This is a genomic window from Thalassospira sp. CH_XMU1420-2 (genome assembly GCF_037029325.1).
GTDB lineage: Bacteria > Pseudomonadota > Alphaproteobacteria > Rhodospirillales > Thalassospiraceae > Thalassospira > Thalassospira povalilytica.
Genome location: NZ_JAYMEG010000002.1, coordinates 859,491 through 1,068,463, shown reverse-complemented (window position 1 = coordinate 1,068,463; position 208,973 = coordinate 859,491). Strand labels below are relative to the sequence as shown.

The window sequence follows — 208,973 nt, the reverse complement described above, 5'->3', positions numbered from 1 at the left end:
CCAGCCTGCGCCGATGGTACTTTGTCTTAAGGCACGGGAGAGTAGGTCACCGCCGGGCCTTCCAAATACAGCAACATATTCCCTATATACACACCCCAAACATCAAAGCGCCGCATCTTCCAGACGCGGCGTTATCTGTTTAAACGCCAAGGCGTACAACAGAACACCCACTGACGCGGGGTGGAGCAGCCCGGTAGCTCGTCAGGCTCATAACCTGAAGGTCGCAGGTTCAAATCCTGCCCCCGCAACCAACATTAAATAAGCTCGCCCTCGTGGCGGGCTTTTTTAATGTTCGATTGTCGGGTGCATGCGGATTGGAACATCGCAAACAGGCCAATGCCTGTTTGCACAAGGTTCTTTGCGTAGGCCAAAGGCCAGAGCTGAGCGAACGCAGTGAGCGCTAATCCTGCCCCCGCAACCAAAACAACAAACCCCGCCATCGGCGGGGTTTTGTCGTTTTTGTCTTGGGTCAGAATTAGAACCTTCGATCTTCCTCCGTTTTGAACCTGCGCTCATAACTTGAAGGCTGAAGCTGTGAAGAAATCGCTCCAGTGGAGCGATTTTAAGCTGAAGGTCGAGCACGGCGACAGCCGCGCGGAGACTGCGTTATCGCCTCTTCCTCAAATGTATCCGATACCTGTTTGCAGGTTCTTTGCGAAGGCCACAGGCCGGAGCTGAGCGAGCAATGCGAGCGCTAATCCTGCCCAAAAATCAAATCAATCCGCCCTGGAGACATCAGCCTCATTCGCATCTGCAAGCTTGTAGAAACGCCGGATGGCCAGATGTGAGGAGCGGATATCAAGATTGACCGACCAGCGGGCCGCGGCACGGTCGCGTTGGGCGACGGCATCGATGACATTGCTGTGGATCTTGACGCCATGGGTGAACACGCGTTCGAACAGCGAAGTATCCTTGCGTGCGGAGGCGACAATCGGGCCGGTGCGTAGCCAGAGCGTTGAAATCAGGTCAAGAAGCTGGCTATAGCCGCTGGCGCGGTATAGTTCGAAATGGAAAGCCTGATTGCCGGTCAGGGCCGCGTCATAATCATCAACCTGTAATGCTTCTTTGATCTGGTCATTGTGGCGACGCAGGGCATCGACCAGTTTCGGGTTTTTGGGGCCACTGGCGGCGCGTTCGGCAGCGTAACCTTCGAGCTGCATGCGGATGCGAATATATGCTTCATGTTCGGAGGCATGATAGGGCGCAACGCGAAGTGTGCGCGGTCCGGACTGTTCGATGGCACGTTCGGCGATCAGGCGCGCGATCGCTTCGCGGACCGGCATGGCGCTGGTGCCGAGCATATTGGCCAGAGCGCGGATAGAAACCTGTTCACCAGGCAGGAACTCGCCCCGGAGCAGGCCCAGTCGCAGGCTTTGATAAACCCGTTCCTGAACGGTCGAGACATCAACCGGGGCCAGCATCGGTTTGGAATTCTTTGTCAGGTCGAAGGTATTCACGTACTCGGTGCCTCAAGAAGGTGAAGAAACGTTGGACCTGGCGGCAAAACATTTCACCAATGGTCACAAGTTACGCCAAATCAGGTGATTACAGCAGTACTGTCTATGGCATTCTACGTCCAGTGCGTTGGCCATGGCAATGTGCACCGGGCGAGAAAAGGTCATCGAAATTAAAGTGTGATCACATATCTAATATCTTTACTCAGTCAAATTCTTGTGTCTATACTGCCGCCAATGCCGAACCAAGACGTTGGAATAACTGACGCAGTGCGGCAGACCAAGTACACAAACAAGTGTTATCTGGGAGGAAAACTTGAATCGTATGACAAAATTTGCGTTCGGTGCCGCGATGGCGCTGGGCGCGGGTACCCTCGGTGCCGCCACGTCGCAGGCAGAGCCCCTTAAAATCGGCATTATTGAAAGTCTTTCAGGGTCACAAACCTCGACCGGGCGCCTTTATGCGCGCGCTGTAAAATACGGTGTTGATCGTATCAATGCAGCTGGCGGATTTAACGGCGAACCCGTTCAGGTGACGGAGTATGACAATGCCGGCGGCGCGTCCGAAGCGGCGGACAAATTCCGTCAGGCTGTTGCGGACGGCGTAAATATTATCATTCAGGGTGCATCATCGGCGATTGCCGGCCAATTGACCGAAGATGTTCGCAAACACAATTTGCGCAATCCCGGCAAGGAAATGATCTTTATGAACCTTGGCGGTGAAGCCATGGAGCTTACCGGCGACAAGTGTCAGTTCTATCATTTCCGCTTTACCACGACCGCTCCGATGCGCATTACCGCCCTGGTAAATGCCATGAAAAAGTCGGATGCACTGGGCAGCAAGGCCTATGCCATCAACCAGAACTATTCCTGGGGCAAGGATGTGCAGGCCGCTGTTGAGGCCGCTGCATCCGAGGGCGGATACGAGGTTGTTGGCGAAGTCTTGCATGATGTGAACAAGATCCAGGATTTTGCACCATTTGTTGCACGCATCAAATCGGCTGAGCCGGACACCGTCTTTACCGGTAACTGGTCCAATGACCTGTTGTTGCTGATGAAGGCGACAGGTGATGCGGGTCTTGATGTGACCTTTGCGACAACCTTCCTTGATCAGCCGGGCAACATCGCCAATGCCGGTCAGACGGCACTGGGTCACTATATCGCCAACAACTATGACAATGCGGCGACCCCGACCAACGAATTCCCGGAAGCCTACAAGGCAACCACGGGGGCCTATCCGATCTTTGTCGAAGGTCATTCGACCTTTGCCCTGGGTCAGCTTCAGGAAGCTTTGTCCACGCTTGATTTCAAGGGCGGCGACATCAATGTCACCGACATCGCGCTGGCACTGGAAAACAGTGTTTACCAGTCACCGCTTGGACCGATTTCGGTGCGCAAGGAAGATCACCAGACCATTCGTCCGGTGGTGGTTTCCAAAGTGGTCAAGGGCGCAAAATATCCGGCCGATGGCACGGATATGGGCTTTGAGACAGTCGAGGTAATACCCGGCGAAAAGGCGATCTATCCGGTGCAGGACAGCTGCCAGATGAAGCGCCCGAACGCGTAATCCCGACGCCTTCAGGACCCGGCCTTCATCATGTTGTGCCGGGTCTTTTCTGCCTCTTTTAGTCCGGAAGTCTCATGGAATTCGCGATTATCTCCACGTTGAACGGCGTGACCTATGGCTTGTTGCTGTTTATGGTCTCGGCCGGGTTGACGCTTATTTTCGGCATGATGGGTGTGTTGAACTTCGCCCATGCCTCGTTTTACATGCTCGGTGCCTATGTCGCTTATGCGGTGTCATCGATCTTCGGTTTCTGGACCGGCATTCTGGTCGCACCGATTGTCGTCGGGCTTGTTGGTATGGCGGTCGAGCGGTTTTTACTGCCGCGGGTACATGCCCATGGTCATGCGCACGAGCTTTTGCTGACCTTTGGTCTGGCGCTGATTATTGAAGAGCTGATCAAGCTGTTTTTCGGCGATTTCCCGGTCAATTACCAGATGCCCGAAGCATTGCGGTTTTCCGCCTTTGAGATTTTCGGCACCGGATATCCATTCTATCGCATGTTCATTGGTGCGGTTGCGGTCATCATGTTTACGGTGCTGTGGCTTCTGCTGACGCGGACACGTACCGGTATTGTCGTGCGCGCGGCTGAACGGTTGCCGCAAATGGCCGAGGCACTGGGCCACAACATTCCGATTGTGTTCATGTTCGTTTTCGGAACCGGGGCCGCCCTTGCCGGGCTGGCTGGTGCTGTTGCCGGTGCCTTTTATCCGACCAACCCGAATATGGGTATCGAACTTGGCGTTATCGTCTTTGTCGTTGTGGTTGTTGGTGGCCTTGGATCTCTTAAAGGGTCGCTGGTGGCGTCGCTTCTGATTGGCCTGTTTTCGTCTTTTGCTGTCGGTCTTGATTGGTCAATTGCCAGCATGTTTGACGTGGTCGGGCTTGGCGACTGGGCGCGATCGGTGGGCGGTCTTTTGACGCTTGAGCTGTCTTCGGTAAGCGCAACCATTCCCTTTGCACTGATGTTGATCGTCCTGCTGGTACGTCCGGCCGGCCTGATGGGTGAACGGAATTAAAGATGACATCCATTCAAAAAATTCTTCTGGCGCTGCTGCTGGTTCTGTTGATCGCGGTACCGCCATTTCTCGGACTTGGTTGGCAGAATGCGCTGATCAATGTCCTGATTTCCAGTCTGTTTGCCCTTGCCTTCAATCTGCTGAACGGTCAGGCGGGACTTCTGTCCTTTGGTCATGCGGCCTATTTCGGGGTTGGTGCCTTTGCTGCGTTGCATCTGATGATCGCAGTAGAAGACGGTCTATTCTTTCCAACGCCGCTTTTGCCGCTGGCTGGGGGGCTGGCCGGGCTCGTGGTTGGGGTGGTCGCGGGGTATTTTTCGACCATGCGGTCGGGCGTGTATTTCGCGCTGGTGACCCTGGCAATAGCCGAACTGTTTCATTCGCTGGCCCCGCATCTCGAAGGGACGTTTGGCGGTGAAGCAGGCGTGTCGTCGATGCGGATGCCCTGGATGGGGTTTGGGTTTGGCACGATCATCGAAGTCTATTATCTGACCCTTGGCTGGGTGGTGCTGTGCGGGTTGGCACTTTGGGCCTATACCAGAACGCCTTTCGGGCGTCTGACGCTTGCACTGCGTGACAATGAGCAGCGCGTCAAGTTTCTGGGCTACAACGCCCATTACGCCAAGGTGATCGTCTTTGCGGTGTCGGCCATGATGACCGGTGTTGCCGGTGCGCTTCTGGCGATTTCCAATGAGACGGCAAACTATTCGCTGTTTTCGGGATCGGTATCCGCACAGGTGGTCTTGCAGACCTTTGTCGGTGGATCGACCGTGTTCTTTGGTCCGGTGATCGGGGCGACGGTCTTTACCCTGTTTTCTTTCCTGATTTCGGATCTGACCCGGTCCTGGCTGTTTTACCAGGGACTGATTTTCGTTCTGGTGATGCTGTATGCACCAACAGGTATTGGCGGGGTGATTGATCACCATATCCGTAATCGTCGCCAGCTCGATCTGGCAAAGATTGGCGGTCCGTATCTTGTGGCCTTGGGCGGCGGCATTCTGATTGCGGCAGGGACTGTCTTTTTGACCGAAAGTGCGGAAGTTCTGTTTGGTCAGGACTATGCAATGGCCCGCGACGGGGCAGCGGGTGGTTTCCCGGCCTATGACCTGTTTGGCCTGTCCTGGAGCCCGCTTAACCCGGTGACGTGGCTTGTGCCGCTTGTGTTGCTGTGCGGGGGTGTCTTCATCCTGATCCGGGCCCGTCGCGTGATTGACCGGCTTTGGGCGCGCAAGGATGAGGCGACGACTGCTGATATGACCGTCGGTGCAGGAGGCAAAGAATGAATGAGATAACGTCACAGACGCCTGCGTTGCAGCTTTCGGAAGTCAGCAAGTCATTTGGGCCGATCGATGTGTTGCAGGGATTGAACCTTGATATTCGTCCGGGCGAACGGCATGCAGTGATCGGACCCAACGGGGCGGGAAAGTCGACCTTGTTTAACCTGATTTCCGGGATGTTTGCGCCGTCATCGGGCGATATCCGGCTTGAAGGAAACAGCATTGGCGGTCTTTCACCGCACTTGATCAATCGCGCCGGATTGGCACGATCATTCCAGATCACCAACATTTTTCATCGCATGACCGTGTTTGAAAATCTGCGGATCGGGGTCATGGCCCGCCATCAGGTGCGCTATGGGCTGTTCCGGTCGGCAGCGGGGATGCGTCGGGTCAATGACGAAACTGCCGATGTTCTGAATCGGGTCGGGCTTGAAGCACGTGCGCAAAGCATGGCCGGGGACCTGACATATTCCGAGCAGCGCGCACTTGAAATCGGCATGACGCTTACGACCGGTGCCGATGTCATTTTGCTTGACGAACCGACTGCTGGCATGTCGCGCGAAGAAACGGCAAAGGCCGCAGAGCTGATCCGCAAGGTGACCGAAGGCAAGACGCTTTTGATGGTTGAACATGACATGAGCGTCGTCTTCAGCCTGTGTGACCGGGTTTCGGTGCTGGTATATGGCCGCATTCTTGCGACCGATACCCCCGAACGCATCAGTGCCAATCGTGAAGTCCAGGAAGCCTATCTTGGTCAGGAGGGGGCGAAATGAGCTTGCTCGAAGTCAAAGGGCTGCATGCCCACTATGGAAAAAGCCACATCCTGCACGGCATCGATATGGAAATCGGTGAATCCAGCATTGTCTCCTTGCTGGGACGCAACGGGTCGGGCCGATCAACCCTGTTAAAGGCAATGATGGGACTGGTGCCGCCAAGTGCGGGAACCGTGACCCTTGACGGGCAATCGATTGCGGGCAAGCGCCCTTATGACATTTGCCGAAAAGGGATCGGATATGTTCCGGAGGAACGGCTGGTTTTCCCGAATTTGACGGTTGAGGAAAACCTGATCATGGGCGGGCAAAAGGGCGCACCCGGTGCCCATCAATGGACGATCGAGGAAATGTATGACTATTTCCCGCGTCTGCGCGAACGCCGGGGCATTCGGGCCGGATATTTATCCGGTGGCGAGCAGCAAATGCTGACCATTTGCCGCTCGTTACTGGGCAATCCGCGGCTTCTTTTGATTGATGAACCGACCGAGGGACTGGCGCCACGGATTGTCGATGTCGTGATGGAAGTGATCCTTGATATCGGGCGTCGTGGCGTTGCTGTGGTTCTGGTCGAGCAGAAGCTGACCATCGCATTGAAAGTTGCCCAGCAGGTCATGGTCATGGGCCATGGCGAACTGGTTTATCGCGGGACCCCCGAACAGCTTGAAGAAACACCCGAAGTGCGTCGCAACTGGCTTGAAGTTGCCTGATGGCCGGGCCGTGGGCGTAAATCATGAATAGGTCGAAAATGAATATGATTGAACGAACCCGACCGCGGTCGGGCCTTCGGGTTCTGGTGACCGCGGGGGCGTCAGGGATTGGCAAGGCGATTGCCTGTGCCTTTCGCGAAGCCGGTGCCAAGGTTCTGATTTGTGACATTGACGAAGATGCCCTTGGCAAATTTGCCAAAGATTTTCCCGATGTGCTGACACGCGTAACAGATGTTTCGGATGAAACACAGGTTGATCAGTTGCTGGCAATGGCATCCGAACAGCTCGGCGGGCTTGATGTCCTGGTTAATAATGCGGGCATTTCCGGTCCGACCGGGGCCATTGACGAGCTTTCTGTCGAAGAGATCCGTCGCACCCTTGATATCGATCTGATGAGCCAGTTTCTGGTTCTGCGCCGGGCCTTACCATTGCTGCGCGCCAATGAGGCCGGGACGATCATCAATATCTCATCGGTTGCCGGGCGGCTTGGATATGCGCTTCGCACCCCCTATGCCGCAGCGAAATGGGGAATTGTCGGACTGACGCAAAGTCTGGCCAAGGAAGCCGGTCCCGATGGCATCAGCGTCAATGCCATATTGCCCGGTGTGGTTCGGGGCGCGCGCATTGAAAACGTGATCCGGTCCCGTGCTGAATCCCTTGGCATCAGTTACGAGGAAATGGAAGCGCAGTACCTGTCACAGGTTTCGTTGCGCCGCATGGTCGAACCGGAAGATGTGGCCGGTATGGCGCTGTTCCTGTCGTCCCCGGCGGGGGCAAATATCTCGGGGCAGGCCATCAGTGTCTGCGGCAATGTCGAAACCATCTGAGCGGATCAAAAAGGAAAAACAACATGGCTAAAACTTTACGTAAGGTCATCGTCACCTGTGCCATTACCGGTGGCATTCATACGCCCAGCATGTCTCCGCATTTGCCTGTTACCCCGGACCAGATCGCCGAACAGGCCATCGAGGCCGCCGAAGCCGGGGCGGCGATCCTGCATCTTCATGCCCGTGATCCTGAAAACGGCCGTCCAACCCAGGACCCGGACATGTTTGCCCGTTTCCTGCCGCGGCTGAAACAATCCACAAATGCGGTCTTGAACCTGACAACCGGTGGCAGTCCTGCGATGCAGGTTCAGGAACGGTTGCAGCCTGCGCTTAAATTCGCGCCGGAAGTTGCGTCCTTGAATATGGGGTCGATGAATTTCGGGTTGTTCCCGATGCTTGATCGGTTCCAGAAATTCGAACATGACTGGGAACCGGCATATCTTGAAAACTCCCGGGATATCGTGTTCCGCAACACCTTCAAGGATATTGAATATATTCTCGAAGCCTGTTCTGGGAACGGCACGCGGTTCGAATTTGAATGCTACGATACCAGCCATCTTTATAACCTTGCGCATTTCCGTGACCGCGGATTGGTCAAGGGGCCGCTATTTGTTCAGACAGTATTTGGCATTCTTGGCGGTATTGGCACGCATCCCGAAGATGTTGCGCATATGAAGCGCACAGCAGATCGCCTGTTTGGTGACGATTATGTCTGGTCGGTGCTTGGCGCAGGACGCCATCAATTGCCGATCACGACAATGGCGGCTTCGATGGGGGGCAATGTTCGTGTCGGGCTTGAAGATTCCCTTTGGAATGGCCCGGGTCAGCTCGCAAAGTCCAACGCGTCACAGGTTCTGCGCATTCGTCAGGTTCTCGAAGGTCTTGGTCTTGAAATCGCAACCCCGGACGAAGCACGCGCCATGCTGTCGCTTAAAGGTGGTGATCAGGTCAATTTCTAGGGCGGATACACCAGACATGGTTTGTCATGTCTGACCGATTCCAAAGTAAAAACGGCACAGTGTATTTGACACTGTGCCGTTTTTTTGCGGGTGATTTTTATCCCGACATCAATCGGAAACGGGTGACTTTTTGACCGCCAGTATCTTGCGCAACCGGGCATCACGTTCCCGAATAACGGTGGAAATTGATTGACCGGCATAGGAGTCCTCAACTGCGGCGGTTACCCGATCCTGAAGATCTTTTTGTGGTGTCGGATTGCCCAGATCAGCCCAAAGTTTTTCCTGCATCGGGGCAAACATGTCCCAAAATCCCTGCATGCCGTTGTCTCCGCCCGCCAGCCGATAGGTCATAAATGGCCCCATCAATGCCCAACGCGGTCCGGGCCCTTCGGTCACGGCGCGGTCAATGTCTTCGGCCGATGCGATGCCATGATCAAGCATATGGATGGCTTCGCGGAAAATTGCGGCCTGCAACCGATTGGCAATGTGGCCATATATTTCTTTTTCCAGCCGAACTGGCGTTTTCCCAAGGCCAGCATAAAATGCTTCTGTCTGTTCCAGCGCCCGTTGACCAGTTTTTTCCCCGCCTGCCAGTTCGACCAGCGGTACAAGATGGGGCGGGTTGAACGGGTGGCCAAGAACGACGCGTTCGGGATGCGCACAGGCCGATTGCATATCGGTCACCGAAATGGCCGATGAACTTGATGCGATGATGGCTTCTTTGGATGTCGCGGCATCGATGCGGCGCATCAATTCGATCTTTGCATCCAGTCGTTCAATCGCATTTTCCTGAATAAATCCGCTGCCTGCGCAAGCTTCATCAAGGTCGGTTGAAAAACGCAAATTGCCGCGCTGTTTTTTGGCCAGAACTGTCTCGGGAAGTGTTGGCCAGAACCGCTCGATAGCGGTATTCAAATCATGTTCTGCGCCGTCGCGAATATCGGTTGCGACAACATCAAAACCATGTGCCAAAAAAAGACAGGTCCAGCTTGCGCCAATGATGCCTGTTCCGACAACAGTCACCTGGCGGATGTCCGAATTACCCAAAATTTCCTCCCGTTATTTGATGTGCCGATCATGACGGATTGGTCCGGTGTATGTTGTTGTTTTTAAACACCTTTTGGCGGCGATTTTTCCCCGGAAATCATGATGCGCGCATGCGGCTTTATATTGTTGAAATTCTACCGTAAACCGGGTGCGATTGGAATGGTTTAGTCCGGGCTAAGTGATTGAAATTTCGATTTAGAATTGCGTTCTTGACCGCAATCGATCCTTTGGTTTTTTCATCTGAAAAATGCGGATGTTTTGTTGCGCAACATTTATCCTTTTTGACCGCTTCACCCGCCGGTGGCATCATTGATGTGAAGACGGGTTTTGATGCGGGAGATTGAGTGATGAAGGTCGGGATTGTCGGGGCCGGGATGGTTGGAAGTTCAGCGGGCTATGCGCTTGCGGTTATGGGACTTGCCAGTTCGGTTGTTCTGGTTGATCAGAACCATGATCTTGCCGTCGCTCAGGCAGAAGACATCGCCCATGCTGTTCCGTTCATGTCCTCAACAATTGTGGAGGCGGCCGACTATGGCGGGCTTGCCGGGGCGCGGGTCGTTATTCTTGCGGCGGGGGTCAGTCAGAAACCCGGCGAAACCAGACTTGCCTTGTTGGAGCGCAATGCTGCAGTTTTCAAGGATGTTGTGGGTAATGTCCTTGCCGTTGCGCCCGATGCGATCCTTCTGATTGCGTCCAATCCGGTCGATATCATGGCCCAGATCACGCAGCGTATTTCCGGGTTGCCGGCAAGTCGGGTTATTGGTTCCGGAACCATCCTTGATACGGCCCGGTTTAGAAGTCTGCTTGGCCGGCATCTGGGAATATCGCCACAATCGGTGCATGCCTATGTGCTTGGTGAACATGGTGATAGCGAAGTTTTGGCCTGGTCCAATGCCCGGGTGGGGTCTTTGTCCCTGGCAGAAGTAGCCGCCCAGGTGGGATCGCCGATCACCCAGCATGTGCGTGCACGGATTGATGATGGTGTGCGCAATGCGGCCTATAAAATAATCAAGGGCAAAGGCGCAACCTATTACGGGATTGGTGCAGGACTGGCCCGGATTATCAAGGCCATTGCCCGTGATCAGCATGATGTCCTGACGGTTTCCTGTGTCATGGCCGAGATCGGGGATGTGCGCGATGTTGCGTTGTCGATTCCACGGGTGATCGGTGCGGACGGCGTATCGGAGGACCTGATGCCGGATCTTGCGGCAGAAGAACTCGAAGGTCTCGGCCGCAGTGCGCAGCTTTTGAAGGATTGTGTGGAAAGCATTTCACTCTGATACGACAGAACCCTTTTAAAGGTCGGAAAACCGCGCTAGTTTTGAGGGGTCCCAACACGCAAAGGTTTCCAAATGTCGGATTCCGGCCCGGTTTCATTCGATATCAGTTATGACCCGATGCCCGAAGAAGAGGGTATCCGTGCTTTCATTGCCAAATGCGACAGCCTTTATCCACCTGATGCGGTTGCCGCCGGGATCGAACAGCAGCGCGTCTGGTATGATGTGTTATGTTCGTATTTTGGGCGTGCGCGTCCGGATGGTATGCATATTCAGGACGATGTTATCGGAACGGTTCCGGTGCGCCATTTTCGTCCGGAAACCCTTGGTACGCCGCACAGAATTCTTTACATGCATGGTGGCGGGTTCGTGGTTGGATCATGTGACAGCCATGATGCAATCTGTGCCGATATTGCAGAAAGTGCGCAGGCAGAACTAACCGCAATCGATTACCGGTTGGCACCCGAATATATCTGGCCTGCACAGCATGAAGACTGTCACACCGTGATGCACAGTTTGCTGATGGCGGGGAAAAAGATCGTTCTGGTGGGGGACAGTGCGGGCGGCATGTTGGCGACCGGGTTGGCATTAAGGGCCAGGGATGACGGATTTGGGAATCGCATTCTTGGTCAGGTTTTAATTTATCCGGCACTTGGCGGGGATCTTAACTGGCCAAGTTACGGCCAAATGGCCAGTGCCCCGGGTTTAAGCACCGATGATGTCATTTATTACCGCGATGTTTTGAAAGCGCCGATGGATGATCCGGTGGCGCATGCCTTGTCCGTGGATGATCTTCGCGGGTTGCCGCCGACCTATATAACATCAGCCTATTTCGATCCGTTACGTGATGACGGACGTGAATATACCGCGCGCTTGGCGCGGGCAGGCATTTGGGTTCAATACCGGGAAGAACCACAAATGATCCATGGCTGGCTCCGTGCCAGATATATGAGCCCCGGGGCCAAGGACGGCTTTGCCCATGTGTGTCAGGCCATCACTCGTATGGTCAATCAGGAATGACTGCGCGCTGTTATGTTCCGTGATCCGCGTAGCCCTGCACTCTGATATTTTCCACCATTTCGATGATGTTGTTGTCGGATCATAAATAATAAATCTTATCCGTTGTGAAAATCGTAAATCACTTCAGTCATGTTTGGCATGGGTGTAGTGATATTGTGTTATTTTAAGTTACGATATGATTGCCAAATATCTTTGATTTTTTCCGGTTCTGCCCATTTTTGATTTGTATTCAATGACCTGTTATCATCTCTGAACTTTGATTTCGACCGAAGGATTGGCACGTATATTTGCGTGCACACAACGGAGGAATGAATGTATCAGAAGATGCTTGTGCCGGTGGATCTGGCCCATATCGACAAAATGGAAAAGGCCATTCAAACGGCCATCGATTTGGCAACACATTACAAATCCGAACTTTGTTTCCTTGCGGTCGGGACAAATACCCCGTCTTCGGTGGCGCACAGCCCCAAAGAGTTCGAACAAAAATTGTCGGATTTCGCACGGGAAACAGCCGGCAAATCCGGGTTGAAAGTCTCTGCGGATGCGGAAATTGCCCATGATCTGGCAACAGATCTGAGCAAGATTTTGGTGCGCAAAGCCGATGAGCTTGGCACCGATATGATCGTTATGGCGTCGCATATTCCCGGCATTGCCGACCATATTTTTTCATCTCATGGCGGATATGTTGCATCACACGCGGATCAATCCGTGTTCCTGGTGCGTTAAACAATCACGCCTTTGAGTAAAGACGGCTAGGGGTAGCTGTTTAATCACGAAGCTAGGGAGTTTGAAATGGGGTCAGAAGCTGATACGGGCATTGAAAGCCCGGATGGTGCAGCGAACCCGATCGAGACCGATTATGAAATCGGTCAGGACAATATCCAGACAGAGATCGGACCGTTTGGTCTTGATGTGCACAACCCGGTCTTCATGATTTCCGGGTTGTCGATTGTTGCATTTGTATTTTTGACACTGGCCTTTCAGGAAAGTGTCGGGCCGATGTTCAATGACCTGCGCGGCTGGTTGACGTCGACCTTCGACTGGTTCTTCCTGTCCGCGGCCAACATTTTTGTTATTTTGTGTCTGTTTCTGATTGTGTCACCGCTTGGACGGGTCCGTCTTGGCGGCGCAGATGCGACACCCGATTATTCCTATTCGGGTTGGTTTGCGATGCTGTTTGCGGCCGGTATGGGCATCGGTTTGATGTTCTATGGCGTATCAGAGCCGATTTCGCATTTCTCGTCCTCGATCGGGGGCACTGCGTTCGGCGATGATGGCATGCGTACGGACTGGGCACCTTTGGGTGCGGCGGTCGGTGATGCCGATGCGGCGTTTGATCTTGGAATGGCGGCAACCATTTTCCACTGGGGACTTCATCCGTGGGCAATTTACGCAACGGTCGCGCTGGCCTTGGCGCTGTTTTCCTTTAACAAGGGCCTGCCTTTGACAATGCGTTCGGTGTTCTATCCGATCTTTGGCGAACGTGTGTGGGGTTGGACCGGTCACGTTATTGATATTCTTGCAGTATTTGCCACCCTGTTCGGGCTTGCGACGTCCCTCGGTTTTGGAGCTGAGCAGGCCAATGCCGGGCTTGATTTCCTGTTCGGGATTTCAGTGACCGACGGATCGAAGGTCTTTCTGATCATTGCCATTACCGGTGTTGCGCTGATTTCGGTTTTGGCCGGGCTTGATGCCGGGGTCAAACGTCTGTCGGAAATCAATATGGTACTGGCAGCCATGCTGTTGCTGTTTGTGGTTCTGGTTGGTCCGACCATGGATATCATCAAGGGGTTCTTTACGTCTCTTGTTGCCTATGTCGAATATCTTCCGGCCCTGTCCAACCCGGTTGGTCGTGCTGATACCAACTTCAGCCAGGGATGGACGTCATTTTATTGGGCATGGTGGATTTCCTGGTCACCGTTTGTTGGCATGTTCATCGCGCGTGTTTCGCGCGGGCGTACAGTGCGTGAATTCATCACCTGTGTTCTGATCATTCCGTCACTTGTATGTGTCTTCTGGATGACGGCGTTCGGCGGTACTGCCGTTCACATGGTCAGCGAAGGTGTAACTGCCATCGCCGAAGCCGGTCTTCCGATCAAGCTGTTCACAATGCTTGAACAATTGCCGATGCATGCGATCACGTCATTCTTGGGCATTATTCTGGTGATTGTTTTCTTTGTGACATCATCGGATTCAGGATCGCTTGTGATCGATACGATCACTGCTGGCGGCAAGGTTGATGCACCGGTTCCCCAGCGTGTTTTCTGGTGCACCTTCGAAGGACTGGTTGCGATCGCATTGCTGTTGGGTGGCGGGCTTGGCTCGTTGCAGGCGATGGCCGTATCAACCGGCTTCCCGTTTGCGATTGTGCTGTTATTGGCCTGCTTCTCGATCATTCAGGGGCTGCGCACCGAACCGGCAGCAGTCGGTCCGAAATCCGAAGCAACCAAAACCGACGACTGATTGATTTCCGGTTTGAAAGCGATCGAAAACATCGTCGGAAACAACAAAAGGGCGCCAAACGGCGCCCTTTTTGTTTGCGTTCATCAAGCCGTTTATTGGCTTACGGGGCCTTGGTTGTAAACGTCATGATGGTTTTGCCATCCCGGTCAATCAGAACCAGTTGGTCATTGCCAAGTTTCCAGTGCGTGACCTGAGTTGTCGCATTGTTAAAAGCTGCCTCGATCGCCATCGCGCCATTAAGGCACATCTTGCGGGTCGCGCCGAGTGGCGAAAATGTCAGTTGATTGCCATCCTGATCATAGGTGCCAAAATAACTGTTGCAGCCCGAAGACCCGTTAACCTTTCCATCCTCTGAAAAGACAGCACTGGGTTGCATTGGCGATGTCGGTGTAAATGTAAATGTCTGTCCGCCATCGGACAGCATGGTTAGGTGCCAGTCCTTGCCCGTGACATTTTTCCAGGCACCCACGGTATTCATCTGTCCGGTCGTATTGCATGCAGACAAAAGCAGCGCGCCTGTCATCGCGACGGCGGAAAACATGATCGGTTTTGTGGTGCGCATGTCACTATCCCTGTGTTGGCTGTGGCTGATGAAGATGAAACGTATCGAAAGTTTAAGGCAGGATTTTAGCACAACTTCAGATGTTTGCGCCGACAGGTCATATGATGTGCAGTGCAAGAAAACGGTAAAACACCTTTGCCTGTTGACCGGGCATCGGCTTATTGTAACAGCAATCCCGCCCATGGCGTTTTCCGCTGTTACCCAAGGTCAGATCCATCATGAAAATTTCCCTGTCAGATGCTCATACGCTTGTTTGCGATACTTTGATGCGCTGCAATGTCAGCCGGAACAATGCAGCATCCGTTGCGACCGCGCTGGTTGCCGCAGAAGCATCCGGACAGGGTGGTCACGGTTTCCGGCGCGTTCCGGCCTATTCCGCACAGGCCCGCGCAGGAAAAGTCGATGGCAATGCCACGCCGCAAATGGAAAAGTCGGCACCAGGTGTTTTGCGGATTGATGCGCAATACGGGTTTGCTTATCCGGCGCTGGATTTGATGATGGATCATTTGCCTGACATGGTCCGCCAGCAGGGGATTGCTGTTGCATCAATTTTTAAATCCCATCATGCCGGTGTTATGGGACTGACGGTCGAACGCCTTGCAGAGCAGGGTTTGGCGGCGATGATGTTCGCCAATGCCCCGTCGGCAATGGCGGCGTGGGGCGGTCGGCGCCCGATGTTCGGGACCAACCCGATTGCTTTTGGGGTGCCGGTCGGAAGTGCAGGCGATCCTGTGATCATTGACCTTGCTCTGTCGAAAGTCGCACGCGGAAAAATCATGGCGGCAAAGCAAAAGGGTGTCGAAATTCCCGATGACTGGGCATTTGACACGGACGGGAACCCGACAACCGATCCCGTCAAGGCACTGGATGGAACCATGGTCCCTGCTGGCGGCGTCAAGGGTGCAGCATTGGCAATGATGGTCGAACTTCTCGCAGCCGGTCTCACCGGGGCACAATTCGGTCATCAGTCATCATCCCTGTTTGATGACAAGGGCAAGCCGCCTGCTTTGGGCCAAATGATCATTGCAATTGATCCGGCTTCGACGGGCGGGGCCGGTGTCATGGGTCATCTTGCTGCGATTGCTAATGAAATTGCCGCCGAAGACGGTGTGCGTCTTCCGGGACGGCGCGGGAAATCAGCGCGCGCCATTGCTGAAGTGGACGGCCTTGAAATCGAAGATGATGTGATGTTCGCAATCGAAGCAATCAAGTAAAATAAATAACGATATATTTTGAATGAAAATCTGCACAGGTCATGGTGCATGTGCAGATTTTTATTTTAAGATATGCGGGATTATTTTCATATTTTTAGAAAATCATTTTAAATGTGATTTATCTGCATCGATGTATTTTTGAAATTACTGAAAATATATTTGATGTATAGACAAGTTTGATTGTTGTTGGCGTAAACAGAGCGCCGTAATCATCGAACTGTAACATCAGTGTCACCGTAGAGTCGCCATTCATGCGTAGCTTCGTCATCCAGCGAAACACATGCAGGCGATTTCTTGATGCTGGTTGTAGATATTTCTGGGCTGAACAAAAGCTTTACCCGTGACAAACGCGCACTGAAAAATGTGAAGTTACAGGTGCGGGAAGGCGAAATGGTTGCGCTTATCGGTGCTTCCGGTTCGGGAAAATCAACATTGATCCGCCATGTTGCCGGATTGCTGCGCGGTGATCGCGACGGCGGCAAGATCGTCGTGTTTGGCGAAACAATTCAGGAAAATGGCAAGATTTCGCGCGGCGCCCGCAAGGTGCGCGCAGAAATCGGTGTGGTTTTCCAGCAATTCAATCTGGTCAGCCGCCTGTCGGTTTTGACCAATGTGCTGATGGGGCTTTTGGGGCGTGTCCCGGCCTGGCGCGGATCACTTGGCCTGTTTACCAAATCCGAAAAAATGCGTGCCATGGCCGCATTGCATCGTGTCGGTATTGATGCGCATGCGACCAAAAAGGCCCGCAATCTTTCCGGCGGGCAGCAACAGCGCGCAGCAATTGCCCGGACCATCACCCAGGGTGCGCGTCTTATTCTTGCAGATGAGCCGATCGCGTCGCTTGATCCGGCATCCTCGCGCAAGGTGATGAATACCATTGATCGTGTGAACCGTGAAGACAACGTGACCGTGATCGTGTCCCTTCATCAGGTTGACTACGCAAAAGACTATTGCAAACGCACCATCGCCATGCGCGATGGTGCTGTCGTATTTGACGGGCCCTCCACCCAGTTGACGCCGGAATTCCTGCGCGAATTGTATGGCGAATATTCTTCCGAGCTTTTTGCAGATGGTTCCGGGGATGAAACACGTCCCGCGATTGAGCCGGTTGCGAAAAAGGATCTGGCCATCGCGACAAGCTAGCCGGGTCACGTTTTGACTGCCTTACCTCATCGACACACGTCCAATTCATATTTGACAGGGGACTTCTTATGATCGCCAAGACAATTGCATCTGCAGCATTGGCTGCAACCTTGCTAGCATCGGGCATTGCTGCTGCTGATGTTGAGTACAAGCCGCTCGAACAGGACCCGGAAAAACTGGTTTTCGGCTTCATCTCGACTGAGTCGAGCTCGAACCTAAAAGCCCAGTGGCAGCCGATGATCGACGACATGGAAAAGGCGCTCGGCAAGGAAATCGAGGCATTCTTTGCCCCGGACTATGCCGGCATCATCGAAGGCATGCGTTTTGGCAAGGTTCATGTTGGCTGGTTCGGCAACAAGTCGGCGATGGAAGCCGTTGACCGTGCTGGTGGTGAAGTTTTCGTTCAGACGTCCAAATCCGATGGTTCGAACGGATATTATTCCCACATCATCACCCAGGCTGATAACGACAAGCTCAATACCCTTGCCGACATGCTGAAATGTGATGGCTCGCTCAATTTCGGTATCGGTGATCCGAACTCGACCTCGGGCTTCCTGGTTCCGACCTATTACGTTTTTGCGCAGAACGGTGTTGATCCGAAGGATTGCTTCAAGACCGTTCGCAATGCGAACCACGAAACCAACCTGATGGCGACCGCCAACAAGCAGGTTGATGTTGCTGCCAACAATTCCGAGCAGCTCGCACGTACCGAAATGAACAAGCCGGAAATCACCGAAAAGGTCAAAGTGATCTGGACCTCGCCGCTGATCCCGTCTGACCCGATGGTTTACCGCAAGGACCTGTCGCGCGAACTGAAATCCGAAATCAAGGCCTTCTTCCTTGGGTATGGTCGTATGGGCGACGTTGAAGGTGCCAACAAGGTTCTGGCAGGTATCCAGGACGGTATGGGCAAATTCATGGAAAGCTCGAACGCGCAGCTTTACCCGATCCGTCAGCTTGAGCTGTATAAGAACAAGCTGAAAATCCAGAACACCGAAGAACTGTCAGCAGACGAAAAAGCAGCACGCGTTGCTGAAATCGACAAGAAACTGGCTGAACTCGAAATCCTCGTTTCCTACGAGTAATCGATCTTTCGACAGGGAGTGCACGGACCGTGTGCTCCCTGTTTGCATTTACCATCCGGGATTAACATGATGAATAGCAGCATTTCTTCCGCGTCATCTGTCGCAACGGAGCTTCCGCCAAGGGACCTGAAACGCTCGGCATCAAGCTTTTTGCTTTGGGCGGTCATTCTTGGTCTTCTGGCCATGTCGTGGGAAGGTGCGGATATGCGCCCGATGGCCCTGTTTGAAAACAGCGGCAATATGGTCGATTTCGCAGAAGGTTTCTTTCCGCCGGACTTCCTGATGTGGAAGACCTATGTCGAAGAAATGTGGATCACCATCCAGATCGCGATCTGGGGAACGGCGCTTTCAATCGTGTGTTCGATCCCGTTTGGCATTCTATCCTCTGAAAATATCGTGCCGGTCTGGGTTTATCAGCCTGTTCGCCGTTTGATGGATTCCTTCCGCGCCATTAACGAAATGGTCTTTGCCATGCTGTTCGTTGTGGCAGTCGGGCTTGGTCCGTTTGCCGGTGTGCTGGCACTCTGGATTCACACCACGGGTGTTCTTGCCAAACTGTTTTCCGAGGCGGTCGAGGCGATTGATCCCGAACCGGTCGAAGGTATCCGTGCAACCGGGGCCAATGCGCTTCAGGAAGTTATTTTTGGCGTGATCCCGCAAGTCCTGCCGCTTTGGATTTCCTATTCGCTTTACCGGTTCGAGTCCAACGTACGGTCGGCCACGGTCCTTGGTATCGTCGGTGCGGGCGGGATTGGTATGGTGCTTTGGGAATATATTCGCGGATTCTATTACGCCGAAACCGCGGCTGTCATGATCATCATCATCATTTCGGTCAGCCTGCTTGATATGGTTTCCCAGCGTCTGCGCAAGTTGGTGACGTGATCAGATGACTTTTCAAATCACGCAGGCCAAACCGGCCATGAAGGCGCTTTCGGAATATCCGACCATTGATGTCACTGCGACGGTTGTCGATTGCGAAATGGGTGTCTGGACCGAGGTCGGCCCACGGACATCGATGCGCGAAACAAAAATGGGTGACTATTCCTATGTCGTGAATGACAGCGAGATCATCTATTCCGATATCGGAAAATTCGTGAATATCGCCGCCCATACCCGCATCAATCCCGGACAGCATCCGATGGATCGGGCATCCATGCATCACTTCCAGTATCGATCAAGCGCTTATGAGCTTGGCGATGATGATCCGGCCTTCTTTGACTGGCGTCGGGAAAAACGCGTGACACTTCATCATGACGTCTGGATCGGTCATGGTGCGATCGTGCAGGGCGGGGTGACCATCGGCATTGGATCGGTTGTCGGTTCCGGTGCCGTGGTAACCAAGGATGTGCCGCCATACACCATTGTGACCGGCATTCCGGCAAGTCCCCTTCGTCCCCGGTTTGAAACCGATATCATCGATGCCCTTTTGCGCATCCAATGGTGGGACTGGTCCCATGATATGTTGCGCGAACGGCTGGTTGATTTCCGAAGCCTTCCGGTACGTGATTTCTGCCTGAAATACGATACGGTTTGAACCGGTATTGATGCTTGATTTTGCGATGCGCCGAAGATGAAATTCTTCGGCGTTTTTCATCAAACGGGTGTTGCGCGTTGGCGCGACAATTCCCAAGATGGGGCTCCGCCCCGCGGCATTCCGTCAAAGAGAAATCATGTCAGAATATCAACGCTATGCCCTTTATTATGCCCCGGCACCGCAAAGCGGCCTTGGGGCTTTTGGCAATGCCTGGCTGGGGCGCAATGCCGCGACCGGAAAGGATGTTGCGCGACCGGTTGTCGACGGGCTTGATGATGATGAAGTCGTTGCTGCCACCACATCGCCCGCCCGTTATGGTTTTCATGGGACTTTAAAGCCGCCCTTCACCCTGAATGACGGGCAAAGCAGAACCGACCTTGAAACCGTGATCAAAGATGTTGCTACAGAAATCAAACCGGTCACCTGCGGGCCCCTTAAGTTAAAGGCAATCGGTCGCTTTCTGGCGCTTGTGCCAACCGAACCCTTGGGCGACCTTGGCGCGCTTGCAGCATTGCTGGTGCGTGATCTTGATGATTTTCGCAAACCCGAAGACGAAGCAGCTATGAACAAGCGCCGCGTGGTGGGGCTTTCCGATCGCCAGGAAGCCAATTTGGTCAAATGGGGATATCCCTATGTGATGGAAGAATTCCGGTTCCATCTGACCCTGACCAACAAGCTTGAAACCGGTCAGGTTGCGAGATTTGAAAAGGCATTGGCACCCGTTGTTGCGCCGCTTTGTGCAGAACCGTTTGAAGTTGCAGATATCTGCCTGTTCGGGGATCCGGGTGACGGCAAGCCATTCCGGTTTTTGCAAAGATTTGCTCTTAAGGGCTAAACAAAAATGCTGCAGCAAAAACTGCAGCATTTTTTGTAATGTTTCGTTGGAAGGGACTGGGTTCAGGCCCGATTGGCGATTGCTTGATCAATCTCGATGGCGGCGATGAAACGTGCGATACCGGTTTCAAGATCGGCATCATTATCGACATGAACGATATTGTCGCCATAGATCTGATAGGCGGACGCACGCGCAAGACGTCGTTCGATATCAAGAATGTCCTCACGCCCGCGGGCTTCCAGACGTTTGCGCAAAACATCCCTGCTGGCCCGAATGTTCAGAACCCGGACCTGACCATGACCGATCAGGGATCGGGCATCATCGATCACACTGCGTGATACATTGACGATGACGGTTTTGCCATTTGCCACATCTTCTTGCACATGGCGCGGAATGCCATAGCAAAGATCATGCGCCTTCCAGCTCAGCAGAAAGGCACCCTGTCGGGCCATCTGAGCGAAATCTTCCGGTCGGACCGGAATGTGGATTTCCCCAACTGACCCGGCCGGGCGGGTGATGCAACGCCGCGGAAAGCAGATATGCGCTGCATCTTTCAGCCGTTCCCGTGCGGCATCCAGAAGGGTGTCTTTGCCAACGCCACTTGGGCCGACGACAAGGACCAGAAGTCCCGGTTTTATCGCGCCATCATGGGTATGGCGTTCGGTCATGACACCCGAACACCTTCACGCCAGACCCCGCGCACAATCGGATGATGCGGGGAATGATGCACCCGGATCAGATCGCCGCGCTTGCCTGTGGCAATTTCACCACGGTCCGTCAGGCCCACTTGCGTTGCCGGATTAAGCGTTACGGTGCGAATGGCGCGCGGCAAATCATAGCCGTCAAAATCATCAAACAGTTTCATCGCCCCGTGCAGCAGGCTGTGCGGGACATAATCACTTGAAATGATATCAAGATAGCCATTCTTGGCCAGATCGCCTGCGGCGACATTACCGCTATGGGATCCGCCGCGTACAAGGTTCGGTCCCCCCATCATCACACCAAGGCCGCCTTCGTGCGATGCCTTGGCTGCTTCAAGGGTGGTCGGGAATTCGGCCACGGTCATCTTGTCCTGCACGGCCTCGGCAACATGTTCGGCAGTTGCGTCATCATGACTGGCAAGGGCCAGGTTCTTGGCATGTGCCAGATCCACCACATGACGACGATGTTTGACGGAATAAAGTTCGGAATCGCGTTTGCGCGATGCGATGAATTTCCGCATTTCTTCGTCGCTCATGCCGTATTTGCCCTGATAGTAGGTGTAATAGGCATCAAGACTGACGAACTGGCGCTGACCGGGTGTGTGGTCCATCACCGAAAGCATTTTGACCAAAGGCAGATCAACAAGGTTATCAAGTGCCTCGATCAGTCCGCCATAAGACGTTTCGCACCGCAGGTGCAGTTTATGATCTGCGCGCAGCAACTTGTTTTCAAGCGCATGTTCAAGGGCGGTAACCGATTCAATCAGGCGTTCGATACGTTCCGAGCCATCGGTCACATCGCCTACTGAAATGGCATCAAACACCGTGGTGATCCCCGCACTTGCCACCTGGTTGTCATGGGCGACAACGGCCGCCGTGGCGGGCCAGCGGGTTTTGGGGCGCGGGGTCAGGTGCTTTTCAAGGTTGTCGGTATGAAGTTCCACCAGCCCGGGCATCAGGTAATCGCCACCCATATCCTCGGCACCGGCAATATTGGATGGCCGGTCGGAAACATCTGTAATCAGTCCGTCTTTGATCTGGACGGCGCCGTCAATGACTTCATTGGCCAGGACGAGTTTGGCATTGGTAAAAATCTGTTCAGTCATTGGCCCCAACTTTAAACGAAGTCACATCAAACGACCCGGTGCACACCGCATCACGGGTTTCATGGTCATGGAAAATACCGGCGATCGCCGCCCCACGTCCCTTGGCTTCTTCAATCAATGCCAGAACAGTGGCACGATTTTGGGCGTCAAGCGATGCGGTCGGTTCATCAAGCAGCATGATCGGATAATCGGCAATAAAACCACGGGCAATATTCACCCGTTGCTGTTCGCCCCCCGAAAATGTCAGTGGCGAAAGTTGCCACAAGCGTTCCGGAATGCGAAGCCGGGTCAAAAGATCGCGTGCCTTGTCCATCGCGGTTTCGCGGGCAGTACCCAGAGCGACCAGCGGTTCGGCCACGATTTCAAGGGTCGGCACACGCGGGATCACGCGCAGGAACTGGCTGACATAGCCCATGGTGCGTTTGCGCACCTCAAGGATCGAATGCGGGCTGGCGGTGGTGATATCAAGCCAGTCACCATCATGGAACACCTTGATGGATCCGTCAGAACACGTGTAATTGGCATAAAGCATGCGCATAAAGGTACTTTTCCCCGAACCCGACTCACCGGTCAGCGCGATGCATTCCCCACCCGACAGGGTGAAATCAACACCCTGAAAAACCGGAATGGTTACGCTACCCTGGGTATGGAGCGTAAAGCTTTTGGCGACGTTTTGAGCATGAAGCATTTCAGACATTTTCCCGCCCCGGTCAGTTCTGAAGAATGGAAGAAACAAGCAGCTGCGTATAGGGATGCTGCGGGTCATCAAGCACCTGATCGGTCAGGCCATGTTCAATCACCTTGCCCTGTTGCATCACCATCAACCGGTGCGAAAGAAGCCGGGCAACCGCCAGATCGTGGGTGACGATAATCACCGCAAGATTAAGGTCGTGAACCAGCCCGCGCAGCAGATCGAGCAATCTGGCCTGAACAGAAACATCAAGCCCACCCGTGGGTTCGTCCATGAAAACGAGGCGCGGGCTGGTTACGAGGTTGCGGGCAATCTGCAAACGTTGCTGCATACCACCCGAAAAGGTCGATGGCAGATCATCAAGGCGTTCGGACGCAATTTCGACCTTGCCAAGCCAGGCGTCCGCATTGCTGCGGATATTGCCATAATGACGATCCCCGATCGCCATCAGGCGTTCGCCAATATTGGCCCCGGCGCTGACATTCATGCGCAACCCGTCACGCGGGTTTTGATGCACAAACGCCCAGTCGGTGCGCATCAAAAGCCTGCGCTGGGCTTCGGACATCTGATAGACATCACACACGCCGTCAATGCGGGTATTGTATTTGACCGTCCCTTTGGTCGGTTCTTGCTGGGCGGAAATGCTGCGCAGCAAAGTGGATTTGCCTGAACCGGATTCCCCAACAATGCCAAGAACTTCACCCGGGCGAAGTTCAAAACTGACATCCTTGCAACCAACCCGGTCGCCATACATCATGGTCAGGTTGTCCACACGCAAAAGCGGATTGATCATCTGGGTCATTATTCTGCTGCCTTTTCGCGTGCTGCCTTGCCAAGCGGCTGGTCATGATGTTGCGGGCCGCGATGGCCGGCTTCCTGCCGCTCACTGCAGTAATCGGTGTCCGAGCAAACAAACATCCGGTTGCCCTGATCATCGAGAATGACCTCATCAAGGTAACTGTCGCGGGCACCGCACATGCCGCATTCATCTTTCCAGGTCTGGACTTCGAACGGATGATCTTCGAAATCGAGGCTTTTGACCTTGGTGTAGGGCGGCAGGGCATAGATGCGTTTTTCACGTCCCGCCCCAAACAGCTGAAGGGCCGCCATATCGTTCATTTTCGGATTGTCGAATTTGGGTGTCGGTGACGGGTCCATCACATAGCGATCATCCACCATGACCGGATAGGCATAAGTGGTGGCGATGTGGCCGTGACGCGCAATGTCTTCATAAAGTTTCACATGCATCAGACCGTATTCTTCAAGTGCATGCATCTTGCGCGTTTCAGTTTCACGCGGTTCAAGGAAACGAAGCGGTTCGGGGATCGGCACCTGATAAACAAGAACCTGATCTTCGCGCAGCTCCTTTTCCGGGATGCGGTGGCGGGTCTGAATGATTGATGCCTCGGCCGTTTTTTCAGTCGTCCCGACATTGGCAGTTTTGGCAAAGAACTGACGGATGGAAACCGCGTTGGTGGTGTCATCGGCCCCTTGGTCTATGACCTTAAGGGTATCATTCGGTCCAATAACGGCGGCGGTTACCTGTACCCCACCCGTACCCCAGCCATAGGGCATTGGCATTTCACGACCGGCAAACGGGACCTGATATCCCGGAATTGCAACGGCCTTCAGCAATGCGCGCCGGATCATGCGTTTGGTTTGTTCATCGAGATAGGCGAAATTATAGGCCGTTGCCCCATCCGCCGAATAATTGACAGTCTGTTCCATGGAATTACTCCGCGGCTTCGGGTTGGGATCGGGCGGCCTCAGTATCAAGCTTGGCCAGTCGTTCTTCGACTTCAGCCCGCATGCGGCGAACAAGTTCAAGTTCACCCTGGAAATCGACATAGTGCGGAAGCTTGATATGTTCGACAAAACCGGTGGACTGGACGTTATCGCTATGTTCCATCACGAATTCGCTGTCCTGCGCCGGACCCATGATCTGTTCGCCCATTTCATCGGCGCGCATGGCACGATCCACCAGTGCCATCGAAATGGCCTTGCGCTCGTTCTGACCGAACACAAGGCCATAGCCGCGGGTAAATTGCGGCAGCTTGGTTTTCGATCCCTTGAATTTGTTGACCGTTTCGCATTCGGTCAGTTCGATATCACCAATATCGATGGCAAAGCCGAGTTCTTCGGGTTCGATTTCAACCGATACGGTGCCATAGCGGATTTCACCAACAAAGGCGTGGCTGTTGGCGTATCCGCGCTGGGTCGAATATCCAAGCGCAAGAACAAATCCCTCGTCCCCGCGGCTCAGGTTCTGTAATCGAAGGTCACGACCGGCCGGGAACTTGACCGGTTCGCGGGTCAAATCGGCAACCGGTGCAGTGTCATCAACCGGAACAGGTTCGTCCTGAATAAGGCCCTCGTCATTCAGGATATCGTCCAGAACGCGCGGCATATGTTCATCCACCGGATGTTCGCCGCATGGCGCATCAAGCGGTTCCTCGCCATTGGCCATCAAGGTGAAATCCAGCAGACGATGGGTATAGTCAAAGGTCGGGCCCAAAATCTGCCCGCCGGGCAAGTCCTTGAAGGTTGCCGAAATGCGGCGTGATATATCCATGTCCGCGGTTTTGATCGGCTTGGAAAAGGCAAAACGCGGCAATGTCGTGCGATAGGCACGCATCAGGAAAATCGCCTCGATCAAATCACCGCGGGCCTGTTTGATGGCAAGGGCGGCCAGATCGCGGTCATAAAGTGATCCTTCGGCCATGACGCGGGTTACGGACAGCGACAATTGCTGTTCGATTTGATCGGTTTGGATTTCGGCAACCTTTTTGTCACCACGGCGCTGTTCGGCAAGCAGCCGGTGGGCATTGTTGATGGCGCGTTCGCCACCTTTAACGGCAACATACATGGTTAAATGACCTCAATCCGGGTGGTGCGCGAAAGGGCGGAAATCTGGGTCGGGCTTGCGAAAATCACATCAACCCCGCACGGGAACATGTGATGGTTTTCCGCACGCCAGGCATGGAAGCTTGCCGGCAGGTTCTTGATCGCAAGGTCATGGCTGTCCTTGATCCCCGGCCCGGTCAGTTTCATTGCCGGTGCATTGGTGATGTCATCGACCATCAGGATCAGGGTTGCCGATTGATCGGGATATTCGGCATTGCCCATCGAAAGACGGGTGATGAAGGAAAGGTCATCATCAATCCGGGCAACGGCAAAGTCGGCCTGCGCAACGTCATCACTGATGGGGCAGCCGCAATGGAATTTCAGGTGATCGTTCGCGGCCTTGGTCATGCAGGATGGTGACAGCCAGATGGTGGTGTCCATATCTGCCATGGCAAGGAGTGTCGCGGTGGCCGATGCATTCAGGCCATCAGGTGTGGCAATCGAAACCGGCAGGTCATAAATGCGCCCGGGCCGCGACATGGCATCAAGTAAAACCCGGAAAACGGCATTCGAATCAAAGGCGGCATGATCAAAGCCCGGCAGCAAGTCACTTGTCTGGGATTGCAGGGTCATTCGTCTTCTCCGCGGACAAGGGTAAAGAAATCAACTCTGGTTGCGGCAACTTTGCGGGCATGGTCGCGTTTGGCATCGGCCTGTGCACTGGCAAGGTCATCAATGAAATCCCCGGCCGATCCATCGCGTAACATGACGGCATCAAACAGTGCGGCATATTGCGCCTGCAAACGGTCGCGACCCTTGACATAAGCATGACCAACGGTGCCGTCCGAAAGGGTCACAGCACAGCGCGTTACGGTCATTTCACCAAGATTGAAACGCTGTCCCGCACCACCGGCGCGCCCACGTACCATCACCATGCCGATCTGTGGTTCGCGCAACAGGGACCAATTCTGATCGCCATAACGGGTGGTCCATTCGCTTTCCAGAGTCGCACGTGGCGTGCGTGCAAGAACCGACATCCAGCGTTGCCGCGCAGCGGTCGCCTGATCAACAGGCTCTGTCTGGTTCTGATGAAGGGGATTGTGATCCTGGGCGGGCCCGTCTGTCCGGGCGGTATGCGCCGTCATCTGTCTGATCCTTTTCCAGCAAGTCGACAAATTCAAAATTTGTCTAGACGTCTATACATATTCACGTTATAAGACGATTCATCGAGCTTGGCAAAGGTCTTGCGGTGAAAGTTTTATGAACGGGGAAAGTGATGGATTGGGAGCCGGGACTATCTATCTGGAAACAAATTGAAAAACAGCTTCTGGCTGATATTGCCGAAGGTGTGTTTTCACCCGGTGATAAAATGCCGACGGAGATGGAGCTGGTGCGCCGGTTTGGCGTGAACAGGCATACCGTGCGCCGTGCGATGGCGGCACTTGTCGATAGTCATGTGGTGCGCGTCGAACAGGGTCGCGGTGCCTTTGTCCAGGAGCAGATTCTGGATTATCCGCTGGGATCCAAAACCCGCTTTTCCCAGATCGTATCGGGGCGCCACCGTCTTCCCGATAAACGGCTGATCTCCTCAGAGGTGCTGAAGGCAAATGTAACGGTCGCCAATTGTCTTGATGTCAAACCCGGTACCCGCGTGATCGAACTGTTTTCCGTTTCCGAGGCCGATGGCATTCCATTGGCTGTGGCGACAAGCTACATGCCGGCAGCCCGTTTTGACGGCATCGTTGACATCTTCACCCAAACCAAATCCCTGACCGAGGCCTTCAAACGATTTGGCATTGATGATTACAGCCGCAAAACAACGCGAATTTCGGCTGCCTTGCCGTCATCACGTGTGGCAAGCCTGTTGAAACAGGCCAAAAACCGCCCGGTTATTTCAACGGAAAGCATCGATGTCGATTCTGCCGGGGTGCCGATCGAATATGGTGTCACCGCCTTTTCAAGTGATCGGGTGCAGCTGATTGTCGAATGACAAGGCTTACCGGGCATTTGTCAAAAGTTATGCTGGGTATCAGCCAAACATCAGCCTTGTTGCGCGATAAAGTCAGTTAACTCACTATGGATGTGGTGAGGCCAAAGGCGTCGGCTGAAAACACCTGCATATGGCTTAATATTCGCGGCCGGGACGCGCTTTATAAACCGGGAAGCTCAGCTTGAATTTGATCGCACAGGCGCGCAGCAAAAACGCACAGAAAAACGCAATGATCGCAACCGGTCCACGCGGCAATTCCAGAACGGCCGTGCCAAGGACATAGATGCTCGCCCCCAGAAGTGCGCAGCTGATATAGATTTCCGGGCGCAGAATCAGCGGGATTTCGTTACACACAACGTCGCGGACCATGCCGCCAAATGTTGCGGAAATCATTCCCAGAATGATCGCAACCAGCGGCGCAACACCAAGATTAAGACCAATCGCAGCCCCGGTTACACCAAATAGCGCAAGGCCAAGCGCATCAAGCCAGATCAGCGCCACATAGCGCCGTTCCACAAGATGAGCCGTGAAATAGGTAAAGATCGCAGCCCCGATACACGTCACCACCCAGGCTGGGTCCCGGATCCAGAAAACCGGCGTCGCCCCGGTGATCACGTCACGAACGGTGCCACCACCAATACCGGTAAAGGTCGCAATCAGAACAAAGCCGACCACATCCATCTGGCGTCGCGATGCTTCAAGCGCGCCGGTTATTGCAAAAACGGCGACGCCCGCCAATTCAAGCCAATAAATGATCTGGGTAATGGTCATGACGTGCTGTCTAGCCTGTTTGTTGCGAAAGCGGGCGGTTCGATGGGGTACGCAGTTTGGCAGCCACCACATCTTCAAGCTGGGAACGAAGCCATCTGTGTGATGGATCGTGCTGATATCGTTGGTGCCAACACATATAGATCGGAAGATCGATGGTGTTGACGGCAAGTGTATCGAGTGGCACGGGCACACGCGCAAAATCACGCAGGGCATGCTGCTGCAAAAGGCTTGGCAAAGTTGCGATCATCTGGCTGCCCCGCAGAAATTCGGCAATGGCGGTAAAGTTCGGCACCCGCAAAACGATGTTACGATCAATCCCCTGATTTTCAAGCATATCATCGAATTCTAGGGTGCGGTTATTGCCGTAACGAACCGTGATATGGCGGGCTGACATATAGTCATCTGCATTTGCCGGGGCTGCGCGCATTTCGGGGTCGAAAAACACCATGTAATGATCGGTCAAAAGACGTTTCTGGACGATATCGACACCTTCGGGCGGGCGCGGCGAAATCAGAAGGTCACAGCGATTTTCGCGCAACAAGGCCGGACCGGGCAAAAGGGATGGCACAACCGTCATCCGGATATCGGCAAGCTGCCTTTCAAGGCTTTCAAACAGGCTGGGCAACAACAGATCGCGTTGAAGATCGTTTGCGGCAATGGTCAGCGACAGGCGGGCATCGGCGGGATTGAAATCTGCCCCACTGGCAAAGGCCTGCATCTGATCAAGAAGAAACCGCGCCTGTTCGGCCAGGCTTTGGGCATGGGCGGTGGCAACAATGCCGCGCCCGGATTTGGTGAAAAGCGGGTCGCGCATGATCCGGCGCAGCTTGGTCAGATTGTGACTGACCGCTGATTGCGTCACGCCAAGCCGTTCGGCGGCTGCGGTTACCGATCCTTCTTCAAGGACGGCCAGAAACAACCGCAATGCATGCCCGTCCAGTTCCAAATGATCGAAATTGCTCATGAATTAAATGATAAATCATGCATTTATTTTATGCAATCGACTGCGCAGGATGTTCGCAAGACCGGCACAAACCGGAACAAACATTTTGCGGAGGAAGATCAATGGAATTCTATCAGCGTGACCGAACGCTTCAGCCCGCGGGCTATACGCCGATTTATAAAACATCAGTCGCGCGTTCCCCGCGTCAGGCGATGTTGTCGCTTCAGGGATCGTTATCCGAAACAACCGGGCCGGTATTTGGTCAGCACGAACTTGGTCCGCTCGATAACGATCTGATCCGCAATTATGCCAAGGATGGCGATCCGATTGGCGAACGCATCATCGTACATGGCCGGGTTCTTGATGAAAACAATCGCCCGGTTCCCCATACGCTGGTTGAATTCTGGCAGGCCAATGCCGGTGGGCGCTATCGCCATAAAAAGGATACCTATCTTGCCCCGATTGATCCGAACTTTGGCGGGTGCGGGCGCGCGCTGACAGATGAAAACGGCTATTACTTTTTCCGCACGATCAAGCCGGGGCCCTATCCGTGGCGCAACTATGTCAATAGCTGGCGTCCGGCCCACATCCATTTCTCGGTCTTTGGATCGGGCTTTGCCCAGCGTCTGATCACCCAGATGTATTTCGAAGGCGATCCGCTGATCAAGGAATGCCCGATTGTGCATGTCATTCCCGACGAAGATGCGATCAACCGCCTGATTGCGCCGATTGATCTCAATGGCTCAATCCCGCTTGATACCATTGCCTACAAGTTTGACATCGTCTTGCGCGGTCGTCGTTCGACCCTGTTTGAAAACCGTCTGGAAGGGAACTGATCCATGGTGCAGCCACTTGAATATCTCAAAGAAACCGCATCCCAGACGGCGGGTCCCTATGTCCATATCGGCCTGATCCCCAAACAGGCGGGCTTTGATATTTTTGAAAACAATTTCACCAATATCATGGCCGATGAAAACACCCGTGGCGAACGGATCATCATCGAAGGCCGGGTGATTGACGGGACGGGTACGCCGCTTCGCGATGCGTTGCTTGAAATCTGGCAGGCCAATGCGGATGGGCGCTACAATCATGAACTTGATCGCCAGAACACGGGCGAGATTGATGCAAACTTCCGTGGTTGGGGGCGCACCGGCACTGATTTTGATACCGCAGTTTATCGGTTTGAAACCATCAAGCCCGGTGTGGTGACAGGCCGAAATGGTCGGGATATGGCGCCGCATGTCAATTTCTGGATTGTCGCACGCGGTATTAATATCGGCCTGAATACGCGGATGTATTTTGGCGACGAACAAATCGCCAATGCAGCCGACCCCGTCCTGAACCTGATTGAGCAAACCGAACGCCGCAAAACCCTGATCGCAACGCGTGATGACAGCGGCGCTGTGCCGGTCTATCGCTTTGACATTGTTCTGCAGGGTGAAAACGAAACAGTGTTCTTTGATATTTGATCGGCGCGTTTGACGCTGATCCATGTGCATTCGAATATGACAGCCATATAAGATGGCTGTCATATTTTGTTTGGGTCCTTCTTCAAAACCGCTTGTCTGATCCTTATATCACCGTCATTAAATGCGGTATGGCAAACCAGCCGCACCGAGGGCAAACACGCAAAAACAATATGCCCCGGTTCCGGAGAGTGAGAGGGTCAGCCTTGAACAAGCTGTTTCAAGTCGGAATCCGTGTGCAAGTCGCCCTGGCAACTGCGCTTATGGTTGTCGGGTTGGCGGCATTGATGAGCTTTGTGGTCGGCAAACGGTCCGGTGCGGATTTACAAACGCAGATCGGCCTTGGCGTGTCTGATATCGCACTCCAGATGGCCGACGAGCTTGACCGCACCATGTGGACACATCGCGGCGAAGTCTCAGTTCTGAGCACATTGGGTGCCCTGCGCAATTTCGAAGATGTGCGCGAAATCAGTTCGATCATCAATCGGCTGCGCCGGGAAATTCCGATTTTTACCTGGATCGGTGTACTTGATCACGAAGGAACGGTGGTTGCCGCGACCGGTGACATGCTTGTTGGAATGAACATCGCCCAGCGCCCCGTATTCCAATACGGCAAGAACGGCCAGTTCATCGGTGATGTGCATGATGCCAAACTGCTTGCCGAAAAATTCCCGCTTTATAATGGTGAACCCATCCAGTTCGTCGATATTGCTGTGCCATTGGTCAATGACAGCGATGAATTCACCGGTGTTCTGGCAACACATCTGAGTTGGGAATGGGCCGATACGGTCCGCAAGTCGCTTTTTGGTGGTCAGGGTATCCATCAGAATGTCGATATCTTTGTTATTTCGCAGGAAGGCACGGTGCTGCTTGGACCCGATCAGGAACTGGTGGGGACCAGCCTGCGTCTTGATGCCCTGACCGAGGCAAAGCGCAATCATGTCGGCTGGAAAATAAGCATCTGGCCCGATGGCCGGGAATATCTGACCGGATATGCGCCTGCGGACGGGCATCTTGATTATGATGGTCTGAACTGGTCGATCCTGGTGCGTCAGCATGTCGATGATGCCCTTGCACCGGTATTTGAATTGCGCCGTGATATTCTGATCTGGGGAACGGTTCTTGCGGTCGTGTTCAGTATCATCGCCTGGTGGGCGGCCGGTTTTCTGGTCGGGCCGATCGGTCATATGGCCAACGCGATCGAAGCAATGAAGCGCGGCGAAATCAGCCAGCTCCCGGATGTGCGCGGCGCCCGCGAAATCAATATCCTGTCCAAAAACCTCCAGTCTCTGTTGGCCAAGCTGACGGAAAAAGATGCGGCATTGGGGGCGATGAAACACATCGCCCACCATGACAAGCTGACCGGGCTTGGCAACCGTTTGGCGATGGATGCCTATTTTGAACATGCCATTGCGCGCGCAGATCGCAAAAAAGGCGAACTGGCAATCCTGATGCTTGATCTGGATGATTTCAAACCGATCAATGACCGGTTTGGCCATGCGGCGGGTGATGACGTTCTGCGCGAAGTGGCAAAGCGGTTGCGGCGATGCGTGCGGGGTGGTGATCTTGTCGCGCGCCTTGGCGGTGACGAGATGGTCATTGTCTGTCATGTCGACAAAAACGGTGCCACCGAGGCAACCATGCTTGCCGAACGCATTTTGCACGAAATCCTGATGCCCTTCATCACGGGCGGGAACCGGGTATCGATCAATATGAGCATCGGGATATCGATCTATCCGGAACATGGCCATGACCCGGAAAAGCTTCTGGAACGTGCCGATATCGCGCTATATACCGCCAAGGCGCGGGGTAAGAACGGATATGTTCTGTTTTCGGATGTCGAAAAATCGTCCGACAGTTCAACTTCGCGGGCCTGACGCGCCGGTTGGGCCGTATCACAACAATTTCATCAATGATAAAACCCTGTCAGGCGCGGGTTTTCTTGACTTTGCAACGCGCCATCGCAATAAGCATTTCATGACAGTTTCATCCCAAAAAGACCTTGACCATTTGCGCCGGATTGGCCGGATTTGCGCGCGTGCCCGCGATACAATGGGGGCGGCTGCGGTTCCCGGGATCACCACGGCTGAACTTGACTATATCGGACGCAAAATCCTTGAAGATGCCGGGGCGGTTTCCGCACCCGAAAGCGAATACAAATTTCCCGGTGCGACCTGTATCAGTGTCAACGAAGCGGTGGCACACGGTATACCCGGCAATCAGGTTCTGGCCGATGGCGATCTGGTGAATATCGATGTTTCCGCGTCGCTGGACGGGTATTTTTCCGACACCGGCGCCAGCTTCATTTGCGGCACGGCAAAGCCGGAAATTGCCAAGCTGTGCGAAGATGGCAAAAAGGCGATGTGGGCCGGGATCAAGGTGGTGCGCGACAAGGCCCCGATCCGTGAAATCGGTCTCAAGATTGAAAATTTTGCCCGCAAGGGCGGCTATACCCTGATCCGCAATCTGGCCAGTCACGGGATTGGCAAGTCATTGCACGAACATCCGCACACCATCCCGACCTGGGACGATCCCAAAGAACGCCGTTCCCTGAAAAAGGGACAGGTCATCACCATCGAACCGTTCCTGTCCTATGGCGCGAAATGGGCGCTTGATGGTGAAGATGGCTGGACACTGTTTGCCGATACCGGCGATGCCACCGTGCAGTATGAGCACACCCTTGTTGTCACCGACAAGGGCTATGAGATCATGACGCTTGGCGAATAAACAGATTTTATGCTGCACTTGATGGTGCAGCATTTTTTGCAGCAAAAAAGCCGCCCGAATGATCCGGGCGGCTTTTGTTTTGATGCTTTTGGCGGGGATTATGCGCCGTATTTTGCCTTGGCTTCGCGGCGGCGGGCATGAAGGACCGGCTCGGTATAGCCGTTCGGCTGCTCGCGACCCTTGAAGACCAGCTCACAGGCCGCAGCAAAGGCGACGCTGTCATCAAAGTTCGGTGCCATATTGCGATAGGTCGGATCACCGGCATTCTGCTTGTCAACGACAGCAGCCATGCGCTTCATGGTTTCCATAACCTGTTCTTCGGTGCAAAGACCATGATGCAGCCAGTTTGCAATATGCTGGCTTGAAATACGAAGCGTCGCACGGTCTTCCATCAGGCCGACATCATTGATGTCAGGCACCTTGGAGCAACCCACACCACTATCGATCCAGCGGACAACATATCCAAGGATCCCCTGGGCGTTGTTATCAAGCTCTTCCTGAATTTCGCTTGGCATCGGTTTGATGTCGCCAAGGCGCGGAATGGCCAGAATGTCATCAAGGCTTGCGCGTTCGCGCTTGCCGATTTCGTCCTGAACGGCACGAACATCGACCTGATGATAATGCATGACATGCAGGGTCGCAGCCGTCGGGGACGGAACCCAGGCACAGTTTGCACCGGCTTTCGGATGGCCGATTTTGGCAACCATCATTTCGGCCATACGATCAGGTTTCGCCCACATGCCCTTGCCGATCTGGGCGATGCCCTTCATGCCGCATTCAAGGCCGACATCAACGTTCCAGTTTTCATAGGCCGCGATCCAGTACTGGTCTTTCATCGCTTCCTTGCGGACAACCGGGCCTGCTTCCATGCTGGTATGGATTTCATCACCGGTCCGGTCAAGGAAGCCGGTATTGATGAAGACAACGCGGTCTTTGGCAGCACGGATGCATTCCTTAAGGTTCACCGTCGTGCGGCGTTCCTCGTCCATGATGCCAACCTTAAGGGTGTTTTCCGGAACACCGATCACGTTTTCAACAAATGCAAACAGATCGTTGGTCAGTGCGACTTCTTCGGGGCCGTGCATTTTCGGCTTTACGATATAGACGCTGCCATGGCGGGAGTTCGAAAGCTCGTTCTTGCCTTCGACGTCATGCTTGGAAATCAGGCCGGTGATCATGGCATCCATGAACCCTTCGGGCACTTCATTGCCATTGGCATCAAGCACCGCATCAGACGTCATCAAATGGCCAACGTTACGCACCAGCATCAGGCTGCGACCCGGAAGGACAACCTCGTTGCCGTCAAAGCCCTGATAGGTCCGATCCGCATTCAGGCGACGGGTAACTGTTTTGCCGCCTTTTTCGAATTTTTCCTCAAGCGTGCCTTTCATCAGGCCCAGCCAGTTGCGATAGACAAGGGTCTTGTCTTCGGCATCAACCGCAGCGACCGAATCTTCGCAATCCTGAATGGTGGTCAGGGCCGATTCCAGAATGACGTCACAAACGCCTGCGGCATGTTCCTTGCCGATCGGGTGGCTCGGATCGATCCGGATTTCGACATGAAGACCATGGTTGCGCAGAAGGATTTCCGAAAGCGCACCGTTCTTTTCATTGTAACCAATGAACTGTGACGGCTGTGCCAGGGCACTTTCGCTGCCATCGGAAAGTGTGACAACAAGCGTCCACCAGCCCGAACCATCTTCACGGACTTCATATTTGGCCGCATCGGCATGTTTGCCGCTGGCAAGCGGAACCGCCTGATCAAGGAAATCCGCAGCATAGGCAACAACCGCTGCACCACGTTTCGGGTTAAAGCCCTTGGTCTTTTCCTTACCATCGGCTTCATCAATGACGTCGGTGCCATAAAGCGCATCATAAAGGCTGCCCCAGCGTGCATTGGCAGCATTGAGCGCGTAACGCGCATTCATGACCGGCACAACAAGCTGCGGGCCGGCAACACGGGCAATTTCCGGATCAACATTGGTCGTGCCGATATAGAAATCGTCCCCTTCGGGCAGCAGATACCCGATTTCGGTCAGGAATTCCTTATAGGCGGCCGGGTCGCGTGCCTGATCCTGGCGCGAAAGGTGCCATTCGTCGATCTTTGCCTGAAGCGCGTCACGCTTTGCCAGAAGCTCCTTGTTTCGCGGGCCAAGTTCGGTGACCAGCTTTTCAAATGACGCCCAGAACTGATCAGAACTGATTCCCGTGCCGGGAATGATTTCGTTGGCAACCAGATCATGCAAAACCGTTGCGATCTGAAGTCCGCCTTTTTGAATACGTTGGGTCATGTGTTTCTCTCACCAGACTTGGAACCGCCGTGGGAGCCGGGAAATCGTCCGATTGTCGAACGTCGTCCTCTTTGCGTTCCCACGCTTTCATTTGCCACAACATATGGGTTGGAACCCGTGCTGGTCCACAGCCGGTTTTACTATTTCGGGATGTTTTCCGTATTATGGAAATAGACCGGTCACAGTGATACCGCCGGTATCGCCATCTGATCCCGGCGGGGCCTTTAAGCTATCGCGATGTTGAACCGGATGCGGGGCCCGTTTCCGATCCTGATCCCGATTGCCGTTCGGTGTCGTCATCGGGCTGGGGGTCGTCGACTGTGACCTGACCGAAATCATCGGGATGTGCGGTGCCATCCGGGGTCATCATTTCAGCGATTTCATCAGGATCAAGGGGGCTGCTGCCCGCGGTTTGGCCATCTTCCTGATCCTGGCCGGGGTCATCGGTGATCGGGGACAGTTCAAATGCCATTGGCGTTGTGCGCGGCACGGCAACAAACTGACCCTGTTCCTCGATGCTGATACGACGACCGAAACCGGCGCGATAGATCGCAAAACTTGCGACACAGATGCCGATAATCGCAAAGCAGACCGGAAGCGCCCATGGGCCCATATGGCCAATGGCACTGGCGCCCAGAAGCGGCCCTGTCGCGGCGGATGCACCGTAAATGATCAACAGGCCACCAGATGCAGGAACAATGTCTTCGGGTTCGAGATAGTCATTCACATAGGCCACAGCCAATCCATAGATCGGCATGATGAACACACCCGTAATGCCCCCCCAAAGTGTCAGGTTGTTGCGGATCATGTCCGGTGCGGCAAGCGGGATCAGCCCACAGATCGCCAATCCGAACAGAACAACAATCATCACATATTGGCGCGGCACCATATCGGACAGTTTGCCGATCGGGAACTGCATGATCATGCCGCCCAGAATGACAAAGAACATGAAATAGGCGACATCATGGGTCGGCAAACCAAGGTCGGCGGCAAAAACCGGACCAACCCCGTAAATTGCCCCGGACAATACACCGGCACCCGATGCGGCAACAAAGCCGAGCGGCGAGATATTATAAAGGCGGCGGAACGTCATGCGTTCGCCGCTGACTGCCGTGGGGGGCGGCTGGCGTGTCAATGCGAGCGGCACCAGAGACAGCGACAAAAGAACCGAGGCCACCGTAAACAGCTCGAAACTGCTGATCGGTGATACATTCAAAAGCAGCTGACCAATTGCCAGGCCGCCAAGCGACACCGTCATATAGATGGCAATTGTACCGCCACGCGACGTGTTGTCGGCCTGCGCGTTCAGCCAGCTTTCAATCACAAGATAAAGCCCCGACACACAAAGCCCGGTCAGCGCACGAAACAGCGACCAGGTGATCGGATCGACAAAAACGGCATGTAGCAATGTGATGGCGGATCCGGTCGATGCCAGGGCGGCAAAGGTTCGAATATGCCCGACCCGGTTAACCAGACTTGCGCCCCAGACAATCCCGGCAACGAACCCGATATAATAGGACGCCATAATGATACCGGTGAAGATCGGCGCGAATCCTTCTGCCGATGCACGCAGTGCCAAAAGCGATGATTGCAGCGATGCGCCACTATTTAGCGCGAATGCGGCAAACAAAGTGGCTGACAGTGCAATAATCAGTGCGACCGGCGAGCGCGGCATGGCTTCCTCGTCTGAGTTCGTGTGGGGCAGGGACACCCTGCGGCAAGGATACGAAACATGTCAATCCAAACAAGCCATTGAAGCAAAAGGATTGTCATGCATTTTGGGGCTAACGCCAGTCTGCACAAGAAGTTCCCGTGCAATTTCATCGCCTCCTTTAAGGGCGAAGCCCTGCCGCGAATAGTGCCGGTTTTGCGCAACTGGCATGTGAAATCCGGACTGCTTGAATTCGATTGACAGCCAATCAATGCCACAAGCTGCTTGACCTTGGCGCCACAGATGCTTTCTATGACCGGGAATTTGGTTCTTTTTGCCAAAAACCATCCTGAAAGCGGGCTGGATTTTGCGCGTTTTCGCCACCAGCTAAACGGTTCGTCTTCAAGTTCGGCAACCAAAGCCGACCGGCGGGCCACCATACAAGGGGAGGAAACCTTGAAAATGAAACGTACTCTTGGCGCCATTGCCGCCGGTGTCATGGCCCTGTCGATGGCGACTGCCGCACAGGCCGAAACCCGTGTCACCCTGAAATCGGCAAAAGCCGCATCGTCCTATTACCAGATGGCGGCCCAATTCGCCGAAGCCATGAAAACCGGTACCAACGGTGATGTGATCGTCACGGTCGAAGAAAGCCAGGGTTCGGTTCAGAACGTCATGGAAGCCATGGTACGTCCGGGCAACTATGTCTTCACGTCGCCGCCCGGTCTGGTCAGCCTTGCCCAGGCTGCCAAAGGCCCGTTCAAGGACCGCCCGGCTGAAAAATTTGCAGGCGTCCGTGCCCTGTTTCCGATCCCGTCCCTGACCATGCATTTCGTCATGCGCGCTGATTCCGGCGCGACCGATTTTGCCGGTCTCGAAGGCAAAACCATTTTGCTGGGCAAGGGCTCCTTCGGGGCCAAGGAAGGCGAAAAGTACCTTGGTCTGTTCGGTCTTGATGGCAAGGTCAATCTTGCGGATGCCGAACTTTCCAACGCGGTTGCCGCCCTTAAAAACGGTCAGATTGACGGCTTTGTCACTGCCGGTTCCTGGCCTGCGCCCAACGTGATCGAAGCGGCTGCGGGTACGGATGTGAATGTTCTGTCGCTGTCTGACGAACAGCTTGCTCTGACCAAACGTGACAAGACGGTTATCCCGGCTGGCACCTATAACGGTCAGGACAAGGACATCACCACGGCATCGCTGTCTGTTGTCGCCTTTGCGACCACCCAGATGGATGATGATACGGCCTATCAGCTGACCAAGACCTTCTGGGAACAGAAAGCCAAAATGGGTGAAAGCTCGTCCTGGTGGAACGGTGTTGCGCCGGAAATGCTGGGCAACATCACCGGTAAAATCCATGCTGGCGCGCTGCGCTACTACGCCGAGGCAGGTTTCCCGGTTCGTGATGATCAGCGTTAAGTTCTGATCTTTTCTTGCATCACAGGCCCGGCAGTCTTGCCGGGCCGTTCTTTATCAAATGTACTGATCTGACATGTCGGCCATTTCTCGTCCCTTCTGGATTATCCTTGGTGCAGTTTCGATTGCATTTCACCTGTGGCTGATTTTTTCCGGCCTTGTTCCCAACCTTGTCAGCCGCCCGATCCACATGGCGCTTGCCTTGCCATGGGCGTTGATTTTTGTTGCGAAAACTCCGGCGCAAAAAATTTCCGGCATCGCTTTGACCATTGTTGGTTTGTTCGGATGTGGCTGGATTGTTTCCAATCATTCGGCACTTGGTGATCAGTACGGATTTTTGATGGGCAACGGGCAGATCGCGATTGCGACCGCGCTTTTGCTGATTGTTCTGGAAATGGCGCGTCGCGCCATTGGCTGGCCACTGCCCCTGGTGGCGTCGATTGCACTGCTTTATGCGCTGTGGGGGGAATATATTCCCGGTGAATTCGGGCATGCGGGGCTTCCGGTCGAAAGCATGCTGGGCACCCTGACCATTGCCGAAGGCGGCCTTTGGGGCAGTCTGACCGGGGTGTCGGTCAGTATCGTTGCGATCTTTGTGATATTTGGCGCGGTTCTGAATGCCGGTGAAGCCGGACAGGGCTTCATGAATGTTGCCGGTGCGGCTGCTGGCCGTCTTAAGGGCGGGGCAGCAAAGGTATCTGTCGTTTCATCAGCACTGTTTGGTTCGATATCGGGATCGGCATCGGCCAATGTGGCATCGACCGGTGCGATTACATTGCCGGCAATGACCCGGCTTGGCTATCCCAAACGGCTGGCGGCTGCGGTCGAAGCGGTGGCCTCATCAGGTGGTCAGATCATGCCGCCTTTGATGGGGGCGGGTGCGTTTGTGATGGTGGAACTGACCGGGCGTCCCTATGTCGAAATCATGGTTGCGGCGATCTTGCCGGCCATTCTTTATTTCCTTGCTGTCTGGGTGGGGATCAATGCCTTTGCCCAGCGGTTCGATCTTCCCGGTGTGCCGGAAAATGATCGCCCGACAATGCGGGCTGTGATTATCACATCATGCTTTTTCCTGGTGCCCTTTACCATATTGCTGTGGGGAATGTTCGGGGGTGGCTACACGCCGCAATATGCCGCTTGCCTTGCCCTGCTTGCCGGGGCGGCCTTGCTGTTTTTTGACGGCACACTGACCTTTGATCTGGTTCGGGCAAAGGATCGCTTTACCGACGTTTGTCTGAATGCCGGGCGTCAGGTGGCAATGATCGGGTCGATCATTCTTTGTGCCTCGATTGTGATCGGGGTTCTCGGGCTGACCGGGCTTGGGGTGAAAATTACGTCGCTTCTGCTGTCCGGGTCGGGCGGGATGTTATGGCCTGCCTTGTTGCTGACGGCACTGGCCTGTCTGATCCTTGGTATGGAAGTCCCGACCACGGCGGCTTATGTCATCTGCGTATCCGTGGCAGGTCCGGCTTTGATCGAACTTGGTCTTGATCCGTTGCAGGCGCATCTGTTCGTGTTCTGGTTTGCCTTGCTGTCGACAATCACCCCCCCGGTCTGCGGTGCAGTGTTTATTGCGGCGGGTATGGTCGAAGAAAACTGGCTCAAGGTTGCCGGAACCGCGATGGCGCTTGGTGTTGGGCTGTATATCGTGCCGCTTGCCATGATCGCCAATGCATCGCTGATTGATCTTGGCAATGATCCGGTCTGGGCGATTGCCGCGGGGCTTAAGGTCGCGGTTGGCCTGACGGCAATTTCGTTTGGTCTGATATCGCCGCGCGCCGTTGTGACGCGGGTGGTGCTGGTTTGTGCCGGGGCCGTGGCGATTTTTGCTGCGGGCATCTGACACCACATCTGAAATGACAAAAGGCCGACAGATATCTGTCGGCCTTTTGTGTTTTGATCTGCGAACCGCGAAGGTGCGATCTGATGTTATGCTGAGACGCGGCCGCTACGCGGACCGGCAAACAGCCAGATAATCAGTCCCAGTACCGGCAGAACCAGAATAAGAACCGTCCAGATAACTTTCGAGCCGGTGCTTGCACCGCTGCCCATAACGTTGATGATGGCCCACACGTCGGCAATCAGGACCAACAGGCCAATAATTCCACCATACTCAAGCATGTTCCAACCTCGTGTTTATTGCTGCGGCGATTTTTGCCGCGCTTGTCTGATAAACGGTTGAAATGCGGTGTTGTTCCCAACAGGGGAAAGTTGTTTGCAAATTACGCGTTAAAATAAGGGTCAGACGACCTGTCCGGCGGACCAGCCTGATGACCAGGCCCACTGGAAATTAAAGCCGCCAAGATGCCCGGTGACGTCGACGACCTCGCCGATGAAATAAAGTCCGGGCACGTCACGGGCTTCCATGGTTTTTGATGACAGGGCGTTGGTGTCCACCCCGCCGATCGTGACTTCGGCTGTGCGGTATCCTTCGGTGCCGCTTGGCATCACCGACCATTGATTGACATCCATCGCCAGTTTGCGAAGCGCCTTGTCCCCGGTTTCCCCGATGGGGCGTTCAAGACCGTGATTGGCCGTAATCATTTGCGCCAGCCGGTTTGGCAGGATGCGTGACAGAACGTTATGCACCGCCTGTTTCGGGTTTTCGGCCTTGGCGGCTTTCAGGATCTCAAACGCATCTTCTTCAGGGTTGAGGTTGACCGTGATGCTGTCGCCTTCATTCCAATAAGACGAAATCTGCAAAATTGATGGTCCGGAAAGACCGCGATGGGTAAACAGCAAACCTTCGCGGAACTGCTTTTTGTTGCAGCCGACAACGGCATCAACCGAAATGCCCGAAAGTTCGCCGGTTTTTGTCCGCAGTTCCGGATCGAATACAAAGGGCACAAGGGCCGCACGGGTCGGAATGACATTGATGCCAAACTGACGGGCAATCTGATATCCGAACCCGGTGGCGCCGATTTTCGGGATCGACAATCCGCCACAGGCCACGACAAGCGATTGACAGGTCCATTGCGCACCGGTGCGCGTCGTCACATCAAATCCGCCATCCTCCCGGCGGATGATGTTTGAAATTTCGGTGTTCAGGCGAATTTCGACATTTGCCGCATCACATTCGTCCAGAAGCATATCTATGATCTGGAACGATGATTCATCGCAGAATAATTGTCCCAACGTCTTTTCATGCCAGGCAATGTTGTAGCTGTTCACGAGATCAAGGAAGTCGTGCTGCGTATAGCGTTTCAGGGCCGACACGCAGAAACGCTTGTTTTCGGAGATAAAATTTTCCGGGCTGGTATGGATATTGGTGAAATTGCATCGACCGCCGCCGGAAATCCGGATCTTTTCGGCGGGCTTTGCCGAATGATCAGCAACCACCACGGATCGACCGCGCTTGCCGGCTTCAATTGCACACATCAGGCCGGCGGCACCGGCACCAATGATCAGAACATCGATTTTTTTCACGTAAATCAGACCAGTTTATTTTCGACAGGTTGGCCTGCCTTATACGTGGAAATCGGCTGGTTGTCAGCGCTATCAGGCGCAACGCTGCTTTGCGGGCTTGCCATCGGCTGATTTGGTCCCCTTTGCCGGGGACGTGATTTGGTCTTTGCGATATTGTGCGTCGCGTTCGACATCGCGTTCACTTGCCACCTGATTGCGGCCCCGCGATTTCGCAAGATAAAGTGCATCATCTGCACGTTCGATCAACCGTGCCAACGGCTCCCCGAACCGGAATGTTGCAACCCCGATCGACACCGTGATGCGCCCGACCTTTTTCTGGTTTGATTTGCTGACAATATTGTGGGTTTCCACATTGTGGCGCAGCATGTTGGCGGCCTGTTTGGCGCAGCCCAGTGTTGTTTGCGGCAAAATGATCGCAAATTCTTCACCGCCATATCGTGCGGCGAAATCCTGTCCTTTGACATTTCGCTCCAATGCTTCTGCCATCAGACGCAGAACCTGATCGCCGACCTGATGGCCGTGATTGTCATTGAAGCTTTTGAAATGATCGATATCCAGGATCAGCAAGCTGACCGGTTTGCCGCTTTCCATTGCGGTCATGGCTTCTTCGCGAAGCTTCTCGTCAAATGCCTTGCGGTTGGCAATGCCTGTCAGCCCGTCTGTCATGGCTTCGTGGCGCATCTTGGCCAGATCCTGACGCAGGCGCGAAATCTCGGTCGAACTGCTATCAAGGCTTTGGCCAAAGACATGGCTGACATCTTCCATCTGCCGTGTTGCGCCAACAAGCGTATGCAGGGACTGTTCAAGATTGCTGAAATCCTTGCTGGAAATATAGTCGCAGAAATGGTCAAGCGCCTCGGCGTATTTGGTGGTATCGACCCCGATCTTTTTGACGTTGTTAAGCGCATTGTTAAGCTGTCGGCGCAGCTCGGTCGTGATCTGTTCGGTGATCTTGCGTTCGCGTTCGGTACTGAAAAAACGGTCATGAATTGCCTTGCACTGCAATTCGTCAAATGCACGGTGGTTGCTGCGCAGGATATCAATCGTCTGATTCATGTCCGGGTTGGTTCCGGCCAGATAGGAATAGAAAATCAGAAAATTGTCAGGATGGGGAATCACGCCAAGCTGCGCCATCAAATCCAGCGCAAGCTTGGAATGTTCTTCGGCATGTTCGTGACGTAGACCGTAAGTATGCATGGCCAACCTGGGGGATAATCCTGAACTGTTTCCTAACCGGCAGGTTAAGCTGTTTTTGGATCTGCTGTGTTGATGTGGATCAGTGATTTCTTATGGATGGATGCTTGCCGGTTTTAGTGTTTGTTCATTCCTGATACCTATGGTCTCATCACCGAACGGGCAGGAAAACAGGACGCGGGATCAATGACAAAAAAATGTGCTTTCTTCATTCTGGCTTTGATGCTGGGTCTTCTTTCTGTTGGCGCGATATCCCAACCGGTCCATGCCCAGACCGATGACACAAAAAGCACGTATTCTTCGGAAAGTCCCCTTCCTGCCGATGGCATCGATTTCCGAGCGCTTGATCCGGCCGAACGGTCAAACATGCCGCCCCTGATGGAACGTTATGTTCTTGATGAATTGAAAAACCTTAGGACCGAAATGCAGGGCATGCGCGCCGAACTGCTGCGCGAAGTGGTCAATCGTCAGCTCGAAGCCATCGACAAGGCCATTTCCTATTCGTCCAATACGGTTACGTATTTCTTCTATTTCGTGGCTGCGGTGGGTGCGCTTTTGACCATGCTGGGCTGGCAGTCTTTGCGTGAACTGAAATCCAGTGTCCGCAATCTGGCGGATACGGAACTGCGCCGCCTTTCCGAAGAATTCGAAGCCCGCTTGTCCTCGCTTGAGGATGAGTTGCGCCTGAAATCCAAGCTGATTAACGAACATCAGCATGAAATCGAACGTACGCAGACCATTCATGCCCTGTGGTTGCAGGCCAATCAGCTGTCAAATCCGCGTTCGAAAATCGAAACCTATGACAAGATTCTTGAGCTTGCCCCGGGTGATCCGGAAGTTATGGCCTACAAGGCGGATGCGGCCTTGCAACTTGGTGATCGTGACTGGGCACTAAGCCTGTGCAACCGGTTGCTGGCCGAGGAACCCGAAAGTGCCAATGGCTATTACCAGCGTGCCTGCGCCAATGCCGGGCTTGGCTTCCGCGAAGCCGCCCTTGCTGATTTGCAGCGCGCGGTCGAACTGTCCGAATCAATGCGTCAGCCCGCGTGGACCGAAGAAGAATTTGAACCGCTGCGTGATCTGCCGGAATTTGCAGATATTCTTGGTGATCCCAACGATCACAAGCCGGCGGAATGATCTAACCCATCTCTGCCAACCGGTCCGACCGTTAAGTACCAATACGCATCGATATGCAAATGAAAAGCCCCGCAGCGATTACCGGCGGGGCTTTTCTGTATTCAGAACATTTGGCGTTTGATCACGTATTTGGCAATTCATTCCACAGCGGATGAATGGGCGCGACGTCTTCTTCGATTTCGGTAAAGCGTGCATCGCAATCAAAGAAATAGTTGTCAGCAAGGTCGTCATTGACCTGGGATACTTCGCCAACAATCACCGGGCCCTTGCCCTCTTCGCCATAGAAACGATGCACAAGCGTTCTTGGCAGGGTGACACTTTGACCCGGTTCAAGCACAACCTTGCCGCCTGCGGGCAGGATATTGAGCTTGCCATCCGTGCGCACGCGAACGTCATTGACCTTATCCATCTGGCCGTCTTCGGTCAGATTGCAAAGTTCGATCACAAGATTGCCGCCACCACGCACAATGATGTCTTCCATTTTGACCTTGTGGTAGTGCCACGGGCATTCCTGATTTTCACCGACGATCATGATCTTTTCGGCATAGGGAACTTCGCCCGGCTGGCGCAAGATGCCATTGCGCAGGCAAAACAGGATCAGGCCGCGCTTGTCGAAATTGCCTTCGCCATAATCGGTCACATCCCAGCCCATCTGATGGTCACGGCACCATTTCGCAAGATCGGGTTCGGCGTCCCACTGGGACGGGCTGTAATGGGCCCATTCCGGCAATTTGAATGCGATGGATGCGTACAGCTCTTTGGCGTGCTCAATGCAGGCATTGATTTCAGAACGCAGCATGGATGACCTCTTGTGACGTGTGAATGGCGTGGGCCGGTTTTGCCGACCCTGAATGTGTTGGCGCGCTTTTAACATGATGTCTGTCAGAAAGCGACCAGTTTTGAATGCATTCAAAATCCTGTTTGCACAATTTTACGGGCACATTGATTTCACGCAACGGTGCCTCGTAATTGCCGCTTTCAACGGCGATATCATGATATAAAGAATAGGCTATCCGATGGTGAATTTCACGTTTGGCGTGCAAGGGAAAAGGACGGGCACATGACGCAATCTTCGGGCTTTGCAAAAGTTTTCGCGGCAATTGTGGTCGCGGGCGGTATCGCGGCATCCGGATGGATGGTCGGCCAAGGGATCGAAAACATGCGGTCACTGGATCGTTTTGTAACGGTCAAAGGGCTGGCAGAACGTGATGTCAAGGCAGACAAGGCCTTCTGGCCAATGACCTATGTTGCAACCGATGATGTGCTGCAAAATGCCCGGGCCAAAATTGATGCCGATACCAAAACCCTTCTGGATTTTCTGGCCAGCCACGGCATCACGCGCGATCAGACAGAATTGCAAAACCTGCAGGTAACCGATCAACTGGCGCAGGCATACCGGTCCGGGCCGGTTGAAAGCCGGTTCATTGTCAATCAGACCATTCAGGTCCGCACAGATGATGTTGATGCGGTGGTGGCCGCATCACAGGATATCGGAAAGTTGCTTCAGGGCGGCATTGTTCTGGGCGGGCAGGGCTATAATCCCGGGCCGAGCTATCTTTTCACCGGTCTGAATGCCATCAAGCCTGACATGATCGCGGCGGCAACCGCGAATGCGCGTGAAGCTGCCATGCAATTTGCCACGGATTCCGGTGGGCAGCTTGGTGGTATTCGCCGTGCAACCCAGGGCCTGTTTCAGATATTGGCCGGTGATGGTGCCCCCAATATGAACGAAGCCAGCCAGATCAACAAAACCGTGCGCGTTGTCACCACCATGGAATATCTGATCGAGGATTAAGTACGTTCATTGCCGTTATGCGATGATCATCACCGGGACATATTGACAGACCCGACAAAGCTGGTTTTATGCGCGCCATGGCGCAATTGATCCTGTTTAACAAGCCGTATGGTGTTTTGACCCAGTTTACCGACCGTGAAAATGGCCGGGCGACGCTTGCTGACTATATCGATCTGCCGGGGGTCTATGCCGCCGGTCGCCTTGATCGCGATAGCGAAGGTTTGCTGTTGCTGACCGATCACGGGCCGCTAAATGCCCAGATTGCCCATCCGAAATACAAAAAACCCAAAACATATCTGGTGCAGGTCGATGGCGAACCAACCGATCAGGCGCTTGACGATTTGCGCAATGGGGTTGAGCTTAAAGACGGCATGACCCTGCCTGCCAAGGTTCGCCGTATTGATGAACCCGCCAATCTGTGGGAACGCGATCCCCCGGTGCGTTATCGCAAGGAAATCCCGACCAGCTGGATCGAACTGACCATCACCGAAGGCCGCAATCGGCAGGTTCGCCGCATGACGGCCGCTGTCGGCTTTCCGACATTGCGCCTGATCCGTCACGCGATCGGTGACTGGACGCTGGACGGTCTTGCCCCGGGCGAATGGAAAATCATTGATGTTGATGCCCCACCGGCAACCCATCGCCGTTTGTCACCCGGATCGGCCAAGCCGCCAAAGCGGACCGAGCTTGACGCCGCATCAGATGCCGACGCGCGCACAGATCGCCCGGCCCGCCCGTCGCGCCGCAAGGGTGGCTATAAATCCGCCCGCCAGCGCCATCAGGCATCGCATAGCGCATCGCACAGTGACGAAAACGGGACGGCAAACCAGTCAGGGCCCGGCCGCCATAAAGGATCACGTAAAGACAACGCCAAATCCGGCAACCGGGCATCTGCACGGGGCGGGGCAAAATCACGCACGGGCGGTGGTGGGCGCGGCAATACGCGCCCCGGAAAAGGATAAAGGGACATGCTGAGTTATCTGCACGGATTTCATGCCGGGAATTTTGCCGACATGCACAAACATGCGGCCTTGTGGCTTGTCCTGTGTCATTTGCGCAAAAAGAAAAAACCGTTCTGCGTGATCGATACCCATGCCGGATCGGGTTGGTATGATCTTGGCAGTGATCAGGCGGCCAAGACCGGCGAATGGAAAGACGGTTATGCGCGTGCAAAGGCCGGATCAAATCCGCCGGAAATGCTGGCAGCGTTCCTTGATCATGTGGCGCGTTTTGATCCGGTGGCAAAGGGCCGCGATTATGGTGTGCGCGAAGAAGATGCCTATCGCGGGCCGTTTTATCCGGGATCGCCATTCATTGTGCGCGAAATGCTGCGCGAAGAAGATGAACTGGTTCTGATGGAACTTCATCCGCGCGAACATGAAACCCTGCATCATCGTGTCAAACGCGATGGTCGCATTCATCTGCATAAACGTGACGGCTATGAAGGCCTTGTTGCCATGATGCCGCCTGTGATCCGTCGCGGACTGGTCCTGATGGATCCGAGCTATGACGTGAAACAGGATTATCAAAAGGCCGCAAACGCCGTGCAGCATGCATGCGAAAAATGGCCAAATGGCACCTTCATGCTGTGGTATCCGATCCTTGAGGACGGATTTGACGGCGATTTGCGCACATCATTTGGCACGATCAAGGCATCGGGCGGGGTTCTTTGCGCCGAACTTGCCACTGATCAGGGCGGGGCAAAGGGACGGATGCGCGGCACCGGCTTGCTTGTCATCAATCCGCCCTGGCAATTTGATCTGCAGCTTGCCGAAATCGGCGACTGGCTTGCCAAAACCTGCAAATTTCCCGGACCGGCACAGCACAGGATCAACTGGCTGGTTGCTGCGCAATAATCCGCATCACACGAAAAAAAAGCCCCGCAGTTTCATCCTGCGGGGCTTGGCGCGTTGGGACGCATCGGAAATCAGATACCGAAAAATGGCTGCAACAATTTCGGCAAAAGGCGGTTGAACTTCATCGGAGCATCGGTCGCGATCAGGCAGATGCATTCCTCTGCCGTATCGGCAATCGGCTGATGATCGACATCATCATCCAGATCGGCAACATCGCCGGCCCGGAACCGGCCGATTTCATCGATATAGGATCCCTTGATCAACAAGGTCATTTCATGACCATGATGTCCGTGATCCGGGATCGAAATACCCGGCGCAATTTTAAGCAAACGGACCGTGCCCTTGCTTTCGATCGATTTAAGCTGGAATTGCTTCACACCCGGCGCCAGCGACTTCCACGGGATGTCGTCAAGAGATGTGACATCCTCGGGCAGAAGTTCCGCCAACGGACGCGGAAGCGACGCCATGGTGCTGCCGGTAATACTTTCACCAACCGCAATCCGGCGCATGGTGGGCAGCGTTTCGGTCACAATATTTTCGTTGGTTGCTTCGCGCTCAAGCATGGCCATCACGTGGTCAAGTGAATGGTCACTCATTGACATGCTGTCGGTATTTTCAAGCACGGCACCGCCCATGGTTTCGAACCCGCTTACCTTGTTGCGGCAATGCGGACACAGGGTCATGTGGGTTGCCACCAGCAGTTCCATCGCCTGTGACAGCGACCCGCTGGCATAATCCATCAATGTCTGGTCAGTTGGATGATGCTTGATATTCATGCGACACCTTCCAGTCCGCCGCGCAGCTTGCCCAGGGCAAGGCGCAACCGGGACTTAACCGTCCCGAGCGGGATATTCAGACGCTCGGCGATTTCGCTGTGTGAGCAATCTTCAAAAAACGACAATTCGACAACTACCTTCTGATCGGCGGGCAATTCTTCCATCGCAGCTTTGACAAGAACCGCTTCCTGATCGCGGCCGACCACTTCATCGGCCAGCGGGTCTTCGTCAACAATAAGCGTCGGGTCGGAATCATCCACCTCGATATGTTTGCGCTGGCGGAACCGGTCAATGCGCAGGTTCCTGGCCACGGTAAAGATCCATGTACTGGCCGCGGCCTTGGACGGATCAAACAGATGGGCCTTGCGCCACACCTGCATCATCGCTTCCTGGGCCAGTTCCTCGGCGGTTTCGGCATTTCCGCCAAACCGGAACATATAGGCCTTAACGCGCGGGGCAAAATGCGCGAACAGTTGCGCAAACGCTTCCCGGTCGCGGGTTGTCGCGACGGAAACGATCCAATCGGCACATTTTTTCGCCTCAACCGGGTCTGCCGGGCCGGGGCGTTTGGACTTGGTGCCGGTCATTGTGGTTTCAGGTCCCCTTTGGGGCCGCGCCAAGATCATGTTCATCATGACTTTAATACGGCGGCCGTGTTCTTTTGGATCAGATGAAATTGTACGTTTTCTGACAGGTACTTACAATGACATCACATATAAGCTGCTAAGTGATCCGCATGTTATTGCCATGCGTATTGATATGTAGTTTTAAAAACATAACTGCAAGCAGGCCGGTTCGATATGAACGTTGTCACTTCGGGAAAACTTAATATTGCGGTTGTCGGTTCGGGCATTTCCGGCCTGTCGGCAGCCTGGTTGCTTAGCCAATCCCACAACGTGACCCTGTATGAAAAGGATGACCGGCCCGGTGGTCATTCCAATACGGTGGATGCGGACAGCACCCCGGTCGATACGGGCTTTATCGTTTATAATACGCGCTGTTATCCAAATCTCTGTGCGCTGTTTGATCATCTTGGTGTTGAGACCGTCCCGACAGACATGTCCTTTGCCGCATCGATGGATCGGGGCGGGCTGGAATATGGTGGTGGCGACCTTGGGGCACTGTTTGCGCAAAAACGCAATTTGCTTCGCCCGCGGTTCTGGAAAATGGTGCGCGATATTCTGCGCTTCTACCGCGAAGCACCCGGTGCCCTTGAAGATGGCAGTGCTGAAAAAATCAGTCTTGGCGATTATCTTCGCGAAAATCGGTATTCATCGGCATTCATCAATGATCACTTGTTGCCGATGGGGGCCGCGATCTGGTCGACACCGGTCGATACCATGATGGCATATCCCTTGGCGGCCTTCGTGCGGTTCTGTCAGAACCATGGATTGCTTCAGCTTAAAGACCGGCCGCAATGGCGGACGGTGCTTGGCGGATCGCGCCAGTATGTGAAACGCATGACCCAAGGCATTTCGGGCGGTGTGGTTCTGGATCGTGCAATCGCAAAGGTCGGTCGAAACCCGGCCGGTGGTGCGTTTGTCGAAGACCGTTACGGCAACCGGGAAATCTATGATCACGTGGTTCTGGCTTGTCATGGTGATCAGGCTTTGGCACTCCAGGATGATCCGGCTCCCAAGGTCAAAACGCTTCTCTCGGCGTTCAAATACGAACGCAATCTTGCGATACTGCATAGTGACCCGGCCCTGATGCCCAAAAACCAAAAGGTCTGGTCAAGCTGGAACTATCTGGCCGATGAACAGGACGGCGAGAAAAAGGTCTGTGTCACGTACTGGATGAACCGGTTGCAGCATCTCGATCCTGCCAAGCCGCTATTTGTGACCCTTAACCCGCCCCGCCATCCCGCATCGGGCAGTGTCATCCGTTCATTCCTGTATGATCATCCGCTGTTTGATGCCGGCGCAATGGCGGCGCAAAAAGACCTTTGGTCGATCCAGGGTGTCGATAATCTTTGGTATTGCGGAAGCTATTTCGGTTACGGTTTCCATGAGGACGGATTGCAGTCCGGCCTTGCGGTGGCAGAAGCCCTTGGCAATGTGCGCCGTCCCTGGGTCGTTGACGATGAAAATGGCCGCATCCACGTGACCGGAACCATCGTCCCGCAATCACGCGAGGTGTCATGACCTCAACATCGAAGCCAGCCCGTTGGGCATCCGCCCTGTATGAAGGTGTCGTCACCCATAACCGGTTGCGGCCGAAACGGCACAAGCTGCGCTATTCGGTGTTTTCGTTCCTGCTCGACCTTGACGAGATCGATGATCTTGCCGCCAGATTGCGTTTGTTCAGCCGCAACCGGTTCAATCTGTTTTCCTTCCATGACCGTGATCACGCAGACGGGGCGGGGCAGAATTTGCGCACCCGTCTCGAAGCCATTCTGGCAGAACACGATTTGGCAGATTGCGCGTCACGGATTGAACTTCTTTGCTATCCGCGGCTGCTGGGTTTTGTTTTCAATCCGCTATCGGTTTATTTTTGTTATCGGGCGGATGGCGGGCTTGGTGCGGTGCTGTACGAAGTTTCCAACACCTTTGGTGATCGCCACAGCTATCTGATTCCGGTCGGACCGGGCGCGATGGATGACAAGGGTGTCTTGCGCCAATCCTGTGCCAAGGGTTTCTATGTTTCACCCTTTATCGATATGGTGGCCGATTACCATTTCCGTATTCGCATTCCGGGCGAAAATGTTGCGGTGGCCATCCGCGAAACCGATGCCCGCGGGGCGTTTCTGAATGCGGCCTTTGTTGGTGATCGAAATGCCCTGTCTGACCGTAAACTGTTCGGAGCGTTCATTCGCTATCCTTTGATGACGCTCAAGGTCGTGGCGGGCATCCACTGGGAAGCGCTTCATCTTTGGCGCAAGGGGATGACATTCCATAAACGACCGGCACCACCACAAAGACCGGTGACCTATGTTCTGGAAACCGGGACCGCAGCGACCCAAGCAGGAAAGAGATAAGAACAATGCCTGACCGTAATCCGACGGCTTCTGAATTGTCTGTTCCATTGCGTGATCGTCTTGTGCCCTTGTTGGGCAGCATGACCGGAAATCGCAGCCTGCTTAAGGTGATGTTGCGACGGGTATTATCGCATTTGCAGTTCGGGCGACTGACCATCGTTCTGCCCGACAATGACCATCTGCATTTTACCGGTGATCAGGAAACGGACCTTCAGGCTGCCATTCATATCCATGACTGGCAGGCAATCCGCAAACTGGCCACGGGCGGCGATGTCGCCTTTGCCGAGGCCTATATGGATGGCAGTTGGAGCAGCCCGGACATTACCCGTCTGATGCGCGTTGCAATGCTTAATGAAAACATCGTGCGTGCCCGTCTGGCAGGTGGCTTCCTGTCACGGATGGTGGCGCGTCTTGGGCATTTGCGCAACGCCAACACCCTGGAAGGATCCAGACGCAACATTGCCTATCACTACGACCTTGGAAACGAATTCTATTCTGCCTGGCTTGATCCGGGGATGACATATTCTTCGGGCTATTACAGCAGCCCGGATATGTCACTTGATGGGGCGCAAACCGCAAAATATCAGCGCATCTGCGATCTCGCAGAATTGCAGCCCGGTGAAACGGTGCTGGAAGTCGGATGCGGCTGGGGCGGGTTTGCCGAACTGGCAGCAGGCAAATATCGGTGCAACGTAACCGGTCTGACCTTGTCGGCCGAACAGCACGCCTATGCACGTCGCAGGCTTCTGACACAGGGGCTGAATGACCGTACAGACATAGCACTGCGCGATTACCGCCATCAGGACGGAAAGTTCGACAAGATCGTTTCAATCGAAATGTTCGAAGCCGTCGGCGAAGAACATTGGCCAACCTATTTCGAAATGATCCGCAAATGTCTTCGTCCCGGCGGGCGTGCGGTTTTACAGATCATCACCATTGATGACGCGCGATTTGAAACCTATCGCAAGGGTGCCGACTTTATTCAGCGTTATATCTTCCCCGGTGGAATGCTGCCGTCGCCAACCGCGCTTTCGGCGGCCGTCAATCAGGCGGGCCTGACCGTTGCCCATAGCGAGTTTTTTGGCAAATCCTATGCCCGCACGCTGGCCGAATGGCAGCGCCGTTTTCAGCATCGCTGGGACGACATCGCCAAACAGGGCTTTGATCAGCGGTTCAAACGCATGTGGGAATACTACCTGGCCTATTGCGAAACCGGGTTTGATTGCAGCTCGATCGATGTTGGATTGTTCGTGATCGAACATCCCGGCAATGTCCGCGTCTGATATTTCCCGGAACACAGCGCTTCTTTATGCGCTTCCGGCGATGGCGGCAGCCGTGCCAACCATCCCGGCCTATGTCCTGTTGCCAAGTTATTATGGTGATGACCTTGGGGTGGGGCTTGCGGCCACCGGGGCCATATTGCTGTTGGTACGCGTGATTGATATGGCAACCGATCCGTTGATAGGGTGGTTGTCTGACCGGTCCGGGTCCCGCAAAATCTGGGTGGCGATTGGTGCGGTGATTGCTGGTATCGGTTTGTGGAATCTATTTACCCCGCCAGACAATCCCGATGTGACCTACCTGTTCTGGTGGGCGACGATCCTTTTTCTGGGCTGGACCCTGTTTCAGGTCCCCTATCTTGCATGGGGGGCTGATCTTTCGGGGGATTACAAAACCCGTACCTCCTTGACGGCCTGTCGTGAAGGGGCTGGCTTGATCGGCATTGTGCTGGCGGGTGGGCTTCCCGTGCTGCTGGATGCTGCCGGCCGGTCCGATGAAATCAGGATGCTTGCCCTGACGACCCTTGTTCTGGGGGCTGTTTTCGTTGTGCTTCTGATCTGGCGTGTGCCCGATCCTGTTGCGCACCAGCCTGTTGCAACATCACCCTTGATCCCGACGGGTAATCTGACGTTCGCGACAAATTTGCGGCTCGGGCTTCGCAGTTTGTCGGGCAACCGTCTGTTTGTACGGCTGCTTGCTGCATGGATGATCAACGGTCTGGCGGCGGGCCTGCCTGCTGTGTGTTTTCCGCTGTTTGTGCGGTATTTTTTGCAGCTCGATCGTGACGCTGAAAACATCCTGATCCTGTCCTATTTTCTGGCGGCAATCATTGCCATTCCGCTTTGGGTTGGTTTGTCGGCACGGTTTGGCAAACATCGCATCTGGTGTATGGCGATGATCATGGCGATTGCGGCCTTTGCCTTTGTGCCGTTTCTGGGATCTGGCGATTTTTTGGGCTTTGGCGTGATTTGTCTTGTGACCGGGGCGGCATTGGGGGCCGATCTGGCATTGCCGCCGGCGATACAGGCCGATGTCGATGACTGGGACCGTTACCGGTTCGGCGCCAGACGGACGGCCCTTTTATTCGCCCTTTGGAACATGACCAACAAACTTGCCATGGCATTGGCGGCCGGCATTGCGCTTCCGGTGCTGGGAGCTTTTGGCCTGACCGAGGGGGACGGGCAAAAAAGCGGTGCCTTGCTCGTCCTGGTTCTGATCTATGCGGTGTTTCCCGTCGTATTGAAAGCAGGAGCAATCGGGATGATGTGGCGCTTTCCACTGGGAAGTCGGCATCAGGTTGCCATTCGTCGGCGCCTTCTTCGCCGCAGAGTTTGATCTTGGGGTCAGGAATCAGGAGCAAGCCTATGCTGCGTAAAATGATTGCGCTGAGCTTTTTATTGGTACTAACCGGATGTGGGTCGATGAAACCGCAGGATTTTGCGCAAAAGGAACCCGTCTTCGATGTCTTTGACTATTTCGAAGGCAACAGCCGGGCATGGGGAATATTCGAAGACCGGTTCGGGACTTTGCGTCGTCAATTTACCGTCGATATCACCGGCACGGTCAAGGACGGCACCCTGACACTGGAAGAAGATTTTCTGTATGACGATGGTGAAACCGATCGTCGTGTCTGGGTGATCACAAAGACCGGCGACCATGCCTATGAAGGACGGGCTGACGACATTATCGGCACCGCGATCGGAAGCCAGTATGGCAATGCGCTGAACTGGTCTTATGACATGGATCTCAAGGTCGGTGACGGTGCCTGGCGCGTCAGCTTCAATGACTGGATGTTCCTGCAACCCGACGGGGTGCTGGTCAATCGCGCCCGGGTCCGTAAATGGGGCTTTGAAATTGGCGAGGTGACACTGTTTTTCAACAGAAACAGCAGTCTTGCCGCGAACTAGGGTTTGGCTGGGGTGTGGGTTCGCAACCGTTCATCAGCCTGCGACACGACGCGCAAGACGTTTGATGATCCAGCCAAGGATCGGCAATTTGCCATAGAAATGCTGACCGGAATCCCAGTAATCAACATGGGATGCCAAAAGGCTGCCATCCTGATTGAATGTCAATTCGGTCATGCCGCAAAATTCCCAATGCCCGATCACCGGAATTTTTGCCGAGAACTGCCAGCGCAAGAACCCGATATCACCATCAAGGGCCTCGTGGGTGACAACAAAATTGGGGTTCTCGGTATCGGTGAATGTTTTGCCAAGATAGGCGCAAACATCATCCGGCCCCTTACGGGTGGTAAAGGGATCAGAAAACTTAAAATCGTCTGTGACCATCCCGGAAAGCTCGTTGACCGTTTCCGGGGACAGGTTTTCGAAATAGGCGCCATAAGCAGCAATCAGATGGCGTTTTCTGTTTTCAGTCTCGTTCATGCCTTCACCAGTTTGCGCATCAGTTTGAAGAACAGCCCATAGGGCAAAATACGCGTCAGTTTCAGTTGCCGGACAAAGGGTGGCGGAAACGCGATTTCAAAATCATCCTTGCCGCACAAGTCTTTATACATGAAGTCTGCCGCCTGATCAGGTGACAGCAAATAGGGCATTTCGAAATCATTCTTGTCGGTCAGACGCGTTTTGACAAAACCCGGATTGATCACCCGCAACAGAACGCCACTGCCCGATAATTCGGTGTGCAATGTCTCGCACAAATTGATCAATGCGGCCTTGGTCGGGCCATAGGCCGCCGCATTGGGCAATCCGCGATATCCCGCAACCGAGGCCACCACGGCAATTTCCCCGGATCGGCGCGCGCGCATGCGCGTCAAAAGCGGCTCCAGACAATTGACGATGCCGATGTAATTGGTGTCGATATGGCTTCGAACCGTATCTGCCGAAAAATTCGCGACTTTCATTGGCGAATAGATACCGGCTGCCAGCACGGCCAGATCAGGCAGGCCGAATTCCTCCTCGATCCGGGCCAATGCGGATTTGACCGCATTCGGATCGGTAATATCGACGGCAACGGGAATGACCCCGGGCAAGGCATCGGCCAGTTCGCGCAATTTGTCGCCATTGCGGGCTGAAATGATGATGTTCTGCTGCTCGGATGTCGGGTTGTTTGCGAATTTGGCGGCCAATGCGGCACCAATCCCGGCTGACGCACCAACAATCCAGATGGTTTGAAAGTGCTTTTTCATCCCTGTTCCTTTGCGGCATTGCGGGTTTGGCAATTCATGCAGCGATAGGTGATGGTCGATCCGTCACGCGCACGAAACTGCAATCCGACCCAACGTCCAAGATGATCGTACCAGGCGTCGGTCTTGAGCTCGCCATTATAACGAAAGCCGGTGGCACGGATTGATCCGTCCATTGTGCGCAGCATTTCGCTTCGACCGGCAGTGATGGTGACGTCATTCGGCTTGCCAGTAATCGTGTTCAGAACCGATTTTCGGGCCAGAACACCGCAATGCCAGTGATCGGTCGGAAAGATGTCTGTCGGGATGACCTGGCGACCACCCGGGCCGTTCACCACCAGATGATCGGACTCACGGGTGGCCGTGACATCCGTTCTTTCACCGTCATCATCCACATTTACCGATAGTCGCATCAACCGGTTACCTTGCCATATGCTTTCGGATCGATACGCAAACCGATAGGCATTGAAGCCCAGAATGCTGATATCGATATTGCTTTGGGCTACGACCTGAAGTCCGTCGCGCCCGCGATTGAAGGTCACACTATGAACCCCGACCGGGGCATCATTGCGGCGGATTTGAAATTTAAGTTCCGGGCCGTATCGTTTGATCGGATCAAAACCCTTGCATGTGTCAGGCCGGTCAAAGGCGGTTGATAAAGCCGTATCGGTGGCAAGCCCGTTTGATGGCGCCGGGCTGTCATCGGATTTGATCGGGCTGCCATGGGTCATCTTCGGGATGCCCCCAATGCCGATTGCGGCGAATATCGCCACAGCACAAAGAACAGGTCTGACATGTTTTGAAACGTCAATCATGATCAAGAGTTCCGGGTTGCACGCATACAGGTTGAATGACCGGTTGTCTGATCTTGTTACGCTGTCACGGGATCGCTAGATCAAATGTCATCATCATTGCCCGGCATCGCCTGATGGGGTAAAGCAGGGGCTTGTATGAAAGGCCGTATCAATGACCCATCCGATTGCCGAAGATCTTATTGCGCATGTATTGCACCGTGACTCAAACGTCATCGTGCTGAACAAGCCACCGGGGCTGGCATCGCATGGCGGGCCGAAAACCTATTTCCATGTTGATGCCTATTTGCCGGATCTTAAATTCGGTATTCAGCCTGAACCGACCCTGGCGCACCGTCTTGATCGCGATACGGCCGGGTGTCTGTTGCTGTGCCGTCATCCGAAATCGTCCAAGAAAATCACCCGCCTGTTTACCGAAAAGAAAATCGGCAAGACCTATTGGGCGGTGGTGCGTGGTGCGATGGCAGATGACCATGGCTTTATTGATGCCCCGATCGGCAAGATCAATGATGAAAGCGGCTGGCAGATGGTCGTTCATGACGATGGGCAGCCGTCAAAGACCGAATACACGGTCCTTGGCCGTGGCAAGGATGCTGACGGTCACGATATCACCTGGCTTGAACTGGTGCCCCATACTGGGCGCACCCATCAGTTGCGTGTGCATCTTGACCATATCGGCCATCCGGTGGTTGGCGATCCGTTTTACGGGCGCGGGGACGAACCGCCGATCTTTGGCGCGCCGCCGACGCTGATGCTGCTATCGCGTCAGATCATTGTACCGTTTCATGCTGATCGTGATCCGGTCGTGGTCGACGCACCGCCGCCCGAACTGATGCGTCCGGGGCTTTCTGCCTGTGGCTATGACGGGGATTATGCCGCCCATGCCAGCTCAATTGATGCTCAATATACCGGCGATGACAGCGACGCTGAAGGCGGAGAGTAATGTCTCAAGCGTGATGATCGATGCCATGGCATCGGGATCACCATTGAGCTGACGCGCCAGGATATAGGCATTCCCGGCGCACGGCATTCCGGCATAGAACACGCCCATCGCCAAAACCATGCCATCGACCCCCGCCAGATGCAGGCAGATGCCCGTGATCAGCGGCAGAATGGCAAGCTTGATGGTGGTGGCCAGTGTGATGGCCCAGATTGCCTTTTTGTTCAGAATAAATTTAAGGCCGGCACCAACCGAAAGCAGACTAAGCGGCAAGGCCGCCGTCTTGAAAAGGGCGGCGGTGTTTTCGATGGGCAACGGAACGTGAATGTTACTCACATTCAGGATGGCGCCCGCGCCAGCGGCGATAATGATCGGGTTTTTGACAATCCCGTTGATGATGCGCCTAAGGCTGCTTTTACCACCACTAAACGCACTTAACACCACCACACCCAGCATGTTGGTGGCAATCACCATGACCGCGACAAACACAATGGCAAGTGCCAGGCCCTCTGGCCCGTAAAGCGCGTCGGCAACCGCCAGCAGCACATAGCTGTTATATCGAACCGATCCCTGAAAGATTGATGTAAATAGCGGCGTATCGCGCGTGATCAGGGGCCGCAGGATCAGCAAGGCGGCCGACAGGCCAAGGGTTGCTGCAAGGGTAACACCGACTGCTGTGCCTGCATTCCCGCTTGAAAAATCCGCCCGGTAAATCTCGACAATCAGCAGGGACGGCAACAACAGGTAATAGGTCAGCCGATCAATCCCTGCCCAGATATCCGATCCGGTAATCAGATAACGTTTCAGCGCCGCCCCAACCAGAATGGCGGCAAAAATCGGAAAGATCGCAGCAATCAGTTCATAGGCAAGTGACATGGCAGACGGGGCGCTCCGGGACGGGTGGCGTATATCGGGCAGGGGCGATTAATTCATCAGACTTTTCGATTGTTGTAATCGGCAAACACCTGTTCCGGGGAATGATCGCGATATTGTTCGCAGATTTCCTCGAACCGGGGATTGCTGATCAGAAGGTCGGCCGTGCTTTGGTTGCACGCAATCGGCACTTCATAAAGGTTCGCCAACCGGATCAGGGCGCGGACATCGACATCATGGGGATGGGGGGTCATCGGGTCGGTGAAAAAGAACATGGCCTGCAATTGACCATGGGCGATCATGGATCCCAATTGCTGATCACCGCCAAACGGGCCGCTTTTTAACGGATGAATATCAAATGCCGGAAACCGTTCCTTCAATACACGCCCGGTGGTGCCGGTGGCAAAGATGCGGGTATTGGCAAAACTCGCCTGATGCTTGGCCAGCCAGTCGGCCATTTCACGTTTGCGACGGTCATGGGCAACAACGCCGATGGATAGGGTCATGGTGGTCTCCCGGCCTTTGATATTGATTTATCATACTAATCCCCAATACCGCATTGCGTCACGCGCCAATCATCGGACAAAAGCGCAAAGCTGACCTGTCGCAATGTCGATCTTGGGCATTGTACCGGAATTCCGATCCCGATCCCGTTCCCGTTCCCGTTCCCGGCCCCGGCCCCGGCCCCGATCCCAGCCCCAGCCTCGGCCCTGGACGTGGTCCCGAACTCAGACCCGGGCACGGCCAAAACAAAACGGCCGCCCCGAATGAACGGGACGGCCGTTTGTCAGTCAGACGAATGTCCGATCATTTACATGTGGATTGCGCGCTTGTCCGCGTCCAGTGCGGCTTCCTTGACGACTTCGCCAAGGGCCGGGTGGGCGTGGCAGGTGCGTGCGATGTCTTCGGCAGATGCGCCATATTCCATCGCCAGAACCACTTCGGCAATCAGATCGCCAGCAGCCGGGCCGACAATATGCGCGCCGACGACACGGTGCGTTTTCTTGTCTTCAAGCAGCTTGACGAAACCATCGGTGCTTTCCATTGCCTTCGCACGGCCATTGGCGGTGAAGGGGAATTTACCGACAGAATATTCGGCACCTTCTTCCTTAAGCTGCTCTTCGGTTTTGCCAACAGAAGCAACTTCCGGCCAGGTGTAAACAACACCCGGGACCTTGCCGTAATCGACATGGCCTTCTTCGCCGGCAATCATTTCAGCAAGGGCAACGCCGTCTTCTTCAGCCTTGTGGGCAAGCATCGGACCGGCAATGGTGTCGCCAATCGCAAAGATGCCGCCAACATTGGTCTGGAAATATTCGTCGGTTTTGACACGACCGCGTTCGTCGAGTTCAACACCAACTTTATCCAGGCCAAGGCCGGTGGTGTAAGGACGGCGACCGATGGCAACCAGCACCACGTCAGCTTTGAGTTCCTCTGCATCGCCGCCTTTGGACGGTTCAACAGTCAGGGTCACGCCGGACTTGGTGGTTTTTGCTGCGGTTACCTTGTGGCCGAGTTTGAATTCAAGACCCTGCTTGGCAAAGATGCGCTGGGTCTGTTTGACCAGCTCGCCATCCATGCCCGGCAGAATGCGGTCCAGGAATTCAACAACGGTGACTTCGGCACCCAGACGACGCCAGACGGAACCAAGTTCCAGACCGATGACGCCAGCACCAATGACAACCATCTTCTTCGGCACTTTCGGAAGAGTCAGCGCACCGGTCGAAGAGACGATTTTTTCTTCGTCAATTTCAACACCCGGCAGCGGGGTGACTTCCGAACCCGTCGCGATGACGATGTTCTTGGCATTCAGGGTTTCTTCGCCACCATCAAGAAGGGCAACCTTGACCGAGGTCGGCGAGGTGATCTCGCCGGCACCTTTGACATAGGTAACCTTGTTCTTCTTGAACAGGAACTCGATGCCTTTGACGTTGCTGTCAACGACCTTGTCCTTGCGGGCCATCATCTTTTCAAGATTGACCTTCGGCTTGGAAACTTCGATGCCGTGGGTATCGAAATGTTCCGAAGCTTCTTCGAACAGGTGGGACGAATGCAGCAGTGCCTTGGACGGAATGCAACCGACATTCAGGCAGGTACCGCCAAGTGCACCGCGTTTTTCAACGCAGGCAACCTTAAGGCCGAGCTGTGCGGCGCGGATGGCGCAAACATAACCGCCAGGACCGCCACCGATCACGACAATGTCGTAGTTCTCACTCATGAGTTCTTTGATCCTTTTGTCTGATCAGATGTCGAGCAGGATGCGTTCCGGGTTCTCGATGCATTCCTTGACGCGTACCAGGAACGAAACCGCTTCGCGACCGTCAATGATACGGTGGTCATAGGACAGTGCCAGATACATCATCGGACGAATTTCGACTTTGCCGTCGATTGCGACCGGGCGCATCTGGGTTTTGTGCATGCCGAGAATACCGGACTGCGGTGCGTTCAGGATCGGCGAGGACAGAAGCGACCCGAAGACACCACCGTTGGAGATGGTGAAGGAACCGCCGGTCATTTCATCCATGCCAAGCTTGCCGTCACGGGCACGTTTGCCGAAATCGACAATGGTGCTTTCGAGTTCGGCAAAGGTTTTTTCTTCGGCCGAACGGATAACCGGAACAACAAGACCCTGCGGGGTACCAACGGCAACGCCAATATCGCAGTAGTTTTTGTAGATGAAGCTGTTGCCGTCGATTTCGGCGTTAACAGCCGGCCATTCTTTCAGGGCCGTGGTGCAGGCCTTGATGAAGAAGGACATGAAGCCAAGCTTCACACCGTGCTTCTTCTCGAAGCCGTCTTTGTACTGGTTACGGCAAGCCAGAAGGTTGGTCATGTCCACTTCGTTGTAAGTGGTCAGCATGGCCGCGGTGTTCTGGGCTTCTTTCAGGCGGCGCGCGATGGTCTGGCGCAGCTTGGACATTTTGACGCGCTCTTCACCGTCACGCAGTTCACGTTCCGGCTTCGGCGCTGCCGGGGCCGCAGCAACCGGTGCAGCCGCACGCGGTGCCGGTGCGCCACCAGCAAGATAGTTCATGACGTCGCCTTTGGTCAGACGGCCATCTTTGCCGGTTGCCGGGATGGCGGCCGGGTCAAGATTGTTGTCTTCGACCAGTTTGCGAACTGCCGGCGGCAGCGGATGGTCGGTGTTGGCTGCGGTGGCAGCGGCCGGCGCAGCAGCAGGAGCCGGTTTGGCTTCTTCTTTCTTGGCCGGAGCTTCTTCCGCCTTGGCTTCTGCTTTTTCTTCTGCCGGAGCAGCAGCAGCGCCTTCGGCACCTTCGTTGATCATGGCGATCAGGGCGCCAACTTCGACTTCGTCGCCTTCACCAACAACCAGTTCAGCAATCGCGCCGGCAACCGGTGCGTTGACTTCAACGGTCACTTTGTCGGTTTCAAGTTCGACAATCGGTTCATCGGCAGCAACAGCTTCACCGACTTTTTTGTACCATTTTGCCACCGTGGCTTCAGATACAGACTCGCCCAGCGCGGGAACTTTAACTTCAGTCGCCATTTTTTCCTCGACCGTTTTTTCAATCAGGCAGTGTGGGTCTGCCATGATGCGAATGAATTCTAAATGAACGTATTGAACGGGCGATTGCTCGCCCGTTCGGTAAAGTTATTTTACGCTTAGTGCCGCATCGACCAGTTCGGCCTGTTCACGCAGGTGGGCCTTCAGAAGACCCGTTGCCGGCGAAGCCGAAGCTGCGCGACCAACGTAAACCGGACGACCCGCCTTGTGCGAAATGCTCGACAGGGTGGCTTCGATACGACGATCGACGAAGAACCAGGAACCCATGTTCTCGGATTCTTCCTGACACCATACGACATCAGCATTCGGGTATTTCGCAAGTTCCGTTGCCAGTTCTTTTTCCGGCCACGGATAAAGCTGTTCGACACGAACCAGGGCAACATCTTCGATGCCGCGGTTTTCGCGCTCGGCGAGAAGATCGTAATAGACCTTGCCCGACGACAGAACGACGCGTTTGACCTTTTTGGCATCTACCAGCTTGCCGGTTTCCTCGATCACAGGCTTGAATGTCGTTCCCGGACCGAATTCGGACAGGTTCGACACGCACTGCTTGTGACGCAGAAGCGACTTCGGCGTCATCAGGATCAGCGGCTTACGGAACGAGCGACGGATCTGACGGCGCAGGATGTGGTAATAGTTTGCCGGTGTCGTACAGTTCGCCACCTGCATGTTGTTTTCACCACAAAGCTGCAGGTAACGTTCCAGACGGGCCGAACTATGTTCCGGACCCTGGCCTTCGTAACCGTGCGGCAGAAGCATCACCAGACCCGACATACGCAGCCATTTGGCTTCGCCCGAGCTGATGAACTGGTCAATGATGACCTGTGCACCGTTGGCAAAATCACCGAACTGGGCTTCCCAAAGAACCAGCGAGTGCGGCTCGGCAAGGGAAATACCATATTCAAAGCCCAGAACACCGGCTTCGGACAGCGGCGAGTTGAGAACCTCAAGCTCGGCCTGACCGGTGCGGATGTTGTTGAGCGGAGTGTATTTGGCCTCAGTGGTCTGGTCGACCAGTTTGGCATGACGCTGCGAGAAGGTACCACGCTGGCAATCCTGACCCGAAAGACGGACCGGGGTGCCTTCGCACATCAGCGTACCGAACGCCAGTGCTTCGGCGGTTGCCCAGTCAATACCTTCGCCGGTTTCGAACATCTTCGCCTTGGCCTTCAACTGACGAAGGATTTTGCGGTTGATGTCGAAATCTTCCGGTGCGGTCGAAAGCGCACGGCCAACTTCCTGAAGAAGATCTTCGTCGACGCCGGTCTTGCCGATCCAGTCGGCATCTTCGCCATGCGAGGATGCAAGTCCGGACCATTTGCCTTCAAGCCAGTCAGCCTTGTTCGGACGGTATGCTTCGGACGCCTTGAACTCTTCATCAAGATAATCCTGGAACGACTTGTCCAGTTCCTTGACGCGTTCTTCGGTCAGAAGACCTTCCTTGATCAGCTGCTGTGCATAGATGTCCTTGGTGGTCGGGTGTTTGCCGATCACGTCATACATCTTCGGCTGGGTGAAGGCCGGCTCGTCGCTTTCATTGTGGCCAAAGCGGCGATAGCAGAACATGTCGATAACGACGTCCTGTTTGAATTCCTGACGGAATTCGGTCGCGATGCGGGCCGCATGAACCACTGCTTCGGGATCGTCACCATTGACGTGCAGGATCGGTGCCTGAACGACTTTGGCAATGTCCGAGCAATAGGGCGAAGAACGGGAATCGGTCGGCTTGGTCGTGAAACCGATCTGGTTGTTCACAACAAAGTGGATGGTACCACCGGTACGATACCCTTTGAGGTGCGACAGATCGAAGGTTTCCGCAACAAGACCCTGACCGGCAAAGGCCGCATCACCATGCAGGAGGATACCCATGACCTGCTCGCGATTGGTGTCTTTGCGCTGGGACTGTTTTGCACGGACCTTACCAAGGACAACAGTGTTCACCGCTTCAAGGTGCGACGGGTTCGCCGTCAGCGAAAGGTGAACAACATTGCCATCAAATTCACGGTCGGCGGACGTACCAAGGTGATATTTAACGTCACCCGAGCCCATCACGTCGTCCGGCTTGGACGGGTTGCCCATGAATTCCGAGAAGATCGCGCGGAACGGCTTGGCCATGACATTGGCAAGAACGTTCAGACGACCACGGTGCGGCATACCGAACACGACCTCGCGGATGCCAAGCTGGCTGCCACGTTTAAGGATCTGTTCAAGTGCCGGGATCAGGGCTTCGCCACCGTCAACGCCGAAACGCTTGGTGCCGACATATTTGGTATGCAGATAATTTTCAAAGCCTTCGGCTTCTACCAGGCGCTCAAGGATGGCTTCCTTGCCGCGTGCAGTAAACTGCGTCTGGTTGCCGATGCTTTCGATCCGCTGCTGAATCCATGACTTCTGTTCAGGTTCCTGAATGTGCATGAATTCGATACCGATCGACCCGCAATAGGTTTTGCGCGCCAGAGAAACGATCTGGCGAATGGTCGCGGTTTCAAGACCCAGAACGTTCGCGATGAAAATCGGACGGTCCATGTCGGCTTCGGTGAAGCCATAGGTCTTGGGATCAAGTTCCGGGTGCGGTTCACGCGGGGCAAGGCCCAGCGGATCCAGATTTGCTTCCAGATGGCCGCGCACACGGAAGGATCGGATCAGCATCAGTGCGCGAATGGAATCATTGGCCGCAGCGCGGATGGCATCAGAATTGACCTGTGCCGCTCCCGGTGCTGCGAGGGCTGCCGGTGCATAGGCCACCTGGGCCTGACGTTCGGCATGTCCCTGTGAGACGTCGTATCCCTCCATGCCGCCAACAACCTTGGTTTCCCGCGGCTGCCAGCTCGGCCCACGCATTTCTGCGAGGAGTTCGGAGGCGTCGTCCTGCAACCCGTCAAAAAACTCAGCCCAGCTCTGGTCAACCGCAGACGGGTTCTCCAGATACCGGGCATAGATTTGAGCGATGTAGGTTGCGTTCGACTCGTTAAGAATCGTGTCGAGATCTTGAGGTTTCATTTGTGGTCGGAAGGCATGGTCCCCAAGACAGGACCACGCCCCCCCTTGCCTTTCCTCTGACTACCCAGATTAGCCCTTCAAAGCCTTCAGCATGGTCGAGCCGAGGCTTGCCGGGGAATCGGCAACAAGAACGCCAGCGCTGCGCATGGCTTCCATTTTCGCATCGGCAGTACCTTTGCCACCCGAGATGATCGCACCGGCATGGCCCATGCGTTTACCCGGAGGTGCGGTAACACCGGCGATGAAGCCAGCAACCGGTTTCTTGACTTTGGAAGCCTGCAGGAATTCACATGCTTCTTCTTCAGCCGAACCACCGATTTCACCGATCATGATGATGCCTTCGGTTTCCGGATCCTTCAGGAACAGGTCGAGGCAGTCGATGAAGTTGGTGCCGTTGACCGGGTCACCACCGATACCGATACAGGTCGACTGACCCAGGCCTGCGGCCGTGGTCTGTGCAACTGCTTCGTAGGTGAGCGTACCGGAACGCGAAACGATACCGATTTTGCCGCGGCGGTGAATGTGACCCGGCATGATGCCGATTTTGCATTCGTCCGGGGTAATGATACCCGGGCAGTTCGGGCCGATCAGGCGGGTCGAAGAACCTTCGAGCGCGCGCTTGACGCGAACCATGTCAGCAACCGGAATACCTTCGGTGATGCAGACAGCCAGTTCGATTTTTGCATCGATGGCTTCAAGAATTGCATCTGCTGCGAAGGGCGGCGGAACATAGATTACAGAAGCATTTGCTTCGGTAACGTGTTTCGCTTCGGCAACGGTGTTGAAGACCGGCAGGTCAAGGTGCTTGGTGCCGCCTTTACCCGGGGTAACACCGCCAACCATTTTGGTGCCATATGCAAGAGCCTGCTCGCTGTGGAAAGTACCCTGCGAACCAGTGAAACCCTGGCAGATAACTTTGGTGTTTTTATCGACGAGAACAGCCATAGTTACGCGGCCTCCTTCACAGCTTTGACCACCTTCTCGGCGGCATCGGCAAGGTTGTCAGCCGAAACAATCGGCAGACCCGATTCTTCGAGGATCTTCTTGCCAAGTTCGACATTCGTACCTTCAAGGCGAACAACCAGCGGAACGTTCAGGCTGACTTCGCGGGCAGCTGCCACAACGCCGTCTGCAATCACGTCACAACGCATGATGCCACCAAAGATGTTGACCAGGATGCCTTCGACATTCGGGTCAGACAGGATCAGTTTGAAGGCCGTGGTAACGCGTTCTTTGGTCGCGCCGCCACCAACGTCAAGGAAGTTTGCCGGTGCGCCACCATAAAGCTTGATGATGTCCATGGTTGCCATGGCTAGGCCTGCGCCGTTAACCATGCAGCCGATGGTGCCATCGAGCTTGATGTAGTTGAGGCTGTGTTTGGCAGCTTCAAGTTCAGCCGGGTTTTCTTCGTCTTCGTCGCGCAGGTTTTCGATGTCCGGATGACGGAACAGCGCGTTGTCGTCGAAGTTCATTTTGCAATCGAGCGCGATGATGTCGCCTTCGCCGGTCACGACCAGCGGGTTGATTTCAACCATGGCTGCATCGGTGTCGAGGAAGCACTGGTACATTGCCGACATGAATTTGACAGCTTTGGAAACCTGCTTGCCTTCGAGGCCAAGTGCGAATGCCAGTTTACGGCCATGGAAGCCCGAGAAGCCGGCAGCCGGATCGATGTCAACGGTGACGATCTTTTCCGGGGTTGCTTCGGCAACTTCTTCGATGTCCATGCCGCCTTCGGTCGAAGCCATGAAGATCACGCGCGAGCAAGCGCGGTCGACGAGAACCGAAAGATACAGTTCGCGTGCGATATCGCAGCCTTCTTCGATGTAAACGCGTTTGACTTCTTTGCCTTCCGGACCGGTCTGGTGGGTCACCAGGGTCGAACCGAGCATCTGTTCAGCGTTTGCGCCAACTTCTTCGACGCTTTTGACAACGCGAACGCCGCCTTTATCGCCTGCTTTGGCTTCCTTGAAGGTGCCTTTACCGCGGCCACCTGCATGGATCTGGGATTTCACCACGTAAACCGGACCAGCCTGGGACTGGGCAGCTTCGATGGCTTCCTGAGCGGTATATGCAACTTTGCCATTCGGCACGGTCACACCGTATTTGCGAAGAATTTCTTTCGCCTGGTACTCATGAATATTCATGTTCGGTCGCTTTCTTGCCTTCCGTACGATTTCCTGTGGGTCAGAAATCGGGATTTCAATGTCCCCGTATATGCGGGAGGGACTTTGTTTGCGAGGCCCGCGATCATTGAAGTTTTAAAAACACCAATGATTGAAAAACGGGCCGGTCAACGACCAGCCCGCTTCGCGTTCTTAGAGCATGCCCTTAGCAGCATCGACGAGGCCGCGAACTGCGTTCACGGAGTTGTCGAAGTTTGCTTTTTCGGACTCGTCAAGATTGATCTCGACGATGCGCTCAACACCGCCAGCACCCAGAACAACCGGGACGCCGACGTAAATACCATCAACGCCGTATTCGCCGCTCAGATAAGCAGCAACCGGCATGACGCGTTTCTGGTCTTTCAGGTAGCTTTCAGCCATCGCAACTGCCGAAGCAGCCGGGGCATAGAAAGCAGAACCGGTTTTGAGCAGGGCAACGATCTCCGCACCGCCATCACGGGTGCGCTGTACGATCTCGTCGATTTTCTCCTGAGTGGTCCAACCCATTTTGATCAGGTCGGGAACCGGGATACCGGCAACGGTCGAATAACGGATGGACGGGACCATGGTGTCGCCGTGGCCGCCAAGAACGAATGCGGTAACGTCTTTGACCGATACGTTGAATTCTTCTGCGAGGAAGTAACGGAAACGTGCCGAATCCAGAACGCCTGCCATGCCGACAACTTTCTTCGGATCGAAGCCGGTTGCCTGCTGCATCACCCAGACCATCGCATCAAGCGGGTTGGTGATGACGATGACGAATGCATTCGGAGCATGTTCTTTGATGCCCTGACCGACCTGGGTCATGACTTTGGTGTTAATGCCGATGAGATCATCACGGCTCATGCCCGGTTTGCGAGCTACACCTGCGGTGACGATAACAACATCAGCGCCTGCGATGTCTTTATAGTCACTGGTACCCTTGAGGTCGGCATCAAACATGTCGACGGGGGAGGATTCAGCAATGTCAAGCGACTTGCCCTGTGGCATTCCATCAACGATGTCGAAAAGGACGACGTCGCCAAGCTCTTTCAGGCCGACGAGGTGAGCAAGCGTGCCACCAATATTGCCAGCACCGACGAGCGCGATCTTGTTGCGGGCCATTCCGTTACCTTCTTCCCTATTACGCTTCCTGGGGGTCGAAACTCAACTTGGGAGCGCGATTGAAAATTTAAACCTGCGAACGCGAAATAATCGTTCGTAAACATCGAGTGTCGTAAACTGAATCGTCTCGATTTACAAGGGGAAACCCCGCTGTTTTTACGAGGAAAACCGCCGGTTCGGGGTTTGTTGCAACTATGGTCTAAACGCTTAAAAACCGTTCATGTTGCGGTTGCGAAGGCGCATGAATGCGCAGCAAAACCAAAGCCTGTTTACGATTGCGGGCTGCCTAAAGGAAAGGCAGTCTGCGCGTTTGCTGCCAATTCGGGCGTGCGATCCCGATTGCACCGCCCCAGCATTGCACGAAACGGCCATCAGCCATGCGACGGGCACGTACACGAAAAAACGCTAATACGATGAAATTTGCGCGATTGTGCGTTTGTGACATGCCTCACGCAAGAATCACCCGGCGATACGCGCCCATATGGCGAATTATTGCAACCGTTTTAAACTCTGATGGGTGGAGTCGTTTTTTGACCCATCCCGGCGGCGCGATCCGTGATCATTTGCGTGGTCGCCATGGGCCAGAAATCAGGTCAAATGCGCCATGTCGAGATATTCCTGGCTGCGCATTTCGGTCATGCGCGACACCGTGCGCTGGAACTCGAACGAATAATCGCCGTCGGTGTAGATCTCGGTCGGGTCGCATTCAATTGCGCAGATCAGTTTGGTTTTGTGTTCATACATTGCATCGATCAATGTCCCGAACCGTTTGGCCCAGTCCCGGCGGGAATCCGGCAGTTTGGGAATAAAATCAATGACGATGGTATGAAAATGCGTGGCAAGGGCGATGTAATCCCCCGGGCCAAGCGGACGTGTGCACAGCTCGTCAAAGCTGAATTTGGCAATACCGGCCCCCGCGGCCGAGATTTCAATCTTGCGGCCCTTGATGGTCAAACTGTCGGGGGCAACGCGTGCCCCCTGTGTCAGGGTTTCAAAGATTTCATCAATCTTGCCAACGGCTTCTTCACGCTGGCACGGATACAGAAATACGTCTGCTGCGGTCAGATTGCGCATCCGGTAATCGGTGGGGCTGGCCAGTTCAAGCACATCAAGCTTCTGCTTGATCATATCGATGAAAGGCAGAAAGTTCTGACGTTGGAGGCCGTCCTTGTAAAGGTCATCCGGGACGCGGTTCGAGGTGGTCACAATCACCACGCCATGGTCAAACAGCTGTTCGAACAGCCGACCAAGGATCATCGCATCGGTAATATCGGTGACCTGCATTTCATCAAAGCACAGCAACCAGGCCCCATCGGCCAGGTCCTTGGCGATGGGCGGGATCGGGTCGGCGTCATCTTTTTTCTTGGTCTGGCGGAACCGGTGCATGCGTTCATGCACGTCCTGCATGAAGTCGTGGAAATGCACGCGGCGCTTTTTTTCAATGTCGATGGTTTCATAGAACAGGTCCATCAACATGGATTTGCCACGCCCGACTTCGCCATAGATATAAAGCCCGGATGGCGGGGTGGGTTCTTCGCGGCGCCGGGTCAATCCAAACCGTTCACGCCAGCCGCCCGACCCGGTCGAGGGTTCGTAATGGGACAGCGCATTTTTCAGGCTTTGGAGTTTTTCCGCGCACAGCTCCTGCATCGGATCGTGGGACAGCTCGCCAGATGTGATTTTCGCGCGATAACGGGAAAGCGGGCCGTCGGTCATCAACAAGTCTCGGATGCAGTGAAAGAAATCAGCTCAATGTGCAATGTCATAGCGCCAAGACGCATTGCAATGCAACAAGGCGCTTGATGCGATTGCGCATTCTGCCCTTGGCAGGCGTGGCCAGTGATGCCCGCCCGTCAGATCAGGCGCATTTTTTTGAAAAGCCAGATTTCAAAGGCGGTAATGGCCGTCAAAATCACCGCAACCGTGACAAAGCCGTAAGGGTTGTCCGCCGCCGGAATACCCCCGACATTGATGCCAAGAAGCCCGGTGACAAAACTGATCGGCAGGAACAGACCGGCAATTACGGTCAGCCAGTACATGGTGCGGTTCATCTGTTCGGTTTCGATCGCCATCAGGTTCTCGTTCACGATCTGGATGCGTTCACGAAGCGAATCAAATTCTTCGATCAGGCGGATCGTCTTGTCGGTCAGGGCCCGCCCGCGCCGCTTGAAACGCTTGTCCGACCAAGCCGGTTTCTGTTCGACATAATTTGAAAGCGCGTCTCGCTGCGGGGCCAGATGGCGGCGCAGCCGCGAGACGGAATTGCGGATATCCGACCCGCGCCGACGCAGGGCAAGGGTCTTGCCCTCTGCAACGGTTTCCTGGTCTTCCTCGATGGTTTCGACATCTGCCTCGATGCCGCGCACGACATTTTCAAGCCGGTGAATCAGTCTTTCAGCCACGGTCAAAACGAAATCATCGATGCTGCGCGGTGCGCTGTTTTGCGCAATTGCCGAACGGATATCGTCAAATGCCTTAAGCGACTGATTGCGAAGGGTAATGACCATGTTTGAGGTGACCCAGAAACGCACCGAAATCATATCGGCCGGGTCATTTTCGGCATTCAGGTTGACCCCGCGCAGGTTCAGTGAATAACCCGGATCATAGAAGAACACCCCAGGACGGGTGCCGCGTGTTGCAAGGGTATCGGCAATCGTCGGGTCAATACCGGCAATATTGATCAGCCAGTTGCGTACCCCTTCGCCCATCCAGTCAAGATGAACCCAGACATAGGATGTCTCGCTTGGCGCTGGCAGCCCGTCTTGCAGGGTGCTCCATTCGATCGGTTTTGCCGACCCGTCCTGGTTGATCTGAAAGGCGTTGATCAGGGCCGATTTGTGCATTGGGGGCTCCTTGGCTGTTTTGCCGAAAATCATGCGGGCAATCAGCAGATGGCGATTTCATCAATCATGGGAACGAAACGTTTGATGATTCGTTACATTCTTCAGTGTAACTTGTTTGCAAATCGGGCAAAACGGTCAAATACCGGTCTTTGGGCATCAATATGGATCATCAGGCATGATTTCTCTTCGTCACGTATTCGCAGGTCTTGCAATCTGTTTGTTGGCGATGACAGCGACGCACCCTGTGGCGGCGCAAGGCGACGACAAGGCTCAGGAAGCCGTTCAGAAAATCGAACTCGAAAACGCCCAGAACCGCATTTCCGAATGGGATGATGCGCTTGGCGATCTGGAAAAGACGATCGCCCGTGACGAAGTCACCAACCGGTTTATTTCCGATGGCCGTGACAAGATCGAAACCATCCAGCTTGGTGTGAATACCCTTCATGACCGGGCAGACGAGCGGCTGAAACGCTTTAAAGCCGCCCTTGGCAAGCTTGGAGAACCCCCGGCAGAAGGCCAGGAAGAAGTCCCCGCCGTCGCACGCGAACGTGAACGGATTGGGCAAGATATCGCGCGCGTTACCGGGGTGATCAAGCAGCTTGAACTTGTCGATTTCCGTGCGACCGAACTTTCCGATCAGCTTGCCGCACTGGCCCGCGAACGTTTCACGCGCCGCATTCTGGGGCGGGTTGATGTGCCGCTTGATCCCGGTGTCTGGTTGACCGCGTGGGGTGAAATTGTGCGTCTGCCCAGCATGGTGCAGGCACGCTATGCCAATCTGGAACTCGAAGGTCAGGCGGCCGACGAGCTTGCCGAAATTGCGCCTGGGCTTGTTCTGTTATCCTTTATCGTGATTTCGGCCCTGATTGGCGGGGAAGTCCTTGTTCTGCGCTATATGCCGGCGCGCTGGAAAGCGGTGCCGTCCGAAGATCGGGTTGCCCTGATATCGGGGACACGGTTCCTGTTTACTGCAATGGTGCCCGGGATCGCGTTGCTGGTGGCATACGGTATTCTTGATTCCCGCGAGGACCTTTTGAACGGGGCGATGGGCGATTTCATCCATCAATGCTTTGCTGCGGCTCTGTTTTTGCTTTTTGTCGGTGCGGCCATTCGCAGCGTTCATTCCCCATTTTCACCGACCCTGCGCCGGGCCGGGACCACGCCGCGCGGTGCCCGGATTGTCGGGGTTTCGTCGCTGGTGGTGGCATTGATTTTTGCCTGGGACATGGTGCTGTTGCAGGGCGCGACAACCCTTGGCACGTCGCTTGATATTGCGCTTGTCCAAAGCATTTCCAATGTTCTGATCATTTCGGTCCTGCTGTTTGTGTCGTCGCTTGGCGTCTTCTGGGTGCATGACGAAAAGGACCGGCATGAATTCTGGCCCAAACTTGAACGGCGCAGTCGCCGGGGTCTTAAGGCCGTCGCCATTCTGATGCCGGTTCTGATGGCGCTGGGCTATGTGGCGCTGGCGCGCTTCATTCTGGAAAACCTGATGATGGGTTTGGCATTCCTGACCTGTTACTGGTTGCTGCGCGGCTATAGCCGGGCATTGATGCACACCTATCTGGTGCGGCCCGAACCGGCCGAAGACAGCAAAACCACCGATGCGGTGCATGGCACCCTTTATTTCTGGTTGCGTGTTCTGATTGATGTGGTGATGGTGACGATTGCCGTGCCGGTCGCGGTGATGATCTTTACCGATATTGCCTGGGTTGACCTGATCCTTGCAGTCCAGCAGGCCTTTGTCGGCATTCAGGTCGGGGGAATTCATTTCTCCCTGAAGTCGATCCTGCTTGCGGCCCTGATGTTTGTCATTGTTCTGGGCGCGATGCGGTTCTTCCAGCGAATGCTCAGCACGCGGGTTCTGCCCAACACCAAGCTTGATCAGGGGCTGCAACATTCTGTTTCGGCGATCTTCGGTTATGCGGGGATCTGTCTTGCGGTGCTGCTGGCTATTTCGGCGGCGGGGATGGATCTTTCGAACCTTGCGATCATTGCCGGTGCGATTTCGGTCGGTATCGGTTTTGGCATGCAAAGTATCGTCAACAACTTCGTGTCGGGTCTGATCCTTCTGGTCGAACGACCGATCAAGGTCGGGGACTGGATCGTGGTTGGTGCCGATCAGGGTTTTGTCAAAGACATCCGGGTACGCGCCACCGAAATTGAAACCTTTGACCGGTCATCGGTTGTCATTCCGAACTCCGAACTGATTTCCAACCGGGTCCTGAACTGGACGCTTAAGGAACGGTCGGGCCGTGGCATTATCAAGATCGGCGTTTCATACGGGGCCGATGTCGACAAGGTGCGTGAAATCCTGCTTGAGATGGCCGACAAACGCCGCGAAATCCTGAGCTATCCGGCGCCACAGGTCGTGTTCATGGATTTTGGTGCCAGCTCGCTTGATTTTGAGCTGCGCTATTTCCTGCGTGATATCGGCGATGTCATGGCGGTTGCAAGTTCGATCCGGTTTGAACTTGTGCAGCGGTTCCGTGACGAAGGCATCGAAATTCCGTTCCCGCAGCGTGACCTTAATCTGCGTGATATCGACAAGCTGACCGAGGCAATCCGCGATGCCGGTCGCGGTCAGACCCGACCGCGCCCCGAAACCCCGCAGGTCGAGGACAAGCAGGCCCCGCAATCGGATGATGTTGACGAACATGGTGCCGACCAGCAGGCAACACCGCCATCGGCCGCCAAGGATATTTCACGCGATCAGGACGCGTCGAGCCGCGGTATCCCGGATGCCGGTGGCGATCCCGATGCAGATGCCCCGCGCTAGGAACTGCCCGGAACGAAAGTACAAACCTGTCAGATGTCAAAAAGTGCTGCCGTGATCTTTTGGCCCATCGGGGCCATCAGGTCGCGGTCGCGCTGGGTCAGCCAGCGCAGCTCGGCGATCTCGCGGGCTGGGGCAAGCATGCCGCGATAGTCGGCCGTAAAACAGGTCATGCGCACAATCGCCCCGTCGGGCTGATTGTGGCCATGCCCGGCAAAGGTGCCGATTTCCCGGATGCTGTCATCAATCAGGGTGACGCCAAGTTCCTCGATGACTTCGCGAATGATGGCATCGCGGGCGGTTTCGCCCGGATCGATTTTCCCGCCCGGAAGATAAAAACGGTCGCGGCCAAGACTGCGCACCGAAAGCACTTTCTCCCCGTCACGCAAAATCCAGTTTGCGGTCCGGATAATCCTTTGTGGTGATTTTTGTGTGTCCGGGTGGGGCATGGTGCGATTACAGGATGGCAACATCCAGCCCGATATCAACCGCCGGGGCCGATTGAGTAATGCGCCCGACCGATACGTAATCAACACCGGTGGCGGCAATCGCCCCGATGGTTTTAAGGTTCACGCCACCCGATGCTTCGGTCTTGCAGCGGCCACCAACAATCGCGACAGCTTCGCGCAGCATATCGGGTCCCATATTATCAAGCAGGATGATATCGGCACCGGCATTGGCGGCCTCGGCCACCTGATCAAGGGTATCGCATTCAACCTCGATCTTGGGCAGGTTGGCCGCACGAGCAGCTTCGACGCATTTGGTGATCGATCCGACAACACCGATATGGTTGTCCTTGATCATCACCCCGTCATAAAGACCCATACGGTGGTTCTGCGCCCCCCCCATGCGGGTGGCATATTTTTCCAGCTTGCGCCAACCGGGCAATGTTTTGCGGGTATCTAAAAGCTTCGCCGTTGTTTCACCCATGGCGGCCACATAGGTGCGCGTGGTGGTGGCGATGCCCGAAAGATGCTGAAGCGTATTCAGGGCGGTACGTTCCGCGGTCAGAATACCGCGCGCATTGCCCTCAACCACGGCCAGAACGTCCTTTGCCTTGATCGCATCGCCATCTTCGCAATGCTTTTCGATTTTGGCATCGGGAACCAGTTTGCGGAAACAGTCCAGCGCGATATCAAGCCCGGCAACCACGATATCCTCGCGGGTTTCAAGGGCAACACGCAGGCGCGCATCAGCGGGCACAACGTTGTCAGATGTGATGTCGCCGGTTCCGATGTCTTCGGCAAAGGCGCGGTCGATGAATTCCGAAATTTCAGCCTGGGTCAGGACGGTCATGGTGGGTGCCGTATTAAATGCGATGGGAAAGGCAAACAGCCCCGCAAGATTTGCGGGGCTGTAGGGTGATCTGGCTTAGGCCGCGTCGTCTTTTTTGACCGGAATGTGCTTTGACATTTCAAGCATGCGTTCAAGCGGTTTGACCGCTGCTACACGCAGGTCTTCGGGCATGACGATCTGCGGGCCGTTATTGACAAGACACAGATAAAGCTTCTCGAGCGTATTGAGCTCCATGAACGGGCAATTGTTGCACGCACATGATCCGTCGGCACCCGGTACAGGAATGAATTCCTTGTGCGGGGCTGCCTTTTCCATCTGGTGGATGATGTGGGGTTCGGTCGCGATCAGATATTTCTGGTCCGGACCGTTGATCACATATTCCAGAATGGCCCGGGTCGACCCGATGTGATCGGCATGTTTGAGAATACCGTCATGGCATTCCGGGTGGGCAGCGATCTTGGCATCCGGGTTCTGGGTCTTAAGGCGGATCAGTTCGCGTTCGGAAAACTGTTCATGCACGATGCACGACCCGTTCCAAAGCGTCATGTCACGACCGGTTTTCTTGGCAAGGTAAGAACCAAGATGGCGGTCAGGTGCCCACAGGATCGGTTTATCAAGCGGGATTTGATCGATGATCTCGGCCGCATTGGACGAGGTCACGATAATATCGGACGCGGCCTTCACCTCTGCGGAGCAGTTGATATAGGTGATGGATACGTGATCAGGATGTTGTTCGCGGAATTTGCGGAACGGTTCGGGCTGGCACGAATCTTCGAGCGAGCAACCCGCTTTCGAATCCGGCAACAGAACGGTTTTGTTCGGGCTGAGGATTTTGGCAACCTCGGCCATGAAACGCACACCGCAGAAAACGATAACATCGGCATCGGTTTCGGCAGCCTTGCGCGACAGGTCCAGACTATCGCCGACAAAGTCGGCAAGGTCCTGAATTTCCCCATCCTGATAGTAATGGGCCAGAATGATCGCGTTCTTTTCCTTTTTCAGGCGCTGAATCTCAGCTTCCAGATCAAGGGTCGGATCAATCTGCATTTCCGACATTGCGTCAGCAGATGCTTCGGCAATGGTGATCATTTCATTCATGGCGTTGTCTCATCTCGCCTGTTTGCAAGCCGGAGATAAGTCGCGGGGCCCGGCATTGCAAGTTAATGACAGTTTGAGAACTGAATATCGCCATTAAGCCGGGATGGCAAGGAAATGGGGCAGCTATTCACCCGGTCATGCACCAGACGCAGGACATAAAATTCCGCCCACCACCTCAATGGCGGGCTGGTTTGGTGCGCAATCGGGTCAATCACCGATCTTCCTTAAACGGAAAACCCGTAATATTCCCACTCTGCCGCTGAAACCTTCAGCGCCATCTGTTCGTACTCGGCCTGTTTGATTTTGGTAAACGCCGTGTGGAAGCGTTCGCCAAGCGTGCGCTTGTTGAACTCGGATGCGCCGAACCGGTCAATTGCTTCAAGCCAGTGACGCGGCAGGTCGTTGGGGGCTTTGGCCTGACCGATTTCGTCTTCGCATGGTTTGCCCGGATCAATCTTGTTTTCGATCCCGTCAAGGGCGGCACCAAGGGTGACGGCTGCCACCAGATACGGGTTGGCGTCCACACCGGCGATGCGGTGTTCGAAATGCCGGGTTTTGCCCGGTGTGCCCGGTACGCGGAGCGCCACGGTGCGGTTTTCAACGCCCCAGTCATCCGATGCCGGTGAATACATGGCCGAGGCAAATCGGCGCCATGAATTCATGAACGGGGCGAGGAGCAGCATGGTCTCGCCAATGGTTCCGCGAATGCCACCAATGGCATTGAGCATCAGCGGGCTGAGCGATCCGTCCGCCTGATCGGCAAACAGGTTGTTGCCGTCCGGATCGGCCAGCGACAGGTGCAAATGCATGCCTGACCCGGCTTCGTTGCCAAACGGTTTGGGCATGAATACCGCTTCCATGCCGAAACGACGCGCACAGGTGCGGATAAGGCGTTTGGCAATGATGACGTCATCGGCTGCACGCATCAGATCGCGATAGCGAATGGTCATTTCATACTGGCCCGGACCATATTCGGAAATCAGGGTTTCCAGCGTAAGGTCAAGATGCTTTGCGCCTTCATAGACCGCATCAAACAGCGGTGACATTTCGTCAATCTCGTCAACCGACATGGTATTGCGAAGCGACGATCCGCGTTTGGTCATGGCATAGGATGCCGGGTGATAAAGGCCCGATGCATCGGGCGAGCGATCCACCAGATAAAATTCAAGTTCGAACGCCCCCATCGGGCGAAAGCCGAGTTTCCCGGCCCGCTTGACCTGTGCGGAAAACACATTGCGCGGGTCGACATCATGGGGCGTGCCATCTTCTTCATACATGGCAATCAACAATTGCCCGCGACCGGTATGGGGCAGATAGCCAAGCGTGCCCGGCACCGGCCAGCACCGGCAATCACCGCCGCCCCCGGTCTGGACCAGACCGCAATCATCAACATCCTCGCCCGTGACGTCCTGCCCGAAAAGGGAGCTGGGCAAGCCACGACCGGATTTATAAATGCCTTCCAACTCGTGCCGACGGATCATCTTGCCGCGCCCGATACCGTGGAAATCGGTCAGGATAATGTCGATGGCTTCGACATCGGGATATTTGGCCAGGAAATCCTGTGCTTCGGAAAGCTGCGATCCGCTGGGGGAGGAGGCATTACTGGTGGTCACGGTCTGGCATCCTGATGGTGGATTACGGGCGGTGGCCGATTATGGCCAGGTTGTCGGGCGGGCGGATTATTGCCCTTTGAAACGCCGGAAGAAATAGCGGTCCTGCGGCACACCTTCAGGCAGCGGTTCGGCAATGGTGCCGGGTACGTCGATCTTCTGATCGGAGGCGACAATCGCCCCGATCATCAAGGCCGGAGGCAGGGTCTTGCCGATAAAGGCCGCGATTTTGGCATTAAGGGCCTCGTCCCCGGTGCCGACATCGGAATGGACAAGGGCAACCTTGCCTTTGAACTGTTCGACCGCCCTGGGCAGGGTTTCGAAAATATCGCCAAGGAACAGATGATCGTCATCGGGGATGCATTTCGGATGGGCGGCGATCTGACGATCAAATACAAAGATTTCCCGATCCGGCATGATTTCGCGCAAATGGTCGAATGTCCGGCCATTGCCCAGACCGACTTCCAGTACGATGCCGTCCTGATCCTTGATCATTTCTGCGGCGGCATTCAGGCAGTCGCGTTGGGCTTGCAGGCGGCGGATAACGCTGTTCAGACGGGACATAACGGGTGAGGCTCCGGGTTTTGGGAAATCGGGTCGTTATTGTTTGGGCATTTGCGGCCCCGCCCATCATGCCATGGGCGGGGCCGATAAAAAGATCAACCTTCGAACTTGGTCGCGTCAAAGGCCGGGACACGCGCCCGGAAGGCATCAAGCCAGGCCACAAGCGCAGGATAGCTCGCGCGCCATTTGCCCTCAAAGCGCAAATCAAGATAGCCGAGTGCACAGGCAATCGCGACATGCCCGATCGTAAGATCGCCTTCAAGCGATGGCGGGGTCTGGGAAAGTTGATCAAGCGATCGTTTGACCTTGTCTGCCTGATAGGACAGCCAGTCATCATGGCGCTTGTCTTCGGGGCGCATGCGGTTTTCATAAACCTGAAGGATCGCGGCATCGACAATGCCATCGCCAAGCGCCTGAAGCGTTAATGCTTCCCACCGGGCGTCGCTTTCGGTCGGATGCAGGGTGATGCCATCGACCTGCGCATCAAGATATTCGCAAATCACGCGGCTATCAAAAATCTTGCGACCGTCATCCAGAATCAGGATCGGGATTTTGCCCAGCGGGTTCTGCTGGCGCAATGTGTCTTGCGGATCATTGGTGTTGGACATCTCGACGGTCAAACGGTCATAGATGCCAAGAATCTTGGCAACCATTTTGACTTTCCGGCCAAACGGCGACGGGCCACTGGAGCGCAGAATCATGATTTCCCTCCGGTCGAATCAATTGTTTGCGGGCAGTGTAAGGGGGAACTGCAAGCCGGAGGAAACGAAATTTTGCAAAATGCGCGCTAAGGCCAAAGCAGAGCTCAGCTTTGTGCGGACTGATCGGCATGCTGACGGTCGGTCTTGCCATCGCCAAGTCCCGAAAGATGCAGTTCGCGCGCCAGCCTTACCGCCGGGCGTGCCGCGAAAAGGACCGAGCCGATGATAAACAGCCACGTCCCGACATGCATCGTGGCCTTATCAAGAAACAGCACACTGCCGATGATGAACAACACCGCAGCAAGCAGATCGACTGTCGAATAGGCAATCTCATAGGCGCTATAGACCTGGCGGTGCTTCGGGCTGGCGTCAAAACGGCGTGAGCGAAACAGTTTCATGGCGGTCTCCCGTTGGGTGAATGATACAGTGCCAACGCGTGGAAACCCGGATCGTTTCCGCCAAATTTCCGGAATGATGGTTTATCGCCGCCGTGCCCGGGGATGGGTGCCGTTATAGACCGCCATCAACTGTTCGGTATCGACCGCGGTATAGCGCTGGGTGGTCGAAAGCGACGCATGGCCGAGCAAATCCTGAATGGTGCGCAAATCCCCGCCACCGGCCAAAAGATGGGTAGCAAAGGAATGGCGCAACGCATGCGGGGTCGCCGTATCAGGCAGGTTCAAAAGTTCGCGGACCTTGCGCATTTCACGTTGGGCGACCTGTGCGACCAGCCGTTTGCCGCGTGCGCCGACAAAAAGCGGTTCATCACCGTCCGGGGCAAACGGGCAGGCGCGGATATAATCATCGATGGCATCGCGCACAATCTGTAAGACCGGGACAAGGCGCTGTTTATTGCCTTTGCCGGTGATCACCATCGAATCCCCGGTCGGGCGTTGATTGGCATTCAGGTCCAGTGCTTCGGAAATACGTAACCCGCAGCCATAAAGCAGGGTGAATAATGCCAGATTGCGTTTGCCAAGCCATGGCTCATCCTGCCAGGCATCGGCATTTTCAAGCACCGCCATCGCATCATCGGGTGTCAGCGGTTTGGGTGTGGATTGCGGAAGGCGCGGGTTGCGGATGGATTGCACGGCGGCATTTTGCCCGCGCCCTGACCGTTCCAGGAAACGGTAAAAATTGCGCAGCGATGACAGCGCACGCGCCGTTGATGTTTTGGCCATGCCATCCATGCTGCGCCGGGCCAGCCAGCTTCGAAAATCGCGCGGGTTCAGACGCAGCAAATCTTTCAGATCAGGGACCGCACCAAGATGGTCGGTGACAAACCCCAAAAAGGCATAAAGATCGGCCTGATAGTTTTCGGTGGTGTGATCGGATGCGCGTTTTTCATCGCAAAGCCACCCCCGCCAGTCGGCAATGGCTTCGCGCAGGTCGTCGGGCAGTTTAAGGGCGATCAGACCGTTTGGGTCAGCCATCTGCGTACCCCGAACTCGATCACGGATGCCAGGAACATGATCAGATCATTGGCCTGGGCCGGGCTGAAATATCCCGGTTCCTTGACGCCAAAGGCAACGATACCGACCGGATCGCCATAAAACGGCGCAAGGCGGACGATTGCTGCTGACCGGATTTCCTCGGCCCGCGGACCAAAGATCGCCTCATCCCCGGCATCATCCGGCAACAGCCATACATCCTGTTCTTCGCCAAGAACCTGATCAACAGCACCAACAACGAGGCGCCGGACACGGCCGCCACAGCTTGGTACCGGGGCCTCGTCGCATTCTTCAAAGCACAGCGCAATCGCATCAAGATCAAGCAGTTCGGGCACAAGATCCTGAAGGGCTTCGACAAAGGTTTCAAAACCGCGGGCATTGAGCAATGCCAGAACCGCCCGGTGAATGCGGCTTTGGGTTTCAAGATTGGATTTGGAAATATTGATCAGTTCGCTGGTCGCACCGCGCAGCTTTTCGCGTTCATCGCGCAGGCGCGCCACGACATATTGCTGCATGTCGGCAACGCCATTGCCCAGCTCGCGCACCGGCAATTCAAGACTTTCAAGCAAGTCCGGACGCGTCGTAAAGAAATCTGGATTCTCGGCAAGGTAGTTGACGACATCGTCGGCGCGCAAAGCTGTCTTTTCCATCGGTTCCGGCTTGAAAAATTAGAAATAAAAAACCCGGCTGCCACAATGCGGGCAGCCGGGTTAAATGCATGTTAAAAACCGGCGCACCGCGCGGTTTTTATCTGTCGTGCCGGATACGGGACGACTTAAAGGATCGACTGGCCGGTTTTTTCCCAATCTGCCAGGAAGGTCTCAAGACCCTTGTCGGTCAGCGGGTGTTTGGTCAGCTGGCCAAGAACCTGCGGCGGGATGGTGACAACATCCGCACCAAGGCGTGCCGAGTCGACAACGTGCTGCGGGCCACGGGCCGAAGCAACCAGAACCTCGGTCGTCCAGTTCGGGTAGTTGTTGTAAACTTCACAGATGTCAGCAATCAGCTGCATGCCATCAGACGAAATGTCATCAAGACGGCCAACGAACGGCGACACATAGGTCGCGCCGGCTTTGGCAGCCAGGATCGCCTGACCAACCGAGAAGCAAAGGGTAACGTTGGTCTGGATGCCTTCGTCGGTGAAGGTACGGCAAGCTTTGAGGCCATCAGCCGTCAGCGGCAGCTTGACGACGACATTGTCGGCAATTTTCGCCAGTTTGCGGCCTTCGGCAACCATGGTGTCGTAGTCGGTCGCTGCAACTTCTGCGCTGACCGGGCCGTCGACAACGTCACAAATTTCCTTGATCAGTTCGAGAAACGGTCGGCCTGTTTTTGCTACCAGCGACGGGTTGGTGGTGACACCGTCCACGAGGCCGGACATGGCGAGTTCGCGGATTGCGTCGATGTCAGCGGTATCGATGAAAAACTTCATTGGATTTCCTGTTTAGGACCTGTTGTTCAATGATGCGGTTAGCTGCTAGGGTCAGAGCCATCTGATGACGGGACCAAACCCATGGCTGTGGGACCGTTTACGTCTTTGCCTGACGGCCCGGAACCCGCAAATCAGGTTCGGCGCTACAGGCAATCTCACGGGGTTTATAATATATGAGTGCCGCAAAGGCCACATCTGGAAATCTGTTTGCTGATGATCCGGCCTTTCAGGTAACCGCACAGACGATTTCTGTGCTGCCGCCGCTGCCTTTGGCGGGGCCGTATGATTATCTGGTGCCAGAAGGCATTTCTGTGGCACCCGGCGACTTTGTCGAAATTCCGCTGGGGCGCCAAACCCAGCGCGGTGTCGTCTGGGGACCGGCCAAGGGCGATGTCGAGTCGTCCAAACTGCGCGAAATTTACGGGGTTCTCCCGACCGAACCGATGGCCGATGTAACGCGCCGGTTCGTTGACTGGGTGTCGGCCTATACCATGGCCCCGCAAGGGGCGGTTTTGCGCATGGCAATGAGCGTGCCTGACGCCCTTGAAGCCCCCAAACCGATTTTCAGATTTACGCTCAATGCGGATTTTGATGCGGCGTCGCTGCGTATGACACCGCCGCGCAAACGCGTTCTGGCGTTTCTTGCCGATCATCCCCCCATGGAGCAGGGCGATATCCTGCGCGAAACCGGGGCCGGGGCCAGTGTGGTCAAGGGGCTGGTCGAAGCTGGTGCCGTACAACGCTTGATGGTGACCCCGCCTTCGCCGTTTGAACTGCCGGATCTTGAAATCCCGCGGCCCGATCTTTCGGACGAACAGACAGCGGCGGCAGATGCCCTGTGTGCACAGGTCGAACGTGGCGGGTTTTCCTGTACCCTTCTTGATGGCATCACCGGATCAGGCAAGACCGAGGTTTATTTTGAACCGATCCGTGCCGCCCTTGCCCAAGGCAAGCAGGTGGTGGTCCTGTTGCCCGAAATCGCCCTTTCGGCTCAGTGGTTGCAACGTTTTCGCGACCGGTTCGGTGTGAACCCGGCCCTTTGGCATTCGGAAGTCGGGCAGGCGCGTCGTCGTGATACCTGGCGGGCGGTGGCAGACGGATCGGCAAAACTTGTGGTCGGGGCCAGATCGGCCTTGTTCCTTCCCTATCACGATCTTGGTCTGATTGTGGTTGATGAGGAACATGAACATGCCTTCAAGCAGGAAGACGGCGTGATTTATCACGCGCGCGACATGGCTGTGGCACGGGCCCATCTTGGCAATATTCCGGTGGTGCTGGCATCGGCGACCCCGTCGCTTGAAACTTTGGCCAATGTCGAAGCCGGCCGCTATCAGCGCGTCGAGCTCGGCAGCCGTCACGGGGCGGCGGTTTTGCCCAGTGTCGAAATCATCGATATCCGTTCGGACAAACCCGAACGCAATCGCTGGATTACGCCGACGCTGAAAAAGCGGCTGGTCGAAACCTTTGCCAGCGGGGAACAGGCGATGTTGTTCCTGAACAGGCGCGGTTATGCGCCGCTGACGCTGTGCCGGGCCTGCGGGCATCGGTTCCAGTGCCCGAACTGTACGGCATGGCTGGTTGAACATCGTGCCTGGGGAAAGCTGCAATGCCATCATTGCGGTTATCAGGCCAAGGCTCCGGATACCTGCCCGGAATGTGGGGCCGAGGGCAAATTGGCCCCATGCGGTCCGGGGGTGGAACGCCTGTTTGAAGAAGCGGTCGAAACCTTTCCCGATATCCGGGTCGAGGTCGCGACATCCGATAACATCATGGGGCCAAAGGCCGCCGCCGAACTGGTCAAACGGGTTCATAACCATGAAGTCGATCTTTTGATCGGGACCCAGATCCTTGCCAAAGGGTATCACTTTCCGATGCTGACCCTGGTCGGGGTTGTCGATGCCGATCTTGGTCTGGCGGGCGGGGATTTGCGCGCGGCTGAGCGCAGTTATCAATTGCTGACCCAGGTCGCCGGGCGTGCCGGGCGTGGTGATCGACCGGGCACGGTCATTTTGCAAACAGCCGATCCGGCCAACCGGGTGATCAAGGCGATTGCTGCTGGTGATCGCGATGCCTTTAACGAGGTCGAGCTGTCCCAGCGCATGACTCATGGCATGCCCCCGCATGGGCGACTTGCCGCCCTTATCATCAGCGGCAAAAAGGAAAACGAAGTCGACGAAGCCGCTTGGCGGATCGGCCGGGCAGCGCCGCGTGGGGATGGCCTGATGATTTTGGGGCCGGCACCAGCACCGCTATCGCTGTTGCGCGGGCGCTATCGCCGTCGTTTCCTGATCCGTGCGGATAAAGGGGTGAAGATGCAGGCGCTTATTCATGACTGGCTATCAAAGGTCAAAACACCGGGCAGTGTCCGCGTGCAGGTCGATATTGACCCGTATAGCTTCATGTAAAAATGATTGGATGCGGCTTATTGGGAATATTGTGACTGCCACCAATCCAGCCCATCCGGGCCAAGGTAGCGTTCAAAAATTGCCAGCAGCCGCCCGTCATCGCGCATTTCACGGATGATTTCGTCATAGCGGGCCAGGAAAACCTGTTTGTCAGGGTAATCCGATGCCTTGGAAAACGGATTGTAATAAGCCGCCCGGCGCAGCGGAGGATACAAAAAGGCAATCTTGCTGCGTTCGCCGCTTTGGATGGTTTCAAAAACAGTGCTCAAATAATTGACCGGTACGGCGTCAAACCGTTCCTGCAACAGCATCGGAATCAAAAGATCGTTGCGGGCAACCGTTTCGATATCCAGTCCGGATTCCCAGAATGCCTGTGTATAGGAATAGCCGGCAGCAGCCCCGATCCGGACATTGGACAGATCGGAAAAATCGGAAAACCGGATATGGTTGCTGTCTTCCTTGCGAATGGCAAAACGCCAGTCAAGCAGCAGGTGGGCTTCTTCCGGATAGGTCAGAAAGCGTTCGCGTTCGTCATTCAGCGACAGGGTCAGCACAATATCGGATTGTCCCTGTTCGGCATTATGAAGCAACCGCCGACCGGTATCGACAAAGCGGAATGTGTAATCCGTGATCCCCATTTCGCGCAGAACTTCGGTCATGATATCGACATCGATGCCAAGCGCCTTGTCATTGGACCACCATTTAAGGGGCGGTTCGCTCAGACATTCGATAATCAGTGTCCGTGCCTGGGCGGTGCTGTATGAAAACACCAAGACACACAGGGTCAGGCAAACAGCTGCCATCCGGAAGATGGCATTTGTTTCATGGCGTGTGTCGATCGGTTTTCTCATTTCTGTCGTCCGTTGTGGGCGGCTGGAACCGGTGCAACTTGATATAGACAGAGATTTAAAGTGAAAAAGCATTGCGAAAACAATAATGCACGGACCGAAAGCCAACAATCAATCTGTGCATGGGCGGAAGAAACCTTTGGTCCGGTGACCGATCCGAAAGCACTTTGGGATCGGGCCATGCTCGAAATGCATGAACTTGGTGATGCCATTGATCAGCGTGATCTGTCCGAAATCGGCAAAGAGGCCGCCGACGTGATGATATTGCTATATCGGCTGATGGATCAGTTCGGTCTGGAACTCGGCGCGCAATGCGACGCCAAGATGGCCATCAACCGATCGCGAAACTGGCAGTCAAAAGGCGACGGTACCGGTTCTCATATCTGATGCCGGACATTCCGGTGCCCAGACGTGATGTCCTAGGCACGCCTGTCTTTATATAAGTGCGGGATGCCCGGGCTTAATGTCCGCACCTGATGACCACACTTAATGCCCACACCTAATTTAAGTGCAGGATATCGGGGCGAAGTTTATCGGCTCATGGCCGTGCACCGGGTATATCTGGTGTGAACTCGGTTACACTTTTGCCGGGCTTTGATCTGTTTTGTGCAGGTCGGCCAAAAAGAATGTTCGTCCAAATCGGGGGATTCGTCGCGAAAATAGCGTGATCGAATACCCAAAGTGCCGTTTGGTTGATAAGGGCACGTTATAAAATAGTCGTACATCCCCCGCAAAAACGGGTGTTTTCGCAGTGTTTCGGGCCTTCTTTGCCAAAGAATGAAAAAGAGCGTCCAAATGCGCTTGCGCGGGGGTTGCCCACGCCATGGACATGTGATACCAAACGCTCGCTTCCCGGAAGGAGACCCTTTCGGGAGACCATTTTTTTATACGTATCCGAGTCGTTCTCATAACCAGAATTGAGGGCTTTCACCGGTGTCCCAAAATACTGCCGCGACCGGGCTCCAAGGGCGCTATGCCACTGCACTTTTTGACTTGGCCAATTCGGCCAAGCAGCTTGATGTTGTGAAAGGCGATCTTGAATTGCTCGACCAGGCCATCGCAAACAGCGATGACCTCCGGAATGTACTCCGCAGTCCCGTGATTTCCCGGGACGTGCAGGCCAAGGCGATGGCGGCTCTTCTGGACAAGCTTGGCGTTTCCGAGTTGACCAAGAAGACCGTAGGACTTCTGTCTCAGAAGCGTCGTCTGTTTGCCCTGCCGGGTGTTATCGATTCCTACCTTTCCATGCTCTCAGCTCACAATGGCGAAGTAACCGCACAGGTCACCTCGGCATCTGAGTTGAAAAAAGAGCAAATCGAAGCCGTTACCGGCGCTCTCAAAGAAGTTGTCGGCGCCACTGTCAAAGTGGACCTTAAAGTTGATCCGGCGGTTCTTGGCGGTCTTGTCGTCAAGGTCGGTTCCCGGGTTTTTGATGCCTCGCTTCGTACCAAACTGCAGAAGCTCGAGCTCGCTATGAAAGGGGTTGCGTGATGGAAATCCGCGCCGCGGAAATCTCCGCTATTCTCAAGGATCAGATTGCCAATTTTGGCGCTGAAGCCGAAGTTGCCGAAGTCGGTCAGGTTCTGTCCGTCGGTGATGGTATTGCCCGTGTTTACGGTCTGGACAATGTTCAGGCTGGTGAACTCGTTGACTTCCCGGGTGGCATTAAGGGCATGGCCCTTAACCTCGAAGAAGACAACGTTGGTGTCGTGATCTTCGGTTCTGACCGTTCGATCAAGGAAGGTGACCAGGTTAAACGTACTGGCGCCATCGTTGACGTTCCGGTTGGTAAAGAACTTCTCGGCCGCGTCGTTGACGCGCTGGGTAACCCGATCGACGGTAAGGGCGATCTGGGAACCAAAGAACGTCGCCTTGCCGACGTCAAAGCACCGGGCATCATCCCGCGTAAATCGGTTCACGAGCCGGTACAGACCGGTATCAAGTCGATTGACTCCCTGATCCCGATCGGCCGTGGCCAGCGCGAGCTGATCATTGGTGACCGTCAGACCGGTAAAACCGCCATCATCGTTGACACCATTCTGAACCAGAAGCCGGTGAACGATGCAGCGAAATCCGACAGCGACAAGATGTTCTCCATCTATGTTGCCGTTGGTCAGAAACGTTCGACCGTTGCACAGGTTGTCAAGGTCCTCGAAGAGCGCGGCGCAATGGAAAACACCATTGTCGTTGCAGCTACCGCGTCCGACCCGGCGCCGATGCAGTTCCTGGCGCCGTTCGTTGCTTGCGCAATGGGCGAGTACTTCCGTGACAACGGCATGCATGCAACCATCTTCTATGATGATCTGTCCAAGCAGGCAGTTGCATATCGTCAGATGTCCCTTCTGCTTCGCCGTCCGCCGGGACGTGAAGCATTCCCGGGTGACGTCTTCTATCTGCACTCCCGTCTGCTGGAACGTGCTGCGAAGATGAATGACGAAAACGGCGCTGGCTCGCTGACCGCACTTCCGGTCATTGAAACCCAGGGTAACGACGTTTCGGCGTTTATTCCGACCAACGTGATCTCGATCACCGACGGTCAGATCTTCCTTGAAACCGACCTGTTCTACAAAGGCGTACGCCCGGCTGTGAACGTTGGTCTGTCGGTTTCGCGTGTTGGTTCGTCCGCACAGATCAAAGCGATGAAGCAGGTTGCCGGCTCGATCAAGCTGGAACTCGCTCAGTATCGTGAGATGGAAGCATTCGCACAGTTCGCATCGGATCTTGATCCGGCAACCCAGAAACTTCTGGCTCGTGGCGCACGTCTGACCGAGCTGCTCAAGCAGCCGCAGTACTCGCCGCTCAAGGTCGAAGAGCAGGTCGTCGTGATCTATGCTGGTGTTAAAGGTTATCTCGACGGTATCGCAGTGAACAAAGTTCGCGCTTTCGAAGACCAGTTCCTGTCGGAAATTCGTTCCGCTGGTGCTGATATCCTCGATGCGATCCGCACCGAGAAGGTTCTGTCGGAAGACAGCGAAACCAAGCTTAAAGCGTTCCTCGACAAGTTCGCGAAAACCTTCGCGTAAGACTGAAACTTAGGCGAAGGAGGAAACGCAATGGCTAGTTTGAAGGATCTGCGCTCGCGCATTGCCAGCGTCAAATCGACGAGGAAGATTACCTCGGCGATGAAGATGGTGGCAGCCTCCAAGCTCCGTCGTGCACAGGATGCAGCCGAAGCAGCCCGTCCCTATGCTGAACGCATGGGGACGATGCTGGGTCGTCTTGCAGCCGCCGTCGGTAGCAATGAAGGCGCTCCGAAGCTTCTGGCCGGTTCGGGTAAAGACAATGTGCATCTGCTCGTTGTCTTCACCGCAGACCGTGGCCTTTGCGGTGGTTTCAACGCATCGATCGTCAAAGCTGCCCGTTTGAAAGCCAAGGCCCTGCAGGCCGAAGGCAAAACGGTCAAGCTGATCTGTGTTGGCCGCAAAGGCGCAGATGCGCTCAAGCGTGAATTTGGTGACAGTATTGTCGCCCGGTATACCGGCATCGAAGGCAAGAAGGGCATTGATTTCTCTTCTGCTTCCGAAGTTGGCGATAAAGTTCTGGCGCTGTATGACGAAGGCGAATTCGACGTCTGCACGATCTTCTACAACAAGTTCGTGTCCGCGATTTCGCAGGTGGCAACAGCACAGCAGCTCATCCCGTTTGTCGGTGAAGAAGCTGCTGAGCAGGAAGAAGCTACTGGTTCTTCTGCGGTTTATGATTACGAACCGTCCGAAGAAGCCATTCTGGCTGATTTGCTGCCGCGTAACGTTGGCGTCCAGATTTTCGGTGCAATGCTTGAAAGCAGCGCATCCGAGCACGGCGCGCGTATGTCCGCGATGGATAACGCAACCCGCAATGCCGGCGACATGATCGACCGACTGAGCATCCAGTACAACCGCTCACGTCAGGCTCAGATCACCAATGAACTGATTGAAATCATTTCCGGCGCCGAGGCTTTGTAAGCGGGTCGCAGGAAGTTAACGGATAGCTTTGTCCGAGCAGGAGACAATACCTATGGCGAACAAGAAGGCGGGGAAAATTTCCCAGGTAATGGGCGCCGTCGTCGACGTTAAATTCGACGGCGAACTGCCTCCCATTCTGAACGCGCTGCATGTTGACAACAACGGTCAGCGTCTGGTTCTCGAAGTTGCACAGCACCTTGGTGAAAATGCGGTTCGTACGATCGCAATGGACACCACCGAAGGTCTGAAGCGCGGTCAGGAAGTCATCGATACCGGTGACGCGATCTCGGTTCCGGTTGGTCCGGAAACCCTTGGTCGTATTCTGAACGTGATCGGCGAGCCGGTTGACGAACGTGGTCCGGTTACCGCGACCAAAACCGCACCGATCCACCGTGAAGCACCTGACTTCATCGATCAGGCAACCGACACCGAAATTCTGGTTACCGGCATTAAGGTCATCGACCTTATCGCTCCGTACACCAAAGGTGGTAAAATCGGTCTGTTCGGTGGTGCAGGCGTTGGTAAAACCGTTCTGATCATGGAACTGATCAACAACGTTGCCAAAGGCCACGGCGGCTACTCTGTTTTCGCTGGTGTTGGTGAACGTACCCGTGAAGGTAACGACCTCTATCACGAGATGATGGAATCGGGCGTTATCAATCCGGAAGGCGAATCCAAAGCCGCACTGGTTTATGGCCAGATGAACGAACCCCCGGGAGCACGTGCACGTGTTGCTCTGACCGGTCTGACCCTTGCGGAATACTTCCGTGACGAAGAAGGCCAGGACGTTCTGTTCTTCGTCGATAACATCTTCCGCTTCACCCAGGCTGGTTCGGAAGTGTCGGCACTTCTCGGTCGTATCCCGTCTGCTGTGGGTTATCAGCCGACGCTGGCAACCGACATGGGTGCGCTGCAGGAACGTATTACCTCGACCAAAAAAGGTTCCATTACCTCGGTTCAGGCAATTTACGTCCCGGCCGATGACTTGACTGACCCGGCACCGGCAACCTCGTTTGCTCACCTTGATGCAACCACCACGCTGAACCGTCAGATTGCCGAGCTTGGCATCTATCCGGCAGTTGACCCGCTCGATTCCACCTCGCGTGCACTCGATCCGGGCGTGATTGGCAAGGAACACTACGAGACCGCTCGTGAAGTTCAGCGTGTTCTTCAGACCTACAAAGGTCTTCAGGACATCATCGCCATCCTCGGCATGGACGAGCTTTCGGAAGAAGACAAGCTGATCGTGGCACGTGCCCGTAAGATCCAGCGTTTCCTTTCGCAGCCGTTCCACGTTGCAGAAGTCTTTACCGGTACTCCGGGCGTATTCGTTCAGCTCGAAGACACCATCAAGGCTTTCAAAGCGATCTGCGCTGGTGAATATGACCACATGCCGGAACAGGCATTCTACATGGTCGGCACCATCGAAGAAGCCATCGAAAAAGCCAAGAAGATGGCCGAAGCTGCCTAAGGCAGTTTCGGTCCCCCTCCGGCTAAGGAGCGAGGATTGTCATGACTGATACGACTGTACTGGAACTTGTTTCACCGTCTGCCCTGCTCAAATCAGAGCCGGTCGAGATGGTCGTTGTTCCGGGCACGGACGGGAATTTTGGTGTGCTGCCGAAGCATTCGCCGATGATCTCGACCATTCGTCCGGGTGTCATCGACATCTATGCAGGTGGTAAGGTTTCCGAACGTATCTTCGTCGCCGGTGGTGTCGCAGAGGTTAATCCCGAGCGTTGCACCATTCTGGCAGAAGAAGCGGTTCCGGTTGCCGATCTGAAAGCTGACGAAGCACAGGCACGTCTTGAGCAGGCAACTGCCGACCTCAAGGCAGCCAGCACTGCCCACGACAAGGCAAATGCCGAGCGCGCGCTCGAAATTGCCCGTGCACAGATTGCTGCCCTGACCAACTGATCGTCAGTTGAAATATTCCTGAAAAAGGCCGCCCTTGTGGGCGGCCTTTTTTGTTGGGGTGTCTCGTTCTGATAGATGTCCATCATATGATGGTGACACCATAATTCAGGATGCGCTGCGCATGGCTTTTGGATGGCTTCGCAGCGTCCCTGACCTTGTAATCGGGATATCTCCATACCGAATTTCGCAGCCTTGATGCGCAGATTCACGCCGCAGTCATGCGTGGCATGGACTGGGCCCGCTATCTGCTTTGCTGTGGGGCAGGTGTGGCCCGGTCTGGCTCGGTCCAATCTAGCCTAGCCCAGCCCACGATCAGCAGAGGTACCTGTCTGGTGTGGTCTCTGGTCCTATCCGCGACGCCAGCCCGACTGTGCCCGAAGGGATGTCTGCTGCAAAACCCATCCGCCACCAAACCCGATGAAGCCGATCAGTGCCACGGCTCCTGCCGCAAGGGGCACCATCATTACCGCGGTCTCCGCGACGTCGAATGATCCGATGCGCGATGCTGCCAGCACAGCGACACTTGTCCCGGCCACCGTGCCCAGCACTCCGCTTGCTGCAACCACAATTCCGGTTTCAAGTGCGCCTGTCCGAATGATTTGCCCCGGTCGAATACCAAGGGCACGCAGCATTGCAAGATTGGCCGCGCCATCCTGGCGCAGGGCAATCAACCCGGTCACAATCACCAGCAAGGCCCCGACGGTTGCCAACACGGTCAACAGCAACAGAACGCCGTGCACCCGGTCAAACAGGGTACCAAGGCGATCCATGACATCCGATACCCGGATCATCGGAACGGCGGGAAACTTATCGCCAAGGCGGCGGATCGCGGCGGCGGTATTTCGGGATGGGGATGACGGGGCGAGGTCAATTGTCGTGATCACGCCATGGGAAAATGGCGGGTGCATCGGGGACAATACCATCGGAAAATCAAGGCCAAGGCGCGACCAGTCGATTTTGCGCAGATTGGCGATCTTTACGTCATGCCGCTGACCCAGAATATTGACCGAAATGCTGTCACCGAGCCCAAGACCAAGTGCATGGGCAATATCGGCATCAAGCGACACAAGGTTTGCATTGATGCTATCGCCCGGCCACCAATCACCAGTCACGAGTTCGGCCTTTTGCAATGTTGCGTTTGGGTGACGCGCCCAGGACAGACCCCGGTCACCGCGGATAAACCAGTGATAGCGTCGCGGCACCTGATCAAGGACAACCGGCTTGCCGTTAAGATGCGTTATCCGACCATGCACGAATGGCATTTGTTCGATCGCTTCCACCGATGGCACGGCAAGGGCGGCAGCCCGGAAAGTGGCCTGCTGATCCGGGGGCAGGTCAAAAAACACCAGATCGGGTGTTTCGGTCGGCAAGACGGATCTAAGGTGATGTCCCGCCAGTGCCCCGAACACAATGACCGCAAACAGGCATGTCACTGCCAGACCAAATGACGCGGCAACAGTAACTGTCGGGCTGGTCGGGCGGGCAATATTGCGCAGGGCCAGTCTCAAGGATGGTGATCCCGCGCATCGATGTGCGGCCAATGCTGAAACCTTGCGCACCAAAAATCCGACGCCGATAAATCCCGACAGACACAGCACAAGCACCGCGATCAAAATACCGGAAAACCATCCAGGCCCGATCAGGCGCATTGCAAACCAGATAACGGCGATGGCCGATGTCAGGATTGCTGCGCGCAATAGCCACGCCCCGGAATGTTGCGTGCCTGACCCGCGTGGCGTTTTGTCGGTCTGATGGCGAAACAACAGGGCCGGCTTGACCGCGCATGCCGCGTGTATCGGCCCGATTGACAGCAAAGCCACAAAACAGGCAACAAAGCCCGTAATATCAGTCCATTGATGGACTGAAGGGTTAAGTGTAACACCAAGGTTGCTTGCAAATATCGGGGCGATCGTACCGGCCAAAAGCTGGGTGATAAATGCCGAAACAATCAATGCCACAACCGAAATTCCCCCGACCAACCCGGCGATGGTGATGCCAAGTTGCCCCGGTCTGACCCCGACGGCGCGCATCAGGGCAAACTGGTCCTGCCGCCCGTTCAAATCGGATCGAACGGCATTGGCAATCGCGCTCATTGAAATGGCAAAGATCGCAATGCCGATCAAACTGACAAAGGCTGTGGCGAACTCGCCGATCCGCTCGATACCCGGGATGCCATCGGCTGCATTCACAATGCGCCAGCCACTTTCGGGAAAACGGGCTTCGATATCGGCGATCACCTGACTGTTGGGGCGGGGATCAGCTTGGCTGCGTTTCAGTCGGCTATACCAGTAAACCTGTTTGTCTGAAGATAGCAGGGCGTTCTTTCGATAGTCATCAAGCGATACGATAATGCGCGGTCCCAGTGAAAACAGCCTGAACTGTCGTTCCGGTTCGGCCAGCAACCCTGCGCGAATACGGTATTGCTGATCGCCGAGATGAATGACATCGCCGATCGAAAGTCCGCTTTGATCAAGAAAATCCTGATCAACGATTGCTCCGGGCAGGTTTTTGTTGCCACCGGCATGATCATCATCATCGTTTGCCAGAATGGCGCTGACCGGGCCGGGCGGCGAAAGCTTCACATCCCCGAACAGCGGATATGTCCGGTCAACGGCCTTGAGTTCCGATAAAATTCCGGGTTGATCGGGTTCGGGGTGGATCATGACGCGTTGTTCGGCACTGACACCCACAATGCCGAAAGTTTCAAGAAACCCCAACTCCGCATCTGTTGGCGGTCGGTGAAACAGCCGCAACGAGATATCGCCACCGATTGTTTGTTCGGCCGACTGGCGCAGCGCATCGCGTACTGAATGGGTCATGCTGACCGTCAGTGACAGGGTGGTGATTGCAAACACCAGGGTCGCAAACAGCGCCCATATGTCCGCAGTCGGTCTGCGAAGCTGACAATGGACAAAGCGACCGATGGCTTTGCATGCGGCGTAACGCGAAGAAGATGATGGCAGGCGGGACATGCGCGTCTCGCTGGCAGGTGGGTTACGGCGTCGGGGTTAAAGCCAGCCCCAGCCAGAAGGATTCGATCATTTTCATCAGATCGATGAATTCTGTCACATCGACCGGTTTGCGCAAATAACAGTTTGCCCCGGCAGCATAACAAAGATCCACATCGTGGTCCGCACCCGATGTGGTCAGGACAATGACAGGGATTGATGCCGAATTGGGATCATTGCGGATATCGCGCAGCATTTCGCGACCATCCTTGCGCGGCATATTAAGATCAAGAAGAATCAGGCGCGGGCGCGGCGCATTCCGATAGGGGCCGTCTTGCTGCAGGAACTGCAACGCTGTCGTGGCATCCTTGACGTGATGCAGCTCCACCGGGCGTTTGAATTCCCGAAGAGCTTCGCGCACAAGACGTGCGTCACCCGGATTATCTTCAATCAGCAACAGATTGTTCGTTATGCCATTTGCGTGAGCCGACATTGCACCCATTATCCAATCGGGTGGGTAGTTATCCTATACCCCGTCCCTGTTTCCCGCTCTGCGAATCTCTTGAATTATAAAAAGAAAAGAGAACGATGGTTCCCCAACCATCGACCGCACCCCATATCCTAGAATAGCAATTTGCTAAATTAGCTACCCTTAAGACTGGTTCTCATACTTTGACACGAAAATCAAATCAATAAGGCCTTGTTAAAGTAGAAATCATTATTCTTACGTATGAAATATAATATCTCATAAGTGGTGGTGGAAGGGGAGAAGGGATATTTTTATCACCGCCGTATCCGCCGGGTTTCCGGGCGGATCATGATGGGTGAAAACGGGCGGTATCGCCCGGCTGGCAACGTGTCGGGGAATGGTTGCCAGGTTCATCAACTGCAAACAGTTTTACAGCACCATTCCGCGAATTTCCAGCCTCGATCATCGGAGCACGGGCTGATCGGGATCTAGTTTGCTGTGATCCCGATCTCTTTTGCCAATGCATCAAACCGGGCGACCAGGTCGGGCTGATCGGCAAACACATCCGATGCCTTCTGATAGGCGGCCTGTGCCTTGTCCTGTTTCCCCAGCACCATATAGGCCTGCATCAGCCGTGCCCAGCCTTCCGGATCGTCCGGATTGCTTTCAAGACGATCGGCCAGCCCATCGACCATCGAATTGATCATGTCCTGACGTTCTTCGGGTGTCATTTGCTGGGCGGCGGCAACATCGTCCTGGCTTGGACCATTGGATGGCGCGGCCTTTGCGACATCAAGTCGCCCTTCGATATCAATTCCCTGGGCAAGGGCGGCATCCTTGATCCGGGCAACCACCATCGGCAACCAGGCCGCATCAGCCGGGGCACTGTTGGCAAGCGCGATCCAGCGATCAACAGCCGCGGCAATATTGCCATCCTGTGCATCGGCAAGGCCCAGATAATACTGGATGCGCGGGTCGCCGCTTTGGGTTGTCGCGGCTTCTTTAAGGACACCGCGTGCGGTCGCATTGATCTGGCCATTGTCGCCACGGATCAGGCTTTCGGCATACATGGCAAGATAATCGCCATCGCGATCAGACAGTTTGACGGCCTCAAGAAACGCAGTCTGTGCCTCGACCGGGCGGCCAAGCGCCATCAGGCTGGCGCCAAGCAATTCCCACCCTTTAAGGTTTTCCGGATCGGCAATCAGCTTTTGCGAAAGATCACTGACCGCGCGGTTGAGTGCGGCAAGCCGGTCGCTATTGATCGATTCTGCCTGTTGAATGGCATTGATTTCATCAGCCCGGCTGGCAATCGGGCGGTCGGGCATATCGGGGCTGCCAAGATCAAGATAAAGCCCGAACCCGCCAATCAGAAACAGCACAATCGCAAGGGCGGAATATATCCGAAGCGACGGCTTGCCGATGCGTGATGTCGCACCACTTTCCCGGGCCTTGATGCGCTGATCCGCATTCAGGATACGGCGTTGCACTTCGATACGTGCCGCATTGGCCTGTTCGGTATTCAGGACACCGCGTTCGATATCGCGCTCGATCTCGGCCAGTTGGTCGCGATAAACCGCAAGATCATGGTTCAGTTCGTTATTGCCGTTTTGATCGTCGTCATCAGACGCCGCATCGGCACCCGTTTCACGCTGACGCAGGACCGGCCAAAGGACAAAGCCCGCAACAAGAAGCGTAATGGCGGCAAGAACAATCCAGATGGTCATGAAGGTTTCCTAGCCCTGACGCTTATTCTGCGGGAACGGCTTTGGCCGCTGCCTTGTGGGAACGGGTCGGTGCACCAATCCGGTAACGTCTGTCCGAAAGCGACATCAGCCCGCCAAACACCATGATCAGGCCGCCGGCCCACATCCACGGGATCATCGGTTTGACATAGAACCGCGTGATCCACTTGCCGCTTTCATCCTGATCGCCGATCACGGCATAGATATCGCCGGTAAAGCTTGATTGAATGCCGGCCTCGGTGGTGGGCATGCCCTCGACCGTATAGACACGTTTTTCCGGTGTCAGAATGACCGTGCGTTCACCCGGTGTGGCAATGGTGATGGTTGCTTCACGGGCGACAAAGTTCGGCCCCTGATATTCCCGGATCGCGCTAAGCGTAAAGGTATGATCGGCAATTTGCGCACTTTCCCCGACCGCAAGCGACTGCACGGCTTCTTCGGTCCAGGCTTGAGATCCGGTAATCCCGGCAACCACGATTGCCACCCCGGCATGGGCCAGCATGGTGCCATGGGCCGAACGCGGAAGGTTCTTCATCCGGCGCAGACTGGTGGCGAACGGTTCGCGCAAAAGCTTTATCCGCCCGGCCCATTCAAGGATCGATCCGACAAACAGCCAGGTCGCCAGTCCAAGCCCGAACAGGGCAAAGGCCGGCCCGCCGGCAAGCCACAAGGTGACCAGAATGACCACAACCGTTGCTGCCAGCGCGATCTTGAGCTTGTTGAACACGCCCAAAAGGTCGGCACGTTTCCACGGCATCAGCGGACCCAGTGCCATGGCAATGATGACCGGGGTCATGATCGGCACAAAGGTCGCGTTGAAGAACGGCGCGCCTACTGAAATCTTTTCCCCGGTCACGGTTTCAAGCAACAGCGGATAAAGCGTGCCAAGCAACACCATGGCCGCCGCAATCGAAAGCAGCACATTGTTAAACACAAGTGCGCCTTCGCGTGAAATCGGCTGGAACAGTCCGCCACCCCGAAGGTTGGGCGCACGCCATGCATAAAGGCCAAGCGACCCGCCAACCGTAATAAACAGCAAGAACAGAATAAACACGCCACGCGTCGGATCGGTGGCAAAGGCATGAACCGATGTCAGCGCCCCGGAACGCACCAGAAACGTCCCAAGCAACGAGAACGAAAAGGCCAGGATCGCCAAAAAGATCGTCCAGCTTTTCAGCGCATCACGTTTTTCAACCACAATCGCCGAATGCAACAGCGCCGTACCGGCAAGCCATGGCATGAAGGATGCGTTTTCCACCGGATCCCAGAACCACCAGCCGCCCCAGCCAAGCTCGTAATAGGCCCACCAGGAACCAAGCCCGATACCAGCGGTCAGAAAGACCCATGCCGCAAGCGTCCATGGACGGACCCAGCGCGCCCATGCCGGGTCAACCCGTCCTTCAATCAGGGCGGCGACTGCAAAGGCAAAGGCAACGGAAAACCCGACATAGCCCAGATACAGGAAGGGCGGATGGATGGCGATGCCCGGGTCTTGCAGCAACGGGTTCATGCCCTCACCATCAAGCGGCGGGTTGATCACGCGCTCAAACGGGTTTGAGGTCAGAACGATAAACAGAATGAAGCCAACACCAATCAGCCCCATCACGCCCAGCACGCGGGCCAGAAGCGTTGGCGGAAGATTGCGCCCGAACGCGGCAACCGCACCACCAAACAGGGTCAGGATCATCACCCAAAGCAGCATCGATCCTTCGTGGTTCGCCCACACACCGGTGATCTTGTAGATCATCGGTTTGGAGGTATGGCTGTTGGACAGAACATTGAGAACAGAGAAATCAGACGCCACATATGCATAGGTCAGCGCCAGAAAACTGGCGGCGACCAGTGCAAAACAGGTGATCGCCAGTCGCGGCGCCACCATCAAAAGAACCGGGTCTCTGCGCGATGCGGCCAAAAACGGCAAGGTCGACTGGGCGAGTGCCACAACAAGTGACAATATCAGTGCGTAATGTCCGATCTCTACAATCATTAGGTTCTCTCTTGTGCGCCCGATTGCGAGATATAATCCCTTAAAACAGGCTTGGAAACCTTGCGGAATATCAAATATGCGCTATTTGCTGCACAACGCTGGGCGAAAATATGGCAATAGTCATTACATATTATGCTCAAACAGGCTATAAAACCGCTGTCAGGTGGCAGATTGGGCGGCCAGAGGTCAACAACGTATGAGTCAATGTCCCGTCATTGACATAGCGCAGAAAGAAATGTGGGCACGTCGTGCAACGACGGCCTCCATTGTCATTGCTGCGACCCTGATTATCATCAAGGCTGTTGGCTGGTTCCTGACGGACTCGGTTAGTCTGCTGTCCTCCATGATTGATAGTATGCTTGATGTAGGCACGTCTGTGATCAACTTCATGGCGGTCCGTTCGGCATGGCGCCCGGCCGATCATGATCACCGTTTCGGCCATGGCAAGGCAGAACCCCTTGCCGGGCTGTTTCAGTCGGCCTTCATGATCGGGGCGGCTGTTCTGGTCCTGGCCGAAGCCGCATCAAGGCTCAATGAACCCAAACAGATTTCCTTTGCCTATGAAGGCATCTGGATCATGGCAGTGTCACTTGTCATGACAGTCGGTCTGGTACTGTTGCAGCGCAAGGCAGTGCGAATGTCGGGCTCGGTGGCGGTTGATGCCGATTCCATGCATTACAGCAGCGACATTCTGGCCAATCTTGCCGTGATCATTGCCCTGTTTGCCGGGGTATCCGGATTTGCCTGGGCCGATCCGGCAATCGGCGCACTGGTGGCAAGCTTCCTGCTGTTTTCCGCGATCAAGGTTGGACGCAATTCGGTCAAGGTCCTGATGGATGCGGAACTGCCCGATTCCGACAGCCAGCGCATTATCGAACTGACCATGAAAAACGCATCGGTGATCGGCATTCACCGCCTGCGCACACGGTCATCGGGTGTGCATCGCTTTGCCGAGATCGAACTGATCATGGATGGCGGGATGTTGATGCGCGAAGCGCACACCATCTGCCATCAGGTAATGGACAGCATCCGTTCCGAATATCCCGATCTTGATATCACCATCCATCCCGAACCGCCCGAAGACATCCATCTCGATGAATATAGCGGCTATACCGAAGACCCGGAATTCTGGCACACCGGTCGCGCCAAACGCGCCGGCCAACACGACATCCCGGTTTCCAACGCCGGAAGCGAAGTCGCCGCGATGGGGCGTTAACTGTCAAAAGACTAGGCTTGAATGAAAACGGCTGGAAACATGTTCCCAGCCGTTTTGTTTATGATGATGTTGGGTGTGGCTATCAGTCCCAGCTAAGCGCGCCGCCGTTCTGATATTCGATCACCCGGGTTTCAAAGAAGTTCTTTTCCTTTTTCAGATCCATGGCCTCTGACATCCAGGGGAACGGGTTTTCGACCTCGTTAAATACCGGGGCAAGGCCAAGCTGCCCGCAACGGCGGTTGGCGATGAAATGCATATATTGCTCACACAACTCGGCATTCAGGCCAAGGAAGCCATTGGGCATGGTGTCGCGTCCATAGGCCGCTTCAAGTTCGGCGGCATCACGCAACATCGCACGTATTTCTTCCTGAAATTCCGCTGTCCAAAGATGCGGGTTTTCAGCCTTGATCTGGTTGATGACATCAATCCCGAAATTGAGATGGATGCTCTCGTCACGCAGGATGTACTGATATTGTTCGGCAATACCGACCATCTTGTTGCGCCGGCCAAGTGACAGGATTTGCGCAAATCCTGTATAAAACCACATGCCTTCAAACACGACATAGAACGCCACAAGATCGCGCAGGAAATCCTGATCGCGTTCGGGCGTGCCGGTGGCAAAATTCGGATCATCAAGGTGTTTGGTGTAATGAAGCGCCCATGCCGCCTTGTCGGTGATTGACGGCACTTCGCGGTACATGTTGAAAAGCTCGCCCTCATCCAGACCAAGGCTTTCGACAATATACTGGAATGTATGGGTATGAACCGCTTCCTCGAAGGCCTGTCGTAAAAGATACTGGCGGCATTCCGGGTTGGTCAGGTGGCGATAAATTGCCAGAACGATGTTGTTGGCAACAAGGCTTTCGGATGCGGCAAAGAAACCCAGATTACGTTTCAGCATCCGACGTTCATCATCGGTCAGACCATCGCGCGATTTCCATAATGCAATGTCGGCCTGCATGGAAACCTCGGTCGGCATCCAGTGATTGTTGCAACCCGCAAGGTACTTGTCCCAGGCCCAGCCGTATTTAAGCGGCAGAAGCTGGTTCACATCGGCCCGCGAATTGATCATCGCCTTGTCACTGACCGTGACACGACCGCCGGAACGATCAATCTCGCCAAGTCCGGTGGCATCATTTGTGCCATCACCGGTATCGGGCGAAACCGGGGCGTCGGGTGTGTGGTTGGACGCGATCGGGGCGTCGTTTTCAATCCAGTCAAGCATGGTTCTTCTTCCGGTTTCTGGTTACTGGCAGGCTTCGCAATCAGGGTCGTCAAGGGAACATGCCTTGCCCCAGACGTCCCCGCCGGTAATCTCATCGGATGCGGCGCCCGCATCAATGACGGCGGATGGACGATTGCTGACTGCGGGCGCTGGTGCTGGCGCGGTGACAGGCGAAGGCGATGGGACAGGGTTTGCGGCTTGCGGGGTATTCACCACCGCATTCAGCCGACCATCGGTGCCCTTAAGTGTCGATTTCTCGACATGGGTCGCGGCACTTGATCGCAGGTAATAGGTGGTTTTAAGTCCGCGCAACCACGCCAGACGATAAAGATCATCAAGCTTTTTGCCAGACGGATTGGCGATATAAAGGTTCAGGGATTGCGCCTGATCAAGCCACTTCTGACGACGTGACGCCGCCTCGATCAACCAGGATGAATCAAGTTCAAATGCGGTTGCATAAAGCGCCTTGAGGTCATCGGGAATGCGGTCAATCTGGCCGATGCTGCCATCATAATATTTCAGGTCGGATATCATCACCTCGTCCCAAAGACCGCGTTCTTTCAGATCACGGACAAGGGCGGCATTGACCACCGTGAAATCGCCAGACATGTTCGATTTCACAAACAGGTTGCGATAGGCGGGCTCAATTGACTGGCTGACGCCGCAGATATTGGAAATCGTTGCCGTCGGGGCGATTGCCATCGTGTTGGAATTACGCATGCCGGTGGTTTTGACCCGTTCGCGCAACCCATCCCAGTCCAGACGCTGGCTGCGGTCGACATCAAATTCGGCACGAACCTTGGCAAGCAGTTCAAGCGAGTCAATCGGAAGGATGCCCTTCGACCACAGTGATCCGTCGAAACTCTCATAGCGACCACGCTCGACCGCCAAATCAACCGATGCCGAAATGGCGTGGAAGGAAATGGCTTCCATGCTTTCATCGGCAAATGCGACGGCCTCTGACGAGGCATAGGCGATTTTCAGTTTCTGCAACGCATCCTGAAAACCCATCAATCCAAGACCAACCGGACGATGGCGCAGGTTGGAATAGCGTGCCTCCGGAATGGTATAGAAATTGATATCAATGACGTTATCCAGCATCCGCATTGCGGTTTTGACCGTTTGTGCCAGCTTGTCGTGATCAAGCCCGTCTTCGGTGACATGGGCCAGAAGGTTGATCGAACCAAGGTTACAAACCGCGACCTCGTCTGCCGATGTATTGAGTGTAATTTCCGTGCACAGGTTTGATGAATGCACCACGCCACGATGTTGTTGCGGGGACCGGATATTGCACGGGTCCTTGAAGGTGATCCATGGATGACCGGTTTCAAACAGCATGGTCAACATGCGCCGCCAAAGATCCACCGCGCGCACGGTTTTGAAATTCGTGATTTGGCCGCTATTGGCCTTGGCTTCATATGCCTCATACGCGGTCTTGAATTTCGCACCATAAAGATCATGCAAGTCCGGCGTGTCATCGGGCGAAAACAGGGTCCATGGCGCATCTGCCATCACCCGTTCCATGAACAGGTCCGGCACCCAGTTGGCCGTGTTCATATCATGCGTCCTGCGGCGGTCATCGCCCGTGTTCTTGCGCAGATCAAGGAACTCTTCGATATCGATGTGCCATGTTTCGAGATAGGCACAAACAGCCCCCTTGCGCTTGCCACCCTGATTAACCGCAATGGCGGTGTCATTGGCGACTTTCAGAAACGGAACCACGCCCTGGCTTTGACCATTGGTGCCCTTGATATGCGCGCCAAGACCACGCACTGGGGTCCAGTCATTGCCAAGACCGCCGGAATATTTCGCCAAAAGCGCGTTGTCCTTGACCGATTTGAAAATGCCATCAAGGTCATCGGGCACGGTGGTCAGGAAGCAGGATGACAATTGCGGGCGGCATGTCCCGGCATTGAACAGGGTCGGGGTCGATGCCATGAAGACAAAGGTGGAAAGCTGATCATAAAATTCGATTGCCTTGGCTTCGCGGTCGATCTCACGGATGGCAAGACCCATGGCAACCCGCATGAAAAAGGCCTGTGGCAGTTCAAACCGCGACCCTTTGACATGCAGGAAGTAACGGTCATAAAGTGTCTGAAGTCCCAGATACTGGAAGTTCAGATCGCGTTCCGGTTTGATCGCAGCGGCAATCTTTTTCAGGTCAAACTTTGACAATTCCGGATCAATCAGACCGGCCTTGATGCCAGCCGTGATCGCGGCGGGGAAATAGGTCGCGTATCGTACGCCCATCTCGGCCTGGGTGGCTTGTTCGGGCTGGTCGAAGACAAAGCTCAGGGCTTCTGTCCGAAGCTTGTCAAGTAACAAGCGTGCGCTGACAAAGGCGTAATTCGGTTCGCGCTCTACCAGTGTTCGGGCTGCCATGATTGGGGCAAGTGCCAATTCCCCGGTGGTGACACCGTCATAAAGGTTCTTTCTGGTTTCTTCCATGATCGGTGCTGTGCTGACGCCATCAAGGTCGCCACAGGCCTCAGCAATCACGGTCGCCAACCGGTCAATATCAAGCAACCTTTTGCTGCCGTCGGGCAGGGTGACATGAAGTTCGGGCTGCCCGGCCTTTTTGCTTTTCTTGCGTGCATCAAGCTTGGCGCGTTCGCGCGCACGGTCTTCACGATACAGGACATAGGCGCGCGCAACCTTGTGATGTTCGCTGCGCATCAGGGCCAGCTCGACCTGATCCTGTATATCTTCGATCTGAAGGGTATGGCTCGGCGCGGCCCGCTTTAACAAGGTCGTGGTAACCTGATCGGCCAATCCATCGACAATGTCATGTACCCGATGTGATCCCGACGCGGTTTCGCCCTCGGCGGCAAGAAATGCCTTGGTCAGGGCTGTTTTGATTTTGGTTGCATCAAAGGCCGTAACCGATCCGTTGCGACGGATCACCTGATAGATGGTTTGTGAATTTGATGAAGGATCGGAAACGGCTGGCCGTTCCAACTCGACTGTTTCTGACATCGTAAGCCCCAATCATATGGGGGCAAAGGCCAAACGGAGGTATGCAGGGATGATTGGCGGTCTGCCAGTCAGATCACAAGCACTCCACCGGGACACCCCGCCCGTGAATGTTTACGTTCGCTCACGGCAGGTCTCCTGGCTTGCGGATCGATGCTTCATCCGGCCTTCCCGAAATGCCAAGCATTTCAGTGACCATGGTTGGATTAAAGCTAGCCGCTTACAGTTGCGGGGGCAGCTTCGGCATTGTCGTGCATATGCAAAACGCACCGAATTCCCTCTTAGCCTTCAAACCGATATGGTTCGGTAAGAAGGACCGTGATGTCTATATATTGGGTTCGGATTGAAAATTTCGTCAATATATATGTTTTCTTGACAGGTTTTACCGATCCCGGTGATCGGGCGCGAAGCCAAGAATTATCAGTCTATATAAGCAGATCCAAAAAAAAAGTGACGGGCCCTTTCGGGGCCCGTCCTTTTTTCTTCTTTGGTTTGCTGTGTCGGAACTTGATGACCGAAATCAGAGAACCGTAAGCATGCTTGCAACCAGCGGATGGCGAACAATGTCCTTGTCGCGCAGCTGGACACAGGCGACATCTTCGACATTTTCAAGTCGTTCGGACATTTCCGAAAGACCCGACATTTCCGGCAGAAGGTCGGTCTGATCCGGGTCGCCGGTCAGGATCATGGTAGAATTCCAGCCCAGACGGGTCACCAGCATCTTGAGCTGCCCGTATGTGCAGTTCTGGGCTTCGTCGATGACGACGAAGGCATTGTTCAGGGTACGGCCACGCATATAGCCGATCGGGGCAATCTCAATCGTGCCGTCCGAAAGGTATGTGCGCAGGCGCTTGGTGCCAAGGCGATCATTAAGCGCGTCATAAAGCGGGCGAAGATACGGGGCCATCTTGGCTTCGACATCGCCGGGCAGGAAGCCGATATTTTCCCCGGCTTCAACAGCCGGGCGGGCCAGAACGATACGACCGATATCACCCTTATCAAGGGCTTCGACCGCCTTGGAAACCGCGATATAGGTTTTACCGGTGCCTGCCGGGCCAAGGGCAAGGACCAGGTTGAAGGCATCAATGGCCTCCATCAATGCGGCCTGGTTTTCACTTTTCGGGCGGATGTTGCGGCGGTAGCTTTGATCGCGTTGTCCTTTCTGTTCTGCGGCTTCCCCCTGAAGCGGGTGCCAGTCAGCGTTCTTTTCATCAAACAGTTCATGGACATTGTTGTCGGACTGTTGCGGACGGTTACGACGGCGTGCTGCGCGCTTACCCATGACGATCACCTCATCAAATGTGCCAAAAAAGCAAAACGCGCCATTCCGTCATGGAAAGGCGCGCATTCAATTTTCATCTTGCGATGGAAGTGGCGGTAGGAGTTTCCGCCGGTCACAACATGTTGCATGTGCGATCCGGGGGGCGAAAATTCTCGTTGTAAGACGCTTTTTCGCGGCACTCGGGAACCCCTCCTGCGGTCCAGTGATTGACCGTTGATTGGAATCGTACCCCTATATGCAGTGTCTTGTCACGGTTTTTTGCACGATGAAATTTTCGTGAATCCGGATTGTGAGTCTTTTCAGTCATTTATGCCGCATCTGCGAAAGAACTTTTTTATTCAACTCTGCGGTGTGATGGCGCTTCTTGCCGGAAGGGCGGCACTGATGATCCAGCTGATGGTCAAAAACGCGATCGACGTCACAAGGCATCCGACCAGCCCGCCATAGGAATAGGCAATACCCGACAGAATGGTCCCGCAAAGCCGCCCGATGGCATTGGACATGTAATAAAACCCGACATTCATCGCGACCTTGTCGCCATCGGCATAGGCGAGGATCAAATAGGAATGCAGCGACGAGTTCACGGCAAAGACAATCCCGAACACCAAAAGTCCGCCCAGAACTGCAAGTTGTGGCGCAATCCCCTGTGTGACGGCTGCGGCAATGGCAGTGGTCACCGCGATCAGGACTGCGATCCAGAACCGGGCGGTGCGGCCATCGGGTTCGTGTGATCCGGCCCGCAGCATTTTGGGGGCGAAGGCCTGAATGAAGCCGTATCCGATCACCCAAAGCGCCATATAGGTGCCAACCTCGATATGGTTCCAGCCCAGTTCGGCGGCCAAAAACACCGGCAGGCCGACCACAAACCAGATATCACGCGACCCGAACAGGAAAAGCCGTGCCGCCGACAGGACATTGATCTTGCGGTCACGCGAAAAGACGTCACGGAATTTGGGTTTGATCTTTTCAGATGGTCCGGACATCGCATTGCCCAGTGACAGTGCAACCGCGATCAGCGTGATGGCAAGACCGACCGCCATGGCAAGCAACGCCCCGGAAAATCCAAGCCAGGACAAAAGCGCACCGCCCATGAAAAAGCCGACCCCTTTAAGGGCGTTTTTCGATCCGGTCAAAAGGGCAACCCATTTGAAAAGCGCACCCCCGGCATCGGCAGGCACCAGAACCTTGATTGCCGATTTGCTCGACATCTTGGTCAGATCCTTGGCAACCCCCGATGCGGCCTGAAGTCCCATGACATAGATAACCGAAATGGCCGGTGCCCAATCGGCCTGTGTTTGCGAAAGCGCAGCAAGCGATGCGATCTGAAGGATCAATCCGCTATAAAGGGTAAAGCGCAGCCCGCGTGTTTGTGCCAGCCATCCGCCAACCAGATTGGTTACAATCCCCGCCACCTCATAAAGGATGAACAGAAGGGCTATTTCAAATGCCGAATAGCCAAGGGCATGGAAATGCAACAGCACCAGCATCCGCAACGCCCCGTCAGTCAGGGTGAAGCCCCAATAGGCCCCGGTCACAAGTGCATAATTGCGAATGGCAGATGACATGATCGGCATTCCTAAAGCGATTGCGCGACTTTGGCAGCCAGATCCGCCATACGACAGACATAGCCCCATTCATTGTCATACCAGGCCAGTATTTTGACCTGTCGCTTGTCGATCACCATGGTCGATCCGGCATCAATGATCGAAGACCGGCTGTCATTAAGGTAATCAACACTGACAAGCGGGCGGTCTTCATAGCCCAGAATACTGGCAAGATAGGTTTCCGATGCCTCGCGCATCAGGCGATTGACCGTTTCAACATCGGTATCGCGCGCCACTTCAAACACGCAATCGGTCAGCGATGCGTTAAGAAGCGGCACACGCACGGCAATCCCGTTCAATTTGCCTGCCAATTCCGGATAAATCATCGTGATCGCGGTGGCGGACCCCGTGCTGGTCGGGATCAGGGATTGCAGGCACGACCGCGCCCGGCGCAGGTCATTATGCGGAAGATCGACAATCGTCTGGGTGTTGGTGACATCATGGATGGTGGTGATCGAACCATGCTTGATGCCCAGTTGTTCATGGATGACCTTGACCACCGGGGCCAGACAATTGGTGGTGCAGCTTGCCGCAGTCAAAAGATGATGTGTCGCCGGATCATAAAGATCATCATTGACCCCAAAGACGATATTAAGCGCACCTTCCTTGACCGGGGCTGCGACAATGACCTTTTTTACACCCTGATCAAAATAGGGCTGAAGCGTTTCGGGCGTTTTGAATTTGCCGGTGCATTCCAGAACGATGTCGCACCCCATGCCGATCCAGTCGGTGTCGGCCGGTGTGGCGTTTTCGGAAAACGAAATATTGTGAGTCTGATCAATCACCACCTGATCATTGATGCAATCAACCCGGTTGGACCAGCGGCCATGAACCGAATCAAATTCCAGAAGATGGGCCGCGGTTTTGGCCCCGCCCCGGATTTCATTGATATGAACAAATTCAAGGTTCGGGTGCCCCCAGCCCGCCCGTAAAACCAGCCGCCCCATGCGGCCGAAACCGTTGATGCCGATGCGTATTTTCTTGCTCATCTCGATAACCTGAATGCGTGGATTACTTGTTTTGCGGGGCGGTGTTTGATGCGAACCAGCCACGTGACCGGTTGGCAATGGCAACCAGCGACAACATCACCGGAACTTCGACCAGGACGCCGACCACGGTCGCCAATGCCGCACCCGATGAAAAGCCGAACAGGCCAATGGCGGTGGCGACCGCCAGCTCAAAGAAGTTTGATGCACCGATCATTGCCGATGGGGCGGCAATCCTGTGCTCCACCCCCAGAAACTTGTTGGCGACATAGGCGATGGCAGCAATGAAATAGGTTTGCAAAATGATCGGCACGGCCAGAAGCGCGATGATGATCGGTTGGGAAATGATCTGTTGCCCCTGAAAGGCAAACAGCAAGACCAGTGTTGTCAGTAGTGCGATCATCGAAACCGGTTTGAGCCGGGCATCAAATGCATTGAAATGATCAATGCCGCCCGTCATTACCCGGTTTCGGATCACCTGACCGGCAATCACCGGAATGACGATAAAGGCGACGACCGAAATGGTCAGGGTTTCCCACGGAATGGTAATCGCCGAAATACCAAGCAACAGCGCAACAATCGGGGCAAAGGCGAAAATCATGATGGTGTCGTTAAGGGCCACCTGCGTCAGGGTGAAATTGGCATCCCCCTTGGTCAGGTGCGACCAGACAAACACCATCGCCGTGCACGGAGCCGCCCCCAAAAGGATCAGGCCTGCGACATAGCTTTCAATCTGGGCTTCGGGTAAAAGCGGGCGAAACAGAAACCCGATAAACAGCCAGCCAAGGGCCGCCATGGTGAACGGCTTGATCAGCCAGTTCACACCAAGTGTCACGCCAATGCCGCGCCATTGCCGACCGACTTCGTGCAGGGCGCCAAAATCGACCTTCATCAGCATCGGCACGATCATCAACCAGATCAGAACCGTTACCGGCAAATTGATCTCATAGGCCGTCAGGTTGCCGATCGCCTGAAAAAGGGCCGGAAACAGTTCGCCAAGCACAATGCCGGCCACGATGCTGACCGCAACCCAAACCGTAAGGTAGCGTTCAAACAATCCCATGGCGGCGGTGTCCTTTTTCTGTGTCATGCATCCTCGCGATCTGAAATATGGCCGATCCTGTCGATTTCCTTTTGCAGCGACAGGCGATCAAGCGACGCAAAAGGCAGGCTTGTGAAAATCGAAATCCGGTTGCGCAACATCCGATAGGTATCGGCAAAGGCCAGCCGTTTTTCGGCGTCGCTGCCGGTAACCGCGGCCGGGTCAGGCACACCCCAATGGGCGGTCATCGGGGATCCGGGAAAGATCGGGCAATCTTCATTGGCGGTGGCGTCGCAAACGGTGAAAACGAAATCAAACCTGATTTCGTCCTGCTCGGAATAGACTTCCATCCCCTTTGAGGAAAAGCTGCTGATATCGTGCCCAAGGCTGGTCAGAAGCTCCTGCGCATAGGGGTGAATTTCGCCCCGTGGGTAGGACCCGGCGCTAAAGCCAAAGAAATGATCGTGACCTTCCTTTTTCAGGATGGCTTCGGCCAGGATGCTGCGCGCCGAATTGGCCCGGCACAGGAAAAGCACGTTATAGGTTCCACCAGACATGTGTTTGTCCCCTGAAAGGCAGATTGAATTAACAGCATTCTGTCTTTGGTGCCGTTACCGGTACCAGCCCGCAAAGTTCCGGGCGCCCCTGACAGCAGTCATCGGTCAGAAATCCCAGCAATGCCCGCATGGCGGCGGGAACAATGCGATAAATCATGGATCGGCCATCGCGCGTGGCGGTGATCAGTCCCGCATTGCTCAATGTTGCCAGATGCGATGACATTGTGTTGTGCGGGATGCCGATTTGGCGTGCCAGTTCCCCGGCGGCCATGCCGGTTTCCCCGGTCGCAGCCAGCAAGCGAAAAGCAGCCAGTCTGTGTTCCTGTGCCAATGCGGCCAGGGCGGTAATTGCGTTATTTGTGTCCATATGTCTGGAATTATCGACATATTGATCAATTGGCAAGTGACAATTGCGTGTCATGATCTTGCTTTAAACCCGGGTTCAAAATTTATGTTTTGAAATCAATTCTTTATTCGCAGCGCAAAAATATGTTTAAATAACTAGAAATATAGTTATGATTGCGACATGAAAGAAAAAGACATCGCACCTGCCTTTGCGGCACTGGGTCATGAAGCTCGATTGAAAATCTATCGCCAACTGGTCAAGGCCGGACGCGATGGGTTGAATATCGGTGATATTGGCCGTTTGCTTGGATTGCCGGCATCGACCCTGGCGCATCATCTTGGCACGCTGGTTCAGGCCGGTCTTGTTACCCAGGAAAAACAGGGCCGTGAAACCCGCAACCGGGCGGATTTTGACGTGATGCAAAATATCGTCGGCTTCATTGCCGATGAATGTTGCAGCGGTGTTGATCTTTCACCCTTGTCATCAGGCGGTTCCACAACCGAAACCGATGCCACAAGTAACAAGGATTCCAGGGCCCTTGCATAAGCGGGTCTTTTGTTTGGGATAATATAACTAATTTTCTAGGGATATGGATATGACTGCCCTGACATTGCAACTCCGCCGCATCGGCGTTTCAGCCCGTCATTTTGACCGCGTTCTGTTGGCGGGACTGGCGATTTTGCTGGCGGTCTATCTGTTCGATCCTGCGCAACTGGTGCCAAGCATTGAATTCACCTTTGATGCCTTTATCGGGACCGCGCCCTATTTGTTGCTGTCGATCGCGATTGCTGCCTATGCCACGGCAAGCGGGGCGGATAACCTGATCTCGCGGGCCTTTGCCGGGCATCCGGTGCGCATGGTCTTTACCGCAGCCGCATTCGGGGCCTTGTCACCGTTCTGTTCCTGCGGGGTTATTCCGCTGATTGCCGCCCTGCTGGCCATGGGGGTTCCGCTTGCCCCGGTTATGGCATTCTGGCTGGCATCGCCGGTGATTGATCCGGCGATGTTTGTTTTGACGGCGGGCACCTTGGGAACCGATTTCGCGGTGATCAAAATGATTGCCGCCATCGCGCTTGGTCTGATGGGCGGGTTCGTCACCATGTGGCTGGTGGGGCGCGGGTTCCTGTCTGATCCGCTGCGCGACGGGGTTGGCAATGGCGGATGCGGCGGGGCCAAGGTGCGCGCGCCCAAGGATGTCGTCTGGAAATTCTGGCAGGATGGCGACCGGGTGATCAGGTTCCGCAAATCGGCGCTTTCAAACATGTTCTTCCTTGGCAAATGGATGGCTTTTGCCTTTTTGCTCGAAAGCATGATGGTGGCCTATGTTCCGGCCGAAAGTGTCAGCGGCCTGCTTGGCGGGGATGGTATTGGTCCGATTGCCATTGCCACCCTTGTTGGTGTTCCGGCCTATTTGAACGGTTACGCCGCCCTTCCGGTGATGCAGGGCCTGATTGCGCAGGGCATGCAATCGGGGGCGGCGATGGCGTTTCTGGTCGCGGGCGGCGTGTCATCAATTCCGGCGGCAATTGCGGTGTTTGCCTTGGTGAAAAAGCCCGTCTTTGTCCTGTATCTGGCCTATGCGCTGGTCGGATCGTTCGCAATCGGGGTGATTTCGCAGATTTGGCTGGGCTGATTGCAGCCCTACATGCCCGATATGACGATTTCACGGTGGCATTGGGCGTAAAAATCGCTACATTGCGCGCCAAGAAATTCATATCGGATTAAAGTTGATAACCATGTCGATGATTGACCAGCAGGTATCGCGTCGCCGTACCTTTGCCATCATTGCCCACCCGGATGCGGGTAAAACGACCCTGACCGAAAAGCTGCTTCTTTTCGGGGGTGCCATTCAGATGGCCGGTGCGGTGAAGGCAAAAAAGGAACAGCGCGGCGCACGTTCGGACTTCATGAAGATCGAACAGGACCGCGGTATTTCCGTGTCTTCGGCTGTGATGACCTTCGAGTTTGAAAAGAACATCTTCAACCTGCTTGATACGCCGGGCCACGAAGACTTTTCCGAAGATACCTATCGCGTGCTGACCGCAGTTGATTCCGCCGTCATGGTGATTGACGGGGCCAAGGGTATCGAGGCCCAGACCCGCAAACTGTTTGAGGTCTGCCGTCTGCGTGACGTGCCGATCACGACGTTTGTCAACAAGCTTGACCGTGAATCCCGCGATCCGTTCGAACTGATTGATCAGATCGAACAGGACCTGGCCCTTGATGTTTCGCCGGTAACATGGCCGATCGGGTCGGGCCGTGATTTTCATGGCTGTTACGATGTGGTCAATGATCAGCTTCTGTTCATGGAAAAAGGCGGCAATGTCGTCAAGGAAGCCATCCCGATCAAAGGCCTTGATGATCCCAAGCTTGATGAACTGATCCCGGATTATCTTCTGGAAAAGCTGCGCGAAGAAGTCGAAATGGTGCGCGAAATCTGCCCGCCATTTGATTTGCAAAGCTACCGCGAAGGGCATCTGACCCCGGTCTTCTTCGGGTCGGCAGTCAATAACTTTGGCGTGCGTGAATTGCTGCGCGGCATTGGCGATATCGCCCCGACACCGCGCCCGCAAGAAGCCGCAACCCGTCTGGTCGAAGCAGTCGAACCAAAGGTTGCAGGCTTTGTGTTCAAGGTTCAGGCAAACATTGACCCGAACCACCGCGACCGTATTGCATTCATCCGTCTGTGTTCGGGCCATTTCAAGCGCGGCATGAAGCTTAAACATGTCCGTGCGGGCAAACAGATGGCGGTGCATAACCCGATGCTGTTCTTTGCCAATGAACGTGACATTGCCGAAGAAGCATGGCCGGGCGACATTATCGGTATTCCGAACCACGGCACGCTGCGTATTGGTGATACCCTGACCGAGGGCGAAGACCTTCGCTTCCGTGGTGTTCCGGCCTTTGCCCCGGAATTGCTGCAGAAAGTCCGTCTTGATGACCCGCTTAAGGGCAAGCACCTTCAGCGTGCCCTTGAACAACTTGCCGAAGAAGGCGCATCTCAGGTGTTCAAGCCGATGATGGGGGCGGACTGGATCGTCGGTGTGGTCGGGCAGCTTCAGTTCGAAGTTCTCAAGGAACGCATCGCGGCTGAATATGGCATCAAGGTCCATTTCGAACAGACCCCGGCCTATGCGGCGCGCTGGGTCATGGGCGATGATCCGCTTGAGATCAAGAAGTTCCGCGATTCAAACCAGTCGGCACTGTTTGAAGACCATGACGACACACTGGTCTTTATCGCGCGTAACGCCTGGCACCTTGAAACCACGCAACGCGATTGGCCGAACCTCAAGTTCGAGTCCACCCGCGAACAAAATATGGTTGCTGCCTAGGCATGAACATGCCGGCACAGACACAGCAAAGCAGGATGGCGGCAATCGATGGATTGCGCGCCATCGCTGTTTTGATGGTGGTTGCATTCCATTACCTTGGCCGCTGGCCCAACGATTACACCGCGCTTTCATTCGCGCCGATGTTTGAATTTGGCTGGCTTGGTGTTGATCTTTTCTTTGTCATCAGTGGCTATTGCATTGCCATGACGGCGGAACGGACGGGATCACTTGCAACATTCTGGGGGCGGCGTTTCGGACGGATTTATCCGGCCTATGCCGCGGGCGTGGTTCTGACCTTTGCGCTGGTCAGCTATTTTGGCCTGCCGGGCAAGGAAGTGACGATTGTTCAGGCGCTGGGAAACCTTCTTTTCCTCAATGCCGCCATCATGCCACCAGTCGATGGCGTGTATTGGAGCCTGATCGTCGAGCTTAAATTCTACTTTATCTATGGCTTCCTGCTGTGCATCAGCCGCCGACCGTCGATTATTCTGGGCGGAATGGTTGGCTTGTTTGTGATCGGGCTTGGATTGCGGTTGGTCGGGATTGATCATTTCGACCGGATCATTCGACCGGAACATATCATCCTGTTCCTGATAGGCGCGGCCCTGTTCTTTGCCCATACGCAGAATTCCGGCGCGCAGCAACGTCGTTATTACCTGCTTGCCGTTCTGGCATATCTCGTAAGTTTTACGACCGGGGCCTATGACGCGGTGGTGCCCTATGCTGCTGTGACTCTTTTGGTTGGTATTGTTGTGATTGCCACGCGGCGCTTGCCGATACTGAGTACTTTTTGGCCGGTCGGCCTGATTTCTTATAGTTGGTATCTGCTGCATCAGAATATCGGCCTGGTGATCATTCGTGCCGCGACCAATGCAGGATTTGGCGATGTACTGGCCGTGGCCTGTGCTGTGGCCGGAACGCTTGCTTTGTCGGTGGGGCTGTATTTCGCCTTTGAAAATCGAACCATCCGCAAGGCGGCCAACCAGTTGTTTGAAAAGATATTCGCTATCCTCAAACTCAACCGGCTGGCCAAACAGCCTGCGTAACGGATGGGGTAGCTAGCCGAAGAAATATCGGCCAATACCCACCAGAACCATCCCCACAGCCATTGCCGCAAACAGGTTGCGCGCAAGCGCCATGGTAACGACTGTTGCTGCCGCACCGGCAATGCCGATGGCCCCGGCTGAAAACGCACTGGGCACCCAGACCGAAATCAGAACCGCACCGGGCAGACGTTCGAGCACATGCGCCCAGCGGCCATGTTGCGGCAACCGATCGGCCATCAAAAGCCCGCCCAGACGCATGCCATATGTTACAGCCGCCATGCCAAGGATGGTCAAAACGGCTTCAAGGCTGAAAGTCGTCAGATCAGGGAACTGGGTCATTTGCCGGCCTCCGGGCTGAGGGTCGCTCTGTTGCCGGTATCGCCGGTGTTGACGGTGCCTTCGGGCGCGCCATAGGCATCGCGGCCTTCCACGGCAAATTCGGCCTCAAGACTGTCATCATCCATATCCGGGCGCCATGTCAGGGCCGCGGTGACAACACCGGCCCCCGCGCCGGCCAGGATCGACCAGGTGCCGGGCAGGGTATAATGCCCGATGATCGATCCGATCGCCGCGGCCACCCATGGCAAAAGGTCAACCTTGCCCTTCCACATGCCAATGGTCAGGGCGGCAAAAACCGCGGTAAAGGCGAAATCAAGCGCATAGACTTCCGGGTCGGGAATGCCCCCGCCCAGCAGGTAACCGGCAATATTGCCCGTGGCCCAGACCACACCAAGAAAGATCCCGCCACCCAGCAGAAAGCCCGGATTGGAAAGGTTTGGCTGGGTCATCGTCACCGCCCAGTTTTCATCGGCCACCATATGCATGCCGCAAACCTTGACCCAAAGCGGACGGCCGCGAAATACCGGGCGAAGCGACGCACCAATCAGGATATAGCGCATATTGATCACCGCTGTTGCGATGATGATGGTGGCGGCCGGAATGGTTTCGCGCCACAGATCAACCGATACGAACTGGGCTGATCCGGCAAAGACCGTCAGGCTCATGAATAAAAGTTCGCCCAGCGACAAGCCGCGCTGGGACGCAAGAACGCCAAGTACCGCGCCAAAGATAATGGTGCTGGGCAAAAGTGGCAGACAGGCGATCGCGCCGCGTCTGATGGTATCAGGGTCGAAATGCCCGATTTGGGCAGGTCCGGGGCGTGACATTTCCGACATTTCCTATTGTTTTATGCGCCAGTTCATTTGGGGGCGACTGGCGGTTCCGATTTGCTGGTGGGCGAGGAGCCAAGTCTTACAGGCTCCACTATCGGGCAGATCAGACAGGACGTATTGGACGATATTGCTATTGCCCGATCAGGCGGCGATTTGAAATTCACACCCGCTTTGCGCCAAAGTCTTCGATCAGAAGGTCAAGAAACAGCTCGGCAACCGGATCAAGCTGCTTGTTGGAATCAAAGCTTGCCTGAAACATTGCCTCGACAAAGAACTGATCGGGGCGGATCGGGCGCATCCGTCCGGCATCGACGAACTGTTTGGCATAATGTTCGGGCAAATAGCCCAGAAACGCACCCGACAGAATCAGGCGTGCCTCGGCCTCCATATCCGAAACCGTGGCGTGCGGGCGGGCGATCGCAAAATCCTTAAGGTCGCGGCCAAGCCAGAATTTGCGCCCGACAATCCGGAAACGCCGGATTTCGTCAATATCGATTTCACTGTCGGGCTGATGATAAAGCGGGTGATCCACCCCGCAATAAAACCGGTGCATTTCCGGATAAAGCGAGATGTAGCTTAACCCCAGAACCGTTTTGGGAAAGGCACAGACACCGACCTGAATGGCGCCGGTCACGACTTCGCGCAGCAAATCATTGGGCGGATAGGTCACAACATTCAATGTTACATCCGGGGCCTGTTCGACAAAACGCGCGATGGTTTTTTCAATCTGGCGCGCCCCCGGATCGGTGATGGTGTTGTCGGTCAAACCGATGGTCAATGTGCCATTAAGCTTGTCGCGGAGCGACCGCATCTTGGTTTCATAATGCGATACCGATTTGAACAGGCGGTGGGCTTCTTCGAATACCACCTGACCTTCACGGGTCAGGGAAAAGCCACTGCGCCCGCGTTTGCACAGACTAAATCCAAGCCTTGTTTCAAGGGCGGTGACATAACTTGAAATGGTCGACAGCGACAGATTGAGTTCGCTTTGTGCAGCAGCAAATCCGCCGGCTTCAACGATGGTCAGAAAAATACGCAAAAGCTTGAGATCGGTTTGTTCCATCGCCATTCCGACACATCCCCCGTGACTTACTTTGAAGAATCCCAAAGTAAGTTTCAGCATTACGTGATTTTTTCGGGTCGCGCAATTTGATCTGCTAGGCAAACGACATCGCTGTTCTGGGAAAAGGCGGTGGCAAGAAACAAAAACACAGGCGGGCCAAGACCCGCCAATTATCAGAGGTGGATCACATGGACGACATGAAAAAGGGTATCAGCCGCCGTTCCGTGCTGGCAGGGATTGCTGGCGGTTCTGCGGTTGCGATGGCGGGGATCACAGGTTTTCCGGGCATTCTGAAAGCCCAGGAAAAAAGCCTCAAGATCGGCGCTTACGGCGGGTATTTCAAAGACAGCTTTGACAAGCATATCTTCCCGGAATTCACCAAGGCGACCGGCATTGCCGTCGAATCGATTGCCCAGCCGACGGGCGAAGCATGGCTGGTGCAGCTTGAACAGGCAGCGCGCGCCGGTCAGGCACCTGCCGACGTATCGATGATTTCACAGGTCAGCATGCTGCGCGGTTCGGCGGCTGGCATCTGGGCGAAACTTGATCCGGCCAAAATGCCCAATGTTGCAAATGTCATCCCGGCCTTTATCAACAAATATGATGATGGCAGTGTTTGCGGGGTTGGTGCGGTTACCTGGTACATCACCCTTGTTTCCAACTCTGACGTGATTGGCGAAGCACCGACCAGCTGGGCCGAACTTTGGAAACCCGAACGTGAAGGTCAGCTTGGTCTTCTTGCGCTTGTCACCAACTCCTTCCTGCTGGATGTCACGGCCAAAACCTATTTCGGTGGTCAGGAAATCCTTGATACCGAAGAAGGCATTCTCAAGGTCATGGACAAGCTGGCCGAACTCAAAGACAACGTGCAGCTTTGGTATCGTGACGAGGCCCAGTTCGAACAGGCACTCAAATCGGGTGAAATCCCGATGGGGCAGTATTACCACGATGTTGCCGGTCTTGCGGCGGCCGATGGTTATCCGGTGCGTTCGACCTTCCCCAAAGAAGGCGGCATTAACGATTCCGGCAGCTGGGCGGTTTCCAAGGCTTCTGAAAAGCTCGATCTGGCCCATGTCTTTATCGATTTCATGAGCCAGCCGGAAATCCAGGCATTGCTGTCGCGCAAGGTCGGCACATCCCCGACCATTCCGCGGGCCAAAACCGGCCTGACCGATGCCGAATTCGCATCGGTTTCCTCGGAAATCGAACCGATCATTCCGCGTTATGACATGTATCAGCAGCGCGCCGACTGGCTGTCGCAGAAATGGACCGAACTGATTGTTGGCTAATCGCCAATCAGGGTCCGGCTTTTAACAGCTGATCTTGCAGACAGGCAGCATGCCCGGGGTGCAAATCACCCTGCCGGTCATCGATCATGGCCACGGCATGCTGCCTGGTTGCCTTACCCAATGTCATAAACAGGATGCCCAATGTCTGGTCTGGTCTTTGATTCCATCGAAAAGAAGTTCGGTGACTTTACCGCCGTTCATGAAACCAGCCTTACGATCCCCAACGGGAAATTTGTGTGTCTTCTGGGGCCGTCGGGCTGTGGAAAGACGACCTTGCTGCGGATGATTGCCGGGCTCGAAGATCCGACCCATGGCCGTATCTTGCTTGAAGGAAACGACGTCACGCGCATTCCCACCCATCAGCGTGACTTCGGCATGGTGTTTCAGAACCTGGCGCTTTTCCCGCATCTGACGGTGGGCGAAAATATCGCCTATCCGCTGCGTATTCGCGGCGGATCAAAGGCCGATTGTTTCAAGGCGGTCAAACGTCTTCTCGAACTGGTGCAATTGCCAGATATGGCTGACCGTCCGGTCGCCAAACTGTCCGGCGGACAGCGCCAGCGCGTGGCGATTGCCCGTGCGCTTGCACTTGAACCCAAACTTTTCCTGCTTGATGAACCGCTTTCGGCACTGGATGCCAAATTGCGCGAAAGTATGCAGATCGAACTCAAACAGCTTCAGCAAAAGCTGGGTATTACCACGATTGTCGTGACCCATGACCAGCGCGAAGCCATGACCATGGCCGATCTGGTGGTGGTGATGTCCCAGGGCAAGGTTCATCAGGTTGCCCCGCCGGTCGAAATTTATCGCAAACCCAAGGATGCCTTTGTTGCCGACTTTATCGGCATGACCAACCTGATTACCGGGCGGGTCAACGGGGCGGACCAGATCGCCGTTTCCGGTGGTGTGTTGCTGGCCGATGATGTCCCGGCATCGGGGGATGTGACCATTTCAGTCAGGCCGGAAAATATCCGCCTTGCAAAAGATGACGGGGCAAATGCCCCGGGCATTTTGACAGGAACGGTGTCCTATATCCGTGATCTTGGTGCCAGTATCGAATTCTATCTTGATGTGTCCGGTCAGCAGATTACCGCGATAACCACCCCGTCAGACCGCCCCGACGTTACGGCAGGTGACCGGGTTTCTGTGTCCTTCCCGCGGGAAGCCTGTGTGGTGTTGGGGGACGCATGAAGCTTAAACCGCAAAAATATGCCGATTACGCCACCATCGCATTCCCGGCCGGAATGCTGACGGTTTTCTTTGTGATCCCGTTCGGGATCATGATTGCCGTTTCATTCTTTCAGCGCGTGCAGGGGGCGTTTTACGAACCGGCCTTTGTTTTTGAAAACTATGCACGCTTTCTGACCGGGTTCTTTGGTGGAATTCTGGGCTTTTCGATTGGTTTGGCGGCACTGGTGGCGGTGGTTTCGGTCGTTCTTGCCTTCCCGTTTACCTATATCCTGACCCGCATGAGCCGCCAGGCACAGGTTGTCTGGCTGGTGTTTCTTCTCTCGGTGTTGTCGTTGTCAGAAGTCCTGATCGGCTTTGGCTGGTCGACCTTGCTGTCACGTACGGCCGGGATCACCAATCTTCTGGTGTCGCTGGGGATCATGGACAAACCGATGTCCTTGTCGCCCAGCTTTGGCGCGGTCATGACCGGTATGGTCTATCAGACATTCCCTTATACCGTGCTGGTGCTGTATCCCGCCCTGTCGCGTCTTGACCCGTCCCTGGTCGAAGCCGCCCGGACTCTGGGATCCGGTCCGGTTCGCAGCTTTGCCAATGTTGTGGTGCCAGCCCTTCGCAACAGCATCGTTTCCACCCTGATCATGGTGTTTGTCTTTGCGCTGGGCTGTTATCTGTTGCCGCAATTGCTGGGCAAACCGTCCCACTGGACATTGTCGGTTCTGATCACGGATCAGGCGATCTATCAGTCCAACATGCCCTTTGCAGCGGCAATGGCGGTATTTCTGGTACTGGTCAGTTTGTCGCTTGTCACGATTTCGTTGCTCTATGGCAAAAAGGAGCACGCGGCATGATCAACAAATTTGTCCTGCGTCTGTTTCTTGGATCGCTTGTGCTGTTTCTGTCGGCGCCGCTTGTCGTGGTTGCCGGGGTGTCATTCAACGAAAAGAAATCGCTGTCATTCCCGCCACAGGGTTTCTCGCTGGACTGGTATGCCCAGATTTTCACCGATGACGGGTGGCGTCAGGCCCTGTTTAACAGTGTCGGTGTGGCGATCGGGGCATCCTGTCTTTCGGTGATTGTCGCTTTTCCGCTGGCATGGTTCCTGTGGCGGTTTCATGCGCCCTGGGCGCGGATTGTCCAGGTGCTCGGACTGGCACCGTTTATTTTGCCCCCGGTCATAACCGCGCTTGGATTCCTGAGTTTCTGGACCACGGCCGGGGCCTATGGGCAGCCATGGACGGTGGTGATCAGTCACGGCATTTTCTTTGTCACCTTGCCGTTGGTCACGCTCACACTCGGGTTTGATGCGGTTGATGACAGTCTGGTCGAAGCAGCCGCCACCATGGGCGCAGATGACAAGACCATTCTGCGCACCGTGATCCTGCCTTTGATCCTGCCCTATATCATTTCGGGCATGGCCTTTGCGTTCGTGCTGTCGCTCAATGAATATATCGTTGCCTATATGGCGGTCGGCTTCACGGTCGAGACCCTGCCGATCAAGATCTTCAACTCCCTGCGATATGGCTATACGCCGACCATGGCGTCCGTGACGGTCCTGTTTGTGGCTGTGGCGGTGATTGTGTTCGGCCTGATTGCACGGTTTGGCGATTTGCCACGATTGCTTGGCGCCTGGCGCCATGACGAGGATGGCTGATGCAATTTTTGATCTGCCATATCCCCAACAATAAACGTCCCACCCGACCCTAGGAGGCCACCATCATGAACAGTGAAAAACTCGCAAAACTGCGCGAGAAATATGGCAACGCCAAAGGCGGAGACATGTTCGATCCGCACTTCAAGGAAGTGGCCGAAACCCAGTTTTCCGCAAGCGGCGAACGCAAATGGCCGTTTGCCGGGGTGCCGACTTTCCTTGATGCGCCTTTTGCTCCCGATGCGGCAAAAAACAACTTTGATGGTCTGGATGTTGCCCTTGTCGGGGTGCCGATGGATTTGGGCGTGACGAACCGGGCCGGCGCACGTCTTGGTCCGCGTGCAGTGCGCAACATCGAACGCATTGGCCCGTATGAACATGTGTTGCGCATGGTGCCCGGTGCCCATTGCAATGTTGCCGATATCGGCGATGTGCCGTTCCGCAGCCGCTTCTCGCTTGAAAGCTGTCACGAAGACATCGTCGATTACTTCACCAAAATCGTTGATGCCGGGGTAATCCCGATTGCCATTGGCGGTGATCATTCGATCAGCTATTCGATCCAGCGCGCTGTTGGCAAGGACCGCCCGGTCGGCATGATCCATCTTGATGCCCATTGCGATACCAGCGGCGAATATGAAGGTGCCAAGTTCCATCATGGCGGCCCGTTCCGCCAGTCGGTGATGGATGGGGTTCTTGATCCGGAACGCACCATCCAGATCGGCATTCGCGGCGGGGCGGAATATCTTTGGGAATTTTCCTATGACAGCGGCATGACCGTCATCCATGCCGAAGAAGTCCCGAACATGGGTGTCGATGCGGTGATTGCCAAGGCACGCGAAGTGATTGGCGATGGCCCGGTCTATCTGTCCTTTGATGTTGATTGTCTTGATCCGTCCTTTGCGCCGGGGACAGGAACGCCTGAAATTGGTGGTCTGACCTCGCGCGAGGCACTGGCGATTTTGCGCGGGCTCAAGGGGCTTGATTTTGTTGGTGCCGATATTGTCGAGGTCGCCCCGCAATATGATGCCACCACCAATACCGCCCATGTCGGTGCCCAGGTACTGTTTGAAGAACTGTGTCTGGTGACCGATGCAATCAAACGCCGCAAGGGTGAGGGATAAGTCATGAAAATCGCGGTTTATCAGTCCGGCCAGGACGCAGTCATTGATAAACCGACCCGGATCGCGAGCCTTGCGCGTCGCGCGCGTGAGGCCCGCGATGCCGGTGCTGATCTGATCATCGCCCCCGAGATGTATCTGACCGGCTATAATATCGGGCGCGCCGCCATTCTTGCGGAATCTGAAAAACTGTCGGGTGACAGCCTTACCGCGGTAAGCCGGATGGCACGCGAAACCGGGATTGCCATTGTTGTCGGCTTTGGCGAACTGGGTGATGACGGGCGCAATTACAATGCCTGTGCGCTGTTTGACAAGACCGGCAAACGCCGGTTGCTGCATCGGAAAATCCAGCTGTTTGGCGATCTTGATCGCAGTTGCTTTGCACCGGGTAACAACCTGCCGCTGGTGGTGGACTGGAACGGCATCAAGGTATCGATGCTGATTTGCTATGACGTCGAATTTCCCGAACTGGTGCGCAGCATCGCGCTTAAGGGATGTGATCTTTTGCTGGTGCCAACCGCCCAGATGGCACCCTTTGACCGGGTCGCCGAAATGATGGTGCCGATCCGTGCGATGGAAAGTCAGATGTTTCTGGCCTATGCCAATCGCTGTGATCAGGAAGGCGATCTTGATTATGTCGGCAAAAGCGTTATTTGCAGCCCCTGGTCCGACCTTGCGCGCGCCGGTGGGGAAGATTGCCTGGTCCTTGCCGGTCTTGATTTTGACGCCTTGAAAAAATCGCGCACGGAATTCCCCTATCTCGCCGATCGTCGCCCGGAAAGCTATGCGGGATTGCTCGACGAAAACTGATCGGGGCAGGGATCGCGATCAACCGCGATGGGTGATCATGGCATCTTGAAATGATCTGTAATCAGGCTTGATGATCATGCCTTGCGGTCAAGGCTTGCGATAAAGGCACCCGGACTGACGCCCCACATGGTTTTGAAATGCCGGTTCAGGTGACTTTGATCGGCAAAGCCGGTGGCCGCGGCCGCATCGGCGATTGTGGCGCCGTCAAACAGCATGCGTTTGGCCCGGCGCAGGCGCATGTGATTGAAATAGGCATGGGGCGGAAGTCCGGTTGCCTCGCGAAATATCCGCAACAGATGAAACCGGCTCAGCCCGGTGATGGTTGCCAGATCTTCAAGCGCGATATTTTCATCAAGATGGGCCGCCATATAGTCGATCACGGTCTGCACGCGCTTGTCTTCCGATCCCGGACGATAGACAAAGGGCGGCGCATCCGCATGGCGCAGGGCCAGACGTGCCGCACTGTAAAGAAGCTGGCTGTCGCGTTCGAGCAAGCTTGTCGTGGCCGACAAATCCGGGCGGAACATGCGATGAAGCTGCTGCAATTGCAGATGCAGTTCCCGATCATCGACCACACAATTTCCAAAAAACGGAAGCCCGGTATTGGTCGGGGACAGTTCACGCACCAGATCGCCGAAAATCTCGGGCGCAATGAACATGATCTGATACTGATACCCGTCATCGGATGCCGGGCCGCCATCATGGACCTGCATCGGGTTCATCATCAGAAGTTGTCCGCGCGATGCGACATAATTGGTCCCGCGCGTCATGAACTGTTCCGCCCCGTTCAGGATGGTGCCGAACGCGTAATAGTCATGGCTGTGCTTGGGAAAGGTGAAATTCTTGTAATCGGCTTCGAACAAATCAATGCCGTCAGCTGCCCGCCAGTGACGGGCAATCTCGCGGGGGCGCCGGGCCGCAGTCGGATGCGGTCGCGCGGCATCATTATGCGGCAAACCTGTTCCCATGCGCCAAGTATAGCGCCAAAAAATCCCCCGGCTTGAACAATATTGTCACCGTGACATTTTCGGCCTGGGCCCGTTCTTGCCCTGTCCGGGCTGTCTCGCTGCTGGCTATCGGCTGCTTTTGCCAATCCGCCATCATGTGTCCGGCGATGGCCGGGTAAGGGTTTCACCCATGTTCGCCGCCCCGAATAGCTGCGAGTCGCCGCCGATCCTTGAAAAGTTCCAGAAACAGCGCCTTTGACAAGGTATCGGTCGCCCTCAACAGATGTATAGGGCGATGTTCATATGAACATTTTGATGCGCGATTCGTGTTGTTTTGCACCTGCGAAGTGATCGGAACGGTCAGGAATGGCGCGACAAATGCGGATTTCATCTAAGTGTTACAAAACGAAGCGATGCGCCGTTGTAAGGATCGCGCCAAACGTCCCATTTTCTGTTTGGATCTTACATGTTTCTTGATCGAATTCGCATTGGATCACGCATCTTTGCAGGCTTCTTTGTTCTGGTTGTCCTGCTTGTCGGCCTCAGTGCACTGTCTTCGACATATCTGCTTGGCTTCGGGGCCCATGCCGACCGCATCGCCAAAAGCACAAGCCTTGTTGGTCTTGCCAACGACTACGCCCTGAAACTTGAACGCCTGTCAAACCAGGTTCTTCTGTTTGCCCAAACCGTCGATCCGCTTGATCGCGAAGGCATTGCAACCATCCGCCAGAATGCCGAACAAAGCGGCGCGACCCTGGTCGAAGCCCTGCGGGCATCGGGTGATGTTGCCCGTGCCGACACACTCGAAAGTTTGAGTGCCGATTACATCGCGACCCTTGAACCATTGGTGCTGCGGGCCGAAAATCTGACCGCCGCATCCGACACCATGTTGCTTGGCGCCAATCAGCTGGGCAAATCGGCCGCCAAACTTGAAGAATTCATCGCCAAGCGCGATCCCGAAATCGCCGACAAGTTCGGTGACAAGCTGGGCGAGGCCAATCTGGCCGCCATCGTCAACAGCCTGCAATATTCCATCCTGCGCACGCCGGAATCCCTTGATCAGGCGCGCGCGAACACATCGGCACTGACCGATCTTCAGGATGAAATCAAAAACGCGGTTGGCAAATTGTCCCGCAATGACAAAAAGCTTTTCTCCTATGCCGTGCGTGACAATGACCTTCTCAAACAGGGTGCAAACCAGCTTGAAGGCTCAATCGGCGGGTTCCGCCAGTCGATGGATGATTTTAAATCCGCCGTCCGCGAAGTTCAGACCATCACCCAGAATATCCGTGCCGAAGCCATGGAACATCAGACCATTCTGGTTGATGCGGCCCACGCGCAATCGGAAAAATCCGCACTGACCAACATCATCGTTGCGGCAATCGGTGTTGCGCTGGCCCTGGCGTTGGCGCTTGGCATCGCCATGAGCATCCTGCGCCCGCTCAAACGTGTGAATGGCGACATGACACGCCTGAGCGAAAATGACACCGACATTGATCTGGTCGATATCGACCGTCGTGACGAATTCGGTGCCATGTCGCGTACCGTTGCGATCTTCCGCGAAAATGCGCTCAAGATCGAACAGATGGCCGAAGAACGCATTACCCTGCAACGGATCGAGGAAGAAAAACGTCGCGCATCCCTTGGTGCCATGGCCGAAACCATCGAAGGCGAAACCACCGGTCTGGTCAAATCGGTCAACCATCAGGTCACCCGCATGCGCGAAGCCGTGACCGAAGTTGCCGCGGCCGCCGAACGTGTCACCACCCAGACCCAGAATGCCACCGATGCCGCACAGGACAGCCAGTCGCATTCCAACGCAATTGGCGATGCGGCCATTCGCCTGACCGAAGCCATCGGGTCCATTGCAAACCGCGTCGAACGTCAGCGCGAAATTGCCCAGAATGCGGTTGGCTCCACCGAACAATCGGCCAAGGCGGTCGATGACCTGCGCGAAGTCGCACTCAGCATCGAACAGATTGTCGATCTGATCCGCGGCATTGCTGGTCAAACCAACCTTCTGGCCCTGAACGCCACGATCGAGGCCGCGCGTGCCGGCGAAGCAGGCAAAGGCTTTGCCGTTGTCGCGGCCGAGGTCAAAAACCTTGCCGGTCAGACCGAACGAGCCACCGAACAGATCACCGAACATGTCAACGCCATGGGGGCTGTGACCGACCGGTGTGTTGCATCGATGGAAGATGTCGGCGTGACCGTGCGCTCGATGATGTCGATTTCCGATGAAGTCGCCGGCGACGTCGAACATCAGCGCCGCGAGACCGAGGAAATTACCGGCGCCATCGCACTGGCCGGGGATGCGGTGCGCAATGTCGGTGCTGCCATTGTCGAAGTCTCCAACGACATCGAAGTCACCCGCAAGCTCAGCCTTGATCTTAACCGTCGGGCGGACGAGGTCGAACGCAATGTGACCGAACTGACCGCATCGCTTGATCGTGCTGTGGCCTCGGCCGCAAGCGACGATGATGCATCGGGCAACGATGATCCGGCCCTTGATGACGGTTCTGACATCTGGCAACAGGACAATCTGGTGGCATTTCCGAAATCGGGGATGCTGGGCGCTGCCTGATCACGCCTTTGTTTTCAAACAATTGGCCCGCACGTCACTTTGACTGTGCGGGCCAATTGTATTTTGATGTCACCATGGATCAAAACAGCGACCAAATCGTGCAGAAAGATACAAACTGCGACGTTTCTGATACACTTTTTCTGTGGTTCTGCCCAACCGGTTGCAATATCTTTCCCGGTACAAGTGTTTCATAAAAAGAACAAGCACCCGTCACGGGTAATGAATTGAAATACGGAAACTTTCCCGGACGGGAACAGGGCTCTCTTGGGGAAGATCATGTGATCTGCCCGACTTGGAAGTATCAATGCGATGGCGCGTAAATCAACGCTTCTGATCGCAGGTGTCGCACTGGTTGCAGTCGCGGCGTCTGCCTATATTTTTGCCAAAGACGAAATCACGGCACTTGTGTCGCCCGGCGCGCCGTCCCAGCAGGCGCAGCAACGCGGCGGCGATGCCGGCGGTGAACGCAGTCTTCCGGTCATTGCCGAATATGCCACTTTGATGGATGAAAAGACCGTTGTTGAATCGGTCGGGACCGGGAAATCCGCACTCGGGGTTTCGATCTATCCGGCTGTTTCGGGCGAAGTATCAGACGTTTTGGTCCGCGCCGGTGACAAGGTCACCAAGGGCCAGGTTCTTGTTATCCTCAATTCCGAACGCGAACGGCTTGCCCGCAACCTTGCCGCGGTTCAGGTCAAGGACGCCGAACAGCTCCTTGCACGCTATGAACAAGCCCGCCCGCTGGGTGCTGTTGCCGCAAGCGAAGTCGATTCTGCGCGGACGGCCCTTGCCGAAGCCCGCATTCAGCTTGATCAGGCCGAAGTCGATCTTGCCGACCGCACCATTCTGGCCCCGTTTGACGGCATTGTCGGCATCCCGCAAATCGAGGCCGGTGACCGTGTCGACAGCTCAACCGTTCTTGTAACCCTTGATAATATCGAAAGCATTCTGGTTGATTTCGAAGTCGCCGAAACCCGGTTCGACAATGTAAAGCCCGGTCAGTCTGTCCGTGTCGAAACCTGGAGCCTGCCCGGCGAACTCTTTACCGGTGTTGTTGATTCCATCGGCAGCCGTATCGACCCCGAAAGTCGCACATTCGCCGTTCGGGCCCGTGTGCCCAATCCCAATGGCCGCCTGCTTGCCGGGATGTCCTTTGCGGTTTATGTCGATATCGAAGGCAAACGATATCCGTCTGTTCCTGAAATCTCTGTGTTGTGGGGCGATGGCGGGACTTATGTCTGGCGCATTGATGATGACAAGGTCGCCCGCATTCCGGTCCGGGTTGTCAAACGTACCAATGGCCGCATCCTGCTTGATGGGCCGATTGCCGATGGCGATCTGATTGTGGTCGAAGGCGTGCTGCGCCTGCGTCCGGGCCGGACGGTTTCGGCCAGTATCCGCAATGACACCCGCAACGGTGTTGCCACCCGCGAGGGTGACGGTGAGGGATCCTGATCATGACCGATCATTCCGGCAATCAGGATCAGAATGATCTTGCCTCGCTCAGTATCCGCCGTCCGGTGCTGGTCTGTGTTGTTTCCCTGCTGATCATCCTTGCCGGTCTGGCAGCGATGCTCGGTGTGGAAATCCGCGAACTGCCCAACGTTGACCGGCCGACCGTAACCATTACCGCAACCTATAGCGGCGCATCGCCGGAAACCGTCGATGCTGAAGTCACATCGGTTCTTGAAAGTGCTGCCTCACGCGTTAGCGGCGTCAAGGACATCAATTCCCAAAGCGAAGAAGGCAGTTCACGCGTTCGCATCGAATTCTTTCCCGATGTCGAAATCAATGATGCCGCAAGTGACATCCGCGAAGCCGTCAGCCGCGCGACCAGAAGCCTGCCCGACGAGGTCGAGGAAGTCCGCGTGGTCAAGGCCGACGCCGATGCCAGTGCCATCATGCGCATGGCCGTGGTCAGCAACCGCCTGACCGAGGAAGAACTTGCCAATATCGTTGATGACCAGATTTCCCCGGCATTGCTGGCGGTGCCCGGTGTTGCCGAAATCACGGTCAATGGCGACCGCGAAAAGGTCCTGCATGTGCGTGTTGATCCGCTGCGCATTGCAAGTTACGGCCTGTCGGTCAAAGACATCGCCGATGTGCTGCGCACGGCCCAGTTCGATATTCCGGCCGGCAGTTTTGAATCGACCGATCAGAAGCTTTTTGTCCGTGCCGATGCGTCGGTCTGGGAAGTCGACAAACTCAATCAGATGCTGGTCCGTGACAGCATCCTGCTTGGCGATGTTGCCGATATCTATTACGGCCCTGATGATGCGTCTTCCTATGTGCGTCTCGACGGGCGTGCGGTGATCGGCCTTGGTGTGGTGCGCCAGGCGCAATCAAACACCATTGCGATTTCCAATGGCATTCGCGATGCGGTCGAACGGCTTAACAATCAGTATGACGATATCGAAATCTTCGTGAACTCCGACGATGCGGTCTTTATCGAAGGGGCCCTTTGGGAAGTGATCACCAGTCTGGCGCTTGCCATCATTATCGTGATCGGCGTGCTGTATCTGTTCCTGCGCTCTTTTTCTGCAACATTGATCCCGACAGTAACCATTCCGATCGCGCTGGTTGGTACGGTGGCGGCGATCTGGGCGATGGGCTTTTCGATCAACATCCTAACCTTGCTGGCACTTGTTCTGGCAACCGGGATGATTGTTGATGACGCGATTGTTGTGCTTGAAAACATTCAGCGCCGCCGTCATCAGGGACTTGGGTCCATGGCCGCTGCGGTGCTTGGCACCCGTCAGGTCTTCTTTGCGGTCATTGCCACCACGCTGACCCTGATTTCGGTTTTCGTGCCGATTTCCTTCCTGCCCAGTACAGCAGGCCGTCTGTTCCGGGAATTCGGTTTCGTTCTGGCCTTTTCGGTGGCGGTATCTTCCTTTGTCGCGCTGACATTATGTCCGATGCTGGCATCGCGCCTGAAACATATCGATCCGCATGACGGTGATACAAAGGCCGAACCCAACCTGCTTGAACGGGTCGGGATATTCTTTGCCGGGATTTATCGCGTGATCCTTGAATGGGTGCTGCGCAATCCGGTGATCACCCTGATCATTTGTATCATTGCCGGCGGGATGGCCTTTGGTGCCTATAACGTCGTGACCAAGGAATTGCTGCCCAACGAGGATCGCGGCCGTATTCTGGTATCGCTGCGCGGGCCTGATGGTGTCGGCATTGATTACATGGATCGTCAGGTCGAAGCAGTCGAAAACATTCTTCGCCCGATCGTCGATGCGGGCGAAGCCCAGAATATCTACACGATTGTCGGTCTTTGGGACCCCAACCGTGCGCTGGTGATTGCGCCGCTGGTCCCATGGGATGAACGCGCCAGAAGCCAGCAGGACATCACCAACAGCATCCGCGGCAAGCTTAATGCACTGCCCGGTGTGCAGGCATTCGTTTGGCAACCCAACAGTCTTGGCCTGCGCGGGGGCACCGGCGAAGGATTGCAGTTTGCTCTGACCGGGACGAACTATCGCAATCTTGCTGCCAATGCCCGTGCCCTTCAGGCCGAGATCGAAGCAAACAATCCCAATCTGACCGGTATCCGGGTATCCTATCAGACCACCCAGCCACAGCTTCTGGTCAATATTGATCGCAAACGCGCCTTTGATCTGGGCATCGAAATCGATGAACTTGATACGACATTGCGCGCGATGATCGAAGGATACGAAGTCACCGACATCAATGTTGATGACCAAAGCATCCCGGTCAAATTGCGCAGTGCTGTGGGCAGCATCAATGATCCGTCTGATCTGGAAAATCTGTTTGTCACCGGCACCAATGGTCGCATCCTGCCGCTATCGTCTGTCATCACGCTTAGCGAGGAAGCCGTCGCATCCGAACTTGAACGCGAAGGTCAGCAACGCGCGGTTGGTGTGTCGGCCAATCTGGCACCGGGCTACACCCTTGATCAGGCGGTCAATGACGTCAATGCGGCTGCTGACAAGGTGCTGCCGCCCGGGATTGGTGTTCTGTTCCTCGGGGATGCCGCGGCCCTTGGTGAAACATCAAGTGACGTCCAGATCACCTTCCTGATTGCGGTTCTGGTGGTGCTTCTGGTTCTGGCTGCCCAGTTCGAAAGTTTCATGTCCGCACTTGTGGTTGTTCTGACCGTGCCATTCGGGCTGGCTGCGGCGATCTTTGCACTCAGTCTCAGTGGCACTTCGATCAATATCTATAGCCAGATCGGGCTTGTGATGCTGGTCGGGCTGATGGCCAAGAACGGCATTCTGGTGGTTGAATTTGCAGATCAGCTGCGTGATTCCGGACGCTCCGTACGCGAGGCCGTCCATGACGCGGCAATGGTGCGTCTGCGCCCGATCATGATGACGATGATTTCAACGGTTCTGGGCGGGTTGCCGCTGGTTCTGGGGTCCGGTGCCGGGGCAGAAGCCCGTGCGGCAATCGGTTGGGTGGTGTTTGGCGGGCTTGGCTTTGCCACCGTCTTTACATTGTTCCTGACACCTGTTCTGTATCTGTTGCTGGCACCGCTTGTTTCCGCACGTGCCGATGGTGGTCTTAAACTGCAAACACAGTTGCGGGCTGCGGAATCCATTCCTGATACGGGTGAAATTCCCGACGAATTCCCGCATGGTCCGGATGGACGCGGCGGCATTGAAGGAAGTGCAAAATAACATGACAAAAAATCGTCTGTTTGCTGTTTCGGGCATCGCACTTCTGACCGCACTTGCCGGGTGTCAGTCCGTCGGGCCGGATTACACCGCACCGAACTTTGATCTGGTCGGGGCCTATACGCCGGAAGTTCCAGTGATTGCCGCCTCGCAGGCCGATCATGGCCGCTGGTGGGAAAGCACCACCGATCCGGTGCTGCAAAGCCTGATTGACGAAGGTGTGGCCAACAATATCGACCTTAAAATCGCAATTAGCCGTATCCGTGCTGCCGCGGCGGCTGCACGCGGGGTCGGCGCGGCCAATGGTCCGACTGTTGGCGCGTCCCTTGACGGTTCGGCGGAACGGTCAACATCAAGCCGGGCCAGCGGCGATCATGTCGATGAACTGGGCTATGGCGCGGGAATTGATTTTTCCTGGACGGCGGATATCTGGGGTGGTCAGGCCCGCGAAGAACAGGTCGCCGAGGCCGACTATCTCCGTCAGGTCTATCTGCGCGAAGATGTCTATCGCACCATGATCGCCGATATCATCACCAACTATATCGAATTGCGCGGTGCCCAGAAACGTCTGGCGCTTTTGCAGGATTCGCTCGATCTGCAACGTCAGACCAGCAACATTGTTCAGGTCCGTCTGCAAACCGGTCTTGGCTCCGAGCTTGATCTCTCGCGTGCGCGTGCCGAAGTTTCCGACCTCGAAGCAACCGTACCGACCTTGCAGATTAGCATTGACCGGTCGATCAATGCCATTTCAATTCTGGTTGGCGCCCAGCCGGGCACCCATCGCGATTTGCTTCTTGATGCATCGCCATTGCCGGAATTTCAAAGCAGCCCGCCAATCGGCATTCCGGCCGATCTGTTGCGCCGCCGACCCGATGTTCGTGCTGCCGAACTGGCTTTGATCGGTGCGACCTCGCAGATCGGCGTTGAAACCGCCACTCTTTATCCGGAATTGACGCTAAGTGGCTCGCTCGCACTCGGGGTAACGGGGTATGGCACCGGGCCGATTGTCCGAACGGCCATGGCGGCGGTTGGCGCACTTCTTGACGCGACCCTTTATGATGGCGGCGAACGCCGTGCCAATATCACGGTCGCCGAAGAAGAAGCCGAGCAGGCGTTTCTGACCTATCGCCAGACGCTTTTGAATGCGATTGATGATGTTGAAAGTGCGATCTATGGCTATGTCGGTGCCATGCAGCAACGTGATTCCCTGATTGCATCTGTTCAGCATCACCGCGATGCTTTTGAACAATCGCGGGTCCGCTATGTTCAGGGATTGTCTGATTTTCTGGATGTCCTTGATTCCCAGCGCAGCCTGACATCTGCGATGCAATCTCTGGCCGATGCCGAAACCGATCTCGAACTTGAAACCATCAATCTTTACAGTGCGGCGGGTTTAAGTGTTGAGGATGTCGAACGTTATGCTGCGCAACATGGCGTGACCCTGATCAACGGCTGACACCGGCAATATCTGCAAGGGCACGGATACCGGCGCGGATTGCGGGATTTTGCGCCTCAACTTCCTGTGAAAACAGATATATCAGCGAACTGTGGCTTGAGTTTCTCAATCGTTCGGCATAGGTCTTTGGCAGTGTGACTTCCGGGGATAATCATGATCGGCGATCTGTTTGCCAATGAACCACCACGTAATCTTCTGCCTTTTGATGGCGAAGTATTGCTGCTGCGTGAAATCATGACCCCCGATGATGCCGACCGCGCCTTTGCCCGCCTCAAAACCGGGATTGTCTGGCAACAGGAAATCGCCAAAATCCATGGCAAGGAAATCCCGGTGCCGCGTCTGACGGCATGGTTTGGCGAGGTCGCCTATCGCTATAGCGGGGTCTATCATCCGGCCGCACCGTTTCCTTCGGTTGTTGCGCCGTTGCGCAAACTGGCCGAAGACCTGTCTGGTGTGCCATTCAATACGGTGCTTTTGAACTATTATCGTGACGGGCGTGACAGTGTGTCATGGCATGCCGATGATGAAGATGTTCTGGGCGAAAATCCGGTAATCGCCAGCCTGTCCTTTGGCGAAGAACGCCGCTTTCATTTTCGCCACAAAAAGACCGGGGACCGGATCAGCATCGATTTGCCCCATAACTCGGCCTTGATCATGGCGGGTGAAACCCAGCATTGCTGGCTGCATCAAATTCCCAAAACCGCCCGTCAGGTCAATGGGCGCATCAATCTGACATTTCGCAATACCCAACCCGAAACCAGATAGTCCAAGACCCGGATAATGTGTTCTGGAAGTAATGCGCTGCTTTTGGCTATAGTGTAGGCAAATCAGATCAATATCAGTGTGAAACACACGGGTTCGGGGAAACAGGCGCATGGCGAAACGCGTAAAACTTCTGGATGTCGCAAAGGCGGCCGGGGTTTCGCAAGGAACGGCGTCCAACGCGTTTGGCAAACCCGATCTGGTTCGCCCCGAAGTCCGCGAACGGATTTTCGCCGCGGCCAAGGAACTTGGCTATCGCGGGCCGCATGTCATGGCGCGCATGTTGCGCACCGGCAAGGCCGGCGCACTTGGCGTGGTATTTCCCGATAATCTTGAATATGCCTTTACCGATCCGGTGGCGATCGAATTGCTGCGCGGGATCGGGCGCGAATGTGCCCAGCAGGGCGTCAATGTCATGATCATTTCGGCCCAGAACCAGCAACAGGCAATTGCCGCGGTCAATAATGCGGCGGTCGATGCCTTTCTGGTGCATTGCTATTCCGACAATAACGATATCATCGCCGCCATTCAGCGCCGCAACCAGCCGCTGATCAGCATTGATACCGATATTGCCGGTGCCGCTGGCACCGTCGCACTGGATGATTTTGCTGCCGGGAAAAATGCTGCGCAGCATTTGCTTGATTGCGGGGCAAAACGCTTTGCCATTCTGTCGCTTCAGGCAACCGACCATGATCATTTCGGCCCCATGAATGCCAACCGTGTCGGTGCTGCCAGTCACCGGGTGGTGCGCGAACGTCTTGCCGGCTATCACGCCGCACTGGCCGGTGCGGGCATTGCGCCGTCCGATGTGCTGCATGTCGAATGCGACAATCAGTCCGATCACAGTGCGAAAATGACCGCTGAATTGCTGGCAGCCCATCCTGAAATCGATGGCATTCTGGGCATGTCTGATGTGATTGCCATTGGCGCGATTGATGCCGCCCGCATGTCGGGGCGCAAGGTGCCGGACGATCTCAAGGTGATCGGAATTGACGGTATTGCCGCTGGCGAACGCACCGACCCGCCCCTGACCACCATGTATCAGGATTCCGTTGAAAAAGGCCGGCTTGCCGCCGAAATGGCCCTGTCGGAAGCCCCGGGCAAAACCATCACCCTTAAAACCACATTACTGCTCCGCGGATCAAGCAAACCGCTCTGACCCTGTTTCGGGATTAGGGGATCTGATCGGGCGGGCTATTTGCTTCTGTCGGTACCGGGAAAATCGAAATCCGGCAGATCACGCTTGCCGGCCAGCCCATCCCAAAGTGCCAGATAGCGATCATTCATCGCCCGCAGGCTGTAATGATCGATGATGCGCATGCGGGCCGCTGTTTTGCGATAATTGCGGCTGTCCACATCCTCTGTCAGCAGTTCGACGATGGCATTGGCCAATTTGTCGGGGGCGTGCAGCGGCACCGTCTTGCCCGTGCCGCCCAGAATATCTGCAACATCGCCGACATCATTGCCAATTGCCGGGACACCGCATGCCATGGCTTCACCGATCACGTTCGGGAATCCTTCGCCAAAGCTTGATGACAGGACCGCAATATCAAAACCCGGCACCAGCGCAGCCACATCACGGCGCAGGCCAAGGGCTGCAACATGTCCGTCAAGCTCGTCGGGAATGATCAGTGTATCGGTTTCGTGACCGATCAAGACCAGATGGGCGTGATGACCCTGGGCGCGGACAAGCCTGATGGCCTCAAACAGGGTGGTGTGGTCTTTTGCCGGATCTTTGCGGGCGACCATCCCGATCAGATATTTGTCCGGCGTGATGCCGATCTGCTTGCACAGCCGGTATTTCGCGCCCGGATCAGGATGCCATTCGTCTGTATCAAACCCGTTGGGCAGATAGGCCCATTTTCGGGGATGGTATCCGCAACTGATATGGTGACGCTGCCCGGCATGTGAATTGGCGGCAATGATTGCAGGTCGTCCCGATAATTTTGCCAGCAATCCAAGCACGATCCGGGTTGACCGCCCATATTGCGCAAGGTCCATTTCCGCGCAACGGATATTCCAGGCCAGCCGTCTGGTACCACGTCCCGACAGCAATGCAGCAAGGGTGGCGATAAAATCGGAATGATAAAGCCACGACATGATGGCATCGGGCTTTTCGCGTCGCATCAGGCGCGACAGCCTGAAAATCGCCGCTGGTAAATCGCGTATGCCCGATGTCATGCCAAGACAATGCAGCTCAACGCCGGCCTCTATCAAATCCGGGCCATAAACACCTTCGTCCATCAGCGATACGACAATCTGGCGCGGGGCATCGGGATCGGAATTTCGGGCATTATGGCACGCAATCCGGGTCAGGACACGTTCCGCCCCGCCAGCGTCCAGTTCGTTGATGATATGCATTACCGTTGCCATACCAAGCCTATAGCAGGCCTTGGCAGTTCCGAACAGATGGCTATTTTGCCAACTGATGGTAGCGGTAACATTCCTTGGTGTGATCCATCACAAGGCCGGTGGCCTGCAGGAACGAATAGATGATGGTGGTGCCGACAAATTTCATGCCGCGTTTTTTCAGGTCCTTGGAAATCCGGTCGGAAAGTTCGGTTGATACCGGAACTTCGGACATGGTGTTCCAGTGATTGATCACCGGGCGGCCATCGACGAATTTCCAGATATAGGCATCAAAGCTTCCGAACTCTTTCTGGATGGCAATGAATGTTTGGGCATTTTTAATAGTCGCCGCGACTTTTAGTTTATTCCTAATAATCCCCGGATCGGCCAGAAGGGCTTCCTGCTTGGCCGCGTCATAGGCCGCGACCTTATGCACATCGAAATCATCAAATGCCGCGCGATAGGTATCACGCCGTGCCAGAATCGTAAGCCAGCTCAACCCGGCCTGGGCGCCCTCAAGGATCAGCATTTCAAAGAAAAGCCGGTCATCATGGACCGGAACACCCCATTCGGTGTCGTGATAATCGACATAAAACGGTTTGTCGTGATGGGTTTCCGCCCAGCCGCAACGCCGGTGATCCTGATCAGGCATGTGTTTCATCCTTTGATGGTTTGGCGCATTCTTGGCCCAAGGCCGCCCTGCTGCAAGTACAGATCGGCTGTGCCCTGACATCTCCTGACAATTTCTGGCAGGGGCGTCGCAATACCAGGCCCTGGAATGCGAGGCTCCGGCGTGTGCGGTTTCAGCGTTTCAGGCTTCAGCATCCCAAACTGGTCCGGTGTGACATATTCCGGTGCAACACAATCCGGCGCAACACGATCCGATGAAACACAATCGGGCGCAACGCAATCCGGTGGAAGATCATCCAGTGCAAAACAATCAGGTGCGGCATGGAAAGCGGCGCAGAAGCCACCTGTCGGGTGACGGGGATCACAAAGCGATGAAAACTTGCGCTTTGACGGGGTAAAATCAACGCTCTGCGCTTGCGTTGCGGGGCATTGCCGACTAGGTTTTGCTGCGTGCAAACATCTTACCGGGCAAAAACCGAATATGCCCGGCGATCGTAAGGAGCGGCGATGCTGGCGATTTTTTGGCTGATTGATACTGTGGTTGGGATCTACATTTTCATGCTGATTGCTTCTGCAATCCTGTCATGGCTTGTGGCATTCAACGTGATCAATACCAGCAACCGATTCGTCTATATGGTCGGTGATTTCCTGTATCGTGTGACCGAACCGGCCCTGCGCCCGATCCGGCGGATTATGCCGGACCTTGGCGGCATCGACATTTCGCCGATCATTCTGATTCTGGTGCTGCAATTTGCCAATATGCTGATCCAGACCGATGTCCGGATGGCTCTTTTAGGTTACTAGATGTCTCAATCAGACAATGACTGATCCTGTTTGCGAGATACTCTCTGATCAAACCGGGATCCGTCTGTTTGTGCGCTTGACGCCAAAGGCTTCGCGTAATGCGATCAACGGTCTGATTGAAGATGCCAGCGGGCGTTTGCAGCTTAGGGCATCGGTGACAGCAGTGCCGGAAAACGGCAAAGCCAATCAGGCCCTGATAAAACTTTTGGCAAAAGCGGCCAAATGGCCTAAATCCTCGGTCGGGATCGTTAGCGGACATACAGACCGCAACAAGGTGCTGGTGATTTCCGGCACCCCCACAGAGCTGATGGCGCAAATTACCGAACTGACGGGCGGACAGACACATGAGTGACGCAAAAATCATCGATGGCAAGGCATTCGCAGCCAAACTGCGCGAAGACATCGCAGCAGAAGTCTCCAAGCTGAAAGCGGACCACGGTGTGACCCCCGGTCTTGCCGTCATTCTGGTCGGCGAAGACCCGGCCAGTCAGGTCTATGTCCGCAACAAGGGCAAGCAGACCCTTGAATGCGGCATGAATTCCTATGAACACAAACTGTCGGCCGAGACCAGTCAGGAAGATCTTTTGGCCCTGATCGCCAAGCTCAATGCCGATGAAAACGTTCATGGCATCCTGTGTCAGTTGCCAGTTCCCAAACATATCGACGAACAGGCGATCCTGGCCGCCATCGACCCGGCCAAGGATGTGGATGGCTTCCATGTTGTGAATGCCGGCGCACTGGCCACCGGCGGCGAGGGCTTTGCCCCCTGCACGCCTTATGGCTGCCTGATGCTGCTTAAGGACACCCTTGGTGATCTGTCGGGCAAACGGGCGGTTGTGGTTGGCCGTTCCAACATCGTTGGCAAGCCGATGGCGCAGCTTCTGCTTAAGGAAAGCTGCACGGTGACCATTGCGCATTCGCGCACCCGTGATTTGCCCGAAGAAGTCCGCCGTGCCGATATCGTCGTTGCCGCGGTAGGCCGCCCGAACATGGTCAAGGGCGACTGGATCGCCCCGGGTGCCACCGTGATTGATGTCGGCATCAACCGTGTTGAAGGGGCCGAGGGCAAAATGAAGCTGGTCGGTGATGTCGAGTTTGAAACCGCATCCAAAGTCGCCGGTGCCATTACCCCGGTTCCGGGCGGTGTCGGCCCGATGACCATTGCGTGTTTGCTCAACAACACCCTGATCTCGGCCTGCCGTGCCAACGGCCTTGATGTGCCGAACCTTGGTTTCGACAACTAAGTCGCACGACCAATATTGAAATTATAAAGGGCAGCCATTGGCTGCCCTTTTTGTTTTGCTTAAAGCGGCCAAACCCAAAGCAGCATCGGCACGCCAACTGCCACCACGATAATCTCGATCGGCAGGCCGAGTTTCCAGTAGTCGCCGAAGCGGAAGCCGCCGGGGCCGAGGATGAGGGTGTTGTTCTGGTGGCCGATCGGGGTCAGGAAGGCGCAGGATGCGCCGATGGCGACCGCCATCAGGAACGGGTCGGAGCTGGCATCGAGTTGGGCAGCACTGCCAATGGCAATCGGACACATGACGGCCGCGGTGGCGGCATTGTTCATGAAATCCGACAGGGTCATGGTCACGATCAGGATCAGCCCGACAGCGATCACGGCATTGCCCTGGGCGATGGTTTCAAGCAGGAAGCGCGCAATCAGGTCGGCACTGCCGGTGGTTTCCATCGCGGTGGCAACCGGGATCAGGGCCGCCAGCAGGACCACGACCGGCCAGTCGACCGCATCATAAAGGGTGCGCGGGGCAACAACGCCAAACAGCAGGCTTGCCAACACACCAAGCGCAAAGGAAATGGCAGCCGGCACGATGCCAAAGGCCGCAAGGGCGATGGCAATGGCCATGATCGCGCTGGCCTTGAAGGCTTGTGATTTGTCGCCAAGATGAAGCGCACGTTCGGCCAGCGGCGCACAGCCCATGCGATTGCCAAATTCGCTGATGGCGGCGGGCGATCCTTGCATCAACAGAACGTCGCCGGCCTGCATTTTCATGGTGCGCAAGCGCGACATGGAGCGTTGCCCCTGGCGTGAAATTGCCAGCAGGTTGATGCCATAATGGCTGCGGATGCGAATATCGGCCGCCGACCGCCCGATAAAGGCGGCATTTGGCAGGATCACGACTTCGATCAGGGAAATGTCATCCGATTGCAGGGCCTTTTTATGAAGCTCGGCCGTTTGTTCGGCGGCGGGTGATTTTTCATCGCCGGGTTTCGGGTCGGTCGAGATTACTTTTTCGTCAGGTTTTCGGGCATTTTGTGCCTTGGTCGTTTCCGTGACCGTTTCAGTCGCCGCTTCCTTGGCATCTATGCCGGCGTCCTCTTTGTCCTTATCCTTGTCCTTTTCCTTTTCCTTTTCCTTCTCTTTCTCGGCAGCTTTGGCCTTGGCTTCGGCCTGAATGCTGCGCCATTCGGCTTCGAGGGTGAGCTCAAGACCGGAAAGGGCGCTTGCCAAGCCTTCGGGTTCGGCTTCGATCAGAAGGATGTCATTGTCATGAAGTTCCCGATACGGGTTCGGAGCCGGAATGCGTTTTTCATTGCGGATCAGACCGATGACCTGGGCGTCGGATTTTTCCAGCTCGTCATTGATGTCACGGAGCAACATGCCGGCGGCTTTGCTGCCTTCGGTGATACGGGCTTCGGTCAGGTAGGAACCGGTTTCAAATCCTTCGGCACCGGCACGTTCGCGCGTCGGAACAAGGAAACGCCCGACAAGAATGACAAAGGCCAAACCGGCCAAGGCGATGGCAATGCCGACCGGGCTGTAATCAAACATTGAAAACCCGCTGCCATTCAAACCGGCACGGAAGCCCGAAACAATCAGGTTTGGCGGCGTCCCGATCAGGGTGGTCATGCCGCCCAGGATCGAGCCGAAGGCAAGCGGCATCAAAATCTTGCCCGGTGGTACGCCCTGTTTATTGGCAATCTGAAGGGCAACCGGCATCAAAAGTGCCAAGGCCCCGACATTGTTCATAAAGGCCGACAGAATGGCGGCCAGAAGACTGAGTGCGGCAAGCGTCACAAACGGCCCGGCCGATTGCGGCAATACCGTCCGGGTCAGGGCATCAACCGCGCCGGATTGCTGAAGGGCGGATGACAGGATCAGGATACAGGCCACGGTAATCACCGCCGGATGGCCAAAACCGTTAAAGGCCTCGCCAGTCGGGACAAGCCCAAGCACCACACACATCAAAAGCGATGCCATAGCCACCATGTCATGGCGCCATCGCCCCCATAAAAACAGGGCAACTGTGCCGACAAGGACAGTCAGGATCATGATTTGTGCGCTATCCATTTATGCCGTCCGATCTTGTTGTGCCCGGTATGGGGATGTTGAATGCTAGGGTGCGGTGGTTCGGGTGGTCAAGTGGTGTCGAAAGGGGGCAGGATAATTTACGTTTTGGTTGCTACTGCCATATTTGTCAGGAGAATATGTTAGGGTTCAGACCCATGCACATGACCGTAGCATCATCCTGTTTTTATTTGCCAATTTGAATGTTGTATCATGCCAGTTGACACTGCCCCAATGCCCACTGCCAGCGTTGCCATTTCGGTCAAACAGGCCCGTAATCTTGCACTGTGCGGGCAGGGGTTCGAACAGGATGACAACCGGCCGGTGACCAAACGCCGGATCATGAAGGCCATCCGCAAAACCAATATGCTGCAGGTCGATAGTGTCAATGTTTTGACCCGCGCCCATTACATGCCGGTCTTCAGCCGGTTGGGTGCGTATGACCCGGCGATGCTTGATGACATTGTCTGGGGTAAATCGCGCGAACGCAAATTGTTCGAATATTGGGGCCATGAGGCATCGATGATCCCGGTTGAGGATTATCCGCTGTATCGCTGGCGGATGGAGGATGCAAAACAGGGTTTGGGTACCTGGGGACGGGTTGCCCGTATCCAGCGTGAAAAGCCCGAACTGATCCAGGGCATTCTTGATCATATCGAACGCAACGGCCCGGTCGGTTCCAGTGATCTTGAGGCAAAAGGGGCCAGCAGTTCCCAATGGTGGGGATGGTCGGAAACCAAGACCGCGATGGAATATCTGTTCTGGAGCGGGCAGGTCATGGCGCAAAAACGCCGGTCAAGTTTCGAGCGGATTTATGATTTGCCGCACCGGATCATCGGCGATGCGGCCCATGACCCGGCACCGATCAGGATCGAGGCACAGTCGGATCTGATCTGCAAGGGGATTGCGGCGATGGGCATCGCGACCGAGGCCGATTTGCGCAAATATTTCCGTCTGCCGACAGCCGATGTGAAAGAGTGCCTGATCAAGCTGGTCGAAGAGGGGCGGTTGCTGTGTGCTGATGTCGAAGGATGGAAACAGGCGGGGTATTTGTGCCCGCATGTCAATCCGCGTGCGCGCGCCAAGCCGACCTGTCTGATGGTGCCGTTTGATCCGGTGATGTGGGAACGCGACCGGGTGGAGCGCATATTCGGTTTCAATTACCGGATCGAGATTTATGTGCCGGCCGAAAAACGCCAATACGGCTATTACGTTTTGCCATTCATGTTGAATGGCGAATTTGTTGCGCGTGTCGATTTGAAGTCGGAGCGCAAAAAGGGTGTTCTGCTGGTGCAAAGTGCGCATCTGGAAGACGGATGCAATCAGGGGGATGTGGCCGGGCCATTGATGACGGAATTGCGCCGTCTGGCCAGCTTCCTTGGTCTTGAGAACGGGGTCGAGATCGCGGGCGACAATGCGTTTTCACGCTATTTGGGCAGTGTTCCGACCCTATGAAAGGTCAGGGGATAAACAGGTAAACGGGGCGCAGGTCCCACATCTGCGCCCCGTTTCACCATTGTTCCGACCTGGCTACAAATAGCTTCAGGACATTGTAGCCATTAGTTGCACCTGGCCTTACCAGCAGGTGTAACCCCCATCAGCCAGAACAATGGATCCGGTCATCAGGCTGGATGCGTCAGATGCCAGGAACAGCACAACCGATCCGATTTCCTCGGTCAGGCCAAGGCGGGCCATCGGGGTGCCATTGATCCAGGCGTCATACATTTCCGGCTTGGATTTGACGAATTCATTCAGCGGGGTTGCAATATAGGTCGGTGCGACCGCATTGACGCGCACACCACGACCGCCCCATTCCGCCGCCAGCGACTTGGTCAGGTGATGCACGGCTGCTTTGGATGCGTTGTAATAGGCCTGTTCCTGGGGCTTGTTGACGATAAAGCCCGACATGGAACCGACATTGACGATCACACCGTTCTTTTTGGCCAGCATCTGTTTGCCAAATTCGCGGCAGCACCAGAAAGTGCCATTCAGATTGACGTCAATGACATTCAGCCAATGTTCGTCAGTAACGGTTTCGGCCGGGGTTTCCGACCGGGCAATCCCGGCATTGTTGACCAGGATGTCGATCCCGCCCTGCTTGGCCATTTTTTCCGCACTGGCGCGGACCTGATCGGTGTTGGTGACATCCATGATGTCGATATCGGCGGTGTAACCTTTGGATTTCAGGTAATCGCGGCCTTCTTCGGCGACAGCTTCGCTGATATCGCCGATGACAACATGGGCACCGGCTTCGGCCAGTGCTTCGCAGCAGGACAGACCAATGGCGCGACCGCCACCGGTGACATAGGCACGACGCCCGGAAAGATCGAACTTTTTAAGATACATTTTGGACTCACAGTTAGCTTGATTGGTAAGGCGGGACCGCAATGCTGGTGTGGGGCATTGCGGCCCGGATTGTGCACGTATCAGGAAGGTCCAAGCGCAAGACCATGGGCGTCAAAGCGGTGGATGCGATCCTGTTCAGGTGTCAGGAAGATTTTGTCATGTTCACCAAGGGGCATTTCGCCGGTGGCGCGGACCGTCATCGGGCCAAGGCCGTCGGCTTCGACATGAAGATATGTCTCGGCCCCCAGATGTTCGGCGATCTTGACTGTTGCGGCGATATCGCCGCGATCAGTGCTGACCGTCAGATGTTCGGGACGGATGCCAATTTCATGGCAGTTATGTTTTGCTGCAAGCTCCCCGCCCAGGAAGTTCATTTTCGGTGAGCCGATGAAACCGGCGACAAATTTGTTGGCCGGGCTGTTATAAAGTTCCATCGGCTTGCCGACCTGTTCGACACGGCCAGCCTGAAGAACCACGATCTTGTCGGCCATGGTCATGGCTTCGACCTGATCATGGGTCACATAGATCATCGTGGTTTTGAGTTCCTGATGAAGACCGGTGATTTCAAGACGCATATTGACGCGAAGGGCCGCATCAAGGTTTGAAAGCGGTTCGTCAAACAGGAAGGCCGCCGGGTTGCGCACGATCGCACGTCCGATGGCAACACGCTGACGCTGCCCGCCCGAAAGTGCGCCGGGGCGACGGTCAAGGTAATCGGTCAGGTTGAGGATTTTGGCCGCGGACTGGACTTTCTGATCAATAACATCCTTGCTTTCGCCCGCCATTTTCAGGCCAAAGGCAATGTTGTTATAGACCGTCATATGCGGATACAGCGCATAGGACTGAAAGACCATCGACAGGCCGCGTTTGGCCGGGGCTTCGTTGGCAACGTCGGTGCCGTCAATCAGGATTTTGCCATCGGTGACATCTTCGAGACCGGCAATCAGACGCAGCAGGGTTGATTTCCCGCAGCCCGACGGGCCGACAAAGACCACGAATTCACCATCATTGATATCAAGATCGACACCGGGAATAACATCCAGCGTTCCGAAGCTTTTCTTGACTTTTTCCAGTCGGATAGCACCCATTTTGGTGTTCCTTCTTTCTCTATTTCGATTGGGCCTGCGGTTACTTGACCGCGCCGAATGTCAAACCACGAACAAGCTGTTTCTGAGAGAACCAGCCAATGACCAGAATGGGCGCCACCGCGAGCGTCGATGCAGCTGAAAGCTTTGCCCAGAACAGCCCTTCGGGACTGGAATAGGAGGCAATGAAAGCGGTCAGCGGTGCGGCATCGGACGTGGTGAGGTTGAGCGTCCAGAACGCTTCGTTCCAGGCCAGGATCACATTGAGCAGCATGGTCGAGGCAATGCCGGGCACGGCCATGGGCAACAACACAAAGATGATTTCCTTGGGCAGGGTCGCGCCGTCCATGCGTGCGGCTTCGAGAATGTCGGTCGGGATTTCCTTGAAATAGGTGTAAAGCATCCAGACCATGATCGGCAGGTTCATCAGGAACAGAACCATGATCAGACCAAAGCGCGTATCAAGCAGTCCCCAGTCGCGGAACACCAGATAGATCGGCACCAGCACGCCGACCGGCGGCATCATCTTGGTCGACAGCATCCAGAGAAGCGCATCCTTGGTGCGTTTGGTCGGGTTAAAGGCCATGGCCCAGGCACAGGTTACGGCAAAGACCAGCCCGACCAGTGTTGACCCGACCGCAAGGATCACCGAGTTCATGGCGAACTTGAAATAGTTCGACCGTTCCTGGACCTCGGCATAGTTTTCAAGCGTCCAGTCAAAGGAGATGAAGCTCGGCGGGATCGAAACGGCTTCGAGCTCGGTCTTGAAGCTGGTCAGGACCATCCAGAAAATCGGGAAGAAGATCAGAAGACCGACGATCCAGGCAAAGACCGAGAAGCTGATATAGCCAAGGGGTGTTTGTTTGTTTTCCATGTCGCGCCCCTTATTTGTCCAGGTTTTTGCCGATAAGGCGGATCAGGAAGATCGCCACGATATTGGCCAGAATGACCGCGACAATGCCGCCGGCAGATGCACCACCAACATCGAACTGCAACAGCGCCTGGGTATAGACGAGGAAGGCGATATTGGTCGTTGCCAGACCCGGGCCACCACCGGTGGTGACAAAGATTTCGGCAAAGACGGTCAGCAGGAAGATGGTTTCGATCAGCACCACCACCGTGATCGCACGGCTGAGATGGGGAAGCGTGATATAGAAAAAGATCGCAACCGGACCGGCCCCATCCATCTGGGCGGCTTCTTTCTGATCGCGGTCCAGCGATTGAAGTGCGGTCAGCAGGATCAGAACGGCAAAGGGCAACCATTGCCAGGACACCATGATGATGATCGAGGTCAGCGGCGCATTGGTAAACCAGTCAATCGCGGGCAGGCCAAACAGGCTGGCAATCCACGCAAACATCCCCGAAACCGGGTCCATCAAAAGGTTTTTCCAGACCAGTGCATTCACGGTCGGCATAATAAAGAAGGGGGCAATCACCAGAAGACGCAGAATACCGCGCCCGAAAATCGGTTGATCAAGCATCAGTCCCAAAAGGACGCCGCCAACAACGGTGATGACCAAAACAGATCCAACCAGCAAAAGCGTGTTTGCCAGTGATGCAAAAAAGGCCGGATCGGTCAGGAAAAATTCGTAATTAAGTGTGCCGATCCATTCTTCCATTCCCGGCGACAACAGGTTGTAGCGCAGGAAGGAGAAGTAAATCGTCATGCCCAGCGGGACGGCCATCCACAAGAACAGGACAATGATCGACGGTGCGGACATGATACGCCCGGTCAGGGTCGAGGCCCGTGTCGACATGATGTGCTCCCCGAGATTGATGTTGCGGATCCTTTTCCGGATGGAAAGAGGGCGGTGCGTTTTGCAACCACCGCCCCAAGTTCATCAGGTCAAGGAGGCGCAGGCCAGAAATCATTTCAGATGTGCGATGAGATGACTTCCGGCCTGTGGTGTATCAGTAGTACCCAGCCTTGCGCATGGTGCGGTCGGTGCTTGACTGTGCGGCCGAAAGGGCCTGATCGACAGACATCTGACCGGCAAGAGCTGCGGAGAACTGCTGACCGACCGTGGTGCCGATACCCTGGAATTCCGGGATCGCAGCGAACTGGACACCAACATAGGGTTTCGGTTTCATGGTCGAATTGATCGGGTCTGCACTGTCGATGGCAAGAAGGGTCTCGTCAGCAAACGGTGCGGCTTCGAGGTATTTCGGGTTCTGATAAAGCGACATGCGGGTGCCCGGCGGTACGTTTGCCCAGCCTTCTTTCGACGCTACCAGTTCGAGATAGTTTTTCGAGGTCGCCCAAGCGATGAATTTCTGGGCGGCTTCGACTTTCTGGGAACCCATCGGGATGCCAAGGTTCCATGCCCAGAGCCAGTTGGCACCGGTGCAGGTCGCAGCGCACGGTGCTTCGGTGAAGCCGACCTTGTCTGCAACTTTGGATTCTTTGGGGTTGGTTACGAAGGATGCCGCAACGGTTGCATCGATCCACATGCCGCATTTGCCCGAGTTGAACAGCGACAGGTTTTCGTTAAAGCCGTTCGACGTTGCACCCGGAGGACCATAGTTACCAAGGATGTTGGTATACATGTCGAGTGCTGCTTTCCACTCGGCACTGTCAAAGGTCGGGTTCCAGTTTTCATCAAACAGACGCGCGCCATAGGCATTGCCCATGGTGGTGATCAGCGCCATGTTTTCACCCCAGCCGGCCTTGCCGCGCAGGCAGATGCCATAGACGCCTTCGTCCGGTTTGTGGAGTTTCTTGGCGATTTCAAGGGTCTGGTCCCAGGTCAGGCGACCATTGATGGTAATGCCGGCCGCATCGAACAGGTCCTTGCGGTACATCATCATCGAGCTTTCACCGTAGAACGGTGCAGCATAAAGCGCGTCATCCTTGGAAACGGCTGAACGGATGGCGGGCATGATGTCATCGACATCATAGTCGGCACCCAGATTGTCGAGCGGTGCGAGCCAGCCCTTTTCGGCCCAGATCGGCACTTCGTAGGTGCCAATGGTCATGACGTCATACTGACCGCCCTTGGTGGCGATATCAGTGGTGACGCGCTGACGCAGGGTGTTTTCTTCGAGGGTTACCCACTCAAGCGTGATGTCCGGGTTCTTGGAGGTGAAATCATCCGTCAGCTTCTGCATGCGGATCATGTCACCGTTGTTCACGGTTGCGATGGTCAGTTTCGTTTCGGCATTGGCGTGTGCGATACCGCCTGCCAACAGCGCACACAGCGCTGCTCCCATTACGCGTTTCATATTTCCTCCCAAAAGGACTGTCTACCCGTTGGACAACTTTGGTTGTCCGTCTTGATCATTTGTTCAGGTAATGAGCATTCACTCAATTTCGCGGCATATTGTCAAACGAATTCGTTTTTGCGGCGCACAAAACAAAACCCTGTCAGGCGGCCTGACAGGGTGGCTATGCGTTATATTGTCGCAGCCTGGCGCGCGGTGCTAGCGCAGCAAAGCTTCGGCGGTGGCTTCGTCGGTGATCAGGGTCGAAATCAGTTTTCCGCGCATGGCTCCGCGAATCGCTGCGACCTTTTTGGCCCCTTTGGCGACGGCGATGGTGTTGGTGGCCGGCTGAACCGCCGGGGCGCTGGTGACGCAATGATTGACCGGGTGATCAAGGATATTGCCGTCTTCGTCAAAGGACCAGCTGATCACTTCGCCGATTGCACCGCTTTGACGCAGGGATGTCAGTTCATCCCTGGTGATAAATCCGTCAATATGAAGCGGTGCGTCATCGCCCAGATGCCCGACACCGATAAAGCGGATATCGGCTTCGCGGGCGAGCTTCAGGATATTGTCCATCGGCGGTTGCTTTTGCATGCGTTCACGCATTTTCGGATCTTCGATGATCACCGGGATCGGCAGCGGATAATGCGGGGCGCGCGTGCGGTCGGCCAGATCGGTGACCGCATCATAAAAACTTGCCGCCCCGTCATGGGCGATGGTGCCAACCAGCGAGACGATCTTGTGGTGACTGCCGTCAATGCGGCCGATTTCATCGACCATGGCGCGCATGGCACGCCCGGTGCCAAGGGCGATGATTTTGGGATCAGAAGACTGCAAGGCGTGCTCAAGATAGGTTGCGGCGGCCTGTGCCATGCCAAACATTGCCTCGGGGGCGGAGGGGTCGGTGGGCACGACATCGCAATTGGCCAGCCCGTATTTTTCGCAGATCGCCTTGCCCAGTTCCATGCAATGGGTGATGGGATGATCAAGGCGGACTTTGACAAGTCCTTCGCTGACGGCGGCCGAGACCAGACGTTGGGCGGTCGGACGTGAAACGCCAAGCTTCTGGGCGATTTCGTCCTGGGTATTCCCGGCACAATAGTAAAGCCAGCCCGCGCGGGCTGCTTCATCCAGACGGGCTGCTTCCTTGCGCGTTCTTTTGACCATCCGATTCCCCCCGACATATCTTCTTGTTCATCATGCGCCAACTGGGTGATGAACGCTTTTATCGCTGAAGTCTTGTCTTTTTCCCTACCGTCTTTTTGGAATTGTTACCAGCGTCCATGCGTCTATCAACGACAAAACCCGCCCCCAAAAGGGCGGGTTTTGCAAAGGAAGCTGTTGGTTTTCCTTATTTCTTGGGCAGGAAATCCGCAACCAGTTTTTCGGCAATCTGAACCGCGTTAAGGGCCGCACCCTTGCGCAGGTTATCGCCGACACACCATAGCGACAGGCCGTTTTCGACCGTCGGATCCTTGCGCACGCGCGAGACAAAGACATTGTCCTCGCCCTGGACTTCCTGCGGGGTGACATAGCCTTCGTCCTGGCGGTAATCGACAACCGACACACCCGGGAAATCTTTCATTGCCTTGCGGGCGTCTTCGACGGTGATCGGCTTTTCGAATTCGATATTGACCGCTTCGCCGTGACCGACAAAGACCGGAACACGCACACAGGTTGCATGAACGGCAATCTCCGGGTCCAGGATCTTGCGGGTTTCGACCGTCATTTTCCATTCTTCACGGGTCGCACCATCATCCATGAAGCTGTCGATATGCGGAATGACGTTAAAGGCGATCTGTTTGGTGAATTCTTCCTTTTGCGGGGGATCATTCACATAGATGCCGCGCGTCTGGTTGAACAGTTCGTCCATGGCGGCACGACCGGCCCCGGATACCGACTGATAGGTCGCAACCACGATACGCTTGATCGATGCCATGTCATGAAGCGGCTTAAGGGCCAGCACCATCTGAATGGTCGAGCAGTTCGGGTTGGCAATGATGTTCTTTTTGGCGTAACCGGCAAGGGCATCGCCATTGACTTCGGGCACGATCAGCGGAACGCCCGGTTCCATGCGCCAATAGCTGGAATTGTCGATGACAACGCAGCCGGCCTCGGCGGCCTTGGGGGCCAGTTTCTTGGCGGTTTCCCCGCCGGCCGAGAACAGGGCAATATCAACGCGCGAGAAATCAAAATTGGCCGCATCCGAAACGCTCAGATCATCGTCTTCGCCATAGGAGACGGTACGACCGATTGATTTCGAGGAAGCCAGTGCAAAGACTTCATCGGCGGGAAATTTGCGTTCGGCAAGAGTGTTGAGCATTTCGCGCCCGACATTTCCGGTCGCGCCGACAACGGCGATTTTATAGCCCATCAGGTGCCTCTTTTCAGTCTGGTCGGCATGGAGGCCGGACCCGGGCCAACGCAGGCAATAAGCCGCATGGCGGTTCGGACGGCGCAGGCGCATGCCTGTGGATAATGTCTGATAATCTGGCGCGAGATGTAAGGCTTTCACGACAATTGCGCAAGCGCATCCTTGTCATTCCACCTATGATTACTACTTGAGATCGCAGAAAAATCTGGCAAAATCGTATACGGGGTTCATGTGTCGAACCCGAAATCAGAATCGTTTCGCATCCTGCTTGGTTGATTTCTGCTTTCGGCTCGGATCGCATCGCGAAACCGCTGCCACCATCTGACGACCTTCCAAATGGCAAGATAAAACGATCCTGACAAAGGGTTAGATGCAGATATGCGGCATTGCTGCATATGGGGCGATCAGTTTTCCGACTTTTGCAAAAAGGACGGCCGATGACGTACCCGATGAGTTTGGATTGGACACAGAAAAAGGTTCTCGATTTCTTTCGGGAACATGTAACGCGCGGAACGCTGGTTTTCCGCGTGGATGACAAACATGAAATCGTTCTGGGTGATGGTTCGGAACCGCGTGCGGGCATGACCGTGCCCGACTGGACCAACACCCTTAAAATGGCGCTTAGTCCCGATCCGGGATTTGGCGAAGCCTATATGCATGGCGGCTTTGACCTTGTCAGCGGTGAAATGGAAGATCTGATCCGCGTGTTGCGTCTTAATTTCGAAGGCGGACATTCGTCGAGCGGCTTTGGCACCTTTATCGAAAAGTTGCAGGCGCTCAAATTCCAGATTGCCCAGTTTACCACCGTCAAGGCAGCGTCAAAACGCGTCCGCCATCACTATGATATCGGCAATGATCTTTATACCCGCTTCCTTGATCCGGAGATGCAATATTCATGTGCCTTCTGGGATGACGGGGCGCAAACCCTTGAAGAAGCGCAACACCGCAAAATGAGCCTGACCACCCAGCGGCTCAAGATCAACGAGCCGGGATTGCGGGTGGTCGATATCGGTTGCGGCTGGGGCGGGTTAAGCCGGTTTATCCGCCGCGAAACCGGGGCCGAGGTCCACGGTATTACATTGTCGACCGAACAATATAACTGGGCGCAGCAAAAGCGGGCCGAGATGGGTGACAATGCCAAAAGCGGACTGGATTATCATTTGCTTGATTACCGGGTCTTTGCCGATGCCAATGCCGGAAAATATGACCGGGTGGTATCGGTGGGCATGTTCGAACATGTCGGTCGCCATCAGTTCAAAACCTATTTCGAAAAGGTTGGCCAACTGCTTAAGGCCGGTGGCCGGGCCGTCATTCACACCATCATCAAGCCGCGTGCCGAATTTACATCGCCCTGGATCGACAAATATATCTTTCCGGGTGGCTATATTCCGGCGGTTCATGAAGTGATCGAAGCCGCCGAGCTCGCCAATCTGATGGTCGAGGCATCGCATTTCCATGCCGGGCGCAACTATGCCCGGACATTGCGGGCCTGGCGTGACCGGTTCCGGGCGGTGCGTGATGAACTTGACCCGGTCAAATATGACGAGGAATTCCGCAGAATGTGGGAATTCTATCTGGCGGGCTGCATCAATGCCTTTGACGAGTCAGAAGGCGGTGGCGGCATGCGGGTTGGCCAGTTTGTCTTTACCAAACCGGGCTTTGACTATGCCTGAGGATACAGGGCGGGGAACGATGGTTTCCCGCCCTGACTTGTTTAAGGGTTCCAAGACACATCGCGTGATCGACCGGCACGACAGATGTGAAAAAGCGATCAACCGGTCTTTTGTCGGGAGGAAACGACATGCTGAAAGTGATGAACTGGGATGACACCGATCATCAGGGCCGCGAGACATCGCTAACAAGCCGGGCCCCGCATATCGGGCAGGTGGAAGATTACGTCAAGGCACTGGGTGCGATCGAACTGTCGAGTTGCGAACGGGACATGTTGCGTGCCCACGCACGGGCACCGGGGCGCGAAATTACCGGTCTTAAGCTGGCTGAAACGGTCGGGCATTTCGGATGCCGGATCGGGCACAAGAAATATGGCCGACTGGCCGGGAAAATCGCAACGGCTGCGGGGCTGCCGGTCTGCAAATCCGATGTCAGTGACTATCTTGCGGCAATCTTTACCCTGGCCGATGGCAAACAGTCGGCGGGGGAGGATTGGCAATGGGTGATGCATGCGCCCCTGGCCGATGCATTGAAAAAGCTTGGCATGGCCTAGGTTTTTCAGGCGCCTTTACCGGGTGAACGCGGAAAAAGAAAAAAAGACGGACGGGCCGTGTAACGCGGCCCGTTTGTGTTTCGTCCTTGTGGGCAGAAGGGACGTGATCCCGTTACCGAGCAAGGAGAACCATGATGAGCCGTTTTTCATTCCCCGATACCAGCCCGGCCCTGTTCAAATCGATGTATGGTCTGGCCACGGCCATTGTTGAAAATGGCAAGGTGCCAGCCGTTCTGCGTGATTTGATCGAATGCCGCGTGTCACAGATCAATCAGTGTTCGTTTTGCCTGCGCATGCATGCCAAAAGTTTTGCCGAACATGGTGGCGATGCGGCCAAACTGACGATGTTGCCGGTCTGGCGCGCCGCAGACGGGTTTGACGATGCCGAACGTGCCGCACTTGACTGGGCGGAATGCCTGACCCGGATTGAAAGCCAGGAACGCATTGCGCAAAGCCACCGTGCGCTTTTGGCACATTTTGAAGCCGATGCGATTTCCGAACTGACCTGCGTGATTTCAACCATGAATGCCTGGAACCGTCTTGGCATCGCCCAGCACGAATTTGCATGACCGGGCTTTCCGCGCCCGTTGTCCGGGAGACAGATGATATCGTCTCTTTGCAACAGGAAGGTCCATCGGGCAGGATGAAGCAACGCAAGTAACAAGATCAGGCGGTACGGGGTAATCCCGTGCCGCTTCACCCGTTTGATGGGTACAGGATGTCAGATACGATTTTTGAACAGCATCGCGCACGTCTGACGGCGCTGGCCTATCGGATGCTGGGCAGTCATGCCGACGCCGAAGACGCGGTGCAGGATGTGTGGCTCAGATGGCGCAAGCAGGATCACGCAGAGATCAAGGATGCAACCGGCTGGCTGGTCCGGGTGTGCAGCAATATTTGTCTGGATGTTCTGAAATCGGCCCGGCGCCAGCGTGAAAACTATGTCGGCAACTGGTTGCCCGAACCGTGGATGCCGCCCGAACCGCCCAAAGCCGAAACCAACCTGATTGAACAGGAAGGTCTGGGGCAGGCGTATCTTTTGATGCTTGAACGTCTTGCACCGGTCGAACGGGTGGCACTTGTCCTGTATGAGGTGTTTGACTGGGCACATGATGATATTGCCCCGGTGATCGAACGCACCCCGAACAATACCCGTCAGATCCTGTTTCGGGCCCGGCGCAAAATGAAGCGTGAAAATGACCGCGATGCGACACCGGAAATCACCGGGCAACCGTGCGATCAGACACGCATGCAGGCCTTTGTCACGGCGCTTAGTCTTGGTGATGTCGGTCAGCTTCTGACCCAGCTTGCCCCGGATGTCATTTTGCATTCCGATGGTGGTGGCAAGGCACTGGCCACTGCCAATCCGCTATATGGTCCGGATCATGTTGCACGGTTCTTTGTCGGTGTCTGGCGCAAACGCAATCCACGTGAACGGGCGTTCTATGTGGTGCTGGACGGGGAATGCTGGCTTCTGATGATGGTGGATGGTGTGGTTGAAACCGCACTAAGCGCAACGGAAAAGGATGGTCGGATTGTGGATTTGTTCGTGCATCGCAATCCCGACAAGCTTGCGCTGTTTGAGGCGGTCGTCGGCAATGCCGTTGAAATCGACCCGGATAGCAAAAAGGCCGGGCAATAAACCCGGCCTTTTGAATTTGTGATCAGAACGAAGGATCAGACAAGTTTGTCGAGTTCGTTGATCAGCGACTCACCCATGACGGTGGTCGAAACTTTTGCCATGCCCGGCTGCATGATGTCGCCGGTGCGAAGGCCGCCCTTAAGGACGTTCTGAACCGCATTTTCGATCAGGGTTGCATCGTCGCCCATGTCGAACGAGTAACGCAGCATCATGGCAAAGGACAGAATGGTTGCCAGCGGGTTGGCGATGTCCTGACCGGCGATGTCCGGTGCCGAACCGTGTACCGGCTCATAAAGTGCTTTGCGTTTGCCGTCAGCGTCGGCCGCACCAAGCGATGCGGATGGCAGCATGCCGAGCGACCCGGTCAGCATGGCAGCGCAATCCGACAGAATGTCGCCAAACATGTTGGTGGTGACCATCACGTCGAACTGTTTCGGGTTACGAACCAGCTGCATGGATGCGTTATCGACATACATGTGGCTGACTTCGACTTCCGGGAAGTCCTTGGCAACGCGTTCAACAACTTCGCGCCACAGAACGGTGGATTCCAGAACGTTGGCCTTGTCGACCGAGCACAGACGCTTGTCACGTTTCATGGCCATGTCAAAAGCAACGCGCGCGATGCGTTCGACTTCCGGTTCGGAATAGACAAGGGTGTTGAAACCGGTGCGAACACCGTCGCGTTCTTCGATGCCGCGCGGCTGGCCGAAATAGATGCCGCCGGTCAGTTCGCGCAGGATCATGATATCGAGACCCTTGACGACTTCTTCTTTCAGGGTCGATGCACCAACAAGGGCGTCAAACACCAGTGCCGGACGCAGGTTGGCAAACAGGCCCATTTCCTTGCGGATTTTCAGAAGACCGCGTTCCGGTTTGATATCAAACGGAAGATCGTCCCATTTTGGACCACCAACAGCACCAAGCAGAACCGCGTCCGCCGCCATTGCATCGGCAAGGGTTTCGTCGGTCAGCGGGTTGTTATGTGCATCGATCGACGCACCGCCAATCAGGCCTTCGGTGATTTCGAAGTTCACATTGCGCTTTTTCGCCATCCAGTCCATGACGCGCTGGACCTGACGCATGACTTCGGGACCAATTCCGTCGCCCGGCAGCATCAATACTTTTTTGGTGGTGGTCATAAAAGAATCCTTCCCAGATATTTTCGGGGCCGCTCACCCCGTAGCGATAGAAAAGGGGCGGCAAACGAAACCGTTCGCCACCCCTTTTTGAATTAGAGCGACAACCAGGGCTGCGACGCAGCGCGCTTGGCTTCGAATGCGTTGATGGCATCGGATTTTTGCAAGGTCAGACCGATGTCATCAAGACCGTTCAGCAGGCAATGCTTGCGGAATTCTTCGACTTCGAACTTGATGCAGCCGCCATCCGGACCGGTGATTTCCTGATTTTCCAGATCAACGGTGACGGTGGCATTGGCGCCGCGTTCGGCATCGGCCATCAGCTTGTCGACATCTTCCTGCGGCAGACGGATCGGAAGGATGCCGTTCTTGAAGCAGTTGTTATAGAAAATGTCGGCAAAGCTCGGCGCGATCACGCAACGAATGCCGAAATCAAGCAGCGACCAAGGCGCGTGTTCACGCGACGAACCACAGCCGAAATTGTCGCCAGATACGAGGATCTGTGCATTGCGATAGGCCGGCTTGTTCAGAACGAAATCAGGGATCTCGTTGCCATTGTCGTCGTAACGCATTTCATCAAACAGGTTCTTGCCAAGGCCAGAACGTTTGATGGTTTTCAGGAACTGTTTGGGGATGATCATGTCGGTATCGACATTGATCATCGGCAGCGGTGCAGCAACACCGGTGAGCTTGGTAAATTTTTCCATCGTCTTATCCCTTGCTTCCGGTTTCCCAGGCCAGGCCCAGTGCTTCGATCAATTCCTCGGTCGCGTCGAGTTCCTGTGCGACAAAGTCGGGCAGGTTGATGCCGGTCAGCTGGGGCAGAAGTTGCTCCAGCACGGCAGCACGTCCCATACGGGGGGCGTTTTCGCGAAAATTGATGAATGCGGTATCGGCCATGGGAACCTTCTTTAACCGAGTTTGCGAATGTCAGTCAGGTGACCGGTGATTGCAGCTGCTGCTGCCATGGCCGGGCTGACGAGGTGGGTACGACCACCACGACCCTGACGGCCTTCGAAGTTACGGTTCGAAGTCGAAGCGCAACGCTCGCCCGGGGCCAGACGGTCCGGGTTCATTGCCAGACACATCGAGCAGCCCGGCTCGCGCCAGTCAAAGCCTGCTTCGATGAAGATTTCATGCAGGCCTTCTGCTTCGGCCTGTTCCTTGACCAGACCGGAACCCGGAACGATCATGGCATTGACCGACGGCGAAACCTTGCGGCCCTTGGCGACTTCGGCAACGGCACGCAGATCTTCGATACGACCGTTGGTGCACGAACCGATGAACACGCGGTCGATCTTGATTTCTTCGATCGGGGTGCCGGCCGTCAGACCCATATATTCGAGGGAACGGGCGATTGCCTTTTGCTTGCCGGCGTCCTTGCCGTCGCTCGGCGACGGAACAACACCGGTAACCGGTACGACGTCTTCCGGGCTGGTGCCCCAGGTAACCTGCGGGACGATGTCGGCCGCATCAATTTCGACAATCTTGTCGTAATGGGCACCTTCGTCAGACGGCAGGGTTTTCCAATATTCAACAGCCTGTTCGAATGCGGCACCTTTGGGGGCCATCGGACGGCCTTTGATATATTCAAAGGTTTTCTCGTCCGGTGCGATCAGGCCGGCACGTGCGCCACCTTCGATCGACATGTTACAGACGGTCATGCGGCCTTCAACCGACAGCGAACGGATCGCCGAGCCGGCATATTCGATGACATAGCCGGTACCGCCAGCCGTACCGATACGACCGATGATCGCAAGGGTGATGTCCTTGGCGGTAACGCCCGGATGCAGGTCGCCTTCAACCTTGACCAGCATGTTTTTGGCCGGTTTCTGAACCAGGGTCTGGGTTGCCAGAACATGTTCGACTTCGGACGTGCCGATACCGAATGCCAGGGCACCGAATGCGCCGTGGGTCGAGGTGTGGCTGTCACCACAAACCATGGTCACGCCAGGAAGGGTAAAGCCTTCTTCCGGGCCGACAATGTGAACGATACCCTGACGCAGGTCGTTCATCGGGAAATAATGAATGCCGGTTTCGCGCGCGTTTTGGTCAAGGGTTTCGACCTGAATGCGGCTGTCTTCTTCCTTGATGCCCTGGGACCGGTCAGACGTAGGAACGTTGTGGTCGGGCACGGCAAGGGTCAATTCGGGATGGCGCACTTTGCGGCCGGAATTGCGAAGACCTTCGAATGCCTGCGGGCTGGTAACTTCGTGGACGAGATGACGGTCAATATACAGCAGGCAGGTACCATCATCCTGCGTATCGACCACATGACTTTCCCAAATCTTGTCAAAAAGGGTTTTAGGTTGACCCATCTCGACCTCCTCATAAAACATCGATCTTTTGAGCAGCAACAACCGCCCCGTCTGTGTGGCCCGGAATGTCTCGAAAAATACGCAAAGTGATCCTGCCCAAGGCAGCAGATCGGTTATGGCGTTTTCTCCGGCGCAACCGGCTTAATCCGGTTTGCGAAATTTTATTATCCAGAACCACGCGGGTTTGATTGTTTTTGCCGCGGGAGTGCCTTTATACACCCCGGCCTTTAAATCGCAAGCCGCCGGGCGCGTGTTTTTCCCGGTTTTACATCCTGAAATTGAAACAGGAAAAATGCAGCACCCAAAAGTAGCCAAATCGGCTTAAATCAATATGAGTTAGAGATATCTGATATAACAAAAGCTGATGAATTTATCCCATGGTTTCTGCGTGTATTCTTTCCAAAGCTATAAGGCTGGCGATTCGGCGAAATGCTCTTAATAGTTGTGCTTCCTTATGAGGCGTTACTTTGTGCTGACGTGTTGGGCCTGGTAATTGGTTTTCTACGCAGCGAAATCCCTAGGGGTGATCTTGGTTGTTGACAGAGAAACCATAGATTGTATAGCTATATCAATAACTTATGTGGAGATTTGCTGTGATTACGCGTGGAGATTTTGAATGGAGGCTGAAGGAGGAGCTGCGTCTTCCTGTATCTCGCTCGAACCAACTTGAAATTGCGCAACTCTTGGAACTGCTGTGTGTGCGTAAGCGTCGAGTGCGCAAAGATCGCAGATACACGCGTAATCGAGCACGCAAACTGCAATTCATAGATTATTGCATTGAGGATTGCGTAAAGCGGAATAGTGAATGCGTACAACAATGTTTGCGTGAAAAGTGGAAACGCGGAAATCGGTAACTTCTCAGGTGCGATGGAGTTTGTAGACAGCTGGTTTTGTTTTTTGTTGTGATTGATCATGAAATAAAGACGGGCCCACCCGAAGGTGAGCCCGTCTTTTCGTCTGACATAGCCAAACGGCGGAGAATTACTTCTTCGCGCGTTCTGCTGCGGTCAGTTTGCCTTTGTGGCCGGTGGTCTGCTCGGCGATACGTGCAGATTTACCGGTACGACCACGCAGGTAGTACAGTTTCGCGCGACGAACGTCACCGCGGCGAACGACTTCGATTTTGTCGATGGCCGGGGAGTACGACTGGAAGATACGCTCAACGCCTTCGCCCGATGCGATTTTACGCACGGTGAAGGAAGAGTTGAGGCCGCGGTTCTTCTTGGCGATGCAAACGCCTTCGAACTGCTGGATACGCTCACGGGTACCTTCAACGACTTTCAGGTGTACACGAACGGTATCACCTGCGTCGAATTCCGGAACTTCGCGCTGCGCAACGATTTTGTCGAGCTGCTCATTCTCGAGCTGCTGGATGATGTTGGTCATGGTTTAACCCTCTTTGATGTTCCCGTTTGCGACATACTGGTCCCAAAGGTCCGGGCGTCGCTCACGAGTAATTTCTTCTGCCTGTGCATGCCGCCAGGCTTGTACCTTGGCATGATGTCCGGAAAGCAAGATCTCCGGCACGTCACGCCCGTTCCAATTGGCCGGGCGCGTGTAATGCGGATATTCAAGCAACCCGGTTTCAAAGCTTTCCTCGTCGACGGATTCGGTCTTGTTGACCGTTCCCTCGATGAGGCGAATGCACGATTCAATCAGGACCATGGCCGGCAGTTCGCCGCCCATGAGGATGTAATCGCCGATGCTGATCTCTTCGGCCTGATGTTCATCAAGTACGCGCTGGTCGATACCTTCGTAACGACCGCACAACAGGATGGCACCCGGGCCCGCTGCCAGTTCGCGGCAACGTTTCTGGTTCAGCACTTTTCCCCGCGGGCTGAGATAAATCAGCGGCAATTGCGGTGCGTCGGCACGCAATTCACGCAGGGCAGCGTCGACAATATCCGGGCGCATGACCATGCCGGCCCCGCCCCCGAAAGGATTGTCGTCAACAGTGCGGTGGCGGTCGGTTGCATGATCGCGGATGTCTTTGACATCAAGCGACCAGATCCCGTTCTCAAGCGCCTTGCCAGCCAAAGACTGACCAAGCACACCCGGGAACATTTCCGGGAACAGGGTTGCAACTTTTGCCTGCCACACAGACATCGATCAGGCCCCCTTTCCGCTGCCGGTCGCGGTTTCCGCGCCTACTGCATCGGCAGTGACGGCATCAGAATCGCGGTCGGCCTGAGAGTCCTTGCGGGATTTGTTGGGACGGCGGCTGCGATTGCCGGGTCCGTCTTCATCCTGCAGGAGCCCCTCGGGCGGATTTACCACCAGCTTGCGTTCCGAAAGCACCACATCGGGAACCACTTCCTTGGTAAACGGAAGAACGACAACCTTGCCACGGACTTCTTCAAGCGCGACTTCGATTACGTCGCCAGCGCCAAAATCAGCCACGCCCCGTACGGTCCCGAACAGCGATCCATCAATGTGGAAGGCCTTCAGGCCGACAAGGTCGGCAAGATAGAATTCGTCTTCATCTTCCGTCTCGGGCAGTGCCGCCCGTGGCACATGAAGCTTGGTACCCCGCAGCCGTTCGGCGGCGTCCCGGTCGTCCACACCTTCGATCTTGGCGATCAGCTGGTCGCGGACATGTCCGACAGGAGACAGCTTGTATTTCACGCGTCCCTTGGCGTCGAACAACGGGCCGTAACCGACAAGGTTATCCGGGTCGACGGTATAGCTTTTGACGCGCACGGCACCACGCACCCCGTGCGGGGCGGTGATCATGCCGACGCAGACATAAGCTTCGTCGTTCTTGGATTTGCGGGTATCAGCCATTTCGGTTCACAAGTTTCCGGTATCTGATCAAAGCGTGCGTTCAGCGATTACTCGCCTGCAGCTTCTTCAGCAGGTGCTGCTGCTTCGGCAGCGGCTTCCGCAGCAGCGGCAGCAGCAGCTTCAGCTTTTTCAGCTTTCTCACGAAGACGTTCCTGGGCTTTCGCTTTCGGAGCCGACTTCTGCGGCTGTTCGGTCGGTTTGAACGCGTCAGCAAGGCCAGCCTTGCCAAGGAAGCGTGCAACACGATCGGTCGGCTGTGCACCAACAGACAGCCAGTATTTGATGCGCTCTTCTTTGAAGGTCACGCGGTTGTCAGCATCCTTCGGGAGCATCGGATCATAGGTACCGACTTTCTCGATGAAGCTGCCGTCACGCGGAGCACGAACGTCAGCAACTACGATACGGTAGTACGGACGCTTCTTGGCACCGCCACGGGAAAGACGAATCTTGACAGCCATTCGGATAAGTTCCTTTCAGCTTGGGTTTGTAGTCTTCTAAATCAGGGCCCCGAGGGGCCTATTCGCTAGTCTTGTAGTCTGCGGCCTTGCGACCGTTTCGGTTCCTAAGAGGCATTCTTGAGAACCTGTTTAAGAACCTGGGGTCTGGCTATTTCTTTTTGCCAAATCCCGGGAATCCCGGAGGAAGGCCACCGCCGCCCCCCAATCCCGGCAGGCCGGGCGGCAAACCGCCCCCGGCACCGGGGAAACCTTTTGGCAGATTGCCGAGGTCGGGCATTTCGCCGCCTTCAAGCATTGCCGGATCCATTTTCGGCATGCCGCCAAACAGACCTTTTTTGCCCATCTTGCCCATCTTTTTGATCATGGTGGACATGGTCTGATATTGCTTGAGCAGCTTGTTCACGTCCTGAACCGTCAGGCCACAGCCCGCGGCAATACGCTTTTTGCGCGATGCCTTGATCAGGGCCGGGTTTTCACGTTCTTTGGGCGTCATCGACAGGATGATCGCTTCCTGATGGGTCAGAAGTTTCGGATCAAGCTTGGTCTGCGACATCTGTTTTTTCAGCGCGCCCATGCCCGGCAGCATCCCCATGATGCCGGAAAGATCACCCATCTTCTGAAGCTGCTTGAGCTGGGCGAGAAGGTCGTTCAGGTCAAACTGACCCTTGCGCAGCTTCTTCGCCATTTTCTCGGCGTCTTCGGCCTTGATCGTTTCAGCGGCTTTTTCAACCAGGCTGACAACGTCGCCCATGCCAAGAATACGGTTGGCGATACGATCGGGGTGGAAGGCTTCCATCTCGTCGATCTTTTCGCCGACACCGATCATCTTGATCGGGCAGCCGGTAATCTGACGCATCGAAAGGGCCGCACCGCCGCGCGCATCACCGTCAACACGGGTCAGAACGATACCGGTAATGCCGACCTTTTCGGCAAATTCCTTGGCCACATTGACCGAGTCCTGACCGGTCATTGCATCGGTGACCAGCAAGGTTTCGACCGGGTTGACCGCATCACGGACCTGGGCGACTTCGCTCATCAGTTCCATGTCGATATGCAGGCGGCCGGCGGTATCAAGGATGACGGCGTCATAGCCTTCCTTGCGACCGGTATCCATGGCGCGTTTTGCAATCGAAACCGGCTTTTCGCCAAGAACGATCGGCAGAACACCCAGACCATTATCGTCGGCCAGCACTTTCAGCTGCTGCTGGGCGGCCGGACGATAGATATCGAGCGATGCCAGAAGAACCTTCTTGTTGCGCTTCTTGGTCAGGTGCAGCGCGATCTTGGCAGAACTGGTGGTCTTACCCGAACCCTGAAGACCAACCATCAGGATCGGCACCGGCGGGGTCGAGGCAAGATTGATGTCTTCGCCTTCGCCCAGCATGTTTTTCAGTTCGTCATGGACGATCTTGACGACCATCTGACCCGGGGTGACCGAGCGCAGAACGTCCTGACCAACCGCACGTTCGGTGGCGTTGGTGATAAAGGTTTTGACGACCGGTAGCGCAACGTCAGCCTCAAGCAGGGCGACGCGTACTTCGCGCATGGCTTCCTTGACGTCGGATTCCTTCAGCGCGCCACGTTTGCGCAGCTTATCGAGAACTCCGCCAAGGCGATCGCTTAGTCCTTCAAACATTCCAAATCCCGTCTGTGTTGCCGGTGTTTCCACCGCGTACGCACAAAAAACTAAAACCCAGTGCTCGAAAACTCGAGGACTGGGGGAGTCACCCCTTGGGCGACCTTTGGTGAGGAGGGTTTATTGGATCGGGGGTGGGGAGTCAAGCGCAATCGGGCGCAAAAGCGCGATGTTCTGCGCTTTTCGAGTCATTTCGAACCCAATCCCCGATTCTGATGGTGCCCGGGGGCATCCAACCGGATGTTCAAACCGCCGGGCTGACCGGATCAATCGCGTGATTGTCAATCAGGCGGGCCTTGCCAAGACGCGCAGCAACAAAGATTCGCGCCGGTCTGGTGACGGTTTGGCTGACCAGTTCAAGCGTTTGCGCATCGCGAACTTCAAGATAGTCGATCGGATTGAACCCGGCGGCCAGAATGTCTTCGCGCCCCTTGGCCAAAAGCGGTCCAAGTTCGGCACCCTTGGCGGCCCTGGCGGTGATATCGGCCAGAACCCGGTTCAGAACTGGCGCGGTTTCGCGTTCCTGTGGCGACAGATACCGATTGCGTGACGACATGGCCAGACCGTCTTCTTCGCGCAGGATCTTGGCCCCGATAATGTCGACCGGAATGTTGAGATCCGCACTGAAACGGCGGATGACCATCAGCTGTTGATAGTCTTTTTGGCCGAAAATCGCGCAATCGGGCAGTGCTTGAAGCAGCAATTTGGTGACGATCTGGGCCACCCCATCGAAATGACCCGGGCGGGCCGCCCCGCACAAAACATTGGTCATCGCGCCATCGACACTGACCTTGGTGGCAAAGCCGTCGGGATACATTTCCTCGACCGAGGGGGCAAAACACAGTTCCACCCCGGCCGCATCAAGAAGTTTCTGATCATCGGGCAGGGTGCGGGGATAGGCGCCGAAATCCTCGTTCGGGCCGAACTGGGTCGGATTGACAAAGATCGATACGATCACGCGGTCGGCATGTTCACGGGCAAGACGGGTCAGGCTGATATGGCCGTCATGAAGCGCACCCATGGTTGGCACCAGGGCAACACGCAGACCCTGCGCGCGCCAGTCGGCAACAGTCGCGCGCAAATCTGCGACGGTGTGAACAGTCGTAAGAGGCATCGTAATCGTCGTATCGAAATTTCAAGAAATCGCGGCGGTCAGAACCATCAGGTATCAGACCGCGCGCAAGTTACCTTTTTTGGTAACGCCAAAGCAATGTTCATCCGCCGGGAACTGACGGTTGCGCACTTCGCTTGCATACTGGCCGACCGCCTCGGAGACGGCATCGCCCAGATTGGCATAGCGTTTGACGAATTTTGGCGTGAAATCCGAAAACAGGCCAAGGATGTCCTCGGTGACGAGAACCTGACCGTCACAGGCCACCGATGCACCGATCCCGATGGTCGGAATATCGATGGTTTCGGCGATGTGGCGGGCGACCGGTTCAACCGTTCCTTCGACCACGACGGAAAAGGCGCCGGCGTCGGCGACTGCGCGGGCATCGGCCAGGACCTTTTCAGCAGCAGCTTCGCCGCGACCCTGACTTTTGAAACCGCCCATGGTGTTGACCTGTTGGGGCATCAGGCCGATATGGCCCATGACAGGCACACCGCGCTGGGTCAGAAATGCGATGGTTTCGGCCAGTTCTGCCCCGCCTTCGAGCTTGACTGCGGCACAGCCGGTTTCGGCAAGAATATGCGAGGCGGTCCGGAAAGCCTGTTCCTTGGATTCCTGATAGCTGCCAAATGGCAGATCGATCACGACACAGGCATTTTTCGAGCCGCGCATGACCGCCTTGCCGTGATTGACCATCATGTCGACGGTCACGGCAAGCGTGCTTTCCATGCCATAGACAACCATGCCCAGTGAATCGCCGACCAGCAGAAGGTCGCAATGTTCATCGAGGCGCTGGGCCATTGGCGTTGTGTAAGCAGTCAGGCAGACAATCGGTTCGCCACCCTTGCGGGCGCGAAGCTGTGGGACGGAAACCCGGCCCATCTTTTTTGTGGTGGCACTCATGACGTTTCTCCCCCGGTTCGACCGGATTTGGCTGCCCGATCTGTGTCGGGCGTGCCGTCATGTTTACAATATGATGACGGTATTCGGGAAATATTTTTTCGCAATCGCGAAATAGGCAATTCGGCCAACAGGTTATCAATTGACCGAATTTACGCTTTTTCCTCGCATCATTTCAAAGACGCAGTCAGCATTACTGTGCAGTTGCACAAAAGAATTCAGAGGCCTTCGGCAAGGTCTTCGAGCATATCAAGCCCGACCGCTTCGATATGGCGGTTATCCTTAAGCGAAATCGTTGCTTCCTTGCGCAGTTGCGTCAGGGTGCGCGACACGGTTTCGATGGTCAGACCCAGATAATCGGCAATGTCGGACCGGCTCATCGGGACATTGATGGTATCGGTATTTTCACCGCGATGTTCCTGGCGGCGGGCCAGCATCAGCAGGAAGGATGCGACCTTTTCCTTGGCAGTCTTGCGGCCGAGCAACAGCATCTGGTCCTGTGCGGCGGCCAGTTCGTCCACCGCCATGCCCAGCATGCGTTTTTCAAGATGCGGGAACTGATCAAACAGCTTTTCGAGCTTCTGCCGCGGGAAGCGACAGGCCGTGACCGGTTCGATTGCCTCGGCGGTGTAGCTGTAATTGGCGTTCAGAGCGAGTCCCAGAAAGTCGCCTGCAAACAGGAAACCGGTGATCTGACGGCGACCATCACCCAGCAATTTGTACAGTTTGACCGAGCCCGATGTGACGTTGAAGACATAGTCGGCTTCTTCGGCTTCGTGGAAGATGGTGCTGTGTGAATCAAACTGGACGTGAGTCAGCAGTTGGCGCAGCTGATCATGTTCAGCCCCGTGCAAAGACGAGCAGAAGGTCAAGTCCTTGATAGAACAGGCTTCGCAAAGTTGGGGGCGGACTGCCATCGCAGACTCCGATACTGGTGACCCGATACATTGAGTAGCGTTAATTTATGCGAACAGACAGGAGCGTTTCAAGTTATTCTAACTGTCATTGTGGTGGAATTTCTTGGATTTAGGCGCAAACTGGTCGTCATCGTCGTCAAACAGGATGCGATTGGCGGCCCCTTCCATGTCGTCGAACTGTCCGGAACGCAGCGACCACAAAAAGGCACCAAGCCCCAAAAGACCCAGAAAAAGTGCGATCGGGATCAGGAGAAGAAGGTTGCTCATGCCATTAGGCTCCTGCCTGTTGGGATGTGGGGCGCAGGGGCGCGATATCAAGGTTTGGCGATTGTCCGGATGTCTTGGCATGCAGGCGCAAGGCATTGGCAATAACAATCAGCGATGACGATGACATGGCGATGGCTGCAATCAGGGGGGTGACAAAGCCCGATACCGCAAGGGGAATCGTAATCAGGTTATAGGCAAAGGACAGGGCGAAGTTCTGACGCACCAGTCGGTCGGCCTTGCGGGCGACGTCGATGGCTTCGATGACGGCACCCAGCCTGTCGCCCTGAAACACGATATCGGCCGCGTTTTGCGAAATTTCGGCAGCGGTTGCAGGTGACATTGATGCATGGGCACAGGCAAGAGCCGGGGCATCATTGATGCCATCGCCGACCATCAGATCAAACTTGCCGTCATCTGCGCGTTTCTGGACAAAACCGGCCTTGTCGGTCGGGGACATGCGCGCATGCCAGTCACGCAAACCGATTGTTTCGGCAAGCTGGCGGACCGTGCTGCTGCGGTCCCCCGACAGCAATGTCATATCAAATCCGCGCGCGCGCAGGGTATCAACGACCGTGACCGCGTCACTGCGCGGTGTGTCGCGGAACACAAACCGGGTCGGTGATTTTCCCGGTTCTGCCAACCATAATTCCGGCCCGGTGACATCAGACGGCAAATCGGCGTTTTCCGCGATATCGCAAAATGTGCGACTGCCAAGCAAAATGGTGCCAAACGGTGTATGCGCCGTCAGGCCAAGACCGGGTTGTTCGGTGACATTGGCCATGGCCGCAACATTGCCAGCCGCACGCACCAGGGCGCGGGACAATGGGTGATTGCTGTTGGCGGCAATGCGTGCGGCAAGTTCAAGAGTTTCGGCGTCGGTCTGGCTGACCAGTTCGGGTTTGCCGGTGGTCAGTGTTCCGGTCTTGTCAAAAATGATACCGGTAATTTTGGTCAGCCGTTCAAGTGCGGTTGCCGATTTGACAAGAATTCCGGCGCGCAACAACCGGCCGGTGGCAATGACCTGAACGACCGGAACCGCAAGCGCCAGCGCACAGGGGCAGGTAATGATCAGAACCGCAATCGCATTCATCAGCGCATCCTGCCAGGCAAGACCGCCAATCAGCCACCAGCCGACAAAAGTCGCCAGCGACAGGAAATGAACAACCGGAGCATAGGATTTGGCCACCCGGTCGGCAATCGCGACATATTTGGCCCGACCCTGTTCGGCATTTTCCATCAGCCGGACAATTTCCGATAACAGGGTATTGCCGCCGGTTGCCGTCACACGAATGCGCAAAGGCGCGGATATATTGGTCGTGCCGGCAAAGACTGTTTTGCCCGGGCGGGTCAGGACCGGGATGCTTTCGCCGGTGATGACGCTGGTATCAATGTCGGACTGGCCGTCGATGACTTCACCGTCAATGCCGATCCGTTCCCCCGCCGCCGTCAGAACGACCATGCCCGGTTCCGCCTTGTGCGGGGCGATCAGGCGACGGGTTCCGTCATCGTCAATGACGGTGATTGACCGGGCATTCAGCGACAAAAGATGTTCGGCCGCCGACCGTGCCTGCCCACGGGCCCGCCCGTCCAGATAACGACCGATCAGCAGGAAAAACAAAAGCGTGATCGCACTGTCGAAATAGGCATGCGGTTCGCTGCGAATGGTTTGGGCAAGGCTCATGCCAAGGGCAAGGATCACGCCAAGGCTGATCGGGACATCCATATTGACCCGCCGGTTGCGGATGGCACCCAGTGCGGAGCGATAAAACGGCATCCCGGCATAGGCCGCGGCAGGCAATGCAATCAATGCCGATAACCAGTGAAACAGATCGCGGGTTGCCCCGCCCATGCCCTGAAAATACCCGGCCCAGACAGAAACCGATAACAACATCACATTGCCGGCAGCAAATCCGGCCACGGCCAGACAGCGCAGCAATTCCTTGTTGCGGGACAGGGTTGCCTGTTCAAGGGCGGCGGGATCAAACGGGATCAGGCGATAGCCCATCTGCAAAACCGGTGACAGGATGGCACCGATATCGGACGAGGCACCCTGCCAGCTTAGACGCAGGCGGCGGGTCGTCATATTGACCCGCGCACGCGTCACGGCATCGTTGCGTTGCAAAAGAGTTTCGATCAACCAGACACAGGCCGCACAATGAATGCCATCCACCATCAGATTAAGATGATGGGTGCCGGTGTCATCGGTGCTGGCCAGTTCGGTGAAATCAAGACTGCCAAGCGTTTCTTCATCCGGACGCAGGGCACGGATTTTGGGATCGACCGCGCGGCGTTTGTAATAGGATGAAAGCCCCAATTCGCCCAGCAGCTCATACGCCCCGGCGCATCCCGCACAGCAAAAGTCAGGCCCCGCCGGTGACGAGGCAGTGACCGGTTCCTGGCAGTGACGGCAAAGGGCGGGCTGGATCATGGATTGATGACGACGTTTTCAAGTGTCTGGTAATCATCACCCATGGCATGGGCGATGGTGCGGACCTGCCAGCGACCATATACCGGGAAAGATGCACTTGCGCGATATTCGCCCGGTGCAACTTCTGCCATCGGGATGGTCTGATCCATGTCGTCGCGGTCCGAACGGGTCAGGACAATTGACATTTTTGCACCGCTGATCGGCTGACTTTCCTTGTCGCGGAACAGGACGGTGACGGTGCCGGTCTGATTGATGACACCACCAACGGTCAGTTTGCTGCGCCAGCCAAGTTCTGCCTGACGGGCCGCACCGGAAATTGCAGCATTGTAGTTGTTGCCTTCTTCAAAGGCGTGCTTGGTGACAAGGCCGTTCCAGCTGGTCATGGAAAAAGTGATCAGCGAAATATTGGCAATCAGCATGATGGCAAAGCCGCCAACAAAGTACCAAGGGATCCAGCGATCCGATTTGCGCGGGCCGGTTTGATCAGAAGAAGGAGACGTCATATGCGTTGCCATTGCTTGTCTTTCCTGTGCCAAAGCGTTTTCACGATCAGCGGTCGGTCTTGGGACCGGCAAATACTGTATCATATGTTTCGGTGTTTCCGGTTTCCGTATCGGTCACCGTGAATTCGAACGGTGTTGCATCGCCATCAAGTGCCGACGGATCGGCGGCAATGAACACACGGAAACTGCCAACCCGGTCGGGCGCCACTTCAAGATCAAAGGTGCCTTTCTGGTTCGGGGTCTGACCGATGATCTGGAAATCCGAAATCGTCAGGCCGGAAACGGTCAGTTCATAGGTTTTCAGCGACTGTTCCTTGTTGAGCAGCTTGACCGTATAGCCATTGCGGACATCGCCATCAGACAGGGTCACAAATAGCGGGTTGCGGTCACGCAGCACATTGAGTTCAAGGACCGAACGGTTCAAAAGACCGAACATCATCACCGATGCCACCACGGTCAGGATGGCCGCATAGAAAATGGTGCGCGGGCGAATGATGCGCACGCGGGTTGCCTTGCCCTGGGCGCGAAGCTGGGTGTTCTGGACCGAGTCAAACCGGACCAGATCACGCGGAAAGCCGACCTTGTCCATGATGTCGTTACAGGCATCAATACACAGGCCACAGCCAATGCATTCCATCTGCAGGCCGTCGCGGATATCAATGCCGGTCGGACAGACATTCACACAGGCACGGCAATCAATGCAGTGGCCGGTTTCGGGCACTTCGCCACGGGTCAGGTTTTTGCGTTTAAGCGGCCCGCGGGCTTCCCCGCGCCATCCTTCATAGGTGACGATCAGACTTTCATCATCCAGCATTGCCGACTGAAAACGCGGCCAGGGACACATATAGGTGCAAACCTGTTCGCGGGCCCAGCCAGCCAGAAGATAGGTCGAGAAAGTCAAAAACGCGATGGTGACATAGACGGCCAAGCTGGCCTGGCCGGTAAAGACATCGACGATGACGGTCGGCGCATCGTTGAAATACAGAACAAACGCGCCGCCGGTTGCCATGGCAATGGCGATCCAGGCCAGATGGGTTGCACCGATTTTCCAGAATTTCTCGAACGTCCATTTCGACTGATCAAGTCGGACACGCGCGTTGCGATCGCCCTGGATATAACGTTCGACCAGCATGAAAAGATCGGTCCAGACCGTCTGCGGGCAGCCATAACCACACCAGATACGTCCAAACAGCGAGGTTGCCAGAAACAGACCGATTGCCGCCATGATCAGGATGCCGGTGATGTAATAGACTTCCTGGGGCCAGATTTCGATGAAGAAGAAATAGGCGCGGCCAAGATCCATGTCGATCAGCACTGCCTGATCGGGGGCGCTTGGTCCACGATCCCAGCGGATCCATGGCACCAGCCAGTAAATCGACAATAACGCGATCAGTGCGAACCATTTGAGGTTACGGAACCGGCCGGAAACGCGTTTGGGATAAACTTTGTCCCGCGTTTTATAAAGCGGTTGATCGTCATAGTCGCTGCCATCACTGACAAGCGGGCTGGCGGTGTGTTCGGCATCGGGATGCGGCAAGCTGGACATGGCCATTTTCGCTACCTGGTTAGTGCTCCCTACCGTGCTGATGGCGGTGGTTTTGCGGGAAACCGCCAGTCGGAGCAAACGGCCAAGCTGTCAGACAGAAAGTTCAATTTGTCAGCAGCTTTTCGGGGCAGGCTTTCATTATTCAAATCTGAGCCTGAAAATACGAAAGGTCCGCCTCAGTAACCATGATACATGTCAATTTACGACGTGAAGATCATGGGAAAACTGCGACGGACATCTCGTTTCGGACAAAGTGCCCGGAATAAAAAGGGCCGATGATAGATATCACCGGCCCTGGCAGTCTGTTTTACTGGCCGCCACCCAAAGAGTGGACATAGACCGTCAGCATCTTGATGGTTTCTTCGTCAAGACGGCCTTCCCATGCCGGCATCACGCCACGGCGCGAATTGGTCACGGTTTCGGTGATGGTGGCTTTGTCGCCCCCATACAGCCAGATGGCGTCTGTCAGGTTCGGCGCACCGAGTTCCTGAATGCCTTTGGCATTGTCACCATGGCAGGATGCGCAGTTTTCTTCGAATACGATCGCACCACGATCAGCCGCGGCCTTGTCTGTTGCCCGGTCGGTGAAGTGCAAGACATATTGCACAACATCGTCGATCTGATCGCGTTCAAGCAATTCGTCACGGCCAAAGGCCGGCATGTCATTCATGCGGGTGTCTTCATTGGCATCCCATCGGATCCCGACATGCAGGGTTTCGTTGATGGTTTCAAGTGTCCCGCCCCAAAGCCATGCGTCATCCTGAAGCGACGGGAAGCCCGGATTGCCCGATCCGCCCGTTCCGTGACACGGTGCGCAATTGTCGGCAAAGATCGCCTTGCCACCGGCCATCGAGAAGTTCAGAAGTTCCGGATCGCTGGTGATTTCCGTTACATCGAGTGCCGCAAGGCGTTCCATGAACGGAGCGCGTTCGGCAGCAACATTGTTCAGGGTTTCATGCAGCTGGGTACGGTTGGTCGTCCCGAACATCCCCTTGAGATAGTCATTGGCGGTCGGCCAGGACGGATAAACCACCCAGTAACCGATTGACCAGATTACGGTCACCCAAAAAACATAGACCCACCAGGACGGAAGCGGTGTGTTGAGCTCCTTGATACCGTCCCATTCATGGCCGGTGGTCTCGCGCCCGGATACCTGGTCTTTTTCGACATGTGTCGGCATTACTCTGTTCTCCCCTTAATCCTGATCCCGCAGCGGAATCCGGGCGTGTGCTTCCATGTCCCGATTGCGCTTTTTGCTCGGCCACATGACCCAGGCAATGATCGCGCTGAACAGAAGCATCAGCCACAGTCCCCACAGGGGGCGGAAAAAGTCAGCGAGTTGCGTAAAGAATTCCATGACGTTCCCCTTTGCCCTAGCGCAGGTTCATCTGCGGGTTATAGGTGGTGAAGTCGACCATCCGGCCCAGGACCTGCAGATACGCAATCAGCGCATCCATTTCGGTCAGTTCTTCCGGTTTGCCGTCAAAATCACCTGTTGCCGCATTCGGGTAACGAGCAAGGAAATCATCGTCATAGGCCGCATCCTCGCTGGCCTGCAGGTAAAGGTCTGCCTTGGCCGTCTCGATCATTTCGTCGGTATAGGGAACCCCGACCATACGAAGTGTTTCGAGATGGGCCTGTGCGTCATCGAAGTTCAGTTTGCGTTCAGCAAGGAACGGATAACCCGGCATGATTGATTCCGGCACGACAGAGCGCGGATCCTTCATGTGGGCCACATGCCAGTCATTGGAATATTTCCCGCCGACACGTGCCAGGTCCGGACCGGTACGTTTCGATCCCCACTGGAACGGGTGGTCATACATCGATTCCGCGGCAAGGCTGTAATGGCCATACCGTTCGACCTCGTCACGGAACGGACGGATCTGCTGGGAATGGCAGTTATAGCAGCCTTCACGGATATAGATGTTGCGACCGGCCTGTTCGAGCGGCGAATAGGGACGTACCCCTTCGACCTTTTCGATGGTCTGTTCCATTGTGAACAGCGGCACGATTTCCACGATGCCACCAATGATGATGGTCAGGAAAATGCCAAGGATCAGAACGAAGACGTTCTTTTCAACGATATGGTGTTTTTTAAGAAGCATATCTCGTTCCCCCCTTATTCGGCTGCAACAGTGGCAGGTGTGCCGATCGGAGCTTCGTTACGCAGATCGCCCTTGATCGTCTTGTAGACGTTCCAGACCATCAGCAGCGAACCAAGAACAAACAGCAGGCCGCCGGTTGCGCGAATGATGTAGTAGGGATGCATCGCCTCAACGGTTTCGATGAAGGAATATTGCAGGAAGCCCAGTTCGTCATAGGCGCGCCACATCAGGCCCTGCATGATCCCCGAAACCCACATCGAGGTGATGTAAAGAACAATCCCGATGGTCGCCAACCAGAAGTGATGCGACACCAGACGCATCGAATACAGGCGTTCGCGATTCCACAGAACCGGGATCAGGAAGTAGATCGCACCGAACGATACGAAGGCAACCCAGCCAAGTGCACCGGAATGCACGTGACCAATGGTCCAGTCGGTATAGTGCGAAAGTCCGTTAACCGCCTTGATCGACATGACCGGACCTTCGAAGGTCGACATGCCATAGAAACCGACAGCAGCAACCATGAACCGCAGGACCGGGTCGGTACGCAGCTTGTCCCAGGCACCCGAAAGTGTCATCAGACCGTTGATCATCCCGCCCCAGGACGGCATCCACAACATGATCGAGAAGGTCATGCCAAGGGTCTGCGCCCAATCAGGAAGGGCTGTGTAGTGCAGATGGTGAGGACCAGCCCAGATATAGAGGAAGATCAGCGCCCAGAAGTGAATGATCGACAGGCGATAGGAATAAACCGGACGTTCGGCCCGCTTCGGGATGAAGTAATACATCATGCCAAGGAAGCCGGCCGTCAGGAAGAAGCCAACCGCATTATGGCCGTACCACCACTGGGTCAGGGCATCCTGAACACCAGAGAACATCGAATAGGACTTGGTGCCGGTCAGCGATACCGGAATGGCAAGGTTGTTGCCAAGATGGAGCATCGCGATCGTGACGATAAACGCCAGATAGAACCAGTTTGCCACATAGATGTGCGGTTCCTGACGTTTCAGCAGGGTACCGACAAACATCGCCAGATAGCAGACCCAAACCAGGGTAAGCCACAGATCAACAAACCATTCCGGTTCGGCATATTCGCGGCCCTGGGTGGTGCCGGTCACGTAACCGATCGCGGCCATCACGATGAAAAGCTGATACCCCCAGAATACAAATGCAGGCAACGCCGTGCCGCCATAAAGCGGGGTGCGGCAGGTGCGTTGAACCACATAGAAGGAAGTCGCCAGCAAAGCGTTACCACCAAAGGCAAAGATAACTGCCGAGGTGTGCAATGGGCGCAGACGCCCAAAGTTCAGAAATTCATTGTCGAAATTGAGCGCCGGAAATGCGAGCTGCCAGGCGATGACATCACCCACCAGAAATCCGACGACTCCCCAAAATACGGTCGCGAGTGCGGCCCAGCGCACAACGTCCATATTATAATTAACAGCAACCGCAGGCGATGCTGTCTGTGCCATGCTCCCTTGGCCCATGCTTGACTCCCGTTCAAGGTGTTCGGGGCAACTGTCCAGACCCTCTCGGACAGTTTCATCCGTCCCCGTGAATAACCCGATCCGAGGAAGGGTTATTCACCTGCACTTGAAGCCCCACCCACAATGCATCCCGTTTGAAACAGGGACACATTGAACCTGGCGAGGTTTCCCATTCAGTCTGGCGAGTATGCGGGCACATGGCCCAAAAGCCATTGATGTACGTCAATACAGGCGCGCAATACCCGCTGGAAATTCAATCATGGGATTCCATGTTGTCGCCGGACGGGGACCTCAAGTGTTGTGGCTGTTTATGCGCCCCAACGCGTCCAAACGTGTTGATGCACATCAAGGTTGACCGGATTTATTTGCGGCATGATCGGGTAAATTCCAGAGGACGGTAATCATGTCAGAAGCCTATCAGGCACATCCCCTTACATCGCACACTGCGGATATGACGTATCCGCTGGTGCAGATGATGCAGGTCGATATGTCTTTTGATCGATGGCGTGCCTTTGTCGACCGGTATTGTCTGCCGGTTGGCGACAAGGGGGCGGACTCTGGCCTGGCCGGGGCAACTGATGCCGACCAGCTTTTATGGCAACGCCAGCGCGGCATCATCGTTCTGTCCAACGAGCGCGGCTACATCCACGGTCTGTTTTCCTATTATGTGCGTGATGACATGACCGACGGGCTTGTCCTGCATGTCGATAATGTCATGGCGGTGGAAATCGTGGCGGGTGCCTATGTGTTTGATGCCATGCGCGATGCGATGAACCGGCTGGCGCGCGATCATAAATGCGCCAATGTGTATGTTTCGCTTGGCGAATGTGACGGGCGTTTGCGCGATTATTTTGCCAAGGCCGGTTTCGTGCCAAGCAAGGTCCGCTATTGCGCACCGGCAACCCCGAAACTGTCAGCCTGACAGCATTTCCAAATCCGTAAAAACGCCTGCTTGCGCCGGGGCATATTCGTGCTACATCCGGGTAAGCGATATGTGGACGGGCCCCGGAAACAGGACTATAAGGCGGGTATGAACGGTATTCCTTTTGTCAAAATGCATGGTCTGGGAAATGATTTCGTTGTCTTTGACGGACGACGCGATCCCGCTGTGCTTGATCTTGATAACGCAACCGCTGCCCGGATTGCAGATCGCAAAACCGGTGTGGGCTGCGATCAGTTGATCGTGATCGAACCGGCCCGCGATGATCTTGCCGATGCCTTCATGCGCATCCGCAACAATGATGGCGGCGAGGTCGAGGCATGTGGAAATGCCACGCGCTGTGTTGCCAGCATCGTCATGGGCGAGCTTGGCCGCAATGATGCGATCATTGAAACCGTGGTTGGCCTTCTTGATGCCAATGGTTTGGCCGATGGCCAGGTAACCGTGGATATGGGGCAGGTCCGGCTGGACTGGCGTGATATCCCGCTGTCAGAAGCGGTTGATACCAACCATATCCCATTGTCGCTTGGTCCGCTTTCGGACGCAGTCGGGGTCAATGTCGGCAATCCGCATGCGGTCTTTTTTGTCGATGACGCCGAAGCCGTCGATATTGAAAAATTCGGACCGATCCTTGAACATCACGAAATGTTTCCCGAACGCGCCAATATCGAAGTGTGCAGCATCATCGGCGAAAACCAGATCCGGATGCGTGTCTGGGAACGCGGTGTCGGTGTGACGCGTGCATGTGGCACCGGTGCCTGTGCGGTCGGCATTGCGGCGGCCCGTCGCGGACTGACCGGGCGCAAAACCGATGTCATTCTTGACGGGGGCAAGCTTACGATTGAATGGTTGCCCGATGACCATGTCCTGATGACCGGACCGGTCGCGACCAGTTTCCAGGGCTTCCTGCATTCATCCCTGTTGGGTGCGCACTGATCAGAAATATGTAACCGGCCCGCATGGTGATGTTGGCCGGTTAATTTTTTACAGGTACTTTTACGGACCCCTTCGGGCCTTGCATCGATTTTCGTGATCGGGCAAAACAGGGCCCACCAGGATCAGGTCCGATCCATGTCGGGACGCCCGCCTCCCGTCTTTTGTGAAACTCAAAAGCAGGTTCAGATAATGGCTGACTTTAATACGCTTGACGGTGTCAATGTCGCTGGCAAGCGCGTATTGCTGCGCGCTGATCTTAACGTTCCGATGAAGGATGGTGTTGTTGGTGATACGACCCGCATCGACCGTACTGTTCCGGGCCTGATCGAACTGGCTGATGCCGGTGCCAAACTGGTGGTCATCACCCATTTTGGCCGCCCGAAGGGCCAGCGCGTTGCTGAAATGTCGCTCAAACCGGTTGCCGAAGCCCTTGCCAAACAGTTGGGCCGCCCGGTGAAATTTGCTGATGATTGCATCGGTGATGCGGCAGCAAGCGTGGTCAACAGCCTTGAAAACGGTGAAATCGCGCTTCTGGAAAACCTGCGTTACCACGCAGAAGAAGAAAAGAACGACCCGGCATTCGTGGCCGAGCTGGCCAAGCTTGGCGATGTTTACGTCAATGACGCGTTTTCCTGTGCGCACCGTGCCCATGCCTCGACCGAAGGTTTGGCGCGCGCACTTCCGGCTTATGCCGGGCGTTTGATGCAGGCCGAACTCGAAGCATTGGGCAATGCGCTTGAAGCTCCGAAACATCCGGTGATGGCAATTGTTGGCGGTGCCAAGATTTCGACCAAGCTTGATCTTCTGGGGAACCTTGTTGCCAAGGTTGACCAACTGGTGATCGGTGGCGGCATGGCCAATACGTTTTTGGCGGCCAAGGGTGTCAATGTTGGCAAATCGCTGTGCGAGCATGATCTTCTTGAAACCGCGCGCGAGATTTTCAAAAAGGCCGACGCTGCCAATTGTGAAATCGTTCTGCCGGTTGATGGTCTGGTTGCCAAGGAATTTGCCGCAAATGCACCGCATGATGTGTCTGACATCAATGACGTTGCCAGCGACGGCATGATCCTGGATGCCGGTCCTGAAACCATCGTTGATCTGAACAAGCGTCTGGAATCTTGTGAAACGCTGGTCTGGAACGGGCCGCTTGGTGCATTTGAAATCACCCCGTTTGATACGGCGACGGTTTCGGTTGCCCAGCATGCGGCAAAACTGACCAAGGCAGGCAAGCTTCTGTCGGTTGCCGGTGGTGGTGACACGGTTGCTGCCCTTCGCCATGCGGATTCCGATCAGGACTTTTCCTATGTCTCGACCGCGGGCGGTGCGTTTCTGGAATGGCTGGAAGGCAAAACCCTTCCGGGTGTTGCGGCCCTTCGCGCCAAGTAAGATTGCCGGTCAAGAAATCACGACAAACCCCGCCATCTGGCGGGGTTTTCTTTTGGGCAGCCTGAAATGGCTCTAGGTCTTTTCGGGATAGAAAATGATGCCGATGCTTTTGATCACGGGCGGGATTGATCGGACCACATGGGCCAGTCCGAGAACCAGAACCCCGTGGGATGTGCCGACATTGCCGGTCATGACATCATCAACCAGGGTGTCGCCCGTATCGTTTAAGGCGGTGAATAACAGGATAAATCCGACCGTCGCATCAACCCACTGATTGCGCACCCAGGTTTCGACCTTTTTAAGCAGCGGAAACATCACTTGACCTCTTTGACGTCGTTAAGTGAGGCCGCAAACAATTGGCTTTGGCAAGCCTGTGCAAAATGTCCGAATATTTCGCAGCGGGCCTGTTTGCACAGTCCGGTTCGATGCGGCCGATGGTTCTTGTCTTGTCGGGGCATGAAATATGATGCGCGACCCTGGCAGGAAGGTCGAGCATGTTTGCACGATCCGGGGACTTATTGCTGATTGACGTCAGGCAGGCTGTTTTGTGCCGTGCTTTTCATGATCGCATCGCGATCTTTCAGGAAGCTGGCATAACCGTTTTCCATCATGGCACCGCCCAGTTCGATATAGACCGTGAACAGGCGCGATAAAGTATCGGCCTCGTCGGTATCAAGAATTGAAAGAAGCTCGCCCGAGCGCGCCTGACCTGTTTCGAAATGCTCCCAGGCATGTTCAAGCAGGATACGCCCAAGGTAATCAAGATTTTCGAACTTGGCCTGACCGATGGCGTTGCGGATTTCGCCAAGCGTAATGTCGGCGGCAATCAGCATTTCGGACGGAATGGTGACAAGGCGGTCCGGGCCTTTGATATCTTCGGGAAGATCACGCAGGATGTGAATGATATAGCAGAAAATTGCCATATCGCGCGCGTGATAGATCGGCGGGTTGGTCAGGGGCGACGTATAGCCGATTTCCGGATCGTATCTGGCCGAAAGAAGATAGACAAAGATCGATGCCGGTGCGGCAGTTGCCCCTTCGCAATAGGCGATGAAATCATCCCATTCATCCATCGGTTCTTCGGCAACATCGCGATGCAGCGCATCGGCAAGGGCAACCCATGGTTCGGGCGAAAGATCGCTGCGTCCAAGGGTCAGGCGCAATGCGTCATAGACATCACCGCTGAGCGGGCCGGTTTCCGGCAACGGGTTGTCAGCACCGGCTTTGGCGGAAATGATCTGGGCCTGCCACTGATTGATGGTTTCCAGAACGGTTTCACGCTGTGCATGACGTTCGGCATCGGGCAATTCAAGAAAGCCGTCATCAACAATGTCGTCAATGACCCGCATCGAGGCATAGCTTGCCAGAAAGAAACGCTGGCGTTCCGGGGACAGACGCATGGCCGCACGGTAAAGATTGGCATTTTTGGCCGCAGCAAGTGCGTTGCATGCCTTAAACGGGGCGCCAAGTACGGCCTTTGATGGGAGCGAGTGGCTCATGCGTGTCTAAATGTCCCTGAATATCCCGGTGGATTATCTTTCCAAGAGTCATACAGGACTGCCCGTCCTGTGCAACAGGGATTTCCCGTGACAGCCCGGAAATGATCACATCGGGTATACACCAAATGATCAGAATTCGATCCGGTAGCTGGCGGTCAATCCCAGCATGGCGTCAATACCGTCAAGGATGCTTTGTTCCGGATGAGGTGGTGCCATATTGCGCGACACACTGCCATGCAACCCGATCCAGATATCTTCAAGCGGCATATAGGACAGAGACGCAGCAAGACCGGCATCGTGAAAGGCATTGTCACTGTCAGAGAACAAAACCTGGCTGCGCCGTTGATCGGGCGCATAGCCACCGGTCTGATAGTTCCCGATATTTTCCGATCGGGTTGAACCCAGTTCGACAAACGGCCCGACAGCAATGCCAAGTTCAGGTACCGGCGCATAGCCCAGACCGATTTGCGCGCTAAGTGCGTTGGTGCGGGTATTTCGGTTGCTGTCGATTTCAAGCCAGAACTGACTGGCATTTTCGGGATCTTGCGCATCCTGTAATGCAGGTCCGATCACGATGCTGTTTTGTGTGCGGCTGGAAAAATAGCGGCCGATCCCGTTTGATCCGGCCGGTGGCAAAATGCCGGCGCCAAGATCCGTGCCAAAGGTCAGGCGTGAGGATGCCGGAACCTGTGTGCTGTCTGCCGACTGGGCGAAAACAGCCGAAAACAGACCCGAACCCGCAGTCATCGCGGTGGCCAGAAATGCAGTACAGATCGAGGTTTTAGCCAAATGCGGTTTCATCATCATGCCGCCTGTTCCCACAGGTGATCTAACGGTCACAGCAATCAGCGCACTGGTCAGGGGACCCCCACTACTGGAAGTCAGGCAAGTTTCGGTGTCGGTCCCATACCAACCATGTCGTGTCCGTGCCTCCACTTTGACTGCGGCATTGTCACGGCGTGAACTTCATCAGGGGATTTTTTTAAAAGATGGCGTCAACAGACGGTTCGCGTGTGTTACGCGCACCACTGGCTTTAGCGCCCCAAAAAGTCCCTGATAGCGTTGATTTGTGCTTTGTCATTCAAATGGGGTGCATGTCCGCAGTTCGCCACTGCAAGAACCGGCATTTCGGGTTTTTTATTTTTCATTTTCTCGACAATCGCCTTGGGGATGAGGTCGGATTGTTCGCCGCTGATCAGCATGACCGGGCAGGGCAGGGCGTCAAAAACGTCCCAGGCATCAAAGGAATCAATATGTTTGGCAAAGATGCGCATGACTTCGGGGTCGTAATGCATCATGAAATTGCCGTTTGGCAGGCGCCGTACGGAACGGGACGCCAAAAACGCCCATGTTGCATCGTCGGCCACCCCGAACGGGGCATAAACCAGCCGAACCAGTTTTTCGACGTCATCAATGGTTTCAAATTCGGGTGATGCGCCGACATAGGATTTGATACGCGCCACCGCGTCCGGATCAAGTTCGGGCCCAATATCGTTAAGAACCAGCTTTTCAATCCGTCCGGCAACTTCGGCGGTGGCATAAAGCCCGATCAGGCCCCCCATGGATGTCCCGATCCAGTCACAGGTTTCTATGCCGAAATGGTCGAGAAGCTCGAACATCTGCGCGACATAAAAGGGCACGGTATATTCACGGTCCGGGTCCTTGGCCCAGCCGGAAAAGCCGCGCCCGATCATGGTCGGACACAGAACATAATATTGATCGGTGAAATGGGGGGCGACATGATCAAAATCATCAGCCAGCCTGGCCAGACCATGCATCATGATCAATGGCCGTCGGGACGGGTTGCCCCATGCCCGGACATGGACCTCGTACCCGCAGCATTTGACGAAATGTTCGCGAAATTCTGCCATGGTACGGCTCCTTGTCGGGGAATGGTTCGGTGGGGTTAGCTTGGGCGTTTGCGTGCAACCATGAAAAGACGGTTGAACGGAAACAGCGTGCGGCCATCATCGCGGATCGGATAAACCTGATTAAGGCGTTCCTTGTATTTCGCGGTAAAGGTTGCGCGTGCCGCGTCATCAGGAAGGGCCGCCATCACCGGGCGCAGGATGGTCGAACTGGTCCAGTTATAAACCGCATCCGGCCCGTTCAGGACATGACAATATTGCGTCTGCCACAGATCGATCTCATCGCATGACGGTGCGAGAACATCGAAATAATCGCCCGGACGCATGATACGGGCTGCGTGCATGGCCTGTGCCACTTCCTTGCGCCAGTCCATGCCGGCTTCGCCGATCAACTGATGGCTTGGCGCCAGGAAATTGTTGGGAACCTGAATCGCAATCATGCCGCCCGGACGGACAAAGTCCAGAAGGCGGGGAAACAGGGTCGAGTGATCGGGCACCCAATGCAAGGCCGCATTGGAAAACAGAAGATCGACCTGCTCGTCAGGTTGCCAGGTGGCGATATCGGCCTTTTGCCAGTCAATGTTTTCGGATCGTTTGCGCGCGGTGTCTAACATCTCGTCAGATGAATCAACGCCGACAATACGCGGACTGTCATCGTTGTCCGTTGCAAAGGCATCGGCAAGAATTGCGGTCACCGAACCGGGACCGCATCCCAGATCAACGATATGGCGCGAGGAAAAGCCGCTGGCTGCTTTTGGCAGGCGGCCAATCAGATCAATGGCAGGTCGCAGGCGTTCATTGCCAAACAGACCGTAACGGGCAGGATCCCAATGTGTATTGCTCATGGTTAATTCCTAGAGCCTTTTGGGGGAATTTAAAAGCATTGATGCCGGTTACGGCTGTATCAGGCACAGCGCGTGATCAGTGATCGGCTGCATCAAGCTGATCATAATACCCCTTGATCAGGTGGAACATGAACAGCACAGCACCGACAAACAGGGCCAAGCCGACAAAATAGGAATAACCGTCATGCGAGCCTGACGCATAGAACAGTCCGAAAAGACCGACCACAATGGTCAGAACACCAAAGATAAACCGATCCGTACCCATATTGGAGCTCCTCTAAGTCGTAGGTGTCTGATAATTCGTAAAATTTAGCGAAAAGAAAGCAGCGATCAAGCCGCGTTCTGATCCTTTATGCCTTTTTCATTTTACGAATTCTTTGCGGTACATCACGAAATGCCTCGGCAAGTTGCAAATAAACGGGCCGTTTGAACGGCACGATCATGTCGGGCAGCGTCGCCAGGTCGTTCCAGCGCCAGGCATCAAATTCCGGGTTGGGCACATCGATATTGATATGCTTGTCCTTGCCGGTGAACTGCATGGCAAACCATTTCTGCTTTTGGCCGCGATACTTGCCCTTGAACGCCTTGCCAATCAGATGGTCTGGCAGATCATAGGTCAGCCAGTCGGGCGTTTCGGCGATGATTTCAGCTTTGTCGGTGCCGATTTCTTCCTTGAGCTCGCGCAGGGCGGCTTCAATCGGGGTTTCGCCATCGTCAATGCCGCCCTGGGGCAATTGCCATGCGCCTTCAAATCCGAAACGGTTGCCGACCCAGACCAGGCCGTCCTTGTTAAAAAGCGCAATACCGACACAGGGGCGATAGGGCAGGTCTTCGGCCTTTACCCTTGTGGCATCGGTTGAGTTCGTATCGGACGGGGATGCGGATTTGTCAGCCATGATTTCTCCTGGGTGATCGGGGCCGGGTGCGTATGGCGTCCGGTCACTGACTTTCGATGGTGGCGGCGGGTTCGTCTGCGGTATTTTCAGCCGGATTGTTTTCGGCTTCCTGTGCCATGATTTCGCTTTCGCGCTGTTCGGCTTCGCGGCGTGCGGCTTCGGCTTCGGCGGCGGATTGCGGGGTGACCTGCATATTGGCAATCGCACTGACCGGGGCCAGTTCGACGCCCTGTCGTTTCAGGCGCAAGGCCCAGTTGCGCAGGCGCTGAATGGTGACCGGATAGGATTGGGCAAAGCCGACAGCAACACCGTTGCGTTTGGCAAGCTGGACCAGATCGGCAAGTCTTGCATCAATCTGGCGGCGGCTGGGAACCTGATCGATCAGAATGTTGCCAATCGCATTTGGCGTTCCGGCATTTGATGCCAGTTGCGCGCCATAGCTTGCCATGCCGCTGCGCGTACCTTCGAGATACATCAGGCCCGAACGCGATACGAATTCAATGATCGGGCGGATGGCGCTATCAAGGCTTCCGAATTTTGATCCTTCGTGGCTGACCAGTCCGGCATAGCCGGGGAACTGTGCAAGCAACCATTCAAGCCGCACAAGGTTTTCACCCTCTGACAGGGACGTCAAAAGTGCGCGCGGCCCCGGATCGGAAAGCGGGAAATCAGCCGGTTCCATCGGCAATTCAAGAAAGACTTCATGGCCCATTTCGCGGGCCTGTTCGGCAACGGTTTTGATGTCGCGACTATACGGTGAAATGCCCAACGAAATATTGAGCGGCAGATCATTGATCGCAGTTTCGGTGCGGGCTTCATTCAGGCCAACCCCGGTCAGAATGATCGCGACATAGGGTTGCCCGTCGGTTTTTTCAAAGGGCCGCTTATAGGCATCAAACGGTGTGGTGCCATCATCGGCGATGCGCGGGACACGGCCGAAACTGCCTTCTTCATCCAGACCGGGCAGCGGGGCCTTGCGCAAGGGATCGGGTTCGATCGGATCGTCAATCGAGCCTTCTTCGGCAATGATGGCGGCCAGTTCTTCGGGGCTTAGTTCGGTATCGGGGGCAACACCGTCAGCCTGATCGGCCGGCCCGACCAGATCGGAGACACCGGAAAGCTGATTGGTAATGTCTTCGGCGGATTGTGGTGTGCCATCGGGACCGACATCGCCGTTATGCTGGGCGCGTTCGCGTTCCTGCATGTCGCGCACACCGCGCGCGATTTCTTCCTGAAGTTCGCGTTCAGACCCCGGGACAGCCACCAGGGCCTCGGGGCTGCCAAGATGAAACAGCCGCCAGCCGGTTTCCGGATCAAGGATCGGGATCAGGGCAACCGCTGTCGCCCCGAAGGGCGACAGGAAGACCAGAATGATCAGAATTTTCGACAGCCAGCTGCGCCGTGATTTCGGCCGCTTGGGCAGACGCTTGATCTGAATTTCGATCGGAAGTTCGTTAAAAGGCAGGTCATCAAGATTGACTTCTTCAGCGTCAGTCATCCCGTCGCCAAGGTCGTCGGCCAGCGCGCCGGCCATGTCCTCGTCGAGATCGCCATCCTTCTTCTTTCGGAATGGCAAGGAATTTAGGATTTTCCTGAACACGAACAGCTAGTCTCTCACGATGTCCGGATGGTCCTTACCCTTTCGGGCGCGGACCAAACAGCGAAATGCCCCGGATCATGTCAAGCGCCCGCGAAAGCTGATAATCGTCGATCGCAAGTTGCTCGGCTTCATCCCGGCGGGAATTTGCATCCTTTTCTGCGTCTGTGGTCGCGGCGTCCTCGTTGCGAAGCGCACCGTTCAGGGATGCTTCGGACCGGCGGGTATCGCTTTCGATACTTTCAACACGGGCCTGGGGCACGATGATGTCCGGAACGATGCCGACTTCCTGAATGGATTTGCCCGATGGCGTGTAATAACGCGCGGTGGTCAGGCGTAGTGCAACATTGCCCGGCATCGGAAGGATTGTCTGAACCGATCCCTTGCCAAAGCTGCGCGTGCCCATGATGACCGCACGGCGGTGATCCTGAAGGGCGCCGGCAACAATTTCGGATGCCGATGCCGAACCGTCATTGATCAGAACAACAATCGGCAGTCCTTCGGCCAGATCACCGGACCGCGCGTTATAGCGTTCGGTATTCTGGGTATCACGCGGGCGGGTCGATACGATTTCGCCCTTGTCCAGGAAGGCATCGGATACCGAAATCGCCTGATCAAGCAGGCCACCCGGGTTGTTGCGCAGGTCAATCACCAGACCCTTGATTTCCGGGCCGATCTGATCGCGCATGTCGCCAATCGCACGTTGCAGGCCGCTAAAGGTCTGTTCGTTGAATTTGGTGATGCGGATATAGCCGATATCATCCTTGGCTTCGGCGCGGACCGACTGGATCTTGATCACCGCACGGGTCAGGGTGACATCAAACGGAGCCTGTTCGCCCTTGCGGATGATGGTTAGGACAATGTCGGTATTGACCTTGCCGCGCATCATTTCGACCGCATCGTTAAGCGTCATGCCGCGAATGGCGGTGCCGTCGATATGGGTGATGAAGTCGCCCGGTTGCAGGCCGGCCTTTTCGGCGGGCGTGTCATAGATCGGTGCGATGACTTTGACAAAGCCGTCTTCCATCGTGACTTCGATGCCAAGACCGCCAAATTCGCCACGGGTATCGACCTGCATTTCCTCGAAATTATCCATGTTCAGATAAGAGGAATGCGGATCAAGTGACGTCAGCATGCCGTTGATGGCGGCTTCGATCAGCTGCTTGTCATCGACTTCTTCGACATATTTGGCTTTGACCTGTTCAAACACATCACCAAACAGGTTCAAAAGACGATATGTCTCAGCCGAGGAGGTTGAAGATTGCGCCAGACTTGGGGACGCAAGGCCGAAAGTCATGCCGGTCGCGAGTGCGAGTACTGCCAATCGAGAGGTTTTCATCCACTTACCTTGCCGTTTTTCGAGGCCAGCCACGGAAGCGGATTGATCGCTTCTCCGTCCTGGCGCATCTCCAGATAGAGTTTAGGCGCTGTTTCACCCATAATACCAACAGGTTCGCCCGCCAACAGATATTGTCCTACCACACTGTCGAGCCGATCAAAACCGGCGATAAGACTATGGTATCCTTCGCCGTGTTCGATAATCAAGAGTCGGCCGTACCCGCGGAAGGGGCCTGCAAAGACAACTTTGCCATCAAAGGGCGAGACAACCTGCGCATTTGCGCGGGTACTGATCTCAATTCCTTTGGATCTTGTGACTGTCAATCCGTCCGGACCACGCGATTTTTCCCCGAACAGTGTGACGACTTTGCCACTGGCAGGCATGCGCAAATGCCCATGCGCCAGGGTGATCGAACTGCCAACCGCGAATTCTTCGTCGCTTGTGCCATCCTGTTTCGGGGTGGCTGCGGCCGGTTCTTCCTTGCGGGCTGGCGGTTCGGGGGGCGTATTGCGGGCAATCGTGGTTGCGCCCAGCGTATCGGCATCGGGTTCGGTCCGGGTGGCAACATCAATTTCCGGGCGTGACCGCGGTGCGGGCAGACCTTCGGCCCGCTTGCGCAAGGTGCTCAGCAACTCGCCAAGTGATTTGGCCTCGTCAGCCAGTGCATTTACGGCCTTGGCGGCTTCGTGGGCTTCGGCCTCGGTTTCGGTGCGCAAGCGGCGCTTTTCACTCAGCAATGCGGCAAGCGATGTGCGTTCCTGTTGCAGCGCACGGGTGGCCTCGGCGACGTCCGCGCGTTGCGTGCGGATATCTTCGCGCAAACGTGCAATTTCATCGAGTTCCTTACGCAGGTCGCGGGCATGCTGTTCAACGCCGGGCAGTGCGGCCTTGAGCAATACCGCCGAACGCAAGGTATCCTGCGGCGATGTCGGAAGGGCAATGACCGCTTCGGGCGGGGTGGTCGAAAGACGCTGCAAGGCCATCAGGATGCGGGCATATTGACCGGCCTTGTCCTCAAGGCTGGTGGCCGCGACCTTCTCACGGGTTTCAAGCGATTGCAGCTGATCTTCAAGTTCGGTCAGGGTTGTCTCCAGACGCTGGGTACGGCGGGCAACCGAAATGGCTTCGGATTGCAGGGCCTGTTCCTCGGTCCAGAGTTCCCGCGATTTGCGCGACAGGAATTCTTCCTGTTTTTGCTGTTCGGACAGCTGGCTTTCAAGCTGATCAAGTTTCTTGTCAACTTTTTGGAGCGACTGGGCAAAAGAAGGCGCTGCCCCGCCTGCCAGACACAGCGCAAGCGCGGTCACGGCAGGCAGGGCGATCTCATAAGCTGACTTAGCTCGCAAGAAGCGCATCATTCTGTTTCAGGCCCTTAAGCAACGGTTTGCCAGTCATCTCGGCTGGCTGTGGCACGCCAAGGAGTTGCAGCAAAGTCGGTGCAACATCGGCAAGGCGCCCATTCTCCAATGTTACCCCTTCCGGACCGTTAACAAGAATGGTCGGCACCAGATTAAGGGTATGTGCAGTATGGGGTTCACCGGTTTCCGGATCGACCATGACCTCGCAATTGCCGTGATCGGCGGTGACAAAGGCAACGCCGCCAACCGACTTGATGGCATCAATCACCTTGCCAAGGCAGGTATCAACAGCCTCGGCTGCTTTCATCGCAGCCGACAGAATGCCGCTATGCCCGACCATGTCGGGGTTGGCGAAGTTCAGGATGATCGCGTCATATTTTTCCGATTTGATGGCAGCGACCAGTTTTTCGGTGACTTCGGGTGCGGACATTTCCGGCTGAAGGTCATAGGTCGCGACTTTGGGCGATGCGACCAGAATGCGGTCTTCGCCTTCGAAGACCTGTTCTTCGCCGCCGTTAAAGAAGAACGACACATGCGGATATTTTTCGGTTTCGGCAATACGAAGCTGCTTCAGCCCGGCCTTGGAAACCACTTCGCCAAAGATGTTGGGAAGGGTTTGCGGCGGATAGATCGCATCCATGTATTTGGCGTGTTCGGACGAATATTCGACCATACCGGCCTGAACGGCAAATTTCGGCGCGGTGCCGCGATCAAACCCGTCAAACTCCGGCACACACAGGGCAGCAAGGATTTCACGCGCACGGTCGGCACGGAAATTGGTCATCAGGATGCCGTCGCCATCCTTGATCCCGTCAAAATCGCCAATCACAGTTGGCAGGACAAACTCGTCGGTGGTGTCATTTGCATAGGCATTGGCAATTGCGGCCTCCGCACTTTCGGCAGTGCGACCATCGGCATAGTTTTTGCCCTGAACCATGGTGAAATAGGCCTGGCTGACGCGTTCCCAACGGTTGTCACGGTCCATGGCGTAATAACGCCCGGTCACGGTGACAATCTCGACATTGGCATCGCCGATCAGGGCGCGGAATTTCTCAAGGAATTTGGCAGCACTTTTCGGGGCGGTATCACGACCATCAAGATAGGCGTGAATTTTGACCGGCACACCGGCGCCCGCAATGATTTTGGCGAGGGCGGCCATATGGGCCTGATGGGAATGCACGCCACCTTCGGACAGAAGACCGGCAATGTGGCAGACACCCTTGCTATCGCGCAGCGTTGCGATGATTTTCTTGACCGTATCGGTATCGGCGATGCTTCCGGTTTTGACGGCCTCGTCAATTTTGGGCAGCTCCTGCATGACGACACGACCGGCACCCAGGTTCATGTGACCGACTTCCGAATTGCCCATCTGACCTTCGGGCAGGCCGACATCCAGACCACAAGCCTTGAGGAAACCGGTCGGATAATTGGCATAAAGCGCATCCCAGACAGGCGTATTGGCCAAGGCAACAGCGTTGTCCTTGGTTTCTTCGCGATACCCCCAGCCATCCAGAATACACAGCACCACAGGGCGCGGGCGCTTTACGGAATTCGATACAGTCACGTTCATAAACCCCACTGATAGAGATAAAGGCTGAATTACCCGTAAATATGGTGACTTACCGGGTAATTCGCCATCAATCCTGTTGCGCGGGCAGGGTGGGTCAACCGTTACTCACAACAGGCAAATGCGTAATTTCGGCAATTTAGCACGAATGTGGCCGTGAAACAGTACCCCGACCTGGAATTTTTTGCAGGTGCAAAGCTGCTTTTTGACAGGGGTATCAGACACAGATAATCTGCCCCCAACGGTGATCCTCAGAGGCGGCAGAAATGGCGTCTCGCACCACGACGGGAGAGCCCGGTTACCCGCATAACCGGCGCCGAAGGAGCAATAGCCCCATAAAACTCTCAGGCAGATGGACCGTCGCGGATAGAGGCTCTGGAGAGAGAATTCGGCACGCATACAGATCAAACATGTATGACAACCGGCTTCCACCGAAGGATGAAAACCTGTGGGTTGATGTTGTTTTCGACCCATGGGCGCACAATCTCAGGTCAAGGGACAGAGGGGGCAAGACACCGGTTCGTAAACGGCGCGATTTTCGCGCGTTCAAGAGCCGTGAAGGAGGCCCTTATGACCACCAATCCCGCCACCGGTCCCCGTTCGGGATCGCAGGACGGTTCTGTGCAAGACGTAAACCTTTCTGTTGTTGATCTTTATACCATCGGGATCGGACCATCGAGTTCGCATACCGTCGGACCAATGCGCGCCGGATACCGGTTTTGTCTTGAGCTTGATGCCCGCAATCTTTTGACCAAGGCGGGCAGTGTTGTGGTCGATCTTTACGGATCGCTTGCCCTGACCGGCAAGGGGCACGCCACAGATACGGCCGTGATCATGGGGCTTTCGGGGCATCGGCCGCGCAGTGTGGACCCCGATGATGTCGCACCAACCGTGCAGGCCATCGACAGCAGTGCGCAATTGCAGCTTTATGGCAAGCATCCGGTTGATTTCAATCGTGAAACCAATCTGGTGTTTCACTTTACCGAAACCTTGCCACAGCATCCCAATGGCATGCGGATCACCGCATTTGACCGCGATGGCGTGAAAATACATGAACAGGAATATTTCTCAGTCGGTGGCGGGTTCATCGTGTCTGGCGATGATCGCGGGGCGGAATATTCCGGCGACAATATCACGCTGCCCCATCCGTTTTCATCGGCCGATGAATTGATGGCCATTTGCAAACGCGAAGGTGCATCGATTGCCGAAATCATGATGGCCAATGAACAAAGCTGGCGCAGCCCGGACGAAACATACGAATTTGTCGATCGTGTTCATCGGGCAATGATGGATTGCATTGATCGCGGGTGCAAAACCGATGGCATTTTGCCCGGCGGGCTGAATGTCAAACGCCGGGCATCAAAGCTTTATCATGAATTGACCGAAAAACCCGAAGCAGGCCTTCGCGACCCGCTGACCGTGATTGACTGGGTCAATCTTTATGCCCTTGCCGTGAACGAGGAAAATGCCGCTGGCGGACGTGTCGTGACCGCACCGACCAATGGTGCAGCTGGCGTCATTCCGGCCGTGCTTCGGTATTACGAACGGTTCGGATCGAATGTCAGTCAGACCAAAATTCGCGAATTTCTTCTGACCGCGGCGGCGATTGGGTCGATCTATAAAAAACGCGCATCCATCTCGGCAGCCGAAGTCGGTTGCCAGGGCGAGGTCGGTGTTGCCTGTTCAATGGCCGCAGGCGCGCTTTGTGCGGTTCTGGGCGGCACGCCCGAACAGGTTGAAAATGCCGCCGAAATCGGGATGGAGCACAATCTTGGCCTGACATGCGATCCGATTGGCGGTCTGGTGCAGGTGCCATGCATCGAACGCAACACCATGGGCGCGGTCAAGGCAATCAATGCCGCGCGATTGGCAATGCGCGGCGACGGGCAGCATACCGTGTCGCTCGATCGTGTGATCGAAACCATGCGCCAGACGGGACTCGACATGCAAAGCAAGTACAAGGAAACCAGTCAGGGTGGCCTTGCCGTCAATGTCAACGTGGTTGAATGTTGATGTTACAACATTGATGAAACGCGTTTTAAATCAATGCCTTGGGTGATACGGTCATTTCGCCGCCGGTTGGTGAAATGTGTTTCTTGCGACCTTTGGTTGGGGATCTGCTATGATCTGCGCGAGCAAACAAGGGGCAAAGACCCCACCAAAGGTTGGACCTAGACATGAGCAAAAAGCTGTTCCGCATTTACATCGCGGTCAGTCTGGATGGCTTCATTGCGCGCACCAATGGTGCGGTGGATTGGCTGGATGAATATGATCCGGCCGAATTCGGCTTTGATGATTTTCTGGACTCCGTAGGCACGCTGATCATTGGCAGAAACACCTTTGATCAGGTGATGGAATTTGGCGATTGGCCCTATGAGGCCCGCCGCACCATCGTTCTGACATCACGCGATCTTCCGCAAGACCGTCCGGCCAATACCGAGGCCTATGGTGGCAGCATCATTGAACTTGTTGATCAGCTTCGCGACAGCCGCAATGGCGATGGCGACATCTGGGTTGTTGGCGGTGGAAGTGTGGTCACACAGTTCCTGTTTGGCGGTTTTGCCGATCAGCTGGATATCTTTACGATCCCGGAGGTTCTGGGGGACGGCATATCATTGTTCGGGCGTGACGCCGGGGGCATCAAACCACGGCTTCTGGCATCGGAACGCTATAATTCCGGCGTGGTGCGCAGCCAGTATGGATTGCATGATATCTGAACGAAAAAACCGCGCCATCATGGCGCGGTTTTGAGTTTTGCGGAATGACGGTTATCAACGCTTCATTGCGCCGAGAGCTTTTGTAGCTGTTCTGTGATTGTTTCGCGTACCTGCTTTAACGCTTTGATCGCGCTGGCCTGCCAATCACTGTCGAGAACCATCTGCATGTTTTCCCGGTAGTGTTCAGTCACTTTAATCGGCTCGGGCGCAATTGCGGCATCTGTCGTGATGGTGATGTCGCTTCGATTGTGGACTGTGACCTGCCAGAAGCCGGGTTCGAACCACGACCAAAACTCGGCAATGTCGACTTTGACATCGGCAGCCTTATCGTAATTGGGGTCGGCGGGTGTCAGGACGCGGTATCCGGCAGCCTGGAAGCCATTTTCCACGGTTCTGGCAATGGCATCGGCAACGGTTTTGCCTTCCGGAATCAGCACATCGCCCAACGCCATGCCGTATGTGTTGCGTTTGCGGGCATATGCGCGCGCCGTGATCGCATCGTCATCAATTTCGTCATTGGCAAGTGACGGGATATCAGGTCGCGGCGGATCAATTTCGAATTGCCGTTTGTCATTCACTTCCAGAATTCGGACTTCGACACCCTCCGTCGGGTTCTCGATGGTATCCGGCTCTTCGATTTGTACGACACTTCGCGATGTGGCACAGGCGCCAAGAAATGCGACACATCCCAGAACTGCAATAAGTTTAAGGTGGCGACGTTCCATCATAGATCTCCCCTGAAATTCAGAAATATCTGTATTCAAACGGGAAATCGGATGCAAACTTAAAGTGCATTTCTTGATTGAGCTTCTTGTTTAGATTTCAAATCTCGCCCAAGGCATCAAGCGATTCCGGAAGGATTTGGCCGCCGTCAACAACGATGGATTGCCCGGTGATATAGGCAGCTTCGTCCGATGCAAAGAACAGGGCCGCATTGGCGATGTCTTCGACGCTGCCCAGACGTTTGAGCGGGATCGAACTGGCCATTGAATCCAGATAGTCCTGACCAAGGTCGGCAAGGCCTTCGGTCAAGATATTGCCGGGCATGACGGCATTGATCGTCGTGTTATAGCGCGACAGCTCCATTGCCGCGGTGCGGATAAAGCCAAGTTGTCCGGCCTTGGACGCGCCATAATGCGACCAGCCGGGATAACCGGTTACGGGGCCTGTGATCGATGAAGTAATCACAACCCGTCCCTTGCCGGCTTTTTCGAAATAGGGGATGCAGGCCTTAACGCACAGAAAGCTGCTTTTGAGGTTGGTGGCCATGACCTGGTCCCAGTCATCTGCCGTCATATCGATCATTTTGACTTGCGGGAAAATTCCGGCATTGGCGCACAGGATATCGATACCGCCAAACGTCTTGGCGGTATATTCCGTCATTCCGGCGACCTGATCCCAGTCCGACACATCACACAAAACCATATCGGCCGTCCCGCCAGCACCCGTGATTTCGCCAACGGCGATGGCCGCATCCTTTTCTGTGCGGGCCGCAATCATGACTTTGGCCCCCTGTTTGGCAAAGACGTTGGCGATGCCCTTGCCGATTCCTTTGGAGCCACCCGTGACGATGACAGTTTTTCCCGAAATTGAAGTCAGCATGGTGGATCCTTTCGTGAAGGTGCCAGTGTCCGATACCCCGACGGGGATGGTGTGGCGCTACCCTGATTGTGCGTTGCGATGTGTTTTCCTGATGATTGGGCGATTTTTTCCGTGATGCAACAAAAAATGTTGCAAGTTACACATTTTAAGGCGCACTATTCACAGAACACAGTTTCGGACGGCTTATCAGAAAGCCCGCCAGTTAAAGCCCGTCAGTTCGAGGAGAGCCTGCTGCCATGGCCGGTAAGGACAACCAAAGGCTAGGGGGCGGCAAAGGAAGGGCAGCGACATGAAGGGGCATGCCGGGACATGGCGGACCGCAACGATGCGGAGGGCGCCGGTGATGCCGGTGGTCGTGCCGTGGCCGGATGACGGTAGGTTAAAGATTGTTGGATCGGGCACAGGCCAACAGGTGAGCCGGGGACCGGAACAGCGCAAAAGGGGAGGCTGCATTGGGCGGAATATATGATGACGAACTGATTGGCCGCCTGCGTGACGGTGCGATTTCGGTTCTGCCGGGGTGGGGCATGGGGGCTGATGCCGATGTCAGGCTTTTGACCGTGTCAGAGAATGCAACGTTTCTGGCGACAGACCCGAAAACGGGCGCACGGCTGATTTTGCGGGTTCATCGCCCCGGATATCATACACGGTCTGAAATCGAATCTGAGCTGGCCTGGATCAATGCCCTTCGCGCTGCCGAGGTGGTCGACACACCCAAGCCGCGCTTGCGCAGTGACGGATCACTGGTTGCCGAGTTCGATCAGGACGGGGTTGGTCGCCATGTTGTTGCTTTTGATTTCATGCAAGGTGATGAACCATCTGCGGATGATGCGTTGGTGGACGGTTTTTTCAAGCTCGGCGCGATCAGTGCGCGTCTGCACGGGCATGCGCGGCATTGGGCACGGTCGGTCAATTTTGTGCGCAAAAGCTGGACCTTTGACACGACCCTTGGCACGACCCCGCATTGGGGGGACTGGCGTGCCGCACCGGGTCTTGATGGGGCCGGTCTGGCGGTGCTGACGCGCGTTTGCCAGCATCTGGATCAGAAGCTTATGACGTTTGGCATGGGCAATGACCGGTTTGGTCTGATCCATGCCGATCTGCGGCTGGCCAATCTTCTGGTCGATGGGGATCGGCTTGGCGTTATTGATTTTGATGACTGCGGGTTTGGCTGGTTTGGTTATGACTTTGCCGCGGCCATCAGCTTTATCGAACTGGACCCGATTGTTCCGGCCCTTAAGGAAGCCTGGATAGAGGGATATCGCACGATTGCGCCGTTTTCCGATGCCGATTGTGAGATGCTCGACAGTTTTGTGATGCTCAGACGGTTGTTACTGACGGCCTGGATTGCCAGCCATCCCGAAACGCCGACCGCCCGGGAAATGGGAACCGGTTTTACCGACGGCACCATTGCCATGGCGGAAAGCTATCTTGTGGCGAAGGGGGCGTAATGACCAAGGCGCGCCCCATTCTGGATATGAATGCCTTTGACAATCATGCCCCGCAGAAAAAAGACAGCCCCCAAACCGATCTTTTGGGGCGCCGGTTGCGCAATGTCGGGGCGGCCTCCGTACTGTTTTATCGCGATCCGATCGAAATGGTGTCGGCGTCGGGTTGCTGGATGACAGCGGCCGATGGCACCAACTATCTGGATTTTTATAACAATGTGCCGTCGGTCGGGCATTGCCATCCCAAAGTGGTCAGCGCAATGGCCAATCAGGCTGCCCGGCTGAATATCAACAGTCGTTATTTGCATCAGACAGTTGAAACCTATCTTGATCGACTTAAGGCGACATTTCCCGCCCATCTGGAAAACATCGTACTGACCTGTAGCGGTAGCGAGGCCAATGATCTTGCCATCCGGATTGCGCAACGTGCGGCCAAGGCGCGTGGCATCATCGTGACGGAAAGTGCCTATCACGGGAATACGGCGGCTGTGACCGAGATATCGCCATCGGCAATCAAGCGTGGTGGTTTGCCCGATCACGTGATTGCCATCGCGCCACCGGACAAGCATGCCTATGGCGACAATATTGCCGCCGGGTTTGCAGATGCAGTGCATTCGGCTGCGATCACCCTGAAGGAGCGCGGACACGGGGTGGCGGCCCTGATTGTCGACAGTATCTTTTCAAGTGACGGGGTTTTTTCCAATCCCAAGGGGTTCTTGCGACTGGCTGTCGCGGTTATTCACCGTGCAGGTGGTGTGTTCATCGCCGATGAGGTCCAGCCCGGATTTGCCCGGACCGGGGACGCGTTTTGGGGATTTGCACGTCATGACGTCGCCCCTGATATCGTCAGCATGGGCAAACCGATGGGCAATGGCTTTCCGATGGCCGGGATCGCCGTAAGGCCCGAAATGCTGGCCGCATTTTGCGAGGATGTCGGCTATTTCAATACCTTTGCCGCAAGCCCGGTTGCCGCGGCCACGGGGCTTGCGGTGCTTGATGTCATCCGTGATGAAAATCTTCAGAACAATGCCGCGGTTTGCGGGGCCTATTTGCGCGAAGGGTTGCAGCATCTGGCCGAACTGGATGGCCGGATCAGTGACATACGCGGGGCGGGGCTGTTTTTGGGGGTGGATCTGTCAGAAGACGGTGACCCGACCCGACCAAGCGGTCAACTGGTGGGCGATGTCATCAATGCCATGCGCCGTCACCGTGTTCTGATCGGGGCGGCGGGAAAATACGGGCAAACCTTGAAAATTCGCCCGCCCCTGTGCCTGAAACGATCAGAAGTCGATTTCTTTATCGAGGCGCTTGGAAAATCCCTGCGTGCTTGTGGTTAGCAGGCTGGGGCGATCGGCACATCGGCAATCAGCAATCAGCACTTGGCAGTCAGCCGGCCTTGATCAGGCAACCGGTATCGCGGATGGTATCGCCAAGGGATCCGGGCGGCGTCTGATCACTGATCAGGATATCGACATTTCCCCAGTCGCAATAGCGCGCCGGGAAGGCCTGATTGAATTTGGTATGATCGGCAACGATCATGGACCGTGTCGCCCGTTCCATCATGAAGGCATAGACTTCGGATGCTTCGATCAGGGCGTCGCTTGCGCCATCTTCATCAAGGCCGCTGGCGCCAAGGATCGCCCATTCCACCCGATAGTTTTCAAGAAAACGGATGGTTTGCGCACCATGCATCGCGCCTTCCTGGGCGTGATAAAGGCCCGGTGCCATGATGACCCGGATGGTCGGGTTGATGGCAAGAACCGTTGCCACCCCGAATGAATGGGTGATGACCGTCAGGTCATTCATGGTTACGGCCAACCGTTTGGCTACATGGACCGTGGTCGCACCCGATCCGATCATGATATGGCGGGTCCCGGCCAGTACAGGCATGGCGTGGCGGGCAATCAGTTCACGTTCGGCGATGTGAAGTTTGTGGCGTTCATTAAGTCCCGGCTCGCTTGACTGGCGACGCACCGCCCCGCCATAGGTGCGGTTGATCAATCCCTGTTGGGTCAGTTCGTCAAAATCGCGCCGGATGGTTTCTGTCGACACGGAAAGACGGTCTGCCAGATCAATGATCCGCAGGGACGGTTCATGGTCAAGTTCACGCAGAATGCGTTGTTGTCGCAGGGATTTTTTGTTTGTTGCCATGGCGCGATGATAGTGCCGATACCGTCATCGCGCCAGCGTGTTGTATGGGGGGCCGCCTTATTTCGCCGGGTCGATGTTGAATTTCCGACAATGGGCCTGATAGCTGCTGGCAAGTTCGTCGGCCCCGATCAGATTGCCGGCTTCGTCCTTGTAGGTCAGGTGATGATTGATGGCCTCACCCTGCCACAGCTTTTCAATCGCGGCCCGTTCCGGGGTGGTACGGAACCGGGCAATGAAATCATTGATCGCGCATAACAGCGTATAGGAAGCGGGGTCGGCCGCGACGGCCGCGACATAGAAAAACGGATGGGGCAGGATCGGTTTGGGCAGGACTTCAAGCCGCCCGTGCCACGGGCTTTGCGGGTTGCTTGATGCCCAGTGAAAGACCGGATGGTCGCCGGCAAAGGCATCAATCGCACCGGTGGCAACCGCATCATGAACCCGCGAAATATCGCCATAGGCAATCATGTTCGACAGTTTGGCAATGCCGCCTGGCTTGTTTTCATTATCGGCCCAGCGCAATCCGACATCTTCAAGAACCGCAAGGGCGGCCGGGTCATTGACCGTTCCAAGAACCTTGCCTTCGAGGTCGGCGATCGTATTGATCGATGTGTTTTCCGGACGCCGGATCAGTGAAAAGTTCAGATAGGTGTAGGTATCTGAAAAGGCGACACCCTTGTAAAAGTCGCTCGGTGGCAATGCACACCACACAACATCGGCGGGCGGCTGCCCGGCCTTTTTGCCGGCAAACAGCAATTCGGTCAGCAAATCCCAGGGATGTTCGACAAATTCGCAGGCAACACCGATCGATTTGGCAAAGGCGTGGGCATAGTCGATATCAATGCCGTGAAGCGGGCCGTTCTTTTGGGGGCGGAATGATGCACCGACCAATGCCGGATCAATCGCAATCCGGATTTTGCCGCGTGACTTGATATCGGCCAGCCGGTCATAGGCCGGGTCATCATGGATATGATTGCTGCGCAAAAACTGCGAAAGCTTGGCGCTGATCGCGGCGTCATCGGTGGTGCAGGCCGACAGGTTGCCAATTTCGCCGGTGGCCCAGGAAACCTTGCTGCGGGTGCGTGCCGATGATTCCTTGCTGGCATCAAGCAGTTCAAAAACAACCTGATTATGGCCGCTGATATGGTCAAGGCGGCCCGACATCGCAGCAAAACGGTCCTTAAGCCCGCCAAGGGCTTCTTCGATTTCGCTGCCAAGACTGTCAAGGTCGCTTCCGATATTTGCCATGCTTTCGCGCAAGGACCGGGTTACGTCAGACAGGTCAATCAGATCAACCGCCTCGTTGGTGCGTTGCATGGTGCTTTGGGCCAGATTACCGACTTCCTTGGCGACGACGGCGAAACCGCGCCCGTGTTCGCCAGCGCGTGCCGCCTCGATCGTGGCATTGAGCGCCAGAAGCTTGATGCCCTTGCCGATATCTTCGATTGCACTCAGCACCTTGGTTGCACCTTCGGCCTTGGTTTCAAGGTCCTGGCTGATCTTTTCAAGGTCGCTTCGAATGGCATCGGTCTTGGATGAAACAGTGGTGCGGGTGGCATCCTGAACCGTGCTGGCGGTCGCGGTACTTTCGTCAATTTCGCGTTTGGTCTGATCAAGGCCGGTGCGCAGGTTATTGGACCGGACATCAATTTCGCGCATCAGGCTGTCCTGACTTTCGCCCGCCGTATTGGCGAATGTCAAAAGATGTTCGATATAATCCAGTGCCGAAGATATCCCGCGCATCAGCGGGGCCAGATCATTTGAACTTGCCGCGGATTTTTCTTCGGTTTCTGCATCCTTTGCCAGGTCGGATGCATCATGTTGCTGGAGTGTCGAAACGTGATCATCTTGCGTGATGCTGTCATCACGCGGTGCCAGAATGGTCTCTTCCATACTTCAAGCCTCACCACTACCCGTTGAATTGGGAATAATTATTTCTTTTAGGGAAACACTACCGTCGGGCGAGTTATGTTGCAAGGCAGCATATTATGAATTTGCGAAACAGGATCTGTGACGGTGGTGATCTGTTTTAGGGTTTTTGCGGGTTGATCACGGCATCGTCCGGACTGAACGCCCGACGATGCCGTGATCATGTTGCCTTATGCGTCAATCCGGATGCCGTGTTTGCGGCAGTGGGCGTGATAAAGGGTTTCGAGTTCGTCCGCGCCGATCAGATTGCCGGCTTCATCCTTGTAGGTCAGATGATGATTGATGGCCTGTCCCTGCCACAGTTTTTCAATGGCGGCCCGTTCCGGTGTGGCGCGGAACCCGGCGATGAATTCATTGATCGCGGCAAGCAGGTTATATGATGACGGATCGGCCGCGACCGCCGCGGTATAATAGTAAGGCAAGGGCAGGATACTGCCCGGCAGAACTTCGATCCGGCCATGCCAGGGGCTTTCGGGGTTGTTGGCCGCCCAGTGGAAAATCGGCTGATCCACCGCAAAGGCATCAACGGCCCCGTCGGCCAGGGCATCATGCAGGCGGGTCTGGTCGCTATAGGCGATCAGATTGGATAATCTGGCGATACCGCCGGGTTTGTTTTCATTTCCCGCCCAGCGCAGGCCCTGCTCTTCAAGAACGGTAAAGGCCACCGGATCATTGATGATGCCAAGAACCTTGCCATCAAGATCGGCGAGGCGGCTGATGCTTGTATTGCCAGCCCGGCGACATAGCGCAAAATTCAGATAGGTATAAGTATCCGAATAGGCGACACCTTTGTAAAACTCACTTGGCGGCAGGGCGCTCCAGACCACATCGGCGGTGGGGCTGCCCGGTTTGGTGCCGACAAACAGAAGTTCGGTCAGCAAATCCCAAGGATGTTCAACAAATTCACATTCCACACCAAGCCATTTTGCCAGTGCACGCGCATAGTCCGCATCCAGTCCGCGCAACGGATCCCCGGGCCTAAGGCGGAATGACAACCCGACAAAGGCCGGTTCGATGGCAATGCGGATTTTACCGCGCGCCTTGATATCAGCCAGCCGGTCAAAGGTCGGGTCATCATGCAGGTGGTTGGTTTTCAAAAAGCCTGCAAGTTTTTGCTGGGCCGTCCCGGCGTCGGCCAATGTGGTGGCCAGTGTTCTGGTATCGGTCCGCGCCCAGGTCACCTTGTTACGGGTGCGGGCCGATGCGTCCTTGCTGCCCGACAGCAATTCAAACACCACCTGGTTATGTTCGGAAATGTCCGAAAGCCGTTCGGACATATTGGCAAACCGTTCCTGAAGCGTGGCAAGGGATGCTTCGATCTCACTGCCAAGACTGTCAAGGTCGCTGCCGATATTGGCCATGCTTTTGCGCAATGCCTGTGTGACTTCCGACAGGTCAATCAGATCGACCGCCTCGTTGGTGCGTTGCATGGTGCTTTGGGCCAGATTGCCGACTTCCTTGGCGACAACGGCAAAGCCCCGCCCGTGATCCCCGGCCCGGGCTGCTTCGATGGCAGCATTGAGCGCCAGAAGTTTGATGCCCTTGCCGATATCCTCGATCGCGCCCAGAACCTTGTTGGCACCTTCGGCCTTGGTTTCAAGTTCGGCGCTGATGCGTTCAAGATCGGTGCGGATGGCGTCGGTCTTGCTGGCAACGGTTGATCGGGTGGTATTTTGAACTTCGTGGGCAACGTCGGTGCTGTTGGCAATTTCACGGCGGGTTTCATCAAGGCCGGCCCGCAAATTGTTTGATCGCACGTCAATCTCGCGCATCAGGCTGTCCTGGCTTTCGCCGGCCGTATTGGCAAATTCCAGAAGATGCTGAATGTAATCAAGGGCAGCTGAAATGCCGAGCATCAGATCCCTGATCTGTGCTTCGGATGCACCACCATTGCGCGCGCCATCGGCGGCCTGATCTGCCGAAAAGACGGTTTGTTCCATTTTCAAAGCCTCGCCACTACCCAAGAGTATTTTTGATATTGGGAATGTTTTTTTCTTGTGATGAAAATGTTAGCGGGAATGGCGATATGTTGCAAGGCAACATGCACGAAAAACGAGAGAAGCGATTTCTTCACTCGGTCATCCGTTGCGATCTGAACGAAAAGGCCGTCAGGACAGGGGGTGCAGTGCACCCGATATTTTATTCGCGGTGATAGGGATGATTGGTCTGGATGGCATGTGCGCGGAACAGTTGTTCGGCAATCAGTGCGCGCACCAGCATATGCGGCCAGGTGGCCTTGCCCAGTGACCATAGCGTATTGGCGCGGGATTTAAGGGCCGCGCCATGCCCGTCCGCCCCGCCAATGGCAAAGGCGATATTGCCGGCATACTGATCCATCCAGCCTTCGAGTTTTTGGGCAAACTCGATCGAACCATATTCCTTGCCGCGTTCATCAAGGGCAATCAGGAACGCGTTGTCGGGTATGGCGCCAAGCAGCAATTCTGCTTCGCGGTCTTTGAGCTGATTGGGGGGGAGTTTTTTCTTTTCTTCGACTTCGCGTACGGCAAAGGGCCAGCGCAGCCGGGCTGCATAATGGTCAAACAGATCTTTTTCGGGGCCGGCTTTCATCCGCCCGACCGCAGCAAGGGTAATTTGCATGTCTCAGATCCAGACCGTTATGCAGATATCTGTTCAGTGACGCCCGCAACCGGCAGGCGCCAAACAGCGCGGGCTGTTAATACAGCCGCGCTGCCTGCTGTTTCAGAGCCGGGTTTTCAACGCCCCACATCTCTTCGATGTTGTAGAAGGCGCGAACTTCCGGACGGAACAGATGAACGATGACATCGCCGGTATCAACCAGAACCCAGTCACCCTGTTCCTTGCCCTCTGCCTGGGCACGGCCCTGACCTGCATCCTTGATTGCTTCGACAATATGTTCTGCCATGGCTGCCACACGACGTGATGACGAGCCGGTTGCAATGATCATATGATCGGCAAGGGAGGTTTTATCGGTCAGATCAATGGTGACAAGGTCTTCTGCCTTGTCGTCTTCGAGCGATCTCTGGATCAGCGCAAGCATTTCGCCCGGCTTCAGAGTTTGTTTTGCGGTACCTATGGTCGCCACCTTAACTTTCCACGGGATGGTCGGATAACCCGAAACGCACCTCTCCGTGTTGCTTACACCTGCCATCTGCCTTCGGCGCGAATTGCGGTCGAAGAGGCCGGATGGCGCTTGATCGGCAGGTATACCCAGGCCGGAACATCAAGATCGGCCAGCAAACCCGCCCTGTCCATGGGAATACGCCAGCGTTCCATACGGCGCGCGGCGGTTCCGGACAATGCCTTGTTAGAATACCCCTCACGGTCGATAACCGCAATGGGAGCACGTAAAATCAACCTGTCCCACCATTTCCATTTATGGAACTGGGCCAGGTTGTCTGCTCCCATCAGCCAAACGAACCGTGTTTGGGTAAAACGACGCTGCAAGGCTGCAAGAGTGTCGGCCGTATAGCGGGTTCCAAGCTCGGTTTCAATTGCAGAAACAACAATGCGGGGATGCTTTGCCATCATCAGTGCAGAATCAAAGCGATCGGCAAGGTCGGCCATACCGGTTCTGGACTTAAGTGGGTTCTGCGGGGATACCAGCCACCAAACCGCGTCCAATTGCAGGCGTTTCAACGCTTCGAGCGATATATGAAGGTGCCCTTCATGGGCGGGGTTGAACGACCCGCCCAGCAATCCGACGCGTTTTGGTGCGACATGCGATCTTGGCGCAGGGACGCTCATGGACGGGTCTGACCCTGACCGCGCACGATGTATTTATAGCTGGTCAGCTGTTCGACTCCGACCGGACCGCGTGCATGAAGCTTGCCGGTCGAAATGCCGATTTCTGCCCCCATGCCAAATTCGCCGCCATCGGCAAACTGGGTCGATGCATTGACAATCACGATCCCCGAATCAACCCCGTTGAGGAAGGTCGCGGTGGCGGTGGCGTTTTCGGCAATGATCGCATCGGTATGGTGCGAACCGTATGTGTTGATGTGATTGACGGCTTCATCAACGCCCGAGACAACCTTGATCGAGACAATCGCATCAAGATATTCGGTGACCCAGTCATCCGCCGTCGCCGGTTTGATGCGGCCATCAATCGCCTGTGCGGTTTCATCACCGCGCAGCTCGCAGCCCTTGGCAACCAGTGCCTCGGCAATACGGGGCAACAGACGCCCGGCAACCGAACTGTCAATCAGGACGGTTTCGGTCGCACCACAGATACCCACACGGCGCATCTTGGCATTGACCACGATATCCACGGCCTTTTGCGGGTCGGCACTGGCATGGACATAGGTGTGGCAAAGGCCTTCAAGATGTTTGAACAGCGGAATGCGGCTTTCATCGGTAATGCGCGAAATAAGCGACTTGCCCCCGCGCGGAACGATCACATCGATATAGTCCGACAATTTCAGCATTTCGCCAACCGCGGCACGATCGGTCACCGGGATCATCTGGATGGCATGTTCGGGCAGGCCAGCCTCGATGATGCCGGCTTTCATGCAATCAAAGATCGCGCGCGACGAGTTGAAGCTTTCCGACCCGCCGCGCAGGATCGCGGCATTGCCTGATTTGATGCACATCGCACCGGCATCGGCGGTAACGTTCGGGCGGCTTTCATAAATGATGCCAATCACGCCAAGCGGTACCGAAACGCGTGCGATATCAAGCCCGTTATGTTCCGGGCTCCAGCGGGCCAGTTCACGACCAACGGGATCAGGAAGATCTGCGACCGCTTCGACACCCGCCGCAATGCCTTCGATCCGGGCTTCGTCAAGGGCAAGACGGTCCAGAAGGGCAGCCGTAAGGCCCTTTGCACGGCCGGCTTCCATATCCTTGGCATTGGCTTCAAGAATGACAGCGGCATTTTCGCGAAGCTTTGCGGCGGCGGTTTTCAGGGCGGCTACTTTTGGTTCTGACGGGACCTGTGCAAGTTCGAGTGCAGCGGTGCGGGCATTGATGCCCATTTCGCGCATAAGCGTCGCGATGTCCTGACTTTCGATACTGGCAAGCGCCGTCATGGTCCTGGTTCCGTTCCTAGAAAGCGGTTTGATCGCATCTGCGTCAAACCCGCCGTTTTGAGATTTTATCAACAAATTGGCAAAATAGACATCAAACCCGCAGTTCGCAATGATCTTAAGTGGATAAACGTCCATGCGTGCTTGCCAAAGCGGGCATTCCGGTCCATCTGTTTGGGACAGAATGAAAAGACATACCGTGCGCATCCCGCCATGCTGTCCGGTACCTGTTTGGGGATAAGAAATTGAAAAATATGGGTTCCGATCAGCCGACCGCGCGCGCGGAGTTTGGCGTTATCAAAACATTTCTGCCCTATTTGTGGCCACGCGGCGAAGTCGAACTTAAGGCGCGGGTTGTTCTGGCCTTGCTGTTTCTTGTCGGGGCCAAGGTCGCAAACGTTTACATTCCGGTATTATACAAATATGCGGTCGATGCGCTGGGCGGCGGGGAAAAGGCCGGTGATGCCGCGCAATCGGCAGCGCAGTCGGGCGGGACGGATGGTACATCACTGATCGTTGTGCCGGTTGCGCTGATTGTCGGTTATGGCCTTGTGCGTATTCTGGTGGCGGCATTCGGCGAGATGCGCGATGCGATCTTTGCCAAGGTGGCCCAGCGGGCCATTCGCACATCGGCCCTTGGTGTTTTTGAACATCTTCATGGATTGTCGCTGCGCTTTCATCTGGATCGTCAGATGGGCGGGCTGTCACGCGCGATTGAACGCGGGGTCAAGGGTATTGAATTCCTGTTGTCCTTCATGCTGTTCAATATCCTGCCGACCCTGCTTGAAATCGTTATGGTCTCGGTGATCCTATGGGCGCTTTATGATGTCTGGTTTGCGCTGATCACCTTTGTCACCATCGTGATCTATATCGTCTTTACGCTGGTGGTGACCGAATGGCGGATGAAGTTCCGCCGTGAAATGAACAAGCGCGATGACGAAGCCAATACCAAGGCGATCGACAGTCTGATCAATTACGAGACGGTTAAATATTTCAATAACGAAGCCCACGAATCAAAGCGGTATGACGCCGCATTGCGGGGCTATGAGATTGCAGCAGTCCAGTCACAGGTTTCGCTTTCCAAGCTCAATGTCGGGCAGGGTGCGATCATTGCGGTCGGTCTTGTTCTGAATATGTTGTTGGCAGCCCAGGGGGTCAAAGACGGCACCATGACGGTGGGCGACTTTGTGCTGGTGAATACTTATTTGCTGCAACTTTATATGCCGCTGAACTTCCTTGGCTTTGTCTATCGACAGATCAAACAGTCGCTGACCGATATGGAACGCATGTTCTCGTTGCTTGATGTCGACAAGGAAGTCGAAGACAAGCCGGGCGCAAATGCACTTGCCTGCAAGGATGCAGCGATCCGGTTCGAGGATGTTCATTTTTCCTATAACCCGGATCGAAAGATCCTTAAGGGTGTCAGCTTTGAGGTGCCAGCGGGTAAAACCGTTGCCGTGGTCGGGCCAAGCGGGGCAGGGAAATCGACGCTGACGCGTCTGATGTTCCGGTTCTATGACGTATCGGGCGGGCGGATCACGGTTGACGGTCAGGATATCCGCGATGTGACGCAAAATTCACTGCGTCAGGAAATCGGCATCGTGCCCCAGGACACCGTGCTGTTTAACGATACCATCGCCTATAACATTTCCTATGGCCGCCCCGGTGCCGCGCAGGAAGAAATCGAAAATGCTGCCAAACTTGCCAGCATCGACGGTTTTGTCGCAGGTCTTCCCGACGGGTTCAAAACCATGGTGGGTGAACGCGGTCTGAAACTTTCGGGCGGGGAAAAGCAACGCGTGTCGATTGCGCGAATGTTGCTCAAACGTCCGAAAATCATGATCTTTGACGAGGCAACATCGGCCCTTGATACCAGAACGGAAAAGGACATTCAGCAGGCCCTGCGTGATGTATCGCGCGGTCACACGACCCTTGTGATTGCGCACAGGCTTTCCACCGTGATCGATGCCGATGAAATCATTGTCCTGCGTGATGGGCAGGTGGCCGAACGTGGCCGCCATCAGGATTTGCTGGCACAGGACGGACTGTATTCGGAAATGTGGGCCCAGCAACAGGAAATCCGCGAGGCCGAGGAAATCCTGGCGCATGCGGGTGAAATCCCCGGCTAGGGCCGATATATCAGATTTTTCTCTGGAACAGAGTGGCGTTATCCCCAACTATCAGGATAACGCCACATCTGCTTTTGGGGGAAAGTCCGGTGCCGAAACTGACACGAAGCGAACTTCACGCGCAGCAGGATCAGCAATCCGCTCATCACCACCACCACCATCACCACCACCACCACCACCACCATCACCATCATCAGCATGATCACGCGCCGATGGAAGAGGGCAGATATACCGGCGACACACGTAAAGAAGTCGACCGAATGCGGCGCAATCTTCTGGTCGGGCTTGGCATGTTGCCCCTGGCCGGTATGGTCTTGAACCCGACGCGGCAGGCCTGGGCACTGTCAAACGAAGTCCGCATGCGTGAAGATGGCCGGTATCGATACATCACATCAAACGCCATTCCCGATCATGCTACCGGCAGTTTCCCGAACCGGCGCAACCCCAATGCGATCAAGGCGCAGGCCCTTGAATTCCGTTTGCCTTTAAACCCGGTTCGCACCGGGCGGTTCGCCCCGATTGATCGATTGTCATTCGGTGTTGCGGTAAACGGGGTTCCGTTTGATCCCTATACTGCGGAATTCTGGCAACGCAATCGCCAGTCCGGCTGGCGATACGAAGCGATTTCACCAACTCTTGATCTGGGGCTTGATCAAAACAATGCCCATGTGCAGCCCGATGGCACTTATCATTATCATGGCGTGCCCAAGGGGCTGATAAAAAGCTGGTCACCCGATCAGCATTCCATTCGCATCGGTTTTGCGGCCGACGGTTTCCCGATCTATGCGATGTTTGGCTATGCCGACCCCAATGATCCGGGATCACCGGTGGTCGCGTTGCGCAGTTCATGGCGGGTCAAAACCGGCACGCGTCCCGGTGGTCCGGGCGGGCCATATGACGGAACATATGGCGAGGATTTCGAATATGTGCCCGGTCTTGGTGACCTTGACGAGGCCAATGGCCGCGAAACCGTGACACCGGAATATCCGCAAGGAACCTATGCCTATTTCGTGACAGAGAGTTTCCCCTTCATCCCGCGTCTGTTGGCCGGTATTGGCGATCCCAGCTTCAACAAGGGGCCGAGTGGCATGCCGCCTGGTGGACCCGGTGGAAATGGGCCGGGTAGCGGCCCCGGGGGTGGTTCAGGGGGTGGTCCGGGTGGTGGCCCAGGTGGTGCAGGCCCGGATGGTCGCCGTGGTCCTCCGCCAGGTGGCGGTTTCCCCGGACAGCGTCCAAAGTTCGGCCAGCCACCAAGGTGAAATCTTTCGCCGGTGACAGATAGAGGAACACCGTTAAGTGGCGGCGGATGATGCTGTTTTGGATGTCAGGGCAGCGGACCAAAGACGTGGGTGGTATCGAGAAGCCACAATGCGGTGCTGATGGTGATGAATGACAGGGATGTCGCCATCATCAGTGACGCCGCGCACAATCCTTCGTGGCCATAACGTTGGCCGAAAATCGGATAGATGCTGAGCATCGGGGAACAGGCAAAGGCAACGCAGGCGATCCGCAAAGTCGGATCCATATCCGGCAGAAGATAAACCAGAACAAAAACCAGAATCGGGTGCAGCAACAGCTTTGCGCTGACGATGCGTGCCATATCGACGCGAAGCCCCTTAAGCTTCAGCCCGACAAGGCCCCCGCCAATGACAAACAATGCAACCGGCCCCGACGCCGATGCCAGCATGTCAATCACCCGGACAATCGGGCCGGGCAATGTGACGCCCGATAACGAAATCACAAGTCCGATGGCAATACCGATAATGATCGGGTTGCGCCCCAGATTGACAAACGCCTTGCCAAGTACCTGTACGCGGCTTTGCCCATTATTTTGTGCACTGTCACCCAGCACCAGAACCAGCGGCATCATCACAAGGTTTTCAATCATGACACACAGCGCAAGTCCAATTGCGGCAGTCGGACCAAGGATCTGGGATACGACTGGATATCCGACAAAGCCGCTATTGCACATCGACATGCCAAGGCCTTGCAAGGTAGCATTGGCCTGACTTTTGCCGGCAACTTTCAGGGCATAGAAATAGCCAAATGCAAACACCAGAAGCGAACCGATCCCGTACGCCAGAAGATAGACCGGTTCGATAATTTCGGTCAGATCACGCTGCCCCAGTGCCCGGATCAACAGGCATGGCAACGCGAAATTCATTACAAATGCCCCCATGCCGCGCACAATGTTTTGCGGCACGATATTGCGATAGACTGCAAAATAGCCGATCGCGATGATCATGAAGATCGGTGACGTGATCGCCAGAATATCAAGCATGTGACTTACGGGCTTTCTGGTTGGCTGCGCACAGGAACATGCGCAAATGGCTGGCGCAGCACCATCTGATTGGAATGGCTGCGATTATCAGGTATCTCCGCATTGGTCGATCGGGTCAAGAAACGGAATGGTTTTGTCAATGAACCAAACAGTAATGGATTGGCCTTGCGGGTGTCGTCGTGATGACTTTCGCGGGCTGGATCGGTTGACGTCGGCATCTTCGCGCGGGCGTCAGGCCGCAGAAATTCTGCAAAAATTCGGGGTCATGGACATACTTTCGGATTTTGATCCGGTTGTTGCCGGGACTTTGCCGATCGGGATCGATACTGCCAGTTCCGATGTCGATATTCTGTGTCATGCATCCGATCTTGGCCGGTTCGGGAAATTTGCCATGTCGCGATTGAATACGTTCGCGCAGTTTTCCAGTCATGATCGCGCGGCAACGGCAAATGTCGGGGCGGCGGTGGTTGTCCGGTTTGTCTGTGGCGGCTTTCCTGTCGAGATATTTGCAACAAACTGTCCGGTCATGTCGCAATTCGGATTTGTCCATATGCTGGTCGAAGCCCGTATATTGCATTTGATGGGGTCGGATTTCGCAAAAGGCGTACTGGCCCTGAAGATGGCGGGGGTCAAAACCGAACCTGCCTTTGCCCAACTGTTGGGACTGGACGGCGATCCCTATATCTTTCTGGCGGAAATGGTGGATATGACACCGGGCGAAATGCACGACCGGTTGATATCAACGATCAGAAAATGATGCCCGGGACCAACCGCGTCAAACCGGTTGGTCTGGTGCAGGAAGGGCGCGATAAACAACGTTTTCAAACCCGTCGGCCTTGGCCTGATCCATGGCATTTGCCGCATGCTCAAGGATCCGGTTGGCTTTGAAATGCAGTTTGGTGTCGGGGTCAGCCCAGGTGGCGCCGACACTGATGGTGATGCGGACAGGATCGCCTTCCATGTCGGTAAAGCGGCATTGTTCGCGCACCGTATCGCACAGCTTGAAGCCAAGGAAACTTGTCTGTTCCTGACGCACACCGGGCATCAGACAGGCAAAGCCGCATTCATCAACCCGCCCGACAACGTCGCGGTCACGCAATGATGATGTGATAACCGACGCAATCGCCTGAACGATCCGGTTGACGGTGTCCTTGCCATAGGTTTGCAGCAATCTTTCGTGGTCATCGATTTCAAACCGATAGATCGCAAGACTGTCATGCTTGAGACGGGCATTGATCAATTCGCGGTGCAAGAATTCCTTCATCCCGACGTCATTCCAAGTCCGCGTCATCGGATCGATCAGCAATTCATGTTTGGCCGGATCAAGATCATCAAGAACCTGTTGCGGGGTTCTTGCGCCATAGCGCAGGGCAATCGCGGTTTCCGCCCAATGACCCAGATCTTCAAGAATCTGAAGGTCTTCCTCGCTGAAATGGCGGGTTTGGGTATCGACCACGCACAATGCGCCGATCTTGAAGCCATCCGGATTGGTCAGCGGCACACCGGCATAGGCACGCACATTGGGAATGCCGGTGACAAGCGGGCTGTCATGGAACCGTTCGTCATGTTCGGCATCCTCGACGACAAATGTCTTGTCACCCAGAATGGCATGACCACAGAACGAAATATCGCGCGGGGTTTCCGATGTCGGCTGATTGATGTTGGATTTGAAAAACTGGCGATCATTATCAAGAAGCGATATCGCCACGATTTCCGATCCGAAAATGCGTTGGGCAACACGGGTAATACGATCAAGTTCGGGGTCGGCATCACTGGTCAGAATGCCCATGCTTTCAAGCGACTTCTGACGGGCAGCTTCATTGTCTGGTAATTCAGCTTTTTTCATCTGATCTTCCCCCCCCGGTTGATCAATAACCTTTGATGTAAATTCTGTTTGCCCGATACCCGATGCCCGAATTCAATTCCTGTGCGGTTGCGACGATCAGGCCACCGGTATCGTGACCTGATCCCCGATCGCCAGTTCGCCGCTTTCAATTACCCGGCACGTTACCCCGCCGCGCCAGTCGGGCGTCATGGCGTCCTTTAACCCCGGTGCGGCATCATCCATGCGGTGGCAGGGATCGGTTTCCCCGGTAATTTCAAATGTTACGCTGCCGATGACAAGTTTGCGGCCCTTTTCACGGGGCAGATCGATCCCGCGCACAAACAGGTTTGCCCGCCTTGTCGTCCAGGGCAGATCAGGTTTGCCGATTTCGTTGATG

General features: G+C 55.4%; 194 protein-coding genes, 1 tRNA gene and 2 riboswitches (1 of these 197 only partly in view). Of the genes, 79 read left to right on the top strand and 116 right to left on the bottom strand.

The window, feature by feature from the left end; genetic code table 11:
• Positions 1-174: 174 nt before the first annotated feature.
• A tRNA-Met gene (locus WA429_RS09600) sits at positions 175-251 on the top strand.
• Between the two features lie 465 nt (positions 252-716).
• Here WA429_RS09600 and WA429_RS09595 read toward each other — a convergent pair.
• A complete protein-coding gene (locus WA429_RS09595; protein ID WP_287465204.1) occupies positions 717-1,457 on the bottom strand; it encodes a GntR family transcriptional regulator in 741 nt (246 codons plus the stop codon).
• A gap of 322 nt (positions 1,458-1,779) precedes the next feature.
• Here WA429_RS09595 and WA429_RS09590 point away from each other — a divergent pair, with 322 nt between their 5' ends.
• From WA429_RS09590 to WA429_RS09560, 7 genes are all read left to right on the top strand, one after another.
• Positions 1,780-3,021 (top strand): branched-chain amino acid ABC transporter substrate-binding protein, encoded by a 1,242-nt coding sequence (locus WA429_RS09590; protein WP_287465205.1) that lies wholly within the window; start codon positions 1,780-1,782, stop codon positions 3,019-3,021.
• Between the two features lie 74 nt (positions 3,022-3,095).
• On the top strand, positions 3,096-4,037 hold the full coding sequence (locus tag WA429_RS09585; RefSeq protein WP_206928329.1) for a branched-chain amino acid ABC transporter permease: 942 nt from the start codon (positions 3,096-3,098) through the stop codon (positions 4,035-4,037).
• Between the two features lie 2 nt (positions 4,038-4,039).
• Complete coding sequence (locus WA429_RS09580) at positions 4,040-5,320, top strand: branched-chain amino acid ABC transporter permease (protein ID WP_068519992.1); 1,281 nt, start codon at positions 4,040-4,042, stop codon at positions 5,318-5,320.
• On the top strand, positions 5,317-6,087 hold the full coding sequence (locus tag WA429_RS09575; protein WP_250280640.1) for an ABC transporter ATP-binding protein: 771 nt from the start codon (positions 5,317-5,319) through the stop codon (positions 6,085-6,087). The genes WA429_RS09580 and WA429_RS09575 overlap by 4 nt, the downstream gene beginning before the upstream one ends.
• Positions 6,084-6,794, top strand: a complete 711-nt coding sequence (locus WA429_RS09570; RefSeq protein ID WP_068519990.1) for an ABC transporter ATP-binding protein — start codon at positions 6,084-6,086, stop codon at positions 6,792-6,794. Before WA429_RS09575 ends, WA429_RS09570 begins: the two co-directional genes overlap by 4 nt.
• 23 nt (positions 6,795-6,817) lie before the next feature.
• Positions 6,818-7,621: an SDR family oxidoreductase gene (locus WA429_RS09565; RefSeq protein WP_287465209.1), complete on the top strand. Its 804-nt coding sequence runs from the start codon at positions 6,818-6,820 to the stop codon at positions 7,619-7,621.
• A gap of 23 nt (positions 7,622-7,644) precedes the next feature.
• Entirely contained in the window at positions 7,645-8,580 is a 936-nt protein-coding gene (locus WA429_RS09560) for a 3-keto-5-aminohexanoate cleavage protein (RefSeq protein ID WP_287465211.1), read from the top strand.
• 108 nt (positions 8,581-8,688) lie between these two features.
• Here the strand turns inward: WA429_RS09560 and WA429_RS09555 are convergent, their stop codons facing one another.
• Entirely contained in the window at positions 8,689-9,627 is a 939-nt protein-coding gene (locus tag WA429_RS09555; RefSeq protein WP_287465213.1) for a 3-hydroxyacyl-CoA dehydrogenase NAD-binding domain-containing protein, read from the bottom strand.
• A 209-nt stretch (positions 9,628-9,836) separates the two neighbouring features.
• On the opposite strand from WA429_RS09555, the gene WA429_RS09550 reads away from it, so the two are divergent.
• The 5 genes from WA429_RS09550 to WA429_RS09530 all read left to right on the top strand — a co-directional run bounded on the left by WA429_RS09550 (position 9,837) and on the right by WA429_RS09530 (position 14,387).
• Positions 9,837-9,971 (top strand): hypothetical protein, encoded by a 135-nt coding sequence (locus WA429_RS09550; protein ID WP_287465215.1) that lies wholly within the window; start codon positions 9,837-9,839, stop codon positions 9,969-9,971.
• Positions 9,972-9,974: 3 nt separating this feature from the next.
• Positions 9,975-10,907 (top strand): L-lactate dehydrogenase, encoded by a 933-nt coding sequence (locus tag WA429_RS09545; RefSeq protein ID WP_287465216.1) that lies wholly within the window; start codon positions 9,975-9,977, stop codon positions 10,905-10,907.
• Positions 10,908-10,979: 72 nt separating this feature from the next.
• Positions 10,980-11,924: an alpha/beta hydrolase gene (locus WA429_RS09540; RefSeq protein WP_287465218.1), complete on the top strand. Its 945-nt coding sequence runs from the start codon at positions 10,980-10,982 to the stop codon at positions 11,922-11,924.
• A gap of 312 nt (positions 11,925-12,236) precedes the next feature.
• Positions 12,237-12,650: a universal stress protein gene (locus tag WA429_RS09535; protein WP_287465219.1), complete on the top strand. Its 414-nt coding sequence runs from the start codon at positions 12,237-12,239 to the stop codon at positions 12,648-12,650.
• Between the two features lie 66 nt (positions 12,651-12,716).
• A complete protein-coding gene (locus tag WA429_RS09530) occupies positions 12,717-14,387 on the top strand; it encodes a BCCT family transporter (protein ID WP_287465221.1) in 1,671 nt (556 codons plus the stop codon).
• Between the two features lie 100 nt (positions 14,388-14,487).
• Here WA429_RS09530 and WA429_RS09525 read toward each other — a convergent pair whose 3' ends face one another.
• The gene (locus tag WA429_RS09525) at positions 14,488-14,949 is read right to left on the bottom strand and encodes an META domain-containing protein (RefSeq protein ID WP_287465222.1); all 462 of its coding nucleotides are present in this window, start codon (positions 14,947-14,949) and stop codon (positions 14,488-14,490) included.
• Between the two features lie 218 nt (positions 14,950-15,167).
• On the opposite strand from WA429_RS09525, the gene WA429_RS09520 reads away from it, so the two are divergent.
• The 6 genes from WA429_RS09520 (at position 15,168) to WA429_RS09495 (ending at position 20,760) form a co-directional block, all read left to right on the top strand.
• Positions 15,168-16,163 carry an Ldh family oxidoreductase gene (locus WA429_RS09520; RefSeq protein ID WP_287465223.1) on the top strand — a complete coding sequence of 332 codons (996 nt, stop codon included), beginning with the start codon at positions 15,168-15,170 and terminating at the stop codon, positions 16,161-16,163.
• 297 nt (positions 16,164-16,460) lie between these two features.
• A complete protein-coding gene (phnC, locus tag WA429_RS09515; RefSeq protein WP_287465225.1) occupies positions 16,461-17,306 on the top strand; it encodes a phosphonate ABC transporter ATP-binding protein in 846 nt (281 codons plus the stop codon).
• 68 nt (positions 17,307-17,374) lie between these two features.
• Complete coding sequence (phnD, locus tag WA429_RS09510) at positions 17,375-18,391, top strand: phosphonate ABC transporter substrate-binding protein (RefSeq protein ID WP_068519969.1); 1,017 nt, start codon at positions 17,375-17,377, stop codon at positions 18,389-18,391.
• Positions 18,392-18,460: 69 nt separating this feature from the next.
• Positions 18,461-19,273 (top strand): phosphonate ABC transporter, permease protein PhnE, encoded by an 813-nt coding sequence (phnE, locus tag WA429_RS09505; protein WP_068519968.1) that lies wholly within the window; start codon positions 18,461-18,463, stop codon positions 19,271-19,273.
• A 4-nt stretch (positions 19,274-19,277) separates the two neighbouring features.
• The gene (locus WA429_RS09500; protein ID WP_287465226.1) at positions 19,278-19,925 is read left to right on the top strand and encodes a chloramphenicol acetyltransferase; all 648 of its coding nucleotides are present in this window, start codon (positions 19,278-19,280) and stop codon (positions 19,923-19,925) included.
• A 136-nt stretch (positions 19,926-20,061) separates the two neighbouring features.
• The gene (locus WA429_RS09495; RefSeq protein ID WP_287465228.1) at positions 20,062-20,760 is read left to right on the top strand and encodes a DUF1045 domain-containing protein; all 699 of its coding nucleotides are present in this window, start codon (positions 20,062-20,064) and stop codon (positions 20,758-20,760) included.
• Positions 20,761-20,822: 62 nt separating this feature from the next.
• Here the strand turns inward: WA429_RS09495 and phnN are convergent, their stop codons facing one another.
• Genes phnN through phnG form a run of 8 tightly spaced genes read right to left on the bottom strand, consistent with a single transcriptional unit; the run spans position 20,823 to position 27,247 of the window.
• Positions 20,823-21,428 (bottom strand): phosphonate metabolism protein/1,5-bisphosphokinase (PRPP-forming) PhnN, encoded by a 606-nt coding sequence (phnN, locus tag WA429_RS09490; RefSeq protein WP_287465230.1) that lies wholly within the window; start codon positions 21,426-21,428, stop codon positions 20,823-20,825.
• Positions 21,425-22,567: an alpha-D-ribose 1-methylphosphonate 5-triphosphate diphosphatase gene (locus WA429_RS09485; RefSeq protein ID WP_287465231.1), complete on the bottom strand. Its 1,143-nt coding sequence runs from the start codon at positions 22,565-22,567 to the stop codon at positions 21,425-21,427. The genes phnN and WA429_RS09485 overlap by 4 nt, the downstream gene beginning before the upstream one ends.
• Positions 22,560-23,264, bottom strand: a complete 705-nt coding sequence (gene phnL / locus WA429_RS09480) for a phosphonate C-P lyase system protein PhnL (RefSeq protein WP_206928314.1) — start codon at positions 23,262-23,264, stop codon at positions 22,560-22,562. Before phnL ends, WA429_RS09485 begins: the two co-directional genes overlap by 8 nt.
• Positions 23,265-23,277: 13 nt before the next feature.
• Positions 23,278-24,060 carry a phosphonate C-P lyase system protein PhnK gene (phnK, locus tag WA429_RS09475; protein WP_181848990.1) on the bottom strand — a complete coding sequence of 261 codons (783 nt, stop codon included), beginning with the start codon at positions 24,058-24,060 and terminating at the stop codon, positions 23,278-23,280.
• Positions 24,060-24,986 (bottom strand): alpha-D-ribose 1-methylphosphonate 5-phosphate C-P-lyase PhnJ, encoded by a 927-nt coding sequence (locus tag WA429_RS09470; RefSeq protein ID WP_287465232.1) that lies wholly within the window; start codon positions 24,984-24,986, stop codon positions 24,060-24,062. The genes phnK and WA429_RS09470 overlap by 1 nt, the downstream gene beginning before the upstream one ends.
• Positions 24,987-24,990: 4 nt before the next feature.
• A complete protein-coding gene (locus tag WA429_RS09465; RefSeq protein WP_287465233.1) occupies positions 24,991-26,124 on the bottom strand; it encodes a carbon-phosphorus lyase complex subunit PhnI in 1,134 nt (377 codons plus the stop codon).
• Positions 26,125-26,126: 2 nt separating this feature from the next.
• Entirely contained in the window at positions 26,127-26,735 is a 609-nt protein-coding gene (gene phnH / locus WA429_RS09460; RefSeq protein ID WP_287465234.1) for a phosphonate C-P lyase system protein PhnH, read from the bottom strand.
• A complete protein-coding gene (gene phnG / locus WA429_RS09455; RefSeq protein WP_287465236.1) occupies positions 26,732-27,247 on the bottom strand; it encodes a phosphonate C-P lyase system protein PhnG in 516 nt (171 codons plus the stop codon). The genes phnH and phnG overlap by 4 nt, the downstream gene beginning before the upstream one ends.
• A gap of 131 nt (positions 27,248-27,378) precedes the next feature.
• Here phnG and phnF point away from each other — a divergent pair, with 131 nt between their 5' ends.
• A complete protein-coding gene (gene phnF, locus WA429_RS09450) occupies positions 27,379-28,092 on the top strand; it encodes a phosphonate metabolism transcriptional regulator PhnF (RefSeq protein ID WP_114114097.1) in 714 nt (237 codons plus the stop codon).
• A 135-nt stretch (positions 28,093-28,227) separates the two neighbouring features.
• On the opposite strand, the gene WA429_RS09445 is transcribed toward phnF, so the two are convergent.
• Both WA429_RS09445 and WA429_RS09440 read right to left on the bottom strand, forming a co-directional pair.
• A complete protein-coding gene (locus WA429_RS09445; protein ID WP_068519953.1) occupies positions 28,228-28,863 on the bottom strand; it encodes a trimeric intracellular cation channel family protein in 636 nt (211 codons plus the stop codon).
• Between the two features lie 10 nt (positions 28,864-28,873).
• Entirely contained in the window at positions 28,874-29,827 is a 954-nt protein-coding gene (locus WA429_RS09440) for a LysR family transcriptional regulator (RefSeq protein ID WP_286885926.1), read from the bottom strand.
• Positions 29,828-29,928: 101 nt separating this feature from the next.
• Between WA429_RS09440 and pcaH the strand changes: the two genes are divergently transcribed.
• From pcaH to map, 4 genes are all read left to right on the top strand, one after another.
• Positions 29,929-30,642 carry a protocatechuate 3,4-dioxygenase subunit beta gene (gene pcaH, locus WA429_RS09435; RefSeq protein WP_068519950.1) on the top strand — a complete coding sequence of 238 codons (714 nt, stop codon included), beginning with the start codon at positions 29,929-29,931 and terminating at the stop codon, positions 30,640-30,642.
• Positions 30,643-30,645: 3 nt separating this feature from the next.
• Positions 30,646-31,275, top strand: coding sequence for a protocatechuate 3,4-dioxygenase subunit alpha (gene pcaG, locus WA429_RS09430; protein ID WP_287465238.1), 630 nt, complete (start codon positions 30,646-30,648; stop codon positions 31,273-31,275).
• A 233-nt stretch (positions 31,276-31,508) separates the two neighbouring features.
• Positions 31,509-33,149: a GGDEF domain-containing protein gene (locus WA429_RS09425; protein WP_287465239.1), complete on the top strand. Its 1,641-nt coding sequence runs from the start codon at positions 31,509-31,511 to the stop codon at positions 33,147-33,149.
• Positions 33,150-33,249: 100 nt separating this feature from the next.
• The gene (gene map, locus WA429_RS09420) at positions 33,250-33,999 is read left to right on the top strand and encodes a type I methionyl aminopeptidase (RefSeq protein ID WP_287465240.1); all 750 of its coding nucleotides are present in this window, start codon (positions 33,250-33,252) and stop codon (positions 33,997-33,999) included.
• Between the two features lie 98 nt (positions 34,000-34,097).
• Here the strand turns inward: map and WA429_RS09415 are convergent, their stop codons facing one another.
• From WA429_RS09415 to WA429_RS09405, 3 genes are all read right to left on the bottom strand, one after another.
• Positions 34,098-36,290 carry a malate synthase G gene (locus WA429_RS09415; protein WP_287465241.1) on the bottom strand — a complete coding sequence of 731 codons (2,193 nt, stop codon included), beginning with the start codon at positions 36,288-36,290 and terminating at the stop codon, positions 34,098-34,100.
• A 229-nt stretch (positions 36,291-36,519) separates the two neighbouring features.
• Positions 36,520-37,965, bottom strand: a complete 1,446-nt coding sequence (locus tag WA429_RS09410; protein ID WP_287465243.1) for an MFS transporter — start codon at positions 37,963-37,965, stop codon at positions 36,520-36,522.
• Positions 37,966-38,025: 60 nt separating this feature from the next.
• A complete protein-coding gene (locus WA429_RS09405; protein ID WP_156480894.1) occupies positions 38,026-38,325 on the bottom strand; it encodes a hypothetical protein in 300 nt (99 codons plus the stop codon).
• A 78-nt stretch (positions 38,326-38,403) separates the two neighbouring features.
• Here WA429_RS09405 and WA429_RS09400 point away from each other — a divergent pair, with 78 nt between their 5' ends.
• Together WA429_RS09400 and WA429_RS09395 are read left to right on the top strand one after the other, a co-directional pair.
• Positions 38,404-39,360 (top strand): TAXI family TRAP transporter solute-binding subunit, encoded by a 957-nt coding sequence (locus tag WA429_RS09400; protein WP_068520032.1) that lies wholly within the window; start codon positions 38,404-38,406, stop codon positions 39,358-39,360.
• Between the two features lie 73 nt (positions 39,361-39,433).
• Positions 39,434-41,200, top strand: coding sequence for a TRAP transporter permease (locus tag WA429_RS09395; protein WP_287465245.1), 1,767 nt, complete (start codon positions 39,434-39,436; stop codon positions 41,198-41,200).
• Positions 41,201-41,286: 86 nt separating this feature from the next.
• On the opposite strand, the gene WA429_RS09390 is transcribed toward WA429_RS09395, so the two are convergent.
• The 3 genes from WA429_RS09390 to WA429_RS09380 form a co-directional block, all read right to left on the bottom strand.
• The gene (locus tag WA429_RS09390) at positions 41,287-41,478 is read right to left on the bottom strand and encodes a PLD nuclease N-terminal domain-containing protein (RefSeq protein ID WP_068519944.1); all 192 of its coding nucleotides are present in this window, start codon (positions 41,476-41,478) and stop codon (positions 41,287-41,289) included.
• Positions 41,479-41,598: 120 nt separating this feature from the next.
• Positions 41,599-42,783, bottom strand: a complete 1,185-nt coding sequence (locus WA429_RS09385) for an NAD(P)/FAD-dependent oxidoreductase (protein WP_287465247.1) — start codon at positions 42,781-42,783, stop codon at positions 41,599-41,601.
• 72 nt (positions 42,784-42,855) lie between these two features.
• A complete protein-coding gene (locus tag WA429_RS09380; protein WP_287465248.1) occupies positions 42,856-43,980 on the bottom strand; it encodes a GGDEF domain-containing protein in 1,125 nt (374 codons plus the stop codon).
• A 183-nt stretch (positions 43,981-44,163) separates the two neighbouring features.
• On the opposite strand from WA429_RS09380, the gene WA429_RS09375 reads away from it, so the two are divergent.
• Positions 44,164-45,114: a TPR end-of-group domain-containing protein gene (locus WA429_RS09375; RefSeq protein WP_287465250.1), complete on the top strand. Its 951-nt coding sequence runs from the start codon at positions 44,164-44,166 to the stop codon at positions 45,112-45,114.
• Between the two features lie 121 nt (positions 45,115-45,235).
• Here WA429_RS09375 and WA429_RS09370 read toward each other — a convergent pair whose 3' ends face one another.
• The gene (locus tag WA429_RS09370; RefSeq protein WP_206928301.1) at positions 45,236-45,913 is read right to left on the bottom strand and encodes a D-lyxose/D-mannose family sugar isomerase; all 678 of its coding nucleotides are present in this window, start codon (positions 45,911-45,913) and stop codon (positions 45,236-45,238) included.
• A 261-nt stretch (positions 45,914-46,174) separates the two neighbouring features.
• On the opposite strand from WA429_RS09370, the gene WA429_RS09365 reads away from it, so the two are divergent.
• The 3 genes from WA429_RS09365 to WA429_RS09355 all read left to right on the top strand — a co-directional run bounded on the left by WA429_RS09365 (position 46,175) and on the right by WA429_RS09355 (position 48,765).
• The gene (locus WA429_RS09365) at positions 46,175-46,909 is read left to right on the top strand and encodes an SIMPL domain-containing protein (protein WP_287465252.1); all 735 of its coding nucleotides are present in this window, start codon (positions 46,175-46,177) and stop codon (positions 46,907-46,909) included.
• Positions 46,910-46,986: 77 nt separating this feature from the next.
• Positions 46,987-47,871 (top strand): rRNA large subunit pseudouridine synthase E, encoded by an 885-nt coding sequence (locus tag WA429_RS09360; RefSeq protein WP_336107265.1) that lies wholly within the window; start codon positions 46,987-46,989, stop codon positions 47,869-47,871.
• Positions 47,872-47,877: 6 nt separating this feature from the next.
• Positions 47,878-48,765, top strand: coding sequence for a 23S rRNA (adenine(2030)-N(6))-methyltransferase RlmJ (locus tag WA429_RS09355; protein WP_287465253.1), 888 nt, complete (start codon positions 47,878-47,880; stop codon positions 48,763-48,765).
• A 71-nt stretch (positions 48,766-48,836) separates the two neighbouring features.
• Here WA429_RS09355 and WA429_RS09350 read toward each other — a convergent pair whose 3' ends face one another.
• Positions 48,837-49,541 carry a ChrR family anti-sigma-E factor gene (locus tag WA429_RS09350; RefSeq protein WP_101247302.1) on the bottom strand — a complete coding sequence of 235 codons (705 nt, stop codon included), beginning with the start codon at positions 49,539-49,541 and terminating at the stop codon, positions 48,837-48,839.
• Entirely contained in the window at positions 49,538-50,128 is a 591-nt protein-coding gene (locus WA429_RS09345; RefSeq protein ID WP_068519933.1) for a sigma-70 family RNA polymerase sigma factor, read from the bottom strand. Before WA429_RS09345 ends, WA429_RS09350 begins: the two co-directional genes overlap by 4 nt.
• Before the next feature lie 213 nt (positions 50,129-50,341).
• Here WA429_RS09345 and WA429_RS09340 point away from each other — a divergent pair, with 213 nt between their 5' ends.
• The 5 genes from WA429_RS09340 to WA429_RS09320 are packed head-to-tail and all read left to right on the top strand — an operon-like array spanning position 50,342 to position 55,706.
• A complete protein-coding gene (locus tag WA429_RS09340) occupies positions 50,342-51,685 on the top strand; it encodes an NAD(P)/FAD-dependent oxidoreductase (protein WP_287465255.1) in 1,344 nt (447 codons plus the stop codon).
• The gene (locus WA429_RS09335; RefSeq protein WP_287465256.1) at positions 51,682-52,518 is read left to right on the top strand and encodes a DUF1365 domain-containing protein; all 837 of its coding nucleotides are present in this window, start codon (positions 51,682-51,684) and stop codon (positions 52,516-52,518) included. The genes WA429_RS09340 and WA429_RS09335 overlap by 4 nt, the downstream gene beginning before the upstream one ends.
• A gap of 5 nt (positions 52,519-52,523) precedes the next feature.
• The gene (locus tag WA429_RS09330; RefSeq protein WP_287465257.1) at positions 52,524-53,801 is read left to right on the top strand and encodes a cyclopropane-fatty-acyl-phospholipid synthase family protein; all 1,278 of its coding nucleotides are present in this window, start codon (positions 52,524-52,526) and stop codon (positions 53,799-53,801) included.
• Entirely contained in the window at positions 53,788-55,134 is a 1,347-nt protein-coding gene (locus WA429_RS09325; protein WP_287465258.1) for an MFS transporter, read from the top strand. The genes WA429_RS09330 and WA429_RS09325 overlap by 14 nt, the downstream gene beginning before the upstream one ends.
• 29 nt (positions 55,135-55,163) lie before the next feature.
• Positions 55,164-55,706 carry a DUF3833 domain-containing protein gene (locus WA429_RS09320; RefSeq protein WP_114114084.1) on the top strand — a complete coding sequence of 181 codons (543 nt, stop codon included), beginning with the start codon at positions 55,164-55,166 and terminating at the stop codon, positions 55,704-55,706.
• Positions 55,707-55,739: 33 nt separating this feature from the next.
• Here WA429_RS09320 and WA429_RS09315 read toward each other — a convergent pair whose 3' ends face one another.
• From WA429_RS09315 to WA429_RS09305, 3 genes are read right to left on the bottom strand one after another with little or no spacing between them, the layout of a single operon-like run.
• The gene (locus WA429_RS09315) at positions 55,740-56,183 is read right to left on the bottom strand and encodes a nuclear transport factor 2 family protein (protein WP_287465259.1); all 444 of its coding nucleotides are present in this window, start codon (positions 56,181-56,183) and stop codon (positions 55,740-55,742) included.
• Entirely contained in the window at positions 56,180-56,947 is a 768-nt protein-coding gene (locus WA429_RS09310; RefSeq protein WP_101247296.1) for an SDR family NAD(P)-dependent oxidoreductase, read from the bottom strand. The genes WA429_RS09315 and WA429_RS09310 overlap by 4 nt, the downstream gene beginning before the upstream one ends.
• Positions 56,944-57,759, bottom strand: coding sequence for a DUF6134 family protein (locus WA429_RS09305; protein WP_287465261.1), 816 nt, complete (start codon positions 57,757-57,759; stop codon positions 56,944-56,946). The genes WA429_RS09310 and WA429_RS09305 overlap by 4 nt, the downstream gene beginning before the upstream one ends.
• A 151-nt stretch (positions 57,760-57,910) precedes the next feature.
• Here WA429_RS09305 and WA429_RS09300 point away from each other — a divergent pair, with 151 nt between their 5' ends.
• Positions 57,911-58,699 carry an RluA family pseudouridine synthase gene (locus WA429_RS09300; RefSeq protein WP_206928290.1) on the top strand — a complete coding sequence of 263 codons (789 nt, stop codon included), beginning with the start codon at positions 57,911-57,913 and terminating at the stop codon, positions 58,697-58,699.
• Here the strand turns inward: WA429_RS09300 and WA429_RS09295 are convergent.
• The 10 genes from WA429_RS09295 to WA429_RS09250 all read right to left on the bottom strand — a co-directional run bounded on the left by WA429_RS09295 (position 58,646) and on the right by WA429_RS09250 (position 72,207).
• Positions 58,646-59,572, bottom strand: a complete 927-nt coding sequence (locus WA429_RS09295; protein WP_287465263.1) for an AEC family transporter — start codon at positions 59,570-59,572, stop codon at positions 58,646-58,648. The two genes, WA429_RS09300 and WA429_RS09295, sit on opposite strands and share 54 nt — an antisense overlap.
• Before the next feature lie 56 nt (positions 59,573-59,628).
• Positions 59,629-60,075 carry a methylglyoxal synthase gene (locus tag WA429_RS09290; RefSeq protein WP_287465264.1) on the bottom strand — a complete coding sequence of 149 codons (447 nt, stop codon included), beginning with the start codon at positions 60,073-60,075 and terminating at the stop codon, positions 59,629-59,631.
• A gap of 305 nt (positions 60,076-60,380) precedes the next feature.
• Positions 60,381-61,787, bottom strand: a complete 1,407-nt coding sequence (gene lpdA, locus WA429_RS09285; RefSeq protein WP_068519922.1) for a dihydrolipoyl dehydrogenase — start codon at positions 61,785-61,787, stop codon at positions 60,381-60,383.
• Positions 61,788-61,811: 24 nt separating this feature from the next.
• Positions 61,812-63,077, bottom strand: coding sequence for a 2-oxoglutarate dehydrogenase complex dihydrolipoyllysine-residue succinyltransferase (odhB, locus tag WA429_RS09280; protein ID WP_068520028.1), 1,266 nt, complete (start codon positions 63,075-63,077; stop codon positions 61,812-61,814).
• Between the two features lie 105 nt (positions 63,078-63,182).
• Entirely contained in the window at positions 63,183-66,095 is a 2,913-nt protein-coding gene (locus WA429_RS09275; protein ID WP_068519921.1) for a 2-oxoglutarate dehydrogenase E1 component, read from the bottom strand.
• A 69-nt stretch (positions 66,096-66,164) separates the two neighbouring features.
• A complete protein-coding gene (gene sucD, locus WA429_RS09270; RefSeq protein ID WP_068519920.1) occupies positions 66,165-67,040 on the bottom strand; it encodes a succinate--CoA ligase subunit alpha in 876 nt (291 codons plus the stop codon).
• Between the two features lie 2 nt (positions 67,041-67,042).
• On the bottom strand, positions 67,043-68,272 hold the full coding sequence (gene sucC, locus WA429_RS09265) for an ADP-forming succinate--CoA ligase subunit beta (RefSeq protein WP_228196313.1): 1,230 nt from the start codon (positions 68,270-68,272) through the stop codon (positions 67,043-67,045).
• Positions 68,273-68,413: 141 nt separating this feature from the next.
• Positions 68,414-69,364 carry a malate dehydrogenase gene (gene mdh, locus WA429_RS09260; RefSeq protein WP_068519918.1) on the bottom strand — a complete coding sequence of 317 codons (951 nt, stop codon included), beginning with the start codon at positions 69,362-69,364 and terminating at the stop codon, positions 68,414-68,416.
• A 588-nt stretch (positions 69,365-69,952) separates the two neighbouring features.
• Entirely contained in the window at positions 69,953-71,080 is a 1,128-nt protein-coding gene (zapE, locus tag WA429_RS09255; RefSeq protein ID WP_287465266.1) for a cell division protein ZapE, read from the bottom strand.
• Between the two features lie 137 nt (positions 71,081-71,217).
• Positions 71,218-72,207, bottom strand: a complete 990-nt coding sequence (locus tag WA429_RS09250; protein ID WP_068520026.1) for a CorA family divalent cation transporter — start codon at positions 72,205-72,207, stop codon at positions 71,218-71,220.
• Between the two features lie 175 nt (positions 72,208-72,382).
• Here WA429_RS09250 and WA429_RS09245 point away from each other — a divergent pair, with 175 nt between their 5' ends.
• Positions 72,383-74,986, top strand: coding sequence for a mechanosensitive ion channel family protein (locus WA429_RS09245; RefSeq protein WP_287465268.1), 2,604 nt, complete (start codon positions 72,383-72,385; stop codon positions 74,984-74,986).
• Positions 74,987-75,015: 29 nt separating this feature from the next.
• Here WA429_RS09245 and WA429_RS09240 read toward each other — a convergent pair whose 3' ends face one another.
• The 10 genes from WA429_RS09240 to fsa form a co-directional block, all read right to left on the bottom strand.
• Entirely contained in the window at positions 75,016-75,432 is a 417-nt protein-coding gene (locus WA429_RS09240; RefSeq protein ID WP_287465269.1) for an NUDIX hydrolase, read from the bottom strand.
• Positions 75,433-75,439: 7 nt separating this feature from the next.
• Complete coding sequence (nadC, locus tag WA429_RS09235; RefSeq protein ID WP_068519915.1) at positions 75,440-76,279, bottom strand: carboxylating nicotinate-nucleotide diphosphorylase; 840 nt, start codon at positions 76,277-76,279, stop codon at positions 75,440-75,442.
• Between the two features lie 75 nt (positions 76,280-76,354).
• Positions 76,355-77,377 carry a quinolinate synthase NadA gene (gene nadA / locus WA429_RS09230; protein WP_101247289.1) on the bottom strand — a complete coding sequence of 341 codons (1,023 nt, stop codon included), beginning with the start codon at positions 77,375-77,377 and terminating at the stop codon, positions 76,355-76,357.
• A gap of 224 nt (positions 77,378-77,601) precedes the next feature.
• Positions 77,602-78,990 (bottom strand): glutamine synthetase family protein, encoded by a 1,389-nt coding sequence (locus tag WA429_RS09225; RefSeq protein ID WP_287465271.1) that lies wholly within the window; start codon positions 78,988-78,990, stop codon positions 77,602-77,604.
• A 66-nt stretch (positions 78,991-79,056) separates the two neighbouring features.
• A complete protein-coding gene (locus WA429_RS09220; RefSeq protein ID WP_287465272.1) occupies positions 79,057-79,551 on the bottom strand; it encodes a class I SAM-dependent methyltransferase in 495 nt (164 codons plus the stop codon).
• A 95-nt stretch (positions 79,552-79,646) separates the two neighbouring features.
• Positions 79,647-80,252, bottom strand: coding sequence for a glutathione S-transferase family protein (locus tag WA429_RS09215; protein ID WP_287465273.1), 606 nt, complete (start codon positions 80,250-80,252; stop codon positions 79,647-79,649).
• A 104-nt stretch (positions 80,253-80,356) separates the two neighbouring features.
• Positions 80,357-80,650, bottom strand: a complete 294-nt coding sequence (locus tag WA429_RS09210) for a YrhK family protein (RefSeq protein ID WP_206928281.1) — start codon at positions 80,648-80,650, stop codon at positions 80,357-80,359.
• An 81-nt stretch (positions 80,651-80,731) separates the two neighbouring features.
• Complete coding sequence (locus WA429_RS09205) at positions 80,732-81,685, bottom strand: tyrosine recombinase XerC (protein WP_250280564.1); 954 nt, start codon at positions 81,683-81,685, stop codon at positions 80,732-80,734.
• Positions 81,664-82,353 carry a DUF484 family protein gene (locus tag WA429_RS09200; RefSeq protein WP_068519908.1) on the bottom strand — a complete coding sequence of 230 codons (690 nt, stop codon included), beginning with the start codon at positions 82,351-82,353 and terminating at the stop codon, positions 81,664-81,666. Before WA429_RS09200 ends, WA429_RS09205 begins: the two co-directional genes overlap by 22 nt.
• Positions 82,354-82,478: 125 nt before the next feature.
• Positions 82,479-83,135 (bottom strand): fructose-6-phosphate aldolase, encoded by a 657-nt coding sequence (gene fsa / locus WA429_RS09195; protein ID WP_068519907.1) that lies wholly within the window; start codon positions 83,133-83,135, stop codon positions 82,479-82,481.
• Positions 83,136-83,308: 173 nt separating this feature from the next.
• Here fsa and WA429_RS09190 point away from each other — a divergent pair, with 173 nt between their 5' ends.
• Positions 83,309-85,540, top strand: a complete 2,232-nt coding sequence (locus WA429_RS09190; protein WP_287465275.1) for a primosomal protein N' — start codon at positions 83,309-83,311, stop codon at positions 85,538-85,540.
• Positions 85,541-85,557: 17 nt separating this feature from the next.
• On the opposite strand, the gene WA429_RS09185 is transcribed toward WA429_RS09190, so the two are convergent.
• The gene (locus tag WA429_RS09185; RefSeq protein WP_068519906.1) at positions 85,558-86,391 is read right to left on the bottom strand and encodes a substrate-binding periplasmic protein; all 834 of its coding nucleotides are present in this window, start codon (positions 86,389-86,391) and stop codon (positions 85,558-85,560) included.
• A gap of 60 nt (positions 86,392-86,451) precedes the next feature.
• On the opposite strand from WA429_RS09185, the gene WA429_RS09180 reads away from it, so the two are divergent.
• From WA429_RS09180 to atpC, 6 genes are all read left to right on the top strand, one after another.
• A complete protein-coding gene (locus WA429_RS09180; RefSeq protein ID WP_101247281.1) occupies positions 86,452-86,775 on the top strand; it encodes a nucleotide pyrophosphohydrolase in 324 nt (107 codons plus the stop codon).
• Positions 86,776-87,321: 546 nt separating this feature from the next.
• Positions 87,322-87,879 carry a F0F1 ATP synthase subunit delta gene (locus WA429_RS09175; protein WP_068519904.1) on the top strand — a complete coding sequence of 186 codons (558 nt, stop codon included), beginning with the start codon at positions 87,322-87,324 and terminating at the stop codon, positions 87,877-87,879.
• Positions 87,879-89,411, top strand: coding sequence for a F0F1 ATP synthase subunit alpha (gene atpA / locus WA429_RS09170; protein ID WP_068519903.1), 1,533 nt, complete (start codon positions 87,879-87,881; stop codon positions 89,409-89,411). Before WA429_RS09175 ends, atpA begins: the two co-directional genes overlap by 1 nt.
• A gap of 30 nt (positions 89,412-89,441) precedes the next feature.
• Positions 89,442-90,332, top strand: coding sequence for a F0F1 ATP synthase subunit gamma (locus WA429_RS09165; protein ID WP_068519902.1), 891 nt, complete (start codon positions 89,442-89,444; stop codon positions 90,330-90,332).
• 52 nt (positions 90,333-90,384) lie between these two features.
• Positions 90,385-91,803: a F0F1 ATP synthase subunit beta gene (gene atpD, locus WA429_RS09160; protein WP_068519901.1), complete on the top strand. Its 1,419-nt coding sequence runs from the start codon at positions 90,385-90,387 to the stop codon at positions 91,801-91,803.
• 41 nt (positions 91,804-91,844) lie between these two features.
• On the top strand, positions 91,845-92,249 hold the full coding sequence (atpC, locus tag WA429_RS09155) for an ATP synthase F1 subunit epsilon (protein WP_068519900.1): 405 nt from the start codon (positions 91,845-91,847) through the stop codon (positions 92,247-92,249).
• A gap of 347 nt (positions 92,250-92,596) precedes the next feature.
• Here atpC and WA429_RS09150 read toward each other — a convergent pair whose 3' ends face one another.
• The 4 genes from WA429_RS09150 to WA429_RS09135 form a co-directional block, all read right to left on the bottom strand.
• Entirely contained in the window at positions 92,597-95,221 is a 2,625-nt protein-coding gene (locus WA429_RS09150) for an ABC transporter permease (protein ID WP_287465278.1), read from the bottom strand.
• Positions 95,222-95,243: 22 nt separating this feature from the next.
• A complete protein-coding gene (locus tag WA429_RS09145) occupies positions 95,244-95,690 on the bottom strand; it encodes a response regulator (protein ID WP_068520018.1) in 447 nt (148 codons plus the stop codon).
• 464 nt (positions 95,691-96,154) lie between these two features.
• Positions 96,155-97,393, bottom strand: coding sequence for a c-type cytochrome biogenesis protein CcmI (ccmI, locus tag WA429_RS09140; RefSeq protein ID WP_287465279.1), 1,239 nt, complete (start codon positions 97,391-97,393; stop codon positions 96,155-96,157).
• Positions 97,394-97,415: 22 nt separating this feature from the next.
• Positions 97,416-99,398 carry a heme lyase CcmF/NrfE family subunit gene (locus tag WA429_RS09135; protein WP_287465280.1) on the bottom strand — a complete coding sequence of 661 codons (1,983 nt, stop codon included), beginning with the start codon at positions 99,396-99,398 and terminating at the stop codon, positions 97,416-97,418.
• A gap of 235 nt (positions 99,399-99,633) precedes the next feature.
• Between WA429_RS09135 and WA429_RS09130 the strand changes: the two genes are divergently transcribed.
• On the top strand, positions 99,634-100,614 hold the full coding sequence (locus WA429_RS09130; protein ID WP_228196060.1) for a cation diffusion facilitator family transporter: 981 nt from the start codon (positions 99,634-99,636) through the stop codon (positions 100,612-100,614).
• An 82-nt stretch (positions 100,615-100,696) separates the two neighbouring features.
• Here the strand turns inward: WA429_RS09130 and WA429_RS09125 are convergent, their stop codons facing one another.
• From WA429_RS09125 to WA429_RS09090, 8 genes are all read right to left on the bottom strand, one after another.
• Positions 100,697-101,839: a ribonucleotide-diphosphate reductase subunit beta gene (locus WA429_RS09125; protein WP_287465281.1), complete on the bottom strand. Its 1,143-nt coding sequence runs from the start codon at positions 101,837-101,839 to the stop codon at positions 100,697-100,699.
• 21 nt (positions 101,840-101,860) lie between these two features.
• Positions 101,861-104,815: a ribonucleoside-diphosphate reductase subunit alpha gene (locus tag WA429_RS09120; protein ID WP_287465283.1), complete on the bottom strand. Its 2,955-nt coding sequence runs from the start codon at positions 104,813-104,815 to the stop codon at positions 101,861-101,863.
• Positions 104,816-104,923: 108 nt separating this feature from the next.
• Positions 104,924-105,148: riboswitch (cobalamin riboswitch) on the bottom strand.
• Between the two features lie 184 nt (positions 105,149-105,332).
• A complete protein-coding gene (locus tag WA429_RS09115; RefSeq protein WP_068519893.1) occupies positions 105,333-106,094 on the bottom strand; it encodes a PhoH family protein in 762 nt (253 codons plus the stop codon).
• 338 nt (positions 106,095-106,432) lie between these two features.
• On the bottom strand, positions 106,433-107,659 hold the full coding sequence (arsJ, locus tag WA429_RS09110) for an organoarsenical effux MFS transporter ArsJ (protein ID WP_287465285.1): 1,227 nt from the start codon (positions 107,657-107,659) through the stop codon (positions 106,433-106,435).
• An 11-nt stretch (positions 107,660-107,670) separates the two neighbouring features.
• Entirely contained in the window at positions 107,671-108,687 is a 1,017-nt protein-coding gene (locus WA429_RS09105; RefSeq protein WP_287465287.1) for an ArsJ-associated glyceraldehyde-3-phosphate dehydrogenase, read from the bottom strand.
• 22 nt (positions 108,688-108,709) lie between these two features.
• The gene (gene arsB, locus WA429_RS09100; protein ID WP_287465525.1) at positions 108,710-109,747 is read right to left on the bottom strand and encodes an ACR3 family arsenite efflux transporter; all 1,038 of its coding nucleotides are present in this window, start codon (positions 109,745-109,747) and stop codon (positions 108,710-108,712) included.
• A gap of 23 nt (positions 109,748-109,770) precedes the next feature.
• Positions 109,771-110,283, bottom strand: a complete 513-nt coding sequence (locus tag WA429_RS09095) for an arsenate reductase ArsC (protein ID WP_287465288.1) — start codon at positions 110,281-110,283, stop codon at positions 109,771-109,773.
• Positions 110,284-110,311: 28 nt separating this feature from the next.
• Complete coding sequence (locus WA429_RS09090) at positions 110,312-110,650, bottom strand: ArsR/SmtB family transcription factor (RefSeq protein ID WP_287465289.1); 339 nt, start codon at positions 110,648-110,650, stop codon at positions 110,312-110,314.
• A 159-nt stretch (positions 110,651-110,809) separates the two neighbouring features.
• Here WA429_RS09090 and WA429_RS09085 point away from each other — a divergent pair, with 159 nt between their 5' ends.
• The 4 genes from WA429_RS09085 to WA429_RS09070 all read left to right on the top strand — a co-directional run bounded on the left by WA429_RS09085 (position 110,810) and on the right by WA429_RS09070 (position 115,007).
• A complete protein-coding gene (locus tag WA429_RS09085) occupies positions 110,810-111,175 on the top strand; it encodes an ArsR/SmtB family transcription factor (RefSeq protein ID WP_114113189.1) in 366 nt (121 codons plus the stop codon).
• 49 nt (positions 111,176-111,224) lie between these two features.
• On the top strand, positions 111,225-112,262 hold the full coding sequence (locus tag WA429_RS09080; protein ID WP_114113214.1) for a permease: 1,038 nt from the start codon (positions 111,225-111,227) through the stop codon (positions 112,260-112,262).
• A 103-nt stretch (positions 112,263-112,365) separates the two neighbouring features.
• Entirely contained in the window at positions 112,366-113,961 is a 1,596-nt protein-coding gene (locus WA429_RS09075) for a peptide chain release factor 3 (RefSeq protein ID WP_068519888.1), read from the top strand.
• Between the two features lie 35 nt (positions 113,962-113,996).
• A complete protein-coding gene (locus WA429_RS09070) occupies positions 113,997-115,007 on the top strand; it encodes an acyltransferase family protein (protein WP_181848937.1) in 1,011 nt (336 codons plus the stop codon).
• Positions 115,008-115,019: 12 nt separating this feature from the next.
• Here WA429_RS09070 and WA429_RS09065 read toward each other — a convergent pair whose 3' ends face one another.
• The 3 genes from WA429_RS09065 to WA429_RS09055 all read right to left on the bottom strand — a co-directional run bounded on the left by WA429_RS09065 (position 115,020) and on the right by WA429_RS09055 (position 117,248).
• The gene (locus WA429_RS09065) at positions 115,020-115,346 is read right to left on the bottom strand and encodes an AzlD family protein (RefSeq protein ID WP_114113187.1); all 327 of its coding nucleotides are present in this window, start codon (positions 115,344-115,346) and stop codon (positions 115,020-115,022) included.
• A complete protein-coding gene (locus tag WA429_RS09060; protein WP_114113213.1) occupies positions 115,343-116,173 on the bottom strand; it encodes an AzlC family ABC transporter permease in 831 nt (276 codons plus the stop codon). The genes WA429_RS09065 and WA429_RS09060 overlap by 4 nt, the downstream gene beginning before the upstream one ends.
• Before the next feature lie 166 nt (positions 116,174-116,339).
• The gene (locus WA429_RS09055) at positions 116,340-117,248 is read right to left on the bottom strand and encodes a LysR family transcriptional regulator (RefSeq protein ID WP_114113186.1); all 909 of its coding nucleotides are present in this window, start codon (positions 117,246-117,248) and stop codon (positions 116,340-116,342) included.
• Between the two features lie 182 nt (positions 117,249-117,430).
• Here WA429_RS09055 and WA429_RS09050 point away from each other — a divergent pair, with 182 nt between their 5' ends.
• The 6 genes from WA429_RS09050 to WA429_RS09025 all read left to right on the top strand — a co-directional run bounded on the left by WA429_RS09050 (position 117,431) and on the right by WA429_RS09025 (position 123,298).
• The gene (locus WA429_RS09050; protein ID WP_101247269.1) at positions 117,431-118,531 is read left to right on the top strand and encodes an ABC transporter substrate-binding protein; all 1,101 of its coding nucleotides are present in this window, start codon (positions 117,431-117,433) and stop codon (positions 118,529-118,531) included.
• Between the two features lie 141 nt (positions 118,532-118,672).
• Entirely contained in the window at positions 118,673-119,722 is a 1,050-nt protein-coding gene (locus WA429_RS09045; RefSeq protein WP_114113185.1) for an ABC transporter ATP-binding protein, read from the top strand.
• Entirely contained in the window at positions 119,719-120,570 is an 852-nt protein-coding gene (locus WA429_RS09040) for an ABC transporter permease (RefSeq protein ID WP_287465291.1), read from the top strand. Before WA429_RS09045 ends, WA429_RS09040 begins: the two co-directional genes overlap by 4 nt.
• Entirely contained in the window at positions 120,567-121,373 is an 807-nt protein-coding gene (locus WA429_RS09035; protein WP_068519881.1) for an ABC transporter permease, read from the top strand. Before WA429_RS09040 ends, WA429_RS09035 begins: the two co-directional genes overlap by 4 nt.
• 65 nt (positions 121,374-121,438) lie before the next feature.
• Positions 121,439-122,491 carry an agmatinase gene (gene speB, locus WA429_RS09030; protein ID WP_287465293.1) on the top strand — a complete coding sequence of 351 codons (1,053 nt, stop codon included), beginning with the start codon at positions 121,439-121,441 and terminating at the stop codon, positions 122,489-122,491.
• Positions 122,492-122,494: 3 nt separating this feature from the next.
• Positions 122,495-123,298 (top strand): carbon-nitrogen hydrolase family protein, encoded by an 804-nt coding sequence (locus tag WA429_RS09025; RefSeq protein WP_287465295.1) that lies wholly within the window; start codon positions 122,495-122,497, stop codon positions 123,296-123,298.
• Between the two features lie 74 nt (positions 123,299-123,372).
• Here WA429_RS09025 and WA429_RS09020 read toward each other — a convergent pair whose 3' ends face one another.
• Complete coding sequence (locus WA429_RS09020) at positions 123,373-124,254, bottom strand: AraC family transcriptional regulator (RefSeq protein ID WP_287465296.1); 882 nt, start codon at positions 124,252-124,254, stop codon at positions 123,373-123,375.
• Between the two features lie 457 nt (positions 124,255-124,711).
• On the opposite strand from WA429_RS09020, the gene WA429_RS09015 reads away from it, so the two are divergent.
• From WA429_RS09015 to WA429_RS08990, 6 genes are all read left to right on the top strand, one after another.
• Positions 124,712-126,829: a methyl-accepting chemotaxis protein gene (locus WA429_RS09015; protein ID WP_287465298.1), complete on the top strand. Its 2,118-nt coding sequence runs from the start codon at positions 124,712-124,714 to the stop codon at positions 126,827-126,829.
• Positions 126,830-127,138: 309 nt separating this feature from the next.
• Positions 127,139-128,284 (top strand): efflux RND transporter periplasmic adaptor subunit, encoded by a 1,146-nt coding sequence (locus tag WA429_RS09010; RefSeq protein WP_287465299.1) that lies wholly within the window; start codon positions 127,139-127,141, stop codon positions 128,282-128,284.
• A gap of 2 nt (positions 128,285-128,286) precedes the next feature.
• Entirely contained in the window at positions 128,287-131,481 is a 3,195-nt protein-coding gene (locus tag WA429_RS09005; RefSeq protein ID WP_114113180.1) for an efflux RND transporter permease subunit, read from the top strand.
• 1 nt (position 131,482) lies between these two features.
• Positions 131,483-132,934 (top strand): TolC family protein, encoded by a 1,452-nt coding sequence (locus WA429_RS09000; RefSeq protein WP_287465302.1) that lies wholly within the window; start codon positions 131,483-131,485, stop codon positions 132,932-132,934.
• A gap of 153 nt (positions 132,935-133,087) precedes the next feature.
• Positions 133,088-133,699 carry an alpha-ketoglutarate-dependent dioxygenase AlkB family protein gene (locus WA429_RS08995; RefSeq protein ID WP_287465303.1) on the top strand — a complete coding sequence of 204 codons (612 nt, stop codon included), beginning with the start codon at positions 133,088-133,090 and terminating at the stop codon, positions 133,697-133,699.
• A gap of 109 nt (positions 133,700-133,808) precedes the next feature.
• Positions 133,809-134,855: a LacI family DNA-binding transcriptional regulator gene (locus tag WA429_RS08990; RefSeq protein ID WP_287465305.1), complete on the top strand. Its 1,047-nt coding sequence runs from the start codon at positions 133,809-133,811 to the stop codon at positions 134,853-134,855.
• A gap of 35 nt (positions 134,856-134,890) precedes the next feature.
• On the opposite strand, the gene WA429_RS08985 is transcribed toward WA429_RS08990, so the two are convergent.
• Both WA429_RS08985 and WA429_RS08980 read right to left on the bottom strand, forming a co-directional pair.
• Entirely contained in the window at positions 134,891-136,057 is a 1,167-nt protein-coding gene (locus tag WA429_RS08985) for a glycosyltransferase (RefSeq protein ID WP_287465306.1), read from the bottom strand.
• A gap of 52 nt (positions 136,058-136,109) precedes the next feature.
• Entirely contained in the window at positions 136,110-136,697 is a 588-nt protein-coding gene (locus tag WA429_RS08980; protein WP_228196080.1) for a DNA-3-methyladenine glycosylase I, read from the bottom strand.
• 485 nt (positions 136,698-137,182) lie between these two features.
• Here WA429_RS08980 and WA429_RS08975 point away from each other — a divergent pair, with 485 nt between their 5' ends.
• Genes WA429_RS08975 through folD form a run of 3 tightly spaced genes read left to right on the top strand, consistent with a single transcriptional unit; the run spans position 137,183 to position 138,723 of the window.
• A complete protein-coding gene (locus WA429_RS08975) occupies positions 137,183-137,479 on the top strand; it encodes a YggT family protein (RefSeq protein WP_068519870.1) in 297 nt (98 codons plus the stop codon).
• Positions 137,480-137,495: 16 nt separating this feature from the next.
• Positions 137,496-137,831: a DUF167 family protein gene (locus WA429_RS08970; protein ID WP_101247259.1), complete on the top strand. Its 336-nt coding sequence runs from the start codon at positions 137,496-137,498 to the stop codon at positions 137,829-137,831.
• Positions 137,824-138,723 carry a bifunctional methylenetetrahydrofolate dehydrogenase/methenyltetrahydrofolate cyclohydrolase FolD gene (gene folD, locus WA429_RS08965; protein ID WP_287465309.1) on the top strand — a complete coding sequence of 300 codons (900 nt, stop codon included), beginning with the start codon at positions 137,824-137,826 and terminating at the stop codon, positions 138,721-138,723. The genes WA429_RS08970 and folD overlap by 8 nt, the downstream gene beginning before the upstream one ends.
• 59 nt (positions 138,724-138,782) lie before the next feature.
• On the opposite strand, the gene WA429_RS08960 is transcribed toward folD, so the two are convergent.
• A complete protein-coding gene (locus WA429_RS08960) occupies positions 138,783-140,789 on the bottom strand; it encodes an SLC13 family permease (RefSeq protein ID WP_287465310.1) in 2,007 nt (668 codons plus the stop codon).
• A gap of 231 nt (positions 140,790-141,020) precedes the next feature.
• Here WA429_RS08960 and WA429_RS08955 point away from each other — a divergent pair, with 231 nt between their 5' ends.
• The gene (locus tag WA429_RS08955; RefSeq protein ID WP_287465311.1) at positions 141,021-142,241 is read left to right on the top strand and encodes a winged helix-turn-helix domain-containing protein; all 1,221 of its coding nucleotides are present in this window, start codon (positions 141,021-141,023) and stop codon (positions 142,239-142,241) included.
• Between the two features lie 120 nt (positions 142,242-142,361).
• Here WA429_RS08955 and WA429_RS08950 read toward each other — a convergent pair whose 3' ends face one another.
• The 7 genes from WA429_RS08950 to WA429_RS08920 all read right to left on the bottom strand — a co-directional run bounded on the left by WA429_RS08950 (position 142,362) and on the right by WA429_RS08920 (position 149,795).
• Positions 142,362-143,132 carry an SDR family NAD(P)-dependent oxidoreductase gene (locus tag WA429_RS08950; RefSeq protein ID WP_068519864.1) on the bottom strand — a complete coding sequence of 257 codons (771 nt, stop codon included), beginning with the start codon at positions 143,130-143,132 and terminating at the stop codon, positions 142,362-142,364.
• A gap of 80 nt (positions 143,133-143,212) precedes the next feature.
• Positions 143,213-144,220 (bottom strand): ABC transporter ATP-binding protein, encoded by a 1,008-nt coding sequence (locus WA429_RS08945; RefSeq protein WP_068519863.1) that lies wholly within the window; start codon positions 144,218-144,220, stop codon positions 143,213-143,215.
• Positions 144,221-144,260: 40 nt separating this feature from the next.
• The gene (locus WA429_RS08940) at positions 144,261-145,091 is read right to left on the bottom strand and encodes a carbohydrate ABC transporter permease (RefSeq protein ID WP_068519862.1); all 831 of its coding nucleotides are present in this window, start codon (positions 145,089-145,091) and stop codon (positions 144,261-144,263) included.
• 10 nt (positions 145,092-145,101) lie between these two features.
• A complete protein-coding gene (locus WA429_RS08935; RefSeq protein ID WP_068519861.1) occupies positions 145,102-145,974 on the bottom strand; it encodes a carbohydrate ABC transporter permease in 873 nt (290 codons plus the stop codon).
• Between the two features lie 154 nt (positions 145,975-146,128).
• Positions 146,129-147,439: an ABC transporter substrate-binding protein gene (locus WA429_RS08930; protein WP_287465312.1), complete on the bottom strand. Its 1,311-nt coding sequence runs from the start codon at positions 147,437-147,439 to the stop codon at positions 146,129-146,131.
• A 198-nt stretch (positions 147,440-147,637) separates the two neighbouring features.
• Positions 147,638-148,588 (bottom strand): sugar-binding transcriptional regulator, encoded by a 951-nt coding sequence (locus WA429_RS08925; RefSeq protein WP_287465313.1) that lies wholly within the window; start codon positions 148,586-148,588, stop codon positions 147,638-147,640.
• Between the two features lie 184 nt (positions 148,589-148,772).
• A complete protein-coding gene (locus WA429_RS08920) occupies positions 148,773-149,795 on the bottom strand; it encodes an aspartate-semialdehyde dehydrogenase (protein WP_068519858.1) in 1,023 nt (340 codons plus the stop codon).
• A 449-nt stretch (positions 149,796-150,244) separates the two neighbouring features.
• Between WA429_RS08920 and WA429_RS08915 the strand changes: the two genes are divergently transcribed.
• The 4 genes from WA429_RS08915 to sigJ all read left to right on the top strand — a co-directional run bounded on the left by WA429_RS08915 (position 150,245) and on the right by sigJ (position 153,661).
• Entirely contained in the window at positions 150,245-151,468 is a 1,224-nt protein-coding gene (locus tag WA429_RS08915; protein ID WP_287465314.1) for a cyclopropane-fatty-acyl-phospholipid synthase family protein, read from the top strand.
• A 128-nt stretch (positions 151,469-151,596) separates the two neighbouring features.
• Entirely contained in the window at positions 151,597-152,019 is a 423-nt protein-coding gene (locus WA429_RS08910; protein ID WP_287465315.1) for a hypothetical protein, read from the top strand.
• A gap of 134 nt (positions 152,020-152,153) precedes the next feature.
• Complete coding sequence (locus WA429_RS08905; protein ID WP_228196089.1) at positions 152,154-152,588, top strand: carboxymuconolactone decarboxylase family protein; 435 nt, start codon at positions 152,154-152,156, stop codon at positions 152,586-152,588.
• Between the two features lie 149 nt (positions 152,589-152,737).
• Positions 152,738-153,661, top strand: coding sequence for an RNA polymerase sigma factor SigJ (gene sigJ, locus WA429_RS08900; RefSeq protein WP_287465316.1), 924 nt, complete (start codon positions 152,738-152,740; stop codon positions 153,659-153,661).
• Positions 153,662-153,696: 35 nt separating this feature from the next.
• On the opposite strand, the gene leuB is transcribed toward sigJ, so the two are convergent.
• The 20 genes from leuB to ccoN form a co-directional block, all read right to left on the bottom strand.
• Entirely contained in the window at positions 153,697-154,800 is a 1,104-nt protein-coding gene (leuB, locus tag WA429_RS08895) for a 3-isopropylmalate dehydrogenase (RefSeq protein ID WP_068519854.1), read from the bottom strand.
• Positions 154,801-154,892: 92 nt separating this feature from the next.
• Positions 154,893-155,504: a 3-isopropylmalate dehydratase small subunit gene (leuD, locus tag WA429_RS08890; RefSeq protein WP_068519853.1), complete on the bottom strand. Its 612-nt coding sequence runs from the start codon at positions 155,502-155,504 to the stop codon at positions 154,893-154,895.
• 4 nt (positions 155,505-155,508) lie between these two features.
• Positions 155,509-155,697: a hypothetical protein gene (locus WA429_RS08885; RefSeq protein WP_068519852.1), complete on the bottom strand. Its 189-nt coding sequence runs from the start codon at positions 155,695-155,697 to the stop codon at positions 155,509-155,511.
• 11 nt (positions 155,698-155,708) lie between these two features.
• Positions 155,709-157,115 (bottom strand): 3-isopropylmalate dehydratase large subunit, encoded by a 1,407-nt coding sequence (leuC, locus tag WA429_RS08880; protein ID WP_101247351.1) that lies wholly within the window; start codon positions 157,113-157,115, stop codon positions 155,709-155,711.
• A 981-nt stretch (positions 157,116-158,096) separates the two neighbouring features.
• Positions 158,097-158,501, bottom strand: a complete 405-nt coding sequence (gene rplS / locus WA429_RS08875; RefSeq protein WP_068519851.1) for a 50S ribosomal protein L19 — start codon at positions 158,499-158,501, stop codon at positions 158,097-158,099.
• Between the two features lie 3 nt (positions 158,502-158,504).
• The gene (trmD, locus tag WA429_RS08870) at positions 158,505-159,221 is read right to left on the bottom strand and encodes a tRNA (guanosine(37)-N1)-methyltransferase TrmD (RefSeq protein WP_068519850.1); all 717 of its coding nucleotides are present in this window, start codon (positions 159,219-159,221) and stop codon (positions 158,505-158,507) included.
• Positions 159,222-159,224: 3 nt separating this feature from the next.
• Positions 159,225-159,899 (bottom strand): ribosome maturation factor RimM, encoded by a 675-nt coding sequence (gene rimM / locus WA429_RS08865; RefSeq protein WP_287465318.1) that lies wholly within the window; start codon positions 159,897-159,899, stop codon positions 159,225-159,227.
• 47 nt (positions 159,900-159,946) lie between these two features.
• A complete protein-coding gene (rpsP, locus tag WA429_RS08860) occupies positions 159,947-160,357 on the bottom strand; it encodes a 30S ribosomal protein S16 (RefSeq protein ID WP_068519848.1) in 411 nt (136 codons plus the stop codon).
• Between the two features lie 148 nt (positions 160,358-160,505).
• The gene (gene ffh / locus WA429_RS08855) at positions 160,506-161,993 is read right to left on the bottom strand and encodes a signal recognition particle protein (RefSeq protein WP_101247350.1); all 1,488 of its coding nucleotides are present in this window, start codon (positions 161,991-161,993) and stop codon (positions 160,506-160,508) included.
• Positions 161,994-162,237: 244 nt separating this feature from the next.
• A complete protein-coding gene (gene panC / locus WA429_RS08850; RefSeq protein ID WP_068519846.1) occupies positions 162,238-163,107 on the bottom strand; it encodes a pantoate--beta-alanine ligase in 870 nt (289 codons plus the stop codon).
• A gap of 54 nt (positions 163,108-163,161) precedes the next feature.
• The gene (gene panB / locus WA429_RS08845; RefSeq protein ID WP_287465319.1) at positions 163,162-164,007 is read right to left on the bottom strand and encodes a 3-methyl-2-oxobutanoate hydroxymethyltransferase; all 846 of its coding nucleotides are present in this window, start codon (positions 164,005-164,007) and stop codon (positions 163,162-163,164) included.
• A 215-nt stretch (positions 164,008-164,222) separates the two neighbouring features.
• A complete protein-coding gene (locus tag WA429_RS08840) occupies positions 164,223-164,921 on the bottom strand; it encodes a cyclic nucleotide-binding domain-containing protein (protein ID WP_068519844.1) in 699 nt (232 codons plus the stop codon).
• Between the two features lie 78 nt (positions 164,922-164,999).
• Positions 165,000-165,188, bottom strand: coding sequence for a cbb3-type cytochrome oxidase assembly protein CcoS (gene ccoS / locus WA429_RS08835; protein WP_068519843.1), 189 nt, complete (start codon positions 165,186-165,188; stop codon positions 165,000-165,002).
• 4 nt (positions 165,189-165,192) lie between these two features.
• Positions 165,193-167,616, bottom strand: coding sequence for a heavy metal translocating P-type ATPase metal-binding domain-containing protein (locus WA429_RS08830; protein ID WP_287465321.1), 2,424 nt, complete (start codon positions 167,614-167,616; stop codon positions 165,193-165,195).
• Complete coding sequence (locus WA429_RS08825) at positions 167,613-168,131, bottom strand: FixH family protein (RefSeq protein ID WP_287465322.1); 519 nt, start codon at positions 168,129-168,131, stop codon at positions 167,613-167,615. Before WA429_RS08825 ends, WA429_RS08830 begins: the two co-directional genes overlap by 4 nt.
• 34 nt (positions 168,132-168,165) lie before the next feature.
• Positions 168,166-169,665, bottom strand: a complete 1,500-nt coding sequence (gene ccoG / locus WA429_RS08820; RefSeq protein ID WP_287465323.1) for a cytochrome c oxidase accessory protein CcoG — start codon at positions 169,663-169,665, stop codon at positions 168,166-168,168.
• 307 nt (positions 169,666-169,972) lie between these two features.
• Entirely contained in the window at positions 169,973-170,845 is an 873-nt protein-coding gene (gene ccoP, locus WA429_RS08815; protein ID WP_101247243.1) for a cytochrome-c oxidase, cbb3-type subunit III, read from the bottom strand.
• A 15-nt stretch (positions 170,846-170,860) separates the two neighbouring features.
• Positions 170,861-171,022: a cbb3-type cytochrome c oxidase subunit 3 gene (locus WA429_RS08810; RefSeq protein WP_101247242.1), complete on the bottom strand. Its 162-nt coding sequence runs from the start codon at positions 171,020-171,022 to the stop codon at positions 170,861-170,863.
• Positions 171,023-171,038: 16 nt separating this feature from the next.
• Positions 171,039-171,770, bottom strand: a complete 732-nt coding sequence (ccoO, locus tag WA429_RS08805; protein WP_068519838.1) for a cytochrome-c oxidase, cbb3-type subunit II — start codon at positions 171,768-171,770, stop codon at positions 171,039-171,041.
• Between the two features lie 14 nt (positions 171,771-171,784).
• Positions 171,785-173,242 carry a cytochrome-c oxidase, cbb3-type subunit I gene (ccoN, locus tag WA429_RS08800; RefSeq protein ID WP_068519837.1) on the bottom strand — a complete coding sequence of 486 codons (1,458 nt, stop codon included), beginning with the start codon at positions 173,240-173,242 and terminating at the stop codon, positions 171,785-171,787.
• A 418-nt stretch (positions 173,243-173,660) separates the two neighbouring features.
• Here ccoN and WA429_RS08795 point away from each other — a divergent pair, with 418 nt between their 5' ends.
• The 3 genes from WA429_RS08795 to WA429_RS08785 all read left to right on the top strand — a co-directional run bounded on the left by WA429_RS08795 (position 173,661) and on the right by WA429_RS08785 (position 176,519).
• A complete protein-coding gene (locus WA429_RS08795) occupies positions 173,661-174,179 on the top strand; it encodes a hypothetical protein (RefSeq protein ID WP_287465324.1) in 519 nt (172 codons plus the stop codon).
• Positions 174,180-174,287: 108 nt separating this feature from the next.
• Positions 174,288-175,133 carry a diaminopimelate epimerase gene (dapF, locus tag WA429_RS08790; protein WP_068519835.1) on the top strand — a complete coding sequence of 282 codons (846 nt, stop codon included), beginning with the start codon at positions 174,288-174,290 and terminating at the stop codon, positions 175,131-175,133.
• Between the two features lie 189 nt (positions 175,134-175,322).
• Positions 175,323-176,519 (top strand): phosphoglycerate kinase, encoded by a 1,197-nt coding sequence (locus WA429_RS08785; RefSeq protein WP_206928245.1) that lies wholly within the window; start codon positions 175,323-175,325, stop codon positions 176,517-176,519.
• 72 nt (positions 176,520-176,591) lie between these two features.
• Here the strand turns inward: WA429_RS08785 and WA429_RS08780 are convergent, their stop codons facing one another.
• From WA429_RS08780 to gpmI, 11 genes are all read right to left on the bottom strand, one after another.
• Positions 176,592-176,834, bottom strand: a complete 243-nt coding sequence (locus WA429_RS08780) for a hypothetical protein (RefSeq protein WP_114113164.1) — start codon at positions 176,832-176,834, stop codon at positions 176,592-176,594.
• Positions 176,835-177,034: 200 nt separating this feature from the next.
• Positions 177,035-178,018, bottom strand: a complete 984-nt coding sequence (locus WA429_RS08775) for a squalene/phytoene synthase family protein (RefSeq protein WP_287465326.1) — start codon at positions 178,016-178,018, stop codon at positions 177,035-177,037.
• Between the two features lie 129 nt (positions 178,019-178,147).
• A complete protein-coding gene (locus WA429_RS08770) occupies positions 178,148-178,825 on the bottom strand; it encodes a hypothetical protein (protein WP_287465327.1) in 678 nt (225 codons plus the stop codon).
• 227 nt (positions 178,826-179,052) lie between these two features.
• On the bottom strand, positions 179,053-179,889 hold the full coding sequence (locus tag WA429_RS08765) for an alpha/beta fold hydrolase (RefSeq protein WP_336107246.1): 837 nt from the start codon (positions 179,887-179,889) through the stop codon (positions 179,053-179,055).
• 35 nt (positions 179,890-179,924) lie between these two features.
• Complete coding sequence (locus WA429_RS08760; RefSeq protein ID WP_287465330.1) at positions 179,925-180,731, bottom strand: methyltransferase domain-containing protein; 807 nt, start codon at positions 180,729-180,731, stop codon at positions 179,925-179,927.
• 76 nt (positions 180,732-180,807) lie between these two features.
• Positions 180,808-180,996 carry a hypothetical protein gene (locus WA429_RS08755; RefSeq protein ID WP_068519828.1) on the bottom strand — a complete coding sequence of 63 codons (189 nt, stop codon included), beginning with the start codon at positions 180,994-180,996 and terminating at the stop codon, positions 180,808-180,810.
• 85 nt (positions 180,997-181,081) lie between these two features.
• A complete protein-coding gene (locus WA429_RS08750; protein ID WP_068519827.1) occupies positions 181,082-181,627 on the bottom strand; it encodes an RNA pyrophosphohydrolase in 546 nt (181 codons plus the stop codon).
• 43 nt (positions 181,628-181,670) lie between these two features.
• Positions 181,671-183,203 (bottom strand): divergent polysaccharide deacetylase family protein, encoded by a 1,533-nt coding sequence (locus WA429_RS08745; RefSeq protein WP_101247233.1) that lies wholly within the window; start codon positions 183,201-183,203, stop codon positions 181,671-181,673.
• Between the two features lie 58 nt (positions 183,204-183,261).
• A complete protein-coding gene (locus tag WA429_RS08740; protein WP_068519826.1) occupies positions 183,262-184,563 on the bottom strand; it encodes a S41 family peptidase in 1,302 nt (433 codons plus the stop codon).
• Positions 184,560-185,918 (bottom strand): murein hydrolase activator EnvC family protein, encoded by a 1,359-nt coding sequence (locus WA429_RS08735; RefSeq protein WP_228196314.1) that lies wholly within the window; start codon positions 185,916-185,918, stop codon positions 184,560-184,562. Before WA429_RS08735 ends, WA429_RS08740 begins: the two co-directional genes overlap by 4 nt.
• Complete coding sequence (gpmI, locus tag WA429_RS08730; RefSeq protein ID WP_287465331.1) at positions 185,899-187,491, bottom strand: 2,3-bisphosphoglycerate-independent phosphoglycerate mutase; 1,593 nt, start codon at positions 187,489-187,491, stop codon at positions 185,899-185,901. The genes WA429_RS08735 and gpmI overlap by 20 nt, the downstream gene beginning before the upstream one ends.
• A 272-nt stretch (positions 187,492-187,763) precedes the next feature.
• A riboswitch (glycine riboswitch) is annotated at positions 187,764-187,858 on the top strand.
• A gap of 200 nt (positions 187,859-188,058) precedes the next feature.
• On the opposite strand from gpmI, the gene WA429_RS08725 reads away from it, so the two are divergent.
• Both WA429_RS08725 and WA429_RS08720 read left to right on the top strand, forming a co-directional pair.
• On the top strand, positions 188,059-189,501 hold the full coding sequence (locus WA429_RS08725) for an L-serine ammonia-lyase (protein ID WP_101247230.1): 1,443 nt from the start codon (positions 188,059-188,061) through the stop codon (positions 189,499-189,501).
• A 164-nt stretch (positions 189,502-189,665) separates the two neighbouring features.
• The gene (locus tag WA429_RS08720) at positions 189,666-190,205 is read left to right on the top strand and encodes a dihydrofolate reductase family protein (RefSeq protein ID WP_068519822.1); all 540 of its coding nucleotides are present in this window, start codon (positions 189,666-189,668) and stop codon (positions 190,203-190,205) included.
• A 62-nt stretch (positions 190,206-190,267) separates the two neighbouring features.
• Here WA429_RS08720 and WA429_RS08715 read toward each other — a convergent pair whose 3' ends face one another.
• A complete protein-coding gene (locus WA429_RS08715) occupies positions 190,268-190,930 on the bottom strand; it encodes a hypothetical protein (RefSeq protein ID WP_287465332.1) in 663 nt (220 codons plus the stop codon).
• Positions 190,931-191,027: 97 nt separating this feature from the next.
• A complete protein-coding gene (fabG, locus tag WA429_RS08710) occupies positions 191,028-191,807 on the bottom strand; it encodes a 3-oxoacyl-ACP reductase FabG (RefSeq protein WP_287465334.1) in 780 nt (259 codons plus the stop codon).
• A 452-nt stretch (positions 191,808-192,259) separates the two neighbouring features.
• Between fabG and WA429_RS08705 the strand changes: the two genes are divergently transcribed.
• Positions 192,260-193,258 (top strand): phosphotransferase enzyme family protein, encoded by a 999-nt coding sequence (locus tag WA429_RS08705; RefSeq protein ID WP_287465336.1) that lies wholly within the window; start codon positions 192,260-192,262, stop codon positions 193,256-193,258.
• The gene (locus WA429_RS08700) at positions 193,258-194,592 is read left to right on the top strand and encodes an aspartate aminotransferase family protein (protein WP_287465337.1); all 1,335 of its coding nucleotides are present in this window, start codon (positions 193,258-193,260) and stop codon (positions 194,590-194,592) included. The genes WA429_RS08705 and WA429_RS08700 overlap by 1 nt, the downstream gene beginning before the upstream one ends.
• Before the next feature lie 49 nt (positions 194,593-194,641).
• Here the strand turns inward: WA429_RS08700 and WA429_RS08695 are convergent, their stop codons facing one another.
• The 7 genes from WA429_RS08695 to WA429_RS08665 form a co-directional block, all read right to left on the bottom strand.
• The gene (locus tag WA429_RS08695) at positions 194,642-195,406 is read right to left on the bottom strand and encodes a DeoR/GlpR family DNA-binding transcription regulator (RefSeq protein ID WP_287465338.1); all 765 of its coding nucleotides are present in this window, start codon (positions 195,404-195,406) and stop codon (positions 194,642-194,644) included.
• A 57-nt stretch (positions 195,407-195,463) separates the two neighbouring features.
• Positions 195,464-197,299 carry a methyl-accepting chemotaxis protein gene (locus WA429_RS08690; protein WP_287465339.1) on the bottom strand — a complete coding sequence of 612 codons (1,836 nt, stop codon included), beginning with the start codon at positions 197,297-197,299 and terminating at the stop codon, positions 195,464-195,466.
• Between the two features lie 206 nt (positions 197,300-197,505).
• Positions 197,506-199,275, bottom strand: a complete 1,770-nt coding sequence (locus tag WA429_RS08685) for a methyl-accepting chemotaxis protein (RefSeq protein WP_287465341.1) — start codon at positions 199,273-199,275, stop codon at positions 197,506-197,508.
• Positions 199,276-199,474: 199 nt separating this feature from the next.
• On the bottom strand, positions 199,475-199,933 hold the full coding sequence (gene rlmH / locus WA429_RS08680; RefSeq protein ID WP_068519813.1) for a 23S rRNA (pseudouridine(1915)-N(3))-methyltransferase RlmH: 459 nt from the start codon (positions 199,931-199,933) through the stop codon (positions 199,475-199,477).
• Between the two features lie 76 nt (positions 199,934-200,009).
• Positions 200,010-200,399 carry a ribosome silencing factor gene (gene rsfS, locus WA429_RS08675; protein WP_228196103.1) on the bottom strand — a complete coding sequence of 130 codons (390 nt, stop codon included), beginning with the start codon at positions 200,397-200,399 and terminating at the stop codon, positions 200,010-200,012.
• A 53-nt stretch (positions 200,400-200,452) separates the two neighbouring features.
• The gene (locus WA429_RS08670) at positions 200,453-201,061 is read right to left on the bottom strand and encodes a nicotinate-nucleotide adenylyltransferase (protein WP_068519811.1); all 609 of its coding nucleotides are present in this window, start codon (positions 201,059-201,061) and stop codon (positions 200,453-200,455) included.
• Positions 201,058-202,344 (bottom strand): glutamate-5-semialdehyde dehydrogenase, encoded by a 1,287-nt coding sequence (locus tag WA429_RS08665; protein WP_287465343.1) that lies wholly within the window; start codon positions 202,342-202,344, stop codon positions 201,058-201,060. Before WA429_RS08665 ends, WA429_RS08670 begins: the two co-directional genes overlap by 4 nt.
• A 251-nt stretch (positions 202,345-202,595) precedes the next feature.
• On the opposite strand from WA429_RS08665, the gene WA429_RS08660 reads away from it, so the two are divergent.
• Positions 202,596-204,470 carry an ABCB family ABC transporter ATP-binding protein/permease gene (locus WA429_RS08660; protein ID WP_101247223.1) on the top strand — a complete coding sequence of 625 codons (1,875 nt, stop codon included), beginning with the start codon at positions 202,596-202,598 and terminating at the stop codon, positions 204,468-204,470.
• Positions 204,471-204,508: 38 nt separating this feature from the next.
• On the opposite strand, the gene WA429_RS08655 is transcribed toward WA429_RS08660, so the two are convergent.
• Positions 204,509-204,670, bottom strand: a complete 162-nt coding sequence (locus tag WA429_RS08655) for a hypothetical protein (protein WP_287465345.1) — start codon at positions 204,668-204,670, stop codon at positions 204,509-204,511.
• 12 nt (positions 204,671-204,682) lie between these two features.
• Between WA429_RS08655 and WA429_RS08650 the strand changes: the two genes are divergently transcribed.
• Positions 204,683-205,729 (top strand): YHYH protein, encoded by a 1,047-nt coding sequence (locus tag WA429_RS08650; protein ID WP_287465347.1) that lies wholly within the window; start codon positions 204,683-204,685, stop codon positions 205,727-205,729.
• A gap of 65 nt (positions 205,730-205,794) precedes the next feature.
• On the opposite strand, the gene WA429_RS08645 is transcribed toward WA429_RS08650, so the two are convergent.
• Positions 205,795-206,751 carry an AEC family transporter gene (locus WA429_RS08645; RefSeq protein ID WP_068519808.1) on the bottom strand — a complete coding sequence of 319 codons (957 nt, stop codon included), beginning with the start codon at positions 206,749-206,751 and terminating at the stop codon, positions 205,795-205,797.
• Between the two features lie 139 nt (positions 206,752-206,890).
• Between WA429_RS08645 and WA429_RS08640 the strand changes: the two genes are divergently transcribed.
• Complete coding sequence (locus tag WA429_RS08640; protein ID WP_287465348.1) at positions 206,891-207,508, top strand: DUF4269 domain-containing protein; 618 nt, start codon at positions 206,891-206,893, stop codon at positions 207,506-207,508.
• Between the two features lie 18 nt (positions 207,509-207,526).
• Here the strand turns inward: WA429_RS08640 and WA429_RS08635 are convergent, their stop codons facing one another.
• The gene (locus tag WA429_RS08635) at positions 207,527-208,597 is read right to left on the bottom strand and encodes a sensor domain-containing diguanylate cyclase (protein WP_228196107.1); all 1,071 of its coding nucleotides are present in this window, start codon (positions 208,595-208,597) and stop codon (positions 207,527-207,529) included.
• Positions 208,598-208,693: 96 nt separating this feature from the next.
• Positions 208,694-208,973, bottom strand: partial view of an MOSC domain-containing protein gene (locus WA429_RS08630; protein WP_206928230.1) — the 3' portion only. The gene runs 173 nt beyond the window's last position; the window shows 280 of its 453 coding nt (coding positions 174-453); its start codon lies off the right edge, out of view; it ends in the stop codon at positions 208,694-208,696.

What these genes read in the sequence shown, in the direction of transcription:
- WA429_RS09590 (WP_287465205.1), top strand. Translation starts at nt 1,780, where the DNA reads ATGACAAAATTTGCGTTCGGTGCCGCGATGGCGCTGGGCGCGGGTACC.
- WA429_RS09585 (WP_206928329.1), top strand. Translation starts at nt 3,096, where the DNA reads ATGGAATTCGCGATTATCTCCACGTTGAACGGCGTGACCTATGGCTTG.
- WA429_RS09580 (WP_068519992.1), top strand. Translation starts at nt 4,040, where the DNA reads ATGACATCCATTCAAAAAATTCTTCTGGCGCTGCTGCTGGTTCTGTTG.
- WA429_RS09575 (WP_250280640.1), top strand. Translation starts at nt 5,317, where the DNA reads ATGAATGAGATAACGTCACAGACGCCTGCGTTGCAGCTTTCGGAAGTC.
- WA429_RS09570 (WP_068519990.1), top strand. Translation starts at nt 6,084, where the DNA reads ATGAGCTTGCTCGAAGTCAAAGGGCTGCATGCCCACTATGGAAAAAGC.
- WA429_RS09565 (WP_287465209.1), top strand. Translation starts at nt 6,818, where the DNA reads ATGAATAGGTCGAAAATGAATATGATTGAACGAACCCGACCGCGGTCG.
- WA429_RS09560 (WP_287465211.1), top strand. Translation starts at nt 7,645, where the DNA reads ATGGCTAAAACTTTACGTAAGGTCATCGTCACCTGTGCCATTACCGGT.
- WA429_RS09545 (WP_287465216.1), top strand. Translation starts at nt 9,975, where the DNA reads ATGAAGGTCGGGATTGTCGGGGCCGGGATGGTTGGAAGTTCAGCGGGC.
- WA429_RS09540 (WP_287465218.1), top strand. Translation starts at nt 10,980, where the DNA reads ATGTCGGATTCCGGCCCGGTTTCATTCGATATCAGTTATGACCCGATG.
- WA429_RS09535 (WP_287465219.1), top strand. Translation starts at nt 12,237, where the DNA reads ATGTATCAGAAGATGCTTGTGCCGGTGGATCTGGCCCATATCGACAAA.
- WA429_RS09530 (WP_287465221.1), top strand. Translation starts at nt 12,717, where the DNA reads ATGGGGTCAGAAGCTGATACGGGCATTGAAAGCCCGGATGGTGCAGCG.
- WA429_RS09525 (WP_287465222.1), bottom strand. Translation starts at nt 14,949, where the DNA reads ATGCGCACCACAAAACCGATCATGTTTTCCGCCGTCGCGATGACAGGC.
- WA429_RS09520 (WP_287465223.1), top strand. Translation starts at nt 15,168, where the DNA reads ATGAAAATTTCCCTGTCAGATGCTCATACGCTTGTTTGCGATACTTTG.
- phnC (WP_287465225.1), top strand. Translation starts at nt 16,461, where the DNA reads ATGCTGGTTGTAGATATTTCTGGGCTGAACAAAAGCTTTACCCGTGAC.
- phnD (WP_068519969.1), top strand. Translation starts at nt 17,375, where the DNA reads ATGATCGCCAAGACAATTGCATCTGCAGCATTGGCTGCAACCTTGCTA.
- phnE (WP_068519968.1), top strand. Translation starts at nt 18,461, where the DNA reads ATGAATAGCAGCATTTCTTCCGCGTCATCTGTCGCAACGGAGCTTCCG.
- WA429_RS09500 (WP_287465226.1), top strand. Translation starts at nt 19,278, where the DNA reads ATGACTTTTCAAATCACGCAGGCCAAACCGGCCATGAAGGCGCTTTCG.
- WA429_RS09495 (WP_287465228.1), top strand. Translation starts at nt 20,062, where the DNA reads ATGTCAGAATATCAACGCTATGCCCTTTATTATGCCCCGGCACCGCAA.
- phnN (WP_287465230.1), bottom strand. Translation starts at nt 21,428, where the DNA reads ATGACCGAACGCCATACCCATGATGGCGCGATAAAACCGGGACTTCTG.
- WA429_RS09485 (WP_287465231.1), bottom strand. Translation starts at nt 22,567, where the DNA reads ATGACTGAACAGATTTTTACCAATGCCAAACTCGTCCTGGCCAATGAA.
- phnL (WP_206928314.1), bottom strand. Translation starts at nt 23,264, where the DNA reads ATGTCTGAAATGCTTCATGCTCAAAACGTCGCCAAAAGCTTTACGCTC.
- phnK (WP_181848990.1), bottom strand. Translation starts at nt 24,060, where the DNA reads ATGACCCAGATGATCAATCCGCTTTTGCGTGTGGACAACCTGACCATG.
- WA429_RS09470 (WP_287465232.1), bottom strand. Translation starts at nt 24,986, where the DNA reads ATGGAACAGACTGTCAATTATTCGGCGGATGGGGCAACGGCCTATAAT.
- WA429_RS09465 (WP_287465233.1), bottom strand. Translation starts at nt 26,124, where the DNA reads ATGTATGTTGCCGTTAAAGGTGGCGAACGCGCCATCAACAATGCCCAC.
- phnH (WP_287465234.1), bottom strand. Translation starts at nt 26,735, where the DNA reads ATGACCCTGCAATCCCAGACAAGTGACTTGCTGCCGGGCTTTGATCAT.
- phnG (WP_287465236.1), bottom strand. Translation starts at nt 27,247, where the DNA reads ATGACGGCGCATACCGCCCGGACAGACGGGCCCGCCCAGGATCACAAT.
- phnF (WP_114114097.1), top strand. Translation starts at nt 27,379, where the DNA reads ATGGATTGGGAGCCGGGACTATCTATCTGGAAACAAATTGAAAAACAG.
- WA429_RS09445 (WP_068519953.1), bottom strand. Translation starts at nt 28,863, where the DNA reads ATGACCATTACCCAGATCATTTATTGGCTTGAATTGGCGGGCGTCGCC.
- WA429_RS09440 (WP_286885926.1), bottom strand. Translation starts at nt 29,827, where the DNA reads ATGAGCAATTTCGATCATTTGGAACTGGACGGGCATGCATTGCGGTTG.
- pcaH (WP_068519950.1), top strand. Translation starts at nt 29,929, where the DNA reads ATGGAATTCTATCAGCGTGACCGAACGCTTCAGCCCGCGGGCTATACG.
- pcaG (WP_287465238.1), top strand. Translation starts at nt 30,646, where the DNA reads ATGGTGCAGCCACTTGAATATCTCAAAGAAACCGCATCCCAGACGGCG.
- map (WP_287465240.1), top strand. Translation starts at nt 33,250, where the DNA reads ATGACAGTTTCATCCCAAAAAGACCTTGACCATTTGCGCCGGATTGGC.
- WA429_RS09415 (WP_287465241.1), bottom strand. Translation starts at nt 36,290, where the DNA reads ATGACCCAACGTATTCAAAAAGGCGGACTTCAGATCGCAACGGTTTTG.
- WA429_RS09410 (WP_287465243.1), bottom strand. Translation starts at nt 37,965, where the DNA reads ATGCCGCGCTCGCCGGTCGCACTGATTATTGCACTGTCAGCCACTTTG.
- WA429_RS09400 (WP_068520032.1), top strand. Translation starts at nt 38,404, where the DNA reads ATGAAACGTACTCTTGGCGCCATTGCCGCCGGTGTCATGGCCCTGTCG.
- WA429_RS09395 (WP_287465245.1), top strand. Translation starts at nt 39,434, where the DNA reads ATGTCGGCCATTTCTCGTCCCTTCTGGATTATCCTTGGTGCAGTTTCG.
- WA429_RS09390 (WP_068519944.1), bottom strand. Translation starts at nt 41,478, where the DNA reads ATGCTTGAGTATGGTGGAATTATTGGCCTGTTGGTCCTGATTGCCGAC.
- WA429_RS09380 (WP_287465248.1), bottom strand. Translation starts at nt 43,980, where the DNA reads ATGCATACTTACGGTCTACGTCACGAACATGCCGAAGAACATTCCAAG.
- WA429_RS09375 (WP_287465250.1), top strand. Translation starts at nt 44,164, where the DNA reads ATGACAAAAAAATGTGCTTTCTTCATTCTGGCTTTGATGCTGGGTCTT.
- WA429_RS09370 (WP_206928301.1), bottom strand. Translation starts at nt 45,913, where the DNA reads ATGCTGCGTTCTGAAATCAATGCCTGCATTGAGCACGCCAAAGAGCTG.
- WA429_RS09365 (WP_287465252.1), top strand. Translation starts at nt 46,175, where the DNA reads ATGACGCAATCTTCGGGCTTTGCAAAAGTTTTCGCGGCAATTGTGGTC.
- WA429_RS09360 (WP_336107265.1), top strand. Translation starts at nt 46,987, where the DNA reads ATGGCGCAATTGATCCTGTTTAACAAGCCGTATGGTGTTTTGACCCAG.
- WA429_RS09355 (WP_287465253.1), top strand. Translation starts at nt 47,878, where the DNA reads ATGCTGAGTTATCTGCACGGATTTCATGCCGGGAATTTTGCCGACATG.
- WA429_RS09350 (WP_101247302.1), bottom strand. Translation starts at nt 49,541, where the DNA reads ATGAATATCAAGCATCATCCAACTGACCAGACATTGATGGATTATGCC.
- WA429_RS09345 (WP_068519933.1), bottom strand. Translation starts at nt 50,128, where the DNA reads ATGACCGGCACCAAGTCCAAACGCCCCGGCCCGGCAGACCCGGTTGAG.
- WA429_RS09340 (WP_287465255.1), top strand. Translation starts at nt 50,342, where the DNA reads ATGAACGTTGTCACTTCGGGAAAACTTAATATTGCGGTTGTCGGTTCG.
- WA429_RS09335 (WP_287465256.1), top strand. Translation starts at nt 51,682, where the DNA reads ATGACCTCAACATCGAAGCCAGCCCGTTGGGCATCCGCCCTGTATGAA.
- WA429_RS09330 (WP_287465257.1), top strand. Translation starts at nt 52,524, where the DNA reads ATGCCTGACCGTAATCCGACGGCTTCTGAATTGTCTGTTCCATTGCGT.
- WA429_RS09325 (WP_287465258.1), top strand. Translation starts at nt 53,788, where the DNA reads ATGTCCGCGTCTGATATTTCCCGGAACACAGCGCTTCTTTATGCGCTT.
- WA429_RS09320 (WP_114114084.1), top strand. Translation starts at nt 55,164, where the DNA reads ATGCTGCGTAAAATGATTGCGCTGAGCTTTTTATTGGTACTAACCGGA.
- WA429_RS09315 (WP_287465259.1), bottom strand. Translation starts at nt 56,183, where the DNA reads ATGAACGAGACTGAAAACAGAAAACGCCATCTGATTGCTGCTTATGGC.
- WA429_RS09310 (WP_101247296.1), bottom strand. Translation starts at nt 56,947, where the DNA reads ATGAAAAAGCACTTTCAAACCATCTGGATTGTTGGTGCGTCAGCCGGG.
- WA429_RS09305 (WP_287465261.1), bottom strand. Translation starts at nt 57,759, where the DNA reads ATGATTGACGTTTCAAAACATGTCAGACCTGTTCTTTGTGCTGTGGCG.
- WA429_RS09300 (WP_206928290.1), top strand. Translation starts at nt 57,911, where the DNA reads ATGACCCATCCGATTGCCGAAGATCTTATTGCGCATGTATTGCACCGT.
- WA429_RS09295 (WP_287465263.1), bottom strand. Translation starts at nt 59,572, where the DNA reads ATGTCACTTGCCTATGAACTGATTGCTGCGATCTTTCCGATTTTTGCC.
- WA429_RS09290 (WP_287465264.1), bottom strand. Translation starts at nt 60,075, where the DNA reads ATGACCCTATCCATCGGCGTTGTTGCCCATGACCGTCGCAAACGTGAA.
- lpdA (WP_068519922.1), bottom strand. Translation starts at nt 61,787, where the DNA reads ATGAGTGAGAACTACGACATTGTCGTGATCGGTGGCGGTCCTGGCGGT.
- odhB (WP_068520028.1), bottom strand. Translation starts at nt 63,077, where the DNA reads ATGGCGACTGAAGTTAAAGTTCCCGCGCTGGGCGAGTCTGTATCTGAA.
- WA429_RS09275 (WP_068519921.1), bottom strand. Translation starts at nt 66,095, where the DNA reads ATGAAACCTCAAGATCTCGACACGATTCTTAACGAGTCGAACGCAACC.
- sucD (WP_068519920.1), bottom strand. Translation starts at nt 67,040, where the DNA reads ATGGCTGTTCTCGTCGATAAAAACACCAAAGTTATCTGCCAGGGTTTC.
- mdh (WP_068519918.1), bottom strand. Translation starts at nt 69,364, where the DNA reads ATGGCCCGCAACAAGATCGCGCTCGTCGGTGCTGGCAATATTGGTGGC.
- zapE (WP_287465266.1), bottom strand. Translation starts at nt 71,080, where the DNA reads ATGACCGACGGCCCGCTTTCCCGTTATCGCGCGAAAATCACATCTGGC.
- WA429_RS09250 (WP_068520026.1), bottom strand. Translation starts at nt 72,207, where the DNA reads ATGCACAAATCGGCCCTGATCAACGCCTTTCAGATCAACCAGGACGGG.
- WA429_RS09245 (WP_287465268.1), top strand. Translation starts at nt 72,383, where the DNA reads ATGATTTCTCTTCGTCACGTATTCGCAGGTCTTGCAATCTGTTTGTTG.
- WA429_RS09240 (WP_287465269.1), bottom strand. Translation starts at nt 75,432, where the DNA reads ATGCCCCACCCGGACACACAAAAATCACCACAAAGGATTATCCGGACC.
- nadC (WP_068519915.1), bottom strand. Translation starts at nt 76,279, where the DNA reads ATGACCGTCCTGACCCAGGCTGAAATTTCGGAATTCATCGACCGCGCC.
- nadA (WP_101247289.1), bottom strand. Translation starts at nt 77,377, where the DNA reads ATGAATGAAATGATCACCATTGCCGAAGCATCTGCTGACGCAATGTCG.
- WA429_RS09220 (WP_287465272.1), bottom strand. Translation starts at nt 79,551, where the DNA reads ATGTCCCGTCTGAACAGCGTTATCCGCCGCCTGCAAGCCCAACGCGAC.
- WA429_RS09215 (WP_287465273.1), bottom strand. Translation starts at nt 80,252, where the DNA reads ATGATTCTGCGCTCCAGTGGCCCGTCGCCGTTTGGCCGGAAAGTCAAA.
- WA429_RS09210 (WP_206928281.1), bottom strand. Translation starts at nt 80,650, where the DNA reads ATGAAACTGTTTCGCTCACGCCGTTTTGACGCCAGCCCGAAGCACCGC.
- WA429_RS09205 (WP_250280564.1), bottom strand. Translation starts at nt 81,685, where the DNA reads ATGGCTGACCCAAACGGTCTGATCGCCCTTAAACTGCCCGACGACCTG.
- WA429_RS09200 (WP_068519908.1), bottom strand. Translation starts at nt 82,353, where the DNA reads ATGGAAAAGACAGCTTTGCGCGCCGACGATGTCGTCAACTACCTTGCC.
- fsa (WP_068519907.1), bottom strand. Translation starts at nt 83,135, where the DNA reads ATGAAGTTTTTCATCGATACCGCTGACATCGACGCAATCCGCGAACTC.
- WA429_RS09190 (WP_287465275.1), top strand. Translation starts at nt 83,309, where the DNA reads ATGAGTGCCGCAAAGGCCACATCTGGAAATCTGTTTGCTGATGATCCG.
- WA429_RS09185 (WP_068519906.1), bottom strand. Translation starts at nt 86,391, where the DNA reads ATGAGAAAACCGATCGACACACGCCATGAAACAAATGCCATCTTCCGG.
- atpA (WP_068519903.1), top strand. Translation starts at nt 87,879, where the DNA reads ATGGAAATCCGCGCCGCGGAAATCTCCGCTATTCTCAAGGATCAGATT.
- WA429_RS09165 (WP_068519902.1), top strand. Translation starts at nt 89,442, where the DNA reads ATGGCTAGTTTGAAGGATCTGCGCTCGCGCATTGCCAGCGTCAAATCG.
- atpD (WP_068519901.1), top strand. Translation starts at nt 90,385, where the DNA reads ATGGCGAACAAGAAGGCGGGGAAAATTTCCCAGGTAATGGGCGCCGTC.
- atpC (WP_068519900.1), top strand. Translation starts at nt 91,845, where the DNA reads ATGACTGATACGACTGTACTGGAACTTGTTTCACCGTCTGCCCTGCTC.
- WA429_RS09150 (WP_287465278.1), bottom strand. Translation starts at nt 95,221, where the DNA reads ATGTCCCGCCTGCCATCATCTTCTTCGCGTTACGCCGCATGCAAAGCC.
- WA429_RS09145 (WP_068520018.1), bottom strand. Translation starts at nt 95,690, where the DNA reads ATGTCGGCTCACGCAAATGGCATAACGAACAATCTGTTGCTGATTGAA.
- ccmI (WP_287465279.1), bottom strand. Translation starts at nt 97,393, where the DNA reads ATGACCATCTGGATTGTTCTTGCCGCCATTACGCTTCTTGTTGCGGGC.
- WA429_RS09135 (WP_287465280.1), bottom strand. Translation starts at nt 99,398, where the DNA reads ATGATTGTAGAGATCGGACATTACGCACTGATATTGTCACTTGTTGTG.
- WA429_RS09130 (WP_228196060.1), top strand. Translation starts at nt 99,634, where the DNA reads ATGTGGGCACGTCGTGCAACGACGGCCTCCATTGTCATTGCTGCGACC.
- WA429_RS09125 (WP_287465281.1), bottom strand. Translation starts at nt 101,839, where the DNA reads ATGCTTGACTGGATTGAAAACGACGCCCCGATCGCGTCCAACCACACA.
- WA429_RS09120 (WP_287465283.1), bottom strand. Translation starts at nt 104,815, where the DNA reads ATGTCAGAAACAGTCGAGTTGGAACGGCCAGCCGTTTCCGATCCTTCA.
- WA429_RS09115 (WP_068519893.1), bottom strand. Translation starts at nt 106,094, where the DNA reads ATGGGTAAGCGCGCAGCACGCCGTCGTAACCGTCCGCAACAGTCCGAC.
- arsJ (WP_287465285.1), bottom strand. Translation starts at nt 107,659, where the DNA reads ATGTCATCTGCCATTCGCAATTATGCACTTGTGACCGGGGCCTATTGG.
- WA429_RS09105 (WP_287465287.1), bottom strand. Translation starts at nt 108,687, where the DNA reads ATGAGCAAGAAAATACGCATCGGCATCAACGGTTTCGGCCGCATGGGG.
- arsB (WP_287465525.1), bottom strand. Translation starts at nt 109,747, where the DNA reads ATGGGATTGTTTGAACGCTACCTTACGGTTTGGGTTGCGGTCAGCATC.
- WA429_RS09095 (WP_287465288.1), bottom strand. Translation starts at nt 110,283, where the DNA reads ATGTCTGGTGGAACCTATAACGTGCTTTTCCTGTGCCGGGCCAATTCG.
- WA429_RS09090 (WP_287465289.1), bottom strand. Translation starts at nt 110,650, where the DNA reads ATGGACACAAATAACGCAATTACCGCCCTGGCCGCATTGGCACAGGAA.
- WA429_RS09085 (WP_114113189.1), top strand. Translation starts at nt 110,810, where the DNA reads ATGAAAGAAAAAGACATCGCACCTGCCTTTGCGGCACTGGGTCATGAA.
- WA429_RS09080 (WP_114113214.1), top strand. Translation starts at nt 111,225, where the DNA reads ATGACTGCCCTGACATTGCAACTCCGCCGCATCGGCGTTTCAGCCCGT.
- WA429_RS09075 (WP_068519888.1), top strand. Translation starts at nt 112,366, where the DNA reads ATGTCGATGATTGACCAGCAGGTATCGCGTCGCCGTACCTTTGCCATC.
- WA429_RS09070 (WP_181848937.1), top strand. Translation starts at nt 113,997, where the DNA reads ATGGCGGCAATCGATGGATTGCGCGCCATCGCTGTTTTGATGGTGGTT.
- WA429_RS09065 (WP_114113187.1), bottom strand. Translation starts at nt 115,346, where the DNA reads ATGACCCAGTTCCCTGATCTGACGACTTTCAGCCTTGAAGCCGTTTTG.
- WA429_RS09060 (WP_114113213.1), bottom strand. Translation starts at nt 116,173, where the DNA reads ATGTCACGCCCCGGACCTGCCCAAATCGGGCATTTCGACCCTGATACC.
- WA429_RS09055 (WP_114113186.1), bottom strand. Translation starts at nt 117,248, where the DNA reads ATGGCGATGGAACAAACCGATCTCAAGCTTTTGCGTATTTTTCTGACC.
- WA429_RS09050 (WP_101247269.1), top strand. Translation starts at nt 117,431, where the DNA reads ATGGACGACATGAAAAAGGGTATCAGCCGCCGTTCCGTGCTGGCAGGG.
- WA429_RS09045 (WP_114113185.1), top strand. Translation starts at nt 118,673, where the DNA reads ATGTCTGGTCTGGTCTTTGATTCCATCGAAAAGAAGTTCGGTGACTTT.
- WA429_RS09040 (WP_287465291.1), top strand. Translation starts at nt 119,719, where the DNA reads ATGAAGCTTAAACCGCAAAAATATGCCGATTACGCCACCATCGCATTC.
- WA429_RS09035 (WP_068519881.1), top strand. Translation starts at nt 120,567, where the DNA reads ATGATCAACAAATTTGTCCTGCGTCTGTTTCTTGGATCGCTTGTGCTG.
- speB (WP_287465293.1), top strand. Translation starts at nt 121,439, where the DNA reads ATGAACAGTGAAAAACTCGCAAAACTGCGCGAGAAATATGGCAACGCC.
- WA429_RS09025 (WP_287465295.1), top strand. Translation starts at nt 122,495, where the DNA reads ATGAAAATCGCGGTTTATCAGTCCGGCCAGGACGCAGTCATTGATAAA.
- WA429_RS09015 (WP_287465298.1), top strand. Translation starts at nt 124,712, where the DNA reads ATGTTTCTTGATCGAATTCGCATTGGATCACGCATCTTTGCAGGCTTC.
- WA429_RS09010 (WP_287465299.1), top strand. Translation starts at nt 127,139, where the DNA reads ATGGCGCGTAAATCAACGCTTCTGATCGCAGGTGTCGCACTGGTTGCA.
- WA429_RS09005 (WP_114113180.1), top strand. Translation starts at nt 128,287, where the DNA reads ATGACCGATCATTCCGGCAATCAGGATCAGAATGATCTTGCCTCGCTC.
- WA429_RS09000 (WP_287465302.1), top strand. Translation starts at nt 131,483, where the DNA reads ATGACAAAAAATCGTCTGTTTGCTGTTTCGGGCATCGCACTTCTGACC.
- WA429_RS08995 (WP_287465303.1), top strand. Translation starts at nt 133,088, where the DNA reads ATGATCGGCGATCTGTTTGCCAATGAACCACCACGTAATCTTCTGCCT.
- WA429_RS08990 (WP_287465305.1), top strand. Translation starts at nt 133,809, where the DNA reads ATGGCGAAACGCGTAAAACTTCTGGATGTCGCAAAGGCGGCCGGGGTT.
- WA429_RS08985 (WP_287465306.1), bottom strand. Translation starts at nt 136,057, where the DNA reads ATGCATATCATCAACGAACTGGACGCTGGCGGGGCGGAACGTGTCCTG.
- WA429_RS08980 (WP_228196080.1), bottom strand. Translation starts at nt 136,697, where the DNA reads ATGCCTGATCAGGATCACCGGCGTTGCGGCTGGGCGGAAACCCATCAC.
- WA429_RS08975 (WP_068519870.1), top strand. Translation starts at nt 137,183, where the DNA reads ATGCTGGCGATTTTTTGGCTGATTGATACTGTGGTTGGGATCTACATT.
- WA429_RS08970 (WP_101247259.1), top strand. Translation starts at nt 137,496, where the DNA reads ATGACTGATCCTGTTTGCGAGATACTCTCTGATCAAACCGGGATCCGT.
- folD (WP_287465309.1), top strand. Translation starts at nt 137,824, where the DNA reads ATGAGTGACGCAAAAATCATCGATGGCAAGGCATTCGCAGCCAAACTG.
- WA429_RS08960 (WP_287465310.1), bottom strand. Translation starts at nt 140,789, where the DNA reads ATGGATAGCGCACAAATCATGATCCTGACTGTCCTTGTCGGCACAGTT.
- WA429_RS08955 (WP_287465311.1), top strand. Translation starts at nt 141,021, where the DNA reads ATGCCCACTGCCAGCGTTGCCATTTCGGTCAAACAGGCCCGTAATCTT.
- WA429_RS08950 (WP_068519864.1), bottom strand. Translation starts at nt 143,132, where the DNA reads ATGTATCTTAAAAAGTTCGATCTTTCCGGGCGTCGTGCCTATGTCACC.
- WA429_RS08945 (WP_068519863.1), bottom strand. Translation starts at nt 144,220, where the DNA reads ATGGGTGCTATCCGACTGGAAAAAGTCAAGAAAAGCTTCGGAACGCTG.
- WA429_RS08940 (WP_068519862.1), bottom strand. Translation starts at nt 145,091, where the DNA reads ATGGAAAACAAACAAACACCCCTTGGCTATATCAGCTTCTCGGTCTTT.
- WA429_RS08935 (WP_068519861.1), bottom strand. Translation starts at nt 145,974, where the DNA reads ATGTCGACACGGGCCTCGACCCTGACCGGGCGTATCATGTCCGCACCG.
- WA429_RS08930 (WP_287465312.1), bottom strand. Translation starts at nt 147,439, where the DNA reads ATGAAACGCGTAATGGGAGCAGCGCTGTGTGCGCTGTTGGCAGGCGGT.
- WA429_RS08925 (WP_287465313.1), bottom strand. Translation starts at nt 148,588, where the DNA reads ATGGTCAAAAGAACGCGCAAGGAAGCAGCCCGTCTGGATGAAGCAGCC.
- WA429_RS08920 (WP_068519858.1), bottom strand. Translation starts at nt 149,795, where the DNA reads ATGGGCTATAAAATCGCCGTTGTCGGCGCGACCGGAAATGTCGGGCGC.
- WA429_RS08915 (WP_287465314.1), top strand. Translation starts at nt 150,245, where the DNA reads ATGAGTTTGGATTGGACACAGAAAAAGGTTCTCGATTTCTTTCGGGAA.
- WA429_RS08910 (WP_287465315.1), top strand. Translation starts at nt 151,597, where the DNA reads ATGCTGAAAGTGATGAACTGGGATGACACCGATCATCAGGGCCGCGAG.
- WA429_RS08905 (WP_228196089.1), top strand. Translation starts at nt 152,154, where the DNA reads ATGAGCCGTTTTTCATTCCCCGATACCAGCCCGGCCCTGTTCAAATCG.
- sigJ (WP_287465316.1), top strand. Translation starts at nt 152,738, where the DNA reads ATGTCAGATACGATTTTTGAACAGCATCGCGCACGTCTGACGGCGCTG.
- leuB (WP_068519854.1), bottom strand. Translation starts at nt 154,800, where the DNA reads ATGACCACCACCAAAAAAGTATTGATGCTGCCGGGCGACGGAATTGGT.
- leuD (WP_068519853.1), bottom strand. Translation starts at nt 155,504, where the DNA reads ATGGAAAAATTTACCAAGCTCACCGGTGTTGCTGCACCGCTGCCGATG.
- WA429_RS08885 (WP_068519852.1), bottom strand. Translation starts at nt 155,697, where the DNA reads ATGGCCGATACCGCATTCATCAATTTTCGCGAAAACGCCCCCCGTATG.
- leuC (WP_101247351.1), bottom strand. Translation starts at nt 157,115, where the DNA reads ATGGGTCAACCTAAAACCCTTTTTGACAAGATTTGGGAAAGTCATGTG.
- rplS (WP_068519851.1), bottom strand. Translation starts at nt 158,501, where the DNA reads ATGACCAACATCATCCAGCAGCTCGAGAATGAGCAGCTCGACAAAATC.
- trmD (WP_068519850.1), bottom strand. Translation starts at nt 159,221, where the DNA reads ATGTCTGTGTGGCAGGCAAAAGTTGCAACCCTGTTCCCGGAAATGTTC.
- rimM (WP_287465318.1), bottom strand. Translation starts at nt 159,899, where the DNA reads ATGGCTGATACCCGCAAATCCAAGAACGACGAAGCTTATGTCTGCGTC.
- rpsP (WP_068519848.1), bottom strand. Translation starts at nt 160,357, where the DNA reads ATGGCTGTCAAGATTCGTCTTTCCCGTGGCGGTGCCAAGAAGCGTCCG.
- ffh (WP_101247350.1), bottom strand. Translation starts at nt 161,993, where the DNA reads ATGTTTGAAGGACTAAGCGATCGCCTTGGCGGAGTTCTCGATAAGCTG.
- panC (WP_068519846.1), bottom strand. Translation starts at nt 163,107, where the DNA reads ATGCCTCTTACGACTGTTCACACCGTCGCAGATTTGCGCGCGACTGTT.
- panB (WP_287465319.1), bottom strand. Translation starts at nt 164,007, where the DNA reads ATGAGTGCCACCACAAAAAAGATGGGCCGGGTTTCCGTCCCACAGCTT.
- WA429_RS08840 (WP_068519844.1), bottom strand. Translation starts at nt 164,921, where the DNA reads ATGGCAGTCCGCCCCCAACTTTGCGAAGCCTGTTCTATCAAGGACTTG.
- ccoS (WP_068519843.1), bottom strand. Translation starts at nt 165,188, where the DNA reads ATGAGCAACCTTCTTCTCCTGATCCCGATCGCACTTTTTCTGGGTCTT.
- WA429_RS08830 (WP_287465321.1), bottom strand. Translation starts at nt 167,616, where the DNA reads ATGATCCAGCCCGCCCTTTGCCGTCACTGCCAGGAACCGGTCACTGCC.
- WA429_RS08825 (WP_287465322.1), bottom strand. Translation starts at nt 168,131, where the DNA reads ATGGCAACGCATATGACGTCTCCTTCTTCTGATCAAACCGGCCCGCGC.
- ccoG (WP_287465323.1), bottom strand. Translation starts at nt 169,665, where the DNA reads ATGTCCAGCTTGCCGCATCCCGATGCCGAACACACCGCCAGCCCGCTT.
- ccoP (WP_101247243.1), bottom strand. Translation starts at nt 170,845, where the DNA reads ATGCCGACACATGTCGAAAAAGACCAGGTATCCGGGCGCGAGACCACC.
- WA429_RS08810 (WP_101247242.1), bottom strand. Translation starts at nt 171,022, where the DNA reads ATGGAATTCTTTACGCAACTCGCTGACTTTTTCCGCCCCCTGTGGGGA.
- ccoO (WP_068519838.1), bottom strand. Translation starts at nt 171,770, where the DNA reads ATGCTTCTTAAAAAACACCATATCGTTGAAAAGAACGTCTTCGTTCTG.
- ccoN (WP_068519837.1), bottom strand. Translation starts at nt 173,242, where the DNA reads ATGGCACAGACAGCATCGCCTGCGGTTGCTGTTAATTATAATATGGAC.
- WA429_RS08795 (WP_287465324.1), top strand. Translation starts at nt 173,661, where the DNA reads ATGTCAGAAGCCTATCAGGCACATCCCCTTACATCGCACACTGCGGAT.
- dapF (WP_068519835.1), top strand. Translation starts at nt 174,288, where the DNA reads ATGAACGGTATTCCTTTTGTCAAAATGCATGGTCTGGGAAATGATTTC.
- WA429_RS08785 (WP_206928245.1), top strand. Translation starts at nt 175,323, where the DNA reads ATGGCTGACTTTAATACGCTTGACGGTGTCAATGTCGCTGGCAAGCGC.
- WA429_RS08780 (WP_114113164.1), bottom strand. Translation starts at nt 176,834, where the DNA reads ATGTTTCCGCTGCTTAAAAAGGTCGAAACCTGGGTGCGCAATCAGTGG.
- WA429_RS08775 (WP_287465326.1), bottom strand. Translation starts at nt 178,018, where the DNA reads ATGAGCCACTCGCTCCCATCAAAGGCCGTACTTGGCGCCCCGTTTAAG.
- WA429_RS08770 (WP_287465327.1), bottom strand. Translation starts at nt 178,825, where the DNA reads ATGATGATGAAACCGCATTTGGCTAAAACCTCGATCTGTACTGCATTT.
- WA429_RS08765 (WP_336107246.1), bottom strand. Translation starts at nt 179,889, where the DNA reads ATGGCAGAATTTCGCGAACATTTCGTCAAATGCTGCGGGTACGAGGTC.
- WA429_RS08760 (WP_287465330.1), bottom strand. Translation starts at nt 180,731, where the DNA reads ATGAGCAATACACATTGGGATCCTGCCCGTTACGGTCTGTTTGGCAAT.
- WA429_RS08755 (WP_068519828.1), bottom strand. Translation starts at nt 180,996, where the DNA reads ATGGGTACGGATCGGTTTATCTTTGGTGTTCTGACCATTGTGGTCGGT.
- WA429_RS08750 (WP_068519827.1), bottom strand. Translation starts at nt 181,627, where the DNA reads ATGGCTGACAAATCCGCATCCCCGTCCGATACGAACTCAACCGATGCC.
- WA429_RS08740 (WP_068519826.1), bottom strand. Translation starts at nt 184,563, where the DNA reads ATGAAAACCTCTCGATTGGCAGTACTCGCACTCGCGACCGGCATGACT.
- WA429_RS08735 (WP_228196314.1), bottom strand. Translation starts at nt 185,918, where the DNA reads ATGCGCTTCTTGCGAGCTAAGTCAGCTTATGAGATCGCCCTGCCTGCC.
- gpmI (WP_287465331.1), bottom strand. Translation starts at nt 187,491, where the DNA reads ATGAACGTGACTGTATCGAATTCCGTAAAGCGCCCGCGCCCTGTGGTG.
- WA429_RS08725 (WP_101247230.1), top strand. Translation starts at nt 188,059, where the DNA reads ATGACCACCAATCCCGCCACCGGTCCCCGTTCGGGATCGCAGGACGGT.
- WA429_RS08720 (WP_068519822.1), top strand. Translation starts at nt 189,666, where the DNA reads ATGAGCAAAAAGCTGTTCCGCATTTACATCGCGGTCAGTCTGGATGGC.
- WA429_RS08715 (WP_287465332.1), bottom strand. Translation starts at nt 190,930, where the DNA reads ATGGAACGTCGCCACCTTAAACTTATTGCAGTTCTGGGATGTGTCGCA.
- fabG (WP_287465334.1), bottom strand. Translation starts at nt 191,807, where the DNA reads ATGCTGACTTCAATTTCGGGAAAAACTGTCATCGTCACGGGTGGCTCC.
- WA429_RS08700 (WP_287465337.1), top strand. Translation starts at nt 193,258, where the DNA reads ATGACCAAGGCGCGCCCCATTCTGGATATGAATGCCTTTGACAATCAT.
- WA429_RS08695 (WP_287465338.1), bottom strand. Translation starts at nt 195,406, where the DNA reads ATGGCAACAAACAAAAAATCCCTGCGACAACAACGCATTCTGCGTGAA.
- WA429_RS08690 (WP_287465339.1), bottom strand. Translation starts at nt 197,299, where the DNA reads ATGGAAGAGACCATTCTGGCACCGCGTGATGACAGCATCACGCAAGAT.
- WA429_RS08685 (WP_287465341.1), bottom strand. Translation starts at nt 199,275, where the DNA reads ATGGAACAAACCGTCTTTTCGGCAGATCAGGCCGCCGATGGCGCGCGC.
- rlmH (WP_068519813.1), bottom strand. Translation starts at nt 199,933, where the DNA reads ATGCAAATTACCCTTGCTGCGGTCGGGCGGATGAAAGCCGGCCCCGAA.
- WA429_RS08670 (WP_068519811.1), bottom strand. Translation starts at nt 201,061, where the DNA reads ATGAGCGTCCCTGCGCCAAGATCGCATGTCGCACCAAAACGCGTCGGA.
- WA429_RS08665 (WP_287465343.1), bottom strand. Translation starts at nt 202,344, where the DNA reads ATGACGGCGCTTGCCAGTATCGAAAGTCAGGACATCGCGACGCTTATG.
- WA429_RS08660 (WP_101247223.1), top strand. Translation starts at nt 202,596, where the DNA reads ATGGGTTCCGATCAGCCGACCGCGCGCGCGGAGTTTGGCGTTATCAAA.
- WA429_RS08655 (WP_287465345.1), bottom strand. Translation starts at nt 204,670, where the DNA reads ATGCTGATGATGGTGATGGTGGTGGTGGTGGTGGTGGTGATGGTGGTG.
- WA429_RS08650 (WP_287465347.1), top strand. Translation starts at nt 204,683, where the DNA reads ATGGAAGAGGGCAGATATACCGGCGACACACGTAAAGAAGTCGACCGA.
- WA429_RS08645 (WP_068519808.1), bottom strand. Translation starts at nt 206,751, where the DNA reads ATGCTTGATATTCTGGCGATCACGTCACCGATCTTCATGATCATCGCG.
- WA429_RS08640 (WP_287465348.1), top strand. Translation starts at nt 206,891, where the DNA reads ATGAACCAAACAGTAATGGATTGGCCTTGCGGGTGTCGTCGTGATGAC.
- WA429_RS08635 (WP_228196107.1), bottom strand. Translation starts at nt 208,597, where the DNA reads ATGAAAAAAGCTGAATTACCAGACAATGAAGCTGCCCGTCAGAAGTCG.